General features: G+C 67.2%; 177 protein-coding genes and 2 pseudogenes (2 of these 179 cut by a window edge). 77 read left to right on the top strand and 102 right to left on the bottom strand.

The features are described 5' to 3' along the window. From NL241_RS17500 to NL241_RS17460, 9 genes are all read right to left on the bottom strand, one after another. On the bottom strand, nucleotides 1-918 hold the start of the coding sequence (locus tag NL241_RS17500; RefSeq protein ID WP_494398211.1) for a DUF3376 domain-containing protein. 1,317 nt of this gene lie to the left of the window's left edge; 918 of the gene's 2,235 nt are visible here — the first part of the coding sequence; it begins with the start codon at nucleotides 916-918; its stop codon lies beyond the left edge, outside the window. Between the two features lie 66 nt (nucleotides 919-984). Then, complete coding sequence (locus NL241_RS17495) at nucleotides 985-2,070, bottom strand: tetratricopeptide repeat protein (protein ID WP_494398210.1); 1,086 nt, start codon at nucleotides 2,068-2,070, stop codon at nucleotides 985-987. 19 nt (nucleotides 2,071-2,089) lie between these two features. After that, complete coding sequence (locus NL241_RS17490) at nucleotides 2,090-2,242, bottom strand: hypothetical protein (RefSeq protein WP_494398209.1); 153 nt, start codon at nucleotides 2,240-2,242, stop codon at nucleotides 2,090-2,092. A gap of 205 nt (nucleotides 2,243-2,447) precedes the next feature. Further along, nucleotides 2,448-3,521 carry an SAM-dependent methyltransferase gene (locus NL241_RS17485; RefSeq protein ID WP_494398208.1) on the bottom strand — a complete coding sequence of 358 codons (1,074 nt, stop codon included), beginning with the start codon at nucleotides 3,519-3,521 and terminating at the stop codon, nucleotides 2,448-2,450. Nucleotides 3,522-3,530: 9 nt separating this feature from the next. After that, nucleotides 3,531-3,860, bottom strand: a complete 330-nt coding sequence (locus NL241_RS17480) for a hypothetical protein (protein WP_494398207.1) — start codon at nucleotides 3,858-3,860, stop codon at nucleotides 3,531-3,533. 13 nt (nucleotides 3,861-3,873) lie between these two features. Then, a complete protein-coding gene (locus NL241_RS17475; RefSeq protein WP_487694637.1) occupies nucleotides 3,874-4,182 on the bottom strand; it encodes a protealysin inhibitor emfourin in 309 nt (102 codons plus the stop codon). Nucleotides 4,183-4,226: 44 nt separating this feature from the next. Then, nucleotides 4,227-5,408 (bottom strand): M4 family metallopeptidase, encoded by a 1,182-nt coding sequence (locus NL241_RS17470; protein WP_494398206.1) that lies wholly within the window; start codon nucleotides 5,406-5,408, stop codon nucleotides 4,227-4,229. Nucleotides 5,409-5,468: 60 nt separating this feature from the next. Continuing rightward, nucleotides 5,469-7,046 carry a M20/M25/M40 family metallo-hydrolase gene (locus NL241_RS17465; RefSeq protein WP_494398205.1) on the bottom strand — a complete coding sequence of 526 codons (1,578 nt, stop codon included), beginning with the start codon at nucleotides 7,044-7,046 and terminating at the stop codon, nucleotides 5,469-5,471. A 16-nt stretch (nucleotides 7,047-7,062) separates the two neighbouring features. Beyond that, nucleotides 7,063-8,016, bottom strand: coding sequence for a zinc metalloprotease (locus tag NL241_RS17460; protein WP_487694634.1), 954 nt, complete (start codon nucleotides 8,014-8,016; stop codon nucleotides 7,063-7,065). 399 nt (nucleotides 8,017-8,415) lie between these two features. On the opposite strand from NL241_RS17460, the gene NL241_RS17455 reads away from it, so the two are divergent. The 3 genes from NL241_RS17455 to NL241_RS17445 are packed head-to-tail and all read left to right on the top strand — an operon-like array spanning nucleotide 8,416 to nucleotide 10,693. Then, nucleotides 8,416-9,633: an MFS transporter gene (locus NL241_RS17455; RefSeq protein ID WP_494398204.1), complete on the top strand. Its 1,218-nt coding sequence runs from the start codon at nucleotides 8,416-8,418 to the stop codon at nucleotides 9,631-9,633. Nucleotides 9,634-9,658: 25 nt separating this feature from the next. After that, complete coding sequence (locus tag NL241_RS17450) at nucleotides 9,659-9,937, top strand: YiaA/YiaB family inner membrane protein (RefSeq protein WP_487694631.1); 279 nt, start codon at nucleotides 9,659-9,661, stop codon at nucleotides 9,935-9,937. A 51-nt stretch (nucleotides 9,938-9,988) separates the two neighbouring features. Beyond that, nucleotides 9,989-10,693 carry a TIGR00266 family protein gene (locus NL241_RS17445; protein WP_494398203.1) on the top strand — a complete coding sequence of 235 codons (705 nt, stop codon included), beginning with the start codon at nucleotides 9,989-9,991 and terminating at the stop codon, nucleotides 10,691-10,693. On the opposite strand, the gene NL241_RS17440 is transcribed toward NL241_RS17445, so the two are convergent. Then, on the bottom strand, nucleotides 10,690-11,361 hold the full coding sequence (locus tag NL241_RS17440) for an SDR family oxidoreductase (protein ID WP_487694629.1): 672 nt from the start codon (nucleotides 11,359-11,361) through the stop codon (nucleotides 10,690-10,692). The genes NL241_RS17445 and NL241_RS17440 overlap by 4 nt on opposite strands. Before the next feature lie 103 nt (nucleotides 11,362-11,464). Beyond that, nucleotides 11,465-11,908 carry a VOC family protein gene (locus tag NL241_RS17435; protein WP_487694628.1) on the bottom strand — a complete coding sequence of 148 codons (444 nt, stop codon included), beginning with the start codon at nucleotides 11,906-11,908 and terminating at the stop codon, nucleotides 11,465-11,467. Nucleotides 11,909-12,060: 152 nt separating this feature from the next. Here NL241_RS17435 and NL241_RS17430 point away from each other — a divergent pair, with 152 nt between their 5' ends. From NL241_RS17430 to NL241_RS17400, 7 genes are all read left to right on the top strand, one after another. Continuing rightward, entirely contained in the window at nucleotides 12,061-12,894 is an 834-nt protein-coding gene (locus NL241_RS17430) for an enoyl-CoA hydratase/isomerase family protein (RefSeq protein WP_494398202.1), read from the top strand. Beyond that, on the top strand, nucleotides 12,891-13,709 hold the full coding sequence (locus NL241_RS17425; protein ID WP_494398201.1) for an MBL fold metallo-hydrolase: 819 nt from the start codon (nucleotides 12,891-12,893) through the stop codon (nucleotides 13,707-13,709). The genes NL241_RS17430 and NL241_RS17425 overlap by 4 nt, the downstream gene beginning before the upstream one ends. A gap of 74 nt (nucleotides 13,710-13,783) precedes the next feature. After that, nucleotides 13,784-14,809 carry an NAD(P)H-dependent flavin oxidoreductase gene (locus NL241_RS17420; RefSeq protein ID WP_494398200.1) on the top strand — a complete coding sequence of 342 codons (1,026 nt, stop codon included), beginning with the start codon at nucleotides 13,784-13,786 and terminating at the stop codon, nucleotides 14,807-14,809. Nucleotides 14,810-14,818: 9 nt separating this feature from the next. Then, nucleotides 14,819-15,238: a hypothetical protein gene (locus tag NL241_RS17415; protein ID WP_494398199.1), complete on the top strand. Its 420-nt coding sequence runs from the start codon at nucleotides 14,819-14,821 to the stop codon at nucleotides 15,236-15,238. A gap of 78 nt (nucleotides 15,239-15,316) precedes the next feature. After that, entirely contained in the window at nucleotides 15,317-16,336 is a 1,020-nt protein-coding gene (glsA, locus tag NL241_RS17410; protein ID WP_494398198.1) for a glutaminase A, read from the top strand. Then, a complete protein-coding gene (locus tag NL241_RS17405) occupies nucleotides 16,329-17,960 on the top strand; it encodes an MFS transporter (RefSeq protein ID WP_494398197.1) in 1,632 nt (543 codons plus the stop codon). The genes glsA and NL241_RS17405 overlap by 8 nt, the downstream gene beginning before the upstream one ends. An 18-nt stretch (nucleotides 17,961-17,978) precedes the next feature. Next, nucleotides 17,979-19,598, top strand: coding sequence for an alkaline phosphatase D family protein (locus NL241_RS17400; RefSeq protein ID WP_494398196.1), 1,620 nt, complete (start codon nucleotides 17,979-17,981; stop codon nucleotides 19,596-19,598). A 339-nt stretch (nucleotides 19,599-19,937) separates the two neighbouring features. On the opposite strand, the gene NL241_RS17395 is transcribed toward NL241_RS17400, so the two are convergent. Further along, on the bottom strand, nucleotides 19,938-20,885 hold the full coding sequence (locus tag NL241_RS17395; protein WP_494398195.1) for a methionyl-tRNA formyltransferase: 948 nt from the start codon (nucleotides 20,883-20,885) through the stop codon (nucleotides 19,938-19,940). Between the two features lie 166 nt (nucleotides 20,886-21,051). On the opposite strand from NL241_RS17395, the gene NL241_RS17390 reads away from it, so the two are divergent. The 6 genes from NL241_RS17390 (at nucleotide 21,052) to NL241_RS17365 (ending at nucleotide 49,364) form a co-directional block, all read left to right on the top strand. Next, nucleotides 21,052-21,291 carry an MbtH family protein gene (locus NL241_RS17390; RefSeq protein WP_487694617.1) on the top strand — a complete coding sequence of 80 codons (240 nt, stop codon included), beginning with the start codon at nucleotides 21,052-21,054 and terminating at the stop codon, nucleotides 21,289-21,291. After that, the gene (locus NL241_RS17385; RefSeq protein WP_494398194.1) at nucleotides 21,288-22,979 is read left to right on the top strand and encodes an ABC transporter transmembrane domain-containing protein; all 1,692 of its coding nucleotides are present in this window, start codon (nucleotides 21,288-21,290) and stop codon (nucleotides 22,977-22,979) included. Before NL241_RS17390 ends, NL241_RS17385 begins: the two co-directional genes overlap by 4 nt. Continuing rightward, entirely contained in the window at nucleotides 22,976-24,760 is a 1,785-nt protein-coding gene (locus NL241_RS17380; RefSeq protein ID WP_494398193.1) for an ABC transporter ATP-binding protein, read from the top strand. Before NL241_RS17385 ends, NL241_RS17380 begins: the two co-directional genes overlap by 4 nt. A 50-nt stretch (nucleotides 24,761-24,810) precedes the next feature. Beyond that, nucleotides 24,811-47,502, top strand: coding sequence for a non-ribosomal peptide synthase/polyketide synthase (locus NL241_RS17375; RefSeq protein WP_494398192.1), 22,692 nt, complete (start codon nucleotides 24,811-24,813; stop codon nucleotides 47,500-47,502). 144 nt (nucleotides 47,503-47,646) lie between these two features. Further along, nucleotides 47,647-48,054, top strand: a complete 408-nt coding sequence (gene panD / locus NL241_RS17370) for an aspartate 1-decarboxylase (RefSeq protein ID WP_494398191.1) — start codon at nucleotides 47,647-47,649, stop codon at nucleotides 48,052-48,054. After that, nucleotides 48,054-49,364 carry a lysine N(6)-hydroxylase/L-ornithine N(5)-oxygenase family protein gene (locus NL241_RS17365; protein WP_494398190.1) on the top strand — a complete coding sequence of 437 codons (1,311 nt, stop codon included), beginning with the start codon at nucleotides 48,054-48,056 and terminating at the stop codon, nucleotides 49,362-49,364. Before panD ends, NL241_RS17365 begins: the two co-directional genes overlap by 1 nt. On the opposite strand, the gene NL241_RS17360 is transcribed toward NL241_RS17365, so the two are convergent. Continuing rightward, the gene (locus NL241_RS17360; protein ID WP_487694611.1) at nucleotides 49,361-49,840 is read right to left on the bottom strand and encodes a hypothetical protein; all 480 of its coding nucleotides are present in this window, start codon (nucleotides 49,838-49,840) and stop codon (nucleotides 49,361-49,363) included. The genes NL241_RS17365 and NL241_RS17360 overlap by 4 nt on opposite strands. A gap of 266 nt (nucleotides 49,841-50,106) precedes the next feature. On the opposite strand from NL241_RS17360, the gene NL241_RS17355 reads away from it, so the two are divergent. From NL241_RS17355 to NL241_RS17345, 3 genes are all read left to right on the top strand, one after another. Continuing rightward, complete coding sequence (locus NL241_RS17355; protein WP_494398189.1) at nucleotides 50,107-50,724, top strand: MspA family porin; 618 nt, start codon at nucleotides 50,107-50,109, stop codon at nucleotides 50,722-50,724. A 7-nt stretch (nucleotides 50,725-50,731) separates the two neighbouring features. Further along, nucleotides 50,732-51,274, top strand: a complete 543-nt coding sequence (locus NL241_RS17350; RefSeq protein WP_487694609.1) for a hypothetical protein — start codon at nucleotides 50,732-50,734, stop codon at nucleotides 51,272-51,274. A gap of 64 nt (nucleotides 51,275-51,338) precedes the next feature. Further along, nucleotides 51,339-51,872: an HD family phosphohydrolase gene (locus NL241_RS17345; protein WP_494398329.1), complete on the top strand. Its 534-nt coding sequence runs from the start codon at nucleotides 51,339-51,341 to the stop codon at nucleotides 51,870-51,872. On the opposite strand, the gene NL241_RS17340 is transcribed toward NL241_RS17345, so the two are convergent. Further along, entirely contained in the window at nucleotides 51,866-52,948 is a 1,083-nt protein-coding gene (locus NL241_RS17340) for an aldo/keto reductase (RefSeq protein ID WP_494398188.1), read from the bottom strand. The genes NL241_RS17345 and NL241_RS17340 overlap by 7 nt on opposite strands. 152 nt (nucleotides 52,949-53,100) lie before the next feature. Between NL241_RS17340 and NL241_RS17335 the strand changes: the two genes are divergently transcribed. Continuing rightward, nucleotides 53,101-54,000 (top strand): AraC family transcriptional regulator, encoded by a 900-nt coding sequence (locus NL241_RS17335; protein ID WP_494398187.1) that lies wholly within the window; start codon nucleotides 53,101-53,103, stop codon nucleotides 53,998-54,000. 4 nt (nucleotides 54,001-54,004) lie between these two features. Here NL241_RS17335 and NL241_RS17330 read toward each other — a convergent pair whose 3' ends face one another. Next, nucleotides 54,005-54,523 (bottom strand): hypothetical protein, encoded by a 519-nt coding sequence (locus NL241_RS17330; RefSeq protein ID WP_494398186.1) that lies wholly within the window; start codon nucleotides 54,521-54,523, stop codon nucleotides 54,005-54,007. A gap of 206 nt (nucleotides 54,524-54,729) precedes the next feature. Here NL241_RS17330 and NL241_RS17325 point away from each other — a divergent pair, with 206 nt between their 5' ends. The 5 genes from NL241_RS17325 to NL241_RS17305 all read left to right on the top strand — a co-directional run bounded on the left by NL241_RS17325 (nucleotide 54,730) and on the right by NL241_RS17305 (nucleotide 58,381). Further along, on the top strand, nucleotides 54,730-54,996 hold the full coding sequence (locus tag NL241_RS17325; protein WP_487694603.1) for a LapA family protein: 267 nt from the start codon (nucleotides 54,730-54,732) through the stop codon (nucleotides 54,994-54,996). 84 nt (nucleotides 54,997-55,080) lie between these two features. Continuing rightward, entirely contained in the window at nucleotides 55,081-56,349 is a 1,269-nt protein-coding gene (locus tag NL241_RS17320; protein WP_487694601.1) for a GTP cyclohydrolase II, read from the top strand. After that, nucleotides 56,346-57,536, top strand: coding sequence for a URC4/urg3 family protein (locus NL241_RS17315; RefSeq protein WP_494398185.1), 1,191 nt, complete (start codon nucleotides 56,346-56,348; stop codon nucleotides 57,534-57,536). Before NL241_RS17320 ends, NL241_RS17315 begins: the two co-directional genes overlap by 4 nt. A 4-nt stretch (nucleotides 57,537-57,540) precedes the next feature. Next, the gene (gene upp / locus NL241_RS17310) at nucleotides 57,541-58,170 is read left to right on the top strand and encodes a uracil phosphoribosyltransferase (protein WP_494398184.1); all 630 of its coding nucleotides are present in this window, start codon (nucleotides 57,541-57,543) and stop codon (nucleotides 58,168-58,170) included. A 22-nt stretch (nucleotides 58,171-58,192) separates the two neighbouring features. Further along, a complete protein-coding gene (locus NL241_RS17305) occupies nucleotides 58,193-58,381 on the top strand; it encodes a hypothetical protein (protein WP_487694598.1) in 189 nt (62 codons plus the stop codon). A gap of 25 nt (nucleotides 58,382-58,406) precedes the next feature. Here NL241_RS17305 and NL241_RS17300 read toward each other — a convergent pair whose 3' ends face one another. Beyond that, nucleotides 58,407-58,820 (bottom strand): VOC family protein, encoded by a 414-nt coding sequence (locus NL241_RS17300; RefSeq protein ID WP_494398183.1) that lies wholly within the window; start codon nucleotides 58,818-58,820, stop codon nucleotides 58,407-58,409. Between the two features lie 271 nt (nucleotides 58,821-59,091). Continuing rightward, nucleotides 59,092-59,655 (bottom strand): hypothetical protein, encoded by a 564-nt coding sequence (locus NL241_RS17295; RefSeq protein WP_487697437.1) that lies wholly within the window; start codon nucleotides 59,653-59,655, stop codon nucleotides 59,092-59,094. Nucleotides 59,656-59,739: 84 nt separating this feature from the next. On the opposite strand from NL241_RS17295, the gene NL241_RS17290 reads away from it, so the two are divergent. Together NL241_RS17290 and NL241_RS17285 are read left to right on the top strand one after the other, a co-directional pair. Continuing rightward, nucleotides 59,740-60,474 carry a helix-turn-helix domain-containing protein gene (locus tag NL241_RS17290; RefSeq protein ID WP_494398328.1) on the top strand — a complete coding sequence of 245 codons (735 nt, stop codon included), beginning with the start codon at nucleotides 59,740-59,742 and terminating at the stop codon, nucleotides 60,472-60,474. Next, complete coding sequence (locus NL241_RS17285; protein WP_494398182.1) at nucleotides 60,474-60,881, top strand: acyl-CoA thioesterase; 408 nt, start codon at nucleotides 60,474-60,476, stop codon at nucleotides 60,879-60,881. The genes NL241_RS17290 and NL241_RS17285 overlap by 1 nt, the downstream gene beginning before the upstream one ends. On the opposite strand, the gene NL241_RS17280 is transcribed toward NL241_RS17285, so the two are convergent. After that, nucleotides 60,874-61,161: a putative quinol monooxygenase gene (locus NL241_RS17280; protein ID WP_494398181.1), complete on the bottom strand. Its 288-nt coding sequence runs from the start codon at nucleotides 61,159-61,161 to the stop codon at nucleotides 60,874-60,876. The genes NL241_RS17285 and NL241_RS17280 overlap by 8 nt on opposite strands. A gap of 48 nt (nucleotides 61,162-61,209) precedes the next feature. Further along, a complete protein-coding gene (locus tag NL241_RS17275; protein ID WP_494398180.1) occupies nucleotides 61,210-61,494 on the bottom strand; it encodes a hypothetical protein in 285 nt (94 codons plus the stop codon). A gap of 91 nt (nucleotides 61,495-61,585) precedes the next feature. Here NL241_RS17275 and speB point away from each other — a divergent pair, with 91 nt between their 5' ends. After that, nucleotides 61,586-62,626 carry an agmatinase gene (speB, locus tag NL241_RS17270; protein WP_487697443.1) on the top strand — a complete coding sequence of 347 codons (1,041 nt, stop codon included), beginning with the start codon at nucleotides 61,586-61,588 and terminating at the stop codon, nucleotides 62,624-62,626. An 86-nt stretch (nucleotides 62,627-62,712) separates the two neighbouring features. Here the strand turns inward: speB and NL241_RS17265 are convergent, their stop codons facing one another. The 8 genes from NL241_RS17265 to eltD form a co-directional block, all read right to left on the bottom strand. Continuing rightward, nucleotides 62,713-63,192 carry a ribose-5-phosphate isomerase gene (locus NL241_RS17265; RefSeq protein WP_487695805.1) on the bottom strand — a complete coding sequence of 160 codons (480 nt, stop codon included), beginning with the start codon at nucleotides 63,190-63,192 and terminating at the stop codon, nucleotides 62,713-62,715. Beyond that, nucleotides 63,192-64,925 (bottom strand): D-erythrulose 4-kinase, encoded by a 1,734-nt coding sequence (derK, locus tag NL241_RS17260; protein ID WP_494398179.1) that lies wholly within the window; start codon nucleotides 64,923-64,925, stop codon nucleotides 63,192-63,194. The genes NL241_RS17265 and derK overlap by 1 nt, the downstream gene beginning before the upstream one ends. Next, nucleotides 64,922-66,052, bottom strand: a complete 1,131-nt coding sequence (locus NL241_RS17255) for an ABC transporter ATP-binding protein (RefSeq protein ID WP_487695807.1) — start codon at nucleotides 66,050-66,052, stop codon at nucleotides 64,922-64,924. Before NL241_RS17255 ends, derK begins: the two co-directional genes overlap by 4 nt. After that, on the bottom strand, nucleotides 66,049-67,170 hold the full coding sequence (locus NL241_RS17250) for an ABC transporter ATP-binding protein (RefSeq protein ID WP_487695809.1): 1,122 nt from the start codon (nucleotides 67,168-67,170) through the stop codon (nucleotides 66,049-66,051). Before NL241_RS17250 ends, NL241_RS17255 begins: the two co-directional genes overlap by 4 nt. Further along, entirely contained in the window at nucleotides 67,170-68,045 is an 876-nt protein-coding gene (locus tag NL241_RS17245; protein ID WP_487695810.1) for a carbohydrate ABC transporter permease, read from the bottom strand. The genes NL241_RS17250 and NL241_RS17245 overlap by 1 nt, the downstream gene beginning before the upstream one ends. Before the next feature lie 3 nt (nucleotides 68,046-68,048). After that, the gene (locus tag NL241_RS17240) at nucleotides 68,049-69,005 is read right to left on the bottom strand and encodes a carbohydrate ABC transporter permease (RefSeq protein WP_487695812.1); all 957 of its coding nucleotides are present in this window, start codon (nucleotides 69,003-69,005) and stop codon (nucleotides 68,049-68,051) included. Between the two features lie 14 nt (nucleotides 69,006-69,019). Next, the gene (locus NL241_RS17235; protein WP_494398327.1) at nucleotides 69,020-70,399 is read right to left on the bottom strand and encodes an extracellular solute-binding protein; all 1,380 of its coding nucleotides are present in this window, start codon (nucleotides 70,397-70,399) and stop codon (nucleotides 69,020-69,022) included. A 71-nt stretch (nucleotides 70,400-70,470) separates the two neighbouring features. Beyond that, nucleotides 70,471-71,559 carry an erythritol/L-threitol dehyrogenase gene (gene eltD / locus NL241_RS17230; protein ID WP_487695814.1) on the bottom strand — a complete coding sequence of 363 codons (1,089 nt, stop codon included), beginning with the start codon at nucleotides 71,557-71,559 and terminating at the stop codon, nucleotides 70,471-70,473. 173 nt (nucleotides 71,560-71,732) lie between these two features. Between eltD and NL241_RS17225 the strand changes: the two genes are divergently transcribed. Beyond that, nucleotides 71,733-72,773 carry a sugar-binding transcriptional regulator gene (locus NL241_RS17225; RefSeq protein WP_487695816.1) on the top strand — a complete coding sequence of 347 codons (1,041 nt, stop codon included), beginning with the start codon at nucleotides 71,733-71,735 and terminating at the stop codon, nucleotides 72,771-72,773. Between the two features lie 59 nt (nucleotides 72,774-72,832). On the opposite strand, the gene NL241_RS17220 is transcribed toward NL241_RS17225, so the two are convergent. Together NL241_RS17220 and NL241_RS17215 are read right to left on the bottom strand one after the other, a co-directional pair. After that, entirely contained in the window at nucleotides 72,833-74,176 is a 1,344-nt protein-coding gene (locus NL241_RS17220; RefSeq protein WP_494398178.1) for an HNH endonuclease signature motif containing protein, read from the bottom strand. 386 nt (nucleotides 74,177-74,562) lie between these two features. Further along, complete coding sequence (locus tag NL241_RS17215) at nucleotides 74,563-76,053, bottom strand: FGGY-family carbohydrate kinase (RefSeq protein ID WP_494398177.1); 1,491 nt, start codon at nucleotides 76,051-76,053, stop codon at nucleotides 74,563-74,565. A 43-nt stretch (nucleotides 76,054-76,096) separates the two neighbouring features. On the opposite strand from NL241_RS17215, the gene NL241_RS17210 reads away from it, so the two are divergent. From NL241_RS17210 to NL241_RS17200, 3 genes are all read left to right on the top strand, one after another. Further along, nucleotides 76,097-76,450 (top strand): hypothetical protein, encoded by a 354-nt coding sequence (locus NL241_RS17210; RefSeq protein ID WP_494398176.1) that lies wholly within the window; start codon nucleotides 76,097-76,099, stop codon nucleotides 76,448-76,450. 91 nt (nucleotides 76,451-76,541) lie between these two features. Next, nucleotides 76,542-77,987: an MFS transporter gene (locus NL241_RS17205; RefSeq protein ID WP_494398175.1), complete on the top strand. Its 1,446-nt coding sequence runs from the start codon at nucleotides 76,542-76,544 to the stop codon at nucleotides 77,985-77,987. A 91-nt stretch (nucleotides 77,988-78,078) separates the two neighbouring features. Continuing rightward, nucleotides 78,079-79,041 (top strand): YihY/virulence factor BrkB family protein, encoded by a 963-nt coding sequence (locus NL241_RS17200; RefSeq protein ID WP_487695825.1) that lies wholly within the window; start codon nucleotides 78,079-78,081, stop codon nucleotides 79,039-79,041. Between the two features lie 30 nt (nucleotides 79,042-79,071). Here the strand turns inward: NL241_RS17200 and NL241_RS17195 are convergent, their stop codons facing one another. After that, the gene (locus tag NL241_RS17195; protein WP_494398174.1) at nucleotides 79,072-79,950 is read right to left on the bottom strand and encodes an EamA family transporter; all 879 of its coding nucleotides are present in this window, start codon (nucleotides 79,948-79,950) and stop codon (nucleotides 79,072-79,074) included. A 75-nt stretch (nucleotides 79,951-80,025) separates the two neighbouring features. Between NL241_RS17195 and NL241_RS17190 the strand changes: the two genes are divergently transcribed. Then, nucleotides 80,026-80,943, top strand: a complete 918-nt coding sequence (locus NL241_RS17190; RefSeq protein WP_487695945.1) for a LysR family transcriptional regulator — start codon at nucleotides 80,026-80,028, stop codon at nucleotides 80,941-80,943. A 62-nt stretch (nucleotides 80,944-81,005) separates the two neighbouring features. Here NL241_RS17190 and NL241_RS17185 read toward each other — a convergent pair whose 3' ends face one another. Both NL241_RS17185 and NL241_RS17180 read right to left on the bottom strand, forming a co-directional pair. Then, nucleotides 81,006-82,148 (bottom strand): amidohydrolase family protein, encoded by a 1,143-nt coding sequence (locus NL241_RS17185; RefSeq protein ID WP_494398173.1) that lies wholly within the window; start codon nucleotides 82,146-82,148, stop codon nucleotides 81,006-81,008. 20 nt (nucleotides 82,149-82,168) lie between these two features. Then, complete coding sequence (locus NL241_RS17180; protein ID WP_494398172.1) at nucleotides 82,169-83,623, bottom strand: aldehyde dehydrogenase; 1,455 nt, start codon at nucleotides 83,621-83,623, stop codon at nucleotides 82,169-82,171. Between the two features lie 121 nt (nucleotides 83,624-83,744). Between NL241_RS17180 and NL241_RS17175 the strand changes: the two genes are divergently transcribed. The 9 genes from NL241_RS17175 to NL241_RS17135 are packed head-to-tail and all read left to right on the top strand — an operon-like array spanning nucleotide 83,745 to nucleotide 91,371. After that, the gene (locus tag NL241_RS17175; RefSeq protein WP_487695830.1) at nucleotides 83,745-85,004 is read left to right on the top strand and encodes an aromatic ring-hydroxylating oxygenase subunit alpha; all 1,260 of its coding nucleotides are present in this window, start codon (nucleotides 83,745-83,747) and stop codon (nucleotides 85,002-85,004) included. Nucleotide 85,005: 1 nt separating this feature from the next. Next, nucleotides 85,006-85,335, top strand: coding sequence for a hypothetical protein (locus tag NL241_RS17170; protein WP_487695832.1), 330 nt, complete (start codon nucleotides 85,006-85,008; stop codon nucleotides 85,333-85,335). After that, nucleotides 85,332-86,597, top strand: a complete 1,266-nt coding sequence (locus NL241_RS17165) for a metal-dependent hydrolase family protein (RefSeq protein WP_494398171.1) — start codon at nucleotides 85,332-85,334, stop codon at nucleotides 86,595-86,597. Before NL241_RS17170 ends, NL241_RS17165 begins: the two co-directional genes overlap by 4 nt. 26 nt (nucleotides 86,598-86,623) lie before the next feature. Further along, on the top strand, nucleotides 86,624-87,076 hold the full coding sequence (locus NL241_RS17160) for a MarR family winged helix-turn-helix transcriptional regulator (RefSeq protein WP_487695836.1): 453 nt from the start codon (nucleotides 86,624-86,626) through the stop codon (nucleotides 87,074-87,076). Between the two features lie 56 nt (nucleotides 87,077-87,132). After that, a complete protein-coding gene (locus NL241_RS17155; protein WP_494398170.1) occupies nucleotides 87,133-88,146 on the top strand; it encodes a 2Fe-2S iron-sulfur cluster-binding protein in 1,014 nt (337 codons plus the stop codon). Further along, nucleotides 88,143-88,892 (top strand): SDR family NAD(P)-dependent oxidoreductase, encoded by a 750-nt coding sequence (locus tag NL241_RS17150; protein WP_494398169.1) that lies wholly within the window; start codon nucleotides 88,143-88,145, stop codon nucleotides 88,890-88,892. Before NL241_RS17155 ends, NL241_RS17150 begins: the two co-directional genes overlap by 4 nt. Nucleotides 88,893-88,923: 31 nt before the next feature. Next, entirely contained in the window at nucleotides 88,924-90,180 is a 1,257-nt protein-coding gene (locus tag NL241_RS17145) for an aromatic ring-hydroxylating oxygenase subunit alpha (RefSeq protein WP_494398168.1), read from the top strand. Further along, nucleotides 90,180-90,515: a hypothetical protein gene (locus NL241_RS17140; protein ID WP_494398167.1), complete on the top strand. Its 336-nt coding sequence runs from the start codon at nucleotides 90,180-90,182 to the stop codon at nucleotides 90,513-90,515. The genes NL241_RS17145 and NL241_RS17140 overlap by 1 nt, the downstream gene beginning before the upstream one ends. Nucleotides 90,516-90,525: 10 nt before the next feature. Beyond that, a complete protein-coding gene (locus NL241_RS17135) occupies nucleotides 90,526-91,371 on the top strand; it encodes a TauD/TfdA dioxygenase family protein (protein ID WP_494398166.1) in 846 nt (281 codons plus the stop codon). Between the two features lie 21 nt (nucleotides 91,372-91,392). On the opposite strand, the gene NL241_RS17130 is transcribed toward NL241_RS17135, so the two are convergent. From NL241_RS17130 to NL241_RS17105, 6 genes are all read right to left on the bottom strand, one after another. Further along, nucleotides 91,393-92,262: an acyl-CoA thioesterase II gene (locus tag NL241_RS17130; protein WP_487695846.1), complete on the bottom strand. Its 870-nt coding sequence runs from the start codon at nucleotides 92,260-92,262 to the stop codon at nucleotides 91,393-91,395. Nucleotides 92,263-92,281: 19 nt separating this feature from the next. After that, nucleotides 92,282-93,703, bottom strand: a complete 1,422-nt coding sequence (gene pyk, locus NL241_RS17125; protein WP_487695847.1) for a pyruvate kinase — start codon at nucleotides 93,701-93,703, stop codon at nucleotides 92,282-92,284. Between the two features lie 124 nt (nucleotides 93,704-93,827). Then, entirely contained in the window at nucleotides 93,828-95,336 is a 1,509-nt protein-coding gene (locus tag NL241_RS17120) for a glutamate synthase subunit beta (RefSeq protein WP_494398165.1), read from the bottom strand. Further along, on the bottom strand, nucleotides 95,329-99,915 hold the full coding sequence (gene gltB / locus NL241_RS17115; RefSeq protein ID WP_494398164.1) for a glutamate synthase large subunit: 4,587 nt from the start codon (nucleotides 99,913-99,915) through the stop codon (nucleotides 95,329-95,331). Before gltB ends, NL241_RS17120 begins: the two co-directional genes overlap by 8 nt. Nucleotides 99,916-100,100: 185 nt before the next feature. Continuing rightward, nucleotides 100,101-100,520 (bottom strand): DUF2752 domain-containing protein, encoded by a 420-nt coding sequence (locus NL241_RS17110; protein WP_494398326.1) that lies wholly within the window; start codon nucleotides 100,518-100,520, stop codon nucleotides 100,101-100,103. After that, a complete protein-coding gene (locus NL241_RS17105) occupies nucleotides 100,510-100,941 on the bottom strand; it encodes an NINE protein (RefSeq protein ID WP_487695852.1) in 432 nt (143 codons plus the stop codon). The genes NL241_RS17110 and NL241_RS17105 overlap by 11 nt, the downstream gene beginning before the upstream one ends. A gap of 99 nt (nucleotides 100,942-101,040) precedes the next feature. Here NL241_RS17105 and NL241_RS17100 point away from each other — a divergent pair, with 99 nt between their 5' ends. Continuing rightward, the gene (locus tag NL241_RS17100; protein ID WP_487695854.1) at nucleotides 101,041-101,535 is read left to right on the top strand and encodes a DUF427 domain-containing protein; all 495 of its coding nucleotides are present in this window, start codon (nucleotides 101,041-101,043) and stop codon (nucleotides 101,533-101,535) included. 6 nt (nucleotides 101,536-101,541) lie between these two features. Here the strand turns inward: NL241_RS17100 and lgt are convergent, their stop codons facing one another. The 6 genes from lgt to NL241_RS17070 all read right to left on the bottom strand — a co-directional run bounded on the left by lgt (nucleotide 101,542) and on the right by NL241_RS17070 (nucleotide 108,819). After that, complete coding sequence (gene lgt, locus NL241_RS17095) at nucleotides 101,542-103,548, bottom strand: prolipoprotein diacylglyceryl transferase (RefSeq protein ID WP_494398163.1); 2,007 nt, start codon at nucleotides 103,546-103,548, stop codon at nucleotides 101,542-101,544. Then, nucleotides 103,545-104,351, bottom strand: coding sequence for a tryptophan synthase subunit alpha (gene trpA / locus NL241_RS17090; protein WP_494398162.1), 807 nt, complete (start codon nucleotides 104,349-104,351; stop codon nucleotides 103,545-103,547). Before trpA ends, lgt begins: the two co-directional genes overlap by 4 nt. Then, nucleotides 104,348-105,616: a tryptophan synthase subunit beta gene (trpB, locus tag NL241_RS17085; RefSeq protein WP_487695859.1), complete on the bottom strand. Its 1,269-nt coding sequence runs from the start codon at nucleotides 105,614-105,616 to the stop codon at nucleotides 104,348-104,350. Before trpB ends, trpA begins: the two co-directional genes overlap by 4 nt. Nucleotides 105,617-105,652: 36 nt before the next feature. Continuing rightward, nucleotides 105,653-106,471 (bottom strand): indole-3-glycerol phosphate synthase TrpC, encoded by an 819-nt coding sequence (gene trpC, locus NL241_RS17080; RefSeq protein WP_487695861.1) that lies wholly within the window; start codon nucleotides 106,469-106,471, stop codon nucleotides 105,653-105,655. 121 nt (nucleotides 106,472-106,592) lie between these two features. Next, nucleotides 106,593-107,249: a TIGR02234 family membrane protein gene (locus NL241_RS17075; protein WP_487695947.1), complete on the bottom strand. Its 657-nt coding sequence runs from the start codon at nucleotides 107,247-107,249 to the stop codon at nucleotides 106,593-106,595. A gap of 40 nt (nucleotides 107,250-107,289) precedes the next feature. Further along, a complete protein-coding gene (locus NL241_RS17070) occupies nucleotides 107,290-108,819 on the bottom strand; it encodes an anthranilate synthase component I (RefSeq protein ID WP_487695863.1) in 1,530 nt (509 codons plus the stop codon). Between the two features lie 51 nt (nucleotides 108,820-108,870). Between NL241_RS17070 and NL241_RS17065 the strand changes: the two genes are divergently transcribed. After that, nucleotides 108,871-109,338, top strand: a complete 468-nt coding sequence (locus NL241_RS17065; RefSeq protein WP_487695865.1) for a peroxiredoxin — start codon at nucleotides 108,871-108,873, stop codon at nucleotides 109,336-109,338. Between the two features lie 65 nt (nucleotides 109,339-109,403). Here NL241_RS17065 and hisI read toward each other — a convergent pair whose 3' ends face one another. The 8 genes from hisI to hisD are packed head-to-tail and all read right to left on the bottom strand — an operon-like array spanning nucleotide 109,404 to nucleotide 115,798. Next, complete coding sequence (hisI, locus tag NL241_RS17060; RefSeq protein WP_487695867.1) at nucleotides 109,404-109,751, bottom strand: phosphoribosyl-AMP cyclohydrolase; 348 nt, start codon at nucleotides 109,749-109,751, stop codon at nucleotides 109,404-109,406. Continuing rightward, on the bottom strand, nucleotides 109,748-110,545 hold the full coding sequence (gene hisF / locus NL241_RS17055) for an imidazole glycerol phosphate synthase subunit HisF (protein ID WP_487695868.1): 798 nt from the start codon (nucleotides 110,543-110,545) through the stop codon (nucleotides 109,748-109,750). The genes hisI and hisF overlap by 4 nt, the downstream gene beginning before the upstream one ends. Further along, nucleotides 110,542-111,357 (bottom strand): inositol monophosphatase family protein, encoded by an 816-nt coding sequence (locus NL241_RS17050; RefSeq protein WP_487695870.1) that lies wholly within the window; start codon nucleotides 111,355-111,357, stop codon nucleotides 110,542-110,544. Before NL241_RS17050 ends, hisF begins: the two co-directional genes overlap by 4 nt. Further along, a complete protein-coding gene (gene priA, locus NL241_RS17045) occupies nucleotides 111,354-112,106 on the bottom strand; it encodes a bifunctional 1-(5-phosphoribosyl)-5-((5-phosphoribosylamino)methylideneamino)imidazole-4-carboxamide isomerase/phosphoribosylanthranilate isomerase PriA (RefSeq protein ID WP_487695872.1) in 753 nt (250 codons plus the stop codon). Before priA ends, NL241_RS17050 begins: the two co-directional genes overlap by 4 nt. Beyond that, nucleotides 112,103-112,720 carry an imidazole glycerol phosphate synthase subunit HisH gene (gene hisH / locus NL241_RS17040; protein WP_487695874.1) on the bottom strand — a complete coding sequence of 206 codons (618 nt, stop codon included), beginning with the start codon at nucleotides 112,718-112,720 and terminating at the stop codon, nucleotides 112,103-112,105. The genes priA and hisH overlap by 4 nt, the downstream gene beginning before the upstream one ends. After that, nucleotides 112,717-113,340 carry an imidazoleglycerol-phosphate dehydratase HisB gene (gene hisB, locus NL241_RS17035; RefSeq protein WP_487695876.1) on the bottom strand — a complete coding sequence of 208 codons (624 nt, stop codon included), beginning with the start codon at nucleotides 113,338-113,340 and terminating at the stop codon, nucleotides 112,717-112,719. Before hisB ends, hisH begins: the two co-directional genes overlap by 4 nt. Further along, the gene (locus NL241_RS17030; protein ID WP_487695877.1) at nucleotides 113,337-114,473 is read right to left on the bottom strand and encodes a histidinol-phosphate transaminase; all 1,137 of its coding nucleotides are present in this window, start codon (nucleotides 114,471-114,473) and stop codon (nucleotides 113,337-113,339) included. Before NL241_RS17030 ends, hisB begins: the two co-directional genes overlap by 4 nt. Continuing rightward, nucleotides 114,470-115,798: a histidinol dehydrogenase gene (gene hisD / locus NL241_RS17025; protein ID WP_487695878.1), complete on the bottom strand. Its 1,329-nt coding sequence runs from the start codon at nucleotides 115,796-115,798 to the stop codon at nucleotides 114,470-114,472. Before hisD ends, NL241_RS17030 begins: the two co-directional genes overlap by 4 nt. Nucleotides 115,799-115,877: 79 nt before the next feature. On the opposite strand from hisD, the gene rhtB reads away from it, so the two are divergent. The 3 genes from rhtB (at nucleotide 115,878) to NL241_RS17010 (ending at nucleotide 118,246) form a co-directional block, all read left to right on the top strand. Further along, nucleotides 115,878-116,513, top strand: coding sequence for a homoserine/homoserine lactone efflux protein (gene rhtB, locus NL241_RS17020; RefSeq protein ID WP_494398161.1), 636 nt, complete (start codon nucleotides 115,878-115,880; stop codon nucleotides 116,511-116,513). A gap of 66 nt (nucleotides 116,514-116,579) precedes the next feature. After that, on the top strand, nucleotides 116,580-117,167 hold the full coding sequence (locus tag NL241_RS17015) for a hypothetical protein (protein ID WP_487695880.1): 588 nt from the start codon (nucleotides 116,580-116,582) through the stop codon (nucleotides 117,165-117,167). After that, nucleotides 117,164-118,246: a PrsW family intramembrane metalloprotease gene (locus tag NL241_RS17010; RefSeq protein WP_494398160.1), complete on the top strand. Its 1,083-nt coding sequence runs from the start codon at nucleotides 117,164-117,166 to the stop codon at nucleotides 118,244-118,246. The genes NL241_RS17015 and NL241_RS17010 overlap by 4 nt, the downstream gene beginning before the upstream one ends. Before the next feature lie 59 nt (nucleotides 118,247-118,305). Here the strand turns inward: NL241_RS17010 and nadC are convergent, their stop codons facing one another. Genes nadC through nadA form a run of 3 tightly spaced genes read right to left on the bottom strand, consistent with a single transcriptional unit; the run spans nucleotide 118,306 to nucleotide 121,783 of the window. Next, nucleotides 118,306-119,163 carry a carboxylating nicotinate-nucleotide diphosphorylase gene (gene nadC / locus NL241_RS17005; protein WP_494398159.1) on the bottom strand — a complete coding sequence of 286 codons (858 nt, stop codon included), beginning with the start codon at nucleotides 119,161-119,163 and terminating at the stop codon, nucleotides 118,306-118,308. Further along, nucleotides 119,163-120,749 carry an L-aspartate oxidase gene (locus tag NL241_RS17000; protein ID WP_494398158.1) on the bottom strand — a complete coding sequence of 529 codons (1,587 nt, stop codon included), beginning with the start codon at nucleotides 120,747-120,749 and terminating at the stop codon, nucleotides 119,163-119,165. Before NL241_RS17000 ends, nadC begins: the two co-directional genes overlap by 1 nt. After that, a complete protein-coding gene (nadA, locus tag NL241_RS16995) occupies nucleotides 120,746-121,783 on the bottom strand; it encodes a quinolinate synthase NadA (RefSeq protein ID WP_494398157.1) in 1,038 nt (345 codons plus the stop codon). Before nadA ends, NL241_RS17000 begins: the two co-directional genes overlap by 4 nt. A 45-nt stretch (nucleotides 121,784-121,828) precedes the next feature. Here nadA and NL241_RS16990 point away from each other — a divergent pair, with 45 nt between their 5' ends. Both NL241_RS16990 and NL241_RS16985 read left to right on the top strand, forming a co-directional pair. Beyond that, nucleotides 121,829-122,524, top strand: coding sequence for an NUDIX hydrolase (locus tag NL241_RS16990; protein ID WP_487695886.1), 696 nt, complete (start codon nucleotides 121,829-121,831; stop codon nucleotides 122,522-122,524). Nucleotides 122,525-122,610: 86 nt separating this feature from the next. Then, nucleotides 122,611-123,963: a lipase family protein gene (locus tag NL241_RS16985; protein WP_494398156.1), complete on the top strand. Its 1,353-nt coding sequence runs from the start codon at nucleotides 122,611-122,613 to the stop codon at nucleotides 123,961-123,963. Here the strand turns inward: NL241_RS16985 and NL241_RS16980 are convergent. The 3 genes from NL241_RS16980 to bioB are packed head-to-tail and all read right to left on the bottom strand — an operon-like array spanning nucleotide 123,937 to nucleotide 125,899. Beyond that, nucleotides 123,937-124,605 carry a DUF2567 domain-containing protein gene (locus tag NL241_RS16980; protein WP_494398155.1) on the bottom strand — a complete coding sequence of 223 codons (669 nt, stop codon included), beginning with the start codon at nucleotides 124,603-124,605 and terminating at the stop codon, nucleotides 123,937-123,939. The genes NL241_RS16985 and NL241_RS16980 overlap by 27 nt on opposite strands. Next, nucleotides 124,602-124,853 (bottom strand): biotin synthase auxiliary protein BsaP, encoded by a 252-nt coding sequence (bsaP, locus tag NL241_RS16975; protein ID WP_487695889.1) that lies wholly within the window; start codon nucleotides 124,851-124,853, stop codon nucleotides 124,602-124,604. Before bsaP ends, NL241_RS16980 begins: the two co-directional genes overlap by 4 nt. 11 nt (nucleotides 124,854-124,864) lie before the next feature. Beyond that, nucleotides 124,865-125,899: a biotin synthase BioB gene (gene bioB, locus NL241_RS16970; protein WP_494398154.1), complete on the bottom strand. Its 1,035-nt coding sequence runs from the start codon at nucleotides 125,897-125,899 to the stop codon at nucleotides 124,865-124,867. Between the two features lie 42 nt (nucleotides 125,900-125,941). Here bioB and NL241_RS16965 point away from each other — a divergent pair, with 42 nt between their 5' ends. Beyond that, complete coding sequence (locus NL241_RS16965; protein ID WP_487695891.1) at nucleotides 125,942-126,526, top strand: TetR/AcrR family transcriptional regulator C-terminal domain-containing protein; 585 nt, start codon at nucleotides 125,942-125,944, stop codon at nucleotides 126,524-126,526. Here NL241_RS16965 and NL241_RS16960 read toward each other — a convergent pair. From NL241_RS16960 to NL241_RS16945, 4 genes are read right to left on the bottom strand one after another with little or no spacing between them, the layout of a single operon-like run. Then, nucleotides 126,512-127,114 carry a 2'-5' RNA ligase family protein gene (locus NL241_RS16960; protein WP_487695892.1) on the bottom strand — a complete coding sequence of 201 codons (603 nt, stop codon included), beginning with the start codon at nucleotides 127,112-127,114 and terminating at the stop codon, nucleotides 126,512-126,514. The two genes, NL241_RS16965 and NL241_RS16960, sit on opposite strands and share 15 nt — an antisense overlap. 4 nt (nucleotides 127,115-127,118) lie before the next feature. Next, entirely contained in the window at nucleotides 127,119-127,814 is a 696-nt protein-coding gene (gene bioD / locus NL241_RS16955) for a dethiobiotin synthase (RefSeq protein WP_494398153.1), read from the bottom strand. After that, nucleotides 127,811-128,956 (bottom strand): 8-amino-7-oxononanoate synthase, encoded by a 1,146-nt coding sequence (locus NL241_RS16950; RefSeq protein ID WP_494398152.1) that lies wholly within the window; start codon nucleotides 128,954-128,956, stop codon nucleotides 127,811-127,813. The genes bioD and NL241_RS16950 overlap by 4 nt, the downstream gene beginning before the upstream one ends. Nucleotides 128,957-129,009: 53 nt before the next feature. Next, the gene (locus NL241_RS16945; RefSeq protein ID WP_494398151.1) at nucleotides 129,010-130,314 is read right to left on the bottom strand and encodes an adenosylmethionine--8-amino-7-oxononanoate transaminase; all 1,305 of its coding nucleotides are present in this window, start codon (nucleotides 130,312-130,314) and stop codon (nucleotides 129,010-129,012) included. 82 nt (nucleotides 130,315-130,396) lie between these two features. On the opposite strand from NL241_RS16945, the gene sucT reads away from it, so the two are divergent. The 6 genes from sucT to NL241_RS16915 all read left to right on the top strand — a co-directional run bounded on the left by sucT (nucleotide 130,397) and on the right by NL241_RS16915 (nucleotide 139,556). Beyond that, on the top strand, nucleotides 130,397-132,550 hold the full coding sequence (gene sucT, locus NL241_RS16940; protein ID WP_494398150.1) for an acetyltransferase SucT: 2,154 nt from the start codon (nucleotides 130,397-130,399) through the stop codon (nucleotides 132,548-132,550). A gap of 58 nt (nucleotides 132,551-132,608) precedes the next feature. Next, nucleotides 132,609-134,810, top strand: a complete 2,202-nt coding sequence (gene glgX, locus NL241_RS16935; protein ID WP_487695898.1) for a glycogen debranching protein GlgX — start codon at nucleotides 132,609-132,611, stop codon at nucleotides 134,808-134,810. Nucleotides 134,811-134,814: 4 nt separating this feature from the next. Beyond that, entirely contained in the window at nucleotides 134,815-137,103 is a 2,289-nt protein-coding gene (gene treY, locus NL241_RS16930; RefSeq protein WP_494398149.1) for a malto-oligosyltrehalose synthase, read from the top strand. Next, nucleotides 137,096-138,823, top strand: a complete 1,728-nt coding sequence (gene treZ / locus NL241_RS16925; RefSeq protein WP_494398148.1) for a malto-oligosyltrehalose trehalohydrolase — start codon at nucleotides 137,096-137,098, stop codon at nucleotides 138,821-138,823. The genes treY and treZ overlap by 8 nt, the downstream gene beginning before the upstream one ends. Before the next feature lie 87 nt (nucleotides 138,824-138,910). Next, nucleotides 138,911-139,339 carry a hypothetical protein gene (locus tag NL241_RS16920; protein WP_494398147.1) on the top strand — a complete coding sequence of 143 codons (429 nt, stop codon included), beginning with the start codon at nucleotides 138,911-138,913 and terminating at the stop codon, nucleotides 139,337-139,339. A gap of 28 nt (nucleotides 139,340-139,367) precedes the next feature. Then, entirely contained in the window at nucleotides 139,368-139,556 is a 189-nt protein-coding gene (locus NL241_RS16915) for a hypothetical protein (RefSeq protein ID WP_494398146.1), read from the top strand. Here the strand turns inward: NL241_RS16915 and NL241_RS16910 are convergent. Together NL241_RS16910 and ilvA are read right to left on the bottom strand one after the other, a co-directional pair. Then, on the bottom strand, nucleotides 139,534-140,193 hold the full coding sequence (locus NL241_RS16910) for an O-methyltransferase (protein ID WP_487695903.1): 660 nt from the start codon (nucleotides 140,191-140,193) through the stop codon (nucleotides 139,534-139,536). The genes NL241_RS16915 and NL241_RS16910 overlap by 23 nt on opposite strands. 134 nt (nucleotides 140,194-140,327) lie before the next feature. Continuing rightward, nucleotides 140,328-141,611 carry a threonine ammonia-lyase IlvA gene (gene ilvA / locus NL241_RS16905; RefSeq protein ID WP_494398145.1) on the bottom strand — a complete coding sequence of 428 codons (1,284 nt, stop codon included), beginning with the start codon at nucleotides 141,609-141,611 and terminating at the stop codon, nucleotides 140,328-140,330. Nucleotides 141,612-141,765: 154 nt separating this feature from the next. Between ilvA and NL241_RS16900 the strand changes: the two genes are divergently transcribed. Further along, entirely contained in the window at nucleotides 141,766-141,993 is a 228-nt protein-coding gene (locus NL241_RS16900; RefSeq protein ID WP_487695905.1) for a hypothetical protein, read from the top strand. On the opposite strand, the gene NL241_RS16895 is transcribed toward NL241_RS16900, so the two are convergent. The 3 genes from NL241_RS16895 to NL241_RS16885 all read right to left on the bottom strand — a co-directional run bounded on the left by NL241_RS16895 (nucleotide 141,990) and on the right by NL241_RS16885 (nucleotide 144,577). Then, nucleotides 141,990-142,403, bottom strand: a complete 414-nt coding sequence (locus tag NL241_RS16895) for an SRPBCC family protein (protein WP_494398144.1) — start codon at nucleotides 142,401-142,403, stop codon at nucleotides 141,990-141,992. The genes NL241_RS16900 and NL241_RS16895 overlap by 4 nt on opposite strands. A 60-nt stretch (nucleotides 142,404-142,463) precedes the next feature. Then, nucleotides 142,464-144,071 (bottom strand): glycosyltransferase family 39 protein, encoded by a 1,608-nt coding sequence (locus tag NL241_RS16890; protein WP_494398143.1) that lies wholly within the window; start codon nucleotides 144,069-144,071, stop codon nucleotides 142,464-142,466. Nucleotides 144,072-144,190: 119 nt separating this feature from the next. Next, the gene (locus NL241_RS16885) at nucleotides 144,191-144,577 is read right to left on the bottom strand and encodes a MerR family transcriptional regulator (RefSeq protein ID WP_487695908.1); all 387 of its coding nucleotides are present in this window, start codon (nucleotides 144,575-144,577) and stop codon (nucleotides 144,191-144,193) included. A gap of 53 nt (nucleotides 144,578-144,630) precedes the next feature. Between NL241_RS16885 and NL241_RS16880 the strand changes: the two genes are divergently transcribed. Then, nucleotides 144,631-145,068, top strand: a complete 438-nt coding sequence (locus NL241_RS16880) for a PPOX class F420-dependent oxidoreductase (protein ID WP_494398142.1) — start codon at nucleotides 144,631-144,633, stop codon at nucleotides 145,066-145,068. On the opposite strand, the gene dnaE is transcribed toward NL241_RS16880, so the two are convergent. Further along, on the bottom strand, nucleotides 145,065-148,613 hold the full coding sequence (gene dnaE, locus NL241_RS16875) for a DNA polymerase III subunit alpha (RefSeq protein ID WP_487695910.1): 3,549 nt from the start codon (nucleotides 148,611-148,613) through the stop codon (nucleotides 145,065-145,067). The genes NL241_RS16880 and dnaE overlap by 4 nt on opposite strands. A gap of 83 nt (nucleotides 148,614-148,696) precedes the next feature. Here dnaE and NL241_RS16870 point away from each other — a divergent pair, with 83 nt between their 5' ends. Beyond that, nucleotides 148,697-148,945: a hypothetical protein gene (locus NL241_RS16870; RefSeq protein ID WP_487695911.1), complete on the top strand. Its 249-nt coding sequence runs from the start codon at nucleotides 148,697-148,699 to the stop codon at nucleotides 148,943-148,945. Here NL241_RS16870 and NL241_RS16865 read toward each other — a convergent pair whose 3' ends face one another. The 5 genes from NL241_RS16865 to lspA form a co-directional block, all read right to left on the bottom strand. Further along, entirely contained in the window at nucleotides 148,946-149,554 is a 609-nt protein-coding gene (locus NL241_RS16865; protein WP_494398141.1) for a SecDF P1 head subdomain-containing protein, read from the bottom strand. It abuts the gene before it with no gap. Between the two features lie 236 nt (nucleotides 149,555-149,790). Further along, nucleotides 149,791-150,168: a YciI family protein gene (locus NL241_RS16860; RefSeq protein ID WP_494398140.1), complete on the bottom strand. Its 378-nt coding sequence runs from the start codon at nucleotides 150,166-150,168 to the stop codon at nucleotides 149,791-149,793. Nucleotides 150,169-150,195: 27 nt separating this feature from the next. Next, a complete protein-coding gene (gene rarD, locus NL241_RS16855) occupies nucleotides 150,196-151,119 on the bottom strand; it encodes an EamA family transporter RarD (RefSeq protein WP_487695914.1) in 924 nt (307 codons plus the stop codon). Beyond that, nucleotides 151,116-152,042: an RluA family pseudouridine synthase gene (locus NL241_RS16850; protein WP_487695915.1), complete on the bottom strand. Its 927-nt coding sequence runs from the start codon at nucleotides 152,040-152,042 to the stop codon at nucleotides 151,116-151,118. The genes rarD and NL241_RS16850 overlap by 4 nt, the downstream gene beginning before the upstream one ends. After that, on the bottom strand, nucleotides 152,042-152,578 hold the full coding sequence (gene lspA, locus NL241_RS16845) for a signal peptidase II (RefSeq protein WP_487695948.1): 537 nt from the start codon (nucleotides 152,576-152,578) through the stop codon (nucleotides 152,042-152,044). Before lspA ends, NL241_RS16850 begins: the two co-directional genes overlap by 1 nt. 182 nt (nucleotides 152,579-152,760) lie before the next feature. Between lspA and NL241_RS16840 the strand changes: the two genes are divergently transcribed. Then, nucleotides 152,761-153,702, top strand: coding sequence for an asparaginase (locus NL241_RS16840; RefSeq protein WP_494398139.1), 942 nt, complete (start codon nucleotides 152,761-152,763; stop codon nucleotides 153,700-153,702). On the opposite strand, the gene NL241_RS16835 is transcribed toward NL241_RS16840, so the two are convergent. Together NL241_RS16835 and NL241_RS16830 are read right to left on the bottom strand one after the other, a co-directional pair. Continuing rightward, complete coding sequence (locus NL241_RS16835) at nucleotides 153,667-155,037, bottom strand: DNA polymerase IV (RefSeq protein ID WP_487695949.1); 1,371 nt, start codon at nucleotides 155,035-155,037, stop codon at nucleotides 153,667-153,669. The two genes, NL241_RS16840 and NL241_RS16835, sit on opposite strands and share 36 nt — an antisense overlap. A 199-nt stretch (nucleotides 155,038-155,236) precedes the next feature. Continuing rightward, nucleotides 155,237-156,739: a xylulokinase gene (locus NL241_RS16830; protein ID WP_494398138.1), complete on the bottom strand. Its 1,503-nt coding sequence runs from the start codon at nucleotides 156,737-156,739 to the stop codon at nucleotides 155,237-155,239. Between the two features lie 129 nt (nucleotides 156,740-156,868). Between NL241_RS16830 and NL241_RS16825 the strand changes: the two genes are divergently transcribed. The 6 genes from NL241_RS16825 to NL241_RS16800 all read left to right on the top strand — a co-directional run bounded on the left by NL241_RS16825 (nucleotide 156,869) and on the right by NL241_RS16800 (nucleotide 163,133). Continuing rightward, nucleotides 156,869-157,525, top strand: coding sequence for a class II aldolase/adducin family protein (locus NL241_RS16825; RefSeq protein ID WP_487695918.1), 657 nt, complete (start codon nucleotides 156,869-156,871; stop codon nucleotides 157,523-157,525). Nucleotides 157,526-157,684: 159 nt separating this feature from the next. Beyond that, the gene (locus NL241_RS16820; protein ID WP_494398325.1) at nucleotides 157,685-158,665 is read left to right on the top strand and encodes a substrate-binding domain-containing protein; all 981 of its coding nucleotides are present in this window, start codon (nucleotides 157,685-157,687) and stop codon (nucleotides 158,663-158,665) included. A gap of 101 nt (nucleotides 158,666-158,766) precedes the next feature. Further along, nucleotides 158,767-159,570, top strand: coding sequence for a DeoR/GlpR family DNA-binding transcription regulator (locus NL241_RS16815; protein WP_487695920.1), 804 nt, complete (start codon nucleotides 158,767-158,769; stop codon nucleotides 159,568-159,570). Nucleotides 159,571-159,657: 87 nt separating this feature from the next. Next, nucleotides 159,658-160,704 (top strand): zinc-dependent alcohol dehydrogenase, encoded by a 1,047-nt coding sequence (locus tag NL241_RS16810; RefSeq protein ID WP_487695921.1) that lies wholly within the window; start codon nucleotides 159,658-159,660, stop codon nucleotides 160,702-160,704. A gap of 12 nt (nucleotides 160,705-160,716) precedes the next feature. Beyond that, nucleotides 160,717-160,932 carry an RNA-binding S4 domain-containing protein gene (locus NL241_RS16805; RefSeq protein WP_487695922.1) on the top strand — a complete coding sequence of 72 codons (216 nt, stop codon included), beginning with the start codon at nucleotides 160,717-160,719 and terminating at the stop codon, nucleotides 160,930-160,932. Between the two features lie 932 nt (nucleotides 160,933-161,864). Beyond that, a complete protein-coding gene (locus tag NL241_RS16800; RefSeq protein WP_487695923.1) occupies nucleotides 161,865-163,133 on the top strand; it encodes a hypothetical protein in 1,269 nt (422 codons plus the stop codon). A 50-nt stretch (nucleotides 163,134-163,183) separates the two neighbouring features. Here the strand turns inward: NL241_RS16800 and NL241_RS16795 are convergent, their stop codons facing one another. From NL241_RS16795 to cmrA, 9 genes are all read right to left on the bottom strand, one after another. Continuing rightward, nucleotides 163,184-164,059 carry a class I SAM-dependent methyltransferase gene (locus tag NL241_RS16795; RefSeq protein ID WP_494398137.1) on the bottom strand — a complete coding sequence of 292 codons (876 nt, stop codon included), beginning with the start codon at nucleotides 164,057-164,059 and terminating at the stop codon, nucleotides 163,184-163,186. 18 nt (nucleotides 164,060-164,077) lie between these two features. Next, nucleotides 164,078-166,792 carry a PE-PPE domain-containing protein gene (locus NL241_RS16790; RefSeq protein ID WP_494398136.1) on the bottom strand — a complete coding sequence of 905 codons (2,715 nt, stop codon included), beginning with the start codon at nucleotides 166,790-166,792 and terminating at the stop codon, nucleotides 164,078-164,080. Between the two features lie 807 nt (nucleotides 166,793-167,599). Continuing rightward, nucleotides 167,600-170,521 (bottom strand): MMPL/RND family transporter, encoded by a 2,922-nt coding sequence (locus tag NL241_RS16785; RefSeq protein ID WP_494398135.1) that lies wholly within the window; start codon nucleotides 170,519-170,521, stop codon nucleotides 167,600-167,602. A 35-nt stretch (nucleotides 170,522-170,556) separates the two neighbouring features. Further along, nucleotides 170,557-170,967, bottom strand: coding sequence for an MmpS family transport accessory protein (locus NL241_RS16780; RefSeq protein WP_487695950.1), 411 nt, complete (start codon nucleotides 170,965-170,967; stop codon nucleotides 170,557-170,559). A gap of 113 nt (nucleotides 170,968-171,080) precedes the next feature. Then, a complete protein-coding gene (locus NL241_RS16775) occupies nucleotides 171,081-172,565 on the bottom strand; it encodes a flavin-containing monooxygenase (RefSeq protein ID WP_494398134.1) in 1,485 nt (494 codons plus the stop codon). Between the two features lie 187 nt (nucleotides 172,566-172,752). Beyond that, nucleotides 172,753-173,595, bottom strand: coding sequence for an SDR family NAD(P)-dependent oxidoreductase (locus NL241_RS16770; protein WP_487695928.1), 843 nt, complete (start codon nucleotides 173,593-173,595; stop codon nucleotides 172,753-172,755). A gap of 159 nt (nucleotides 173,596-173,754) precedes the next feature. Continuing rightward, a complete protein-coding gene (locus tag NL241_RS16765) occupies nucleotides 173,755-175,233 on the bottom strand; it encodes a flavin-containing monooxygenase (protein WP_487695929.1) in 1,479 nt (492 codons plus the stop codon). A gap of 104 nt (nucleotides 175,234-175,337) precedes the next feature. After that, nucleotides 175,338-176,168, bottom strand: a complete 831-nt coding sequence (locus NL241_RS16760) for an SDR family NAD(P)-dependent oxidoreductase (protein ID WP_487695930.1) — start codon at nucleotides 176,166-176,168, stop codon at nucleotides 175,338-175,340. Nucleotides 176,169-176,288: 120 nt separating this feature from the next. After that, the gene (gene cmrA / locus NL241_RS16755; protein WP_494398133.1) at nucleotides 176,289-177,095 is read right to left on the bottom strand and encodes a mycolate reductase; all 807 of its coding nucleotides are present in this window, start codon (nucleotides 177,093-177,095) and stop codon (nucleotides 176,289-176,291) included. A gap of 149 nt (nucleotides 177,096-177,244) precedes the next feature. Here cmrA and NL241_RS16750 point away from each other — a divergent pair, with 149 nt between their 5' ends. Continuing rightward, a complete protein-coding gene (locus tag NL241_RS16750; protein WP_494398132.1) occupies nucleotides 177,245-178,081 on the top strand; it encodes a phthiotriol/phenolphthiotriol dimycocerosates methyltransferase in 837 nt (278 codons plus the stop codon). Between the two features lie 38 nt (nucleotides 178,082-178,119). Next, nucleotides 178,120-179,484, top strand: a complete 1,365-nt coding sequence (locus tag NL241_RS16745) for a cytochrome P450 (protein ID WP_494398131.1) — start codon at nucleotides 178,120-178,122, stop codon at nucleotides 179,482-179,484. Between the two features lie 10 nt (nucleotides 179,485-179,494). Here NL241_RS16745 and NL241_RS16740 read toward each other — a convergent pair whose 3' ends face one another. Beyond that, complete coding sequence (locus tag NL241_RS16740; protein ID WP_487695951.1) at nucleotides 179,495-180,280, bottom strand: alpha/beta hydrolase; 786 nt, start codon at nucleotides 180,278-180,280, stop codon at nucleotides 179,495-179,497. A 136-nt stretch (nucleotides 180,281-180,416) separates the two neighbouring features. On the opposite strand from NL241_RS16740, the gene NL241_RS16735 reads away from it, so the two are divergent. Continuing rightward, on the top strand, nucleotides 180,417-181,247 hold the full coding sequence (locus tag NL241_RS16735) for an SDR family oxidoreductase (RefSeq protein ID WP_494398130.1): 831 nt from the start codon (nucleotides 180,417-180,419) through the stop codon (nucleotides 181,245-181,247). Between the two features lie 4 nt (nucleotides 181,248-181,251). Here the strand turns inward: NL241_RS16735 and NL241_RS16730 are convergent, their stop codons facing one another. The 3 genes from NL241_RS16730 to NL241_RS16720 are packed head-to-tail and all read right to left on the bottom strand — an operon-like array spanning nucleotide 181,252 to nucleotide 183,187. Beyond that, the gene (locus NL241_RS16730; protein WP_487695935.1) at nucleotides 181,252-181,995 is read right to left on the bottom strand and encodes a nitroreductase family protein; all 744 of its coding nucleotides are present in this window, start codon (nucleotides 181,993-181,995) and stop codon (nucleotides 181,252-181,254) included. After that, entirely contained in the window at nucleotides 181,988-182,491 is a 504-nt protein-coding gene (locus NL241_RS16725; RefSeq protein WP_487695936.1) for a DUF2505 domain-containing protein, read from the bottom strand. Before NL241_RS16725 ends, NL241_RS16730 begins: the two co-directional genes overlap by 8 nt. Before the next feature lie 12 nt (nucleotides 182,492-182,503). Then, nucleotides 182,504-183,187, bottom strand: a complete 684-nt coding sequence (locus NL241_RS16720; protein WP_494398129.1) for a flavodoxin family protein — start codon at nucleotides 183,185-183,187, stop codon at nucleotides 182,504-182,506. Between the two features lie 83 nt (nucleotides 183,188-183,270). Between NL241_RS16720 and NL241_RS16715 the strand changes: the two genes are divergently transcribed. Continuing rightward, complete coding sequence (locus tag NL241_RS16715; RefSeq protein ID WP_494398128.1) at nucleotides 183,271-184,101, top strand: class I SAM-dependent methyltransferase; 831 nt, start codon at nucleotides 183,271-183,273, stop codon at nucleotides 184,099-184,101. On the opposite strand, the gene NL241_RS16710 is transcribed toward NL241_RS16715, so the two are convergent. From NL241_RS16710 to NL241_RS16660, 11 genes and pseudogenes are all read right to left on the bottom strand, one after another. Beyond that, complete coding sequence (locus NL241_RS16710) at nucleotides 184,094-185,365, bottom strand: phthiocerol/phthiodiolone dimycocerosyl transferase family protein (protein ID WP_494398127.1); 1,272 nt, start codon at nucleotides 185,363-185,365, stop codon at nucleotides 184,094-184,096. The genes NL241_RS16715 and NL241_RS16710 overlap by 8 nt on opposite strands. Before the next feature lie 22 nt (nucleotides 185,366-185,387). Next, entirely contained in the window at nucleotides 185,388-189,824 is a 4,437-nt protein-coding gene (locus NL241_RS16705) for a type I polyketide synthase (RefSeq protein ID WP_494398126.1), read from the bottom strand. Continuing rightward, entirely contained in the window at nucleotides 189,821-195,211 is a 5,391-nt protein-coding gene (locus NL241_RS16700; RefSeq protein ID WP_494398125.1) for a type I polyketide synthase, read from the bottom strand. Before NL241_RS16700 ends, NL241_RS16705 begins: the two co-directional genes overlap by 4 nt. Next, nucleotides 195,211-197,421: a beta-ketoacyl reductase gene (locus NL241_RS16695; RefSeq protein WP_494398324.1), complete on the bottom strand. Its 2,211-nt coding sequence runs from the start codon at nucleotides 197,419-197,421 to the stop codon at nucleotides 195,211-195,213. Before NL241_RS16695 ends, NL241_RS16700 begins: the two co-directional genes overlap by 1 nt. A 57-nt stretch (nucleotides 197,422-197,478) precedes the next feature. Beyond that, nucleotides 197,479-200,587 (bottom strand): annotated as a pseudogene (locus NL241_RS16690) (type I polyketide synthase); the annotation flags it as partial. Nucleotides 200,588-200,592: 5 nt separating this feature from the next. Then, nucleotides 200,593-205,347 (bottom strand): SDR family NAD(P)-dependent oxidoreductase, encoded by a 4,755-nt coding sequence (locus NL241_RS16685; RefSeq protein ID WP_494398124.1) that lies wholly within the window; start codon nucleotides 205,345-205,347, stop codon nucleotides 200,593-200,595. Then, nucleotides 205,344-210,732 (bottom strand): annotated as a pseudogene (locus tag NL241_RS16680) (type I polyketide synthase). The gene NL241_RS16685 and the pseudogene NL241_RS16680 overlap by 4 nt, the downstream one beginning before the upstream one ends. Before the next feature lie 85 nt (nucleotides 210,733-210,817). Beyond that, a complete protein-coding gene (locus NL241_RS16675) occupies nucleotides 210,818-212,578 on the bottom strand; it encodes an AMP-binding protein (protein ID WP_494398123.1) in 1,761 nt (586 codons plus the stop codon). Between the two features lie 447 nt (nucleotides 212,579-213,025). Further along, complete coding sequence (locus NL241_RS16670) at nucleotides 213,026-213,730, bottom strand: thioesterase II family protein (protein ID WP_487693704.1); 705 nt, start codon at nucleotides 213,728-213,730, stop codon at nucleotides 213,026-213,028. A 185-nt stretch (nucleotides 213,731-213,915) separates the two neighbouring features. After that, complete coding sequence (gene ileS, locus NL241_RS16665) at nucleotides 213,916-217,251, bottom strand: isoleucine--tRNA ligase (RefSeq protein WP_494398122.1); 3,336 nt, start codon at nucleotides 217,249-217,251, stop codon at nucleotides 213,916-213,918. A 156-nt stretch (nucleotides 217,252-217,407) separates the two neighbouring features. Further along, nucleotides 217,408-218,046: a hypothetical protein gene (locus tag NL241_RS16660; protein ID WP_494398121.1), complete on the bottom strand. Its 639-nt coding sequence runs from the start codon at nucleotides 218,044-218,046 to the stop codon at nucleotides 217,408-217,410. A gap of 134 nt (nucleotides 218,047-218,180) precedes the next feature. Here NL241_RS16660 and NL241_RS16655 point away from each other — a divergent pair, with 134 nt between their 5' ends. From NL241_RS16655 to NL241_RS16645, 3 genes are all read left to right on the top strand, one after another. Further along, nucleotides 218,181-218,579, top strand: coding sequence for an XRE family transcriptional regulator (locus NL241_RS16655; protein ID WP_487693701.1), 399 nt, complete (start codon nucleotides 218,181-218,183; stop codon nucleotides 218,577-218,579). 44 nt (nucleotides 218,580-218,623) lie between these two features. After that, on the top strand, nucleotides 218,624-219,358 hold the full coding sequence (locus NL241_RS16650) for a hypothetical protein (protein ID WP_487693700.1): 735 nt from the start codon (nucleotides 218,624-218,626) through the stop codon (nucleotides 219,356-219,358). Between the two features lie 259 nt (nucleotides 219,359-219,617). After that, the gene (locus tag NL241_RS16645; RefSeq protein ID WP_487693699.1) at nucleotides 219,618-221,372 is read left to right on the top strand and encodes an AMP-binding protein; all 1,755 of its coding nucleotides are present in this window, start codon (nucleotides 219,618-219,620) and stop codon (nucleotides 221,370-221,372) included. A gap of 6 nt (nucleotides 221,373-221,378) precedes the next feature. On the opposite strand, the gene NL241_RS16640 is transcribed toward NL241_RS16645, so the two are convergent. After that, nucleotides 221,379-222,206, bottom strand: a complete 828-nt coding sequence (locus NL241_RS16640; protein WP_494398120.1) for a glycosyltransferase family 2 protein — start codon at nucleotides 222,204-222,206, stop codon at nucleotides 221,379-221,381. 196 nt (nucleotides 222,207-222,402) lie between these two features. On the opposite strand from NL241_RS16640, the gene NL241_RS16635 reads away from it, so the two are divergent. Genes NL241_RS16635 through NL241_RS16625 form a run of 3 tightly spaced genes read left to right on the top strand, consistent with a single transcriptional unit; the run spans nucleotide 222,403 to nucleotide 224,860 of the window. After that, nucleotides 222,403-223,332 (top strand): efflux ABC transporter ATPase subunit, DrrA-related, encoded by a 930-nt coding sequence (locus NL241_RS16635; protein WP_487693697.1) that lies wholly within the window; start codon nucleotides 222,403-222,405, stop codon nucleotides 223,330-223,332. Then, nucleotides 223,329-224,072, top strand: a complete 744-nt coding sequence (locus NL241_RS16630; protein ID WP_487693696.1) for an ABC transporter permease — start codon at nucleotides 223,329-223,331, stop codon at nucleotides 224,070-224,072. Before NL241_RS16635 ends, NL241_RS16630 begins: the two co-directional genes overlap by 4 nt. Continuing rightward, nucleotides 224,069-224,860, top strand: coding sequence for an ABC transporter permease (locus tag NL241_RS16625; protein WP_487693695.1), 792 nt, complete (start codon nucleotides 224,069-224,071; stop codon nucleotides 224,858-224,860). Before NL241_RS16630 ends, NL241_RS16625 begins: the two co-directional genes overlap by 4 nt. 1 nt (nucleotide 224,861) lies before the next feature. Here the strand turns inward: NL241_RS16625 and NL241_RS16620 are convergent, their stop codons facing one another. Then, a complete protein-coding gene (locus NL241_RS16620; protein WP_494398119.1) occupies nucleotides 224,862-228,371 on the bottom strand; it encodes an MMPL/RND family transporter in 3,510 nt (1,169 codons plus the stop codon). A gap of 236 nt (nucleotides 228,372-228,607) precedes the next feature. On the opposite strand from NL241_RS16620, the gene NL241_RS16615 reads away from it, so the two are divergent. Beyond that, nucleotides 228,608-229,843: a glycosyltransferase gene (locus NL241_RS16615; protein WP_494398118.1), complete on the top strand. Its 1,236-nt coding sequence runs from the start codon at nucleotides 228,608-228,610 to the stop codon at nucleotides 229,841-229,843. Here the strand turns inward: NL241_RS16615 and NL241_RS16610 are convergent. Next, nucleotides 229,836-230,686 carry the 3' portion of a hypothetical protein gene (locus NL241_RS16610; RefSeq protein ID WP_494398117.1) on the bottom strand. It continues 490 nt past the right edge of the window, so the window shows 851 of its 1,341 coding nt (coding positions 491-1,341); its start codon lies off the right edge, out of view; its stop codon occupies nucleotides 229,836-229,838. The two genes, NL241_RS16615 and NL241_RS16610, sit on opposite strands and share 8 nt — an antisense overlap.

The following is a 230,686-nucleotide window of genomic DNA, read 5'->3' as shown; positions in this document are numbered from 1 at the left end:
TCCAAGAGTTTCCACCAGCGCCGGAGGAGTCTCCGACCGCTTCGAGTCCTCACCCTTGCTGGTTCCGGGGGTGACGTAGAGCAGCACGCGCTCGAACGGTTCGTTGATCGGGCGTTCCCGAAGCACCTTCAGTAGCGGCTCGAAGGGGGCGTTGTCGAGAATGCCGCCGTCGGCGAGCCACCTGGCCGCTTGCGCACTGTCCTCCGACCGCTCCAGAAGCGCAGCCGTTTCCCACTCCGGCGTGAAGGCCACCGGGAACGATGCCGACGCGCGAGCTGCCTGTATCAGGGCGGCAGTACAGCCGTCGGTCGCGCTGAAGTCGTCGGTCAACGACGAGCCGCCACTGGCCGGGCCGACAGTGCGTTTGAACGTGTACACGCGTCGGCCATCCCGGCTGAACATGGAACTGCCGGTCTCCAGGGGCGAGGGGCGGGGCTGACTGCCGAGTGCCGTGGACGTCACCAGGAGGGTGCATTCGCGCGGGGTGATGCCGTCGTGCGGCTGGACCTGCCTGAGGACGGAGCTGACCTGGCCCTCGAAGTAGTCGCCGTCGAGCATGGAAGTCGCCCCCTGCACGCTTTTCCGCGTGAGCTTGCCGACGTCCAGGGAGGCGACGTCTGCCCATACGTCACGCATCGGTGGCAGGTCTCCGCCGCGGGCCACGGCGGTGGCCAGCAGGGTCCCGTTGAGTCCACCGGCACTGGTGCCCGCCACGATGTCGATGATCGCGGTCCGTTGGCAGGCCTCCAGGATCCGATCCCACGCCGCCGTGCCGTTGGTTCGTCGCGTGTCGGAGGCGAAGCGCAGGCGATTGAGCTCATGGGTCACTCCGCCCATCCAGACGGCGAGGCTGACGCCTCCGTTCAGGACAACCGCATACCGGGTCTGTCGCTTGAACTGCTTCTCGTCCCCGGGCATGGATCCAGAGTCCCTCTGGCGGTGCCCGGGGGCAGGGGTAGTCCGCTACTCGATTTCGACGGTCGTTCACAGCAATGCGGTCAGGCTGCTCCGGCTGGAAACGGTCTTGGGATGTTCTGCCCCCAGAGAGTCTTCGAACGTCTGCACCGCCTGTGTCAGGAGGTGCCGCGCCGCCTCGTCGTCGCCTTGTTGTAGGGCAAGCATGGCCAGGTTGTGCATGGTCACAGCCGTATCGGGGTGACCTTTCCCGAGCAGGTGTTCCTTGATGTCGAGTGCTTTCAGGTAGAGGGCTTCTGCCCCGGCGAGATCACCTCGCGCTCGACACAGCGCGGCAAGATTGTTGTAGCTTACGGCGAGTTCGTAATGACCTGGCCCATAGATGTTTTCGAAGACTCGAATACAACGGTTATACAGCGCTTCAGCTTCGTCGTATCGATGCTGCTCCTGAACCAGCGCCGCGAGCGCTGCGATGTCCTTCGCCACCTCCACGTGGTCGGCGCCGAGGGCGGTTTGACGGATCCACACCGCACGTCGCGCGTAGGTCTCACCGAGGTCGAAGCGCCGCCGGACGTGTTCGATGCCGGCCAGGTTGTGCCAGACTGTCGCGACGTCGACATGCTGACTTCGCTTCGCCGCAACGATGGGTAGCGCCCGCAAGTACAGGCGTTCGGCGTCATCCAGACGCGCGGCGTACTTGTACACCACCGCAAGATCATTGAGCAGCGTCGCGAGCTCGATGGTTTCAGGCCCGTAGAACCGCTCAGCCAACTCGATCGTCTGAAGGTAGAGGCTTTCGGCGTCACCGAGGTTGCCCAAGATCCGTTGCAGGCGCGCCACACTCGACATCACCGCAATGCGCGTCGGCGTCAGCGCTGCGTTGTTGTTGTGATGCTCCAGGATGGCCGCGGCGCATCCGTAGGCTCTACCGGCGTAGGCGAAATCGCTCATTTCTTCGCGAATCGTGCCGATGGTGTGCCAGATGACCGCCACTTCCGGCGAAGATTCTCCTCGCCGGCGTACGACCATCGTGCGGGCCTTGGTGGCCGCGGCCAGAGCTGGACCCAGCCGCCCGGCGTCACGGTTGGCGATCGCGTAGGCGTTGAGGCGCTCGGCCCCGTTCCTGCCGAACCAGGCCGGCCACACCGCGAACACCGTGACAGCGCGCGACAATCTAGCGTGCCAGCATGACCTCATTGTGATTGCCGGCCAGTCTTGCGTTGGCTATCGCCGTGGCCGGCCCCATCAGGGCGACGGTAGCCGTGGTCGTGACAAGTCCGAACCGGGTCAGGAGCGCCCGGATCTTCTTACCTCCTGTTGTGTTCATGTCTCCTCCATCTCCCCTCTTGATGTGTCGGCTGCAGAATCCGACATGGCCATCGTCCCTCCCATCCCGTGGCCAGAGAACGCGTAGTCCACTACTCGACATGGAGGTTCCGCACGATGTCGAGTCCGCAGGGGCGACGAACGGGGCATCTGATCAATCTGGCTCGTGGGGAAACAGAGTGTCCACCAGAGGCAGAGGTGCGCTGTTACGGGTCGAGCCGGTAGAACCGCAGGAAGTCATGCTCAATCGGCAGAACTGACACCGCAGAAAAGCCCGCTTCCGCTGCATAACGTTCCAGGGTCGCGCGCCTCATCACGGTGCCCGTCTCGGCTGATGGCTTCGAGGCCATTCCCGCTGGGAGACAATCCAAGACGCTGTACCCGTAGAAGAGCCGCTCGGCGGCATCCGAGGGTGCGGAGAACGCGTCTGCCACGCGCTCGTCCGCCACGATCAGCGTTCCACCCGGTGCCAGCAGTCGTCGCACCGTGCAGAGGACATCGACCGGCCGTGACATATCGTGCAGCGCCTCGACGATGACAGCGAGATCGTACTGTCCGGACAGTGTCGGGTCGGACCCGTCGCGCACGGAGAACGTCACCCTTTCGGCCACGCCCGCCTCCAAGGCATTGGTACGGGCCAAATCGATGCTGGGCTCGTCCAGATCGAAGCCGTCCACGGTCGTGGCCGGATAGGCGCGCGCGATGGCGACCGCAGCCCATCCCACGCCGCAGGCAACGTCGGCCACCCGCGCGCCCGCGAGCAGCTTCGCATGAACGTCCGGGACCAGCGGCAGGTATTCGTCGGCGAAGGAGCGGACCAGCCATGGCCGGTTGAAGTCGCCCTGCGCCTCTCTCGCGTCGGCCCCCTCGACCAGAAGACCGTCGCCGGTCCGGTACGCATCCACGAGCTTCGGCAGGATGCCGCCCAGGGCCGCGAGTGAGCGGCAGACGGCGGCCATAGCGTAAGGACTTTCCGGATCTATCAGGGTTTCGGCATGGCCGCCGGGAAGCGAGAAGCGGCGGTCCCACTCGGGTTTGGCGACGTTGTCCACCTCGAGGATCGCGCTCGCGGCCTGCTGTTCGAGCCACTCCCGTGCGTACCGGGCATTGATTCCGGCGCGCTGGGCGAGTTCACCGGCGGTCAGCGGTCCGTGGTCTGCCAACACGCGATACAGGCCCAGGCGGTCCCCCAGATACACGGTGAAGACGTCCATGGTGCCCAGTGCCGACGTGAAAAGGCGTTCAACGAACGCATCCCGTGTCTGGTCCGTGCTGGTCATTGCATCTCCTCACGGGGCGACTGGCCTGACGACGAGTTGCGCAGTGCTCGCGCTCAGAACGAGGTACGACTCCTGCCAACCGGGTAACGCGACGGACAGGACGTCGCCGCCGGCTTGGTGTTCGAGGGACCAGGTTCCGCTGTGGCTGACGCCGCGATCATCCGGGCCGGGAGTGCCGACGACCGCCCGGTGATCGGGTAACAGTGTGAAGACGGTGCGGCCACGTGCGGGAGGAAGCGGGTAGTCGGCGGGCCGGAACATCTGTCGTTGGTCACGGTCCTCTTCGTGAGAGTGCTTCCAGGACCCCACAATCTGCGAATCCTCGATCACGGCGCCCACCACCCTCCTGTGATCACGGCTGTTGATGGGTGCGGACGAACCGGCGCAACTCGGCGAACTCGGTAGACACACTGCCGTCGGTGGCTTCGAGCACCTGCGAGGTGCCACCGTCTTCGACGGTGATCGCGTAGCTCATCGCGTCACGCGCCGAACCCGGATCTTCGCGCGCTGGCGCAGCCCGTTCGTACACCCGGGAAGCCGCGGCAACAAGTCGGCGCAGTTCCTCCTGACCTTCGACTCCGAGATCTGCGGAATCGAGGACGAGCGGCCGCCGATTCATGGTGGCGGCCTGCCCACCACAAGTGCTGACCGACACTTTCATGTTTCCTGCTTTCGGTGGCAGAAGGTGCATCACGCAGTATGCCCCTACTTGCGGGCCTTCACCTTGGCCTTCGCCGATCGCTTGGCGGTCGCTTCCGTACCGGCACCTCTGATGACCGCGTGGGTGAGAGCTTTCACGTCTGCCGAGAGTTTCTCGACTTGCTTCTGCAGCTCGTCGAGAGACCCATCGGTGGACGCCGCCACTGCCTCCGTTTGCACAGTGCGGATGCGGATACCCACCGCCTCCCAGGCCGCGCCAACCGCGGTGTGCTCGGCGCTTCCGGTTCCGTACAGCTGCGCGGCCTTGACCGATGTGGTCTCGGCGAACGCCTGGAAATCGGTGGTCGACGTGGATGCTCGGAGGGACTCGTACCAGATGTGGCCGGGGGCTTCCCAGGCCCGCCCACCGATTCCGGTGGCCACCAAGTAGAACGCCTTGTTCGGAATACCGGAATTGGTGTGCACTCCGCCCCAGTCACCGGGACGTGTGTCTGGCAGCGTGACGAAATCTTTCATGTGGTCGGGCTGCGGGTCCCCGTCGAAGGCGGTGCCCGGGGCCTTCATCGACCGCAGTGCGTCGCCCTGCAACGCCGGGGTGAAGATCTCCGCACCGATCAGCCAATCGGCCTCCTCAGCGGTCTCGTCGTTCGACCACTGTTTGATGAGGCATCCGAAGACGTCCGAAATCGATTCATTCAGGGCCCCCGGCTGTTTGTGATATTCCAGGTCAGCGGTGAATTGCGTGACACCGTGGGTCAGTTCGTGGCCGATGACGTCCAGAGATTCGGTGAAGTCGGTGAAGTTGACGCCGTCGCCGTCACCGAACAGCATGCGCTGCCCGTCCCACAACGCGTTTTCCATGGCGTCGCCGAAGTGGACGTAGGCATCGAGTCGCATGCCGAGCCCGTCGATCGAATCGCGTTCGAGTACGTCCTGAAAGAACGTCCGGGTGGCGCCGAGCCCATCGAAGGCCCGGTTGACCGAATCGTCGGGCGAGACGGCGGAGGTTTCGGTGCGCACCAACGTCGCGGTGTGCAAATTCTCCGAACTGTGCGCATCGAAAACTGATCGACGGCCGGCGGCGGGTGCCGCCAGAAAGCCTCGTGTCGCAGGACTCATCTCCCGCCGCCCCTTGAGTTGGGCGCTGGCGGCAATGGTGTTCAGCGCCGCTTTACGGACTTTGGGGTCGTCACTTTCCATCAGTTTGGCGAGGATGTACGGCGGCATGATGCAGTTCCGTGGACACCTGTTCGTCATCGGTCTACTCCAATCCTGTTGGCAGAAAGCTCATCCGAGAGCCGTCACCACGAAAGCGACGTTCATCCGCAGAATTTCGACGGCAAGGTCGATATCGACGAACTGCATGGTGTCGCCGGCGGTGTGAATGTTGTCGTTTGCGCCGTCGGCGCCTTCGATCGTCAGCACCGCCGGGATGCCCTCGTCGATGAACGGCACGTGATCGCTGTTGAATGGGTTGACGCTGGTCTGCACGGTCAACCCGGTGTAGGTGTGCGCGGCGTCGGCCAGCCCGTCGATCACCCGCTGCGAGAGCGCGGCCCCTTCCAGCAGGACCGTGGGGACGGGAGTGTTCACCGTTGCGATCATGTCCATGTTGACCACGGCACGTATGCGTGAACGTTCTGCCGAGCTCAGGTTGGCGACGTAGGCCAGGCTGCCGAACAAGCCCTCTTCCTCACCGCCGAAGAGAATGAATCGCACATCGAGTTCGGCTTGGTGGTGGGCGACGGCGCGAGCCATCGCCAGCAGTCCGGCGCTGCCCGAGCCGTTGTCGTCGGCGCCGGGCGCCGGTGCTGCAGGACCGCCGGCGAGGTTGATCGAATCCAGGTGCGCGGTCACCAGCACCACGTCGCGCGGTTCGGATGCGATCCCCGTTCGGTCGGCGATCACGTTTCGACTCGGCTTTCCCAGCACGGTGATGGCCTGCGTGTGGGTCTGATACCCAGCCGCATCAAGCTGGTCTTGCGCCCACCGGGCCGCCTCGTCGAATTGTGGGCTTGTCGAGTGTCTGGTGCCGAAGTCGACCAGCTTGCGCAGGTCGGCCTCGTACTGCTCTGCGGACACCATGTCGACGCATTTCTGCACCGTGGGCTCGGATTGGCGCGCGATCCGTGGGAGAGACTCGAAAATAGCGGAGCCCCAGGGTATCTCGCGAACGCTGTAGCACGGGAAGTCGTCGGCGCCGGCGGCCTCGGGGGCATCGGGGTCGATTTCGACGACGAGGTAGCGGCCTTTGTCCGCGAGCACCCGGACCTCGGGATGTGCCTGCTGGAAAGTACGCCCGTGCTGGATCACGAGGCGTAGCTGTGACTGCCGCGCACGCGCATCGGGCTCCACGGCATCCCGCCGCAACACAATGTCACCCATCCGGAACCAACCACCGTCGACGAACTGCTGCACGTGCGGCAAAAGCTCGGTCAGCGACGCGATGTCCCCACCGCTCCCGCCCGGCGGACGGACCTGGACTGCTGTCAAGCCCATCTTGCGCGCGGCCGCCACATGCGATTTGTTCTCGGTCACAAAGAACACGTCGGCAAACGTCAGCCCTGGGTCGATTTTGCCGACGGCGGCCTCGAAGAACTCTCGGGCCGGTTTGTGGGCGCCGACTTCGCCGGACAGCGCGACGTGGGTGACGACCGGCTCGAAGAATTCGCGGATGCCGAGGTTATCGATGATGTCGTAATACTGCTGGGCGGGTTCATCGAAGTCCGATGCCAGCCCTAGTTGGACCGGCGTGCCATCGTCATCCCTCAAGGCCGCAATGTCCTGCAGAGTCGTCAACGCTCCCGGCAACAGGACATCCCCGTCCTCGAGCGTCTGCCCGAGGTCGAACAGGACAAGTTTCATGAGTCTTGCCGGCCCGTCACGCCTGCGCGACCAGGCTTGCCAGCTGGTCGACCAGCGAACGCAGCCGAGCTACCTCACGACGCAATTCACCCAGTTCGCCGTCCGCCGTCGACGACTTCGGGGTCTCCGCCTCGCCGTTGCCCGCAACGGCGCCGACAAGCAGCTGTGAGGGCGTGGCTTGAACGGCAGCCGCTGCACCGGCGAGGAAGGATGCTCGTGGGCCTTCCAACGCCGCCGACATCCGTACCGATTGGCCGGTGGTGAACATGAACATCCCGGCATCGTCGGTGTAGTCCATGTAGTTGACGAACATATCGCCGTCGGGTCCGTTGCTGCACGTGACGCTGGGGAATTGGGGCCGCCCGAAGTTCGGGTGCGCCTGATTGGGTGTGTCGTCGACGAGGTCGCTGCCGCTACAGCCGCTGCCGTCGTCGCCCCAGATGTGGCGCAGGCTCAACCAGTGGCCGATCTCGTGGGTTGCGGTGCGCCCCAGATCAAATGGACTGGATGCGGTACCGATGGTTCCGAAGAAGGAATGGCCGATGACCACCCCGTCGGTTTCGGGTGGTCCGCCGGGGAACTGCGCGTACCCGAGGATCTGGTCGAATCCGCTGCGCAGCTCGCCACAGACCCAGAGGTTGAGGTAGTCCCACGACGGCCACGCATCCACACCGCCGGTGGCGTTCGACTTCACGTCATCGTCGTCGGCACTGAAGAAGGTCTTGGTGGTCGCCGTGCGGGTGACGCCATCGGTGGGGTTGCCCTCGGGGTCGACGCTCGCCAGCGCGAACTCGATTTCGCAGTCGGCGATCAGGTCGGTCCACACGGTTGGGACGCCTACCCGGTCGGGGTTCGTGGCGCGGAAATCTTGATTGAGGACATCGATCTGGCTGTCGATCTGGGCCTTGCTGATGTTCTGCGACGGGGTCGCCGGATTGTGGACGACGTGGACGACGACCGGGATGGTCACGACACCCCGCCTCGCCGCGCGTAACCCTGACCCATACGCTCGTGCCCTGTTCTCGAACTGATCGCTTCTCTGGCGGTAGCTCTCGCTCGTGGACAGCAGTTTGTAGTGGACCGCCATTGTGCCGCAGAGTTGGCGCGACAGCTTCGCCGGTTGCTCGTCCATGACCGTTCCTTTCGAAGACGGGGCGTCGGTGCCCAATCGAGTATCCGCACGCGGAGCGCCCCGGGGGCGGGTAATCGACTACTCGATCCCCGGTACCGCGAAGTTCCGCGCTGCACCGTTATGCGATTGCGCCGGAGCCTCTTTGTCTTCGCGCGGTGGACACACTCGTCAACCTGGTCAGCATTACGCAAATGCTTTGATGTGTAATGTGAGTCGCATGTCGGCGAGGGAGCAGCCTTGAACTATGTCGGAGAGCTCCGGAGCAACTGGCGACCGCTGGCCGCCGCCACCGCCGGATTGAGTGCGGGCCTGAGCCTGAGCGCCTACACCAATGCCGCCATGGCGCCGCAGTTCCTGCAGGCGTTCGGCTGGAACCGCTCCGACTTCGCGCTTGCCGGCGTCATCACCTTGCTGACATTTGTGTTCCTGCCGGTGTACGGCCGCCTTGCCGACCTGTTCGGCGTCCGCCGCATCGCCTTGACCGGCGTGATCGGACTCCCGCTTTGCTGGCTCGCGTTCGCACTCATGACCGGACCGATCTGGCAGTACTTCGTCATCAGCGTGGCGCTCATCTCGCTGGGCGTCACCACCACCCCGGCGATTTACAGCCGCATCGTAGCCACCCGGTTCGTCACAGCCCGTGGCCTGGCGCTGGCGATCGCGATCTCCGGGCCGCCGCTGCTGGGCGCCGTGGGCGCACCGGCGCTGGAGGCGGTCAATCGCGCCCACGGCTGGCGGATCGGGTGTGTGGCGATCGCGGTGTGCCTCGCGGTGATCGGCACCGTCGCACTGGTTCTCATCCCGGCCGAGAACGACTCCGAACGGCAACGCGCACACCGCCGAAACACCAACGACTACCGCACCATTGCCCGCAGCGCGCTCTTCTGGATCCTGCTGGCGGGTGTGCTGCTGTGCAATCTCTACCACACGGTCACCACTACCCAACTCGGCGTCATGCTCGGCGACTCGGTGGGCATCGGCGACCGGGTGTCACTACTGATCTCGGTGTTCGCGATCGCCGTCATCGTCGGCCGATTCGTCTGCGGTGTCGCGCTGGACCGCTTCCCGCCTCATCTCGTCGCGGCAGCCGCCATGGCGCTACCAGGGCTGGGCTGTCTGCTGATCGCCACACCGTGGGACGGTGTCACTGTGCTGATGATCGCGGTCTGCTGTCTGGGCGCGGCGTGGGGCGCCGAAGGAGACGTGATCGCCTATCTGGTGGCGCGGCGGTTCGACCTCGGCGTGTACAGCACGGTGCTGAGCATTCTGTCGGCAGCCATCGGTGTCTCGTCGGCACTCGGGGCGCTCATCCTCAGCCGCACCCTGCGAATCAGTGACAGCTTCAACGGATTCCTGACCTTCGCCGGTGTGGCGGCCTTCCTGGGCGGCGCGCTGTTCCTTCTGGTGGGACGGGTCGCTTCACCGGAACTTGCGAAAATGAGTAGTCCTACGTAGGAAACCCGCTGGCAAGCTTTCCGGTATGGACAACACCAACACCACCGCGGCCTACTTCATCCAGGCGGCCATCGCATTCGGAGTCAGCTTCCTCGGAACCCTCGGCGGCATCTACTTCCTGCCCCTGGACGCCTGGCAGCGCCTGTTCCTCGGCATGTCGGTACTCTTCCTGGTCACCAGCGCCTTCACCCTGGCGAAAGTGATCCGCGATCAACAGGAGGCCGCCACCATCCGGGTCCGACTCGACGAGGCGCGCATCGAAAAGTTGATCGCCGAACACAATCCGTTCACCACAGGCGTCTGAGGCATCGCAGGTTCACTTGCGATCACGTCAGTTTTCAGTACTGTCACCGGCGTGCGGACAACGATCATCGGCACCACGATGCCGATCCTGGAACTGACTCTCGACGCCGGTGAGTCGATCATCACCGAAGGCGGCGACGTCTCCTGGTTCACCCCGGGTCTCGACATCCAGACCTCCACCAGTTTCGGTTCCGGCGGTCGCGGCGGCTTCATCAGTGGCCTCAAGCGTGCGCTCGGCGGCGGGAACCTGTTCCTCACGCAGTACACCGCACAGTCGAACGGCCGGATGGTGGCGCTGTCGACCAACCTGCCCGGTGTCATCCGCGAGATGCGCATCGATGCCGGCGACAACTACATGGTGCAGGCCGGCGCGTTCATGGCCGGCACCCCGAACGTCGAAGTGTCAGTGGCACTTCAGCAGAAGCTGGGCGCCGGCATCTTCGGCGGTGCCGGTGTGGTGTTCCAGAAGCTCAGCGGCAACGGGGTGGCGTGGGTGCAGATGGCCGGCGAGCTCGTGGAATACGAACTCGCACACGGCCAATCGTTCCTGATCCACCCTGGCCACCTCGCGATGTTCCGCGCGGAGATGCAGCTGACGTTCGCCAGCGTTCGCGGTGTCAAGAACAAGGTCTTCGGCGACTCGCTGTTCATGGCCGAGCTGCACGGGCCGGGTCACTTCTGGCTGCAGTCGATGACGGTGGCCAAACTGGCCGCCGCCATCCAGCCCTACCTGCCCGAGCGGTCGAACGACAACTAAACCGACAACTGCGCCTTGACATCACGGGACAGCGCGTCGGCCAGAACCTCCCGGTCGCCGGCGAACAATCCGTCCAGCGCCGCCGTGGCCACGATGGCCGGATCGGTCTTCTGCTCGGCCGGGATGTAGCTCACCATATCGGTGTCCATGTACCCGACGTGCAGTGCGGTCACGCTGATTCCCTTCGGCGCCAGTTCATCTCGGACCGCATCGGTCATGGCCCAGGCTGCGGCCTTCGCCGAGGAGTAGGCACCGCTGGTGGACGGGTGCAGCCACGACAGCACCGACAGTACGTTGAGGATCGCCCCGCCGCCGTTGCGTTCGATCACCGGCGCGAACGCGCGGACCACCTGCAGGGTGCCGAAATAATGCGTTTCCATCTCCAGCCGGATGTCCTCGAGGGGGCTGTCGAGCAGCGTCGCCCGGGTCGAGACGCCGGCGTTGTTCACCAGGACGTTGACGTCGGTGGCGATCTCAGCGGCGCGGCGCACCGAGTCGGCATCGGTGATGTCGAGTTGGATGGGTACCACGCCCGGGATGTCGATGGTCTCCGGCCGGCGGGCGGCGGCGTAGACCTTGGCCCCACGGGCGACGAGTTCGAGGGCGAACCGGCGCCCGAGGCCCCGGTTGGCTCCGGTGACCAACGCGGTGATGTGTTCTGTGTTCATGATGTGCCTCCTGTTGATGGCGTGCCCGTCTGGGGCTGTGGGCTGGAACGCCCCAGGCGGGCCGATCAGTCCCGGCAGATTCCGAGATTGCAGCTAGCAGGTATCAGCGGCCGGGCGCCCGCTCGGTGATCTCCTGCAGCACCCACCCGTTGCCGTCGGGATCGGTGAACGAGGCGAACGAGCTGTAGCTGCGGCGTTCGGGGTCGGGCCCGGGCACCCGGGCGTCCGATCCGGCATGGTTGAAAACGCCGGTGGCGTCGTGGAACACCTCGCTGACCTCTACTCCCCTGTCCACCAACTCGGCTCGGGCTGCCTCGACATCGCTGACCACCAGATAGAGCCCCTGGGTGCTGCCGGGCGTGGCAGAGCTGACGCCGGTGCCGAGAATGATCGAACTCGGCGAACCGGGCGGGGTCAGCTGCACCACCCGATAGTCCTCGCTCACAACAAAATCCGCGTCCAGTCGCCAACCCAGCGACTGGTAGAAGTCCCTTGCCCTGTCGACATCGGATACGGGCACCACGACGACTTCGAGTTTCATGTCCATGACAGCTCCATCAATTGGGCGTTCGAGCCGTGGCGCGGATGTCGCGGTTCGGACGGCTGGTCGACCGGCAGATGCCGGAGTGCACCGAGGAACGGTTGCAGCGCTACCCGAATTCCCGACGCACTGGGCGCCGCCCTCGGTACTCTCACCGCATGGCAGACTCGAGCCAGATCTCGGTGACGGTACGCTCACCGGCCTATTGGCGCGTCACATTCGACAACCCGCCGCTGAACATCTTCGGACCGGAAACACTTCCAGAACTCGATGCCGTTGTGACGGCGCTGGAATCCGATGACGCCGTCAAAGTGGTGGTGTTCGACAGCGCGGTCGAGGGATTCTTCCTCACCCACTACAACTTCGTGTCAGAGCTGGAGGAGTCCACGCGTTATCCGGCGGGAGCGACGGGCTTACAAGCTCTGCCGGACATGCTGGCCCGGCTCAGCCGCGCCCCGGTGGTGTCGATCGCCTCCATCCGGGGCCGCGCGACGGGTGTCGGCAGTGAACTCGCACTCGCCAGCGATATGCGCTTCGCGAGGCGGGAGAAAGCCATCCTGTCGCAGTGGGAGGTCGGCGCGGGGTTGGTGCCCGGTGGTGGCCCGATGGCGCGGCTGCCGCGGCTGATCGGACGTGGACGGGCACTGGAGGTCCTGTTGGGCGCCGATGACATCGACGGCGACCTGGCGCAGCTGTACGGCTACGTGAACCGTTCGTTTCCGGATGCCGAACTCGACGGTTTCGTCGACGCCCTGGCCACCCGCATCTCCACGTTCGACAAGCAGGCGATCGCCGAGACCAAGCGGCTGGTCAACGTCAACAGCCTGCCCACCGACGAGGAGATCGCACCGGAGTGGGACGCATTCCTGGCAGCGCTGGCACGGCCGGCGGCGCAGAGCCGCATCCAGAAGCTGTTCGAGCGCGGTTTCCACCAGCCCGGTGATGTCGAGACCCGGCTCGGCCATCACGTGGGCCGGCTGGGCGACGCGTGAGCCCCATCGACGCGACCCGTCACCCCTTCGCGATCGGGGTCGTCGGGGGTCCCACCGTCGTCATCGATTACGGCCGAACACGTTTCGTCACCGATCCCACCTTCGACGATCCGCGTGACTACGGCACCATGACCAAGCTGACACCGCCGGCGGTGGCTGCCGCCGACCTCGGCGCCGTCGACGCCGTCCTGCTGAGCCACGATGACCACAACGACAATCTGGACATCGCGGGCCGGCAGTGGGCCACCACGGTGCCCCGGCTCTACACCGGGCCCGGAGCCGCCGGACGGCTGGGTTCCCCCGCCGTCGGATTGGCCACCTGGGAGCGCGCGGAACTCGGCCGCGCTGACGGCGCCGGGCACCTCACGGTCACCGCGGTGCCCGCCGTCCACGGCCCGCTGGACGGCACCCGCGACGACTCCGGGCACGTCAACGCAGAAGTCACCGGGTTCGTGATCGAGAGTGCCGGTCTGCCCACGGTGTATGTCAGCGGGGACAACGCCTCCCTGCAACCGATCGGCCAGATCGCGGCGCGGTTCCCCGCCATCGACATCGCGGTGCTGTTCTGCGGGGCTTCACGCCTGGCCACCAAGAACCAGGGCCGCCCGCTCACGCTGACCGGACCGCGGGCCGCGGATGTGGCGGTGATCCTGGGCGCGCCGCGGGTGGTGATCGCCCACATCTCGGGGTGGTCGATATACAGCGAGAACATCAACACCGTACGAACGGCGTTTGACGAGGCCGGGATCGCCGATCGACTGGTGCCAGCCGACGCCGGAGTCTGGGCGCTGAAAGGCGAAACCTCTCAGCACTGAGGAAACCGGTCCCACCCGGATGAATGCTCGTCGGCCCCGGTGCGTTTCACTGGGTACAAAACCTAGGAGGAGCGATGACCTCACCACTGACGAATCTGGGCGTGAACCTCCCGGTGATCGCCGCACCGATGGCCGGTGGCGCCACCACACCCGCCATGGTGATCGCGGCAGCCGGCGCAGGCAGTCTGGGACTGCTGGCCGCCGGCTACAAGACCCCGGAGAATCTCCAGGAGCAGATCGCCGCCGTACGTGCTGCGTCGGTCCCGTTCGGAGTCAACATCTTTGCGCCCAATCCGGTGCCGATTTCACCGGCCGATTACCGGCAGTACGCCGACGCGGTGCAACGCGAAGCCGACCGCTTCGGGCTCACTCTGCCTGCGGACCCCATCGATGAAGACGACCACTTCAACGCCAAGATCGACCTGCTGCTGGCCGAGCCGGTGCCGCTGGTGAGCTTCACCTTCGGCCTACCCGAAACCGAGGTCATCGCGGCCCTGCAGAAGGCGGGTACCACGGTGGTGCAGACCGTGACCTCACCCGAGGAGGCAGCGCTGGCAGCGGCGGCCGGAGTGGACATGCTGGCGGTGCAGGCCAGCGCCGCGGGTGGTCACTCGGGCACCCTCACTCCCGACCGACTCCCCCAGCCGCTGCCCATCGGTGAGCTGATCGAGCGGGTGTCCGCGCGGGTGCGGTTGCCGTTCATCGCTGCCGGCGGGCTGTCTACCGCCGAAGAGATCTCGGCGGTCCTGAAGGCCGGCGCCACGGCGGCCGCTGTCGGTACGGTGCTGCTGCGCGCCGACGAGAGCGGTGCGTCAGCCACTCACCAAGCGGCACTGACGGATCCGGCCCGCACCGAAACCGTCATCACCCGCGCCTTCACCGGTCGTCCCGCCCGCGGATTGCGCAACCGCTTCATCGACGAGTTCGAAGCGTCAGCGCCGTTGGGGTATCCCGCAATTCATCATCTGACCAGTCCGCTCCGCAAGGCGGCGGCCGCGGCAGGCGACGCCGATCTGGTTCACCTGTGGGCCGGCACCGGATTCCGAAACGCCCGCAACGAGCCGACGGCAACGATCCTGACCCGGCTGGCGACACCGTAGCCTGAAAGTATGCGTCCTCACGTGACCCTGGCCGCGATCGCACTCTGGGCAGCCGGGCAACTCGTCGGCATGCCCACCGCCGCGGCCGAGCCGATCATCACCACCATCCCGGAACAGCCGGCCCCGCCGGGACAGACGACGTTCGTCGACAACCCGGCGATCGTCAACGGCCAACCGGCGACCATCCAATCCTGGAGCCGGCTACCTGATTCCGACACGCTGGCCGTGCATTTCAGCAGCGGCACTCCGGCATGCTTCGGTGTCCACGCCGAGGTGCAGGAGACTCCCGACATCGTCGCGGTGAAGCTGCGTTCCGAAACCCTGCCCGAGGCCGTGGACAAGGCGTGCATCGCCCTCGCGGTATTCGGCACGCTGACGGTCACACTCGAGGCTCCCGTGGGCAACCGGGCGGTCGTCAGCATCACCTGATCGTTGAATCGGCGATAATCCATCGCCGATCACCGATGTCCGCGATAATCCCTGCAGACGCGCCGGCAGGGGGAATCGGTGGATATCGACGTCGAGGGAATCACCCAGGAAGTCTTCACCGGTCCGCTGCCGGAGTGGAGTGAAGTAGAGTCCCTGGTCGAGGCGGCGCACCGGCGCTACCGTGCGGATGCCGACGGCACGGTCGCCGATTACATACCGGTTCTCGCGCAAGCCGACCCGAATCTGTTCGGGGTGTGCGTCGCCGAAACCGATGGCGGACTGCACCTGGCGGGCGATACCGACATCGAATTCTCCATCCAGTCGATCTCCAAGGCGTTCGTGTACGCGCTGGTGTGCGAGGAGTTCGGCCATGGTGTGGTCCGCGACCGCATCGGCGTCAACAACACCGGCCTTCCGTTCAACTCCGTCGTCGCCATCGAACTCAACAACGGCCACCCGATGAACCCGATGGTGAACGCCGGCGCCATCGCCGCCACCGCACTCATGCCGGGTGACACCCACGCCGACCAGTGGCACAACATTCAAGCCGGACTCTCTCGATTCGCCGGGCGCACACTGGAACTCGATGACACGGTGTACGAGTCCGAGTCGCAGACCAACCAGCGCAACCGCGCGATCGCCCGCCTGCTGGAGAGCTACGGTCGTATCGACCTCGATCCCCTTGCGGTGGTCGATGTCTACACCAAACAATGCGCGTTACGAGTGAGCGCCACCGATCTGGCCATCATGGGTGCCACCCTGGCCGACGGTGGTGTCAACCCCCGCACCGGTGAGCGCGTGGTCTCCGCCGGCGTCTGCCGGGACACGCTGGCCATCCTCGCGGCCAACGGGCTCTACGAGCGGTCAGGCGAATGGCTGTTCGAGATCGGATTGCCCGGCAAGTCCGGTGTGTCGGGAGGCATCGTCACCGTGGCGCCGGGCAAAGCCGGGATCGGCGTGTTCGCGCCACCGCTCGATTCCGCCGGAAACAGTGTCCGCGGACTGCGCGCGACGGCGTATCTCTCACGTGTCCTCGGACTCAACATCTTCGCGTCCAGCGCGCGTGCACCGACCTCGAGAGGCGCCCACCATGGCTGAACACCGCATTGTCGCCGAGCCGGAGGTCCGCAACTCCTGGGTGCCGATGATCGGGTTGTTCCTGGCCCAGGTGCTGATGTCGTTCAACGTCGCGGCGCTACCGGTGTCGATGGGCGGCATCGTCGCCGATTTCGGGGTCCCCCCGACCACCGTCGCGACCGCGGTGGTGATGTACGGCCTGGCGGTCGCGGCGCTGGTCATGACCGGAGCCAAACTCGGCCAGCGGGTGGGCTGGGTGGTGGTCTTCCGCGTCGTGGTGGTCACATTCGCCGGCTCGGCCTTGATGATGGTGTTCGCGCCCTCGGTCCTCTGGGTGATCGCCGCGCAGGCTCTGGCCGGCGCGTCGGCTGCCATCATCGTGCCGTCATTGGTGGCGCTGATCGCCGAAAATTACCGTGGCGCTCAGCAGGCCACCGCCATCGGCTCGCTCGGATCGGCACGCGCGATCTCCGGGGTGAGTGCCTTCCTGATCGGCGGCGCGCTCGGAACCCTGGTGGGCTGGCGGCCGGTGTTCGCGATCGTCTTCGTCATCGCGGTGGCTGTCTTCGCGCTGAGTTTCCGGCTGCGCGCCGACGCCGGCAACCCGGGCATCGAGATCGATGTCGTCGCGGCCGTGATCATCGGTACCGCCATCGCGGCACTGACCATCGGTTTCAACAACCTCAACGGGTGGGGTCTGCTGCTGGCGGGCCCGGGGGCACCGTTCGACGTACTCGGCGTCTCCCCGGCGCCACTGCTGGTCATCATCGGAATCATCTGCGGCCAAGGGTTTCTCGTGTGGACCCGGCGGCGTACCGCTGCAGGCAAGGTGCCGTTGGTCAGTCTGTCGGTACTGGGCTCGTCCCGGGAACGGGCGGCCGTCTTCGCCATGTTCATCGTCGTCTCGCTCGAAGCCGCCCTGAATTTCACTGTGCCGCTCTACATCCAGATCGTGCAGGGCCGCACACCGTTCGACACGTCACTGGCGATGATGCCGTTCAACTTGACGGTGTTCTTCACCGCGATGCTCGTGGTCCGGCTCTACGGACGTTTCAGCCCGCGCGCGATCGGCATGTTCTCCTTCACGCTCACCACCGTGGCGCTACTGTGGCTCGGATTCGTGGTGACCAACAACTGGGAGACGGTGCCCACGATCGCCGGCCTGATCGTGTTCGGCATCGGCCAGGGCGCACTGGTCACCTTGGTGTTCAACGTGCTCGTCACCGCGGCCCCGAAAGAACTCGCCGGCGACGTGGGCTCCATCCGCGGAACCACTCAGAACCTCGCCTCGGCCGTCGGCACCGCGGTGGCCGGCGCGATGCTGGTCGGCCTGCTGTCGCTCAACGTGAGCCAGGCGGTGATCAACAACGTGGAACTGTCTCCTGCGCTCGTCGAACAGGTCGATCTCGATGAGGTGAACTTCGTCAGCAACGATCAGTTGCGGGAAGTGCTCGCCGACACCGACGCCACCGACGCCGAGGTGGACGCCGCGGTGCAGATCAACACCGATGCGCGGCTGCGGGCGCTCAAGCTGGGGCTGCTGATCCTGGCCGGGGTCAGCGCGGTGGCGATCCTGCCGGCATCCCGGTTGCCGTCTTATACACCACATGAGATTCCGGACCCGCAGGAAGACGGAACCCGGTGATGACCCTAGGCTTGATCGGTGACTCTATTGCTCGGTCCGGTGCTGCGCCACGTCGGGGAAACCACCGCTATGGTCTGGGTGCAGACCGAGAAGTCTGCGGAGGTCGAGATCCTGGGGTGTTCGGCGCGCACATTCGAAGTGCAAGACCGCCACTTCGCCCTGGTAGCGGTCGAGGGACTGGAGCCTGACTCCACCACCGAATACGAAGTCCGCATCGACGGTGCGAAGGTGTGGCCCGAGGCTGGCTCCGACTTCCCGCCGAGCGTGATCCGGACCCGCGGCCCGAAATCGGCGGACCGGTTGCGGATGATCTTCGGCTCATGCCGGTATCCCAAGACCGGTGACAAGAAGATCGACGACAAGCTCGGCGACGACGCCCTCGATTGTTATGCCGAGCGGCTCACGACACTGCCGGTCGACGAGTGGCCCGACGTGTTGCTCCTGCTGGGTGACCAGGTGTACGCCGACGAACTGACACCCGAAACACGGCAGAAGCTCGCAGGAAAGCGCACCAACAAGAAGAGGCCGCCCGACGAGGTGGTCAGCTTCGCCGAATACGAAGGCCTCTACCGGCACACCTGGGGCGATCCCGAGATCCGCTGGGTGATGTCCACTCTGCCCACCGCGATGATCTTCGACGATCACGACATCCGCGACGACTGGAACACCTCCGCGGCATGGCGCACCGAGGTGAACAAGAAGCCGTGGTGGCGCGACCGGATCCGCGCGGGCCTGGCGTCCTACTGGGTCTACCAGCACATCGGCAATCTCAGCCCCACCCAGCTCGCCAAAGACGAGGATTACCAGAAGGTGCTCGCCACCGAGGGTGACTGCTGGCCGCAGCTCGTCGAACTGGCCGACCGCGCCGACAGGGAAGTCGACGGAGAGAAAGGCCTGCGCTTCAGCTTCCGCTGGGATCTGGGCCGCAGCAGGCTGATCATGGTCGACTCGCGTAACTCCCGGATTCTCGAGGACGGGAACCGGAAGATGCTGGGCGACAAAGAGTTCGGTTGGCTCGAAGCGCAGGTCGAGGAGGGGATCGGTGAGCTCGACCACCTGATCCTGGCGACCTCACTGCCCTGGCTGCTCCCCCCGGCCATCGGCGACCTCCAGACGATCAACGAAATCTCCGCCAGCCGCCCCGGGTTGCGCGGCACCGTGGCCGAAAAGGTCCGTCAGGCAGCCGATCTGGAACATTGGCCGGCCTTCCTGCAGTCGTTCCTGCGACTCAGTGACCTCATCATCAGGGCGGCCACCCGCACCGACGGACCGGCGACGGTGACGGTGCTCTCCGGCGACGTGCACCACAGTTACGCCGCACGCGCCGATTTCCCCGGCGCGTCCGCGACGCGCGTGCACCAGCTGGTGTGTTCGCCCGTGCACAACTACGTGCCGATCGTCGTCCAACCGCTGTTCAAGTTCGGTTGGTCGCCGCGGGTGGGTCGGTTGACCCGGCGCTGGGCCCGCCATCACGGGTCGCCCCCGTTGCCCATGTCGTGGCGCAATCTCAGCGGCCCCCTGTTCGGCAACACGATCGCCACGCTGGAAGCCTCGCGACGCAAGGCCGAGGTGGTGTTCGAACAGCCCCGTGACAACTGCGAGTTGGGTGTGGCGGCCACCATCGCGCTGACCGACTGAGCCACCACGGCGGCCGGGCCGCGAACTGCTCTGCCCGGACGGCTGGATCCCTCCTGTGGGTGCCATGTGTCGTGACGCTAGGGCATACACCGGCGCGTGTGGGGGCTACGAATCGGCCGGCTGCCGTAACGCAAGCATTCAGCAAAATTGCCTCATTGGTCAATACGGCAACGCCTTTGGTCCGGGCCCCGACGGTGATCCTGGCCGCCCTCCGGTGGCAGAGCCGCTGTTGGGAGGAGTTCGGGTGCATGTTCGGATCCGTCGCCCGCGACGCGCAACGCACTCGGTGTTTGTGCCGCCGGGTCAGATGTCGCAAAGAGCGCAGGGCCGGGAAGTTGCTTACGCCGGGGCCGATTCGAGGTACCCACCGCCCTGTTTGAAGAACGCCATGGCGTTGTGGTCGACCCCGTCGTCGGTGCGCACCACGTCCAGCACGAGTCCGGGCGACTGACCCCGATAGGCATCCGCTCCGGCCACGATGACCATTCCCCCGTCCTCCTCGATGAACACCCGGCCCGGGGTCCCGCCATAGGCACAGCGCGACACGTGCGCGGAGATCAGGCGCAACCGCTCACCACGAAAGTAGGTGTAAGCGTTCGGATACGGATCTGACAAGGCCCTGACCAGGCGTTCGATGTCTGCGGCGGGCCAGGTCCAGTCGACCAGACTGTCCCGGTCGGACCGCTTGTGGAAGAAGGTGCGCCGGCTCAGATCCTGCGGAGTCGGCTTGGCGGTACCGAACTCCAGCTGGTCCAACGCCTCGTTGAGCACATCGGGCACCAGGTCCAAAGTGGCCAGCACCAAACTGGTTCCGGTGCTGGCCGGGGTGATCTCGACGGAATGCTGCACCAGGATGTCGCCGGTGTCGAGTTCGCCGTCCATCAGGTGCGCGGTCAGCCCGGTGTGGCTGGCGCCGCTGATCAGTGACCAGATGACCGGCGAGAAGCCGGTGAACTCGGGCAACAACGAATCATGCAGATTCAAAGTCCCGTGTGCCGGAATGTCGAAGAGTTCCTGCGGCAACCGGGTACGCCAGTTGTTGGCGACCATGACGTCGGGCGCAACGGCGTGCACCCGCTCGATGAGCTCAGGTGTCGGCCGCTTGGCCAGGAAGACTTCGATGTTCTCGCTGCGTGCGAGGTCCTCGACCGAGTCCGCCCAAATGGACTCATAGGCATGGTCACTCGCGGGATGGGTGACCACCAGAACGACTTCGTGGCGGGATTTCAACAGCGCCTGCAGAGTACGGTGCCCCCAGGTCTGATATCCGAACATCGCTACACGCACAGCAACCTCCCAGCTTTTCCGCCCTGATTTATGGTTAGGCTTACCTTTGATAGCACGCCCCACCGGGGTGCACCATCACACGCCCGGAAGGGCCCTGACAGGCGAAGCGGCCGACCGTGTTTCGGCTGCCATCAGGCTGTGCCAGTCGAAGTTACGGAGGAAAGCGTTGTCTAGCAACCCTTTTGATGACCAAGACGGACGATTCTTCGTCCTCGTCAATGACGAGGAGCAGTATTCGCTGTGGCCGACGTTCGCAGACATCCCCGCCGGTTGGACGGTGGTCTTCGGGGGCGACGACGGTAGCGACCGGGAAAGCGCGCTGCGCTACGTCGACGAGAAGTGGACCGACATGCGTCCCCGCTCGCTACGTGAGAGCATGGCCGCCGACACCACCTCCCCGGCTTGAGCGCGACTGAACCGATCCGCTGGACCGGCGCAAAGGTCCTGCGCCGCACGGTGTCCCGTAATCTGCGCTGGCTTGCTCCTGGCTCAGGGCTGATCGCGGCACATCAGTTGTGCGAGGTGTCGGTGCCCGTGCTGATCGGCGTCATCGTCGACCGCGCGGTTGCCACCGGCAGTGTCGGCGCGATCACCGTCTGGATTGCCGTGCTGGCGGCCCTTTTTGTGCTGCTCACCGTCGTGTACCGGTTCGGAGCCCGATTGCTGATGTTCGCGATCGCACGCGAAGCGCACCTTCTCCGCATCGAACTGAGCCGAAAAATCCTGCATCCGCAGGGAATCCGTACGGATTTCCAGACCGGTGAGCTGCTGTCGATCTCCTCGACAGACGCCGACGAGACGTCGTATGTCCTGGACTACGTGCCCCGCGTGACCGGAGCGGTGGTCGCGACGATCGCCTGCGGTGTAGTGCTGCTGACCGTCGATCTCGAGCTCGGTCTGATGGTGCTGATCGGGGTGCCGATCGTGGTGGCCGGCCTGCAGTTGACCGCGCCGTTGATAGCCCGCAGAGTCGAGGATCAACAAGCGGCGGTCGGACGTGCGACCGCACTGGCAACAGATCTCATCAGTGGGCATCGCCCACTGGCGGGAATCGGCGCTCAGGGCAACGCCGCAGCACGCTACCGCGCAGCCAGCCGACGCTCGCTCGCGGCGGCGTTGCGGGCGGCACGCATTCAGAGTGTGCACGCCGGTGCCGCGGCGGCCGCCGGTGCACTGGCCGCCATGGCGGTGGCGGTCGCGGCCGCGTACTTCGCCATCCAGGGCAGCTTGTCGGTGGGGCAGCTGATCACCGTGATCGGGTTGGCGCAGTTCCTCATCGAACCCTTCTCCCTGCTGGCCATCGTGCCGAGTTGGGTGGCCGAGGCCCGTGCCTCGGCCAACCGGGTTGCCACCGTCTTGTCCTCGAGCACCCGGCACGGACCGCCGTCGGCCACCGCCGCGGCCACACCCGCGCCGCCGGGAACGCTCACCGTCGACGGCGCGCTGCCGATGTCGGTGCGGCCCGGTGAGTTCGTCGCGGTGCTGGCCTACGACCCGCGGGACGCGAACGCACTGATCGAGGTGCTGTCCGGACAGGTCCGGGATACCGGTACCGTCCGGGTCGGCGGGCAGGCCATCGACGCGCTGGCACCCGGTGAACGGCACCCGCATCTGCTGGTCGAACACCACCACAGCGACTTGTTCAGCGGCACACTGGAATCGAACCTGCACACCGGCGCGGTTCCCGATGCGCAGGTGGTCGCCGCCGCCCTCGAGGCGTCCTGCGCCGTCGACGTGGTGCACCTGCACCCCGACGGTCTGGCCCATCCGGTGGTGGAACGCGGCGCCAGCCTGTCCGGCGGCCAACGACAGCGATGGACGCTGGCGCGCGCCTTGGTTGCCGACCCCGACGTGCTGGTGCTCCACGACCCCACCACGGCGGTGGACGCCGTCACCGAACACGCCATCGCGGACGGGTTGCGCCGATTGCGCGGCCACACGGGCCGCACCACCGTGGTCTTCACCAGCAGCCCGGCCCTGCTCGCTGCCGCCGACCGGGTGGTGTTGATCGTCGACGGCCAGGTGCGTGCCGAGGGTGCCCACCACGAACTCGTGGACCGGCATGCCGATTACCGGGAGTTGGTGGTCCGGTGAGCGTGGGCGAATCCGTCACCGCGCCGGTGCTTCCGGTGGCCACTGCCGGTCGCACCGGCCGCTGGTTGGCCTCGGATCTGCGCGACCGCCGCGTCGGTGTCGCCACCGCGGCGCTGATCGGCCTGGGCGCGGCGGCCGCGTCGACCGTGCCGATCTACCTGCTGGGGTCGCTGGTCGACCGGGTGCGTGACGGAGACACGGCGGGCAGCCTCGTCGGCTTGGCGACGGTGATCGGTGTGACGGCCCTTCTCGGCGGGCTGGGTACCGGCCTGTCCACCTATCTCATCACCCGGCTCGGCGAGCAGACCGTGGCCGACCTGCGCGAGGACGTCCTGGACCGGGCCCTGCATCTGCCGGCGACGACGATCGAGGAGAGCGGTCGCGGTGACCTGCTGTCCCGGGTGGGCGCCGACGTGTCCACCGTGGCGAAGTCCGCCTCCGAGGTGTTACCGACGATTCTCAACGCGTTCTTCCTGGGCGTCGTGACACTCGTGGGTATGTCGAGCCTCGACTGGCGGCTGGGATTGGCCGGGGCACTGTGCATTCCGGCCTACGCCGCCGGCCTGTGGTGGTACCTGCCGCGGTCGGCACCGATGTACGCCGACGAACGGGTGGCCATCGCCGCTCGCGCACAGGTGACCGTCGAGTCCATCCAGGGCGCCAGGACCATCGACGCCTATGAGACCCACGAGCGGCACTACGGTGACATCGAACGGGCCTCGGGCCGGGCCCGCGATATCTCCATCGCGGTGTTCACCCTGTTCACCCGGCTCGTCGGGCGGGTCAACCGCGCCGAATTCATCGGTCTGGCAGCCACTCTGGTGGTGGGTTTCCTGTTGGTGAAATCCGGCAGTGTCACCGTCGGTCAGACCACGGCGGCCGCGCTGATGTTCCACCGGTTGTTCAATCCCATCGGCATGCTGATGTACACCTTCGACGAGGCGCAGGAGGCCGCCGCCAGCCTGGCCCGGCTGGTCGGTGTCCTCGACATGCACGCCGACGACCTGCGGATCACTGAGCCGCGCGCCGGCGGTACCGCGATCCCCACCGGTGCCGACGTGCGCGTCGACGGCGTGTCCTTCGCTTACGGCACCGGACCCGAGATCCTGCACGACGTTTCGCTGCACATCCCCGACGGCACCCGGTGTGCTCTGGTGGGTGCCACCGGCGCCGGAAAAACCACGTTGGCGGCGGTCATCGCCGGCCTGCTGACCCCGACCGCCGGGCAGACCCGCATCGGTGGCGTCCCCATCGCCGAGATCGCCCCCGCCGAACTGCGCCGCTGGGTCGCCAGCATCACCCAGGAGGTCCACATCTTCTCGGGGCCGCTGATCGACGACCTGCGACTGATCGCCCCCCAGGCCGACCGCGACGAGATCTGGTCGGCGCTGCATCGGGTCGGCGCCGGCGCATGGGTGCAAGCCCTCGACGACGGACTCGACACTCTGGTCGGCGAGCACGGCGTCACCCTGACCGCCGCACAGGCGCAGCACATCGCGATGGCCCGCCTGGTGCTGGCCGACCCCAGAGTCGTGGTGCTCGACGAGGCCACCGCCGAGGCGGGCAGCGCCCACGCCGGGGAGCTCGAAGCCGCCGCGGCCGCGGCCACCGAAGGCCGTACCACGTTGATCGTCGCGCACCGGCTCACTCAGGCCGCGACCGCCGATCAGATCGCCGTGATGGACGACGGACGGATCGTCGAGAACGGCACCCACACCGAACTGATCACCCTCAACGGCCGCTACGCGCGGCTGTGGCGGGCCTGGAGCACGCCGACCTGAGGCGAGCTCCGCGCCCCCGAACCGAACATCGACCGAGAGGTTGCCCGAACGTGACCGCGAATTCGCTGGACATCGCCGAACTGCTCGAGGAATGGAACAACCACTCGACACCCGAGTGGACCTCGACGGTGCCCGAACTGTTCGCCGCCCAAGCCGCCGCCACCCCGGAAGCGGTGGCGGTGGCGCACGGGACACGCAGTCTGACCTACCGCGAATTGAACCGGCGCGTAACACAACTGGCGCATGCGATCCGGACGGCCGACAGCAGGCAGGAAGCCGTGGTTGCCGTCGGCGTGCCGCGTTCGGCCGAGATGGTGGTGTGCGTGCTGGCCGCCATGGTGGCCGGCGCGGCGTTCGTGCCGCTGGATCCCGGCTGGCCCCAGCATCGCCGGGAACAGGTGCTGGCGGACTCAGGCGCAGTCGCAGCCCTGGTGGTCCCCGGCGACGACACCCACTGGGGGGTGCCGACGCTACCGGTGGACCTCGACGACTGGCGCCACGACGAGCACCCCGCCGAGGCGCCCGCGGTGATGGTGCAGCCAGCACAACTCGCCTACGTCATCTTCACGTCGGGCTCCACCGGCAAGCCCAAGGGTGCGATGATCCGGCACGACGCCATCGCCGAACGTCTTGTCTGGCAACGTGATCAGATCCTGATGTTCGGCCGCGACGACGCGTCGCTGTTCAAGGCCCCGCTGTCGTTCGACATCTCGGTCAACGAGATCCTGCTGCCGCTGACCAGCGGCGGTCGCGTCGTCGTCGCCGACCCCGACGGTGAGAAGGACCCCGAGTACCTCCTCGAGCTGATCCGCTCCCAGCGGGTCACGTTCGTGTACCTGGTGTCATCGATGCTGGACACTCTGCTGGAACTCGACCGCCTGACCGTCAGCGGCGGCGCGCCCAGCGCGCTCGCGTCGCTGCGGCACGTCTGGTGCGGCGGTGAGGTGCTGACCCCCGGACTGTTCGGCCGGTTCCGCCGGCAGCTAACCACCACGCTGTATCACGGGTACGGACCGGCTGAGGCGACCATCGGTGTCTCACACGTGATCTACCGCGACAGCGCCGAGCGGATCGCGACGTCCATCGGCAGACCGAATCCGCACACCCAGCTCTACGTACTGGACGACGCACTGCGTCCCGTGCCACCCGGGGTGGGCGGTGAACTGTATGCCGCCGGGTTCCTGCTGGGTCGTGGCTACGTCAACGCACCCTCGTTGACCGCCTCCCGCTTCGTGGCCAACCCGTTCGATTCCCGCGGTTCACGTATGTATCGCACCGGTGACCTGGCCCGCTGGACCGAGGACGGCTCACTGGAGTTCCTGGGCCGCGCCGACAACCAGGTCAAGATCCGCGGCCGCCGGATCGAGCTGGAGGAAATCGAATCGCAGCTCGCCGACCACCCGTCGGTGCGCCAGGCCGTGGTGAACGTACACCGACACGGCGGCGCCGATCACCTGGTCGGCTACGTGGTGGCCGCCGACGGGGTGACCAACGATGCTGCGCTGCAACGGAACATCACCGACTGGGCCCGTTCCCGGCTGCCCGAGTACATGGTGCCCACCTGGCTGGTGGGCCTCGACCGGGTGCCGCTGACCGCCAACGGCAAAACCGACCGGCGGGCACTTCCCGCCCCCGAGGTGGCGCCGCGTTCGGCGGCGACCCCGCCGCGCACGCCGCGGGAGGCAGTACTGTGCCAGGCGTTCGCCGAGGCGCTGGACTCCGAAGCCGTCGGTGTCGACGACGACTTCTTCGCACTGGGCGGCGACAGCATCGTTGCCATCCGGGTGGTCAGCAAGCTGCGGGCGCACGGTTACACACTGCGGCCGCGGGACATGTTCACCCACCGCACCGCAGCAGCGCTGGCGCCGCTGCTCCACGACACCAGCGTCGCCTCCTCCGACACCCCCGCCCTCGAACCCACCGGGCCCGTCACCGCAACCCCGATCCTGCGATGGCTCGACGAGATCGCGGCCTCGGCATCCGGTTCCGTGCTCGACGGTTTCTATCAGGGCATGGCGCTTCTGACCCCGGCGGAAATGGACGAGGAGGCACTGCGGACCGCGCTAGCCGCCGCACTGGCGCGCCACCCGCTGCTGTGGGCGTCAGCGCACGGGGGCGCATCGGCACTGACCATCGCCTCCGCCCCGCCGGAGGTTGCGCTCACCGTCGTCGACGTGGCCACCGATCAGGACCTGGTGACCGCGCAGAGCGCGCTGCGCGACCGGCTGGTCGCGGCCCTGGATCCGGCAGCAGGCGTCATGATCGGCTTCGGCTGGCTACGGCGCGGTTCGGCGCCGGGCCGGTTGGTGGTGATGGCACATCACATCGTCATGGACGCGGTGTCACTGCGCATCCTCGCCGACGACATCGCCCAGGCACATGACCGGGTGAGCGCGGGCCAGAGCGCAGCACTGCGGCCCGAGGAGACGTCGTGGCGGGCCTGGACACAGGGGCTCACCCAGGCGACGGCAGCGGGAGTGTTCGACGACGATCACGCCTACTGGCAGCAGACCTGCGCGGTGACCGAAACGCCTTGGGGCGACCGACCGCTCGATCCGGAGATCGACACCGTCGCCACCGAATCGAGGCTCACGGTCGAGGTGCCCCCGGCGGTCAGTGAGACCATCCTGACCGACATCCCGGACCGGATCCACGGGCACGTCAATGACGCCCTGGTGGCGGCGCTGTATCTCGCGCTGCGGCAGTGGCGCGCCGACCGCGATCTCGAAGGTGCAGAGGTGCTGATCGAGATGGAGGGCCACGGCCGCGAGCCCCAGTACGCGGGAGACCCCGACCTGTCGTCGACCGTCGGCTGGTTCACCACGCTCTATCCGGTTGCCCTCCACGACACCGATTTCGATTGGCGGGCTGCGCTTTCCGGAGACCACCAGCTCGGCGCTGCGGTGCGTTCGGTGAAAGACCAGCTGCGCCGGGTGCCTTCACACGGCCTGAGCTACGGTGCACTGCGCTATCTGCGGGGCCAGGACCTGACGGCCACCCCGCAGGTGCTGTTCAACTATCTCGGCCGTTTCGACACCACCGAGCGGCCGTGGGCGTTCGCCGGCGACGCCGTCCTCGAAGACCGCGACCCGAGCATGCCGTTGCCCCGCCTGCTCGAGGTGAACGCCGAAGCCGTCACCTCCACCGAGGGCGTCGTCCTGCGCGCAACGTTCAGCTGGCCCTGCGGTGTGCTCCCCGAGGCCGAGATCACCCGCCTGGCGAAGTTGTGGACCGAGGTGCTGACCGCGATCGCCCACAGCGATACCGTCGCCGGCCACAGCGTCACCGACTTCTCCCGGGTCTGCCTCACCACCGGCGACGTCACCGACTTGCAGCGGCGCTACCGAGGCCTACAGGACGTCACACCGCTCACCTCGACCCAGCAGGGCATCTACTTCCACTCCGGCTTCACCCGCAGCCACGATCCCTACGTGGTGCAGCAGATCGTCGACATCACCGGCCCGCTCGACCTCGCACGCTTCCAGCGCGCCACCGAGACCGTCGTGCACCGGCACCGCGCGCTGTCGGCGGCGTTCACCACACTGGGCGACGGCACCCCGGTGGCCGTGTACGCCGCGCCGGAACCCCCGGACTTCGACGTGGTGGATGCCCGCGGCCACACCGACCCGGATACCGTTGTGGCACAGCGTGCCTCGTATGAGCGTGACCGCCGGTTCGACCTGGCCCGTCCCCCGCTGACGCGGTACACCCTGGTCCGGCGCAGCGACGACGTCCACACCATGATCCAGACGGTGCATCACATCGTCGCGGACGGATGGTCGGTGCCGCTGGTGCTGGATGACCTGTTGACCGCCTACTCCGGCGCCGATTTCGCCGGCCCGGCCCCGCAGTTCATCCGCTTCACCGACTGGCAGAACGGCCGCAGCGAGGTCGACCGCGCCGCCGACCGGGCCGCCTGGACCCTGGCCTTGACCGGCTTCGACGGCCCCACCCGCCTGGCCGCCGCCGACGGGACTCGCGACAGCCGCTCCCCCGCACGAGGTTTCGGCCGCCGACGGGCCTCCGCCGGCGCCCGCCACACCGTGGCCGGAGCGGCGGCACGGGCTTCGGTGAGTGTCGGCACCTGGCTGCACACCGCATGGGGGCTCACCCTGGGGCGCCTGACGGGCAGCCACGACGTGGTGTTCGGCACCGTGGTCTCCGGCCGCGGCGCAGACCTACCCGGCATCGAATCGATGGTGGGCCTGCTGGTCAACACCGTCCCCGTCCGCGTCCGGTGGTCCGCCGGCAACACCGCCGCAGAGGTCGCCGCGCGGCTGGCAGCCCTCGAGTCCGGCGTCGTGGAACACCACCACCTGCCGCTGGTGGAGGCACATCACATCGCCGGTGTCGACGAATTGTTCGATTCGCTGGTGGTCATCGAGAACCTCGGCGCCACTACACACGTCGTCGCCGACCTCGCCCTCGGTGAGATCGACGTCATCGAAGCACCGCACTATCCGCTCACCATCATGATCGCCGTCCACGACACCGTCACCGTCACGGTGACCAACAACCGCGCGCAGATCAGCGACGACTTCGCGGATGCGGTGACGGCAGCATTCGTCCACCTGCTGACCACGGTGACCGAGGACCCGTCGGCCCGGTGCGCCGACCTGACGCTCACCAGTGCCGGCCGGGCAGCTCTGCCGCCGGTCGCCGCCGACGCCACGGTGACCGAACTGCTGGCCCGGGCCGCCGCCGCGCACTCCGAGGAGCCCGCCCTGGTGTGCGGGGACACCTCGATGACGTTCGCCGAATTGCGATCCCGCGCCGCCGCACTGGCCGCCCGGCTCATCGACGCCGGGGTGCAGCGCGGCGACATCGTCGCGCTGGCCCTGCCACGCACCGGCGACGCCGTGGCCGCCCTGTGGGCGACCATCATCACCGGCGCCGCCTACCTGCCCGTGGACCTTTCCTACCCGCGCGCCCGCATCGACTACATGCTTGCGCACGCGCGGCCCCGGGCCGTCGTCGTCGATGGGCAAGCTCTCGACCAAGGCCCCGTCGAACTGCCCGACCTGCTCCTCGGGCGGGCCGCGGTGGTCGACGTCCGTGACGTCGGCCGGGCCACGGACGCGATGCCCGAGGTCGAGCTCAGCCCCTCCGATGCGGTATCGGTGCTCTACACCTCCGGCTCCACCGGGGAGCCCAAAGCGGTGGTGGGAACCCATGGCGCCCTGGCCAACCGGTTGTCCTGGGCGGCGGCGCAGTGGCCGGCGGCCATCCGCCTGGCCAAGAGTTCGTTGGCCTTCATCGACGGCACCACAGAACTGCTGGGCGGTCTCATCGCCGGCGCGTGCACCGTACTTGCCGGGGATACCGAATCCCGCGACGGCGGCTCGCTGGCTCAGCTGGTCCGCGAGCGTCACGTGACCCAACTGCTGGCGGTGCCGTCACTGGCTGCGGTGTTGGCGCAGGAACGACCCGACGATGTGCGCAGCCTGGCCCGCTGGATCGTCAGCGGGGAGGCACTCGAGCCCGACCAACTGGCCCTGCTGCACCAGAGCTGCCCCCACGCCACGGTGGTGAATTCCTATGGCTCATCCGAGGTCACCGGGGACGTGCTCAGCGGTGAGCAGACCGGTGGTATCACTCTGGGCACCGAGGTTCCCGGCGCAGGTGTGCACATCCTCGACCACACCCTGCGGGATCTTCCGGACGGGGTGATCGGCGAGATCTACGTGTCCGGGCACCAACTGGCGCGCGGTTATCTGGGCGCGCCCGGCCAGACCGCCGCCCGGTTCGTCGCGGCCCCCGGCGGCGGCCGGATGTACCGCACGGGCGATCTGGGTGCCCGGCTGCCCGACGGGCGGGTGGTCTTCGCCGGCCGCGCCGACAGCCAGGTGAAGGTGAACGGCCACCGCGTCGAGCCCGGTGAGATCGAGCGGGCGCTGACCCGCCGCGGTGACATCCGGGAAGCGGCGGTGGTGGGCACCGACACGGCGGTGGCCGCGTTCGTCGTCCCCGACGCCGCCGAGCTCGACAGCGCACAGGTACGCAACGCACTGGCCGATGAGCTCCCCCGGCATCTGGTGCCCGCGGTGATCCACGTGGTCGAGTCGATTCCGCTGTTGCCCAACGGGAAACGCGATATCGCCGGGCTGCGAGCCCGGGCCGGTCAGGCGACGGTCACCACCGGCGAGGTGGTGGCGCCCGCCGACGACCTGCAACGGGTGATCGTCGAAGTGATGGCCGGTGTGCTGGACCGCGAGACCATCAGCGTCGACGCCGACTTCTTCGCCGCCGGCGGTGACAGCATCTCGGCTATCCGGGTGACCAGCAGGCTGGCCAGGGCGGGCGTGCGGGTCACCACCGAAGACGTGTTCCGGCGCCGCACCCCGGCCGGGCTGGCCGCCCTCATCGCCGCCACGCCGGCCGCCGGGGTGGCGGCCACAGACTCGGTGCCGCGGTTCGGAACAGCCCCGTTGTCGGCGGACACCCTGACGCGTCTGGCCGCCGACTCGGCAGTGGAAGACATCTGGGCCATGTCGCCCCTCCAACAGGGTGTCTACTACCAGAGCACACTGGCGGGTACCGCCGGCACCTATATCGCACAGAACACCTTCCACTTCGACCGGCGCATCGACATCGAGGCGATGCAGCGGGCCTTTGTGGCGCTGCTGCGACGCCACCCACAGCTGCGCGCCGGATTCCACACCGTCGACGACGGCGACTCCACCGCGTTGGTGCAGGTGATCCGCAGCCTCGACGACACCGACCCCGCCGTGCAGATCCGGGTGATCGACGGCGACCACGGCACCGGTGCCGAAGACCGGGTGCGGCCTTTCGATCTGGAGCACCCGCCGCTGATGCGGGTGACGGTGATCCGGCTGCCCGACGGGCGGGACCGGATGCTGTTCACCTACCACTTCCTGCTGTTCGATGGCTGGTCACGGGAGCTGGTGCTGCGAGAACTGTTCGCGCTGTACAGCTCCGGGGGAACCGACGGTGCCGTGGCCCCCCACGGAGATCTGGTGGTCGAGTACCTGGCCTGGCTGGGCGACGACCGGGGAGCCAAGGCCGTCGAAGCCACCGAGGCGTGGCGGGACCTGCTATCCGGGCTGAGCGGCCCCTCGCTGGCCAGCGGAGTGGAACCGGGGCACCCCGACGCGGCTGCCGAGTCCGAGCCGGGCCGCGTCATCGTGCAGGTACCACGCGCGGTGACCGAGCGGCTGTACCGCTGCGCCAACGACCTCGGGGTGACCCTCAACGCCGTTGTCACCACCGCCGTCTCGCTCATCACCGGGTACCACGCCGGAACCACCGACGTCGTCATCGGCGCCACCGTCGCGGGCCGCCCCGGCGAACTGGCCGGGATCGACGAAACCATCGGGTTGTTCCTGAACACCGTGCCGGTGCGGCTGGCGCTCTCGCCCGCCGTCACCGCCGCGGAAGCCATGCGCGCCGTCAACGAACAACGCCTGACCATGATGCGCCACGACCATCTGGGCCTCGGCCAGATCCAGCGCGCCGCAGGCGAATCCGGGCGCGGCCTGTTCGACTCCCTGCTGGTGTTGCAGAACTTCCTCGACGACGACACGTTCACCGACCTGGAGGCCGAGCACGGCATCGTCGACGTCGACTACCACGACACCACACACTTCTCGCTGACGTGGGTGCTCACCCCCGGCGCCGAACTCACCGTCAAACTCGAATACCGGGTGATCGGTGCCGAACGCGCCCACGAGATGGTCGATCAGCTCCTGACCGTCCTGCAGACCATCGCCGAGGCACCGGCCACCGCGGCCGGGGCCGTCGATCTGCTCGGTGCTGCGCGCCGCGCCGAACTGGACACCCGGTGGGGCGCCACGACCCGGCCGGTCGAGCCGGTGACCATCGCCGAACTCCTCGCCAGGCAGGCGCAGCGCGAACCCGACGACATCGCCCTGGTGTTCGGCTCCCAGGAGCTGACCTACCGTGAGTTCGACCACCGGGTCACCCGATTCGCCAGGCATCTGCTGGCCAACGGCGCGGCACCGGAAACCTTTGTCGCCCTGGCACTGCCGCGCTCCATGGACATGGTGGTGGCACTGTTCGCGGTCCTGCGCAGTGGCGCGGCGTACCTGCCGCTGGAACTCGACCTGCCGCTGGACCGGCTACGCACCATCCTGGACGACGCGCGCCCCGTCCTGCTGGTCACCACCTCGGAGCAGACCGCACTGATCGACAGCGCGGGCCAATGCGGCGCCGCCGTGATCACCACCGACACCGCGGAGACCCGGACAACCGTCGCGGCGCTGCCGGACACCCCGCTCACCGCCGGCGAACTCGGCACCTTTGCCACCAGCCGGCACCGGTCGCAACACCCCGCCTACCTGATCTACACCTCCGGGTCCACCGGCAGCCCCAAGGGAGTGCTCACCCCCTATGCGGGGCTGACGAACATGTACTTCAACCACCGGGAGGCGATCTTCGCCCCGGCCATCGCGAAGGCCGGTGGCCGCCGGTTGCGCATCGCGCACACGGTGTCGTTCTCCTTCGACATGTCCTGGGAGGAACTGTTCTGGCTCGTCGAAGGCCACCGCGTGCACATCTGCGACGAGGAACTGCGCCGCGACGCGCCCGCACTGGTCGAGTACTGCCACCGGCACCGGATCGACGTCATCAACGTGACGCCCAGCTACGCGCATCATCTGCTGGAGGCCGGCCTCCTGGATGAGACCGCCGACAGGCATCCGCCGGTTCTGGTGCTCCTGGGTGGTGAAGCCGTCAGCGAGCTGGTCTGGAGAACTCTGCGGGACCACCCGTCGTCGGCGGGCTACAACCTCTACGGCCCCACGGAGTACACCATCAACACCCTGGGCGGCGGCACCGCGGACAGTGCCACACCCACGGTGGGACAGCCGATCTGGAACACCCGGGGCTACATCCTCGACGCCGCCCTGCGACCTGTCCCCGACGGCGCCACCGGCGAGCTCTACATCGCCGGAACGGGTCTGGCCCGCGGTTATCACCACCGGCCGGGGCAGACCGCCACCGCGATGGTGGCCGACCCGTACGTGCCCGGCGGCCGGATGTACCGCACCGGCGACCTGGTGTGCTTGCGTGACGACGGGCAGCTGGACTTCCTGGGCCGCGCCGACGACCAGGTGAAGATCCGCGGTTACCGGATCGAACTCGGGGAGATCGAGTCGGTGCTGAGCACCGCACCGGGGGTGGCCCGGTGTGCGGTCGTGGTGCGAAGCACGGGCGCCACCCCACCGGTGAAAACGCTGGCCGCCTACGTCATTGCCTCCACCGAGCCCGCAGATCACCGCGAGTTCATCCTGGGACTGCGAGACCACCTGGCAGCGGCACTGCCGGGATACATGGTTCCGGCCCGGTTCGGTGTGGTCGACGCGTTGCCGCTGACCATCAACGGCAAGCTCGACGTCGCTGCGCTGCCCGAGCCTGTGGCGGCCAACCGCGGTGAAACCCGGGCCGCGCGTAACCCTCGGGAAGAGATCCTGCTCGAGGTGGTTGCCGGAGTCCTCGGTCTGAACCGTGCCGATATCGGCGTCGACGACGACTTCTTCGCACTCGGTGGTGACAGCATCTCGTCGATCTCGGTGTGCGGGCGCGCCCGCAAGGCGGGCCTGCACCTGACACCTCGCGAGGTGTTCCGCCGCCGGAGCATCGCGGCGCTGGCGTCGGTCGCCGGTGTGGCGGTAGAGGCCGGCACCCGGCAAGACACCGGCGTCGGGGCCATCACCACCACCCCGATGCTCGCCGAAACCGAGCAGGCCGGAACACCGCTGTCGAACTTCTACCAGGCGATGGTGCTCACGACGCCACGCGGAATCACCACCGATCAGCTGCAACTCGTGCTCCGGTCCGTCGTCGCCACGCACGGCATGCTGCGCGCCCGGCTGGATCGCAGCGCCGGCCGCTGGACGCTGACCGTGCCTGAACCCGGCCAAACGTCCCCGCTGCTGACCCGTCACCACGGTGTGCCGGCAGCCGGCGACATCGACGCCGCGACCGCTGCCGCAGCCGCCGAACTGGTCCCGGAGCACGGCGTGATGGTGCGCGCGGTCTGGTACGACAGCCCGGGTTCGACCGGGCAGCTTCTGCTGGTGGTCCACCACCTGGTGGTCGACGGTGTGTCATGGCGGATTCTCGGTGAAGACCTGGCCCGCGCCTGGGCGGCCGTCGCCGCCGGCCGGCCCGTCCAGCTCGATGATGTCCCGACGTCGTTTCGCACCTGGTCACACGCGCTCGCCCAGCTCGATTTCAGCGAGGAAGCGGCGTACTGGAACTCGATCCTGTCCACTGAAGACCCCGACCTGGGCCGGCGCCCGCTCGATCCTGCGGTCGACCTCGCCGAAACCGTACGCACTCACCGCTTTTCGCTACCCGCCGATGTCAGCTCGGCGCTGCTGTCGGCGGTACCCGCCGCGCTGCACGGCGGTGTCAACGACGTGCTGCTGACCGCCTTCTCGCTGGCCCTGGCACAGTGGCGGGCCGATCGCGGGTACCCGCAGGCCCGGGCGGCGCTGCTCAACCTCGAAGGCCACGGCCGCGAAGCCGACCTGCTCCCCGGCGACCTGGATCTGTCCCGCACCATCGGCTGGTTCACCTCGATCTACCCGGTTCGCCTCGATCCGGGACAGCTGAGCTGGCCGCAGGTACTCGCAGGCGGCGAGCCGCTGGCTGCGGCGGCGAAGGCGGTCAAGGAACAGCTGCGGGCCACGCCGCGTCGCGGGCTTGGTTTCGGGGCGCTGCGTCACCTCGATGGGTCGGTGCACGGCGCTGCACCGCAGATCCTCTTCAACTACCTGGGCCGGTTCGCCGGCGGCGGCGGTGCCGACTGGGAGCCGGTGGCGCACACCGGGGCGCTGCGTGAAGGGGTTGACCCGGCGAATCCCGCTGTGGCACTCGAGATCAACGCGCTGGCCGAGGACCGTCCCGAGGGCACCGTGCTGAGCGCCACCCTGGCCTGGCCCGGCGGGCTGCTCGAGGCCACCGACATCACCGCGCTGGCCCAGCTGTGGGCCGAAGCGCTGACCGCGTTGACCCGCTGCACGGCACTGCGCGGGCACACCCCATCGGATTTCCCGCTGATCGAGCTCACCCAGGCCGATCTGGACGACTGGGAACAGACCGACACCGTCGAGGAGATACTGCCGCTGCTGCCGCTGCAGGAGGGCATGTACTTCCACAATGTTCTGGGCGCCGGGGTCGAGGGCTACCAGGACACCTACCGGGTTCAGCAGATCGCCGAGCTCACCGGGACCGTCGACGCCCTCCGGCTGCGCGACAGTGTTCAAGCGGTGCTGCACCGGCACCAGGGGTTGCGCGCCGGGTTCCTCGAGCGCCGTGACGGCCGGCTGGCGCAGGTGATCTGGGCGCAGGTCCCCGTCGACGTCGACGTGATCGACATCAGCGCCCGTCCTCAGGATCTGAACGTGATTGCCCAGAGGGAACTCTCGCGTCCCTTCGAGCTGTCCCGGCCGCCGCTGCTGCGGTACACCCTGGTGACCCTGTCCCCCGGCCGGCACCGGCTGATCCAGACCATGCACCACATCGTCGCCGACGGCTGGTCCTACCCGGTGATTTTCGGCGACATCGTGGCGCACTACAACGCGGCGGTGACGGGCAGCAGCGGACCGGCACCGCTGACGGTCACCCTGCGCGACCACATCGAGTCGGTGACCTCCGCCGACCCCGACATCGCGCACCAGGTGTGGTCGAGCGCACTGGCCGGCGTCGAGCCCACCAAGCTCTTCCCCGCCGGGTCCGCGGCGGTGGGCGAACACCGCAGTTGCGTGAAGCGGTTGTCCCCCGAGCTGACGGGTGCCCTCACCGACACCGCACGCGAGCACGGGCTGACGGTGAGCAATGTCCTGCACGGGGCGTGGGGACTGTTGCTGGGGCGCATGACCGGGCGCCGCAAGGTGGTGTTCGGGTCGACGGTCTCCGGGCGCGGCGGTGACCTCGCCGGTACCGAGACGCTGGTGGGGCTGCTGATCAACACCATTCCGGTGCCGATGTCGTGGGACACGCACACGCCCCTCGTGACGGCGTTCACCGACCTGCAGGATCAGCAGGCCACCCTGCTCGATGCCCAGCACGTGGGCCTGGCCGAATTGGCGCGGCTCACCGGTGTGCGTGACCTCTTCGACACGATGGTGGTGGTGGAGAACTTCCCCACCCGGCCCGGCGAGGCCCACGCCCACCCGGATCTGCTGAGCTATCACGGCTTCACCGGTACCGACTCTCCGCACTACCCGGTGTCTTTCGTGGCTTATCTCGATGACCGGCTGACCGTGGAGATCAAGTACAACGCCGCCGTGGTCACCGACGGCGAGGCGGAGTTGTTCACCCAGCGCATCGAGCAGGTGCTCCACGCGTTCGTCGAGCAGCCGGGACAGCCGGTGGGCGGTCTCGACATCCGCACCCCCGGAGAGCGGGCGCAGCAGGGGGCCGCGACATCGCGGCCGGGCCCCGAGCGCACCCTCGCCGAGGCCTTCACCGCGTCGGTGCGTCAGTGGCCCGATGCGGTGGCGGTGCGCTGCGGTGCCGACCAGCTGACCTACGTCGAACTCGAGGACCGGGCCACGGCCGTGGCCGCCGAACTGATCCGCCGCGGGGTCGGCCCGGAGACACGTGTCGCGGTGGCGATCCCACGCTCGGTCGACCTCATCGTCGGATTGCTCGCGGTGATCAAAGCCGGTGGTACCTATGTGCCCATCGACGTGGACTCACCGGCGGCCCGGCTGCAGCACATCCTCGCCGACTCGGCACCGGTGTGTGTGCTGGTGGACAAGCCGGGTTGGCGCGCCGGCCAGACACCGGAAGTGGTGCTGTCCGAGGTTCTTCCGGCCACCGGCCCGCTGCCCGAGACCGCGTTGACCGCCGACCACGGTGCCTACGTCATCTACACCTCCGGCTCCACCGGTGTGCCCAAGGGGGTGACGGTGACACACCGCGATGTGGCCGCCCTGTTCCGCGGGGTCACCGAGAGCCCGGACCCGTTGTTCTCCTTCGGGGCCGGTGATGTGTGGACGATGTTCCACTCGGCCGCGTTCGATTTCTCCGTGTGGGAACTGTGGGGTCCGCTGTTGCACGGTGGACGGCTGGTGGTGGTGGAACAGTCCGTCGCCCGCGACCCGGAACGCTTCCTGGACCTCCTGGCCCGCGAACACGTGACCGTGCTGAGCCAGACCCCGTCGGCGTTCTACCCACTGATCGAAGCCGACCGCAGCCGGCAACCGGATCTGGCGCTGCGCTACGTCGTGTTCGGCGGCGAAGCACTCGACACCACCCGACTGGCGCGCTGGTACGAGCGGCACACCGCGCAGGCGCCGGTGCTGGTGAACATGTACGGCATCACCGAGACCTGTGTGCACGTGTCCCACCGGCCGATCGCAGTCCAGGACACCGCCCGCACCGACAGCGTGATCGGCGCACCTATCCCCGGTCTGCGGATCCACCTGCTCGATGACACCCTGCACCCGGTGCCCGTCGGCGTGGTCGGCGAAATCTACGTCGCCGGAGGGCAGCTCGCCCGCGGGTATCTGCACAAACCCGCTCTGACGGCGACCCGGTTCGTGGCCAACCCGTTCGACGCCGCCGGCGAGCGGCTCTACCGCAGCGGTGACACGGCGATGTGGACCCACACCGGTGACCTCGTCTACGTCGGGCGTTCCGACGACCAGGTCAAAGTGCGCGGGTACCGCATCGAACTCGGTGAGGTGGAATCCGCGCTGGCCGCGGCGCCCGGTGTCACCAATGCGGCCGCCGCGGTCCGTCAGGACCCCACCGGCCGGGCCCGGTTGATCGGCTACCTGGTGGGAACCGTCGACATCGCCGCTGTGCGTGCCCATCTCGCGCAGCGCCTACCCGATTACATGGCACCCGCGGCATTCGTCGTGATGGACCAGTTGCCGTTGACACTCAATGGCAAGCTGGACCGCTCCGCGCTGCCCGAACCGGTGGAGACGCCGCAGGCCACCCCGGCGACGGACCAGGGTGCGGCAGCACAACTGGCCGCACTGTGCAGCGAGATCCTGCGCACCGATGTCGGGGTCGACGACGATTTCTTCGGCGCCGGCGGTGACAGCATCGTCGCCATCCAGCTCGTCAACCGGGCTCGACGCCTCGGCATACAGATCACACCGCAGGACGTCTTCACCCACCGGACACCGGCCGCGCTGGCTCTCCTGTCCGCGGCGGGTGCGACCGTGCCGGGGGAACCCTCCAACGACACCGGGCAGGACAACGGCGAGGTGATGCTCACCCCGATCGTGCACCGGCTGTCCGAACTCGGGGGGACCGTCACGCGGCTCAACCAGTCCGAACTGTTGCGCACCCCGGCGGGTGCCAGCCTGGAGCACCTCGAGGCGGCGCTGACCGCCGTGGTGCACCGCCACGACGGGTTACGGCTACAACTGCACCGCCCCGCGCCGATGTTGTGGTCACTGGAAATCACTGCCGCACAACCATTGTCGATGGTGCGGGTAGACGCCTTGGCGGCCGACGACAACCGACTGCGAGAACTCATCGGCGTGCATTCGGAGCAGGCCGTCGCACGGCTGGACCCCGACACCGGGGCCATGGTCCAGGCGGTCTGGTTCGACCGCGGTGCCCACCAACAGGGCCGGCTCCTGCTGGTGGTGCACCACCTCGCCGTGGACGCCGTCTCCTGGCAGATCCTGGCTGACGATCTGCACGAGGCCTACACCCAGGTCGCGGCCGGCCGCCCACCGGTATTGGCCGCGGTGCCGACCTCCCTGCGTGCCCATGCCAGGGCGGTCCACGAGAACGCCCAGCAGGCAACGCGTCTGGCGGAGTTCGAACACTGGACCTCGACGCTGGCACCGGGCGCAGAACTGATTCCGGAGGCGATGCCGGTCGGACTGACCGTCGGCGCCACCCGTGACCACGAGGTACGGCTGACCGTCGCCGAAACCCGGCCGCTGCTGACAGCGGTTCCGGCGATGGCGAACGCCGACGTGACCGAGGTGCTGGTGACCGCGGTGCAGCTGGCGGTGCGGCGCTGGCGGCTCGGTCGAGGCGCACCGGCCGAGGCGCTGGTGCTGGACCTCGAGCGGCACGGCCGCGACGGCTGGCCGGATCTGGAATTGTCCCGCACCGTTGGATGGTTCACCGCGATCGCGCCGGTGCGACTGTCTGCCAATCACACCGATGACCACCTCAGCGCGCTGAAATCCGTCAAGGAGACGCTGCGCGCCGTACCCGACGGGGGTCTCGGCTTCGGCCAGCTTCGGTACTGCAATCCCCGCACCGCCGCGGCCCTGGGCCGGATGCCCGCGCCCCAACTGCTGTTCAACTACCTGGGTCGGTCGCAGGTCGACTCCGGCCGGGACTGGGCCGCCGCTCCCGAGGCCACGGCGCTGCGGGTGGCACCCGACCCCGACCTGGGCACCCCCTACCTGCTGGAGATCAACGCCTACACCGCGGACACCGCAGCCGGGCCTCGGCTGCACGCCACGTTCACCTACGCCGACGGGGAGCTCTCCGGTGACGACATCGCGGCGTTGGCCGACACCTGGACCGAGGTGCTCCGAGAACTCGGCCGACACGCCGCTGACACCACCACATCGGCGGCCGCGCTGACGCCCTCGGACCTGCCGCTGGTGAACCTGACCCAGGATCAGATCGACACGGTGTGCGCGTCGACCGAACACGCCGTGTCGACCATCTGGCCGCTGTCACCGCTGCAGGAAGGGGTGTACTTCCAAGCGAGGTACTCCGACGCGGCGGTGTACATCGTGCAGAACGTCTTCGATTTCGCCGACCCGCTCGACGTGGCCGCGCTGCGCAGTGCCTACCGCACCGTGATGGCACGAAACCCGGTATTGCGCGCCGGCTTCCACGCCGACGACCTGGCCGCACCGGTGGCCGTCATCGCCGCCGACCCGGTCTGCGAACCCGAGGTCGTCGACCTGACCGGTCTCGACGATGACGAGTTGACCCGCCGGGTCGAGGAACTGACCGCCGAGGACCGGCTGCGCACTTTCGACCTCGACCGGCCTCCGCTGGCCCGTTTCACGGTGCTGCGCACTGCCGGCCATGACCGGCTGATCTTCAGCTACCACTTCCTGTTGCTCGACGGCTGGTCCCGAGAGCAGCTGCTGCGTGAATTGTTCACCGAGTACACCGCGGCTCGCACCGGCCGAAGCGCCGAATCAGTGCCTGCTGGTGCGGGTTTCGATGATTATCTGCGGTGGCTGGCGATCCGGGACCGGGAGGCGTCGGCACGTGTGTGGGCCCGGCACCTCGGCGATCTGGACGCCCCGACGCTGCTGGTCCCCGAGGCGGTGGGCACCGCGCCGACGCTGGCGCGGCGGCTGGAGTTCACCTTGACCGCCGAGCAGACCACGCAGCTGGGCCACCAGGCACGCACTGCCGGTGTGACGCTCAACGCGGTGATCAGCACCGCGCTGGCGCTGGTGCTGGGGTACGAGACCGGCCGCGACGACGTGGTGTTCGGTTCCACGGTTGCCGGGCGGCCCACCGAGATCGACGGGATCGACGCCGTGATCGGGCTGTTCCTCAACACCGTGCCCACCCGGGTTCGTCTGGCGGCGAACCGGTCACTGCGCGACACCATGCGCGGTGTGCAGGAGCAGCGGCTCGAGTTGATGGACCACGAGTATCTCGGGTTGGGCGACATTCAGCGGGCGCTGGCCGCCGACAACCGTGACAACGGCGCGCTTTCCGGGGGCGGGCCACTGTTCGACAGCCTGTACGTGCTGCAGAACTTCCTCGATGACGACACCTTCACCGATATGGAAGCCGAGCACGGCATCCTCGGCCACGATTCCATCGACGCGTCGCACTACCCGTTGACCTGGGTGGCGTCGCCCGGCCGACGGCTGTGGGTCAAGTTGGAGTACCGGCCCGATGTGGTGCAGCAAGCCCACGCCGCGCGGCTGCTGGACCGGCTGAAGCAGGTGCTGCTGTACATCGGCGGCACACACGAGTGCAGCGACCCGCTGGCGGCGGTGCCCCTTGCGCTCGTCGACGAGGAAGCCCAACTGGTGGTGCGCGGCGAATCGACCCGACACCACCTGCCCGACGCGACGGTCATGGACCTGCTCGCCGAGCGCGCCGCGGAATCGGCGGCCCAGACGGCACTGGTCTGCGGTGGCGACAGCGTGGACTACGCCGAGCTGGACCGCCGCACCAATCGGCTGGCCTGGCTGTTGCGCGAATGCGGTCGCACCGCGGAAACCACCGTGGCGCTGGCCGTTCCACGCTCTATCACCGCTGTGGTGGCGCTGTTCGCCACGCTGCGGGCCGGCGCGGCGTACCTACCCCTGGAGCTGGACTACCCCGACGAGCGGCTGGCGGTGATGCTGGCCGACGCCGGGCCGTCGTACCTGCTGACCACCGCGGCGGTGGCCGAGCGCATCGCAGGCCTGGTCCCCGAGGGGTGCACACTGCTGGTGCTCGACAGTCCCGAGGTGACCGTGCGGCTGCGGGCCGCGCGGTCGGACTGGGACGGGTTCTCGGCGCGGCTCGACGATCCGGCATACGTGATCTACACGTCGGGATCGACCGGCCGGCCGAAGGGTGTGGTGACCGCCCACCGCGGGCTCACCAACATGCACCTCAACCACCGCGAGGCCATCTTCGGCCCGGCGATCGCGAAAGCCGGCGGACGCCGGCTGCGCATCGCACACACCGTGTCGTTCTCGTTCGACATGTCCTGGGAAGAACTGTTGTGGCTCATCGAGGGCCATGAGGTGCACATCTGTGACGAGAACCTGCGCCGCGACGGCACCGCGCTGGTCGCGTACTGCCACCGGCACCAGATCGACGTCATCAACGTCACCCCCACCTACGCCGCCCTGCTGTTCGAGCAGGGACTGCTCGCATCCGGACACCACGCCCCGGTGCTGGTCCTGCTCGGCGGTGAAGCGGTGTCGAACACGGTGTGGGAACGGCTGCGCGACAGCCGGACCAGCTACGGCTACAACCTGTACGGCCCGACCGAGTACACCATCAACACCCTCGGCGGCGGCACCGACGACAGCAGCTCCCCCACTGTGGGACAACCGATCTGGAACACCGAGGCCCACATTCTCGACGGCTGGCTGCGGCCGGTGCCCGACGGTGTGCCCGGCGAGCTGTACATCGCCGGAGCCGGTCTAGCCCGCGGCTACCTGGGTCAGGCCGGCCTCACCGCCGGCCGTTTCGTGGCCAACCCGTTCAGCGCCGAGCACCGGATGTACCGCACCGGTGACCTGGTGCTGCGGCAGCCCGATGGCAACCTGGACTTCCTGGGCCGCACCGACGACCAGGTGAAGATCCGCGGCTACCGCGTCGAACCGGGTGATGTGGAAACAGTGCTCGCCGAGCACCCGGACGTGGCCCAGGCCGCGGTGATCGCGCGACCCGACCCCAGCACGCCGGGCTCGCACCGACTGGTCGGCTACGTCGTGGCCGCCACAGACGCCGCAGAAGCCGCCGACCTGCTCACCGACATCCGGGGCCATCTGACGGCGAACCTGCCCGCATACATGGTGCCCTCGGCCCTCGCGGTGCTCGACGCGCTGCCGTTGACCGACAACGGCAAACTCGACGTGCGAGCACTACCCGAGGTCGACGCGGCGCGGCGGCAACACAGCCGGGCACCACGCACGCCCGAGGAGGAGACGCTGTGTGAGCTGTTCACGGAGATTCTCGGCGTCCCCGCGGTCGGGGCCGAGGATGACTTCTTCGACCTGGGCGGGCACTCCCTGGCGACGATCCGGCTGATCAACCGTATCCGCGCGGTGCTGGGCGTCGAGCTGTCCCTGCGCGACGTCTTCGACGCCCGGACGGTGGCCGAACTCGCGACCCTGATGCAGTCGCACGCCGGGACCGGGCAGCCACCCCGCCCGGAATTGGTGGCCATGCCACGGCCCGGGCTGATCCCGGCCGCACCGGCGCAGGCGCGGCTGCTGGTCCTGGACCGTCTCGGCCAAACCGGTGTGGCGTACAACTATCCGCTGGCGTTCCGCGTGACGGGCGGTCTGGATGTTGCGGCGCTGACGACCGCGCTGACGGATGTGGCGGACCGGCACGAGGTTCTGCGCACGGTGTTCACCGAATGTGACGGTGCGCTGTTCCAGCACATCCTGCCGCCCGGCACCCGGCCCGATGTGCAGTTCGCCGAGTGCGCGGCGCACCACCTCGACGAACGGATCGCCGCGACCGCGGCCCACCGGTTCGATCTCAGCGCCGAGATCCCGCTTCGGGCACACATATTCGAGACGGCGCCGCAGGATCACACGGTGCTGCTGGTGCTGCACCACATCGCCACCGACGAGTGGTCCGACGGCCCCTTCCTGGCCGACCTCGACCGCGCATACCGTGCGCGCAGTGCGGGGGCCGACCCGGCGTTGGCCCCGCTGGACGTCCAGTACGCCGACTACACGCTGTGGCAGCAGGAGCTGCTCGGGGTGGTCGGTGACGCGCATCTGCAATTCTGGCGCGACACCCTGGCCGGTGCGCCTGACGAGGTGACGCTGCCCGCCGACCGGCCCCGGCCGGCCCGTCCCAGCGGTGCGGGCGGCGCGGTGCACATCGAGGTGCCCGCCGAGGTCGCCGACGCGGTGCGCAGGTTAGCGGCGCAGCGGCAGATCAGCGCGCTGATGGTGCTGCACGCCGCCGTCGCGGTGCTGCTGCACAGGCTGGGCGCCGGGGACGACATCGTGGTGGGCACACCGGTTGCCGGACGTGACGAAAGCGCGTTGAACGAGGTCGTCGGCTTCTTCGTCAACACGGTGGTGCTGCGAATCGACCTGTCCGGCAACCCATCTGTCGAGGAACTACTGGGCCGGGTCCGCGCCACGGATCTGGCGGCTTTCGCTCATCAGGATCTGCCGTTCGAGCATGTGGTCGAGGCGCTCAACCCACCTCGGGTCGCCGGACGCAACCCTCTGTTCAACGTCTTCGTCGGCTCGCACCGCCGCGACGGCATGCCAACCCAGATGTTCGGCCTGCCCACACAGTGGCTGGAACCACCCGTCGAGGCGGCGATGTTCGATCTGGGCTTCACGCTGATCGAGGGGCCTGCGGGCAGCACCGCCTCGGTGATGGCTGAGTTCAGCAGCGACCTGTTCGACGAATCCACGGTGGCGACACTGGCGCGACGGTTGGTGTCCACGCTGAGGCAGCTCGCCGCCGCGCCCGGCCAACACATCGCAGCCGTCGACCTCCTGCTCGACGACGAACCCGCCACGCCGGCAGACAAACCCACTGACCATGACGTCGAGCACACCGACTTGGCCTCGGGTGTCACGGGACAGGCCGGCCGGACGCCGGACGCCACCGCGGTGCTCTTCGAGGATCAACACCTCACCTATGCGGAATTGGATCGCTGGTCGGATCAGTTGGCGGCTCGGCTGGCCGCCCTGGGTGCGGCAGCCGGCGATGTGGTCGGGGTGTCCTTGCCGCGGTCGGTGGAACTCGTGGTCGCCTTGGTGGCGGTCGCCAAGACCGGGGCAGCGTTCCTGCCGCTGGATCCGGAGTATCCGCCGGAGCGGCTGTCCTACATGGTCGAGGACACCCGGCCCGTCATGGTGCTCGATGACATGGCTGCGGTGCGTGCGGTACGGGACGGCACCGCACCGCCGTTGGACCGGCCCGTCGACCCGGCGGGTTGGGCCTATGTGCTCTACACCTCCGGTTCCACCGGTCGTCCCAAAGGGGTGGCGGTACCGCACACCGGTATCACCAACCGGATCGCGTGGTTGCAGCACGCCTATCCGTTGACCGGCGAGGACCGGATGTTGGTCAAGACCCCGATCAGCTTCGACACCTCGGTGTGGGAGGTGTTCTGGCCGCTCGGGGTGGGCGCGACGCTGGTGGTGGCCCGGCCCGGCGGCCATCGCGATCCCCGTTATCTGGCGGATGTGATTGCGGCACACCGGGTCACCGCGGTGGATTTTGTGCCGTCGATGCTGGAGCTGTTCCTCGAGGAGGCAGCGACGGAGCAGTGCGCGTCGCTGACCCGGGTGACCGTTGGCGGCGAAGCGCTGTCCACCGAGTTGGCCACCCGCTTCGCCGCCGCCTTCGGTTCCGCGGTGCCGCTGCACAACCTGTACGGCCCCACCGAGGCGTCGGTGGACGTGCTCGGCTGGACGGCCGACGGTGGCCCGGTCGCACTCGGCGAGCCCGGCTGGAATGTCGCTGTCCATGTGCTCGATCAGTACCTGCGGCCGGTGCCGGTCGGTGCGCCCGGGGAGCTCTATCTCGGCGGTATCCAGCTGGCGCACGGGTATCTCAACCGCGCCGGTCTGACCGCGGAGCGATTTGTCGCCAGCCCATTCGATGCCGGGGCGCGGCTGTACCGGACCGGCGATGTGGTGCGGTGGCGGACCGACGGGCAGCTGGAATACCGGGGTCGGTCCGATGATCAGATCAAGCTGCGCGGCGTGCGTATCGAACCCGCGGAGATCGAGGCGGTGCTGGCCGCACATCCCGCGGTGGCCTCGGCCCGGGTGGTGGCCCGCGCGGGCCGGTTGGTGGCGTACTACGTTGCGGCCGAGCGGTCGCAGCCTGACCCGGCTGCGGAGTTGCGCCGGCACGCCGGGGCGGCTCTGCCGAGCCACATGGTGCCGTCGGGGTATGTCCTGGTCTCGGAGTTTCCCCTGACCCCCAGCGGCAAGCTGGACCGCAACGCCCTTCCCGCACCCGAATCCGGCGGTGCCACCGGAACACCTCCCACGACGGAGCGGCAACGGCAGTTGTGTGCGCTGTTCTCCTCGGTGCTCGGGGTGGAGGTCACCGGCATCGATGCCGACTTCTTTGCACTCGGCGGGCACTCGTTGCTGCTGGTGCGCCTGGCGGCCGCGCTGCGGCGGGAATTCGGTATCGACGTGGCGGTGGCGGATCTGATGGTGGCCTCGACGGTGCGCGATGTCGACCGCCGGATGGCCGCCGGTGGAGAGCACAGCGGCGCCAGCCTGACACCGGTACTGCCGTTGCGCGACAGCGGCACCGAGGCGCCGCTGTTCTGTGTCCACCCGGCCAGTGGACTCAGCTGGCAGTTCGCCGGGCTCAAACGCTTTCTGCCGGCGAATGTTCCGCTGTACGGGCTGCAATCGCCGGTGTTCAGCGGAGCGGCGCTGCCGGACACCATCGGCGAGCTGGCGGCCGACTACGCCGACCGGGTGGGCGAGACGGCGCCGACGGGTCCGGTCCGGCTGCTCGGTTGGTCCTTCGGTGGGGCGCTGGCCGTACTGATCGCCCAGGAACTCACCAGGCGCGGCCGCGACGTCAGCTGGGTCGGCATGCTGGACGCCCGGACCGACGTCGCCGACGATCCCGGAGCCGCGTTCGATCCCGACGCGGTGCTGGCCGGCCTGCTGCGGGAGATGGGTTTCGCCGTCGACGTCGGGGACCGGATCTCGGTGGCCGAGGCGGTGGCGCTGGTGCGCGCCGACGATGACGCGATCGGCGTACTCGACGACCGGCAGATCGCTCAGGTGATCGAGAATTACGTTTCGGCGGAACGCTTCACGGCGTCGGCTCGATACGGACGCTACGGCGGCGACGTCTTCTTCGTCGACGCCACCGTGCTCGAGATGGACTTGCACGGCGTCGCGTCACAGTGCTGGCAGGACCACCTCACGGGCCGGGTGCGGGTGGTTCCGCTGGACTGCCGGCATTCCGAGTTGATGGATCAGACCACCCTCGAATCACTCGGACCGCTGATCGCCGAGGAACTGGCGGGCGGACACCAGAACCAAGGAGGATCGCTCGATCGGCTCACAGCAAGTTCGCAGGAAACTGACTGAGCCACAACGCATTCGACAACCGCAGGCGAGAACGGAACGTCTTGCGGGAAAGCGGAAATAGGTTAGCCTTCGCTTAAACAGGCTCAGCCGGTGCACTTTTCAACATCGAGGCGCTACCTTCGGGCGGCGCGAGAGGGGCGCGATATGCAACGAACACTATTGGCGGGCAAAATTCACCGGGCGACGGTCACCCAGGCCGATCTGCACTACGTCGGTTCCATCACCATCGACCGGGACCTGATGAGCTCAGCCGACATCGTCGAGGGTGAGCAGGTCCACGTCGTCGACGTCACCACCGGAGCGCGTCTGGTCACCTACGCCATCACAGGGCCGGCCGGCAGCGGCGTCATCGGGATCAACGGTGCCGCAGCCCACCTGATCTCCCCGGGAAACCTGGTGATCATCATGTCGTTCCTCCAGGTCGATGAAGTCGAGCGGACCACACACACGGCGCGGGTAGTGCATGTCGACTCCGACAACCGCATCGTGGCGGTGGGAGCAGATCCTTCCCAGCCCGTTCCCGGCGCACTCGACCAGATGGCAGGTGCGTGATGGTGCGGGAATCAAACGGCCACCGTCCGATCCTCGACTTCGTGGGTGTCGGATTCGGCCCCTCCAACCTGGCGCTGGCGATCGCGGTCATGGAGCACAACAGCGACCCGGCGGTCACCCGGCGGATCCACGCGCAGTTCGTCGAAGCCAAGGACGAATTCGGCTGGCACACCGGGATGCTGATCCCGGGTGCCACCATGCAGATCTCGTTCCTCAAGGACCTGGTGACACAACGGAACCCGAAGAGCGACTTCACCTTCCTGAACTACCTGACCGAGCGCGGCCGCCTCACCGAGTTCATCAACTACAAGACCTTCTTCCCGACGCGGCTGGAATTCCACGACTACCTGGCGTGGTCGGCAGCCAAGGTCGACGCAGAAGTCCATTACGGCTCCCGCGTCACCGCCGTCGATGAGGTCGACGGCGTATTCGAGGTCGAGGTCAGCGGAACTCACCCACGGCGACTCCGAGCACACCACGTGGTGATCGCCGGTGGCCTGAATCCGCAACTGCCGCCCGGCGTCACTGCCTCGGCACGCCAGGTTCACAATCACGGTTTCCTCCACGATCTCGAGAGGCTGCCGAGCCGCAAGCACAACCGGTACGTGGTGGTGGGTGCCGGGCAGAGCGCCGCCGAGGTGGCGGCATACCTACACGATCTGTCCCCGGAGAACGAAGTGCACGGGGTGTTCGCCAAATACGGTTACAGCCCCGCCGACGACAGTCCGTTCGCCAACCGGGTTTTCGACCCGGATGCGGTGGACGACTTCTACACCGCCGACCCCGGAGTCCGCCGCCAGCTGATCGACTACCACCGCAGCACCAATTACTCGGCTGTCGATCTGCCTTTGATCGAGGAGTTGTACGCCCGCGAATACGCCGAGCGCGTGGCCGGCCAGCGCCGCCTGTTCCTGCGTGGCGCCTCCAGTGTGAACAAGACCGAGGAGGGCGAAGACGGTGTGCGGGTGCACATCCTGCACCACCCCACAGGTTCGGTCGACGTGCTCGACTGTGACGCCGTGGTGTATGCCACCGGATTCTCACCGGCATCACTGCGCGGAATCCTCGGCGATCTGTACCAAAACCTCGTGCTGGTCGACGGCCAGCCCGCGGTATCGCGCGACTACCGTTTGGCCACCGAGCCACCGACCCTGGGCAACCTCTACATCCAAGGCAACACCGAACACACCCACGGACTCACGTCGTCGTTGCTGTCCAACATCGCGGTGCGCAGCGGGGAGATCCTTCAGTCGATCCTGCAGTCCGTACCCGCGGGTGAACTGGCCGCGGTGACCGGCGCCGTGCGTTAGAGCTCCCGGGGACTTGACGCCCCGCGTTCCCGGCGGGGCGCACGATCCAGCCACCGGGCGATGCGGGGCTCCGCAACCGCGAGCAGAAACGCGACGAAGGGCCACAGCACCGCGATCACCAGGGTGGTGTTGTAGGCGCCGTCGATGTGAAACCCCTCCTCGTCGAAGGTGGGGTAATACGGCTCGATGATGCCGAATTGGATTGCCGGGGCGATCGCGATGCAGAACGCCAACCCGGTGGTGGCGCCGAACGCCGCACGCAGGAAGTAGGAACGCGGCGTGTGCACCGCCGGCGCCGCCCGGTGGTGAGCCATCAGGATGACGAGCAGCATCGACCCGATGACGCACGCCAGAGCGTCCCAGTCACCGCCGCCGAAGATGAACGCGACAGCGCCGGCCACCGTTGCCAGCGCCAGCGCGCCCGGGTCGACACGCTGTTCGTAATCTCCGGGTGACGCTTCCCGCTCGGTCCCCATGGCGCCACAGTAAGGCGCACCGCGGGCCCTGCGGCGGTGACTCGCCGGAAAACCGAGGTTGCTCAGCAACCGGACGAACCGCCTATTTCCGTCGGTTTCCGGTTAAATTCAATCTCGGCGTCAATTTCCCTCCGTGCTCTACACTGCGGTGGCCGTGCGCCGGGATCGCCGACAACGCTGTCGACTCGAGGACCGTCGAGCAATTCAGGAGTTGGGGGTACGCGTTGACCAGCGTTGCCGGAAGCATCAGGGCGGTAGGGACCGCCATGTCGATCGCAGCGGTGCTCGGCGGGGTCTGCGGGATCACTGCGGCCTCGGCCGCGCCGGTCGACATGGCACCGAAGGTCTACTCCAAGGTTTCCCGCGACGGGTGGACGCTCAACATCCAGCTGGACCGGGAAGTGGTCAACTCGGTGCCCAACCTGGCCAACGCCGCCGACTCACGTGAGGGCTTCGTCACCTTGTCGGGCACCGCCACGGCCAGCGGCGGCGCCGGCCAGATCACCGACAGCCTGTTCATCGTCGGCTACCAGCTGGGCTGCCAGCGCGATGTGTCGACGGGCCTGCAGTACGGCGGCACAGCCGGTGTCGCGCCCCAGGGCTCGGTCGGGCTCCCGTTCAGCGATGGCGCCAACATCGGGATCAGCGGCGGCGGAGCAGGATTCGTGCAGACCGTGGTGCAGCCGGGTGTCATCGTCGACCTCCCGTTGTCCAACATGGCCCTCAGCGAAGGTGGCCAGGCGATGATCGACATCGACAACATCCATGTCAAAGCAGACGCGTGCGGAGGCGATGTGACCATCCGGTCGTATGGTTATCTGCGTGTTTCGACCTCAGCGGCACACACCCAGTTCGCCGTCTACGGCGACCCCATCAAGATCTGAGTCGGACATGGCCACGCACTGGATGATCCCCGCGGCAGCATTCGCCGGACTGTTGGCTGCGATCGGCGCGCCCACCGCTGCGGCGGAGCCGCCGGACCTGCCGCCGGCTCCCCCGTACATTCCCGGCGACGTGTCGCCGCAACCGGGGAGTTTCTCCTACCCCTACAACATCATCGTGGTGGGCCCACCGGCCACCACTGACGCCCGAGGTGTGCGCATCACCACCAACGCCGCTGCGGGACAACAGCTCAGCGGTCTGCCGGGAAGCCAGCTCGGCAACACCGGACAGGCGCCGGGCAGCCTGACGAACTCCAGTGCCCTCAACGGCATCTCGGTCGGCAACTCTCATCCCGTGCCGCCCAACCCGGGAATCAACATCACCGCCGGGCCACAGACCAGTGTGCAGCTCGAGAACGCCGACGGGCAGTCGCCGCAATCGGTGCTGGGTATCGAGTCGGCGCTGCCCACCACGGACCCCACCATGCCGCAGATGGCTCTGGAGGACCCGCACGGTGCCCGTCCCGCGCTGCAAGCCCCCGCCGGTAACTGACCGCGGCGCCATCTGTTAGCGGGATGTTCACATGAGCGTGTATCCCCGGCCTCCCGGCACTGACATGGTCTACGGCGTGGACAGCGTCGGGGATGTCGAGGCGCTGCTGCTGTCGTTGCGCGGCGTCTGGGACGAGGAAGCCGTCGACGAACTGGACCATGCCCTGCAGTCGGCCGCCCGCGCGTTGGACGATGACGCCGACGATCAGCTGGTTCTCGCCGCCGCCCTGCACGACGTGGCGCACAGCCCACTGTTCGGTGAGGTCACCGACGCCCGCCACGACCGCGTGGCCCAGGAGTGGCTGACGCCGCGCTTCGGGCACCGTGTCGGCTGGCTCGCCGGTGCGCACGTGGCGGCCAAACGCTATCTGGCCGCCACCGACACCCGCTACGCCGCCGGCCTGTCCGGGGTGTCCCTCGCATCCCTGCGTGCGCAAGGCGGCGCAGTCGTCGACCCCGAGTTCGTCGACCATCCGTGGTGGGGCGACGCAGTTCGGTTGCGCCGCTACGACGACGCCGCCAAGATCCCCGGCGCCGCGCGGATCGAGATCGCCGATGTGCTCGCCGTGGCGGAACGCGTTGCCGCGCAGCGTCAGTAACGTTCCCGGCTCTGCGCCAGCGGTGGATACACCGTCGACGTCTCCCCATCGACCGTGGCGCCGGCGAACTGCAACATCGCCCGTACGTGGCCGTTTTGCGGTGCCGGGTCGCTCAGCTGAGGTTCGGAGACCTCGTCCAGCCGCCGCAGGTGTTCCGGTTCGAGGCTCAGGTCAAGCCCTGCGACGTTGTCCTCGAGGTGACCCAGCCGGCGGGCCCCGAGGATCGGGACGACACTTCCCGGCCTGGCCCGCAGCCAGGCCAGGGACACCGCGGCGGGGCTGGCGCCGATCTCGGCGGCCACCGCGGTCACGACATCGATCACCCGGAACTGGGCCTCGTCGGGCACACCGACGTGGTGGGCGCGCGCGGAATCCAAGACATCGCCCGTGCGCCGGTACTTTCCGGAGAGAAAGCCGTTCTTCAGCGGACTCCACGGCACCAGCGTCATACCTTGATCGCGCGCCAGCGGCGCGATCTCCCCTTCGATGGTCCGGGCCAGCAGCGAGTACTCCACCTGGAGGGCGATCAGCGGTGTCCACCCCTGGAGTACCGCCAACGTCTGCGCCTGTGCCGCCACCCACGCTGGATTGTTGGAGAAACCGATGTAGCGGATCTTGCCGGCGCGCACCAGATCGTCGAGTGCGCGCATGGTTTCTTCGATCGGGGTGTTGCGGTCCCAGTTGTGCAGCCAGTACACGTCCAAGTAGTCGGTGCGCATCCGGCGCAAGGTCTCGTCCAGTTGAGCGATGATCGACGACCGGCCGGCGCCGCCGGCATTGGGGTCACCGGGAAACAGATTGGTGAAGAACTTCGATGCCAGCACGACACGTTCCCGGCGGCCCGGGCGGTTGGCGAGGTAGTCACCGAGGATCGCTTCGGAGTGGCCGTTGGTGTAGAAGTTGGCGGTGTCGATGAAATTGCCGCCCAGGTCGAGGTAGGCCGACAGGATGCGTTCGGATTCCTCCACCGTACTGCCGGCACCGCCGACATCGGTTCCGAATGTCATGGCACCCAAGGCGAACGGACTCACCCGCAATCCTGACCGGCCGAGGGTGACGTAGTGATCGAGTGGCATGAGATGTGCTCCTTGGAGGCAAGTGAATGATGTACCCATCCAATGCCGCCGGCGCGTGCGGCGGTAGCTCGATCCGAGCCCGCTCTTGCACGATACTGCTCGATGTGCGCGGAACAGATCTGCCCCGACAAGAACGATGATGGAGTGAAGGCATGGGCTCCTCGGATGATGTGCTGAGGTCGATCCGCCACCGGATTGCCGCACACGCGCGCCCTGACCTCCACACCCCCATCGACGGCCTGCTGCTGTCGGCGGTGACGAAACCCGATCAGGTGCCGGAGTATTCACTCACCGAGCCACTCCTGGTGGTGATGGCCCAGGCAGGAAAGCGGCTGCTGCTCGGCGAGCGGGTGTACGAGTACCGCGCCGGCGACTGCTTGGTGGTGACCGCGGAGCTACCCGTCACCGGCCACTACCTCGACATCTCCCCCGGCGTCCCGTCCTTGTCGATGGGTATGGTGCTGCGGCCGGCCGCCGTGGCCGCCCTGTCGTTGCGCCTGCCGACCACCCGCCGTCACGCGGAGGCCGATCCCGCCGCCATCGCAACCGGACGCGCGGATCCCGACCTGCTCGACGCCGTCGACCGGATGCTGCGGCTACTCGACCGACCCGGCGACGCCCCGGTGCTGTTCCCGCTGATCGAGCAGGAGATCCTGTGGCGGGCATTGACCGGACCGCTGGGCGGGGTGGTTCGTCAGATCGGGTTGCCGGACAGCGACGTGACACACATCAACCGCGTCATCGCCTGGCTTCGTGACCACTACGCGGAACCGATGACCATCGACCACCTCGCCGATCTGGCGGGCATGAGCAGTTCGACGCTGCACCGGCGGTTCCGCGCGGTCACCGCGCTGAGCCCGTTGCAGTTCCAGAAGCGGATTCGGCTGCAGCACGCGCAGAGCCTTCTGCTGGCGCACCCCGGAGACGTCGCGGCCGTAGGTCATGCGGTGGGATACGACAGCGCTTCGCAGTTCACCCGCGAATACCGACGGATGTTCGGCGCGCCGCCCGGGCAGCACACCGCCGCCCTGCGGGTGCGCTCCGGTGGCTGAGTCCTCAGGTCAGAGAGTCCATCGGCATGCCGTGCTGGCCGATGACGGCACGGTCGGCGATCGCGGTCGCTGTGGCCGTGCCCGAGGTGACGGTCGCCGCAATGGCGACCTGATCGTTGACGGCAAAAGGTGTTGCGGCGGTGAATGATTGACCGCCGGCGCTGGTGACCGCCGTGGTGTTCGGGGTGACCACATACGTCTGGGTGAATCCGTTGTCACTGCGGGCGGTGATGGAATCGGCCGATACAGCCACCACCGTGCCCTGCTGGCTGGTGGTCTGGGGCTGCGCGATCTGAGGCTGCGCGGCCTGAGGCTGGGCCACTGCGTACGCGCTGGCGGTGGGCTGCTCACGGACGGTCTCCGGCTCAGAATGCGCGACCACCACGGCAGCGGAGAACCCAGCAAATGCGACGGCAATCGACGCCGGAAACCAGATGGCTCCAGCGGACCGCTTCACCACGCCGGCACGGGCCGCCTCTGGCGACCGGTCGGTTTCCGGTGCCGTTCGGTGCTTACCCGACATCTCGAAATCGCCTCCTAACGTGCCGCGGCGATGTCCTCTGACCTCGGCACTGCGATTGGCTGACGTGTGAATCTCTACCCCAGTACCCAAGTGGATAAACCGAGTCAGCTATTCCCGAGCTGCCGTTTTGGCCCCGGCGGTACTCGGGTACCACCTAATTGCGGAACGAAGTCGGGGCACGAGGACCACGTGGAGGGGAGACACACGTGACTGACCGAACCCCGGAACCGGCAAATGACGTCGTACGGGTGGGCAAACCAGGAATCGCCTTGATCATGATCGGTGTGCTCGCCTTTGTGGTCTGTGTGGTGGCGTTCGCCCTCGCCTGGGTGTCCGTGGGTACGTGGGCGGGCATCATCGCCCTGCTGTCCTCGGCCGCCGGTCTTGCCTGGCTCACCGACGAAGGCCGCCGCCAGCGCGGCAACCGTCCACTGGTGCCGGTGCGGAGGGCTCGTCCCGCCGGTACCGACTAGCTGCGACGACGGGCAGCGAATCCGGCGAGGAGTTATCCTGGCCCATTCCGGCTGCTACGCCGGGCCGCGCTGACAAGGATGGTCATGTCTGCTGGAACCGGCGCACCGCCACCCCGCATCGCCAGCCACATTCGGCTGACCTCACACAGCGGCGGGCCCGACGCACCCCTGCTCCGGTGGGGCGCACCGACCCCTGCAGAGCGGGGCCCGGTCATCGGCACCACCGGCTCGCGCGCCCACCGCAATGTCATCGGCACCCATTCCGGGTCCTACAGCGTCTACCGGGCCCTGGCCGTCGCCTCGGGGGCGCTGTCGCGCGAACACCGCGCCGACCTGACCAACACCGCACCCACCGACGTGGTGGGCCCGTACCGGCAGTGGAGTGATCCCGCCACGATCGTCAGCCTGGATCCCTGGGGTGCCGCGGTGGCGGACGTGTTTGCCGCCGACATCGCACGCGGAATGGACATCCGGCCCACCATCGCGGTCACCAAGGCACACGTTCAGCTTCCGGAGATCGCCGAGGCGATCAGCAGGGGCCGGCTGCACCCAGATGGGCGCCTACTGCTGCCCAGCGGGGCGGCCGTGGTCACGAAGGCCGCCATCGAACCGGTCTGGTGGCTGCCGGGAGTCGCCGCCCGTTTCGGCTGCACCGAGGCCGACCTGCGCCGGGTGCTGTTCGAAGAGACCGGGGGGATGTATCCGGAACTGGTGACTCGCGGAGACCTGGAAGTGTTCCTGCCGCCGATCGGTGGGCAGACGGTGTACATCTTCGGCGATCCGCGCGACCTGGCCGACCCGGCCGTCGAGCTGACTGCCCGCGTGCACGATGAGTGCAACGGCTCGGATGTGTTCGGCTCCGACATCTGCACCTGCCGGCCCTATTTGACCCACGCCATCGAGGAATGCATCGCCGGCACCCAACGCGGCGGCGTCGGACTGGTGGCGTACTCACGCAAGGAGGGCCGGGCACTGGGTGAGGTGACCAAGTTCCTGGTGTACAACGCCCGTAAACGTCAGGTCGGCGGGGACACCGCCGATCAATACTTCGCCCGCACCGAATGTGTTGCGGGAGTGCAGGATATGCGGTTCCAGGAACTCATGCCCGACGTGCTGCACTGGCTCGGCATCACCAAGATCCACCGCCTGGTGTCGATGAGCAACATGAAGTACGACGCCATCACCGGATCCGGTATCGAGGTCGGTGAGCGGGTCAACATCCCCGACGAGCTGGTCCCCGCCGATGCCCGCGTGGAGATCGACGCGAAGATGGCCGCGGGATACTTCACCCCCGGCCGCGCACCGGACGCCGAAGACCTGAAGAACACCGTCGGCCGGAGCCTGCACGGGTGAGCGCGCCGGCGGCGGTGGCCGAACTTCGCACCACCGCGGCGATCCGCACCCGCGCGCAACTCCTGCTCGAGCGCGCGCGAGCGGGCGAATCGCCCTGGCTCCTCGTTCACGACGACGCGCTGCCCACCGCGGCTGCCGTGGTCGCCGATCTGACGGTGCAACGCTTCCCTGACCTCCATATCCCTTTTCACAGTCGCTGGCGGCATTTCGAAGCCGGAGGCCTGGACCGGACCGCTGCGCTCCGGGAAGCCACGGGGTCAGGTGCCGACCTGGCCCGCACGACGATCGACCTGGCGGTGGTCAGCGTGCTGCTCGACGCCGGCTCGGGTCCCGACTGGCAGTACCGGGAAGCCGACACCGGGCAGACCCTGACACGTTCCGAAGGCCTCGGCGTCGCCAGCTGGCATGCCTTCGCGGCGGGACTGTTCTCCAGCGACCCGGCTCAGCCGCTGCAGGCCGACGCCGACGGGTTGCTGGGGCTCGACACCGAGAAGCTGAGCAACGCGTTCCAGGTCTGCGCCACCAACCCCCTCATCGGATTCGACGGGCGGGTCGCGCTGCTTCGCCGCCTTGGTACGGCGCTGCAACAGGCGCCCCAGGTTTTCGGCCCCGCCGGGCGACCAGGCGGCCTCTACGACGCTCTGGTGTCCGACGCCGGTGTCGTCGCCGCCCACGACATCCTGTCGCTGCTGTTGGACTCCCTGTCGGGAATCTGGTTGGCGGACAACATGATCGACGGTCAGCCCGTCGGGGACTGCTGGCCGCACCCGGCCGTGGGCTGGATGCCGTTCCACAAGTTGTCCCAGTGGCTGACGTATTCGCTGCTGGAACCGTTCGGTTGGGCGGGCATACAAGTGCAGGGCCTCGACGCGCTCACCGGCCTTCCGGAGTACCGCAACGGCGGATTGTTCCTGGACACCGGGGTGCTCGCCCTGCGCGACACCGACTGGGCCACCCACAGGTGGTCTGTCTCCGATGAATTGGTCGTCGAGTGGCGGGCACTAACTGTGGCGCTGATCGATGAACTGGCGCCACTGGTAAGGGACCGGCTCGACGTCGATGCCACCCAGATGCCGTTGGCCTGCATCCTCGAGGGTGGCACCTGGGCGGCCGGGCGCGCGCTGGCACGCCGCCACCGAGATGGCCTGCCCCCTCTGACCATCACCAGCGACGGGACGGTTTTCTGACAACATGAGCAACGTCGAGCTGATCGACCATCCTCTGGTGCAGCACAAGCTGACCCTGCTGCGGCAGAAAGAGGTGTCCACCAACAACTTTCGACGCCTGGTCAACGAGCTGTCGGCGTTGCTGACCTACGAGGTGCTGCGTGACATCCCGCTGCATGACGTCGAGATAGAGACGCCGCTGGAGACGATGACGGGCAAGGTGATCGACGGCAAGAAGCTGGTTTTCGTCTCGATCCTGCGCGCGGGAACCGGCATCCTGGACGGCATGTTGTCGGTGGTTCCCGGAGCCAGGGTGGGCCACATCGGTCTTTACCGGGACCCCAAGACGCTGATTGCCGTGGAGTACTACTTCAAGATGCCCCACGACATGCAGGAACGCGATGTCGTGGTGGTCGACCCGCTGTTGGCCACCGGGCACTCGGCCGTGGCCGCGGTGGACCGGCTCAAGGAATGCCACCCCAAGTCCATCAAGTTCGTCTGCCTGCTCACCTGCCCCGAGGGGCTTGCCACGCTGCACGATGCGCACCCTGACGTCCCGGTGTACACCGCCTCCGTCGACCGCGGACTCGACCAGCACGGTTACATCGTGCCCGGCCTCGGCGACGCGGGTGACCGGATGTTCGGTACCAAATAGCCGCTGGCCGTACAGTCGAATGATGCGAAGCGCCTTCCTGGTCCTGTTCGGCGTCATCATCGCGTTGTTCGGGCTGCTGTTCACGTTGCAGGGCTTCGGCGTGGTGCAGGGCAGCCCGATGAGCAACACCACCACCTGGTCGGTGCTCGGCCCGGTGGTGATCCTGATCGGCGCGGGGTTGATCTATCTGGGCCGGCGGCTGCGGCGCTAGGTCGCCTGCAGCGCACGGCTTTCCGTCACAGCGTGCCGAAGAACTCGATCCAGTTGCCGTCGGGATCGGCGACGAACAGCCACCCCATTCCCGGCACCGGCTCGAACTCGGTCAGCGGCTCCACCAGGTCATACCGCGAGGCCGCGACGCGCTCGGCCAGCTCGGTCAGATTCTTGACCGCGAACGAGAAATACTTGATTCCCGCTTCGGCGCGGCCACCGCCTTGTGCGGTCGGCTTCCCCGGGGGCGGGTCGTAGGTGACCAGCTTGACGACATTGCCGCCCAACGCGTACCGGCGCTGCGTCCCACCCGGAAATTCGAGCTCGGACTGGAATTCCAGCCCGAGGAAGTTTTCGTAGAACTCGATCATCGCCTCGAGGTTGGTGGTCACCACGGCCACCTCGAGATTCGGGCTGAGCAGATCCAGTTTGGCGGTCACGGGGTCATCGTGCCACGGCGGTCATGCACTCAGACCCCGAACTCGCCCAGTCTGGCTCCCCCGTGGCCAGCCTCGGACTCAGACCCCAACACCCGTCTGAGCTCCATCGACTGGCTCCTCCATCGACTGGCTCCTCCGTCGCCAGCCTCGGACTCAGACCCCAACACCCGTCTGAGCTCCATCAACTGGCTCCTCCGTCGCCAGCCTCGGACTCAGACCCCAACACCCGTCTGAGCTCCATCAACTGGCTCCTCCGTCGCCAGCCTCGGACTCAGACCCCGGTCCACGTCTCGTCGATCATCTCCGCCACATTGATCACCTTGGCCTGAACCGACTCGGGTGCGTCGATCTGCTCGCTGACATGCGCGGCGATAAACCGCCGGATCTCGGCGTCCACCCCGCCGATGATCCGGACGATTTCCCCGCGGATCGACTTCGACGCCACATGCACGCTGATATCGGTGGACCGCGGTTTGGCCACGTCGAGGATCAACAGCAGCGGTTCAGCGGCGCGGGCGGTGGCCCGCAGGGAGATCTCGCCGTCCACGGTGAACCGCTGCTTGTCCAGCCGCAGATCCACCAGCAGGTCGATCTCCAGCGGGATCCGGATCGAGAAGGTGATGGTCTCGCCGAGATGGCGCCTGGCCTTGGGCTCCTGGATCCTGACTCGGGCGGTGACCCGGGCCAGTCCCGCCGGCCCTTGCGCCATGGGACCCATCTCGAGCTGGTCACCGGCGATGTCCGCGAACGCCGCAGCCACCCGGTCTTCGGTGACCGCAACCTCGAAGAAGTTGCGGCCCCACCGCTCATAGGTCACATAGTCGTGCGAATCCATAGTGCTCCTACGTTCTCACAGCGAGTCCGCCACACTGTCCAGGTGAGCATTCGCGAGTCCACCGCTCCGCCGTTCGGCGCGCTGATGCGGCAGTGGCGCCAACGCCGCCGGCTCAGCCAACTGGACCTGGCCATCGGTGCCGATGTGTCTTCGCGTCACCTCAGTTTCATCGAGACCGGCAGGTCAGCACCCAGCCGGGCGATGGTGCTGCGCCTGGCCGCCGCTCTTGAGGTACCCCCTCGGGAGCAGAACCAACTGCTGGTGGCGGCGGGATTGGCACCTGAGTACACCGAGCGGTCCCTGGACGATCCCGAGATGGCCGCGATCCGCGAGGGTGTCGAGCGCGTCCTTAGCGCCTACGAGCCTTTCCCGTGCCTGGCCGTGGACCGCACCTGGAACATCCTGCGAGCGAACGCGAGCACCGCCGTGCTGTTGCGCGGGGTCGCGGCGCACCTGCTGGAGCAGCCAAACGCGTTACGCATCGCACTGCATCCCGACGGTCTGGCACCGCGCATACGCAATCTCGGGCAGTGGCGTCACCACCTGCTCGAGCGACTGCGCCGAGAGGTGGCGGTCAGCGGCGACGCGGCGTTGTCGGCCCTGCTGAACGAACTCCAGGATTACCCGGGTGACTCCGAGGACCACGACGAATCCGGCGCTGTGGTGGTGCCGCTGGAGCTTGCCACCGAGGACGGTGTGGTGCTGTCACTGCTGAGTACCGTCACGACCTTCGGCACCGCCCTGGATCTGACCGCGACCGAACTGAGCATCGAGGCGTTCCTGCCTGCCGACGCCGCGACCGCCGAGGCTCTGCGCTGATGCCGGGGCCGCACTACTCGATGCCGTTGCGGGTGCGCTACGTCGAGTGCGACATGCAGGGCCGGGTCTTCAACGCCCACTACCTCACCTGGGTGGACATGGCGCACACCGAGGCGCTGGGCGCGATCGTCGGTGACTACCGTGAACTGGTGGCCTCGGGCGTCGACGTGGTGGTCGCCGCGGCGCAGCTGCAGTTCCGCCGGCCGGCGGAATTCGATGACCGCCTGCAGATCCACGTGAGGTTCAAAACGCCCGGAAACACCTCTCTGCAAACCGAATTCACCATCGAACGCGACGGCGACGTCCTCGCCGAATGCGTGATGACCCACGTGTGCGTCGAGACCACGGGCTACCAGAAACGGCCATGGCCGGACTGGATCCGGGCGCGGCTGGCGCTCGTCAACTGAGCGGACGCGTCTCCCCGACGACATATTCGGCCATTGCCGCAGAACGGATCTGCGCGCCCTGCTCGTCGCTGGGCCCGCTCCCCCGGAACGCTTCCACAGCCTCCAGGGTCTCCCATCGCTCGAAGACGTTGATCCGCCCGGGATCGGTGAGGTCGGCGCTGATCGCGAAATCCAGGCAGCCCTGGGCGGTTCGGGCCTGCCGCACCACCGGGATGCACCCCCGGAGGTATTCCTCACGTTGGTCGGCGGCGACGATCAGGTGCCCGGCGACAATCAGCATGGCGGCTCCTTTCTGTCTGCCCATACCGACCCGGCGGCGCCGCAGAAGTCATCGGTAGTCGAGCAAGGACCGCCAGTCGTCTTCGGGGATCTCCCGCCCGGCCCGCATCATCATCGCCAGGCCGGACGCCATCGCGATGCCCAGCAGTCCGAGCCAGAGTCCGGCCACGGCGATGAGCACCCACAGCACCGTCCGGACCTCCGGCCACGGGCTCACCAACGCCAGCACCGGGGCGAACAGGAAGCCGGTGCCGATGTACCACGACGAACCCGCGCGATCGGATTTCAGGACGAACCGGAGCCAGCGCGGGAGCGGGGACTGCTCGGTGTTCATGGTTTTGACGATGCCGCTGCGGGCGCAGCCGGGCAATTACCTCTCACGTAGTACCGGATGAGCAGCACGATTGCGCAGTAGGGTCGTGACCATGAGTCACGACCACGGACCCCGACGGGATCTGCCTCCCGGTATGGCCGAACAACTGGATCTGCCCTATGCGGGTCTGGCCTCGTTCGGGCACCGGCCGTTTCTGACGGAAACCGACCAGCTCGAGTCCTGGCAGCCCGATGTCGCGATCGTGGGTGCACCGTTCGACGTCGCCACCACCAACCGGCCCGGTGCCCGGTTCGGCCCACGGGCCATCCGGGCCACCGCCTACGAGCCTGGTACGTATCACATGGATCTGGGGCTGGAGATCTTCGACTGGCTCGAGGTCGTCGACTTCGGTGACGCCTACTGTCCGCACGGCCAGACCGAGGTGTCGCATGCCAACATCCGTGAGCGGGTACACGCGGTGGCGTCGCGGGGCATCGTGCCGGTGGTGCTCGGCGGCGACCATTCCATCACCTGGCCCTCGGCCACCGCGGTCGCCGATGTGCACGGCTACGGCAACGTGGGCATCGTGCATTTTGATGCGCACGCCGACACCGCCGACATCATCGAGGGCAATCTGGCCAGTCACGGCACCCCGATGCGGCGGCTCATCGAGTCCGGCGCCGTTCCCGGCACCCACTTCGTGCAGGTGGGACTGCGGGGCTACTGGCCGCCGCAGGACACGTTCGAGTGGATGCTCGAGCAGGGCATGACCTGGCACACCATGCAGGAGATCTGGGAACGCGGTTTCAAGGAGGTCATGAAGACCGCGGTCAGCGAAGCCCTGGCGAAAGCCGAAAAGCTCTATCTGTCAGTCGATATCGACGTCCTGGATCCGGCGCACGCACCGGGGACGGGCACACCGGAACCCGGCGGCATCACCAGCGCGGACCTGCTGCGGATGGTGCGTCAACTGTGCTACGAGCACGACGTCGCCGGTGTCGATGTGGTGGAGGTGGCACCCGCCTACGACCACGCCGAACTGACCGTCAACGCCGCGCACCGAGTGGTGTTCGAGGCCCTGGCCGGAATGGCGGCACGACGCCGCGACGCCGCGGGCGGTAAACCCGGGCACCCGTCACCGCTGGCGCGATGAACTGACCGCTTGACCGTCCAGCCCGAGCGAGCGTGTTTGCACGCCCACGCTGCGCGTGTCGCGTACAAACACGCTCGGTCGCGCTATTACTTTGTGGCGGTAGCGGTGTCGGATTCGTAGCCGCAGATCGCGTCGACCTTATCGGCGGACTTGCTGTTCGGGTCGAACTCGTAGTCGAGCCACTCGCGGACCAGCCGGCGGCCCAGCTCCAGGCCGATCACGCGCTGGCCCACGCAGAGCACCTGCGCGTTGTTCGACAGCACCGAGCGCTCCACCGAGAAGCTGTCGTGGGCGGTCACGGCGCGGATTCCGGGCACCTTGTTGGCGCTGATCGCCACCCCAAGACCGGTGCCGCACACCAGAAGTGCACGATCAGCCTTGCCCTCGGCGACCAGGCGGGCCGCCGCGACCGCGATGTGCGGGTAGGCGGTGTCCTCATCGGTGCCGACACCGACGTCCGTCACCTCGGCCACCCGCTCGTCGCTACGAAGGTCACCCTTGAAAGCTTCCTTGTACTCGTAACCGGCGTCGTCGGATCCGACGACGATCCGCAGATTGGACGGCATCACTTGTCTCCTCTTGCTTTCAGGGTGTCGGCGACGGTGTTTGCGCACATCGCCAGTGAGGTGGCGCCAGCGTCGGGGGTGCCGATACTGCGTTCGGCCAGGGGGCGGGCGCGCCCGACCTTGGGCCGCAGGTCGGCGGTGGCTTTGGCGGCATCGGTGGCCACCTGCGCGGCGGCGCGCCACGCGTCCTGCCACTGTTCGCCAGCACCGACTCGTCGCTCCAGTTCCTCTACGAACGGAAGCAGTGCATCGAGCATCGTCTTGTCGCCCGGCTGTGCACCACCGAGTTTGATCAACGCGTCGTAGCCGTCGCGCATTCCGGCTGCCACCGTTGCCGATTCGGGTCGACCGGTATCGCCCAGCCGGGCCCCGAGCGCCGAGAGCATGGCGCCCCACAGCACACCCGAGGTGCCACCGGCCTTGGCGGCCCACTCCTTGCCCGCGGCGGCCAGCACCGAGCCGGTGCCGCCGCCGTCGGCCGCCGCGCGCTGCGCCGCGGTGCGGGCCGCCGACGAACCCTTGACCATGCCGCGGCCGTGATCGCCGTCGCCGGCCACCGCGTCGATACGGCCCAGCTCGTCCTCGGCGGCGGCGAGCATATCGGCGATGTCGTTGATGGCGCGGGCGACGAGCTGACCTCCGCGACGGCCGTCCTCGTCGGAGAGCTCGGAGAGCACCGGCGCCTCGGCGGCGGCGTCGGCGGCGGCATCGGTGCGCCGCTCCCCCACCTGCGCCGTCGCGGCACCTTTGCGGTAGGCCGGGCTGTCGGCGGGCGCGGTCCAGTACTTCTCGAGTTCGTCGTCGAGCCACATCACCGTCAGCGAGCATCCGGCCATGTCCAGGCTGGTGACGAGCTCGCCGACTTCGGGCTCGACGATCTCGAAACCCTTGTCGCGCAACAGTTGTGAGGCGGTACCCCACACGACGAACAGCTCTTCGTACTTGGTACGGCCCAGGCCGTTGAGGATCACCGCGATGCGCTTGGACGAGTTCTCCGGGTAGTCGCCGATGACGCCGTCCACCAGCGTCTTGGCCAGCTCTGCCGCGGTGGGCATGGGCTCGTCGGCCACGCCGGGCTCACCGTGGATGCCCAGACCCAGGCCCATGTGCCCTTCGGGCACGGTGAACAGCGGGTGATCGGCGCCGGGCATGGTGCAGCCGTCGAACGCGACGCCGAGGGTGCGGGTGGCGTCGTTGGCGGCCTTGGCGACCCGCACCACACCGGCCAGGTCCAGACCGTCCTCGGCGGCGGCGCTGGCACACTTGAACACGGTGAAATCGCCTGCGATACCGCGTCTTTTGGCTTCCTCGCCCTTGGGTGCGCTGGCCACGTCGTCGGTGACGGCGAAGTATTCGGCCTCGATGCCCTCATTGCGCAGCTGCGTGACGGCCAGCCCGAAGTTCATCACGTCGCCGGCGTAGTTGCCGGTGGTCAACAGCACACCGGCATCGCTGTGCGCGGCGCGGGCCACCGAGGCGGCCTCCTCGGCCGACGGTGAGGTGAAGATGTTGCCCACCACGGCGCCGTCGGCGAAACCGGGTCCCACGGTGCCGCAGAATGCCGGGTAGTGCCCGGAGCCGCCGCCGATGACCACCGCGACCTTGCCGGGCGCAGTCTTGTTGGCGCGCACCACACCGCCGGGCACCCCGGCGACGTATCGAGAGTTGGCGTCGAGGAAGCCGACGAGCATGTCCTCGGTGAACCGGGCGGGATCGTTGAAGAGTTTGGTCATCGCAGCCGGTCTCCACTGTCTGCGTCGAACAGGTACACCCGCTCGGCCGGTGCAGTGACGCTCACGCGCTGTTCAGGCTCATAGCTTTCCTGCGCGGGAGTCTGAACGACGATTCCCTCTTCCATACCCGCAACCGTACTGGTCGCCAGTCCGAACTCGAGAAGGTGCTCGAAGTACGCCACCGTGGCTGTGATGCCGGCCCCACCGGGCTCCTCGGCGGTGTTCAGCGCACAATCCTGTGGCCGGATGCCCACCGTCACGCGGGTGCCGTCGGCGACATTCTTCACGCCGGTGTCCAGGTATCCCCCGGCCTCACCGATGCGCACCCGCACCCGCCCGCCGTCGACGTGCGCGGTGCCCCGCAGCACGTTGATCTGGGGCTCGCCGACGAACGTGGCGACGAACAGGTTGGCCGGGTCGTCGAACACCTCATCGGGGGTTCCGAACTGCTGGACGATGCCGGCGTCCATCACCGCGAGGCGGTCGGCCAGCGACAACGCCTCCACCTGATCGTGGGTCACGACGATGGTGGTGTAACCGAATTCGCGTTGCAGCACCTTGAGTTCGCGGCGAACCCGTTGCCGCGCAGAGGCATCCAAGTGACTGAGTGGCTCATCCAACAGCAGCACCGGTGGGTTGCGCACCAGTGCCCGCGCCAGGGCGACGCGCTGCTTCTGTCCACTCGAGAGCCCCGCGGGACGGAGTTCGAGAAGCTCGTTCATCTCCAGCCGGTCGCAGATCGAGGCCACCATCTGGTCGGCGCCTTTGACCTTGCGGGCTTTGAGGCCGTAGAGCAGATTGTCGCGGATGGACATCGGCGGGTAGAGCGCATAACTCTCGAACCCCACACCGATCCCGCGTTTGGCGGCCGGCAGTTGTGAGATCTCGCGGTCGCCGATCTTGATCGAGCCGCTGGTCACCGTCTCAAGACCCGCGATCATCCGCAGCGTGGTGGTCTTGCCGCAGCCCGACGGGCCCAACAGGGCGACGAGTTCACCCGGCTCGATGTCGAGGTTGATGCCCTTGACCGCGGTCACCTTGTCGCGGCCCCGGGTGGCGTAGGTCTTCACGAGGTCACTGAGGGTGAGGCTCTGCGCCGTGCTGGTTCTCTCCGCGGTGGCGGTCACTGTGCGGCCTCCAGGCTCGATCGGTGGGTGTGGGTCAACCGGGCGGTGTCACCGTCGCCGGTACCGAAGACGTGCACGTCGCTGTCGGCGATCTTCATCGTCACGTTGTCGCCCTCCCCGACGCCGTGGCGTCCCGAGGTGAGCACGATCAGCTGCGCGCCGTCGACGTCGACGGTGAGCTCGATGTTGCGGCCCAGCCGCTCGGCCAGGATCACCCGGCCGTGCAATGAGCCTTCACCACTGGTGACGTGAATATCGGAGGGCCGCAACCCGACTCGCACCCGGTCTCCGCGATTGACGTCGGCATCGGCCGGGATGGCGACAGCTAGATCCTTACCCGAGCCGGTTCCCAGCCTTATCCGGCCGTCGTCGACCACCCCGTCGAGGATGTTGATCTCCGGCTGGCCCAGGGCCTTGGCGACGAACGTGTCTGCCGGGCTGCGCCAGATCTCGTCGGGCGTGCCGATCTGGACCAGTTGCCCCGCACGCATGACCCCGATCCGGTCGCCCAGCGCGAGCGCTTCCTGGTAGTCGTGGGTGACGTAGATCGTCGTCGTATTACTCATGGCACCAAGCTGTTTGAGTTCAGCACGCATCTGGGCGCGCAGTTTGGCGTCCAGGTGGCTCAACGGTTCGTCGAGCAGGTACACATCAGCGGGGCGCACCAGCACCCGGCCCAATGCCACCCGCTGCCGTTGCCCGTTGGACAGCTCCCTCGGGAAGCGCTTCAGCAGATGGTTGATGCCCAGGGTCTTGGTCACCTGATCGATACGCTCGGTCTGCTGTGCGTCGGTGTACTTTCCGGTCCGGCCCGATTTCAGCGGCGACGCCAGGTTCTGGCTGACCGTCTTCTGCGGGTAGAGGGCGTAACTCTCGAACGCCATGGCCACATTGCGGTGGTACGGCTCCACCATGGTCACGTCCACTCCGGCGATGGACACCGACCCCGAGTCGACGTCCACCAGCCCGGCAATGGACTTCAGCGTGGTGGTCTTACCGGCGCCGCTGGGCCCGAGGATGACGAAGAACTCGCCGTCGGCGATGTCGACGCTGATCCCGTCGACAGCTCGGGTTTTCCCGTATGACTTGTGCAGGTCCTTGACAGATATGGTTGCCATCAGGCTTTCACCGCCCCGAACGACAGGCCCCGCACCAGGTATCGCTGGATGGTCAGGGCGAGGATGAGTGGTGGCAATGCGGCGATGAGCGCTGCCGCGGCCGTGAGGTTGTAGTACGCCTGTCCGCCGCCGCCGAGGAACTTGGTGATGGCGACGGTGACCGTGCCGGCGTTGCTGTCGGCCAGAATCAGGGGGAACACGTAGTTGTTCCACGCGAAGATGAACGCCAGCAACGCCGCGGCAGCGATGCCCGGTCGCACGATCGGCAGCGCCACCATGATGAAAGCCCTTGTGCGCGTGTAGCCGTCCAGGAGCGCCGCCTGCTCGAGGTCTTCGGGCAGGTCCTGGAAGTACGACCGCAGGATCCACACCACCAGCGGCATGGTGACCAGCTGCAGCACCCAGATCATGCCGACCTTGGTGTCGAACAGCCCGATCTGGTTGTAGATGACGAACAACGGCACGATGACCATCAGTTCCGGGGCGAACCGGAACGACAGCATCTGGAACATCAGGTCGTTGGATCCCTTGTACTGCCAGCGGCCGGCGGCGTAGGCGGCCGGAATGCCGATGACGAGCGAGACGATCACTGCGCCACCGCAGTTCAGCAGGCTGGTCAGCAGCGCGGCTTTGAAGTCCACGCTGGTCATCTCGGTGCCCCGGTCAGACAGGACGGTGGCGAAGTTCGACCACGTGGGGCTGAAGGAGAAATAGGTGGTGGTCTGCTGTTCGGCGTTCTTCAGGGCCAGCATCAGCATCCAGAAGATCGGGAACAGCGAGAAGATGAACCAGAACACCAGCCCGACGTCTGCGGCCACCGCCCCGATGGACCAGCGCTTCTGCCCGGGCAGCAACTCGCTTCTCGACAGTGCCATGACTTACGACTCCGCTCCGGCAGCACGACGCTGCGCCTTGCCGAGCACGCTCACCAGGTAGCGCGCCGTGATGAACACGATGATCCACAGCAGCAGCATGTAGGTGCTGCCCCGGGAGTAATCGAGGTTGATGATCGAGTCCTCGAAGGCACCGATCTGCAGCGTGCGGGTGGCCACACCCGGACCGCCCGCCGTCAGCACGTAGATGTGGTCGAAAACCTTCAGGTTGTCCATGAACCGGAAGATGACGGCCACCAGGATGTAGGGCCACAGCATCGGCAGCATCAGCTTGCGGAACATGTAGAACCAGTTGGCACCGTCGACCTCGGAGGCCTCGAACGGCTCCCGAGGCAGCGAGCGGATACCGGCCAGGACCAGGATCGCCACGAACGGGGTGAAGATCCAGATGTCGACCAGGATCACCGAGAACAGCGCGTTGCCGGCCGATAGCCAGTCGAAGGTGTTGCCCAGTGCCAGAACGTGATTGAGGATGCCGAACTGAGGGTTGAACATCAGCTTCCAGATGACACCCGCGATCACCGGGGCGATCATGAGCGGCAGGATCAACACCTTCTCGAAGATCTTGCCGATGATCGACGAGCGGTTGAGCAGCAGCGCCAGGCCTACGCCCAGCACCGTCTCGATGAAGGTGGCGAGCACCGCGAACGTGGCGGTGACCTGGACGCTCTTCCAGAACACCTGATCGCCCAGCACGGAGGCGAAGTTGTCGAACCAGATGAAGTGCGGATCAGGGTTGACCGCGGCGTAATTGAGGAAGGCGTAGTAGGCGCCGACCACGAACGGATACAGAATGCCGATCACGATGAGTACGGCCGGCACCGAGAGCAGATACGGCCGCAGCTTGCGCCGCCAGGTCGGTACCTCGGGCAGTTTGTGACCGCGGGCGGCGGCAGACTGCTCCGGCGAACTGGCCGGTGCCTTGGGAGTCTGAGTTGTCATGGATGCCACGGCTCCTAGAGGTTGACCTTGGAGGTGTTGGTCTTGGCCAGGCTGGCCAGGCGGGACCTGGCGTCATCGCCGCCGTAGATGTCCTGCAGTGCTACCGCCCAGTTCTGGGTGGTGTCGAAGAACTTCTTCTGCGGCGTGAACTGGATCTTGGATTCCCCGATGACGGTCTCGAATGCTTCGAGGTAGCCGTACTGGTCGGCCGCGACGCGCTTGAAGGTGGTGTCGAACACCGACTGGCGCACCGGGTCGGCGTAGGTGCCGCCCTCGACGGCCTTGTTCATCGCGTCCTTACCGGTGGCCCACTGGATGAACAGCCAGGCGGGCAGCTTGTTGCGGGAGTTGGCGCTCATGGCCCAACTCCAGGTCCACAGGTTGGTCTTGTAGTTGCCGTCGGGCCCGGCCGGTCCGGCGTACCAGGCGATGTTGCCGGCTTCCTTGCTGGCGCCCGGTTTGTTCTTCGGATAGGTGGCGCTGTCGGCGTCGAAGACCATCATGGCCTTGCCGTCACCGAGATCGCCGGTGGCATTGGGATAGTCGTAGGTGGTCCACGATGTCGGCCCGGCCCGGTGCTGCAGGTCGATCCACTTCTCGGTGAACTCGACCGCCGCGTCGCTGCCCATCTCGGCCACCAGTTCCCGGCCGTTCCAGGTGTAGTCCACGGCACCCTGGCGCACGTACTGCGTCATGAAACCGGGGTGAATGGTGGCCCAGGACTTCGACCCTCGGGTCGACAACCCGTACTGGTTGGCCGACCGGTCGGTCAGGTCCACGGCGAGCTGGATGAAGTCATCCAAGTTGTCGGGCAGCTTGGTGATGCCCTTCTCGTCGAAGATGCGCTTGTTGTAGGCGACGACGTTGTTCTCGAAGCCCCACGGGATCGCCCACTGGCCGCCGGTGCCCAGCGGGTTACCCAGGGTGAAGTCCCAGCGGGTCGAGGTGCGCAGACCTTCGAAGATGTCCTCGAAGTCGTACTCGGCGCTGGTGGCCGACGAGTTCTCCAGCCACGGCTTGAGGTCTTCGACCCACCCGGGCGGGCCGTACTGCCAGATGAAGTACGCGCCGAGCATGAACGCGTCGTGTTTACCGGAGCCACCGGCCAACTCGGTGTTCAGTTTGGTGAAGTAGTCGGCCTCGGGTACCAGGTCGACGTTGACATTGATGCCGGTGAGCTCGGTGAACTCGGCCAGCAGCGGCTGATACGACAGCTGGTACGGGTGCGGGGTCTGCAGGATGTTGATGGTCTGCCCCGACGCCTTCTTCCAGTCGAAGCCGCCAGTGACATCGGCGGCGCCGTTGGGTGCGGGCGGGTTGCCGCCGACACCGCACGCCGACAGCAGCGGCACGCTGGCTGCGGCGGCGCCGGCAAGGCCCATGGCCGCCAACATGTTTCGCCGCGACATCTGCGGGCCCTGAAAGCCCGGTCGGGACTGTTTACGCATGCTCGATTGCCCTTCGCTCAGGCCGGGATCAGGGAGACTTTGACGGATTCCTTGCCGCTGCCCACCAGATCGAGGCCCTTTTGGAATTCGCTCAACGGCAGCTGATGCGTGCAGATCTCGTCCATCGGCAGTACGCCGGACTCGAGCATCTTGATGGCGGCCGGCCAGCAGTACGCACCGAGGTGGGCGCCCAACACGTCGAGTTCCTTGTCGTCGCTGATGATGCTCCAGTCGACGGTGACGTCACTGCCGAACACGCTGTATTCGACGTAGCGGCCGCACTTACGCAGCAGGTTGAGTCCTTGTGCCACCGCAGCGGGATGGCCGGTGCCCTCGAGGTACACGTCGGCGCCGTAACCCTCGGTGAGGTCTTTGACGATCTTCTCGGCGTCCTCTTCGGCGATGTTGATGGCCAGATCGGCGCCGCATTTCTTGGCCAGCTTCAACTTCTCGGGCGCCATGTCGAGGGCGATCACCCGCGCCACGTTCTTGGCCTTCGCGCCGGCGATCATGCCGAGTCCGATGGGCCCACAGCCGGCCACCACGACGGTGTCTTCGAAGGTCAGTTGGGCCCGCTCGACCGCGTGCAGCGCACACGACAGCGGCTCGACGAATGCCGCATGGGCGGGCGGAATCTCACCGGAGATCTTGTGTACCAGGGCTTCTACGGGATAGGTCATGTAGCTGGCCATCGCCCCGGGCGTGCGGCGCTTGAAACCGTAGAGATCGTGCGGTTGGCACATGTGGTACTGACCGCGCTTGCAGAACCGGCACTCCCAGCACGGCACGATCTGCTCGGACGTCACCCGGTCGCCCACGGCGATGTTCCAGCGCTTGGCGGCTTCGTCGTCGAGTTCGACGACGCGCCCGACGAATTCGTGTCCCGGAATGACCATGGTCTCGGCCCAGGCGGGGCGGTTCTCGTCGCCCCAGAACTTGGCGGCGCCGTGGTAGCACTTCAGGTCGCTGGCACAGATGCCGACGGCTTCGACGCGGATCAGCGCCTCACCCGGTCGACGCTGGGGTACCGCGACCTCCTCGAGGCGATAGTCGTTGGGCCCGTGACAGACGACTGCCTGCATCTTTTCGGGGATTCGATCGGTCATCAGCTAGCTCCTGAGCGCATCGAGGTATCGGCCTGCGAGAGGTGTTCTTGTCTGCTCACACCGCCTCGTGCGGTGTGGGTGGAGTCACAGTATGCGACCCGCTGCATATTTGTCCAGAACGGATGTTCACCGAACGCAGATCGCGAACAGGTGTTCAATGTCATACTCTTCTGGTGCCCCGACCTGCACACTCATCCAACCCAGCCGGTATCGCGCCAAACGCCGACCTCTCGGTGTCTGACGGCGAATCCGGCCACTTCCCGGCGGCGTTGCTCTACTCGGCAGCGAAGCTCTACTACACCGAGGACGCCACCCAAGCCGACGTGGCCGCGCAGCTCGGCTGTAGCCGCGCCACGGTGAGTCGCCTTCTGGCCGAGGCCAAACGGCGCGGGATCGTGCGCATCGAGGTGGTGCCGCCCGCCGAGATCTCCTCGGGCGACCTCGCCGACCGGCTATCCAGGGCGCTCGCGCTGACGACGGTGTTCCTCAGCCTGCCCGTGCCCAACCCTGGGCCAGGGCGAACCGTTCTGGATGTGATGGGCAGCGTGCTCGCCCCGGCGGTCGGTCGTGCGCTCACCGCCGCGGGCCTGTTGCCCGGCGACATCCTGTTGGTCTCCTCGGGGCGGACCGTGTACGAGGTGGCGCAGTTCGACCTCGTGCCGCTACCCGGTGTGCTGGTGGCACCCACCGTCGGCGGCAACGACCAGCCCGACGAGTGGTACCAGACCAACGAGATCACCCGGCTGGTGGCCAACCGTGTCGGCGGACGCGCCAACTACCTCTTCGCGCCGGCGCTGCCCGGCCCGGATCTCTACCCGTCGCTGCTGAAGGACCCGAGTATTCAGCGGGTACTGCACCTGTGGCCCCATGCCCGCTGCGCGCTGATGGGAATCGGCGCGCCGCCGCTGCTGCGCTCGGACATCCCGCAATTCGTTCCCACCCGGTCGAACTCGCTGCGCGACGCCGTCGGTGACGTGTGCTCCCGGTTCTACGACCGCGAAGGCCGGGAAGTGCCGTTCGAAGGCGGGGACCGACTGATCGCCGTCGAACTCGAAGCCTTACGCCACATCCCGGTGACCATCGGTGTGGCCGTGGGCGCGGACAAGGTCGAATCGATCATCGCCGGCGCCCGCGGCGGGTATTTCAATCAACTGGTCACCGATCCGGCCACCGCCGAAGCTGTGCTGGAGCGCGTCGGCCACGACGAGGCCTGAGGACGGCTTAGAGCCGGCCGCTCGTGGTTACTGCGGCCGGCTTTAGCGTCACCCTCGGGTTACGGATCGTCGGGGGCGAGGATCCGGTCCGGGTGGTGATACACATTCACGCGGGATTGCCCGCAGTCCAGCTCCGGAGGCGGAATCCACTCCGTAACCCCATCTTCGGGGCGATTCCTGGTGGTCCACCCGGTGGTTTCGACCATCCGGTTATCCTGCCCGCACGCCAGGGTGAGGTCTTCGATGTTCGTGTCGCCGCCGTCTTTCCAGTCCTGGTTGGCGTGATGGGCTTGGCAGCGGTAGCCGCTCGCGGTGCAGCCGGGCATGGTGCAACCCCCGTGTTGCGCGAGCAGCATGATCCGCTGCCCCCGTGAGGCGGTGCGCCGCGCGCGGCCAAGGTGCAGGGGAATGCCATTGCCGTCGAACAGGGCCAGGTAGTGGAAGGCGTGGGAGGCCATCCGGATGACATCGGGCATTGGGATCAAGGTGCCGCCGGCGGTCAGGCCGTGCCCAACACCCTTTTCGATATCGGTGAGGTTGGCTTTGACGATGACGGTGACGGGCAAGCCGTTGTGCTGGCCGAGTTCCCCGGAGGCCAGGATGGCGCGGCCGATCGCCACCAGGGCATCGTGATTGCGTTGACCCTGAGTGCGAGTGTCGGTGCGGGCTTTGTCGGCATCGGGTTCGCCGTCGACCTGGGGTGTGTCGTCGGCGGGGTTGCACATGCCCGGTGCAGCCAGTTTGGCCTGTACCGCTTCCAGGGTGGCGGCGCATTCCGGGGTGAGCCCGCCGCGTACCGGGACGTTGCCGTCGACGTCTTGCTTGCCGATGGTGAAGTATCGGCTGGCTTGACGGTCGACGTCGGTGTACTCGCCGTCCTGGCTGAGCAGGTACCTCAACCGGTCGGCGACCTGATTGAACCCGTCGACGTTCAGGTTCGAGGCGTGGCGGGCCAGGTCGGCTTCGGCGGCTTCGCGGCCGGAGAAGTCCACACACGCGGGCAGTTTCTTGAAGAACTTCTTCACCGCGGCCACATGCTCGGGCCCGATGGTTCCTTTGACTTGGGCGGCCGCGATGTTCGGCAGCGCTGGCTCCAACGGTTCCCCAGTCAGTGCGGTCCGCGGACCGAGCAATTGAGCGTTGTTGAGGCGGCGGGCGGCGTCGGCTTCACTGATCCGCAACCGCGCCGCGAGGGCCTTCTTGAAGCTGGTGGAGCCCAACTGCTTCGGCGTGCACTCCGAGGTCAGGCGCTGATACACCGTGTGATCGAGCACTGGCTGCATCCAGGCGACGGTTTCGCGGCGCTGCTGCAGCTCCAACAACTCCATTGGCGTGAACGCATCTATCGACAAGCCGTTCATCTGCGCGGTCAGTTCTTCGATCTGGGCTTGGGCAGCCAGCATCGCCTCCTTGTCGGGCGATCGCTGAAATACCCATACCATTGAAGCTAGAGCCAGGGTCCGACAAGAATCCGCGTTTTGTGACACCTGATACTCAAGTGGCGCAGGGGATTTCACAATACCGGACTGCGAGTTGGGGCGGGATCCAGACAACGGATTTCGCCAGGATCGTTGACTGGTTTCTGCCTCAACCGCGTGGCCGCCGAGATTGCAACCAGAGTTGTGGACTGGGGCTGAAAGCAACCCTTTTCGACCGCCCAAAGTGACTCAACCGGCGTCGATGATCACGGTGCCGAGGGCCCCACCGCCGCCGAGACCGACGAAATGCCGGATCTCTCTCGCACTTCCGGGCCCAAACCGACGTTTGGGCGCGAGAGAGAGGCTGGGTGTCAGACTCTCGAGGGCTGGCCGTTGGCAGCCAACCGGTGCACCTGCTTCTTGGTCGCGGGGTACAACTCACGCCAGGTTTCGTAGAGGTCGTCATAGAGTGCGACATTGCCCGGGTCCGGCGTGATCTCGTGCGCGATACGCGCCCAATCGGTATCCGGCGCAACCACTCCCGCGCCGATGGCCGCAAGCAGTGCGTCGCCGTAACTGGCACCGATGGCCTGTTCGGGTATCAGCTGCGCGCGTCCGGTGACGTCGGTGAGCGTCTGCGCCCAGATCGGACTGCGCAGTCCCCCGCCGACAGCGACGACGCGGGTGGCGGTGTGCGCGTCGTCGAACTTCTCCAGGATCTGCCTGATCCCGAACGATATGCCTTCATAGGCAGCACGGAACAGGTGCCCGCGTCCGTGCCGCAGCGTCAGACCGGCGAATACCCCGCGGGCGCGGGCGTCGAAAACGGGTGTCCGCTCCCCTGCCAAATACGGCAACACCAGCAGCCCTTCGCTGCCGGGCGGCACAGCCTGCGCCTCGGCCATCAGCGTGTCGAACGGCGCCCCGCCGGTGGTGGTCTGCAACCAGTTCACCAGACTGCCCGCGGTCGCGGTGCCGGCCGCCAGGGCGTGGGTACCGGGTTCGATGCCCGCAGTCGTCCACAGCGCCGGATCGGCGTGATAGTCGTCGATGATCTGGACCAGGAACATCGTCGAGCCGTACATCAGCATCTGATCGCCCGGGTTGCGCACCCCGACGGAAAAAGCCTCGGCGAAGGCGTCCACGGTGCCGGCCACCACCGGCGTCCCGACCGGCACCCCGGTGGCTGCAGCCGCGTGCGCGTGCACCGTGCCGACCACCTCGCTGGGCCACACCAGCCGCGGTAACGGAAGTCGCCCGCAGATGCGTTGTGCCCATTCGGCATTCCACTCGAACGTCCGCGTCGAATACAACGGATCACACTGACTAGCGGTGTGATGGTCCATCACGTATTCGCCGGTGAGTTTCGCCGCGATGTAGGAGTTGGAGCCGTACCACCCGGTGGCCTTCTCGAACACCTCCGGCTCGTTCCGCCGGACCCACTCGATCTTGGGCCCCACCGCCTGGCTCGACAACAGTGTCCCGGCGCGCTCCAGAATCGCGTCGGCGCCGAATTCGTCTGTGAGTAAATCGATTTCGGCCTCGGCCCGCGAGTCGACACCATAGAGGATGGCACGCCGCAACGGCCGTAGCTCGGCGTCGCACAGCACCAGGCACGGCCCCACCCCGCTGACGCACATCGCCGCGACATGCGCACCCGCAGGCACCCGGGCCAGCAGCGCCTGGCTGATGGTGCAGACCTCGCCCCACCACATCGCCTCGGCGTCCACTTCGGCCCACCCGGGCCGCGGCAACTCCATCGCATGCGCAATGGTCTCGGATGCGAGCACCGTACCGGCCGCGTCGACGAGAACACCCTTGGAGCTTCCGGTGCCCATGTCGATACCGAGCAGCAAGTCCACGGGCATACCCTACGGGCTGGCAAGACTGCGGTAGGCATGACAAGTGGAACTCAGGTCCCGTCGACGCAACCAACCCGCACCACCGTGGGCGGTTTTCGACGATCTCTGTGACCCTCACCGCCAGCCTGCGCGTCCGTGGCTGCTGCTTCGCGACGATGAGATCGAACCGACCGTCCTGGACGCACGACGACCGGACTACGTGGTCTGGTCGACGCTGTGGAGCCGGCGCCCCGATGCGTCCGTGCGTTTCGAGCTCACCGCAGCCGATGGCGGAACCGACCTGCGTTGGATTCTCCTCGTCGAGGAGCCGGAGCCTGACGTCGAGTTCGCGGACCACATGCGGCACCGTCTGGGCGAGCTGATCAACGCCAACCTCAGGTACACCTACGGCCAGTGACAGGCCGGCTCGCCCACCGAGCCGAGATGATTCGTTAGTCGATATATTTTTCAGGTCGAATTGTCCAGACCAACGAAACCTCAGAGGAGACATGTTGCTCAAGGCCGGACCCTCCCCCCGGCTCCTGATCGCCTCCTTGAGCATTGTGGCTCTGACCGTCGCGGTTCTGCAGACCGCGGTGGTTCCGGTGCTCGGGCTGATCGCCGATCAACTGCAAGCCTCGACTGTGGCCGTCAGCTGGACGGTCACGGCCAACCTGCTGGCCGCCGCCGCGGCCACCCCGCTGCTGAGCCGGCTGGCCGATCTGTACAACAAGAAATACGTACTGCTGTGCGTGCTGGCGGTGGTGCTGTCGGGATCGGTGCTGGCCGCGACCACCAGCTCACTAGCGGTGCTGATCGCCGCCCGGGCGCTGCAAGGGGTGTCCTACTCGCTCTATCCCATCTGCGTGGCGGTGCTGCGTGAGGAACTGGTGGAGGAGCAGGTGGTCCGGGCGCTGGCCGTGCTGTCGGCCATCCTGGGCTTCGGCGGCGGTATGGGTCTGGTGGCCACCGGACTACTGGTGGCCGGCGACGCGAACTACCACCGGGTGTTCTGGCTGACCACCGGGTTCTCACTGCTGGTGATGCTCGTCGTGGTGTTGGTGGTCCCGTCGCGCCGGCGACACGGGCAGGGTTCGATCGACTGGCTGGGCGCCCTCGGCCTGGCGCTCGGGCTGAGCGCGGTGCTGCTGGCCATCACCCAGGGCAACAGCTGGGGCTGGGCCTCACCGGCGACGATCGCGACCTCGGCCGGCGGTGTCGTGGTGCTGGTCTTGTGGTGGTGGTGGGAGCGTGGCCGCGCCTACCCGCTGGTGTCGATACCGCTGCTGACGCGGCGGGCGATGCTGCTGACCAACCTCGCCACCGTGTTCGTGGGCATGGGCTTGTACTTCGGCTTCCTCGGGCTGACCGCGTTCGTGCAGGCACCCCGCGAGGCCGCCGGCTACGGGTTTTCCGCCAGCGTGCTGTACTCCAGCATCGTCTACCTGCTGCCCGGTGCGTTCGCGGGTCTGGTGACGGCGATGATCAGCGGACGGTTCATCGACCGATTCGGTGCCCGGCCGGTTCTGGTCTGCGGCGCCGCCACGGGCATCGTCGGGTTCACCGCCCTGGCGGTCGCACATGATCAGCCGTGGCAGGTGATCGTGGCAGGCATCTTCACCAACGCCTACATCAGCCTGGCCTACGGGGCGCTGCCCGCCTTGGTGGTCAGTGAAGCCGACCCCGCCGAGACCGGCATCGCGACCGGGCTCAACGCCATTGCCCGCACCGTCGGCAGTTCGGTGGCCGCCGCCATCGTCGCGGTTCTGCTCGGCCATACCGTGACGAGCACCGGCCAGCCACCTGAGAGCGCCTACATCACGATCTTCGTCGCGGGCGCGGTGACCGCGGCGCTGGCCACCGTGTTGATCGCGCTGTCGCGAAGCCGCCGCCCGGCCGAGCGCCCCGAGTACGGCACCGTCGAGTCGCGCGCGATGAACCACGAGTGGGGCTGACCTCTCACTCACAGCGGCGGTTCGGGCCCATAGGCAGCGGGTATGCAGCAGCACACTGCGCCCAGGGTGGGCGCGCACCACGGAGGTCGTCATGCTGGGTTGGCTGGACAGGCTGCAACAACGCAGCCCAGCTGCCGGTTTCGTGATCGCTGTGGTGTACAAGTACGTCGACGACCAGGCCGGATATCTGGCCGCCCTGCTGACCTACTACGCATTCATCTCACTGTTCCCGCTGCTGTTGCTGCTGACCACGGTCCTCGGTGTGGTGCTGGCCGGCCGCCCGGAGTGGCGCGAGGACATCTACGACTCGGCGTTGGCCCAGTTTCCGTTGATCGGTGATCAGCTCACTGAACCGAGCCGGCTCAGTGGCGGGACCGCGGGTGTGGTGATCGGCATCGTCGTGGCCCTGTACGGCGGCCTGAACGTGGGGCAGGCCCTGCAGAACGCGATGGAGACCATCTGGGCCGTGCCGAAGAACCTGCGCCCCGACCCGCTGCGGTCGCGGCTGCGCAGCCTGCTGTTACTCCTGGTCCTCGGCAGTGCGCTGGTGGCCACCACCGGCCTGGTGGCGCTGGGCCAGTTCCTGGGCGCGCTGGGCGCAGCGGGTGTGGTGGTCGCGGGTCTGGCGGTGAACACCACCGTGTGTGTGGTGGCGTTCCGGGTCACGACGACGCGGCCGCTGACCGTGAAGGAAGTGCTACCGGGCGCGCTCAGCGCCGCGGTGATCTGGCAGCTGTTGCAGTGGTTCGGTGCGACCTACGTACAGCACGTCGTGGCCTCGGCCAGCGTCACCAACAGCGTGTTCGCCGTGGTGCTCGGGCTCATCGCGTTTCTCTACCTGGTTTCGACCGTGCTGCTGGTCTGCGCCGAGGTCAATGTGGTGCGGGTGGACAAGCTGCATCCGCGCGCTCTGCTCACCCCGTTCACCGATGACGTCGACCTCACCGAAGCCGACCGCAAGATGTACGAGGGGCAGGCGAAGGCGCAGCAGGCCAAGGGATTCCAACGCGTCGAAGTGAGCTTCGACGAGCGGGAGCCGATGCGCGAGCAATGACAGCGGATATCAGGCGGCCGGTGCTGGCGGTCAGCGTGTCACATCGACAGCGACGTCGGCGGGCCGCGCGCCCGCGCGTGCGGCGCCGATTCCCGCGGTGACCACAAAAGCGATTCCGATGACCGCCGCCGGTCCCGGCACCTGGTGCAGGATGACGAAGCCGATGACGAGCGCGAACGCCGGTTCCAGACTCATCAGCGTTCCGAAGGCCGATGTGGTGAGGCGGCGAAGCGCGAGGAACTCGAGCGTGAACGGGATGACGGGCAGCAGCACCGCCAATCCGAGCCCGATGAGCACCAGATCGGGGGTGATTCGGTCGAAGGCCACCGGTCCCGCGATCAGCGACGCGACCAGACCCGCGGTGGGCATGGAGACCGCCAGCCCGTTGGCGCCGGCGACGTCATCGCCGACGCGCTGCGTCAGCAGGATGTAGCTCGCCCAGCACAGGGCGGCACTGAGCGCGAACACGACACCGAGAAGATCGACACTGCCTGACCACGGCTGCGTCAGCAGGAGGACCCCCACCGTCGCCAGGGCGGGCCACAGCATCCGGCGGCCGCCGCCGGCGGTGGCCACCGCCACCCCGAGCGGGCCGAGGAATTCCAGCGCGCTGGCGGTCCCCAGCGGGATACGCGAGATGGCGGCCATGAACAGCAGCGTCATCAGGGCCGTCACGATGCCGAGCACCACGCAGTAGAAAAACGAGCGGCGGGTGAATGCGCTGCGGCGTGGGCGCACGATCAGCACCATCAGGACACCCGCCCAGGCCAGGCGCAGCCACGCCGCGCCTTCTGTGCCCACCCGGTCGATCAACATGACCGACACCGCGAGGCCGAGTTGCACAAAAAGCATCGCGGCCAGCGCCATGAGGGTGCCGTCGCGTGCCTGCCCGTGGTTCACGCCGCCCATTCAAGAACAACCGAACCGTTCACGTCCACGTGATATTTGTGGACATACCGTTCAATGATCGTGAACAATCTCGGAATGGACCCACGGCGACTCGCGCTCCTGTTGGCATTGGCGCAGCAGGGCTCCATGCGGGCCGTTGCCGACAGCCACAACCTGACCACCTCGTCGGTCTCACAACAACTCTCAGCACTGGCCAAAGAGGTCGGAACCGAACTCACCGAACCCGACGGCCGCCGGGTCCGGCTCACCCCGGCCGGGCGGCGGCTGGCCGAGCACGCCGTCACCATTCTGGCCGCCGTCGAATCAGCGCGCCTGGACCTCGATCCCGACGCCGAACCCGCGGGGACCGTGCGCGTCGGCGGCTTCGCCACCGGAATTCGCGTTTCGCTGATGCCCGTCCTCAGCGCCCTGAGCGCAACCCACCCCGACGTCGAGGTGGTGATCAACGAGTACGAGCCTCTGGAGGCCTTCCGGCTGCTGATGGACGACGAACTGGACCTGGCCGTCACCTACGACTACAACCTGGCACCCGCGACACCGAACGCGATCCTCGAGTCGATGCCGCTCTGGTCGGCGCCATGGGGTCTGGCCCTGCCCGCCGGCGAGCCGAATCCGTCCGCCGACCTCAACGCCTATGCGGACCGGCCGTGGATCGTCAACTCCCGCAACACAGCTGACGAGATCGCCGTCCGAACCCTGGCCGCACTGGCCGGGTTCACCCCGCGGATCGCCCACCAGATCGACACCCTGGATCTTGTGGAGGACCTGATCGCCGCCGGTTACGGGATCGCACTGTTGCCAGTGGATCGACCCGCCCGCCACGGCATCCAGGTACTGCCGCTGCCCGAGCCCGCGCTGATCATGACCGCGTACGCGGTGACCCGGCGTGGGCGCGCGGTCTGGCCGCCGTTGAAGCTGATCCTGAATCGGCTCGAGCCCTCTTCCACGACCCCGGCGCTGGCCAGATGGCCCCGCTCAACCTCACTGCCGTGATGAGGACACCGTGGCATGGCGTTCCCGTTCATCCCCGCCCACCGTGGCCGCCGCAACCCGAGTTAAAAGACGCGCACCTGTCCCTCCAGCACCGGCACGGTGTCGGGCAGCTTGTAGGTGGCCAGCGCGTTGCGGAACATCACGTTCTCCCGGGCGTGTTCCGGCAGGTGCTTGACCAGCCACCGCGGGTCGTCGAACGTCCAGTGCGGGTAATCGGAGGAGAACATCAGGATCTTGTCGCACTCCATCCACTGCAGTGCCCGGCTGAGCTCGGTCTTGTCCTCCGGATAGTCCAGCGGCTGCGTGGTGAACTTGATGTGGTCTTTGACGTACTCGCTGGGCTTGCGTTTGATGTCCAGCCGGGACCTGCGCTTCTCGTAGATGGCGTCCATGCGCCACATCAACGGCAGGATCCAGGTGAAAGCGTGCTCCACGAACACGATTCGCAGCGTGGGGAACCTGTCGAACACGCCGTCGAAGACCAGGCTCATCACCTGATTCGCGGCCAGCAGCGAGTACGTGACCATGAAATCGTGGTTGTAGCTGGGCATTCCCACCGGCGGCATCGGGAGCTCGTCGTGATGGCTGCGCGACAGATGGCAGCTGACGGTGATGTCGTGTTTGGTGGCCGCGGCCCACACCGGATCGTATTTCGGGTCACCCCAGGACGGGCGGGGTTCGGCCTTGATCAGGATCTGCGCCATGTACGGGTGACCGGCCCAGCGCTCGATCTCGCCGGCGGCGGCCTCGGGGGCCTCGATGGCGACACAGATCGAGCCCCGCCAACGCTGGTGCCAGTTGTTGTGGGAGTCGAGCCAGTGATTGGCCTGCCAGTCGTTGAGCGCGCAGTTCATGGCGTGGTTGGGTTCCGGCATCCGCGCCGGGTAGGCCGCCGGTTCCAGGATGGCGAGGTCGGCACCGGCCTCCATGATCAGTTGCCGAAAGGCCAGATCGGGGTCGCTGCCCGGGAATTCGCCGTCGGCGGGGAAGGTGTCCGTGCGCATGGCGTAGGCATGCGCGTAATCCGGTGCATCGTAATAGATCTGGTCGCCGATGTCGTGAGTGCCGAAGTATCTGCTGCGCCACGGTTCCGGGATGTACTGCCCCAGCTCCCCGCGCCGGGGCACGGGGTGCACGTCGGAGTCGACACACCTGACCGCGATACGCTCCTGCGCAGGAGTTCGGTTACCGATGGTGGCTGTCATCGTCATTCCTTTCGTCGAGATCAGTTGTGGGACTTCACGGCGACGGATTTCGGTTCGAGGTAACCTTGCAGGCCCTCTCGGCCCAGTTCCCGGCCGTAGCCGCTGTGTTTGAATCCGCCGAACGGCGCGAAGGGATCCATGGTGTACCCCTGGTTCACCCCGAAGGTTCCGGTGCGTACCCGGGCCGCGACGGACAGCCCGCGCTCGACGTCCGCGGTGAACACCGAGCCCGCGAGCCCGTAGTCGGAGTCGTCGGCGATGCGGACCGCCTCATCCTCGTCGCGGTACGGGATGACCGTCAGTACCGGGCCGAAGATCTCCTCCCTCGCGATGCGCATTGAGTTGTCGGCGCCCGCGAACAGCGTGGGCTGCACGTAGAAGCCGGCGTCGATACCGTCTGGCAGGCCGGTGCCGCCCACCACCAGCCGGGCGCCCTCCTGCCGACCCTGCTCGATGTAGCCGCGCACCCGTTGCTGCTGGCGTTCGGACACCAGCGGCCCCATCTGCGTGGCCGGGTCCTCGGGGTCGCCGATGACGATGGCGGACATCTCACCGGCCAGCGCGTCGACGAAGGCCGCTTCGCGACGCGCCGGTACCACGATGCGCGTCAACGCGTTACAGATCTGGCCGCTGTTGGACAGGCTGGCGGAGCGGACCGCCGCCGCGACCACCGCAGGGTCGGCGTCGTCGAGCACGACGGCCGCCGACTTGCCGCCGAGTTCCAGGCTGGCCCTGGTCAGGCGTGTCGCACAGGCCGTGGCCACGGCCCGCCCGGCTGCGGTGGAGCCGGTGAAAGACACCTTGTCGATCCCAGGATGGCCCACCAGGGCGGCGCCGCAGGCGGCGTCACCGGGCACCACGGTGAGCACTCCGGGCGGCAGGCCCGCCTCGCCGAGCAACTCGGCGAGCAGCAGCGCATCCAGCGGGGTCTCCGGGGCGGGTTTGAGCACCACCGTGCAACCGGCCAGCAGGGCCGGGACCAGTTTGGTGACGATGAGGAACTGCGGCATGTTCCACGGCACGATCGCGGCGACGACACCCACCGGTTCGAGCCGGACCGTCAGCTCGGCGCCGAAGAAACCGCGGCGGGTCTCCTGCCAGGGGAAGGACTCGGCGATGTCACAGAATGCCGGCATCATCAGGGTGGGCAGCCCCACCTGGGCCCGGCGGGCGAAGGTGATGGGCGCACCGATCTGCGCGCAGATCAACTCGGCCATCGCATCCTGGCGCTCGCGGTAGATCTCCGCCAGCCGGCGGATCACCGTGATCCGTTCGGCGGGTGTCATCCGCGGCCAGGGACCCGAATCGAACTGCAGCCGTGCGGCTCTGACAGCTGTGTCCACGTCGGCGGGCCGCGCCACCGTGAGGCGACCGATGACCCGGCCGCTGTGCGGCGACACCATCTCTACGCTGCCGTCACCGTCGGGCGACCACTGCTCACCGAGACCGATACGCACACCGAGATGTTGATCCACTGCGGATCCTTCCGCCTAGGCCGCCCCCACAGTATCAACTACTTGTCATTAGGTCGAGCAACGGTTACGGTCGGCTCATCAGCCCCCTCGGTGCCGTCGGCGCACCGCGATAGGAGTTCCGATGCCCCGCTTCCCCAAGCCGCCGGAAGGCAGCTGGACACAGCACTACCCCGAACTCGGCACCGGCCCGGTGTCCTACGAGGATTCGGTGAGCCCGGAGATCTACGAGCTGGAGCGCGCCGCGATCTTCAAGCGGGCCTGGCTCAATGTCGGCCGCGCAGAACAACTCCCGCGCAAAGGCAGCTACTTCACCAAGGAACTGAAAGCCGCCAACACGTCGATCATCGTCACCCGCACCACCGCCGGCGAGATCAAGGCCTACCACAACATCTGCCGGCACCGGGGCAACAAACTGGTGTGGAACGACATGCCGCACGAAGAAACCAAAGGCGTGTGCCGGCAATTCACCTGTAAGTACCACGCCTGGCGCTACGACCTGGACGGCAATCTGACCTTCGTGCAGCAGGAGGAGGAGTTCTTCGACCTGGACAAGAGCCGCTACGGGCTGGTGCAGGTGCACTGCGAGACATGGGAAGGATTCATCTTCGTCAACTTCGCCCCACAGCCAGAGCAGACACTGCGCGAGTTCCTCGGCCCGATGGTGTTGGCACTGGAGGGTTATCCGTTCGCCACCTTGACCTCTCGCTGGCACTACCGCTCCGAGGTGAACGCCAACTGGAAGCTCTACATGGACGCGTTCCAGGAGTTCTACCACGCCCCGGTACTGCACGCGAACCAATCGCCGACCGCCTACTCGAAGGCCGCCGCAGAGGCCGGGTTCGAGGCACCGCACTACCAGTTGGACGGCCCACACCGGTTGGTCAGCACCTCCGGCGTGCGCGCCTGGGAGATGGCCGAGGAGATGCGCAAACCCATCGAGGACATCTGCCAGAGCGGGTTGTTCGGCCCCTGGGACAGCCCCGACCTGGGACCGATGCCGGTGGGCCTGAACCCCGCCAAATGCAACCCCTGGGGCCTGGATTCGTTCCAGCTGTTCCCCAACTTCGTCATCCTGTTCTGGGGTCAGGGCTGGTATCTGACGTACCACTACTGGCCCACCTCACCCACCACACACACCTTCGAGGGCAGCCTGTACTTCCCGAAGGCCCGCACCGCACGCGAACGCGTGGCGCAGGAACTGGCCGCGGCGTCGTTCAAGGAGTACGGCCTGCAGGACGCCAACACACTCGAGGCCACCCAGACCATGATCGGCACCCGCGTGGTGGAGGACTTCGTGCTCAACGACCAGGAGATCCTGCTGCGGCACCTGCACAGGGAAACCGCCTCGTGGATCGCGGACTACCAGCGGCAAGGAGTCTGAGATGACCGCCGTGCTGCCGGCCGCCTTCGCCGATCTGGAACCGTGGGCCGACTGGTGCCTGGCCAGTGAGGCACTGCGCTACGAGCGCCGCCTGCGCAGTTCCATGACCGATATGCAGGCCTTCTACGATGCGATCACCGCCCGCGCCGAGGATGCGATCGCCTACTGCGACAAGTTCCCCCTCGACGACATGCCCGACGATGCGGTCAATCTCATGCACCTGCTGTACTCGATGATCACCGTGTCGTTCCCGGTCGAGTGCTGGAAGCAGCCCCGCGTCCCGGATTCCGGTGCGACCAGTCTGGACTGTGTGTCCGAGCCGGGCCCGTGACGCTGGTCCTGCGGGCCGCGCGCTGGGCCGACGTGGTGACCGGCGCCGTGCACACACCCGCGGTGGTGGTGATCGACGGCCGGCGCATCGCTGCGGTCAATCCCACTGAGCCGCAACCCGACTCGGCAGAGATACTCGACCTGGGCGACGTCACGCTGCTGCCCGGGCTGATGGACATGGAGCTCAACCTGCTCATCGGTGGGCCCGGCGGACCGGAAGGCCTGCCCACTCCCCTGCACGGCGTCCAGGATGACCCCGCCTATCGCACCCTGCGCGGTGCGGTCAATGCGCGCACCACGCTGGAGGCGGGCTTCACGACGGTCCGCAACCTGGGCCTGATGGTGAAGACGGGTGGCTATCTGCTCGATGTCGCCCTGCAGCGTGCCATCGACCAGGGCTGGCATACCGGTCCGCGCATCTACCCGGCGGGCCACGCCGTCACCCCCTACGGCGGCCACCTCGATCCGACGGTGTTCCAGCGGCTGGCGCCCGGGGTGATGCCCCTGTCGGTGGCCGAAGGGATCGCCAACGGTGTTCCCGACGTGATCGCCTGCGTGCGTTATCAGATCAGGCACGGGGCCAAGCTGATCAAGGTGTCGGCGTCCGGGGGCGTGATGTCTCACAGCACTTCACCTGGTGCGCAACAGTATTCCGACGCCGAGTTCGCCGCCATCGCCGACGAGGCACACCGGGCCGGGGTGCGGGTGGCCGCCCACGCCGTGGGTGACACCGCCATCCAGGCCTGTATCCGCGCCGGCATCGACTGCATCGAGCACGGCTTTCTGGCCAGTGACGACACCCTGCAGATGATGGTCGACCACGGCACCTTCCTGGTGTCGACCACCTACCTCACGGACGCGATGGCCGTGGACCGGATCGCTCCCGAACTGCGCCGCAAAGCCGAGGAGGTGTTTCCCCGCGCCAGGGCGATGCTGCCCAAGGCCATCGCCGCCGGGGTCCGGATCGCCTGCGGAACCGACGCGCCCGCGATACCGCACGGCCAGAACGCCAAAGAACTCGCCGCGCTGGTCGATCGCGGTATGACGCCCATGCAGGCCCTGCGCGCGGCCACCGTGGTGGCCGCCGAGCTGATCGACGCCGACGACGAGCTGGGCAGGATCGCCCCGGGCTATCTGGCCGACCTCATCGCTGTACTCGGAGACCCGTCGCACGACATCACCGTCACCTCCGACGTCCGGTTCGTGATGAAGGACGGCGAGGTGGTCAGGCAGAGCGCTCAGGTCGGCGCTGACATGCGCTAACGTCGAGCCCGACGACGGAGGCGGGCATGGAACTGACCGACAACATCCTGTGGCTGCTCAAGCAGGCGTTCTACTTCTCACTGACCACGGTGAACGAAGCGGTCGCCGAGTACGGCGTGAGCACCGCCCAGATCGGGGTGCTGCGTCAGCTGGCCAATGAACCGGGTCTGTCCGGCGCCGAACTCGCCCGGCGGTTGCTGGTCAGCCCCCAGGGCGTCCAGACCGCCCTCACTGCGCTGGAGCGACGTGGACTGATCGAGCGTAAACAGGATCCGCAGCACGCACGCATCCTGCAGGCCTTCCTGACCGACGACGGCCGCGACCTGGCCGCCGCGGTGGTCAACGATGCGATCGCCGCGCACGAGCAGGTGTTCGGCGTGCTGACCGCCGAGGAGCAGCAGACACTGCGCGATCTGCTGGGCCGCGTGGTCGAAAAGGGAACCGGACACGAGCTTTTCGACGACCACATCGAAACCTGAGGCGATGTATCTCTAGTACTTGATACCAATGACAAGTAGTTGATACTCTCGCTGGGATGCCAGCTTCCGGAAGTGCCCCGTACGCGGTCGATGATGGTTTCGTGCCGTTGCGGGTCAAGCAGGTGGTGCGCGAAACCGCCGACACGGTGTCTCTGGTCTTCGACCAGAGCGGTGAATTCGCCTATGAGGCGGGCCAATATCTCACCCTGTCGGTTCGGATCGCCGGGCAGGAGCACCGCCGGTGCTACTCCATGTCGTCCTCCCCCAGACTGGGCGAGGACCTGCGCATCACCGTCAAACGCGACCGCGACGGTGTGGTGTCCAACTGGATCAACGACACCACCACCGCCGGTGACCTGATTCCAGCCGCACCCCCGCAGGGCCGGTTCGTCCTGCAGGACTCCGGGCGAGACATCGTGGCCTTCGCGGGCGGCAGCGGCATCACGCCGGTGTTCTCGCTGCTGCGATGTGCGCTGGCCACCACGTCGCGCACGTGCCGGTTGCTCTACGCCAATCGCAGCCGGGACTCGATCATCTTCGCTGACGCCCTGACCGAACTGTGCGAAAAGCACGGCGGCCGTTTCGATCTGACGCACCACCTCGACGACGAACGAGGCGTCCTGACCGTCGACACCGTGGTCTCGTTCGCCGGCGAGACCGACGCCGACATCTACGTCTGCGGACCCGGCCCCTTCATGGACATCGTGGAGACCTCCCTGCGGTCGGAGGGCGTCCCCGCCGACCGGGTGAAGCTGGAACGCTTCACCGTGACCCCTTCCGGCACCGTCGACTCGGTCACCGAAAAGGTGACCATCGAACTGGACCGCACGTCGGTCACCATCGACTACCGAGCCGGAAACACGCTGCTGCAGACGGCGCGGTTGGCCGGACTGCGCGCACCCGCCTCGTGCGAAACAGGTTCCTGCGGAACGTGTATGGCGCAGGTGACCGAGGGCAGCGCACGGATGTTGAACAACGACGCACTCGACGACGACGAAGTGGCCGACGGCTGGGTGGTCACCTGCCAGGCCATGCCCACCAGCCGCACCGTGAAGGTGGTCTACGAATGACGGGGAACACCGTCGCAGTGGTGACCGGCGGCGGCTCCGGGATGGGCGAGGCCACCTGCCACGAACTCGCCCGTCGCGGAATGCAGGTGGCCGTACTGGACCTCGACGAGCAGGCAGCGCAACGGGTGACCAGCGACGTGCGGGCCGCCGGTGGGACTGCTCTGGGCGTCGGGGCCGACGTCACCGACCGCGGTAGCGTGGAGCACGCCTTCGCCAAGATCCGCAGCGAACTCGGCCCGGTGACGGTGTTGGTCACCAGCGCAGGCCAATTCGGCTTCGCACCGTTCCTCGAGATCAGCGACGACGCCTGGGCCCGCATGATCGACGTCAACCTGACCGGCACCTTCCACTGCTGCCAGACGGCCCTACCCGACATGGTGGCCGCGCAGTGGGGCCGCATCGTGATGATCTCGTCGTCGAGCGCCCAGCGCGGGTCACCGTTCGCCGCACACTACGCCGCGTCCAAGGGCGCGGTGATCACGCTGACGAAGTCTCTGGCCCGCGAATTCGCCGGGCACGGCATCACCGTGAACAACATCCCCCCGTCGGGCATCGAGACACCCATGCAGCACCAGGGGCAGGCCGCCGGATTCCTGAAGTCCAACGAGGAGATCGCGGCCAACATCCCCCTCGGCCGGTTGGGCAGCGGGGCGGACATCGCCGCGGCCGTCGGCTTTCTCTGCTCTCCCGAAGCAGGCTTCATCACCGGTCAGGTGCTGGGCGTCAATGGAGGTGCGGTGATGTGACAGCGTCTGCGATTTCACCATGGAGGTACCCATGACCCGTTCCCTGAGAACCCCCGAGGGCTCGTGGACCGAGCACTATCCCGAACTGGGCACCGGCCCGGTCTCGTTCGCCGACTCCACCTCACCGGAGTTCTACGCCCTGGAGCGTGAGGCGGTCTTCAAACGCGCGTGGCTGAACGTCGCCCGGGTGGAGGAGATCCCGGCACCCGGTGACTACGTCACCAAGGAGATCGAGGTCACCGAGTCGTCGGTGATCCTCATTCGTGGTGCGGACGGCGCGGTCCGGGCGTTCTACAACATCTGCCGACACCGCGGCGACAAGCTCCTGTGGGACGACTTCCCCGACCGCGAGACCTCCGGCAACTGCGCAGAACTGGTGTGCCGGCGTTGCCGCTGGCGGTGGGCACTCGACGGTTCGCTGATCCACGTGCCTGCGGAGGGCAGTTTCTTCGACCTCGACCACGCCGCATACGGTCTGGCCACGGTGCAGTGCGACATCTGGAACGGCTTCGTGTTCCTCAACTTCGACCCGCGGCCACGGCAGACGCTGCGGGATTTCCTGGGGCCCATGATCACCGGACTCGACGGCTACCCTTTCGGCAAGCTGACCGAGCGCTACGACTGGATGGCGCACAACAACAGCAACTGGAAGATCTTCGCCGACGCCTTCCAGGAGTACTACCACGTACCGTCATTGCACACTCAGCAGGTGCCGCCCGAAGTCCGCAAGCCCGGAGCGGGTTTCACCTGCGGCCACTTCCAGCTCGACGGACCTCACCGCCTGGTCTCGACGGCGGGGACCCGACGGTGGCTGCTGGCACCGGAATACATGTACCCGATCGAACGCGCCACCAGAAGCGGTCTGGTGGGGCCGTGGAGGACACCGGACATCGGTGAACTCCCCCGCGGGCTCAACCCCGGCGGCATCGAACCCTGGGGCATCAGCAACTTCCAGATCTTCCCCAATACCGAGATCCTGATCTACGGCGGCTGGTATCTGCTGTACCGCTACTGGCCCACCTCACACAACACCCACCGTTTCGAGGCCTACACCTACTTCCACCCCGCCCGCACCGTGCGCGAACGCATCGAACACGAGGTTGCGGCGGTGGTGCTGAAGGAGTTTGCACTGCAGGACGCCGGCATGCTCGGCGGCACCCAGGCCGCGCTGGAGTACGGGATAGTCGACGACTATCCGCTCAACGACCAGGAGATCCTGGTCCGCCATCTGCACAAGGTGGCGGTGGACTGGGTGGACGCCTACCGGCGCGAGCAGGCGGAACTCTGATGCCGAACACCCTGCTGCCCAGTGCATTCGCAGAACTGGAGGGGCACGCCGCAACCTGGTGCCTGGCCACCGAGACCGAGCGGTGGAACACCCGGCTGGCCAGCAACATGGCCGAGATGGAGCGCTTCTACGACGACTTCTTCCCCCGCCTGGAGGAAGCCATCGACTACTGCGACAAGTACGACCTGGACACCATGCCCGACGACGCGATCAACCTGCTGCGGCTGATCTATTCGCTGATCATGGTCGCGATGGCGGTGGAGATCATGCACCAGCCGGCTCCGGTCGACGCTGCCGACGCCGTGATGATCCGCACCGGCGAACCCACTCCCTGAAAGGCCCATCATGAGTGTGCTCACCCTCACCAAACTCACCCACTCCGTCGGCGCCGAAGTGGCCGACATCGACCCCGCGCGGCTGACCGACGACGACTCGGTCGCCGACGCGATCCTCGCGGCGCTGGAGGACAACGGCGTCCTGGTGTTCCGCGGGCTGCATCTGAAACCCGAAGCGCAGGTGGCCTTCTGCCGCCGCCTCGGTCAGATCGACCACTCGTCGGACGGTCACCATCCGGTGGCCGGCATCTACCCCATCACGCTCGACAAGTCCAAGAACGCCTCGGCGGCCTACTTGAAAGCAACCTTCGACTGGCACATCGACGGCTGCACGCCGTTGGGTGACGAGTGCCCGCAGAAGGCCACGGTGCTCTCGGCGCTGCAGGTGGCCCAACACGGCGGCGAGACGGAGTTCGCGAACTCCTACGCCGCCTACGACACGCTGCCCGCCGAGGACAAGGAGCGCTACTCGGCCCTGCGGGTGGTGCACTCTCTGGAGGCCTCGCAGCGCAGGGTGCACCCAAATCCCTCACCGGAACAGTTGGCGCGGTGGCGTTCCCGGCGCACCCACGAACATCCCCTGGTGTGGACGCACCGCAGTGGCCGCAAGTCGCTGGTGCTGGGCGCCTCGGCGGACTACGTGGTGGGCATGGATGTCGACGAAGGCCGGGCACTGCTGAGCGCGCTGCTGGACCATGCCACCTCCGACGACAAGGTGTACAGCCATCGCTGGTCGGTGGGCGATACCGTCATGTGGGACAACCAGGGCGTGCTGCACCGCGCCGCGCCCTATGACCCGAACTCGCCGCGCGAGATGCTGCGCACCACGGTGCTGGGCGACGAACCCATCACCTAGCCACCGTCGCCGGATCCGGGTTCAGTTCTTCCCGGGGAAATGCTTGACGATGCCTTCCTGCACCACGGTGGCGACGATGTTGCCGTCGGTATCGAAGAAGTGCCCGGTGCCCAGGCCGCGCGAATCCGACGCCACCGGCGAGGTGGTCGAGTACAGCACCCAGTCGTCGAACATCACCGGGCGGTGGAACCACACCGAGTGGTTGATGGTGACGGCGAAGATCCGGTCGAAACCCCACGACAGCCCGTGAGTGGTGATGATGGAGTCGAGAACCGTTGTGTCCGAGGAATATACGAGTGCGGCGTGGTGCAGCACCGGGTCTTCGGGCATCGGCCTCTCGGTCTTCATCCACACCCGGTTGTGGGGCAGCCGCCCGCCCTTGTCACGCATCACCCAGGCCGGGTCGTTGGTGTAGCGCCACTCGATGGGCTTGAGCGCCGCCACGAACAGCGGCACCGTTTCCTCGTAGCCCTTGAGTAGCTCGGTGATCTTCGGGAGGTCGTGCGGCGGCGCCACGTCGGGCATCTCCGCGCTGTGCTCCAGACTGCGACCCCCGGCCAGGAACGAGACGAACGCAGTCGTCAGCAGCTGGCCGTCCTGCGTGACGTCGACGCGCCGGTTGGCGAACCGCCGTTCGTCACGCAGCCGCACGACGGTGAATTCCAGATCTTTCTCCGGGTCTCCTCCGGAGATGAAATGCGCCGACAGCGCGTTCGGGGGCAGCTGATGAGGCACCGTGCGGCTGGCCGCCACGAATGCCTGCGCCATCATCTGGCCCCCGAACGTGCGGATCGGGTTCTTGCTGGGGTGCCGCCCGGTGAACGCGTCGTCGCCGGCGGCGCGGAGATCCAGCACGGCCAGGAGCTCGTCGAAGTCGGAGCCGGCTGGCACGTGAACCTCCTGTTGATCGCTACGCGTGGTCGTCCTCGCCGATCCGGTGCACATGGATCAGGTTGGTCGAGCCTACTGTGCCCGGAGGAGCACCGGCGACGATGACCACCAGGTCACCCCGCTTGTACCGGCCGAGCGCCAGCAGCGACTGGTCCACCTGACGGATCATGCCGTCCGTGGTCTGGATGTGCGGCACGATGAACGTCTCGGTACCCCAGGTCAGCGCCAACTGGCTGCGGATCTCCGGCAGCGCCGTGAACGCCAGCAACGGCAGCGGCGTGTGCAGCCGGGCCAGGCGGCGCACGGTGTCGCCGGACTGGGTGAACGCCACCAGTGCCTTGGCGTCGAGCCGCTCGCCGATATCGCGGGCGGCGTAGGAGATCACACCGCGCTTGGTACGCGGAACGTGCGTCAGCGGCGGGGCGGCGGTCGAGTTCTCTTCGACCGCCGAGACGATGCGGGCCATGGTCCGCACCGCTTCCAGCGGGTACTTGCCCACTGACGTCTCACCGGACAACATCACCGCGTCAGCGCCGTCGAGCACCGCGTTGGCGACGTCGGACGCCTCGGCACGGGTGGGCCGGGAGTGCTCGATCATCGATTCGAGCATCTGGGTGGCCACGATCACCGGCTTGGCGTTCTCGCGGGCCATCTGGATGGCGCGCTTCTGCACCAGCGGGACCTCTTCGAGCGGCAGCTCCACCCCAAGGTCACCACGGGCGACCATGATGGCGTCGAAGGCGAGCACGATGGCCTCGAGGTTGTCGATGGCCTCCGGCTTCTCCAGCTTGGCGATGACGGGCACCCGGCGGCCCACCCGGTCCATCACCTCGTGCACCAGCTCGATATCGGCGGGTGAGCGCACGAAGGACAGCGCGATGAAGTCGACACCCAGCTTGAGGGCGAATTCCAGGTCCGCGATGTCCTTCTCTGACAGCGCGGGAACCGACACGTTCATACCGGGCAGCGACAGGCCCTTGTTGTTGCTGACGCGACCACCCTCGGTCACCTTGCAGATGACGTCGTCGCCTTCGACGCTCTCGACCGTCAGGCCAACGTTGCCGTCGTCGACCAGCAACCGGTCCCCCGGTGAGGCGTCGTGGGCAAGCTGTTTGTAGGTCGTGGACACCCGGTCGTGCACGCCGAGGACGTCCTCGACGGTGATCCGGACCGTCTCCCCGGTGGCCCACAGGGTGGCGCCGGTGTTGAACCGGCCGAGGCGGATCTTCGGGCCCTGGAGGTCGGCGAGGATGCCCACCGCCCGGCCGGACAGATCGGAGGCGTTGCGCACCCGCTTGTAGTTGGCCTCGTGGTCGCTGTGCTCGCCATGGCTGAAGTTCAGCCGGGCGACATCCATGCCCGCTTCGACGAGAGCTCTGACTTGTTCGTCTGTTCCAACAGCTGGTCCGAGAGTACAAACGATCTTGCCGCGTCTAGTCACGACGACTCAGCATAGTCGCAGTCCGGAACCATCTCGACCGATACAGATGTGTTGGCGCATTCGTCACTTTGCTGACATCCTCCCGAAGTCAGATAACGCGGAATTCGCCGGCTCGTGGCAGTAGCTACACAACCGCCAACGGCAGCGCGGACGGCCGGACCGGCGCCGGCAGATCCGACTCCCCCATCAGGAACACGTCGACCGCATGCGCGGCCGCGCGGCCCTCCGCGATCGCCCAGACCACCAGGGACGCGCCCCGGTGCGCGTCACCGCAGACGAACACACCGGGTGCGGTGGTCTGCCAGTCCGACCCGCACGGCAGCGCGCCACGCCGGTTGAGCTCCAGACCGAGGCCGTCGAGCAGCGGCATGCGCTCGACACCGTCGAAGCCGATCGCCAGCAACGCCAGATCACAGGGCAGCGTCAACGGCTCACCGACGGGTGAGATGATGCGCCGACCGTCGGCGTCGCGGGTCACCCGGACCTCGGCGATCTCGATGGCCCGGAGGTTGCCGTCGTCATCGCCGACGAAACGCTGCACCGCCACTTCGTAGCGGCGCAGACCGCCTTCGGCGTGGGCCGGCGAGGTCTTGGTGCGCAGCATCAGCGGCCACGTCGGCCACGGTGTCAGCTGCTCGTCCCGCAACTCCGGAGGTTCGGGGTTGTAGTCGAGCTGGGTGACCGACGCCGCGCCCTGGCGGTGGGCCGTGCCGAGGCAGTCGGCCCCGGTGTCGCCGCCGCCGATGATGACGACGTGTTTACCGGCCGCTGAGATCGGCGAGGGCCCGTCGCCTTCGCATTCCCGGTTGGCCGGCACCAGGTGCTCCATCGCCAGGTGCACACCCGCGAGATGACGACCTTCGACGTCGTTGTCCCGGCCGCGCAGTGCGCCGACGGCCAGCACCACCGCGTCGAACCGGGACCGCAGTTCCTCCACGGACAGATCGACGCCGACCTCACAGTCGGTGACGAAGCGGGTGCCCTCGGCGCGCATCTGCGCCAGCCGTTGGTTCAGCGTCGCCTTCTCCAGCTTGTATTCCGGGATCCCGTACCGCAGCAGCCCACCCAGACGGTCGTCACGCTCGTAGACCGTGACGTTGTGACCGGCGCGGGTGAGTTGTTGTGCCGCAGCCAGTCCCGCCGGGCCCGACCCCACGACGGCGACGCTGCGGCCGGTGGCGATCGCCGCGGGTTGCGGTTCGACGGTGCCGTCCATCCAGGCCTGGTCGGCGATGGACTGCTCGATGCGCTTGATGGTCACGCTGCCGCCGGTGTCCTGCTCGGATATCGACAGCACACACGCCGATTCACAGGGCGCCGGGCACAGCCGGCCGGTGAACTCCGGGAAGTTGTTGGTGGCGTGCAGCCGTTCCGAGGCGGCTTCCCAGCGGCCCCGCCGCACCAGGTCGTTCCATTCGGGGATCAGATTGCCCAGCGGGCAACCGGCGGTCCCCGAATGGCAGAACGGGATGCCGCAGTCCATGCACCGGCGGGCCTGCTGACTCACCTCGGCAGCGCGCTGGTGGGGATCCTGGGCCTCGTAGACCTCACGCCAGTCGCCCACGCGTTCGTCGACCGGTCGTTTGGTGGCCTCGACCTTGGGCACCTGAAGAAATCCCTGTGGGTCAGCCACGTGTCGCCTCCATGATCGCGGTATCGACGTCACGCCCCTCGGCCTTGGCCATCCGGGTGGCTTGCATCACCCGCTGGTAGTCGGTGGGCATGATCTTGGTGAATTGAGCACTGCGCCTTGGCCAGTCGGCCAGTATCGAGGTGGCCACGGTGCTTCCGGTGTACTGGGCGTGCTTGGCGATGACACCGCGCAGCCAGAGCAGATCTTCGGGGTCCATCGCCTGCAACTCCACCATCGCGGTGTTGACCTTGGCCGGATCCAGCCCCAGGACATAGGCGATGCCACCCGACATCCCGGCCGCCATGTTGCGGCCGCATGCGCCGAGCACCACCACACGACCGCCGGTCATGTACTCGCACGCGTGATCACCCACACCTTCGGTGACGGCCAGCGCCCCGGAGTTGCGGGCGGCGAACCGCTCACCGACGCGCCCGCGCAGGTACACCTCACCGGAGGTGGCCCCGTACAGCAGGGTATTACCGGCGATCACGTTGTCCTCGGGCAGGAACAACACGTCCTCGGGCGGGCGGACGACGATCTTGCCGCCCGAGAGTCCCTTGCCCACATAGTCGTTGGCGTCCCCGACCAGATCGATGGTGACGCCTGGCGGCAGGAACGCCCCCAGCGACTGACCGGCCGAACCCGCCAGCTTGACCGTGATGGTGTCCTCCGGTAGCCCGGCCGCACCGTAGCGGCGGGTGACCTCCGAACCCAGCAGGGTGCCGACCGTGCGGTTGACATTGCGCACGGGCAGCTCGAGGGTCACCGGATGCGCGTCCTCGAGTGCGCCCTCGGCGAGTGCCACCAACGTCTGGTCGAGTGCATGCTCCAGGCCGTGGTCCTGATCGCGGAGGCGTCGGCGCTGCGGCAACGTGGCACCGTGGGCGTCGGTGGGCACCGCGAAGATGGGGCTGAGGTCCAGCCCCTTGCTCTTCCAGTGCGCCACGCCGGCGTCGGTGTCGAGCACCTCGGCATGGCCCACGGCTTCGTCGATGCTGCGGAAACCCAACTCCGCGAGGTACTTCCGGATGTCCTCGGCGATGAAGCGGAAGTAGTTCTCGACGAACTCCGGCTTGCCGTTGAACCGGGCCCGCAGTTCGGGGTTCTGCGTGGCGACACCCACCGGGCAGGTGTCGAGGTGGCAGACCCGCATCATGATGCAGCCCGACACGATCAGCGGTGCCGTGGCGAAACCGAACTCCTCGGCGCCCAGCAGCATCGCCACGATGACGTCACGGGCGGTGCGCATACCGCCGTCGCACTGCACGGTGATGCGGTCACGCAGGCCGTTGAGCACCAAGGTCTGCTGGGTGTCGGCCAGGCCGATCTCCCACGGCGCGCCGGCGTGCTTGAGTGAGGTCAGAGGCGCCGCACCGGTACCGCCGTCGTACCCGGAGATCAGCACCACGTCCGCGTGCGCCTTCGACACCCCGGTGGCGACGGTGCCGACGCCCACCGAACTGACCAGCTTCACGTGGATCCTGGCCTTGTCATTGGCGTTCTTGAGATCGTGGATCAGCTGCGCCAGATCCTCGATGGAGTAGATGTCATGGTGCGGCGGCGGGGAGATCAGTCCGACTCCCGGCGTCGAGTGCCGGGTCTTGGCGATGTTCGGGTACACCTTGTAGCCCGGAAGCTGGCCGCCCTCACCCGGTTTGGCGCCCTGGGCCATCTTGATCTGGATGTCGCTGGCGTTGACCAGATAGTCACTGGTGACGCCGAAACGCCCGGAGGCCACCTGCTTGACGGCACTGCGCCGGCGCGGATCGTAGAGCCGGTCCACATCTTCACCGCCCTCGCCGCTGTTCGAGCGCCCGCCCAGGTTGTTCATGGCGATGGCCATGGTCTCGTGGGCTTCGGCCGAGATGGACCCGTAACTCATCGCCCCGGTGTTGAACCGCTTGCAGATCTCGTCGGCCGATTCGACCTCGTGCAGCGGAACCGGTGGGCGTAGACCCTTCTTGAAGGTGAACAATCCACGCAGCGCGCCGCCTTCACGAGCCAGCCGATCGACCTCCTCGGAGTACTTCTCGAACACCTCATAGCGCCCGGTGCGGGTCGAATGCTGAAGCAGGAAGACCGTTTCCGGGGTGAACAGATGCAGCTCACCGTCGCGGCGGAACTGGTACTCGCCACCCACCGACAAGCGCCGGTGCGCCCGTTCGGTCGGGTTCTCCGGGTACGCCCGCCGGTGGCGGAACCTGACCTCCTCGGCGAGAACGTCCAGGCCGACCCCCCCGAGCTGGCTCACGGTGCCGGTGAGGTACTCGTCGACGACACCGCGGTCCAGGCCGATGGCCTCGAAAGCCTGTGCGCCGGTGTAGGAGCCGACAGTCGAGATGCCCATCTTGCTCATCACCTTCATGACGCCCTTGCCGAGCGCCTTGAGGTAGTTGCGTACCGCGGCCGCTGTCTCGATGCCGGTGAGCTCACCCTCGCGGATCAGGTCCTCGATCGACTCGAAGGCCAGATACGGGTTCACCGCCGCGGCGCCGAAACCGATCAGCAGCGCGATGTGGTGCACCTCGCGGGCGTCACCGCTTTCGACCACCAGCGCCACCTTGGTGCGCTCCTTGGTGCGCACCAGGTGGTGGTGCACCGCCGAGACCGCCAGCAGCGACGGGATGGGCGCCCGGGTGTGGTCGGAGTCGCGGTCGGAGATGACAAGGGTGCGTGCGCCTTTGGTGATGGCTTCGCAGGCGCGCAGCCGCAGGTCCTCGATCGCGTCGGCCAGCCCTTCCCCACCACGCTCGACCTCGTAGAGGGCCCGCAACACCGTGGTCTTCAGCCCGGGATGCTCGTTGTCGTCGTTGATGTGGACGATCTTGTTGAGCTCGTCGTTGTCGAGCACCGGCCACGACAGCAGAATCTGCCGGCACGACGCCGCCGACGGCTCCAGCAGATTCTGCTCGGGTCCCATCACCCGGGCCATCGAGGTGACGATCTCCTCGCGGATCGCATCCAGGGGTGGATTGGTCACCTGCGCGAAGAGTTCCACGAAATAGTCGTAGAACAGCCGCGAGCGTTGTGAGAGGACGGCGGCCGGGGTGTCGGTACCCATGGAGCCCAGGGGCTCACCGCCGGATGCCGCCATGGGAGTGAGCATGAGCCGCAGGTCTTCTTCGGTGTAACCGAAGGCGATCTGCCGGCGCACCACCGACTCGTGATTGGGTTGGACGCGGTTGCGGTCGGGCAGCGTCTTCAGATCGAGCAGCCCGGCATGCAGCCACTCCGAATACGGTTGCGCCGCGGCCAGTTCGTCCTTGATCTCCTGATCGGAGATGATCCGGCCCTGCGCGGTGTCGACCAGGAACATCTTGCCCGGCTCGAGCCGGCCCTTGGCCACCACCTCGGCCGACGGCACGTCCAGGACACCGCTTTCGCTGGCCAGGATGATGCGGTCGTCGATGGTGCGCCACCACCGGCCCGGACGAAGGCCGTTGCGGTCCAGCACGGCACCGACAACGGTGCCGTCGGTGAAGGTGACGCAGGCCGGGCCGTCCCATGGCTCCATGATCGAGGCGTGGAACTGGCAGAACGCGCGGCGCTGCGGGCTCAGGTCGGCGTTGTTCTCCCACGCCTCGGGGATCATCATCATCACCGCGTGCGGCAGGCTGCGCCCACCCAGGTGAAGCAGTTCCAACGTCTGGTCGAACGACGCCGAGTCCGAGGACTCCGGGGTGCAGATCGGTGACAACCGCGCGAGGTCGCCGCCGATCAGCGAGCTGGCCAGCATGGCTTCGCGGGCGTGCATACGGTTGCGGTTGCCGCGGACGGTGTTGATCTCACCGTTGTGGGCCACGAAGCGGAACGGGTGGGCCAGCGGCCACGACGGAAATGTGTTGGTGGAGAAGCGGCTGTGCACGATCGCGATGGCACTGCGACAGCGTTCGTCGCGCAGATCCGGAAAGTACTTCGGCAGCTGCATCGTGGTGAGCATGCCTTTGTAGGTGATGGTGCGGCTGGACAGTGAGACGAAGTAGACGCCGCTGCCGGTCGACTTGATCTCCGAGGTCATGTGGCCGGCCCGCTTGCGCAGCGGGTAGACGCGCCGGTCCAGATCGAGGCCGCCGAGCCGTTGGCCCTCGGCGTCGGCGGGAGCGGCGACGAACAGCTGTGCCATGTGCGGCATACAGCCCAAAGCGGTATCCCCCACCTCGGCGCCGGCGGGATCGACGGGCACAGTGCGCCAGCCGAGAACCTCGATGCCTTCCTCGGCCGCGATCTCCTCGACACGGGCCCGGGCCGCTGTGCGCGCCACCGGATCCTGCGGCAGGAAGCAGATGCCGGCGGCGAATGTGTTGCTTCCGTCGGCGGCCGGGGCGGGCAGTTCGAAATCGACCACCTCGCGCAGCAGGTCCACCGGCAACTGCAGCAGAATTCCGGCGCCGTCACCGCTGTTGGGTTCCGCGCCGGCCGCCCCCCGGTGTTCGAGGTGTTCCAGCGCGATCAACCCGTCGGCGACGATTGAGTGCGACCGTCGGCCCTTGATGTCGGCGACCATCGCGACACCACAGGAGTCGCGCTCCTGCTCGGGGTCGTAGAGTCCCTGTGCTTGCGGCACTGCCGAGAAAAGCATCCATGCACCTCCGCAGTCGGAACTGCGGGAAGGTGAGCGCCTCCGTCCACGAGGGACATTCAGATCTCAGTACTGGCCGCAGTCTGATGTGTGAAACCCGGGACTGCACCGGCCCGACACTGGTGGCGCACCCACTCGCAGGGGTTGCTCCACCGACTGTCGAGTGTAACAGCGCTGTTGCCGAGCTACCCGCCGAGAAGCGTCGGGACCAGCGGAAAGCCAGGGACATTGCGCACCACGGTCCAGACCACGGCCGCCGCGACCAGAACGGCGACCGCCGGAACGGGCCAGACCCGCAGGCGACGGCGCCGTCGCACCACCACCCACAACGCGACGAGGGGCACGGCCACCAACAGGAACACGTTATCGACCACCGCGGCACCGAGATCGCCGTGCAGGAGATCGTGGGTCATCCGCAGGCCACCACAGCCCGGGCAGTACCACCCCGTCAGCGCATGGAACGGGCACGGCGGGAACAGCGCCCCGGGCTGGTGCGGGTCGCGGAGACCGATGTACGCCAGACCTCCGGCCAGCACCGCCCCCGTGCCGAGCGTCGTGGCGAGACGGGCGCGGCGAGAAGCTGCTGCCGGCGCGTCAGGTTCCATCACGCAGTGGACGGCCCTGCGGGTCGCGCACCTTGTCGGTGAGGATCAGGATGGCGTCGATGATGCCCCAGATGACGGCGCCGATACCGCAGGTGACCAGACCCACGATCAGCTGCGCCACGCCCAGGCCGATATAGCCCATGTACATGCGGCCGACGCCGACCAGGCCGAACAGGCCGAGCAACTGCAGCAGCCCGGCGACGATCTTGGACTTCTCGGAGAACGGTTCACCGGTGACCGGGTGACGGCCATAGGGGGCGGCGGGGTCGTAGTAAGAACCCGGGTAGCCGCCCGGGGGCGGGTACTGGCCAGCGGGTTGCCCGTAGTCCGCCGGCGGTGGCGGGTAACTGGACTGCGGCGGCGGGGTGGAGCCCTCCCACGCGTTGGAGCCGGGATTGGAACCGAACTGGGGGTCCGTCATACCGCCAAGGATGCCAGATCATGCGCACCCGAATGCCGGTCCGCGCGCACCTTTCGGGCTTTCCTCCACCACTTTTCTGGCTTTCCCTAACCTGGAGGCATGCGACCTGTTCCCGACGTACCCGGCCCCGGGCAGGAGTCGGTGTGGGACTACCCGCGGCCACCGCGAGTCGAGGCCGTCGAATCCACCATCACCATCGAACTGGGTGGCCAGACCGTCGCGTCGACCAAGCACGCGTGGCGGGTGCTCGAAACCAGCCATCCGCCGACGTTCTACCTGCCGGCCAGCGCGTTCAACGACGGGGTGCTGCGCGGCGCCGCGGGCTCGTCCTGGTGCGAATGGAAAGGGCAGGCCAGCTACTTCGACGTGGTGACGCCCGCGCGGACCGCGTTACGGGCGGCGTGGACGTACCTGCGGCCCACCCCGGGATTCGAGGCGATCGCCGGGGCCGTAGCGGTGATGGCCGCCGCGGTGGACCGGTGCACGGTCGACGGTGAGGCGGTGACACCGCAGCCCGGCGGCTTCTACGGAGGCTGGATCACGCGCTCGGTGGTGGGGCCCTTCAAGGGAGTCCCCGGGTCGATGGGCTGGTAGCCCCCGTCAGCCGCGGCGGCGCCGGATCAGCCGACCCAGCCGGGATACCGGTCCCTGCCCGGGGGCCGGGGGCGTGGTGACAACGGTGTAGTCGCTGGCCGACGCTTCGCTTTCAGCGGGCTGCTCCTCGCCGACTTGGTCATCGACCTCGGCCTGTTCATCGACATCGGCCTCGGCGTCCGGCTGATGCTCAGAGACCGGCTCCGCGACCTCACCCTCAGCGTCGTCATCATCTGATGACGACCCAGCGGGCACAGCCTCGGCAGCCTCTTCCTCCACGGCGGCCTGCTCATCAACATCGGCCTTGGCGTCCGACGGGTCGAGCTTCTCCTGCTGCTCAGAGACCGGCTCCACGACCGCAGCGTCACCCTCCGACAGATCCGCCAAGCCCTCCTCGATGATCAGCTCAGCGTCGTCATCATTTGATGACGACCCAGCGCCCTCACCCTCGGCAGCCTCTTCCTCGGCAGCGGCCTGCTCATCAACATCGGCCTTGCCGTCCGGCTGGTCGAGCTCCTCCTGCTGCTCGGAGACCGGCGCGCCGGACACCTCGGCCGTGATGTCGTCGAGCTCGTCTGCGCTGACGGGATCGTGATCCTCGTCGATCAGCTCGGCGTCTGCGGTGGGTTCCGCTTCGGACTCCACCTCGGCCTCGTCGATCAGCGCCTCGCCTTCGGCGGCCTCTTCCTCGGCAGCGGCCTGCTGATCGACCGCAACCTTCGCATCCGGCTCGTCGAGCTCCTCCTGCTGCTCCGACACCGGTCCCTCGGCCTCGTCATCGGCCTCGCCCCAGAGACTGTCCAGGTCCTCTTCGTCGACGGGATCATGGTCCTCGTCGATCAGTTGCGCATCCTCGGCCAGGGCCGCGGACGCGATCACCAGGTCGCCGTCCGCGGTGGCCTCGGCTTCGACGATGGCCTGGTCCTCCGGGTCGGACTCCACATCGTCCGCATCGGTCGCGACGGCATCCGGGTCATCGTCTCGGTGACCTTCGGCGCTCGTGGCCTCCGGCTGGGCCTCTTCCTTGACCGCGACAGTGGCCGCAGCGACGACACCTGTGGTGGCGGCGGCCTTGACGAGTTCCTTCTCGACACCGACCGCCGGCTCGCGGTCCTCGCCGTCGCGCGGCGGCGCAGCATCAGTACCGGTGCCGCGCAGCGTCTCCGGCGCTTCCCGTCCCTTGGGCGCCAGGATGAAGTAGACGATCGCGCCGATGAACACGAAGGTCGCGGTGAACGAGTTGATGCGGATACCCGCGATGAGAGTCGCGAAGTCGTCGCGCAGCAGTTCGACGCCGAAACGACCTATGCAATAGCCGGCCACGTAGAGCGCGAACAGCCGTCCGTGCCCGAGCTTGAACCGGCGATCCACATAGAGCAGCGCCGCGAAAACCAACAGGTTCCACAACAACTCGTAGAGGAACGTCGGATGAACCACATAGGCGACGTCACCGGTGGACACTCCGTTGAGCGAGTGCACGTCGATGATCCCGGACGGGTCGCGGCGGTAGAAGATCTCCAGACCCCACGGCACATCGGTCGGGCGCCCGTAGAGCTCCTGGTTGAAGTAGTTACCCAGGCGTCCGATGGCCTGCGCCAGCACGATGCCCGGGGCGATCGCGTCACCGAAGGCGGGCAGCGGAATGCCATGGCGCCTACAGCCGATCCATGCGCCGACCGCACCGAGTGCCACCGCACCCCAGATTCCCAGGCCGCCATCCCAGATCCGCAGGGCAGCAGCAGGACCGGCCCCGTCGGCGCCGAAATAGGTCTGCCAGTCGGTGAGCACGTGATAGAGCCGGCCGCCGATCAGGCCGAACGGCACCGCCCAAAGGGCGATGTCGTAGATGACTCCGCGCTCACCGCCGCGGGCCTCCCACCGGCGATCGCCGATGACGAGCGCAGCGATGATGCCGATGATGATGAACAGGGCATAAGCACGAAGTGGGAACGGGCCCAGATGCCACACCCCCTGCGACGGGCTGGGGAAGGCGGCCAGAAGCGTCGTGCTCACCCAGGAACCTCGGTCACTTTCTGCCGGACACCGGCTGCGAGTTCTTTGGCCAGCGCGGTCATCGACGCCACTCCGCCGGGGCCCTCACCGAGCGCCGCCACCAACGCCGAACCGACGATGACACCGTCCGCATACGAACCGATCTCGGCGGCCTGCTCCCGCGAGCGCACACCGAGTCCGACGCCGACAGGGATGTCCGACACCGCCTTGACCCGGGCCACCAGTTCCGGCGCGGCGTTGGACACCGCGTCACGCGCGCCGGTGACCCCCATGGTGGAGGCGGCATAAACGAATCCGCGGGAGGCCTCGACGGTGGCGGCCAGGCGTTCCGGCGTCGACGACGGCGCCACCAGGAAGATGCGGTCCAACTGATGAGCATCCGAGGCGGCGAACCAGTCGTCTGCCTCGTCGGGGATCAGATCAGGGGTGATCATGCCGGCGCCGCCGGCCGCGGCCAGGTCGCGGGCCCACGCGTCGACGCCGTAGCGCAGCACGGGGTTCCAGTACGACATCACCACCGCGCTGCCACCCCGGTTGCTGATGGCTTCGACGGCGCGCAGCGCATCACGCACCCGCACGCCGCGCTGCAGCGCGACATTGGTGGCGGCGGCGATGGTCGGGCCGTCCATGCCGGGATCGGAGTACGCGATCCCCACCTCGATGAGGTCGCAGCCGGCGTCCACCAGCGCGGTCATCGCGTCGATCGACGTCTGGACGTCCGGATAACCGGTGGGCAGATATCCGATCAGTGCGGCCCGGTTTTCCTTGCGGCAGGCTTCGAACAGCGGACCCAACTTGCTCATGACTGCACAGCCTCGTCGTCGAGCAACCCGAACCACTTCGCCGCGGTCGCGACGTCCTTGTCCCCGCGCCCGGACAGGTTGACGATGATCACCGCACCCGGTCCCATCTCGACACCCAGCTTGAGCGCTCCCGCAACCGCATGCGCGGATTCGATCGCGGGGATGATGCCCTCGGTGCGGCACAACAGCCCGAACGCATCCATGGCTTCGGTGTCGGTGATCGGCCGGTACTCGGCGCGCCCGAGGTCCTTGAGCAGCGCGTGCTCGGGTCCCACCCCGGGATAGTCCAAACCTGCGGAAATGGAATGGGATTCGATGGTCTGACCGTCTTCGTCCTGCAGGAGGTAGGAGAACGAGCCCTGGAACGCGCCGGGTGAACCGCCGGTGAATGTGGCTGCGTGCCTTCCGGTTTCGACGCCATCGCCGGCGGCTTCATAGCCCACCAGGCGCACACCGGGGTCGTCGATGAACGCATGGAAGACACCGATGGCGTTGGATCCCCCACCGATGCACGCGGTGACAGCATCGGGCAGTCGGCCCGCCTGCGCCTGGATCTGCACGCGCGCCTCGAGCCCGATGATCCGTTGGAAGTCGCGCACCATCGTCGGGAACGGATGCGGCCCCGCGGCGGTGCCGAAGCAGTAATAGGTGTTGTCGGCGTGGGCCACCCAGTCCCGGAAGGTCTCGTTGATGGCGTCTTTGAGGGTTCGTGAACCTGACTCCACCGACACCACTTCGGCGCCGAGCAACCGCATGCGGGCGACGTTGAGCGCCTGCCGCGCCGTGTCGACGGCTCCCATGTAGATGACGCATTCCAGATCCAACAGCGCACACGCCGTGGCGGTGGCCACCCCGTGCTGGCCGGCGCCGGTCTCGGCGATCACCCGGGTCTTGCCCATCTGCTTGGCCAGCAACGCCTGACCCAGCACATTGTTGATCTTGTGAGAACCCGTGTGGTTCAGGTCTTCTCGCTTGAGGAACAGGCGAGCGCCACCGGCATGCTCGGACAGTCGCTTCGCTTCGTACAGCGGCGAAGGACGTCCGCTGTAGTGCGTCTGCAGCCGATCCAGGGTGTCGAGGAATTCCTGGTCGCTGCGCGCCTTTTCGTAGGCGGCGGTGACCTCTTCGATCACCGCCATCAGCGCCTCGGGAACCAGTCGCCCGCCGTACCGTCCGAAATGCCCGCGGGCATCGGGATCGTGGATGGTGGGCTCGGCGATGGCCGCGCTCGAGCGCGGCAAGTCAGAATTGGACACGTCAGCCATCAGAGTCGGTGGGTGCGCGAGCGGGCCATCAGCACGCTAGCGCGCGGGTTTCGGGCAGGACGGGTGTGTTCCGGCGGTCACCAGATCGGCCACCGCGGAACGCGGGTCCCCACTGGTGACCAGGCCTTCGCCGACAAGCACTGCATCGGCTCCGGCACCGGCGTAGGCCAGCAGGTCGGCGGTACCGCGCACGCCGGATTCGGCAACCCGGATCACGTCGCTGGGCAGTCCGGGAGCGATACGGGCGAAGCAGTCCCGGTCCACTTCCAGGGTCTTGAGGTCGCGGGCGTTGACGCCGATGACCTTGGCCCCGGCCTGCAGTGCGCGGTCGGCTTCTTCCTCGGTGTGCACCTCCACCAGGGCGGTCATCCCCAGCGATTCGGTGCGCTCGAGCATCGATTCCAGCGCCGGCTGTTCCAGTGCGGCCACGATGAGCAGCAACATGTCGGCGCCGTGCGCGCGGGCTTCATGAATCTGATACGGCCCGACCACGAAGTCCTTGCGCAGCACCGGAATGGTGACGGCGGCGCGCACCGCGTCCAGGTCCGCCAGCGATCCGTGGAACCGGCGTTCCTCGGTGAGCACGCTGATGACGCGGGCACCGCCGCTCTGGTAGGCGCGGGCCAGGTCGGCCGGGTCGGCGATGTTGGCCAGTGGACCGCGTGACGGGCTGGCGCGCTTGACCTCCGCGATCACGCCGATACCGGGTTCACGCAGTGCTGCCATCACATTGCGGGGCGGGGGCGCGGCGTTGGCGGCGGCCTTGACCTCAGCCAGGCTGATGATCGCCTCGCGGGCGGCAACGTCAGCGCGGACTCCCTCGATGATTGAGTCGAGGACGGTCGCCGAACTCATCCCTGCCGGTCCCTTCTGATCTCCCGCCGGGTGGTGAGGTGGCTGTCCACCTGGACCGGGTGATACCCGACCACGACCCGAAGTTGTCCCTGAAGGGTAGCCGCTGAACGGCTTCGGATGTTCACCGGCCCTCCTTGTCGGGACCGGGATCCGGCGGCACGGCGGAGCTGCCTGCGCCAGCTGTCGGATCACGACCTTCGTCCAGGGCATCCCAGATCATGCGCTCGGACATGGTGGCGTCCCCGTCGGAGTGGTCCGGCAGCTGGTCCTCGGCGGTTTCGCGGGCGGCGGCGCGGCGGGCGGCCGGAGCGACGTACTTGGTGGTGGTGCCCTTACCTGCCCCGGCCGAGCGCATGAGGAGCACGGCGGCCAGCAGTGTGCACACAGCCGCGATCAGCGTCAGCACAGCGCCCCAGTGATGACGCTGGCTGCCGACCAGCGACGCCACCGTCACCTCCGCGAGGTCGGCGCCGCGTACGGAGACGTCGCGCACCACCCACTGAGTGATGCCCAGATACGCGGTGACCCCGCTGACCAGGGCGACCAGGATGGCGAGCGCGCGCAGCGGCCATCCGCGTACCGCCAGCACCGCCACCGCGGCAGCCAGCAGCAGCAACGCCAGCGGCAGCAACGCCGTCGACCAGGCGGCGCCGTTCAACGAGATGGTCTTGGGCTGGCCCAGCCCGTCGAAGCTGGTGACCTCCACCCAGGGCAGCCGCGAGGCCACCCACAGCCCCAACGCGGCCAGCACCAACAGCAGCTGGGCGATGCGGATCATCCGCCGCCCGCGCTGCTCGCGTGCCTCGTCGGTGGTCACGCTACGGAGTCCTCAGCGTTTCGGCGGCCGCCACGGCGTTGAGCACGGCTTTGGCCTTGTTGGCCGATTCGGTGTACTCGTAGGGGCCGTTGGAGTCGGCCACGACGCCGCCGCCGGCCTGGACATAGGCCGTGCCGTCACGCATCAGCGCTGTCCTGATGGCGATGGCGAAATCAGCGTTACCGGCGAAGTCCAGATACCCGAGCACCCCGCCGTAGAGGCCGCGCCGCGTCTTCTCGACCTCTTCGATGAGTTCCATGGCCCGTACTTTCGGCGCTCCCGACAGCGTGCCGGCCGGGAAACACGCGGTGACGGCGTCGAGTGCGGTGCGTCCCTCGGCCAGCAGGCCGGTGACGGTGGAGACCAGGTGCATGACGTGGCTGTAGCGCTCGATGTGGCTGTAGTCCTCGACGCGCACGGTCCCCGGTACGCAGACGCGGCCCAGGTCGTTGCGGCCGAGGTCGACCAGCATCAGGTGCTCGGCGCGTTCCTTCTCGTCGGAGAGCAGCTCCTTCTCCAGCAGCACGTCCTCCTCTTCGGTGGCTCCGCGCCAGCGGGTGCCCGCGATGGGATGTGTCTGCGCCCACCCGTCCTTGACCGTCACGAGGGCTTCCGGGCTCGAGCCGACGATCGAAAACGCCGTCTCGCCTTGCTCGTTCGGAACGTGCAGCAGATACATGTACGGACTCGGGTTGGACACCCGCAGCATCCGGTACACGTCGATCGGGTCGACGGCGGTGTCCATCTCGAACCGCTGCGACGGCACCACCTGGAACGCTTCGCCGGCTTCGATGTCACCGACGAGTTTGTCGACGATCTCGGTGTACTCCTGCACGGTGCGCTGAGCGCGGTGCACCGGCTCGGGCCGGCTGAACGTCGCCACCGTCGACGGCAACGGCTGGCTCAGCGCTTCGGTCATCACATCGAGCCGGGCAACGGCGTCGTCGTAGGCCCAGTCCACCCGTTCGTTGGTGCCGTTCCAGTTCACCGCGTTGGCGATCAGTGTGATGGTGCCTTCGTGGTGGTCGACCGCGGCGATATCGGTGGCCAGCAGCATGAGCATGTCGGGCAGCTGCAGGTCGTCGACGGCCAGCTCGGGCAGCCGCTCCAGCCGCCGCACCAGGTCGTAGGCGAAGAACCCCACCATGCCGCCCGAGAGCGGCGGCAACCCGGGCAACGTCGCGGTCGCCAGCAGCTCGAGGGTTTCCTTCAGCGCGGTCAGCGGGTCACCGCCGCGGGGTGCGTCCTGGGGCACCGCGCCCAGCCAGACCGCCTCCCCGTCGCGCACCGTGAGCGCCGACGGCGCCCCCGCACCGATGAACGACCACCGCGACCACGACCGGCCGTTCTCCGCGGACTCCAGCAGGAAGGTGCCGGGACGATTGGCGGACAGTTTCCGGTACGCCGACAGCGGGGTCTCGGTGTCGGCCAGCACCTTACGGGTGACCGGCACGACGCGGTGCTCGGCGGCCAGGACTGCGAAGTCCTCCCGCGTGGTGGTCACGGCGGTGACGTTGACGTTCGTGGGCACGGGGTCATCCTCCCAGACCCGCGGACCCGTCCGCGGCGTAGCGTGACCTCCATGAAACGCGGGGACTTCATCGACGACTTCGTTCTGCCTGATCAGACCGGCGCCGACCGCCGGTTCAGCGACTTCCTGGCCCAGGGGCCGGTGGTGCTGTTCTTCTACCCGGCGGCCATGACACCGGGCTGCACCAAAGAGGCCTGCCACTTCCGCGATCTCGCGGGCGAGTTCGCCGCCGTAGGAGCCCAACGGGTCGGCATCAGCACCGACGAGGTGGACAAGCAGGCGAAGTTCGCTGAACAGCAGCGCTTCGACTATCCGCTGCTCTCGGATGCCGACGGCGCCGTGGCCACCGCATTCGGGGTGAAGCGAGGCCTACTCGGCAAGTTCATGCCGGTGAAGCGGACCACCTTCGTGATCGACACCGACCGCCGGGTGCTCGAGGTGATCGCCAGTGAGATCAGCATGGACACCCACGCCGACAAGGCGTTGGAGGTGCTGCGGGAACGGGCGAATCGGGTCTAGGCCGAGTGTCACACCAGGGCGGATTTCCGCCCGATTTTCCGCCCCTGAGTGACACTCGATGCGGGTTACTCCGAGGGCAGCAGCACGTCGGCGTCGAAACAACTGTGATCACCGGTGTGGCAGGCTCCCCCGACCTGATCGACCACCAGCAGCACGCAGTCGCCGTCGCAGTCGAGCCGCACCGAGTCCACCCGCTGCGTGTGACCGGACGTGGCGCCCTTGATCCACTGCTGCCCACGGGACCTGGAGAAGTAGGTGGCCTCGCGGGTGGCCAGCGTCCGCGCCAGGGCGTCATCGTCCATCCACGCGACCATCAGGACGTCGCCGGAACCGCGTTCCTGCACCACCGCGGTGAACAGCCCGTCGGCGTTGCGCTTCAAGCGGGCAGCGATCGCAGGATCCAGTGTGCTCATCTGACGCATATCCCGTCAGCGGCCATCGCCGCCTTCACCTGTCCGATGGTGAGTTCCTTGAAGTGGAAAACACTGGCCGCCAACACCGCATCAGCGCCGGCGTGCACCGCGGGGGCGAAGTGGTCGACCGCGCCCGCGCCGCCGCTGGCGATCACCGGCACCGTCACCGCGGCCCGCACCGCCCGCAGCATCGCGAGATCGAACCCGGCCTTGGTGCCGTCGGCGTCCATCGAATTCAGCAGGATCTCGCCGACACCCAGTTCGGCTCCGCGTTTGGCCCATTCGACCGCGTCGATGCCGGTGCCGCGCCGGCCGCCGTGCGTGGTGACCTCCCACCCCGACGGTGTGGTCGCCGAGCCGTCCGAGCCCGAAGGCGCAGTTCGCGCGTCCACCGACAGCACGATGCACTGGGAGCCGAACTGGCGGGACAGCTCGCCGAGCAGCTCGGGGCGGGCGATCGCCGCCGTGTTCACCGACACCTTGTCGGCACCGGCGCGCAGCAGCACGTCGACGTCGTCGACCGAGCGCACGCCGCCGCCCACGGTCAGCGGGATGAAGACCTGTTCGGCGGTACGCCGCACGACCTCGAGCATGGTGGCCCGGCCCGACGACGACGCGGTGACGTCCAGGAAGGTCAACTCGTCGGCGCCTTCGGCGTCATACACCGCGGCCAGCTCCACCGGATCACCTGCGTCACGCAGGTTTTCGAAGTTGACCCCTTTGACGACGCGGCCGGCATCGACATCCAGGCACGGGATGACCCGGGTCGCCAGCGTGCTCTGCGGGACGTTCATCGATAGTCCTCCGGGTCGCCGACCGACTTCACGATCTCGAGGATGTGCTCGTGCACACCCGGCGCGGCGGCCAGCGCCGAACTCGACGAGACCGTCCACGGCCGCCCCGCCAGATCGGTGACGATGCCGCCTGCGGCCCGCACCAGTGCCACCCCGGCGGCGTAGTCCCACACATGGTCACCGAACGTCACCGCGCCACCCAGAATTCCGTCGGCGACATACGCGAGGTCGACACCGGTGGCGCCGTGCATCCGCAACCGGTGGCATTCGCGGCTCATGTTCTCCAGGACGCCGAGCCGGTAGCGCCCCGGATAGCGTCCACGCCAGTCGACGTTGAACGTGCCGATCCCGACGATCGAATCCTTCAGCGTCGGGGAATCCAACGGCGCACGGGGCACCCCGTTGGCGTACAGCGGTCCACCCACCACCGCGGTGTAACGCTGATCGGTGAACGGCAGCCAGGTCAGCCCGGCGACGGGTTCACCGTCGCGCATCAGGCCCAGCAGGACCGCGGCCATGGGCGACCCGGCGGCGTAGTTGAAGGTGCCGTCGATCGGGTCGAGCACCCACACCAGGGGCGAATCGATGGGAGCGCCCCCGAATTCCTCGCCGTGCACCCCGATCCCGGTACGGGTGGTCAGCGCCTCGACCACCTGACGTTCGATGGCGAGATCGACCTCGGTGGCGAAGTCGTTGCCCTTCTTGCGGACGGCCGAGTCGGCACGATGGCCCGCCAGGAACGGCTCCACGACGTCATCGAGGATGCTCGAGGCCGTCGCGATCAGGTCGTCGTAATCCACCGAGCCGGTCATCGGCTGACCGCGGACAGCGCCTCCGGCAGCGTGAAGCGGCCCGCGTAGAGCGCTTTTCCGACGATCGCGCCCTCCACACCTTCACCGGTGAGGGTGGCGATGGCGCGCAGGTCGTCCAGGCTGGACACTCCGCCCGACGCGATCACGGGTGCGTCGGTCTTGGCGGCCACCGCCGACAGCAGCTCGAGGTTGGGTCCGTTGAGCGTGCCGTCCTTGGTGACATCGGTGACCACGAACCGCGAACACCCCTCGGCGTCAAGGCGTTCCAACACCGGCCACAGGTCGCCGCCGTCGGTCTCCCAGCCGCGTCCGCGCAGCCGGTAGTCGCCCCCGGCCGCAGCGGAGTCGATCTTGACGTCGAGGCCCACGGCCACCTTGTCGCCGTGCTCGGCGATCACCTTGGCGCACCATTGCGGGTTCTCCAGTGCGGCGGTGCCGAGGTTGACCCGCCGGCAGCCGGTGGCCAGCGCCGCCTTCAACGAGTCGTCGTCGCGGATACCGCCGGAGAGTTCGACGTCGACATCGAGTTTGCCGACCACCTCTGCGAGCAGTTCGCGGTTGGAGCCGCGGCCGAAAGCGGCGTCGAGGTCCACCAGGTGGATCCACTCGGCACCGTCGCGCTGCCAGCCCAGAGCGGCATCGAGCGCCGAGCCGTACTCGGTCTCGCTGCCGGCCTGGCCCTGGACCAGGCGGACCGCCTTGCCTTCCACCACGTCGACGGCAGGCAGCAGAATCAACTTACAAGTCACAGTCCCTCAACCCAATTGGTGAGCAGTGCCGCACCGGCGTCACCGCTTTTCTCCGGATGAAATTGTGTCGCCGACAACGGACCGTCCTCGACGGCAGCCAGGAACGGCACGTGATGCCGAGCCCAGGTGAGCTTGGCGCCAGGATCACCCGTCCATTCCTGGGCGGCATAGGAATGGACGAAGTAGAACCGGGTCTGCGGGTCGATTCCCCGGAACAGCACGCTGTCCTCGGGCGCGTCGACGACATTCCAGCCCATGTGCGGGACCACAGGTGCGTCCAAGTGCGTCACCGCACCCGGCCATTGCCCGCAACCCACGGACTCCACCCCGAACTCGACGCCACGGGCGAACAGGATCTGCATTCCCACACACACCCCGAGCACGGGGCGGCCCCGCTGCAACCGGTCGGCGATGATCTTCTCACCGCCGATGGCACGCAAACCGCTCATGCACGCTTCGAAGGCACCGACACCGGGCACCAGCAGGCCGTCGGCCTCGGCGGCCGCGGCCGGGTCAGCGGTGACCTCGACGTCAGCGCCGGTACGTTCGGCCGCACGCTGAGCCGAACGCAGATTGCCCGACCCGTAGTCGAGGACCACGACTTTTTTGGTCACAGGGTCCCTTTGGTGGAGGGCACGCCGGTGACCCGGGGGTCGTATTCGACAGCTTCCCGAAGCGCACGGGCGACGGCCTTGTACTCCGCCTCGGTGATGTGGTGGGGATCGCGGCCATAAATGGTGCGCACATGCAGGGCGATGCGCGCGTTGAACGCCAGCGACTCGAACACGTGACGGTTGATCACCGTGTGGTACGGCACGGTCGAACCGGCGATGGTGAACTCCACCATGGACTCCGGTTCCCCGGTGTGCACGCAGTACGGCCGCCCGGAGACGTCCACGGCCGCATGCGCCAGCGTCTCGTCCATCGGGATGAAGGCGTCACCGAAGCGGCGGATGCCCTTCTTCTCCCCCAGCGCCTGACCGAGCGCCTGCCCCAACACGATCGCGGTGTCCTCCACGACGTGGTGCGCCTCGATGTGCACGTCACCAGTGGCCCGCACGGTGAGATCGAAGCTGGCGTGACTGCCGAGCGAGGTCAGCATGTGGTCGAAGAACGGCACCCCGGTGTCGATCTGCACCTGGCCGGTGCCGTCGAGGTCGAGTTCGACCACGATGTCGGATTCGCGGGTGGTGCGCTGCACACGAGCGCGCCGGGCGGTCAAGGTCTGGGTCATGATGCTCCTAGCGGCTGGGTCAGTTCTCCTGCGACAAGGGTGGCGCTGGCCGCCAGCAGCGCATCGTTCTCTGCGGCGAGTCCGGTGGTGGCGCGCAGGTAGCCCGGGATGCCGACGTCGCGGATCAGGATTCCCGCGTCCAGATAGCGCTTCCAGGTGGCGGGCGCGTCGGCGAACTGACCGAACAGCACGAAGTTGGCGTCACTGGGAATGACCCGGAAACCCATGCTGGTCAACGCTTCTGTGACGCGCTGCCGTTCGGCGATCAGCGTCGCGACGCTGCCCAGGGTGTCGTCGGCATGGCGCAGCGCAGCGCGTGCGGCGGCCTGGGTGACCACCGACAGGTGATACGGCAGCCGAACCAGCAGCATCGCGTCGATGACCGCGGGGGCGGCGATCAGGTAACCCAGCCGGCCGCCGGCGAAGGCGAACGCCTTGCTCATGGTGCGGCTGACCACCAGCTTGGTGGGGAACTCGTCGATCAGCGCCACCGCGCTGGGCTGCGAGGAGAACTCGCCGTACGCCTCGTCGACGATCAGCACCCCGGTTTTCATGACGGCGAGGATGCGGCGCAGATCCTCCAGCGGCACGCTCTGCCCGGACGGGTTGTTCGGACTGGCCACGAAAACCACGTCAGGCGAACGGCTTTCGACGGCAGCCACCGCCACGTCGATATCGAGGCTGAAATCCTCGGAGCGGGCGGCCTGCAGCCACTCGGTCTGGGTGCCGTCGGAGATGATCGGGTGCATCGAGTACGACGGCACGAAACCGATGGCCTTGCGGCCCGGGCCGCCGAAAGCCTGCAGAAGCTGCTGCAGGATCTCGTTGGATCCGTTTGCGGCCCAGAGGTTCTCGACACCCAGCGAGACGCCGGTCTGCTGGGTCAGATACGCCGCCAGGTCGGCGCGCAGCGCTACCGCGTCCCGATCGGGATAGCGGTGCAACTCGGCGGCCGCCTCGCGCACCGACCGGGCCACGTCATCGATCAACGCCTGCGTCGGGGGGTGCGGATTCTCGTTCGTGTTCAGCCGCACCGGCACCACCAATTGCGGGGCCCCGTACGGAGATTTTCCGCGCAGGTCGTCGCGCAGCGGCAGATCGTCGAGACTGATCTGCGCTCCGGGTCCACTCATCGTTCGAACCTCCGGCGTACGGCCTCTCCGTGGGCGGGCAGATTCTCGGCTTCGGCGAGCGTGATGACGTGCCCGGACACGTCCTTCAGCGCGGCCTCGGTGTAGTCGACCACGTGGATACCGCGCAGGAAGGTCTGCACCGACAACCCGCTCGAGTGCCGGGCACAGCCGGCGGTGGGCAGCACGTGATTGGAGCCGGCGCAGTAGTCGCCCAGGCTGACCGGCGACCAGGCACCCACGAAAATCGCTCCGGCGGAACGGATCTGATTGGCGACCGCGTGCGAATCGGCGGTCTGGATCTCCAGGTGCTCGGCGGCGTAGGCGTTGACCACCCGCACACCGGTATCGATGTCGTCGACCAGCACGATCGCGGACTGCCGACCCAGGAGCGCGGCCAGCACCCGGTCCCGGTGCACGGTGGTCTGAAGTTGGGTGGCCAGTTGGGCATCGACAGCCACGCCCAGGTCGCTGCTGTCGGTGACGAGCACGCTGGCGGCCATCTCGTCGTGTTCGGCCTGGCTGATCAGGTCGGCGGCGACGTGCACCGGGTCGGCGGTGTGGTCGGCCAGGATCGCGATCTCGGTGGGGCCGGCCTCGGCGTCGATACCGACCTGTGAACGGCAGATCCGCTTGGCGGCCGTGACGTAGATGTTGCCCGGACCGGTGATCATGTCGACCGGGGCCAGTTCGGCCCCGTCGGTGTCGGTACCGCCGTAGGCCAGCAGCGCGACCGCCTGAGCGCCCCCGACCGCCCAGACTTCGTCGACACCGAGCAGTGCGGCTGCCGCCAGGATGGTCGGGTGCGGCAGGCCTCCGAACTGCGCCTGCGGCGGGCTGGCGATCACCAGCGAGTCGACGCCGGCGGTCTGGGCCGGCACGACGTTCATGATCACGCTGGACGGGTAGACGGCATTGCCGCCGGGCACGTAGAGGCCGACCCGCTCGACGGGCACCCACCGCTCCGTGACGGTGGCCCCCGGGGCGAGCTCGGTGGTGGTGTCGGTGCGCCGCTGATCGGCATGCACCGCCCGGGTGCGGTCGATGGCGACCTGCAAGGCGACGCGCACGTCCGGTTCGAGTTCGCTGAGCGCCTGCTGCAGTGCGTCCGCCGGGACACGGACGGCGTCGGGACGGACCCCGTCGAACTGTTCGCCGTATCGCAGCGCGGCGTCGGCGCCGTGCTCGGCCACCTCGTCGACGATGGGGCGCACCTTGGGCACCACTGCGTCGACGTCGACACCGCCGCGGGGTAACGCCGCGCGCAATTGCGCCGCGGACAGGGCGCGGTTACGCAAATCGATCCGGGACATCTCGAAACTGGCCATCACTAGTGATTGTCCCTGATCGATGCTCCTGTTTAAAAATTGATTGAGCTGCGGAGTTGGCAGCTGCCAGACTGCGGCCATGGAATGGGAAGTCTGGTTCGCGTTTCTCGGCGCGGCGATCGCCATCAGCGTGTCGCCGGGCGCCGGGGCGATTCTGTCGATGGCGACCGGATTGACCCATGGCCTGCGCCGCAGCTACTGGTCGATCATCGGGCTGGAGATCGGGCTCATGGTGCAGTTGGCGCTGGTCGCCATCGGTCTGGGCGCCGCGCTGGCCAACTCCGTGCTCGCCTTCACCATCATCAAGTGGCTCGGTGTGGCGTATCTCATCTATCTGGCGGTCCGGCAATGGCGGGCGGCCGGCGTCGACCTGCGCGCGCAGATGAACCCGGCGGGTTCGTCGGGAGCGTTGTCGTTGATGACCCGCGGCGCGCTGGTGAACCTCACCAATCCGAAGGGACTGGTGTTCCTGCTGGCAGTGCTCCCTCAGTTCGTGGTGCCGTCGGCGCCGCTGCTGCAGCAATACCTCGTCATCGGCGCCACCATGGTGGTGGTCGACCTGGTGGTGATGGGCGGGTACGCGGGGCTGGCCGCCCGGGTCCTCGGGTTCCTGTCGACGCCACGCCAGCAACGGGCCGTCAACCGGGTGTTCTCGGGACTGTTCGCCGCAGCTGCGGTGGTGTTGTCCTTCGTCCGGCGCGCCGCGACCGCATGACTCTGCTCGTTTAAGGTTAGCTGCGGCTATGCACCGCAGACCTCGAGCATCGGAGTGAACGTACGGATGTCGCTGATCACCAACACCGATGTACCGCACGGTAAACGGAAGATGACACAGAAGCCGGCGGCATTCGCGCTTGCTGCCGGCCTTCTGGCCGTTCCGCTGATTCCCATGCTGCTCGAAGCGGCGTTGCCGGACCGCGAGTGGGCCGAGGCTGCTTCCGGCGACAAGACCGTCGAGATCGTCAGCGCCGAAGGCCACGGGGTGGTCGTGACCGCTCCGGACGGGTGGCAGACGCAGGACAACGGCGACTCGGCGGTGCTGCGCACCGACGGCGCGGTGGTGATCGTCGAGGTCTACGACCGAGCCGACCGCGAACGCGAGGCGGTGACACAGCGACTGATGCGGTCCAACCGCGTGCAGGGCATGCCGTCGGCGCTCGACGGTGGGCAGATCACATCCGCCGACGGCGACCTCAGCGGCGACACCTGTGTTGTGGTGACCGAGACACTGACCGGGACCTGCGCCTATCTGACCGACGACGACGTCGTGATCTCGGTGATCGCGCTCGGCGACGGCGACCATCCCGCACCGCCCATCGCCGACCTCGTCGGCCCGCTGACCCGGACCGAGACAGGAGGCACCCCATGACCGCGACCGTCGAACGCCACACCACCACCGCCCGCGCGCGGGTGCCGGTGATCTACCGGCCCGAATCGGCGGTCTTCTGGTTGTTCATCGTGGCGCTGGTGGTCGGCACGGTGATCCAGCTGGCCGAGAACGGTGCGGCCATCAAGGAGACCCTCGACGCGCAGGTGGCCCTGGCCCCGCTGTGGCTGGGTTTCATCGTCTTCCTGATCTGGCTGATGAACAAGTTCGACCCGTTCCGCAGTGTGCGCGCCTACCCCCAGGTGCTGGTGGCCGGCGCCGCGATGGGCGCAACGGTGGCGGTCACCATGGCCATGTCGGGCAACACCGCACTGTTCGGGGTCTGGGCCCGGGTGCTTGACCCCGATGTCGCCGCACAATGGTCGGCGGCGCTGTCGGCACCGATCATCGAGGAAGCGGCAAAGGCGTTGTGCGCGTTGGTGATCCTGGTGCTGGCCGCGCCGGTGTTCACCAGGATCTCCCACGCGCTGCTGCTCGGCATGTACGTCGGGTTCGGTTTCGACATCTTCGAAGACCTGGTCTATGCGACCCGGCAGGCGATCTCGAGCTTGGACTCCGACCTGTCCGGCGCCGGCGGCAACCTCGTGCTGCGGGTGTTCACCGCCGTGCCCGCGCACTGGGCGTACACCGCGTTGGCGACGGTGGGGGTGCTGCTGCTGATGCCGACGTTCGCCGGCCGGGACAGCTGGTCCCTGCCCCGGCGGGTGGTGGTCGCGGTGGCGCTGATGTTCTGCGCTTCGCTGATGCACTTCATCTGGGATTCGCCAGGCCCCGAGGAGGGGCTCGTGGCCGTCGGGGTGATGCTGGGCAAGGTCGCGCTGAACCTGGTGATCTTCCTGGTACCGGTGCTGTTGCTGCTGCGCGCCGAACGGGCCTGGGTCCGCGCGCAGATCGAGCAGCGACCCGATCTGCCGTTCGACCGGGCGCTGCTGGACTCGCTGTTGACCCGGCGGTCGCGGCGGGCATTCCAGAAACAGGCCCGCAGAAGTGGCGGACGCGCGGGGAAGAAGGCGGCACGTCGGGAGCAGAATGCCGCCCTCGACGTCATCCAGGCGGGCTGATCCGGGTCCGAACAATCGAACCAGCCCGTCGGTGTCGCGGTGCTGCTCGAGCCCGCTGCCTAGAAGTCGAGTCCGATGTCGAGCACCCGCACCGAGTGTGTGAGCGCGCCCACCGCCAGGTAGTCGACGCCGGTGCTCGCATAGGCCGCCGCCCGGTCCAGCGACAGGCCGCCGGAGGACTCCAACTGGACATGCGGAGCACGGGAATCCCGGCGCTGCACCGCGATCTGGGTCTCCCACACCGCGAAGTTGTCGAGCAGGATCAGCTGCACATCCTCCTCCAGCACGGCGTCGAGCTCGTCGAGGGAGTCGACCTCGACTTCGCACGGCAGGTCGGGTGCGGCGGTGCGGACCGCGCGCAGCGCGGCGACCACCGATCCGGCTGCGGCGACGTGGTTGTCCTTGATCAGCGCGGCGTCCCCCAGACCCATCCGGTGGTTGACACCGCCACCGACGCGCACGGCGTACTTCTGCAGCGCGCGCATACCCGGCAGCGTCTTGCGGGTGTCCCGGATCCGGGCGTTCGTACCGTCCACGGTGGCAACCCATTCCGCCGTCGCGGTGGCGATGCCCGAGAGGTGGGACACCAGGTTGAGCATGGTGCGCTCGGCGGTGAGCAGCCCGCGGGTCTCGGACTCGACCGTCAGCAGCGGGTCACCCGGAACCAGGGTGTCCCCGTCGTCGGCCCGACCCAGGACCTGGTAGCCGTCGACGCCGAGTACCTCATCGAGAACCAGCAGCGCGATGTCGATTCCCGCCGCCACTCCGTGTGCCCGGGTGACCATCGCCGCGGTGGTGCTGGCATCTTCGGAAACCGTTGCCAGCGTGGTGATGTCGGGACCGTAGCGTAGGTCTTCGTCGAGTGCCCGGGCGATGGCGGCCCGCGCCTCGTGCAGTTCGTGAGCGGTGAGAGCCATCAGCATGCCACCGCCGTCTCGACCGCCGGACCGCCCTGCACCAGACGCACCACGGTGCTGTGTGCCAGGTGGTCGTCTGTCCCGGGATGTTCGGCCCGATGGTGGCAGCCCCGGCTTTCGGTACGCGCCATGGCGGCCGCGGCAACCGCGGCGGCGGTGGCGGTCAGGGCGGCATCCTCGAACTGTGCGCGCGTACGCGGCTGAACCAGGGGCGCAGTGGAAACCAGCTCACTGAGCGCGCGCAGCCCGGCGGCCGAGCGGACCACCGAGGCCGAACGCGACATCGTCTGCTGCAGCCGGGCCCGGTCCACCACGGGTACACCGGGCCCGTCTTCTGTCCTGGCGGTCCGGATACCCACCGTGGCGGCGTGGTCCGCGGCGGCGCGGCCGGCCCGGCCGCCGACCACCAGACCTTCGAGCAGGCTGTTGGAAGCCAGCCGGTTGGCGCCGTGCATCCCGGTGCGGGCCACCTCACCGGCGGCGAACAGCCCGGGCAGCTCGGTGCGGCCGTGCACGTCGGTCACGACCCCGCCGCACGAGTAGTGCGCCCCGGGCACCACCGGTATCGGTTGCCGGGTGGGATCGATACCCGCGGCGTGGCAGGCGGCCGTCACCGTGGGGAACCGCCGCGCGAACCCGTCGAGGCGGCGGGCGTCGAGGTAGACGCAGGCGTCCCCGGTCTCGCGTAGCCGTGCGTCGATCGCGGCGGCGACGACATCACGTGGCGCCAGGTCCCCCATCGGGTGCAGAGCGGCGGTCACCGAGTCACCGCGCGCATCGACCAGGATCGCGCCCTCACCGCGGATCGCCTCGGTGATGAGGGGCCGACGGGCGCCGGACTGCCGGGCGTCGGAAAACAACATGGTCGGGTGGAACTGGATGAACTCCAGGTCGCTGACCGGCACCCCGGCCTGCAGCGCCAATGCGATGCCGTCGCCGGTGGAGCCGTCCGGGTTGGTGGTGGCGCTGTAGAGATGGCCGAGGCCGCCGGTGGCCAGGATCACCGAACCGGTGTGCACGATTCCGGGACCGTGGGGGCTGACCACGGCGACGCCGGTGATGGCGTCCTCGTCGCGCAGCAGTTGCACGGCAACGTGATCGCGGCGGATGTCGAGCGAAGCGGCGGCGTGGTCCAGTGCGCGCTGGACTTCGCCCCCGGTGGCGTCACCGCCGGCGTGGACGATGCGCCGCCGCGAGTGGCCACCCTCGCGGCCCAACGCCCACCCGCCCTCGGGCCGCTGATCGAAAACGGCTCCATCGCAAACCAATTCGGTGACGGCTCGGTAGCCGTCGGCCACGATGGACCGGACCGCATCCGCATCACACAGACCCGCTCCGGCGGCCAGCGTGTCAGCCACATGCGCGTCCACCGAGTCGTCGGTACGGGGAATGACGACGGCGATACCGCCCTGTGCGTAATGCGTCGCGGTTTCGGAGATCTTGCTCAACACCACAACCCGACGGCCTGCGCGGTGGGCCGCCAGCGCCGCCGCCAGACCGGCGACTCCGGTGCCGATGACCACGACATCGGCCCGCTGCTGCCACAGCCCGCCGCCCCCACAGGCGGCGGCACGGACACGGTTCATTCGCCGCCGCCGGGCTGACCGATCTCGATCATCCGCTGCACGCTGCGTTGCGCCAGCGCGGCGGTCTCGAGGTCGACGTGCACCTCGTCGGCCTCCTCGACCAGGCAGCGCAGCAACGCGGCCGGGGTGATCATCTTCATGTACTTGCAGGAGGCGCGGTCGTTGACGGCTCGGAAGTCGATTTCCGGTGCAGCACGGCGCAATTGGTGCAACATACCGATCTCGGTGGCCACCAGCACCTGGCGGGCCTTGGACTGCCGGGCGGCGTCGAGCATGCCGCCGGTGGACAGGATCTTCACCCGGTCCTCCGGGAAGGAGCCCTCACCGGCCAGGTACAACGCCGAAGTGGCGCAACCGCATTCGGGGTGCACGAACAGCTCCGCGTCGGGGTGGCTGCGCGCCTGCTCGGCGAGCTCGTCGCCGTTGATGCCGGCATGGACGTGGCATTCACCGGCCCAGATCTGCAGGTTCTTGCGGCCGGTCTCGCGTTTGACGTGGGCACCCAGGAACTGGTCGGGGCAGAACAGCACTTCGCGGTCTTCGGGAATCGAGGCGACGACCTCGACCGCGTTGGACGACGTGCAGCAGATGTCGGTCAGTGCCTTCACCGCGGCGGTGGTGTTGACGTAGGAGACGACCACCGCATCGGGGAACTCGTTCTTCCACTCCCGCAGTTCCTCGGCGGTGATGGAGTCGGCCAGTGAGCAACCGGCCCGCTGGTCCGGGATCAGGACCGTCTTCTCCGGTGACAGGATCTTGGCCGTCTCCGCCATGAAGTGCACACCTGCGAAGACGATGGTGTCCTCGGGTGCCTCGGCGGCGATGCGCGAGAGCGCCAGGGAATCGCCCACGTGGTCGGCGACGTCCTGGATGGCCGGCAACTGGTAGTTGTGCGCAAGCAGCGTGGCGCCCCGCAGTTTGAGGAGGCGGCGGATCTCGTCCGCCCATTGCTGGTCGCCGACAACACCGGAATAGCCGTCGGGCCCGTTGGAGATCTGGGCTGCCAATCCGTCCATGCGGTCGAGCACAGTCATGACCGCTCCTTTCGCCATCGAGGTTTTCGACTTATGATCGAAAACATGCCACATCGTAGCACTGCCCACGAAGTGCTCGCCGTCGTCTTCCAGGTTCGCCGGTTGACGACCAAAGAACCGCAGCTCAGCGTGCTCCTGTGGCAACGCGCGCTCGATCCGCAACGCGGCGCGTGGTCCCTGCCCGGCGGGCGGCTGCGACACGACGAAGACATGACGAGTTCAGTCCGGCGCCAACTCGCCGAGAAGGTGGACCTACGTGAGATAGCCCACCTCGAGCAATTGGCGGTGTTCTCCGACCCGCACCGGGTTCCGGGCGACACCCGCACCATCGCCACCACATTCCTGGGCCTGGTCCCCTCCCCCGCCACCCCCGAACTACCGGCCGACACGCGCTGGCACCCGGTGGACAACCTGCCGCCGATGGCCTTCGACCACGGCCCCATGGTGAGCCACGCCCGCACACGGCTGGCCGCCAAGCTGTCATATACCAACATCGGATTCGCCCTGGCGCCAAAGGAATTCGCGCTGTCCACGTTGCGCGACATCTACAGCACCGCCCTGGACTACCAGGTCGACGCAACAAATCTGCAGCGTGTGCTGGCTCGCCGCGGCGTGATCACCCGCACCGGCACCACCGCGCAGTCCGGGCGCAGCGGCGGCCGCCCGGCCGCGATGTACAAATTCACCGACGCCCAACTGCGCGTCACTGACGAGTTCGCCGCATTCCGTCCGCCAAACTGAGCCTGACCGGCACCCAGTGCCACCCCGCTTGGTTCCTAAGGGTTCATTAAGAGACAATGGGCGCTCGGTCATGAAGAGGAGCTGGCATGGAGATTGGCAGTGCAGCCAAGGCGACCGGCGCCGAGTGGATAGGCAGGACACCTCATCAGGTGTTGCAGCGCGGCGCCAAGCCGCTGCTTCCGCATGACGATCCCTTCTACGCACCGCCGGAGGGCTTCGAGCACGCCGAGCCGGGAACGGTGCTGCGGTCCCGCGATGTCGAGCTCGCCTTTCTCGGCCTGATCCGGCAGCGATTCACCGCGACTCAGCTGCTCTACCGCACGACCGACCTGCACGGTGACCCCGAAGCGACCGTCACCACCGTGCTGGTGCCCGCCGAACGGTCCGCCACCACTCCGTGCCCGGTGGTGTCCTACCAGTGCGCCATCGACGCGGTGGCCGACCGGTGCTTCCCCTCGTACGCGCTGCGCCGCGGCGCCAAGGCGGTGGGCGCGCTGGCACAGCTGGAGTTCCTGCTGATCGCGGCCGCACTGGCCGAGGGGTGGGCGGTGTCGGTGCCGGATCACGAGGGGCTGCGCGGCCTGTGGGGCGCGCCCGTCGAGCCGGGCTATCACGTCCTCGACGGACTGCGGGCCGCCACCAGCATGGAGCGCCTGGGCCTGGCCCAGGACGCACCGCTGGGGCTGTGGGGATACTCCGGTGGCGGTTTGGCGACGGCCTGGGCTGCCGAGATGGCCGACGCTTACGCTCCCGAACTCAACATCGTCGGCGCGGTCCTCGGCTCACCGGTCGGCGACCTGGGCCACGCGTTCCGCCGGCTGAATGGCAGCTTCTACTCCGGCCTGCCCGCCATGGTGGTGGCGGCGTTGACCCACATCTATCCCGTTTTGGACCGGGTGATCCAGGAGCACGCCACCGCTGAGGGCAAGGCGATGCTGCTCGACCTCGAGAAGCAGACCACCATGAGCGCGGTCCTGCGGCTGATCGGCAGCGACCTGGGCACGATGGTCGACCGTCCTCTCGAGGAGATCTTGGCGACCCCGGAAATCCAGCGGGTGTTCGCCGACATCAAGCTCGGCACCGCCGCACCCAAACTGCCGGTGCTGATCGTCCAGGCCGTCCACGATCGCATCGTCTCGGTGGACGACATCGACGAACTGGCCGAGGTCTACACCGCCGGCGGCTGCGAGGTCACCTACCACCGCGACATGTTCAGCGAGCACATGCTGCTGCACCCGATGTCGGCGCCGATGACGCTGCGCTGGCTGCGTGACCGCTTCGCCGGCCGGCCGCTGCAGGAGCACCTGGCGCGCACCAGGTGGCCGACCCTGCTGAACCCTTCGACCTACCGCGGCATGCTGCGCCTGGGAGTGATCAGCGCCAAGGTGATCACCGGGCGCCAGCTGGAGCGGCTACCGCTCTCCCGCTTCGACCGCTGAGCTGTCGGCGCTCACCGGCACCGACTGTGGGGCCGGCAGGAACACCGGCTCAACGGGCGGGTAGCCGCCGAGATCGTCCCGTGCGGTGGACACCGCGAACATGGCGTACACCAGTGCCGCGGTGGCAGCGGGAATCAGCAGCGTGGCCGCCATCTGCAGCGGGCCGGCACCGAAGAACACCGACGGTGCCTCCGTGTAGTAATACACCCGCTGATCGGGGCTGACGGGTGCGGTGTCGAGGTACACCGGTGGGTACCGCAGCCGCGCCAGCACCGCGCCGACGGTCGTGGCGGCCGTCGCGCAGAGGGCGGCTCCGATCGACAGTGCGGCCACCATCAGCGGGCCACGATGCGCACGCCACTGCCACACCAGAACAGGGGTCACCACGGCGACCACCCACAACAGGCCCAGCATCAGGAACGCGGCGACGAAGAAGTGGTCGGCTTCGTCGCCGAGATAGGTCTGCACCCGCTCACCGGCACGGGTCAACGCGATCACCCCGTGCACGGACGGGGCCAGCCAGGCCCACAGTCCACCGAGCACCAGGCCGGCGGCGGTCAAGCCGGCGATGACGAGTGTTGCCGCGCGACGTCGCGAGACCCGCGGGGCCGTGGTGTCCATGGCGACCGGGACCGCGGTCATCGCCGGGTGTCCAGATCCTCGGAGTCCACCTGGCCGTGCCGCGAGCATTTGGCCCACCAGCCGTCGGGGCGCACCTGGACGATCATCCGGCGGCCACACGCGGCGCAGAACCGGGGCGGTTCCAGACCCAACTGCGCCGCGGTGGGCACCGAGGCGCCGGCTTCGGCATCGGCCGCCACGCCGGTGTAGACGTTGTAGGCGCCTGCGGCTACCGGCTCGGGCGCAGTGCTCGCGAAATCGTGAACCATCACCTGCTTTTCTACAGGCTCGCGTTGAGCGCCTTGATCGGCATCTGCAGATCGTCGAGGAGTTCCAGGTCAGCCTCGGCCGGCCGGCCCAGTGTGGTGAGGTAATTGCCCACGATCACCGCGTTGATGCCACCCAGGATGCCCTTCTTGGCGCCCAGGTCGCCGAGGGTGATCTCCCGGCCACCCGCGAAGCGCAGCATGGTGCGCGGCAGCGCCAGCCGGAACGCGGCGACGGCCTTGAGCGCCTCGGCGGCCGGAAGCACCTCGAGGTCGCCGAACGGCGTCCCCGGGCGCGGGTTGAGGAAGTTCAGCGGTACCTCGTGTGGATCGAGCTCGGCGAGGTTCGCGGCGAATTCCGCGCGTTGCTCCAGGGTCTCGCCCATCCCGAGGATGCCGCCGCAGCAGACCTCCATACCGGCGTCGCGCACCATCTCCAAGGTGCCCCAGCGCTCCTCCCAGGTGTGGGTGGTGACCACATTCGGGAAAAACGACTTCGAGGTCTCCAGGTTGTGGTTGTAGCGGTGCACGCCCATGCCCTTGAGGCGGTCCACCTGCTCCTGGTCCAGCATGCCCAGCGAGCAGGCGATCTGGATGTCGACCTCGTTGCGGATGGCTTCGATCCCCGCGGCCACCTGGGCCAGCAGCCGCTCGTCGGGGCCGCGCACGGCGGCGACGATGCAGAACTCGGTGGCCCCCGATTTCGCGGTCTGTTTGGCGGCTTCCACCAGGCTCGGGATGTCGAGCCATGCGCTGCGTACCGGGGAGGCGAAAAGGCCCGACTGAGAGCAGAAGTGGCAGTCCTCGGGACAACCGCCGGTCTTGAGGCTGATGATGCCCTCGACCTCGACCTCGGGGCCGCACCACTTCATCCGGACCTCGTGGGCCAGGGCCAGCAGGGCTTCGAGTTGGTCGTCGGGCAGTTGCAGGACCTGCAGCACCTGATCCTGGGTGAGACCTTCACCGCGGTCCAGAACCTGCTCGCGGGCCAGTCCGAGTACATCGACTGCAGCTTGCGTCACGGCTGACGCTCCTCTCGTTTGCAGCATCCCTGCGTGCCACTTGAACGGTGTTCAGGTTAGGCTAGTGGCGTGCAACTGCACAAACGAGACGTGATTCGCACAGCGACCGAGATCCTGGACAACTTCGGGATCGCCGACCTGACCATGCGCCGGCTGGCGCGTGAACTCGACGTCACCGCCGGCGCCCTGTACTGGCATTTCGCCAACAAACAGGAACTGCTGGGCGCGGTGGCCGACGAGCTGCTGCGACCCGCCTGCCGGCCGGTCGACGGCCTGGGCTGGCGTGAACGCATCGCCACGGTGTGCAGCCGACTGCGTGACGCACTGCTGTCGCACACCGACGGCGCCGAGCTGGCCTCGTCGAGCTTCGCCTCGGGGCAATCGGCGGCCATGCCGCTGATCCTGGGGTTGCTGGCCGATGCCGCCCGCGACGCCGGGGTGCCGGATGCGCAGACCGAGCTGGCGGCGCGCACCATCGTCTACTACACCCTCGGGTTCACCGTCGATGAGCAGTCGCGGTTGCAGTTGGACTCCGCGGGGGCGCTGCCGGCCGGGCAGTCCGGGCTGGGGGTGGACCGGCCGGACACATTCGGTTTCGGGTTGTCCCTGCTGATCGACGGGATCTCGGTGCGCGGTGGTCTACGGCAGCCGTGAGTTCTCGATCAATCGGTAGTCGACGCGGGCGTCGCCATCCCAGCGCCGGAGTCCGACGAAGAACGCGCGCCGCTCCCGCGTGACACCGCGGGCACAGGCCAGCGCCACCGCGACCTGCTCGGCGGTCAGTTTGCGGCCGAGCGTCGCGTGCGGTGTCCACTGCTGTGAGTCGGTGTGCGGTGCACGCCACGACGACATGTGCGGCGCGCAGATGCGGTTCACCGCGTCGTGCAGCTCGAGCAGTGCGGTGGACGGCACGATGAGGTGCGCCAGGGTGAAGCGGCCCACGCCCAGATCGACCGCTTGGTCCGAGTCGCCAGCATTTTCCGGCCCGTTCGCGGGCGGATGACCGAAGACCAGGGGGGCGCCGACCGTACAGGGCAGGGGCAGGTGCTCCCCCAGCTGCGCCAGCTCGTCGTCCACCGCGGGGTCGATACGGCCCGCCACCGCCATCGTCACGTGCGGCCGGTTGCTGGTGGACGTCACCCGCAGCTGACTGGGCACCCCGGCCTCGGCCAGTTCCGCCCACACCGCCCTCAGCGCAGCGTCGGTGTCGTCGTCGAAGTACAGCTCGATCGAATGTGCCACCGGCTCATTCGATCAAACCGGTCAGCCACTCAGGATCGAACGCCGAAGCACACAGCGTCGAGAAGTCCTGCGCCGACAGTGAACCCGCCCCGGCCGGCAGCGCCGCGCGCACCGGTGCCAGTTCGGCCAGCGCGCCCCGGTTCGACACCTCGGCAGCACCCGGCCGGGCCGGCCACGAGCCGATGACCAATCCGGCGCAGCGCAACCCCCGATGAGCCAGCGATTCCAGGGTCAGGGCCGTGTGGTTGAGGGTGCCCAACGTCGCGGACACCACCACCACGACCGGTGCGTCCAGCCGCTCCGCCAGATCGCGGACCGTGACACCGCCGGCGCCGATCTGCACCAGCAGGCCGCCGGCGCCTTCGACCAGGGTGAGCTGCCCCGGCGCGTCGACGGCACGGATGGCCGCCAGCAGCTCCTCCTCGGTGGGCAGCGGTTCACCGGCCTGCTCCGCGGCTGCGACAGGCGCCAGCGGCTCGGGGTAGCGCGCCAGGCCGTGCAGCCCGGCGATACCCGACAAGCGGCCCACTTCGGCCAGGTCGTCGTCACCGGCTTCGGCTCCGGCCGGGGCGGTTCCGGTCTGCACCGGTTTGCAGACCGCCACGGGCAGGGCGAGGAGGCGCGCATGACACGCCAGCGCGGCGGTGGCCACCGTCTTGCCCACACCGGTTCCGGTCCCGGAAACCACGACGACGCTCATCGGCCGGCCAACACCTCCGTCAACACCCGCCGGGCCAGGCCCAGTTCGTCGGCGGTCAGCGACGCGCGCGCGGTCAGGCGCAGCCGCGATGTCCCCGCGGGCACCGTCGGCGGCCGGAAACAGCCCACCCGGACCCCGCGTTCCAGGCAGGCGGCGGCCGCCGCCACGGCCACCTCCGGCTCGCCGAGGATGACCGACACGACCGCCGACTGTGGTTCGTCGGCGACCCCGCACACCCGCGCCAGTTCGCGCGCGTGGGCCAGGACAGCTCGAGCGCGTTCGGGTTCGGCGGCCAGCAGCTGCAGAGCAGCCAGCGCTGCGCCGACCGCCGCCGGCGCCAAACCGGTGTCGAAGATGAAGGTTCGGGCCGCGTCGATCAGGTGGTCACGGACCGCCACGGATCCGAGCACCGCACCACCCTGGCTGCCCAGCGCCTTGGACAACGTCGTCGTCATCACGATGTCGGGGGCGCCCGCCAGCCCGGTTTCCTGGAGTAGGCCGCGCCCACCGTCGCCACGCACCCCGAGTCCGTGCGCCTCGTCGACCAGCAGCACCGCGCCGTGTTTTCGGCACACCTCGTGCAGCCGGCGCAGCGGCGCCAGCGCCCCGTCTGCGCTGAACACCGAATCGGTGATGACCAGTGCGCGTTCTTCGGTACGGCCCGCCAGGGCCTGCTCGACGGCGTCGACGTCGCGGTGCGGAGTGACCACGACCCGCGCCCGCGAGAGCCGGCAGGCGTCGACCAGGGAGGCGTGGGAATAGGCATCGGAGACCAGCAGCGAGCCGGGGCCCGACAGTGCCACGACGGCGCCGATGTTGGCCGTGTATCCCGACGAGAACACCAAAGCAGCCGGCGCGCCGACGAATTCGGCGAGCGAGCGTTCGAACTGCTGGTGCAGGTCGGTGTCGCCGGTGACGAGCCGGGATCCGGTCGAACCCGCTCCCCAGGTGCGCAGGGCGGCCACCCCGGCCTCGATCACCGCCGGGTGCTGCGACAGCCCGAGGTAATCATTGGAGGCCAGATCCAGTTCCGGCGCCACCGCGGGCCGGGGGCGTAGTGCCCGCCGCAGTCCGGCGGCGCGGCGCTGCTGTTCGGTGGCGTCGAGCCACTCCAGTGGTGATACCTGCGCACGAATCGACACCGATGACCTCGCCATGTCGGGGCGAACGGAACGCCGCCTTAATTGAACACCGTTCAGGCTAGCGCACGCGCCACGGCCACCATCGCCGAGGCGATGCGGTCGATCTCGGCGGGCGTGCACACGAACGGCGGCATCGCGTACACCAGGTTGCGGAACGGGCGCAGCCACACGCCGTGATCCAGCGCCACTGCGGTGGCGACGGCCAGGTCCACCGGCCGGCTCAGCTCCACCACACCGATCGCGCCGCGGACCCGGACATCGGCCACCCCGGCCACGCTGCGCGCGGGCGCCAGCCCGGCCTCCAGGCCCGCGGCGATCTCGGCCACCCGGGTGCGCCAGTCCTGGCCGAGCAGCAGCTCCACACTGGCCACCGCGACGGCGCAGGCCAGCGGATTGGCCATGAACGTCGGGCCGTGCATCAGCGCGCCCGCATCCGAGGCACTGATGACATGGGCGATCTCCCCGGTGCACAAGGTGGCGGCCAGGGTGATGTATCCCCCGGTCAGCGCCTTGCCGACGCACATGATGTCCGGGCTGACCCCGGCATGGTCGGCGGCGAACAGTTCACCGGTGCGCCCGAAACCCGTCGCGATCTCGTCGAAGATCAGCAGCACGTCGTGGCGGTCGCAGATCGCCCGGAGATCGGACAGGTAGCGCGGGTCATGGAACCGCATACCGCCGGCCCCCTGGACCACCGGCTCCACGATGACCGCCGCCACCTGGTGGGCATGTTGGGCCAGCTGCGCGTCGAAGGCCGCGCTGTAGGCCGGGTCGTAGGCGGCGGGCACCGGCGGGGCGAAAACCTGCTCGGTCAGGATGTCGGTCCACAGCGAGTGCATGCCGCCCTCGGGGTCACAGACGCTCATCGGGGTGAACGTGTCGCCGTGGTAGCCGCCGCGCCACGTCATCAGACGGGTCCTGCCGGTGTGGCCGCGGCTGCGCTGGTACTGCACCGCCATCTTGACCGCCACCTCCACCGACACCGACCCGGAGTCGCTGAAGAACACCGTCTCCAGACCGGCGGGGGTGATCTGCACCAGCAGCTGCGCCAACCGGGCCGCCGGTTCGTGGGTGAGACCGCCGAACATCACGTGGCTCATGGTCGACACCTGGCGGGTGACGGCCTCGTCGAGGACCGGGTGCCCGTGCCCGTGTACCGCGGTCCACCACGACGCCATACCGTCGAGCACGTCCACCGACCGTCCGTCCCGGACCACCTTCAGGTAGGCCCCTGCGGCGCTGAGCACCACCGTCGCCGGCAGTGCGCCCGGGGCTCCGATGGTGCTGTACGGATGCCAGACATGCGCGGCGTCGATGGCGCTGATCTCGGCGGGAGTCAATCGGGACTGCGTCGGCACGGGCACCGAGAGTATCGGAGACGACGCGGCGCTTTGCTCACCAGGAGTTACCCAGACCTGTTGGGTACATTGTCTGTCGACCATGATGTTCTTGACCCCGACCAGGCCGGAGCCAGCAACCACTCCGGAACCTGTGACCCCGACCGCGATGGGGACCAGGAAATCGGGTTTCTACCGACATGATCTCGATGGACTGCGCGGTGTGGCCATCGCGCTGGTTGCTGTCTTCCACGTGTGGTTCGGCCGGGTTTCCGGCGGTGTCGACGTGTTCCTCGTGCTGTCCGGCTTCTTCTTCGGTGGCCGGTTGCTGCGCAGCTCGCTGACCCCGGGCCTGAAGCTGTCGCCGGCGCGCGAAGTGACCCGGCTGGTGCGACGGCTGCTGCCGGCGCTGGTGGTGGTGCTCGCGGCGTCCGCTGTCCTGACCATCCTGGTGCAGCCGGAGACCCGCTGGGAGACCTTCGCCGACCAGAGCCTGGCCAGCCTGGGCTATTACCAGAACTGGGAGCTGGCAAACACCGCGTCGGACTATCTGCGCGCCGGTGAGGCCGTCAGTCCGCTGCAACACATCTGGTCGATGTCGGTCCAGGGCCAGTTCTACATCGCGTTCCTGATCATCGTCTTCGGGCTGACCGCACTGCTGCGCCGGCCCCTGGGCAAGCACCTGCGGGTGTTCTTCATCGTGCTGCTGGGCGCGCTGACCATCGCCTCGTTCGTGTACGCGATCATCGCCCACAACGCCGACCAGACCACCGCCTACTACAACAGTTTCGCGCGCGCGTGGGAGCTGCTGCTGGGCGCCGTGGCGGGCGCGCTGGTGGGTCACATCCGCTGGCCGATGTGGCTACGTGTGGTCGCGGCCACCGTGGCGCTGGCGGCCATCCTGTCGTGCGGGTGGCTGATCGACGGAGTGCAGGAGTTCCCCGGGCCGTGGGCGCTGGTCCCGGTGGGCGCAGGAGTCCTGATGATCCTGGCGGCGGCCAACCGGCAGCAGGGTGAGAAGCTCCCGCTGCCGAACCGGATCTTGGCCTGGCGGCCCTTCGTGACGCTGGGTTCGATGGCCTATTCGCTGTACCTGTGGCATTGGCCGCTGCTGATCTTCTGGCTGGTGCTCACCGGACGGGAACACGCCAACTTCGCCGAAGGCGCGGTGATCCTGCTGATCTCCGGAGTGCTGGCCTACCTGACCATGCGGTTCGTCGAGGAGCCGTTGCGCTACCGGGCACCGTCACCGCACGTGGTGAAGGTGTCCTGGCGCAAGCGGCTGCGGCGGCCGACGATGGCGCTGGGCTCGACGGTGATCCTGCTGGGCGTCGCGCTGACCGCCACGTCGTTCACCTGGCGCGAGCACGTCACCGTCCAGCGCGACAACGGCGAGGAACTGGCCGGCCTGAGTTCGCAGGACTACCCGGGCGCCGACGCGCTGCTGCATCAGCGTCGGGTGCCGGATCTTCCGATGCGTCCGACGGTGCTCGAAGCCAAGGACGATCTGCCCCAGTCCACCATCGACGGCTGTATCAGCGACTTCAGCAATGTGAGCATCCTCAACTGCACCTACGGTGACGAGTCGGCGACCCGCACCATCGCGTTGGCCGGTGGCTCGCACGCCGAACACTGGATCACCGCCCTGGACGTGCTGGGCAAGCAGCACGGCTTCAAAGTGGTGACCTACCTCAAGATGGGCTGCCCGCTGACCACCGAAGAACGGCCGCTGGTGATGGGCAGCAACCGGGAGTACCCCAACTGCCACACCTGGAACGAGCGGGTGATGAGCAAGCTGGTCGCCGACCACCCCGACTTCGTGTTCACCACGTCGACCCGGCCGTGGAACATCAAAGCCGGCGATGTCATGCCGGCCACCTATATCGGGATCTGGCAAACGTTGTCCGACAACAAGATTCCAGTGCTGGCGATGCGGGACACGCCGTGGATTCTCGACGAGGACCGCAAGCCGTTCCTGCCGGCGGACTGCCTGGCCAGCGGTGGCGACGCCACGTCGTGTGGGATGAAACGCTCCGAGGCGCTCTCGGCCCACAATCCCACACTCGATTTCGTCGAGCAGTTCCCGCTGCTCAAACCGCTGGACATGAGCGATGCCGTGTGCGGCCAGGAGATCTGCCGCGCTGTCGAGGGAAATGTGCTGCTGTATCACGATTCTCACCACCTGACCGCGACGTACATGCGCACCCTGGTCGACGAACTGGGCAGGCAGATGGGCCCGGCCACCGGCTGGTGGTGAACGTCGCAGTCGTCGCGGGTGGTGCGCATTCGGACCCTCGCGCCGATAAGGTCGAACGATGCCGTCGAGCGAGCCACCCGGTCCATCTGAAGGCCTGCCCGCACCCAGCGCCCCGCTGACACCGGCGCCCACTGTCACCACCGTGTGGCCGGGCACGCCGTATCCGCTCGGGGCAACCTACGACGGGGCCGGCACCAACTTCTCCGTGTTCTCCGAAGTGGCCTCGAAGGTCGAGCTGTGCCTGATCGCCAAGAACGGCACCGAGACGCGTATCGAACTCGACGAGGTGGACGGCTACGTCTGGCATGCGTATCTGCCCACCATCACTCCGGGACAGCGGTACGGGTTCCGGGTGTACGGGCCCTGGGACCCCAGCCGCGGGCACCGGTGTGACCCCAGCAAGCTGCTGCTGGACCCGTATGGAAAATCGTTCCACGGCGACTTCGACTTCAGCCAGGCGCTGTTCTCCTACGACCTGGAAGCCGACGACCTGGCCTCCGGCGGGATCCCGCCCATGGTGGACTCGCTGGGTCACACGATGACCAGCGTGGTGATCAACCCGTTCTTCAATTGGCAGTCCGACCGGGCGCCGCGCACGCCCTACCACGAGACGATCATCTACGAGGCGCACGTCAAGGGCATGACGCAGACGCACCCCGGCGTGCCCGAGGAACTCCGCGGGACCTACGCCGGGCTGGCCCACCCGGTGATCATCGACCATCTCAAATCGCTGAACGTGACAGCCATCGAGTTGATGCCGGTGCACCAGTTCATGCACGACCACCGCCTGCTGGATCTGGGACTGCGCAACTACTGGGGCTACAACTCCGTGGGCTTCTTCGCCCCGCACTACCAGTACGCGGCCACCCGACACGCCGGCGGCGCCGTCGCCGAGTTCAAGACCATGGTCAGGGCGTTCCACGAAGCCGGTATCGAGGTGATCCTCGATGTGGTCTACAACCACACCGCCGAGGGCAACCACCTCGGACCGACGGTCAACTTCCGCGGTATCGACAACGCCGCCTACTACCGGCTGCTGGACGGCGACGCCCGCCTCTACAAGGACTTCACCGGCACCGGCAACAGCCTCAACGCCCGTCATCCTCACACTCTGCAGCTGATCATGGATTCGCTGCGTTATTGGGTACTGGAGATGCATGTGGATGGTTTCCGGTTCGACCTGGCCTCGACGCTGGCCCGCGAGTTTTACGACGTGGACCGGCTCTCGGCGTTCTTCGACCTCGTGCAGCAAGACCCGGTGATCAGCCAGGTGAAGCTGATCGCCGAACCGTGGGACGTCGGTGAAGGCGGATACCAGGTGGGCAATTTCCCTGGTTTGTGGACCGAGTGGAACGGGAAATATCGCGACACTGTGCGCGATTACTGGCGGGGCGAGCCCGCAACTCTGGGCGAATTCGCCTCCCGACTCACCGGGTCCTCCGACCTCTACGAGGCCACCGGACGGCGTCCGAGCGCGTCGATCAACTTCGTCACCGCTCACGACGGCTTCACCCTGGCCGACCTGGTGTCCTACAACGAGAAGCACAACCTGGCCAACGGTGAGGACAACCGCGACGGCGAGAGCCACAACCGGTCGTGGAACTGCGGGGTCGAAGGACCCACCGACGACCCCGAGATCCTGGAGCTGCGCGCCAAACAGATGCGCAACATCTGGGCCACCCTGATGGTCAGTCAGGGCACCCCGATGATCAGCCACGGCGACGAGATCGGCCGCACCCAGCACGGCAACAACAATGCCTACTGCCAGGACTCGCCGCTGTCTTGGATGGATTGGTCGCTGTGCCAGTCGAATACAGACCTGCTGGCATTCACCCGCAAGGTGACGGCGTTCCGCAAGGCGCACCCGGTGTTCAAGCGTCGCAGGTTCTTCGAGGGCAAGCCCATCCGTACCGGCGAGCAGGCCCGTGACATCGCCTGGCTGACCACCGCCGGACAGGAGATGACGCCCGAAGACTGGGGATCCGGTTTCGGGCAGTGCGTGGCGGTGTTCCTCAACGGCGACGCGATTCCGGCGCCGAATGCCCGCGGCGAACGTGTGGTCGACGACTCGTTCCTGTTGTGCTTCAACTCCCACCCCGAACCCGTGGAATTCACCACACCCGACACCAGCTACGCCCACGAGTGGACCGCCGCCGTGGACACCGCTGATTCCCGAGGAGATAGTGACCTGGTGGTCAAAGCCGGAGAGACCGTGTCTCTACAGCCCCGTTCCGTACTGATCCTGCGTAAGACGGTCTGAACCCATGACCTCTCCTGTGCTGTCGACATATCGACTCCAGTTGCGCGGCGACGAGTTTCGCTTCGAAGATGCCGAGAAGCTGGTCGACTACCTGGCCGATCTCGGGGTCAGCCATCTGTACCTGTCGCCCGTCCTGACACCCGTACCGGGCTCGACCCATGGGTACGACGTCACCGACCCCACCACGGTGTCCGCCGAACTCGGTGGAGCGCAAGGCCTTTCATCGCTGGCCTCCGCAGCCCGCGGACGCGGCCTCGGGATCATCGTCGACATCGTGCCCAACCACGTCGGGGTGGACAAACCCGAACTCAACCCTTGGTGGTGGGACGTCCTGCGGCACGGCGAACAGTCGCAGTACTCCACGTATTTCGACATCGACTGGACCCTGGATCCGGACCGCAGAATCGTATTGCCGGTGCTCGGATCCGACTCCGATGTCGATGACCTGCAGGTGGACGGGGACGTGTTGCGCCTCGGCGATCTCGCTTTCCCGATCGCGCCCGGTACCGGTGACGGAACCGGTCCCGAGGTGCACGACCGGCAACACTACCGGCTGATCGGCTGGCGCAACGGGGTGTGCGGGTACCGCCGCTTCTTCTCCATCACCTCGCTGGCCGGGATCCGCCAGGAGGACCGCGACGTCTTCGACGCCAGTCACGCCGAAGTGCGCCGATGGTTCACCGAGGGGCTGGTCGACGGGGTGCGGGTGGACCACCCCGACGGCCTGTCCGACCCGGCCGGTTACCTGCAGTGGTTACGCGAATTGATCGGTCCGAACGCCTATCTGGTGGTCGAGAAGATACTCGCCGCCGACGAGGCGCTGGAACCGACACTGCCCGTCAACGGCACCACCGGCTACGACGCCCTGCGTGAGGTGGGCGGCCTGTTCATCGACCCCACCGGCGAAGAGGCACTGACCGCGTTGGCCGCATCGGCCGGGTTCGATCACGCCGAGGTGGCAGCCATGGAAGCCGACCTCAAGATCGGCGCGGCCACCGAAACCCTGTCCAGTGAGCTGGCCCGGCTGACCCGGGTGATCGTCGCCGCGGTGGGCCACGACCACCCGCTGCTGCCCGACGCAGTGGCAGCGCTGCTGACCAATCTCGGTGTCTACCGCAGCGACTACCGCGGATTGTCGGCACTTCTGCCCACCGCGATCGCCGAAACAGCCGCCGCCGCACCGCAACTGGCGCGCCCTCTGGAGCTGGTGTCGGCGGCGGTGGCCGCCGGAGGCGAGGCATCGGTGCGCATCCAGCAGTTGTGTGGCGCGGTCACAGCCAAGGCCGTCGAGGACTGCTTGTTCTACCGCGATGCCCGGCTGGTCTCCCTCAACGAAGTCGGCGGTGCGCCGGAACGGTTCGGGGTCAGCGCAGCGGAGTTCCACCAGAGTTCAGCGCTGCGGGCGCAGTTGTGGCCCACCGCGATGACGACGTTGACGACCCACGACACCAAACGCGGCGAAGACGTCCGCGCCCGGATCGGGGTGCTGTCTCAGGTGCCGTCCCTGTGGGCCCAACTCGTCACCGGATGGGAGTCCCAGGCGCCCTCCCCCGATGCCGCCACCGGATTGTTCCTGTGGCAGAACATCTTCGGCGTGTGGCCCGAAAGCGGCGAAGTCACCGAAGAGCTGCGCGGCCGGCTGCACGGGTACGCCGAGAAGGCCATCCGGGAGGCTGCGGTGCACACCACGTGGAACGACCCCGACGAGGCATTCGAGGGTGCGGTCCACGCGTGGGTGGACCAGGTGCTCGACGGCCCGGTCGCCACCGAGATCACCGCCCTGGTGAAACGGCTCTCCGCCCATGCCCACAGTGACGCGCTGGCGCAGAAACTGTTGGCGCTCACCGTGCCCGGTGTACCCGACGTCTATCAGGGCACCGAGTTGTTCGAAGACAGCCTGGTGGACCCCGACAACCGCAGGCCGGTGGATTACCCCGCGCGCCGCGACGCACTGGCCGCCGGTGACCATCCCAAGATCCGGGTGGTCACCGCGGCGCTGCAGGCGCGCCGCCGGCGCCCGGACAGCTTCCTGGCCGGCGGCTACACCCCGGTGATCGCCGAGGGTTCCGCCGCCGAGCAGTTGGTGGCGTTCCGGCGCGCAGACGATGTTCTGGTGGCGGTCAGCCGCTGGACCGTGCGCCTGGAGGAAACCGGTTGGGGTAACACCACTTTGACGTTGCCACCCGGCACCTGGACCGACTTGATCTCCGGCACGGTGCTCAGCGGCACCGTGAGTGCCGAGCAACTGTTCACCGACCTCTCGGTCGTCCTGCTGGAGAAAACCGATGCCTGAACATGAATTCGCGGTCTGGGCGCCGAAACCCGAGTTGGTGCGGCTGGACATCGCGGGAACCGCGCATGCGATGACCCGGTATGACGACGGATGGTGGCGCACCACACTGGAAGTCGCCCCGGATGTCCGGTACGGCTTCCTGCTCGATGACGACCCGACCGTCCTGCCCGACCCGCGCTCCCCGCGTCAACCGGACGGCGTGCACGAACGCTCCCAGCTGTGGGACCCGGCCTCGGTGGAATGGAGCGACCAGAAGTGGTCGGGCCGCTCCATCGAGGGTGCGGTGATCTACGAACTGCACATCGGCACCTTCACCGCCGACGGCACTTTCGACGCCGCCATCGCGAAGCTGGATCACCTGCTGGACCTCGGTGTCGACTTCGTTGAGCTGATGCCGGTGAACGCGTTCAGCGGCACCTACGGCTGGGGTTATGACGGCGTGCTGTGGTGGGCCGTGCACGAACCTTACGGCGGGCCGGACGGGTTGGCGCGGTTCATCGACGCCTGCCACACCCGTGGCCTGGGCGTGCTGATCGATGCCGTGTTCAACCATCTGGGGCCGTCGGGCAACTATCTACCCCGTTACGGGCCGTATCTGTCCGCGGCGAGCAATCCGTGGGGCGAAGGCATCAACATCGCCGACGAGAATTCCGACGAGGTGCGCAACCTGATCATCGGGTGCGCGCTGCGCTGGATGCGCGATTTCCACGCCGACGGCCTGCGCCTGGATGCCGTGCACGCGCTGGTGGACACCACCGCCATTCACATTCTCGAAGAACTGTCCGCCGAAACCGACGCGCTGTCAGCACAATTGGGCCGCGCGCTGTCTCTGATCGCCGAAACCGACCGCAATGATCCGCGGTTCATCACACCGCGCGACCACGGCGGCCTCGGTATGACCGCGCAGTGGGATGACGACATCCACCATGCTCTGCACACCGCGGTGTCCGGGGAACGGCAGGGCTACTACCACGACTTCGGGTCGATCGAGACGCTGGCGCACACGCTGAAGAACGGCTTCTTCCACGCGGGCACCTATTCGTCGTTCCGGGGTCGTCGGCACGGGAGACCGCTGGATACCAGCACGATTCCGGGTTACCGGCTGCTGGCCTACACCTGTACGCACGATCAGGTGGGCAACCGCGCCATCGGGGACCGTCCGTCGGCCTATCTGGATGCCGGTCAGCTGGCCGTCAGCGCAGCGCTGGCCTTGCTGACACCGTTCACGGCGATGCTGTTCATGGGTGAGGAATGGGCGGCGTCCACGCCGTTCCAGTTCTTCTCGTCGCATCCCGAGCCCGAGTTGGCCGAGGCCACCCGCAAGGGCCGCAAGGCCGAGTTCGCCTCGCACGGCTGGGACGCCGACGACATCCCCGACCCGCAGGACCCGGAGACATTCCTGCGGTCCAAGCTGGACTGGGCCGAACTGGACAGCGGCGGGCACGCCGAGCTGTTGCAGCTGTACCGCGATCTGATCGCATTGCGTAAACGGGAGCCGGATCTCGCGGACTTCTGGCTGGACCACATGGGCGTCGACTACGACGAAGCCGAGCGCTGGATCATCCTGCGGCGCGGCAGCCTGTCCATCGCCCTGAATCTCGGTGAGCAAGCGGTCACCGTGCCCGCCGGCGGTGAGGTGGTACTGGCCTGGGGTGAGCCGAAGCCGGGCGGTGAGAGCACCGAACTGCCGGCGCATTCCTTCGCCGTGCTGAAAGGCTGAAACGCCGTCCTGTTCCCTGCTGCGGTGATCCACCGCGCCTGTGCATGGCGGAATACCGGGTCGGCGGTGGGCAGGCATGCTCGCGGCATGTACAGCTATCACGCTCCTTCCGTCGGGGCCGCCCCCGGCACACTTCACTCCTCCGAGGATCTTCGTCGGCGGTGGCTGGCGCTGATGAACCCGCTGGGCTTCGGTAGGCAGGCGCTGTGGATGACGTTTGTGACGGCGGACCGGCGCATGGAGAAGGCGCTCACTCAATTCCCCGCCCAGTCCTACGACGACTGGTTGTTGGTCTTCAGTGTGATCGTCGACCTCAGTGAGACCGTCGACCAGATGATTCCGGGAAGCGAAGCGGCCTTCCTGTTCTCGCGACCGGGCTCGGGGACCGCGGTGTCCGATGAGGATCTGCACTGGGCGGACATGGTGCTCGGAGCCGCGGAGATGCACGGCCTGCCGATCGCGCCGTTCTTTCGGGTCAACGACACCTCGGTGGTCAGGGTGGTTCCGGGCAACTGAGGCTGTGGATAACGGAATTCGCCGACAGGTGCCCGCCCTAGCCCGCCGAGACCGCGAGCGCGCGGCCGGGGTGATCGCGGAGTTACCCGCGGCACTCGAGGATTGGCTCGGAGCGGGCACCACCGTGGCATTCCTGTTGACGCGCCCGGGGCGGGATGGGATCTCCGAGGACGATCGTCAGTGGGCTGCGCTGGTCAGAGTGCGGCCCAGCAGCTGAGCTCCATGGTGTCGTTGGCCTTGCCGGGGAAGTTCAGGCTGACAAAACCGTTCGCCGGGTTCCGCACGTAGTCGAGATAGGGTGCAGCACCGGCACTTTCGGTGTTGTCGGCAACCACCAGCGCGCCCGGTGACAGCTTCGGCTGCAGCAGGGTCAGTACGTCGAGGTACATCTCCTTCCACCCGTCGAGCAGCACCACACCGACCGGGCCGTCCACCGTGGGCAGGGTGCTCATCGCGTCACCCTGGAGGACCGAGATCAGATCGGAGACGCCGGCTTCGGCGAATGTCGCTGTGGCAGCGGCGATCTTGGACTCGCTGAGTTCGGTGGTGAACACCCGGCCGTGCCCGTTGTCGCGCACGGCGGCGGCCAGGTGCAGGGTCGAGATGCCGAAGGACATGCCGAACTCGACCACCGCCTGTGGCCGCGCGGAGCGGATGAGTGAGTACAGCAGCTTGCCCGCCATGGGGGCGATCGGCATGTAGACCTGCGCCATGGCGTCGGCGCGTTCCTGTGGGGTCCCCTCCAGCGTCCGCGGACGCTGGCCCGGTGGACGGCTGCGGCGTTGTTCGTCGGCTTTCCGGTAGAGCGCGGCGATGGTGTCGGCGACCGGACCGGTATGCAGCGTCGAACTCATGGGCCCAACGGTAGCCAGCCACCCTGTGTGGCCGCTATGTCCTGGCGAGCGCGCGTTGTGTGCACGATTTGCGCGGCGTGTTGCGGGCAGACACGCTCGCTCGGCCGGGAGGTCAGGTGAGGTAGCGGGAGAGGTCAGGTGAGGTAGCGGTAGGCCGGTGAGCCGGGTTCGAGCGCCTCGACGTGGCACTCCGAGGCCTTCATCCGGTCCAGCAGACCTTCGAGGCCGGCGGCAGAACCCAGTTCGACACCCACCAACGCCTCACCGGTCTCCCGGTTGTTGCGCTTGACGTACTCGAACAAGGTGATGTCGTCATTGGGGCCGAGCACCTCGTCGAGGAAGCGCCGCAGCGCACCCGGCTCCTGCGGGAAGTCGACCAGGAAATAGTGCTTGAGCCCGAGATGCACCAGCGACCGTTCGAGCACCTCGCCATAGCGGGAGACGTCGTTGTTGCCGCCGGAGATCAGGCACACCACCACCGAACCCGGGGTGATATCGGCTTCGAGCAGCCCAGCGACGGACAGTGCGCCCGCCGGTTCGGCGATGATGCCCTCGTTCTGGTAGAGGTCCAGCATCGCGGTGCAGACCGCACCTTCGTCGACCGTGCTCAACGACACCATGTCGCCGGCCGCCGACAGCGCCGCGAACGGATATGCACCGGCCCGGTTCACGGCCGCGCCGTCGACGAACTGGTCCACGTGATCCAGCGTGACCGGCTCACCGGCGGCCAGCGCGGCGACCATCGACGCGGCACCCGCGGGCTCGACGCCCAGCACCGCGGTACGCGAAGTCCGCTCGGCGAGATAGGTGGTGATACCGCTGATACAGCCGCCGCCACCGACGGGCACGATCACCAGATCGGGTTCGCTGTCGAGCTGGTCGAGGATCTCGACGGCGATGGTGCCCTGCCCGGCCATGGTCCGGGGATCGTCGTAGGGCGGCACCAGGGTGGCACCGGTACGCGCAACATCGGCTCGGGCCGCCTCGGCGGCCAGATCGTAGGTGGCTCCGCCCACGATCAGCTCGATGAAGTCACCGCCGTGATAGCGGATACGGTCGCGCTTCTGCTTCGGTGTCTTGGCCGGCACATAGACCCGGCCGTGGATACCCATGGACCGGCAGGCCAGCGCGAACCCCTGGGCGTGGTTGCCGGCCGAGGAGCACACCACCCCGGCGGCGATCTCCTCGGCACTGAGCTGCATGAGCAGGTTGTAGGCACCGCGCAGTTTGTAGGACCGGACCGACTGCAGGTCCTCACGCTTGAGGTACACCAAGGCGCCGGTCAACTGCGACAACCGGTCGCTGAACTGCAGGGGGCTCGGTGTCACCACACCGCTGATCCGCTGTGCCGCCGCGTCGATGTCGGCCGCGGACAGCGGCGATACCGTGCGGGGACTCTGGCTCACATCAGCAGACACCGGTCAATGGTGCCACGCTCGGCCGATGCCCAGAAAATCGCGCGGACCGGCCATCCATCGCCGGGCGCTCCGGCCAGCCGGACCGGCCTGACCGGTTCAACCTGATCACACGTTTCGGTTGACCGAAACTTTGAATCAGAGCTATCGTGAACACATGACCACCGCCGAGCATTTCCGGTCCGCGATCACGCGACCCACCTCGGAGATCTCTGTTGCCGGTGTGCCATGGCCGGCCTACAAGGTGGTGGCCCTGCTGGTCGGGCTCGTGGTGTTCGGTGTGGTCGCGGTGGCCACCGCCAGCGCCTCCCCCGCCGTCCTCGGCGGCGCGGCAGCGGCCTCCGTGGTGTGGCTCGGGTTGGGCCTGCTGCACCGCGTGCGCTAGCCCAGGATTCTGCGCAGCTGCTCCAGGTCGGCCCTGACGGCCGCGACATCAGCAGCCAACTCCTGCTCATCGGCGCCCGGTTGTGCGCGCACGGTGAACACCACCTCGCACCATCGGTCGTCGTCCGCGGCGGGTGTCACCCGCATCGGGTTGTAGAACGTCTCCCCGCCGGGCAGCCGCACCACATGGTCGAGCACCCCCAGGTCGTTGGGCGCTGCGAACTCGACACTGATCTCACCCATGGGCGACGACACCGCCCACCGTCCGTCGACCGGCCTGACCTGACCACTGGCCAGTCCTGCCGCCCAGTGCGGCAAGTTACGGGGATCGGCCGCATAGGCGTACACCTCGGCCGGGCCGGCGTTGATCCACACGCTGACATGCCGGGAGTCAGGCCGTTGGGCGGTCATCACCTCATCGTCGCGCAGAAGGTGCGGCGGTGGGGGATAACACCCGTGCGCCTTGCCGGTTCAGCGCCGCGCCTCCCGGACCGATTTCACCACCTGGCTGAGATTCAACTGCCAGCGTTCGACGGCCCGGAAGCCCAGCGCGGCCGGCACCTGGTAGGCCACCTCGGCTTCGAGGTGCGGCCCGGGCGGCACCGCCGCATCGCCGGAATACGAGGGCAGCGTCTCATCGCGCTCGGTGACGGTCCACAGAACATCGCAGGTGACGAGCTCATTGGTCCAGGCCGACACCGGCACCCGGGATTCGAAAAGGCCACGCTGGTCGGGACCGATGCGGGACACGCCGGGATCACGTAGACCGGAGAAGGCATCCGGATGTGCCGCCGTGAGTCCGTTGATCACGGACTCCGGCGCCGCCAGATCGATGTTGAGGCAGTCGCCCGCACCGGCTTCGGCGTCGATCAGTCTCGCGACCTCGCTCTGGTCATGACCGAACTTGGCATAGGGGCCACGCTGCGCCAGGTAGTTCGGCACTGCCGCCACCACGAGCACGGCCAGGACCACAGCGATCCGACGCGGTTCCCGGCCGACGACCACCACCGCCAGCCCGATGAGCAGCGCCAGCGCTGGCGCGGTGTAGGACAGGTAGTGCGGCTGGTACATCGGCCGGGTGACAGCGGAGTAGAGCACCAGGACGGCCGTGGGCACGACGACCCACACCGCGGCCGTCCAGATCAACAGCCGCGGGTGAGGGCCGACGTCGACGTCGCTGCGGCGCCGTCGCAGGACCAGTGCGGCCACGACGACCACCAGGACGACGATCACAACCGGCAGCACCAGCGCCCAGGCGAACAGCGCCTCCGAGATCTGGTCCGGCGTGATCTCCTCACCGGCAGTGTGGGCGCCGCCGGAGTAGACCGCGGGAAAATACTGATCGCCGAGAATCTGGCCCAGCGTGGCCGGGCCGACCGGCGCGATCCATGCCACCTGCTTCTGCTGCCCCTGGATCAGCAGGAGGAACGGAGCGATCGCAATCGTGGCCGCCACCACCGCGCCGGCGAATCGCGCCACCGTGGTCCGCGACCGGCCCGATCCGAGTACCAGCGCACCGTGCGCGGCGACGATGAACAGCACGAAGACATTGCCCAGCGCGGCGATCACCAACCCGACCGCATAGGCACCCCAGAGCCAGAGCCTGCGCGAACGTACGGCCGCCACGCACAGCACCGTGAGCCACACCGCGTCGAACATCGACAGCGCATACGAGCGGGCCTCGATCCCGGCCCAGGTGGTGCGCGGCAGGACGGTGAACACCACGCCGGCGGCGATGGCCACCGACCGGGTGGACAGGGCTCTCCCGAGCACCACGACACCGGCGGCAGCGCCTCCGATCAGCAGTGCGCTGGGTAGCCGCGCCCAGAACTCGGTCGCGGGAAACACCGTGAACCACAGGTGCATGAACAGGTAGTAGGCCCCGTGCACGCCGTCGACGTTGGCGAGCATCCGCAGCATCTGATCGAGGGTGTACGTCGAGCCTGCAATGGTGGCGGCTTCGTCCAGCCACAACGACGGTCCGCCGGCACCCAGGACACTGACCACGAAGGCGAAGATCCCCACGAGCGCCGCGTCGGCCCGCCCGCCGGCGAGAACGGGGGCAGCCCTGTCGGACACTCGACCAGCAAATAGCGTCGAATTGAGCACTGAGAAGCCCCCACCACACACTGCGCAGGGCTCCCCGCCCTGCCGATTCGCAGAACCGTAGCAGTATGCCGCATCAAGAGCGAGATGAATCAATCGATGTGCGCGGGGGGATGCACACCGCACGAGCAAGCGCTGATCGACGGGCACTCACATGCCATCGCCCACTCGATGATGTCGCGGGCCCGGGCCAATTCAGCCATGCTGGCCTCGATTTCGACGAGTTTCGCTTTGGCGAGCGCCCGGCTCGCCGCCCGTCCGGGCGCCTCGTCGGCGAACAGCACCACGATGTCGTCGAGTGCGAACCCGGCGCGCTTGCACAACCGGATCACCTCCAGGCGGGCCAGCATCGTCTCGTCGTACCGGCGCTGGCCCCCAACCCGGCGCGGTGCGGGCAGCAGGCCGATCTGCTCGTAGTAGCGCAACGTGGTGGCGGCGACGTCGGCACGCCGCGCGAGTTCTCCGATGGTCAGGGCCACGTGCACTCCTTGAGCTTGACTTCGAGTCAACTCTAAGTCGTTGACTTGGCGGTATGCCGAACCTCGACGAGTTGACCCGCTCCCGGTACGCACTGCTGCGCAGCTACCGCACCGACGGCAGCGCCGTGGACACCCCGATCTGGTTCACCTTCGACGGTGACGCCCTGGTGTTCCGGACCAAGATCGGCCCCAAGACCCGGCGGCTGAGCCGCGATCCGCGGGTCGAGATCCGGGCGTGCGACTACCGGGGACAGGTGACGGGCAACGAAGCCGTGTTCAGCGGACGGGCCAGCATCCTCGCCGCCCCCACCGCTGCGAGGGCCAACGACCTGCTGCGGCGTCGCTACGGGTGGCAGTACACCATCGTGCCGCTGATCAAGATCCCCGGCGTGCGCAACGTCCACAGCAAGCTGGCGCTGCGCGAGAAGGTGCGCCGGGCCTGCGACCGCGGCGTCTGGCCCGACAGCGCGATCGTCCGGATCGAGTTCTAACCGCCCAGGCAGCCCGGTCCGAGCAACGCCTTGAGGTCTCCCATCAGGGCCGAGGACATGGTGACCCTCAGCGACTGATCGAGCTCCAGCGTGGTGATGCGCTCACCGCTGATCAGTCGCAGGTGCACTTTCGAGGTGCCGGGATGCCGGGACAGCACCTGCTTGAGCGCACTCACCTTGTCTGTGGTGCACTGCCGGGTCGGCAGGCTCACCGCCAGCGGGCGATCCGCCTGTGCGCTCGAGAAGTCCGGCACCACAAGCTCATTGGCGATCAACGAGATACGGTCATCGCGAATGGCGACCTTGGCGCCCACCAGCACCACGGCGTCGTCGGCGATATCGGCCCCGAACGCCGAGTAGGTCTGGGGGAAGAACAGCACCTCGATACCACCGGTGAGGTCCTCGATCTGCGCCGACGCCCACGGCAGGCCGTTCTTGTTGACCCGCCGGTTCACCGAGGCCAGGATGCCGCCGACCCTGACCTGGGTGTCGTTGGCGATGGCACCTTCCAGGATCGCCGGGATCTGGGTGTCGACCTGATTGGCCAACAGATGAGCCACCCCGTTGAGCGGATGCCCGGAAACGTAGAGGCCGAGCATCTCGCGTTCCAGAGCGAGCTTGTGCTTGTCCTCCCACTCTTCGTCGGGCACCCGGATGGTGAAGACGGCGTCGGTCTCCCCCTCCTCGCCTCCCCCGCCGAAGAGATCGAACTGGCCCATGGCTTCGGCCTTCTTGGTGCCGAGCACCGAGTCGACGGCGTCGGTGTGCACCAGGAACAGGCCCTTGCGCGGATGCTTGAGCGAGTCGAAGGCACCGGCTTTGATCAGCGACTCCGTCACCTTCTTGTTGCAGGCGGCGATGTCGATCTTGTTGAGGTAGTCGGAGAAGTCGGTGAAGTTGCCCCGCTCTTTGCGGGTGTTGACAAGGGAAGCAACAACATTGGCGCCCACGTTGCGCACCGCGCCCAGACCGAACCGGATGTCGTCACCCACGGAGGCGAAGTTCTGCACGGACTCGTTGACATCGGGCGGCAGCACGGTGATGCCGAGGCGGCGGCAATCGGCCAGGTAGATGGCCGCCTTGTCCTTGTCGTCACCGACGGAGGTGAGCAGTCCGGCCATGTATTCACCGGGGTAGTTGGCCTTGAGATACGCGGTCCAATAGGACACCAGGCCGTACCCGGCGGCGTGCGATTTGTTGAACGCGTACCCGGCGAACGGAAGGATGGTGTCCCACAACGCTTTCACCGCGGCTTCGGAGAAGCCGTTGGCCGTCATGCCCTCCTTGAAGCCCTTGTACTCGGCCTCGAGCACCTCCAGCTTCTTCTTACCCATGGCTTTACGGAGCGCGTCGGCCTTACCCATGGAGTAGGAGGCGACCTTCTGCGCGATGAACATGATCTGCTCTTGGTAGACGATCAGGCCGTAGGTCTCGGCCAGGATCTCCTTGAGCGGCTCTTCGAGCTCCGGGTGAATGGGCTTGATGGCCTGGCGGCCGTTCTTGCGGTCGGCGTAGTCGTTGTGCGCGTTCATGCCCATGGGACCCGGCCGGTACAGCGCCAGCACGGCCACGATGTCGTTGAACTCGGTGGGCTGCATACGCCGCAGCAGATCCCGCATGGCGCTGCCGTCGAGCTGGAACACTCCCAACGTGTCCCCGCGCCCCAGCAGTTCATAGGCCTTGGGATCGTCGAGGTCGAGTGACTCCAGATCCAGATCGACGCCGCGGTTGGCTTTGATGTTCTCGATGGCGTCACCGATGATCGTCAGGTTCCGCAGGCCGAGGAAGTCCATCTTCAGCAGGCCGATGGCCTCACAGGACGGGTAATCCCAGCCCGTGATGACCGCCCCGTCCTGCGGGCGCTTCCACAGCGGGATCGCATCGATCAGCGGTTCGGAGCTCATGATCACCGCACACGCGTGCACACCCGCGTTGCGAACCAGGCCCTCGAGGCCACGAGCGGTTTCGTAGATGGTGCGCACATCGGGATCGGTGTCGATGAGCGCGCGCACCTCGGCGGCCTCTTTGTACCGCTCGTGGGTGGGATCGGTGATGCCAGAGACCGGGATGTCCTTGGCCATGATGGGCGGCGGCAGGGCCTTGGTGATGCGGTCGGCGATCGCGAACCCGGGCTGCCCGTAGTGCACACGGGCCGAATCCTTCAGCGCCGCTTTGGTTTTGATGGTACCGAAGGTGATGACCTGGGCCACCCTGTCGCTGCCCCACTTGTTGGCGGCGTACCGCAGCATCTCGCCGCGGCGGCGGTCGTCGAAGTCGATGTCGATATCGGGGGCCGACGGGCGTTCGGGGTTGAGGAACCGTTCGAACAGCAGACCGTGCGGGATGGGGTCGATGTTGGTGATACCCATCGCGTAGGCCACCAGCGACCCCGCCGCCGATCCACGGCCCGGGCCCACCCGGATGCCCACCGAGCGCGCGTAATTGATCAGGTCGGCGACGATCAGGAAGTACGCCGGGAAACCCTTGTCGCAGATGACCTTGATCTCGTAGTTCGCCCGGTCGATGTACTCCTGCGGAACCTCGGCGCCGGGGAACCGGCGCTGCGAGAGCCCGGTCATGACCTCGTGTGTCAGCCAGGACCCCTGGTCGTGGCCCTCGGGCACCGGGAAGATCGGCATCCGGTCCTTGGGCGTCCACACGTCGGTGTAGGGCTGTACGCGCTCGGCGATCAGCAGCGTCGAGTCGCACGCACCGGGCACCTGGTCGTCCCACAGCGCCCGCATCTCCGCCGCGGACTTCAGGTAGTAGCCGTCACCGTCGAACTTGAAGCGGTTGGGGTCCGAGAGCGTCTTACCGGTCTGGATGCACAGCAGCGCCTCGTGGTTCTGGGAGGCATCGCGGGTGACGTAGTGGCAGTCGTTGGTGGCCAGCGGCCGGATGCCGAGCTTCTTGCCGACCTCCAGCAGGCCTTCGCGGACCCGGCGCTCGATGTCGAGGCCGTGGTCCATCAGCTCGAGGAAGAAGTTCTCCTTGCCGAAGATGTCCTGCCACTTGGCGGCAGCGGCCACGGCTTCGTCGAGGTGACCGAGCCGCAACCGGGTCTGCACCTCACCGGACGGGCAGCCGGTGGTGGCGATGATGCCTTCGGCGTGTTCGGCGATGATCTCGGCATCCATGCGGGACCACTTGCCGAGCTGGCCTTCGAACGACGCCAGCGACGACAGCTTGAACAGGTTGCGCAGCCCGGTGGCGTTCTCGGCCACCATGGTCATATGCGTGTAGGAGCCACTGCCGGAGACATCGTCGGACTTCTGGCTGGGATCACCCCAGAGCACGCGTTTGGTCTCGAACCGCGAGGCCGGCGCGATGTAGGCCTCGATGCCGATGATCGGCTTGATGCCGGCGGAGGTGGCGGCGTTGTAGAACTCGCTGGCGCCGAACATGTTTCCGTGGTCGGTCATGCCGATGGCGGGCATCTCGAGGCGCTGGGCCTCGGCCAGCATGGGTTTGACCTTGGCGGCACCGTCGAGCATCGAGTATTCGGTGTGGTTGTGCAGGTGCACAAAAGAGTCGCTGGTACCCATAGGCCGCTCAGTCTAAAGCGGTCCACCGACACGTCCGGGCGTGTCGGCGACAGCCCCGCGGCGTGTCGTGTCGCGGCCTGACGATGACCCTGTTCATCGACTATCCGGGGTTGGCGTTACTTCCGGTTTGTGTGCTGGTCGCCGTCTGGTCATGGTCGCGTTCTCACGTCACAGGGGTGGCGGCTGCCCTCTGGTTGGCGTACTTCGGGTGGGAGCTCTTCGTGAGCGAAGACCGGCCCGACGCCAACATCAGGATCGATCTGTTGGTGATCTACCCGGTGCTGCTGGTGGTGACGGTGTGGGGTGTCTGGCGCGGTCGACGAGCCCGCTGATCAGGCCTCGTCCTGGAGCAGGCGGGCCATCTCGTCGGACTGCTGTTCGGTCAGATTCCCCGACAACTGCAGGGTGTCACCCGAGATGGCCTCGGTGATCTGCGGCGCCGACACCACCACCGAAGCCCGCACGAACGCCACCTGCTTGCCGACCTGGGTCCCGGTGTAGTCGGCGAACGCCGTTGCCGACTCGGCATTCATCGACACCTGGACGATGTAGCCGTTGGTGATCGGTGACAGCAGGGAGTCGACGCGGACCAGCTGCAACTGCACCCCTTCGGGGCCCAGTGTGTACAGCGCGCTGCGGGCGAAGTCGCAGGTGCGCAGCTCCGCGGTGGGCACCACGGGCTGCGGCGGCGGACACTGCTCGGGAAGCACCCCCTCCACGGCGACCACGGGGCGAACCGCCAGCGGTTTGATGGTGTAGACCGGCGGTTCGGTCGAGGTGGGCGTGGCTGCCTGCTCGTCGGCACGGCCATCGGAGCTCGCGAGTTGCATCAGCAACGATCCGGCGATGGGCACGACGACGGCCACCCCGCCCACCGCCGCGATGACGGCGATCGAGATCCTGCGTCGCCGCGCAGCCGCCACCCGCGCCCGCTCGTCCATCCTGCAGTCCCCGCCTTTCGTGGCCGTGGTCGGCGGCCCCACGATGTGTATCACGTCGCCCGGGACTCGCACAGCGCCAGCCTGGCCGCAAGATGGTCGCGCACGGTTTGGCGGGAAATGTGACAGGGCGGAGTGGCCGCCTCGTACTGGAAGCGGCCGGGATGTCACCGGTGGCCGCGGCGAGCAGGGCCAGCAGCCGGCCGTAGGAGCGGCCGGCCACCTCGGCGACCCGCTGCTCAGGGTTGATACCAGCCCCGTTCCCGCGCATAGGTCACCGCGACCGGGCGGATCTCGACCGAGCCCCATTGGGCGGCCGGGCACCGGGCCGCCCAGGCCAGGGCGGCGTCCAGGTCGGGCACGTCGATCACGAAGATGCCACCGAGGCGTTCCTTGGTGTCGGCGAACGGGCCGTCCTGGACCTCGGGTGTGCCGTTGCGCGCGGTGTAGGTGGTGGCCACCGCGGTGCTCTGCAACACCTGGGTGCCGATCAACACCCCCGCGTCGTCGAGGTCAGCGGCATACCGCGCGAACGCTTCCCGGGCCGGGGCCATGTCCTGGTCGGTGAGGCCGGCGTCGGGGCCTTCCTGGTAGTGCATGAGCAGGCTGTACTGCATGGTGACATCCTCCCGGATCGATGGTGGTCACCGAGATGACGATCGATGCGCCCCGGAATCGACATCAGCGCCGGGATTCTTCGATCGTCTGGTCCGCAGGATCGCATCGGCACTGAACACGGCCAGCGCCACCCAGATCAGGGCGAAACCGAGCCAGCGCACGGGCGGCATCGGTTCGTTGCCGACGACGATCCCCCACGTCATCTGCATGGCGGGGGTCAGGTACATCAGCAGACCGAGGGTCACCAGCGGCAGTCGTTGCGCCGCGGCGGCGAACAGCAGCAGCGGGATGGCGGTGAGCGGACCCGACAGCATCATCAGCGCGGTGTGTCCGGCCCCGAACCCGAGGAAGTGGCCCTGGCCGGCGGCTTCGAGGACGGCGATGTAGGCCACCGCGGCCGGCGCCGCGACGGCCGCCTCCACACCCACACTGACCCGCGGATCGGCGGGCACCACCTTCTTGACGGCGCCGTACAGCCCGAAGGAGAACGCCAGCCCGAGTGCGATCCACGGCGGTGCGCCGAACTGCACCCCCAGGATCACCACGGCGACGACGGCGATCAGCAGTGCCGCGACCTGCGCGCGATTGAGCTTCTCTCGGAAGATCAGTACACCGAGGGCGACGCTGACCAGCGGATTGATGAAATAGCCCAGGGCCGCGTCCACCACGTGCCCGTTGTTCACGGCGTAGATGTAGATGAGCCAGTTCATCGAGATCAGCGCCGACGCCAGGATCAGCAGCAGCCAGGTCCGGCGGTCGATGCGACGCAGATCGGGTAGCCGGCGGACGGCCACCACGACGACGGCCATGAACGCCAGCGTCCACAGGATGCGTTGGGCCAGCACCTCGAACGCGCCCGCCGGTTCCAGCAGCGGGAAGAACGCCGGAAACAGGCCCCAGGAGCCGTAGGCGCCCAGTCCGTACAGCAGCCCGGATCGGGGACTGCTCACTCGTGACTCTGCAGCACGTCGAGCGCGTGCTGCAGATCGTCGGGATAGGGACTGGTGATCTCGACCCGCCGCCCGTCGGCGGGGTGAGCGAAGGCCAGTGACCTGGCGTGCAGCCACTGTCGTTGCAGCCCAAGCCGTTTCGCGATAGTGGGGTCGGCACCGTAGGTCAGGTCGCCGCAGCAGGGGTGGTGCAGCGCCGCGAAGTGCACCCGGATCTGGTGGGTGCGGCCGGTCTCCAGGTGTACATCGAGCAGGCTGGCGGACTGGAACGCCTCGATGGTGTCGTAGTGCGTGACGCTGTGCCTGCCGCCTTCGACGACGGCGAATTTCCAGTCGTGTCCGCGGTGGCGCCCGATCGGGGCGTCGATGGTGCCGCTGGACGGATCGGGATGGCCCTGCACCAGGGCGTGGTAGCGCTTGTCCACGGTGCGCTGTTTGAAGGCCCGCTTGAGGACGGTATAGGCGCGTTCGGACAGCGCCACCACCATGACACCGGAGGTGCCGACGTCGAGTCGGTGCACGATGCCCTGGCGTTCGTGGATGCCGGAGGTGCTGATCCGGAATCCGGCGGCCGCCAGCCCGCCGAGCACGGTGGGGCCGTGCCAGCCGACCGTGGCGTGCGCGGCCACTCCGGGTGGTTTGTCGACGGCGACGATGTCGTCATCGGAGTACAGGATGGACATGCCCTCGATCTCCTCGGGCACGTTCTCCACCGGCGGCGGTGCCTCGGGCAGACGCACTTCCAGCCAGGCACCGGCGGTCAGCTTGTCGGATTTGCCCGCCTGGGTGCCGTCGAGGACCACACCGCCGTCCTCGGCGATCTCGGCGGCGACCGTCCGCGACAGTCCCAGAAGGCGCGCCAGTCCGGCATCGACGCGCATACCGGCAAGCCCCTCCGGGACGGGCATGGACCGTTCGGCCATTACTGCGGCTCGGGTTCGAGTTCGGGCTTGCGCCGGCCGACGGTGTCGAAGTCGAAACCGAACAGTGAGAGCACCACCAGCAGGATCGCCCCACCGACGACGGCCGGGTCGGCGACGTTGAACACCGGCCACCATCCGATCGACAGGAAGTCCACGACATGGCCGCGCAGTGGGCCGGGTGAGCGGAAGAACCGGTCGACCAGGTTGCCCAGCGCGCCGCCCAGGATCATGCCCAGGCCGAGGGCCCACCACGGGGACACCAGACGTCGGCCCATCCAGATGATTCCGATCACCACACCGGTGGCCACCAGGGTCAGCACCCAGGTGTAGCCGGTCGCCATCGAGAACGCGGCACCGGAATTGCGCACCAGCGTCCAGGTCACGGTGTCGCCGATGATCGACACCGGCTGGCCGGGGGTCAACAGATGCACGGCAGCGACCTTGGTGATGATGTCGAGCACCCATACCACCGACGCGACCGACAACAGCAGCTTCAGACGTTTCCGGGGCTTGGGCTCCACCGTCTCCTGCTCCACGACATCGGCGTCGGGCTGGGTCTCTCCGGCGTCCGTGGACTCTGCGGGCTCTCTCGGCCCGGGGTCGGTGGCCTTGTCTCCGGTTGAACGGTCCCCCGGCTCCGACGAGCCGGGTGTTTCGTCAGTCACCCGACCATCATCCCCTAACCGCTTCGAGCCCCGCGATCAGGCATGATCAGCCCATGCCACGCCTCGTCGTGATCGCCACCGGAGGCACGATCGCCACCAGCACCGATAACGACGGGGTGAAACGGCCCGCCCGCAGCGCCGGCGACCTGCTGGCAGCTGTCGAACCCCGTCCGGACGTGGAGACGGTGGAGTTGATGGCGGTCGACAGTTCGATGCTGGGGCCGGCCGAGTGGGACGCGATGCGCGACGCCATCGACGCGGCGGTGGCCGGTGGCGCCGACGGGGTGGTGCTCACCCATGGCACCGACACCATGGAGGAGACGGCGCTGTGGTTGGAACTCACCTATGACGGGGCGGTGCCGGTAGTGCTCACCGGCGCTCAGCGCAGCTCCGACGCCCCGGACGCCGACGGGCCGGGCAACCTTCGCGACGCGCTGACGGTGGCAGCCGACCCGGCGGTCGCCGGCTGGGGTGTGACGGTGTGCTTCGCGGGCCGGGTGCTGCAGCCGCTGGGTCTGCAGAAGGTGGCCACCGCGGATCTCACCGGTTTCGCCGGCCGGGTGGTGGCCACGGTGTCCGCGGGGCGCGTGGAGGTGGTCGCGGCCAAGGAACGCAGCACGGTCGGTCTGGTGCGCGCGGGGGCCGCCCCGCGGGTGGACGTGGTGCCGGTGTACGCCGGCTCCGATGGGGTGGCGATGGATGCGTTCGTCGCGGCCGGGGCCCGGGGGCTGGTGCTCGAGGCGTTGGGGTCGGGCAATGCCGGCGCGGCGGTGATCGACGCCGTGGGCAGGCACTGCGCGGCCGGAGTGGTGGTGGCGGTGTCGACACGGGTGCCGGGTGGGCAGGTCAGCCCGGGATATGGGCCGGGACGCGCGCTGGTGGACGCCGGCGCGCTGGTGGTGCCGCGGCTGCGGCCGCCCCAGGCCCGGGTGCTCCTGATGGCCGCGCTGGCGGCCGGCTCAGCGCCCGCCGAGATCGTCGACCGGTTCGGCTGAGGCCGGCTCGGCGTCGTCTTCGATGTCGTCGATGTAGTCCGGCCAGTCCAGGCTGTCGACCGGGTTGGCGCTCACGATGTCGGGGCTGGCGACCGGGAAGGTCTTGGCGACACCGCGGCCGCTGGCCCGGGTCTCGAACCGCACGGTCATGACTCCGTGGCCGGCACCCTGGATCCAGCCGTGGCCGAGTTCGGGGTGGGCCACGTCGTCCCCGATCCGCCACCCGCCGGCCTCCGGCGCCGGGGCGCGGACCGGCGCGGCCGTCTCCCCCAGCTGGGCTTCGTGCACTTCCTGCTGATCCAGATCGGGGAACAGCGACTCCTGCCGGACATCGGACAGTCCGGAGAACCCGACGCCGAGCAGCCGGATGGGGCCGATCTCGATGGGGTCCAACAACAATCGGCGCGCCGTAGCGGCCAGGGTCGCTGCCTCGGTGGTGGCGTACGGCAGGGTGGCGGACCGGGTGAGGGTGCTCATGTCGGTCTTCTTCAGTTTCACCGTCACGGTCCTGGCGCCGCGGCCGTCGCGCAGCAGCCGCCGGTGCGCGTGCTCGGCGATGGGGCCGGTGGCCTCGCGAAGCTGATCCAGGGTGGTCAGGTCGGCGGCGAAGGTGGACTCGGCGCTGATCTGTTTGGCTTCGGCACGCTCGGCGACGGGCCGGTCGTCGATCCCGCGGGCGAGGCGGTGCAGCGCCGGGCCGACGGTGGCGCCGAGGATGCTGGCCACCTCGCTTTCGGCCAGTGCGGCGAACTGGCCGATGGTCTCGATGCCCAGGCGGTGCAGTTTGTCCTCGGCGACGGGCCCGATCCCCCACAGCCGGCGCACCGCCAGGCTGTCGAGCAGCGGGCGTTCCTCGTCCCGGCGCACCACCCGGATCCCGTCCGGTTTGGCCAGGCCGGAGGCGATCTTGGCGATCTGCTTGCCCGAGCCGGCGCCCACCGACGCCACCAACCCGGTCTCGGTGCGGACCCGCTGGCGCAGTTGTTCGCAGAAGGCGTCGACGTCGGCGGCAGCGGCTCCCGCGAGTTCGGCAGGCTCCCCGAACGCCTCGTCGAAGGACAGCTGCTCGAGCACGGGCACCACGGTGCGGATGGTCTGGAACACCCGCCGACTGGCCACGCCGTAGACGACACCGCGCGGGGGCAGCACCACCGCGGAGGCGCCGACCAGGCGTCGAGCCTGGTGCATGGGCATGGCCGACCGTGCGCCGAAGACGCGGGCTTCGTAGCTGGCCCCGGCCACCACGCCCCGGCCGCCGAGGCCGCCGACCAGCACGGGACGGCCGCGCAGGGTGGGTCGGGTGAGCTGCTCCACCGAGGCGAAGAACGCGTCCATGTCCAGGTGCAACACCCACCTGTCAGACGCGTTCACGACGCCCGATCGTAGAGCCACTGACCGACGCAACAGGCCAGGCACAGCCGAGGCGAATCATGGCCCGCCAGCCAAAAGAGCCACTGACCGACGCAACAGGCCATGCCCAGCCGAGGCGAATCATGGCCGGCCAGCCAAAAGAGCCACTGACCGGCGCAACAGGTCAGCGTTGGCACAGCTCCCGCACGGTCGGGTAGATCCGCAGGTAGCGCTTGTAGAGCTCGTCGTACTGCTGGGCCACCTCGGGTTGCGGGGAGATGGACTTCACGGTGCGCGTCATCGCGGCGGCAGCGGTCCGCAGGTCGGCGTGGATACCCACCGCGCAGCTGGCCATCATGGCCGCACCCAGTGCGGTGGTCTCCGACTCGGCGCAGATGTCGACCTGCATGCCGGTCACATCGGCGATGATCTGCGACCACAGTGGGCTCCGGGAGCCGCCGCCAGTGGCCAGGAACCGGCGCACCGGTACGCCGGTGTCCGCTTCGACGCCTTCGACCTGCAGGCGCACCTCGAAGGCGGAACCTTCGAGGACGGAGCGGTAGAAGTGGGCGCCGGTGTGGATCCCCGACCAGCCCAGCACGGTTCCGCGCGCGTTGCCCTCCCAGTAGGGCGTCTGCGAGCCGTTCCAGTAGGGCACGGTGAACAAGCCGTCGCTGCCCGGCGGTACCGATTGTGCACCTGCTTCGAGATCCTGTTCGCGAGCCGCGCAGGACCGGTCCGCGCCCTGGGCCAGCAGTGCGGGCACGAAGGTGTCGACGAACCACGTGATCAGATACGCACCCGACAGCGTGAACGCCTCCAGGAGGAATCCCTGCCCGGCGGCGTCGAGCACGGTGCGGTATTTGCGTGACCAGCGGTACTCCGGTGAGACATAACCGGCGACGAGTGCGGTGCCGACGTTGAGATACATGGTCTCGGAATCCGAGACGCCGGTGCCCAGAGCGGCACATTGGCCGTCGCCGGCAGCGGCGATGACGGGGGTGCCCGGTGTCAGGCCGAGCTGTTCGGCGACGGCACCCTCGACAGCGCCGATGACGCTGCCCGGGGTGGCGATCTCCGGCAGTTGACCGGCGTCCACGCCGGCGATCTCACAGAGTGTGGATGACCACTGCCGCGAGGCCAGGTCCATCAGGCCCAGCGAGTCGCCGCTGGAGGCGCTGGTGACCCAGCGTCCGGTCAGTCGCCAGTGCAGGTAGGCAGCGACATCGGCGACCCGGGTGGCCCGCCGCAGCGTTTCGGGCTCGTGTTCTTTGAGCCAGGCCAGTTTGAAGATGGCCGGGGTGATGTCGGGCACCCGCCCGGAGATCCGGTGGGTCTCGTCGGAGCCGTACTCCTCGACCTGCGGCACCGACCGGTTGTCCGCCCACACGATCGCCGGGCGCAACGGTTCGCCCGCTGCGTCGACGCAGACGAATGTCTCGCGTTGGTGGGTGACCGTCACGGCCGCGACCCGGGATCGGTCCACGCTGCTCATGGCCTCGGCGATGACCGCGCTGACGGACCGCCACCAGTCGTGGGCGTCCTGCTCGTGCCGGCCCTCGGGCGTCTTGGCCATGGGAAACGTCGTGCGTCCGACGCTCAGCGAACGCCCGTCCGGGCTGAACACCACCGCTTTGGCGCCGCTGGTCGAACAGTCGACAGCCAGCACCAGATCGCGATCGGCCATCGGCGAGATCCTCCTCGAAACTGTTGACAGAGTGATCCATGCAACAGTGTTAGTTATAACATGCACTGTGTTAGATAAGTGCTCGGGATCGCTGCCGCGGCCCCGTTGCCCTCGACGAAAGGCCAGCCCGTGACCTCCGCTGCATCCAACCTAGACTCGGCCCGCGCCGAGGTGGTCAAGTACGCCAACCGACTCACCTCCGACGGCCTCGTCGTGGGCACCTCGGGGAACATCTCTCTGCGGGTGGACGACGTGATCGCGGTGACGCCCTCCGGCGTCGACTACGCCACGATGCGCCCCGAGGACGTTCCGGTGGTGCGGCTCGACGGCACCGTGGTCGCCGGCGACCTCAAGCCGACCAGCGAGCTGCCCATGCACCTGCGTTGCTACCAGGACTTCGACGCAACAGCGGTGGTGCACACGCATTCGGCTGCCGCAACGGCCCTTTCGTTGTTGAAGGACACCGTGCCGCTGGTGCACTACCAGCTCGCGATGTTCGGCGGCCAGGTGCGGGTGGCGCCCTACCGCACCTACGGCACGCCGGAGCTGGCCGACGCGATGGCCGAAGGGCTGCACGAGCGCAGCGCCACCATCTTGGCCAACCACGGCACCATCGCCTTCTCCCATTCCCTCGGGCACGCCTTCGACAAGGTCAGCCAGCTGGAATGGCTGTGCGACGTGTGGCTGCGCGCCGCCGCCGTCGGTACACCACGGGAAATCAGCCCCGAGGAGCTCGAGCACGTGGTCGCGAAATTCAGTACGTACGGCCAACCGAAAACCGCGTGACCGACACCACAGAAAACCCTTGACCTGATATAAATCACGGCTAGCATGTGATTTCTCACATACAAATGTGAAGTAGCTCAGCCGTGAAGGGAAGAAATGAGATCTGTGAAGACGCGGTCGGCGAAGCTCGCGGCGGTCGCCGGGACCGCCGTCGTGACCATGGCGGCGCTGACCGCGTGTGGCGCCGGGGACACCAGCGCCGGCGACGATCGCAAGACCATCGGCGTGACCGTCTACGACATGAGTTCGTTCATCACCGCCGGAAAGTCCGGGATGGAGACTTACGCGGCGGCCAACGACATCGACTTGCTGTGGAAGTCGGCCGGCGGCGACGTCAGCACCCAGGCCGACCAGGTGGACCAGTACATCAACCAGGGCGTCGACGCGATCATCATCGTTCCCGTGCAAGCGGATTCGCTACAGCCGCAGATCGAGTCGGCCAACACCAAGGGCGTCCCGGTGCTGGCCGTCAACGCCGCGCTCTCGGATGACTCGAAGCTGGCCGCCACGGTGCTGCCGGATGACGTCGCGGCCGGCAAGCAGCAGATGCAGCAGATGGTCGACCACCTGGGCGGCCAGGGCAACATCGTGATCCTGCAGACCAAGCTCGGTTCGTCCTACGAGATCGACCGCACCGCGGGCAATCAGGAGATCCTGAAAGCCAACCCGGGTATCAACGTGCTGGCGATGGACACCGGCGACAACACCCGGGATATCGCGGTGAACAAGATGCGCAACTGGATCACCGCGTTCGGTCCCCAGATCGACGGCATCGTGGCCCAGAACGACGATATGGGCCTGGGTGCGCTGCAGGCCATCAAGGAATCCGGGCTGACGATCCCGATCGTCGGCATCGACGGTATCGAGGACGGCCTCAACGCCGTCAAGACCGGTGATTTCATCGGAACGTCGTTGCAGCACGGCACGATCGAACTCGCCGACGGTCTCGCGGTGGCCAAGCGGGTCGCCGACGGCGAGGACATGTCGCGCGAGTTCGTCTACACCATGCCCCCGGTGGACTCGAGCAACATCGACGAGGTGCTCCAGAACGTCGTCACGGACCGGCAGGCGCTGCTGGACCGGTTGCCCCAGGTGATCGACAAGAACATCGAAACCGGAGACATGGCCAACGAGGAGTAGGGCGACACATTGATACTGGTTAGGCTCGGCGTGTCGTCGCCCGACAAGCCGAGCCGATCCACCCCGCGGAGCAGGGCCGGGTGGGAGGGAAGGAACAGCCGATGAGCAGCCCGAGTCAGAACGGCAAGGCGGCGGCGCGGCAGGAAGAGCGGCACCGCCTGGTCACCGAGGCCGTGATGGCGGCAGGGTCGGTGGCCATCGAGGATCTGGCGCGCATGTTCGACGTCAGCGTGATGACCATCCACCGCGACCTCGACCGGCTCGAAGCCCAGAACGTCCTGCGTAAGGCGCGTGGGGTGGCCACCGCATTGCCCTCCAGCACAGTCGAATCCAACGACGCCTACCGGCGCGGGCAGCAGCGCGACGAGAAGCGGGACCTGGCGGCGACAGCGCTGGAGTTCATCCACCCCGGCGACACGGTCATGCTCGACGACTCCACCACGGTGCTGCCGCTGCTGGACCTGCTGGGCACCAAGGCGCCACTGACCGTGGCGAGCAACAACCTCAGCGTGGTCAACGGCCTCGTCGACACCGAGGACGTCGAGATCGTCCTGATCGGCGGGGAGTACCGGGCCTGGTGCAACTCCTTCATGGGCCAGATGACCCTCGATGCGATCGCGGCCCTGCACGCCGATGTGCTGATCATGTCCACCTCAGCGGTCACCGGGACGGCGTGCTATCACCAGCGTCAGGACACCATCTCGGTGAAACGCGCGTTGATCGCGGCGGCCGAGACCCGCGTCCTGCTGGTCGATCACACCAAATTCGAGCGGCGCGCCCTGTTCCGGCTGTGCGCGCTGTCCGAGTTCGATCATGTGGTGGTGGATTCCGCGACGCCGGAGGCCACCCTCGACGCGCTGTGCCAGCACCACGGCAGTGTCACCGTCGCCCCGCGCTCGAACTGACGGGCGGATGCCGGCGGGTCGCCCGGGCGTGGCACAATAAGTTAAATCAAACACGAATCGTGTGATTTTCGACATGGGAGAACAGTGATGCGAGCAGCCGTCTTCTACGGACCCGGCGACCTGCGGATCGAGGACGTGCCGACCCGCAACCCCGAGGCCGGCGAGATCGTCGTCGAGGTGCATGCCGCGGCCACCTGCGGCACCGATCTCAAGGCCTACCGTCGTGGCCACCACAAGCTCTTCAAGTCCTTTCCGGCGCCGTTCGGTCACGAATTCGCCGGTGTGGTGACCCGCGTGGGGGCCGGAGTCACCGACTTCGAGCCGGGCATGCGGGTGGTCGCGGCCAACACCGCCCCCTGCGGCGGCTGCTGGGCGTGCAAGGCGGGCCGGCTGAGTCTGTGCGAGAACCTCGAATTCCTCAACGGTGCTTTCGCCCAAGAGGTCGTGATCCCGGCCGCCATCGTCCGGCGCAACACCTATCAGATCGCCGACACCACCTCGTTCGCGTCGGTGGCGCCGCTGGAACCGCTGGCGACCGTCGTGCACGGGATGTACGTCAGCGGAATCGAACTCGGCGATGTGGTGGCCGTCAACGGGGCGGGACCGATCGGCCAGATGTTCATCCGGCTGGCCACGCTGCGCGGCGCCCACGTGATCGCCGTCGACCAGTCCCCGTTCCGGCTCGAGGCCGCCAAGAAGATGGGCGCCAAGGAGATCATCGACATCTCCGAGCATCCGGGCGTCGACGAGGTGGCCGCGGCGGTGCGCGCACTCACCCCGTACGGCAAGGGCGCCGACGTCGCGATCGAGGCCGTCGGCCTGCCCCAGGTGTGGGAACAGACCGCCAAATGCCTGCGCCCCGGCGGCAAGGCCGTCATGTTCGGCGGTCCCCCGGTGGGCGCGCACTTCTCGCTGAACGCCAACGACATGCACTACTTCGAGTACACCGTCACCGGCGTCTTCCACCACGAACCGCTCTACGTTGAGCGCGCGTTGCGTCTGATCGAGACCGGCCAGCTCAACGGCGAGGACCTCATCACCGAGGTGCGCCCGCTCGACAAGCTGATCGACAGCCTCGAGGACATGGCCAACGGGGTGGGCAGCAAGTACCTGATCGACCCTCGGCTGGGTTAGTACCCTGACCCGGTGAGCATCACCGAGGTTCCCATCACCGGCGTCATCCGGCTCGGACAGTTCCTGCAAGTGGCGGGGCTCATCGATTCCGGTTCCGACGCCAAAGCGGTGATCGCCGACGGGCTCGTCAGTGTCAACGGCGAGGTCGAGCTCCGGCGGGGCAGGCAGCTGCATCCCGGCGACGCTGTGACGTTGTCCGGGAACACCGCCCAGGTCATCCAGGGATGACCTGGGCGGCCCAGCTGTAGGCCGCACCCGGACCTCACTCCCCCATCTCGAGACCAACTGTTGTACTGCAACGGTTTTGACGGATGCAGCGGCCGCACGTGCCGCGGGCACCCGGTGCCCGAACTCCGCCGCGCGCGCCGGTTCGCGAGGTGTGGACGTGCTATTGAGAATGCCATTGATCAATGGAATTCTTGTGATATCTTTGCATCCGGTAGTTGTTTAGATGCAAATGCAACGGCCTGACCTACCCAAATCCGCTCACTCTCGCGGTTTCAGTATGGGCCAAGAAATTAGCTGCAGTTGCATTCTTTCTCGATTCTTGCTGATAGAACCTTTCGCGCAGCAATCGTCGAAGTCCCCGGAACATGGTCCAGTTAATTCGCCAAGCAACCATGCAAACTTCGCCAGAAATTCGAACATCATTCGATTTCTCCTGGAATGCGTTTCTGATCGATTGCACGCTGGGCCCACAATTGTTCGTTGCCATGGACTCTTCGCCGGGCCGCGCGTCAGCGTGCGAAACCGGTTGCTGGTAAACCGGGGTTCACGCCTTCTGCCTGGCATATCCCGGTTCTGAGGACGTGATAGATGCGTAACCGAATTGGGTAAGGCGGTCGAATTGTCACCGTTTTGCCGGAATAGCGGACGACAGAATACGGCACCATTTATTGTGTGATTCGTGCACTCACCAACGGTCGGAAATGACACACGAGACAGCGGAGCTTGGTTACTGGGCAATTGCCGGGTCTCGTGGATACACCGTCGGACCGTTACTGGTACCCTCGGCCCGCAGTCGCGTACACGAATGGCAAGCAGTGCCGCACCATCGTTGCGGGGCAAAACCATGAACACGTGCTTGCACATGTTTACCGCTGGGTCCCGAAGAACCGTGACGCCTGTACCAGCTGGGCTCGACGCGAAAGGCATCGGAAATGCTTGATCAGTTCAATACCAAGGTGAACGTCGGGACGTTCGCCGTCGCCGCCTTCGGGTCGGCGGTTGCCTGCGGGGCGGCAGTGGTCGGGATCGTCGCCTTGCCGTCGGCCCTGCGCGAGGCACCGGTGCTGACCGCCGACGTGCGTCTTGCATCCACTGAGTCGGAGATTGCCGCTTCAGAACCGTTGTGGTACCTCGAAAACGGCTCTCACGCGCAGGCTTTCATCGGCACCGGCACGGCGGCAGCGGCGGCCCCGGCGGAGGAATCACGGCCCATGTTCGGCCCGGGTGGCTGGCTGGTCGGCGACGGGCGCGATGCCCTGGAACTCAACCCCGACTGTATATCCCTGTGCAACGGGGAAGACGGTGGACTCTTCGGCGGAAACGGTGGCGACGGCGCCTTCGGCGGCGCCGGCGGCAACGCGGGTTGGAACGGCAACGGCGGCAACGGTGGTGCCGGCACCGACGCGGTTTACGCAGCGGACGGAACCTTGATCAAGGCCGCCGGCGCCGGTGGCAACGGCGGCAACGGTGGTCTTGGCAACGGCTCCGGGGGCCATGGGGGCAACGGCGGCAACGCGGTCAACCCCAAGGGGGACGCCACAGCGGCGCCCGGCGGCGCCGGGGGTAGTAGCGGACTCTTCAGCGGCAATCCCGGAAACGGGGGTAATGGTGGAAACGCCACGGCCACCGTGGGCAATGCCACTGGCGGCGATGGCGGTCTGCCGGGCTCACGCGTCTCCGACCTCAATCCCACGGGCATCGGCGGCAAGGCCGGCGACGGGGGGGATGCCTTCACGGTTATCGGTGACGCCAAGGGTGGGGACGGCCCGCAGTCAGGCCACGGAAAGTGGAATGGCGCGCAGCCCGGTGGAAACGGCGGTGACGCCACCACCACCACCGGAGACGCCACCGGCGGCAACGGGGGCCAAGGCGGTGGTGGCTTCTCGAGCGTCGGCGCCGACGGAGGCGCCGGTGGCGCGGCGAAGACCGAAAACGGCACCGCCCGCGGCGGTAATGGAGGGGCAGGCGGGAAGACCGTCAGCATCGGCCCGTCCGGCGCGGGTGGCCCGGGCGGCAGCGCTACCGGAACGATTGCCAAGGGTGGTGACGGCGGCAACGGTGGCCAGTTTGGTCTCGGTGGACCCGGCGGCGCAGGCGGCGCCGGTGGTTCGGCTGTCGGGCCGACTGCCACGCCCGGCAAGGGCGGCGCCGGCGCCAATGGCATCGGCTCGAAGGGACCCGACGGTGCGGAAGGCGCGTAACTCGTGGCCGATCTTCGAATCAGCTGAAACTTCGTGTCCCTCTTGACCTCTCACGTGGGCCCGGACGTATGGCCGTCAAAGCGGTAACGCAATACGACGGTGGCCATCAGCCGGGACAACGTTGCGCTCCGGGCAGCCAACCGGGCTGCGACCCGCCCGATCAGCAGAAGATCGGCCACCTCGGGTGTCCGGGTGAGGAAGATCTCGTCGAGTAATGACAAACCGTCGACCCACTGTTCCAGCAGCCTGGGATCGTTCAAGCCGGGATTGGCCAGACCGCCGGCAATGGCGCGCATCGCGCGGGAGCGCTTGAAGGTCTTCATGGCGCGGGTGGTGTAGGCGTTGAGTGCCACCTGGCCGTTCGGGAAATGGCCGACCAGCCGGTTCAGCAGCGCCACCACGTCATCTTGGGCCAGGAACAGCACAACACCGTCGGCGACGATCATCGCCGGCCGGTCTCGGGGAATGTCGCGCAACCACCCGGGGTCGGTCAGGTCAGCACCGACATTGTGGGTGTTGTTGCTGTGGGGCAACAGTTTTCGCCGAAGATCGGCGACGACGGGATAGTCGATGTCGTACCACTCGACGGTGGCCGGCGGGTCGACCCGGCAACGCCTGGTGTCCAGACCCGCCCCGAGATCCAGCACGACGGCATCCGGGTGCTGAGCCACGAACCGGCGCACCATCTCGTCGATGATCTTGGTCCGCACCGCCACGTCGAAGACTCTGGAACGGCGGTCGAGGAACTTGGTGTTCAGCTGCGGGAACTTGTCGAGGTTGTAACCGATTGTCGTGATGAGCTCGTCGGAGTTGTTGTCGCCCAGGAACGGCCGCGGCAGACGACTGTCCAGTGCCCGGCTACCCAATGTGAGGAACAGGCTTTCCTGCGCCGGACTCAGCTCCGGAACCGCGATGCGCGTGGTCACGCGGCTCCGTCGCCGCGGCTACGCGGCTTTCTTCTCGCTGCTGCCGGTGTCATCGCTACCGCCGGTGTCATCGTCGCTGCTGGCATGTCGAGCGTCGCTGGCATCGTCACTGCCTTCAGCGTCGTCAGTGCGGGCATGCCGTGCGCCCCCGGTACTTTCGGGACCCTCGGCGTCATCGTTGCGGGCGTGCCGACCGCCGCTGGTCTTGTCGCGGCCCGTGCCGTCGGTGTAGCGGGCGCGCTTGTCACTGACGGTTGTTTCGGTGTCCTCGGTGTCGCCCGCTTCCTCCTCGCCGGCGGCGTTCTCCTCGGTGTCCTCACCGGCTTCGTCCTCGTCGGCCGTGTCCTCCACGACGGCAGCGTCATCGGCCACGTCGTCGCCCGTTGCGTCCTCGGCGGTGGCGTCATCCTCGGCGGTGGCGTCATCCTCGGCATCCACGACGGCATCGTCGTCGCCGGCGGTGCGATCGCCGGAATCCTCGTCGCCGGAACGATCTCCGAACAGGCTGGCCAGCCGTAGGGTTGTGTCCTCCGAGTCCTCTCCCGCGGCGTCCTCGTCCGACTCGTCCATGGTGACGGGTGGGCCGCCGACCCCGTACGCGCCCTGACCGGTGGTGTCGGGTCGTGTTGTTCCCAGCAGGCGACCCAGACCCATCTGCTCGAATCCGTTGTCCAATCCGGTGGCCACGGCAACGGACAGGTTGGTGGCGAATTCCCCGGGGTTGGGGAAGTACAACAGATTGGTTGCTGTGGGCTCGCCCGGGCTGATGTTCCGGTTGTACCCGGACTCGACCAGGACCCGTGCCACGGGATCGAGGATGTCGGCCAACGCCGGACCGACGACGGGTAGCCATTGCACCGGATACAGCAGCGGGACGGTCTCCGACGGGATGAGGTAGTACTCGGTGTCGCCGTAGCGATCCTGCAGCACCGCTTTGCTCTCCGGGTCATCCGGGTAGAACAGGTGGTTGACGATGCCGAACGCCCAGTTGGTCATCGAGATCGGATTCAGCATGTTCGTGGGTGTGTCCGCGAAGAAGTCGTACTGGTAGGCGATGTCGCGCGTGGTGATCTGGCCGGGTTCGGCACCGGCTGTCTCGGTCGGGGTGCCGCGGGTGTCGGTCCAGAAGGGATCAATGCGCACCGAGGATCCACCGTTGGGGCGCAACGGATTTCCGATGAATACGAAGGACGGGTTGACGCCTTCGATCCCCCCGTATTCGTTGAAGTCCTTCTTCCACTCGCCGCCGACGAACGCTCCCCTGGAGTAGCCGAAGATCGTCGGCGACGGGTCGTCGCCGATCGCGTTGGTCAAGGTCCATTTGCCGACCAGGTCGCTCGGCTCCCACCAGGGCACGTTGTTGACGTTGGACGTATCCAGATCGGTCAGGCTGCCGACATAGGTGGCGGCCTTGTCCTCGATCCACTGATCGCTTTCCATCAGGAACGGGAACGGAGCGAGCTGAATGCCTTTCAGGGCATAGACACCGCTGACGGCGCCCACCGGCGTCGGCACACCGGTGGTGGTGTCTCCGTCCGGGTAGAGAGGATCCGGATCGTATCCGAGCATCTTCCACATGTTGTAGAACGCCGGTGCCAGATCGCTCGGGTTGAAACCGATGTTGACGAACTGCGGGTCAAGCGGCTTGTTGGAGAAGTCCCACCACGACTCGGCGAGGCGGAACAGGTTGATGTTGCCGGCGATGTAGTCGCCCATCGGGGTGTTGGCCGTGCCGTTTTCGTACGCTTCCAGCCATGCGTCGATCTTCTCGTTCCCCGGCCACAGATCTCCGATGAACTTCACGATGGCCGGATAGTCCTGCTCCGGCGGCACATACGGGCAGTAGCCCCAGCACAGCGGGCTTCCGGGGGTGTAGGGGTCGAATCCGACCACCAGGCCCGCGACCAGTGTCTGGATGGTCCTGCCGAGTTGCTCGAGGCTGGGAAGTTTGATCGGGTTGTCCGCCGGGTCCGCCATCAAGTGGTTCAGGTAGTTCACGAAAGGTGAAACCAGATCCATGTCGATGGGTGTGTTGGCCCACGGCAGGAAATTCTCGCCATTGGGACCGTCGATGGTGCCGGGGATGTTGAACCCGGGAATGTTGTTGATCTTGCCGCTGGGTCCTTCGACGGGGCCGTAGCTTCCGTTGATCAGCTCGGACAGACCGATTTTGAAGAAGCCACCGATCATCGGGAAGTCCACCATGCCGGTGAACATCATGACGTTCCAGATCAATCGGTCGATACCCGTGATTCCGGTGATCGGCGCCGTCGGCGTGGTGGGGACGCACCCCTCGGCGTCGCAGTTGGGGTCAACCGGAAACTCGGCAGCCCAGAAGCGCCAGAACTTCTGCGCCAGACCGTTGCCTGCCAACACCCCGAGCGGGTTGTCGGCGTCGAGCGGAGCGTCCGGATCAAGCCCGGAGAGGGCAGGAATCGGAATCGCCATCGCAGCCGCCGCCATGAACCGCACCGCGTCCGCGGGGTCTGTCCCCCAGATGTTGGACGGGCCGGTGACCAACCAGTTCCCGCCCCACAGCTGGGCTTGGGCGAACAGGTCGAAGGCTTGCAGCTCGGAATTTGGAATGTTGATGATGTCGATGAGCAGATTGAGCGGAATGTTGGCGATCGACGCGGCAGCCAGGTCGACGTCCGTGTCGATCACGCGGACCTCTGCACGCGGTGGTGCCGGTGCTGCGACCTGGGTGACGGTCAACACGGTGGCCGTTGCCATTGCCACACCGGCCGTGAGCTGAGACAGCGCCGAGGCGCTGCGCTGCGACCGGTGAGATGCCGCTGTCGCGTTTCCCGCACCGCCAACCGCCTGGGACGGCCATCCGGCGCCGGCCTTGCGGTCGGCTTTCCGTCGACGGTGACGTCTTGCTTGGCGCGCAGCACCCATGGCGCTTCCCTCCCACAATCAAGTGAATGTTGCTGAGCGTACCTCCGCTAACGCCGTTTGGAACCGCATTCTGACTTTTACGCGGCCGACAGCGACACTCCGGCAGCCCGCAAATGTGCGCCTGTGGCGCCCTGACCGGCTTCTCCACCGGCTCGGGCCGTGTTGACGGGAGCACGATGTTGCCGACCAAAACGTTTCCCGTGCAACCAAATGCGGCGATATCTCGCGGAGGAAATCCACGATGAACACTTCGTTCAGCAAGCGGCGATCGGACGTGGCAATGCAACTCGCATTGGATCGACCACACCGTAGAACGTTCGAATCATGCTCTTGCATCAAGATATTGCCTCGAGCACGTCCTGCCCGGGGGTCTCCCACGGCAGGACGGGAACCGAGTCCAACCTGCCACGCGGTAACCGATACGTGGTTCACGCCAATACTGTTGTGACCTCCGGTAATTGCGTGGCTGAAGTGACGTCTCCGTTCCCACCGATCTGCAGCCGGTGCGATGGCATACGCCACCAGTCCACCGCGCAGCGGCACTGCGCCGCACACCCGGGCCCGACCTGTCGTCACGCCACGCTGCGCGTCGACGTCGCTAATACGGCGGCCGTAGCCGTCGCTGCAATTTCCGGGGGTTCAGCGAGGGGCGACGAACTGTCTCACCTCATCGTCGACCGAGAGATCGTGAACCGAGCCGTTCTGAGCGGGGTTCGGACCGGACCCGGCGCGGTGGGCGGTGCGCGCCGGACGACTGCGGACGTTCATGGGCCACCAGAACCACCGTCCGAGCAACGCAGCCGCAGACGGCATCATGAACGACCGAACGATCAAGGTGTCGAACAGCAGGCCCAGAGCGATCGTGGTGCCCACCTGTCCCACCACCAGCAGATCGCTGACCAACATCGACGCCATGGTGAAGGCGAACACCAGCCCCGCAAGTGTCACGATCTTGCCGGTGCCCCCGATCGCGCGAATCATCCCCGTCTTGATTCCGGCGCCGATCTCCTCCTTGAAGCGGGACACCAGCAGCAGGTTGTAGTCGGCCCCCACTGCCAGAAGGATGATGACCGACATCAGCATCACCATCCAGTGCAGGTTGATGCCGATGATGTGTTGCCAGACAAGTACCGACAGACCGAACGACGCCCCCAATGAGGCCACCACCGTGCCCACGATCACGAGCGCCGCAACGAGACTTCGTGTGATCATCAACATGATGATCAACACGATGCACAACGAGGCGATCCCGGCGATCAACAGATCGTAATTCCAGGCTTCCTGAAGGTCTTTCAAGACCGACGCCGTACCAGCGACATAGATCTGCGAATTCGCGAGTGACGTTCCCTTGACGGATTCTTCTGCGGCTGTCCGTATCGTGTCGATACGCGCGATCCCGTCCTTGGAGGCCGGATTTCCCCGGTGGGTGATTATGAACCGGGCCGCGTGGCCGTCCGGCGACATGAACAACCTGACCACGCGCTGGAACTCCGGATTGTCGAACACCTCACGAGGAAGGTAGAACGACTCGTTGATCTTCGCCGCGTCGAAATCCTGTCCCATGGCAGCTGCATTGGTGCCCAACTGTTCGGTCTGCCCCAGGATTCCGGACATGGTGCTGTACGTGGTCAACATCATGGTCTGCATGCTCTTCAGTGTTTCGATCTGCGGCGGGAGCAGCGCAACCAGTTGCGGCGCAACGGTGTTCACATTGTTCAGGTCCGGCGTCAGCTCGTCGAGTTTCTCGTTGAGCCGGTCGGTGCCCGCCGAGGCCGCCAACCCGGCTTCGCGCCCGGTTCTGGCGGCCTCACATGTGGCGAAGAGAATGCAGGAGTCGGAGAACAGAATCTTGTCGTAACGGTTGTACGAGTCGTTGAGTCGGCCGAGGTCGTCACGGATCGCTTTGGAAATGCCCACCATTTCATGTGAGACGCCCACCATGTGGTTGGTGCTGGCGGTCAACTGTTTCATCAAGGAATAGCCGCGTTCCATCGAGGCGATGGTGCCGTCGAGTTCATCGGCTTGCGCTCGCATCTCTTCCATGCGGTCTTTGATGAACTGGACGTTCTGCTGCTGACCGGCGGTCCCGATGCTGACCAAGGACGGAAGCGATGCGTGCCGCAGCGGCGTGCCTTCCGGGCGAGTGACGCCCTGCACCAGGGCGATACCCTCGACGTCGAAGATGTCCTGGGCCACCTTGTTCAGCACCAGGAGGTCCGCGGAGTTACGCATGTCGTGGTCGGAATCGATCATCAGGAGTTCGGGCATCATCTGCGCCGGCGAGAAGTGGCGGTCGGCGGCCGCCCAGCCGATATTGGCAGGCGTGTCCTGCGGCATGTACGGGCGGTCTTCGTAGCTCACCTGGTACCCGGGCAGGGCCAACAGTCCGACCATGGCGAGAGCGCAGGACGCCACGAAGATCGGCAAGGGCCAGCGCACGATCGCCGTGCCGACTCGTCGCCACCCGCGCGTCGATGTCGTCCGCTTCGGCTCGAGGAGGCCGAACCGGCTCGCCACCGTGAGTACGGCGGGAATCAAGGTCAGTGCCGCCGCAACCGCGACGAGCATTCCCACCGCGCACGGCACACCCATGGTCTGGAAGATGGGTAGCCGGGTGAAGCTGAGGCAGAAGGTGGCCCCGGCGATGGTCAAACCGGATGCCAAGATGACATGCGAAACACCACGATTGGCGGTGTAGTACGCCGTCTCGCGATCTTCGCCGGCTTGTCGGGCCTCGTGATAGCGCCCGATCAGGAATATCGCATAGTCGGTTCCCGCAGCGATGGCGAGAGCCACCAGGATGCTGATCGCGAACGAGGACAGCCCGATGAGGCCGAAGTGCGCCAGGGACGCGACCACACCGCGGACGGCTGCCAGGCCGATCCCCATCATGACCATGACGAGGACAACGGTGGTGATCGAGCGGTACACCAGCAGCAACATGATTGAGATCACCACCACGGTCGCCACCGTGATCTTCACGGCGGTGTGATCGCCGGTGTACGCCAGGTCCGCGGAAAGCGGTGTCGGACCGGTCACATACGCCGTGATCCCCTCCGGGGCAGGTGTTTGCGCCACGATGTCGCGGACCGCGTCCACCGATTGGTTCGCCAGCGTCTCGCCCTGGTTCCCGGACAGGTTGAGTTGAACATAAGCCGCTTTACCGTCCGCACTCTGTACGGCCTGCGCGGTCATCGGATCCCCCCAGAAATCCTGGACGCGCTGCACGTGGGTGTCGTCGGCGTGGAACTGCCGGATGAGATCGTCGTAGTACCGGTGGGCGGCCTCCCCGAGCGGTTGCTCACCTTCCACCACGACCATCGCGACGCTATCGGTGTTGGATTCCTCGAATACTTTCCCGATGTGGTCTCTGGCCTGCATGGACGGCGCGTCTTGGACGCTCAGGGAGACGGCGCGTTCCCGGGCGACCTGTTCCAGCGAGGGCACCCCCAGGGTGACCAGCGCAGTGATGGCCACCCACACCAGGATCACCAGGACCGCAAGGCGACGGACCACTCGGGCCAGGAACGGACGCTCGTGAGGTCCGGGTTGTACGGTCACGGCCTCGCCCACCCCCTGGCTCGACCCGCGCCAACTCATGCGCCGGTCACCAGGCAGTAGGTGAATGCATTCAATTGATTGGAGATCTTCTCGGCCCTCACTTCACCGTCGACCAGGATGCGGCAGCCGATACTGTTGCTGTTGCCCTGGGCCACAACGCTTCCGACGGAACCCGGTACCGACGAGACCGTGAACGACCATGGCAACGGTGCTCCCCCGACTTGTTGTGGGGTGGCGTCAGCATCGAAATAACTGATATCTGCCACCGCTCCCGCTGGGCCGAAGACTTCATAAACCAACTGTTTCGGGCTGACGGCATCCTCAGCACCGGGCTGGGCGTACGAGGGGTGGGCCTGGGAACCGAAGGCGCCGTGCAACCTTGCCACGGCGTACCCTCCGACGCCGGCCACGATCACGACCACCAGCGGCAGCCACACCCGAGCCAGAAGCCTCAGCAACGGTGAGCCGTGAGGCCGTCGCCCGTCGCCGCCGCGGAACGTGGTTTCCGGGCGTGGCTGCGGATGAGGCGAACGTCTGAGCACAACTGTGTCTTTCGGCATCAGGAGATTGCATAGTCCGACAGCGGGAAGCGATCCTGCGCTCTGACCGCGTTACGGACCGACGTGGGCCGAAACAGCGCGGGTTCGCCGGTGGGGCTGAACCAGTACGACCTCGACGTCGCGCAATTGCCCAGCCGGAAAACCGAACTCTCGAGCCGCTCGGACACCTCCTGCAAGAACCGGGCATTGGCGCTCTCGGTGACTTCGAAGGTGGCTGCGCCGCGGCTCTGCAGGCAGCCGAAAAGCCGACTCATGTGGCGCATCTGGTACTCGACGGTGTTGAACCACGACAAACCCACCCAGGCATAGGGGCTCGCCATGGTCAGGAAGTTGGGGAAATACGGCACCGAAATACCCTCGTACGCCTGGAAACCCGCCTCGCGCCACCATTTTCCGAGATTGCGGCCGTCCCGCCCGATCACCTCGATGGCCGGCAGGTTGCTTTCCCACACGTCATAACCGGTGGCCAGAACCAGGGTGTCGACGGTCCGCTTCGTCCCGTCACAGGCGACGATGCCGTCGGGCTCGATGCGTTCGATGCCGCTGGTCTCCAGGTGCACGTTGGGCTGGCTGAACGACCGGTAGTAAGAGTTCGAGATCGAGGGCCTCTTGCACCCGAAATCGTATTGTGGCTTCAGCTTGTGGGACAGCTCCCGGTCGCGAACAGCGAGGTGACGCTGGATTCGCGAGCCCAGGGTGATGGCTCTGTTGGCCACCTTGAAGTACTTGTAGTTCCACATGGTGATGACATTGGCGATGTCCATGAAGGAGTCGGTGCAGAAGCGCAACACGCGTTGCGTCAGTGGCACCGTGGCGAAGAGCCGCCGGATGAGACGCGGGAACCTGATGTCGGATTTCGGCATCACCCAGATGGGCGTGCGCTGGTAGACGGTCAGCTCAGAGACCTTCTTGGCGAGTTCCGGGATGACCTGGATGCCCGTCGACCCGGTGCCGATGACCGCGGCTCTGCGGCCGTCGAAGCAGTAACTGTCGTCCCATTTGGCGGTATGGATCATGCGGCCGGCGAAACTGTCGATCCCGGGAATGTCGGGTGTCCTCGGTTGGCACAGAAAGCCCGTTGCGACGATGAGGAATTGGGTGGTGATCGGCGTTCCGCCGACCAACGAGATCCGCCAACTCTGGGCGTCTTCGTCCCACTGCGCGCCCTCGACGCACGTGTTGAACCGCATGTGCCTGCGGACGTCGTATTTGTCCGCGACGTGCTCGGCGTAGCTCTTCATCTCTGCGCCCTCGGGAAAGAGGCGCGTCCAGCGTGGGTTGGGCTCGAACCAGTAGGAGTACGTGGTCGCCGGCTGATCGACGGCCAGTCCCGGGTAGCGGTTGACGTGCCATGTCCCGCCGAGATCGTCTTCGCGGTCGACGATCAAGATGTTGTCGTAGCCGAGGCGCTTGACCTGGATCGCCGCGCCGATTCCGCCAAAGCCCGCCCCGATGATGACGACGTCGAACTGCTCCTCACCCATAAGCACTAGACGGTACCGGCGGGCCGGAGAAAGTCACCATGTTCGGGGAAAAATGAACTTAGCGAAAGGTGTTGCCAGCAAATGGAACTAGATCTTTCGAACTAGTCGACCCCCACTTGTGATCCATACCCAGGTGGGCGTGGGCTCCGGCGCGCCGACTCACGCCGGAGTCGGGGCGGAGATCGATTCACACCGTGGTGGTGTCACCCCGCGGCATCAGGCGGCCGGTCACCGGCGCGAAGAGCCGCTGATAACCGGCCGGGGTCAGCCGTACCAGCAGGTCGAACGTCTTGGCGCCGGGCCCGACGAGCACACGGGACCTGTTCTTGCGCACCCCGGTGAGAATGCCCCGCGCCGCCGCCTCGGGAGCACCTTTGGCGAGCTTGTCGTCGAATAGCGTGGCCAGGTCGGTCATGTTCAGGCCCTGGGCACCCGTCGCGTTGCGCGCGATCGCCGTCTTGACGCCACTGGGGTACACGGTGGTGACTTTGACCGGGTTCCCAGCAAGCATCATCTCTTGACGAAGCGCCTCGGTGAAGCCGCGTACCGCGAATTTGGCCGAATTGTAAGCAGATTGGCCGGGGGCGGCGAAGATGCCCCAGATACTGGAGACGTTGACCACGTGGCCGTCACCGGAGGCGATCAAGTGCGGCAGGAACGCTTTGGTGCCGGTGACCACACCCCAGTAGTTGACCTCCATCACCCGTTCGAACTCGCTGAACTGACTCTGGCTCACCTCACCGAAGAACCCGATACCGGCATTGTTGTAGATCTGGTTGACCACCCCGAAGTGGTCGTTCACCTCGTCGGCGTAGGCCAGGAAGCGCGCACGGTCGGTGACGTCGAGCCGGTCCGCCTTGACGGAGGCACCGAGGGCCTTGACCCGTTGTTCGGTGTCCCCCAGCCCGGCGGTGTTGACATCGCTGATCGCGAGTTTTGCGCCCGCCCGCGCCAATTCGACGGCCAGCGCCTGCCCGATCCCCGATCCGGCGCCGGTGACCACGGCGACCTTGCCAGCGAAACCGTCCATGTTCACCCGTCCCTTGCTTGAGAACCGAGTCGAGACCCCACCTGGCGTGTGAGCCTAGCGTTCCTTCTCCATCCCGTCAGGTGCTGCGGCCAACGGGGCACGAATCATCTTGCTTCCTCAATTATTTCGAGGGGCCGCCAGCTCGAGGAAATGCGCTGGTCAGCTGAAGGAGTAGTCGCTGAGCGGGAAGCGGGTCTGCTCGGTGACCGTGGTACGCGTACCGGTGGCGCGCAGGTATGTCTCGCCGTCGGGGCTGAAGTAGTACGACCGCGACGTGCCGCAGTTCCCGCGATGGAACACCGTGTTGTGTTGCAGGGCACTCAGCCGGCTACAGAAACGCTCGTTGGCGTCTTCGGTGACCTCGAAGGTGGCCGCATTCCGCCGGCGCAGCTCGCCCAGAAGCCGATCCATGTGGCGCATCTGGTATTCCATCATGTCGAAGAAGTTCAGGCTGACCGCGTACGGGCTCGCCAGATTGAGCAGATTCGGGAAGTACGGGATCGACACCCCCTGGTAGGCCTGGAAACCGTAGTTGCGCCACCACTTTCCCAGGTTGCGGCCGTCACGCCCGATGATCTCGATCGCGGGGAAGTTGGACTCCCACAGATCGAATCCGGTGGCCAGCACCAGCGTGTCGATCTGGGTCGTGGTTCCGTCGCGGGCGACGATGCCACCGGGTTCCACCCGGTCGATGCCCGAGGCCTGCAGATGAACATGGGGTTTGGTGAAGGTCCGGTAATAGGAGTTGGAGAACGTGGGCCGCTTACAACCCATGTCGTAATCCGGTGCGAGCTGGCGCCGAAGCTCTGCGTCGCGGATGGACACAAAGCGCAGCATCGACGACGCGTGGGCGGCGGACTTGTTCAGCCACCAGAACCGGTGGTAGCGCAAGACCGACGCCACGAACGAGATCTCGTACATCCCGTCGGTGATCACGCGGAGCGCGCGCTGCGTCAGCGGCACCCGATTGAACAAGCGCCGCAACGCTTTCGGCATGGGAAAGTCGGTCCTGGGAACCACGTGGATGGGCGTACGTTGGTACACCGTCAGGTCAGCCGCCTGTTTGGCCAACTCGGGTATCAGCTGCACCGCAGTGGCCCCGGTGCCGATGACGGCGACCCGACGACCCGTGAAGTCGTAGTCGTCGTCCCACGCTGTGGTGTGCACGATCCGGCCGGCGAACTGGTCGATGCCGGGAATGTCCGGAGTGCGCGGCTGTGACAGCACACCGGTTGCGGCGATCACGAACCGGGCCACCAGCGTGTCGCCACCGGCCAGTGCCACCTCCCAGCGCTGGGAATCCTCGTCCCACCGCACGCTGTCGACGGTGGTGTTGAAGCGCATGTGCCTTCGGACGTCGTATTTGTCGGCCACTCGTTCCGCGTAGCGCTTGATCTCCTCCCCCGGAGCGTACAGGCGAGACCAATCCGGATTGGGCTCGAACCAATAGGAATAGGTGGACGACGGGATGTCACAGGCCAGCCCGGGGTAGCGATTGACATGCCACGTTCCGCCCAGGTCGCTTTCGCGATCCACGATCAGAAGATCGTGATATCCCAGCTTTTTCAGCTGGATGGCGGCGCCGATTCCACCGAAACCGGCTCCCACGATGACGACCTCGTACGCCAAGGCACTCATGGTGACGGAGGGTACCTGTCCAGCGGCCCTGTCGGGAAGGGGTTGTTGACTCCAGAAATTTGCTGAATTTGCTGGTCGGTGAGCGTGGCCGCCTCGGTACGGGTTCAGCTGAGAGGCTTCATGAACCGCCGCAGGACGGGCGGCACCAACTGCTGATAGTGCGGGCCCACGATGCGCACCGCCAGATCGAGGACCTTCATATCGGGCCCGATCAGCACCCGGGGCCGGTTCCTGCGGACCCCACCGAGGATCACCCGGGCGGCTTTCTCCGGGGAGGTGGACCACAATCGCACATCGAAGTTCTCCGTGAGATCGACGTCTCCGAGCCCTTCGGCCACGGTCATGTTGCGAAGGAAAGCGCTTGTGACACCACCGGGAAACACCGTGGTAACCCGCACAGGATGCCCTGCGAGCGCCATCTCCTGGTACAGCGCCTCGCTGAAACCGCGTACCGCGAATTTCGCCGAGTTGTAGGCGGCCTGCCCGGGTACGGCAAACAGACCGAACGCACTCGAGACATTCACCACGTGCCCGTCGCCGGAGGCGATCAGGTGCGGCAGGAACGCCTTGGTTCCGTGTACGACGCCCCAGTAATTGACGTTCATCACCCGTTCGATCTCCGCGAACCGGCTTATCTCGACATCTCCGTAGAAGGAGATCCCCGCGTTGTTGTAGATCTGGTTGACTTTGCCGAAACTGTCGTTGACCGTCTCGGCGTAGGCGACGAAGGCCTCGCGGTCGGAGACGTCGAGCCGGTCCGCCCTGACCGGTGCGCCGAGGGCGGCCACCTGCTTCTCGGTGACCGTCAGACCATCGACATCGATGTCGCTGATCGCGAGAGTGGCACCCCTGCGCGCCAATTCGAGCGCCAACGCCTGACCGATACCCGAACCAGCGCCCGTTACGGCAGCGACCTTGCCGGCAAACCCATTCATGCCTGCACTCCCCTCAGTCCGCTTTCTCGAGCGTAACCGCGATCCGCCGTCGACGACGCGGACACCGATTGCGGTATCCGCGGTCAGCGCCGGTTGCGACGGTAGGTGTGTTCGCCGGTGTTATCCCCCGCCGAGTTTTCGGTAGACATTGCCGACGATCGGCGCCAGCACAGCGCGGGGCAGGTAGGTGCTCGTCAGCGACATCACCTTGGCGGGCAGACCGGGCACCACACGCATCTTGTTGCGCTGCAGACCATTCAGCGACGCCTTCGCGGCGTACTCGGTGGAGACCCACATGTAACCGGGTATCACCTTGTCGACCACCGCTTCTTCGACGAAATCCGGCAATCCGGAACTGACCGGGCCCGGTGCCAGCAGCGTCACATGCACCCCGGAGTTCCGCAGTTCCACCCGCAACGCCTCACTGAATGTATTCAAGAAGGCCTTGCTGGACGAGTACGCGGCGTTGTTCGGTATCGGCGAATTGCCCGCAGCCGAACCGGAAATCAGGATGCCGCCCGCGCCGCGCCCGAGCATCCCCGGCAGTACCGCCAGCACCAGATCGTGCACCGCCACGACGTTGAGTTGCACCAGGGCGCGTTCGCCGGCAGGGTCCAGTTCTGCGACGGGGCCCAGCGTGGCCACACCGGCGTTGGCGCACAGGATCGAGATCGGGCGCGCGGCCAGCTCATCGGCCAGTTTCGCCCGGTGCGTCGGATCGGTGAGGTCCGCCGGCCACACTTCGACGGTGACGCCGTACTTGCCCACCAACCGCGCAGCCAAGTCCTTGAGCAGATTCTCGCGGCGCGCAGTGACGATCAGATTGTGGCCGCGCGCGGCCAATTCGGTAGCCAGGGCTTCGCCGATGCCATGGGAGGCTCCGGTGACCACGGCACGGCCGTCGGCGCTGGGTGAAGGTAGCGACACGCGCACGACGCTACACTCCCAGCAAATGAGTTGCCAGACCTTTCGCGAATTCTTCGAGCACATAAGCGTTGTACGAGACTTTCCGGTTAAGAAGCTGAGAACTCGCCGAACCCCTCCACTACAGGGCCGCCGCCTGCAATACTGCCCCCGTGGCCACTGCTAATCGACTGGTATCCAGCCCGTTCGTCAACCGCCTGGTGACGAACCCCGTTGTCTTCCATCTACTTTTCACCTCGTTCGTCACGAAACGGTTTGCCTCCCAGACACACCTGCTCGGCGACGACGACTGGTTGTTCCTGAATTACGGTTACGAGCAAGACCCTCCGATGGCCGTACCGCTGGATTCCTCCGACGAGCCCCACCGGTACTTCATCCAGCTCTACCACCGCACCGCAGCCCAGGTGGACCTGAGCGGCAAGAAAGTGCTGGAGGTCAGCTGCGGCCACGGCGGCGGGTCGTCGTATCTCACCCGCACGTTCAAGCCCGCGTCCTATACGGGACTGGATCTGAACCCGGCCGGCATCGAGTTCTGCAAGAAGCGTCACCACCTGCCGGGCCTGGAGTTCGTCCACGGTGACGCACAAAGTCTTTCGTTCCCAGATGAATCCTTCGACGCGGTGGTCAACGTCGAGGCGTCGCACCTCTATCCGGACGTCCCGAGCTTCTTTGCCGGAGTGACCCGCTTGCTGCGTCCGGGCGGACATTTTCTCTACGCCGATTTCCGCCGGCGCAGCGCGGTCGCCGAGTGGGAGGCGCAGATGGCCGCCACTCCGCTGCGGATGGTCTCGCAGGCCGTCATCGATGCGGATGTGCTTCGCGGGAACGAGAAGAACCGCCCGAGGAAGCAGGCCCTGATCGACCACCACGGCGCGGCGGCCACACGCGGCTTCACCCGGTTCTCCAGCGATCTGACCGACTGGGCGTTCAACGGTGCGTTGCGCAACGGCGAGTTCACATACCGGGTGTACTGCTTCGTCAAAGACTGAGACGCCTGACTGGAGTCGACCGCCGGAAGAGGATTCGCATGAACTTGGCTGACTGGCTCCGATTCCGCGCGAGCCTGATGAAGATAGGCCTCGACGGTGCGACCGGCGTGGTCCGGGACAGGGCGGTGTCGTACAGCTCTCTGTTGACCGGCCGGGAAACAGCACCACTGACCGATTTCGACCCGTTTGCGCCACAGACGAGGCGGGACCCGTACCCGCACTACCGCGCCCTGCTGACCGGGCCGGATGTGCCCAACGTGTGGTACAACCGCAGGCGCGGTATCTGGATCGTGGCCGGATACCACGACGTACGAACGGCATTACGCGACCACGCCTCGTTCTCCTCGGCGGAAAGCCAGGCCCGGTACCGGGTGCATCTGCAATCGATGAACGCGGCCGACCCCCCGTACCACACGCGGCTGCGCAAGTTCGTCTCCCGGGCGTTCACCCCGCGGGCGATGGCCGCGTGGCAGACGGTGATCAACGAGGTCGCCGACGAACTCGTCGACGCCATGATCGCCCGTGGCACAACAGAGCTCGTGCACGACCTCGCCAAACCGTTGCCGAACCGGCTGATCGCCACGATGCTGGGAATTCCGAAACAGGACCACACCCAGTTCCTCGCCTGGGCCGACGCCATGGCCGAAGGGGCGTTTGCGCAACTGGACCGGCACGGGCTGGCCCTGAGCGCCCGTTCGGCCCGGGCGACAGCGGCCATGCGACGCAATCTCGATCACCTCATCATGCAACGCCGGCGTGACCCCGGTGATGACCTGATCTCGATGATGACCGCCTCGGACGGCAACGACGTGCTGACCGACGACGAGATCTTCTGGAGCGCTGCGATGCTCATCGGTGCGGGCAGCGAGACGACCACCAATCTCCTGTCAGGACTGTTCCTGACGCTCGCGCAGCGCCCGGAGCTGTACACCCGGCTGCGTGAGCAGCCCGAACTGATCCCCTCCGCGATCGAGGAACAGCTTCGGTTCGTCGCACCCGTTCAAGGGTTCTATCGCACCGCCACCCGCGATTACACGATGGGAGCACAGACGATCCCGGCCGGTGCGCGGGTTCTGCTGCTGTTCGCCGCGGCCAACCGCGACCCGCGCCACTATCCCGACCCGGATACCTTCGATCTGCTCCGGAACCCGACCGACCACCTCGCCTTCGGCATCGGGATCCACTTCTGCCTCGGCACCCCGTTGAGCCGCCTGGAAGTGAGCCGCGTTCTGAGCCAACTCCTTCCGCGGGTCGAGTCGATCCGCCTCGCCGGCGACTACAGGTATCTCGATGACCCCACGATGCGCGGGCTGGCGCATCTGCCGCTGGAACTGGTGCCCGCCGGAGCGAGAACCGGCGGCGCCGGCAGCACCACCACGGCCGGCTCGCTCGACAGAACCTGATCCGCGATCCTCACAATCCGCGGTTGCCGAGCCAGCCGTCGATCCGCGCAGCCACCGCGTCCCAGCCGGGCTCGAGCATCATGTTGTGTCCCATGTCCGGGAAGAACTCGGCTTCGGTGCGATACGCCCGCGCGGTGGCGAGCACTTCCTTCCGGGTGTGGGCGCCGTCGTCCTCGGCGCCCAGGACCAACAGCGGTGTGGTCACTCGGTCGGGCCTGGGCAAGCTCAGCACGAGGCAGTCGAGGCCCACACGTGCGCTGTCCTCCTGGAGCCTGGCCGCATACTGCGCCACGTCCGATTCCGGAGTGTGCGCGGAGAAGAACCGCTCACGCGCCAGAGGTGGAGTGCTGATGTACGGCAGGGCTTTGCCGGTGGCCGTCATTTTGACGAAATGCCAAGGGTGATGCCGTATCCACCGCATCGTCGATCCGAGGTTGCCCTGCGGCGGCATGGAGGACATCAACACACCGGCGGGCGCGTGGTTGGACTCCAGGTATTTCTGCACGATGAGTCCGCCCATGGAGTGACCGATGATCACCGGTGCCGTGGGAAGACTGTTGGCCACCGCCCCGACATCGTCGGCGAAGTCGGCGACCGAGCACCTCCGCAGCGGTTTGTCGGCCGGACTGCCTCCGTGGCCCCGCAGACTGAGCGCCAGCGCCCGGTACCCTCTGCCGGCGAAGAAGCTCAGAAAGTGCTGGTCCCAGCACCAGGCCGCGTGCCAGGCGCCGTGGACGAAGAGCAATGGGACAGGGTGAGATCGGCTGACAGCGCCCCGGTCGATCACCTCGAGCATTGGCACGTTTTCCCTTGTGCTCCGACGGAATCGCAAAATTAACACGGAACGGGCGTCCGAAGGTTCGGTTTCGGGTTTCACGCGGCCTCGGTCTGTGCAATGGTTGACCGAAACCGTTGCGAGGAGCCCTGATCCGATGAAATCCCAACCCGTCGCGCTGGTCACGGGTGCGACGAGCGGTATCGGCGAGGCCACCGCGTACCGGTTGCAGGCCAAGGACTACCTGGTGTTCGCGGTCGGGCGCAATCCCGCTGCGCTCGAGGACCTCCGCGCCCGGGGATGTCAGGCCCGCGCGCTCGACATCACCGACGAGGCTGCGGTCAACCAGCTCGCCGACGAGATCAACGGTGAGTTCGGCGGTTGCGACGTCCTGGTCAACAGCGCCGGGTTCCCGCTGCGAAGCCCGCTCGAGCAGGTCTCGCTCGACGATCTCCGTAGTCTCTTCGAGACCCATGTGGTTGGGCCACTGCACCTTTCGCAGGCCGTCCTACCCACGATGCGGGCCCGCGGATCCGGCATCATCGTCAACATCGGCAGTACCGGTGGGCGGTTCACCTCACCGGGTGCGGGTGCTTATCACATCAGCAAGTACGGTCTGGAAGCGCTGTCGCTCGCGCTGAGCGCCGAGCTGAAGCAGTTCGGTGTCCGCGTCGTGTTGATCGACCCGACCGGGGTGCGCACCCGGTTCGTCGAAGCCCAGCTCAAGGAAACCCGTTGGTACCCAGACGATGATCCCTACGGCGAGTTCAAGCGTCGTTACGACGACGCGGCGCTGGCGTTGACCAAGGCGCCCGGTGTCATGGTCGATGCCGACACCGTCGCCCGCGTCGTCATGCGGGTGATCCAGGCCAAGAATCCGAAACCCCGCTACGTCGTCGGTTTGTCCGGCCACGCCACGGTACTGGCGCAGACGCTGCTCACCGACCGGATGTGGGAGCGCATCACGTTGTCGCGCCTGGCCCCCTGAAAGCCTATCGGAGCGGACGCTCGAACCTCGCGAGCCAGGCGCGGTTTCCGTAGGCATCGCGATGGACCACCTGCTCGACCGGTTTCCGGGTGGTGGGCCCGTAGCGGCCGCGCGGCCAGCCCAGCGGCACGATGCAGCACGGTGTCACCGACGGCGGCAGGCCCAGAACCCGGCGGGCCGAGACCTGACTCCACAACGGCAGGGTGATCAGCGACGCGCCCAGCCCCATGGCGCGCGCCGCCAAGAGCAGGTTCTGCACGCTCGGATAGATCGATCCCCAGTACGCCGACTCCGCCACGTGCGGCATCCGCACGACCGGCAGGCGCCCGTCGCGGGCGCCCAGGCGCAGGCATGCCACCACCAGCACCGGGATCTCGGTGAAGTGATCGACCTGCCATTGGATCGAGCGCGCGATCTTGGCCATGGACTCGTCCTGGGCGAGAGCGCGGCGCAGCACCACACCGCGCTGGATTCGCCAGGCCTGCCGGTAACGCCTGGCGAGCTTTTCCTTGACCCGGACATCCTTGACCACAACGAACTCCCAGATCTGCCCATCGTTGCCGGTGGGTGCGCGCAGCGCGAGTTCGATGCATTTCAGCACCAGGGCGTCGTCGACCGGATCGGGCAGGACCCGGCGCACCGCCCGCTGCGTCATCATGGCCTCCGCCAACGACATGTCGAGCCCGGCCAGCGCTTCCGCCGGCCCCCGCACGGAGGCAGAGGACGTGTGCGGCTGCGCGTCAGGCATGCGCACCGATCCAGGAGGTCGTGAAGCGCTGGATCTGATCGAGCCCGTCGGCGAACTGCCGCGCGACGTATTTCTCGATTCGACTGCCCACCAACGGCACTGCGAATTCCACGGTCGCCGACAGTGAAAGGGTGGAGCCTTCTGGCGACGGTGACAGCATCGCTGCACCATAACCCGATCCCGGTGCACCGGTGGCCGCAACGCTGATGGTTCCACTGATCTGACCGTCGCCGGACGGGGACCACCGCTCGGTGCTCACGACGTTGAGGTCACCGCGGTACACGTGCGCAAGGATGCCTGGCAGCATGCCTCGCCGCAGGTCTTCGGTGATGGTCACGGTGACGGTGCCGTCGGGATCGACGACCAGCGAGCGCAGCGCCTTGGCGCCGCCGAAGGCCGCGATGCGGGCCTGCCAGTAATCCTCATCGCCGAAAGCCGAGTGGATCTGTTCCACGCTGGCCGGTGAGTCGAACGAGAGGTCGAAGGAGCTGGGCATCGGCGGCCGGCCCTAGGTGCCGAACAGGCGATCAGCGAGGGCACCGGCGAACTTGCGTGTCTCCCCCAGCTGCTCCGGCTGGACGTTGGTGCTCGGAATCCGGACGCCCAGATACTTCTGCCGGTACTCCCCGCTGCCCAGGTAGCTCGTGAGCGACAACATGGATCGAACCGGGTCACCGGGGTAGGTGAAGTGGATCTCGTCGACATACCGACCCCCCTGCTGCTCGGCGAGTTCGCGCACCGACATGAGGTTCTCGCGCCAGTACTGACGGCAGACGACGAACACGGCGAAAGGCTTGTCCTGCAGCAGCTTTTTCGCCTCGTCGGATTTCAGGAAGGACCGCATCGGCAGGCTCACGGTCTCCCACCATGTCGGGGATCCGATGCAGATCAGGTCGTAGTCGTTGTCCCGCACCGCATCCGGAGTGCGGATCTCGCCGGTTTCGCCGCGCTTCTGTGCCGGTAACACGCTGAGCATGTCGGGCCAGACCCGTCGCATCGGAAAGCGGGAGAACCGATCGGCATAACGCTGATCGGTGAACTCGATCGGGGCGGGGCAGACCTCACACCCCCGCTCGCGGAACACCTCGCCCGCTGTCTCGAGAACCTTCTGCGACTGTCCCGTGTAGCTGTAGTAGAGCAGCAGGACCCTCGGTGACCGCTTCCCCTCCGTGCCGCTGGTCGTTTCCGTCATCCGATCCACCCCTTCCGTCGAATTCTGTGCTGTGGTGCGCTGTATCGGCGACCTTGCCGCCGTTCGCGGGTTAGGCTCCGTACGTGACTGGCAGAGTTTCCGTCGACCTCACCGGGCCCGCACAGACCATGCTCACGACCCTGTACTGCAAGGCACGCGATGCCGGGTCGAAACAGCCTGTTCTGGGCGACAGGTTCGCCAGGGAGACCGTGGACCGCATCGATTTCGACTGGGACGGGCTGAAAGTCGCGGACCGGTGGACACCACTGGTGACGGTGCGCACCGCTCAATACGACATCTGGGCGGCGCAGTTCCTGGCCGCGCACCCGCGGGCCACCGTGATCCACCTGGGATGCGGCCTGGACAGCCGGGTGTTCCGGCTGGATCCCCACCCGGATGTGCAGTGGTACGACGTCGACTACCCGGACGTGATCGCGCTGCGTAAACGGCTCTACCCGACCCGCCCCAGTTACCATCTGGTCGCGACGTCGGCCACCGACCCGTCCTGGCTCGACGAGATCCCGGTCGACGGCCCGGTGCTGCTGTTGGCCGAAGGCATCAGCATGTACCTGACCGAAACCGATGGAATTGCCTTGCTGCAACACGTTGTCGACCGATTCGGGGCGGGCGAGATCCAGATCGACTTCTACAACTGGCTCACGGTCCGGTCGCAGAGAACCCACAAGCTGCAGCGGCAATCGGGTTCGACACTGCACTGGGCCGTCAACGGTCCCGCCGACATCCTGGACCAGGTGGCCGAACTGCGCCTGCTGGCCGCCGAGACCTTTTTCGATACCCCGACGTTCCGCCGGACCTCGGCGGGCTTCCGCATGGCGGGCCGGCTGGTCCGGGTTGTGCCGCCGCTGCGTCGGGCGCTGCAGTACCACCGCTACGCCTTCGGCCCCGTCACCTGACACCACTGGGCGCGTGCTGCTGGGCCAGTTCGCACAGCAGAGTGTGGATGGCGGCCACCGATCGTTCGGGCTGCGGGCCGTACGAGTGATATTCGACATTCAACTGCCCGGCATAGATCTGGGTGAAGTAAATCTCGATACCGTCGTTGACGTCGAAGTACAACTCACCGTGCGTGCTGATCACTTCCAGATCGGGCGGCGTGCGCAACGGCGGCACCAGACCGTTGTCGGACAGCAGCACCACGTCCGGCAACCCGGGCGCATTGCCGACATACTGCGGGCTGAAGTGGAGCCGCGACTGCTGTATCACCCCGTCGGCGAGGTCGGATTTGAAGGTCTGGGCGATATCGCGCGCGAGCTCGACCACATCTGTCCTGCGGTCGATCTCGGCCAGATAGGTCGCCAGTCCCACCGGGTTGGTGCAGCCCGTCGCGGACACCGGCGGGGACAGGAAATACCGTAGGTCGACCGTGTAGATCAGGGGAACGGGGATGGTCGCCGCCCCACGCAGTTGCCACTCCGCTTTCACGATGACAGCAGAGAGCATCGCGGTCAGGCCGATTCCCTGCGCACGGCAGAGTGCGACGATGCTGTCGGTGTGCTGCTCGCTCAGCTGGCACGAGACGATCGGAACACGCACGGGTGACGGTGATTTGACACCTGTGGTGGCGCGCCGGGACGGCGGCAGGTCATAGGCGAACACCGCAGGCATGAATCGTTCGATGCCCGAGCGCTTCTGCTTGTGGATACCCCGCTCGGCAAGTATCGCCTCGACGGACTCCGGGGCGGACTCGACGGTGAGCCGACGGATGCTTCCGCTGACCACCAGATCGGTGTAATACGACAGCAACTCCTCGATCAGGGTGTACATGTGGTGGCCGTCAGCGAGGCTGTGGTGGACATAGAGGGTGGGGCGCGCCTGGCCGCCGCGGACGGTCACCCGCAGATGGACCAGCGCCGTGTACTGGTCGAAGTGCAGCGGCGGTTCCTCGGCCGCCGGGTCGTGCAGTTCCACCACCTCGAGGCCCTCGGGCAGGAGGTCGTCCGCGACCAACTGATGACGCCCGTCGTCGCCGCGCTCGAGCCGGGCGGTCAGCACCGGACGCGCTTCGAGCAGCGCGTCGTAGGCCGCCGACAGGGCCTCGAGATCCACCGGGCCCTTCACCTCGGCGCCCAGCCCCACGAAGTTGTGGGTCTCGGCGAGCATCTCCTCACTGTTGGCCAGTTTGCGAATGACCGCCGAGGGAAAGCCGTTGCTGCCCATCTGCCTCTCCTTTTGCCTTGGCTTACGACAGCTCGACGAGGGCCAGATCCTCACGGGCGGAATTCAGTTCGTCTTCGGCGTTCGCCTCCTGGATCAGGGTGGTCACCGCGGCCGCGAATTCGTCGGCCAGCGAGGTCGCCGTCGCCGAGTCGACCCGGCGGGTGTCATACCACCAGTCCACGTGCAGCCTGCCACCCGAGCGGTACACCCGAAGCTCCACGGCATGACCGAGGCCGGGGACGGCCTCGCGCACCTGCGACTCCATATCGCTGTCGAACAGGACCGGAGCATCGTCGGAGGCCAGCAGCGACAGATCCGGAATCGTGCCCACATTCGAGTAGAAGACCTCAGCGGGGCGCGCCGCACCGAGGATCCGTGCCGTCGGTGCATAGAGGTGGCGCAGCAGACCGTAGCCGATTCCGTAGTGCGGCACCGCGTTCAGCGCCTCGTGCACACCGTCGAGCTGCTGCCGGGCTGTGGTGTCGTCGGGTTTCGCGCACCTGAGAGCGACTGGGTAGACCGTGCTGAGCCAGCCGACCGTTCGGCGAAGATCGACATCGGGGCGCAGTACCGCTCGTCCCGCCCCCGAAAGGTCCACCGCAACAGTGCCTTCGCCGACGGTGGCCGCGATCGCCCGGCTGAGCGCGGCCAGCAGGATATCGTCGATCGTCAACCCGAGTCGACGCCGGGTGTCATCGATCTCGCTGGTGTCGCCGACGCTCAACGAGGTCGACAGGCGGGTGAGATCGCCGGCCGCGGGCGGTTCGGAGGCCTCGCTGCCGGCCACGCTCACATCGGGCGCGGTTGCGGTCTCCAACCAGAAGTCGCGGCTGTCCACCACCGCGGGATGGGTGGCCAGCGCAGCGCACCGCGCAGACCATTCACCCCATTGCGTGGCAACGGGTTGCAGTTCGATGTCGTTGCCGGCCAGGCGTTGTCCGAACGCGGTGAAGATGTCGGTGAGCAGAACGTCTCGCGAGGTGTCGTCGCCTGCGATGCCGTGCACGCTGAGGGCCAGGTAACTCGGGCCATCCGCCTCACCGGTGACGTAGGTGGCCGCCAGCGGAGGGTTCGCCATCTCCTGCTCGGCGATCTGTCCGCGGCAGATGTCGAGTACCGCCTGGCGTTCCTCCGGACTTCCGGGCAGGAGGCCACCGGGTAGCGCCCTGGTGGCCGGTTCGACGGCCTCCCGCGGCGCATCGATGTGCTGCTCCCAGGTTCCCGCCTGCCGGGTGATCCGGAGTCGCAGCGCATCATGGTGATTGGTGACAGCTGTCAGCACCGCCGTCACGTCCTCTGCACGCACGTCCGGGCGCAACCGCAGGATCACCGGCATGCGCCATTGCCCCCGCTCCTGCACCCCGCGTTCGAGGAACGCGTCGACGTTCGGCGGAAGCGGCGGGTCAGCCGCGTCGTTCCAGGATCGGCGCGCCAGCCCGCCCGCCGCGTACCGGGCGGTCAGGGTCTTGGACAACGAGGAGACGGTCGGGTTCTCGTAGATGTCCTGCGGGGTGAGATCCAGACCTTCGTGAGTGGCCGCCATCGCCACACTGATGGCGACCAGGGAGTCCCCGCCGATCTCGAAGAAATTCGCGGTGCGGTCGACAGAGGCCACGCCGAGGCACTGGGAGAAGACGCGGCCCAGCGTGGTTTCGATCGGCGAGCTGCCGTTGACGGCGCCGTTGGTGGTGGGGGCGGCTGCGCCGGAGGCCGGGAGCTCCGCGCCGTTGACCGGGGCGTGAGTCCTCGCCCGTTCGGTGGCCGGCACGGGATCGACCCAATGACGCTGCCGCGCAAAAGGATAGCCCGGAAGTGTGGTGAGCTGCGGTTGATACTCACCGCGCAGCGGTGTCCAGTCGACATCGATGCCCGCGGTCCAGAGCTGCCCCATCGCCAGCAGGAACGCGTCCCGGTCGTCCCGGTTCTGGGCGTGGTGGCGCATGAGCCTGATGGCACGGTGCCCGTCCGCCCATTTCGGGTGACGCATCGCCGACGCCGTCAGGGTTCCGCCGGGACCCACCTCCACGAACACCCGGCCCGGGTGCGTCAGCAGCGCACCGAGTTCGTCGGAGAACCGGACGGTTTGGCGGATCTGACGTGCCCACGTCGCGGGGTTGGTCGCCTCCCCCGGCGCCAACCACGTTCCGGTGAGATTGGACAGCAGTGGTACCTGCGGTTCGCGCAGTGTCAGGCGGGACATGAAGCCGGTGAATTCGGGAAGCACCGGTTCCATCAACCGCGAGTGGAAGGCGTGGGAGGTGCGCACCCGCCGGGCGGTGATTCCCGCGTCGGCGAGCCGCGCCTGAAACGCACGGATGCTCTCCTCGGCGCCGGCAACGACGCAACCGCCCGGGTCGTTCACGGTGGCGAGGTCAACATCCTCTGCGAGGTATTCGGCGACGGCGTCGGCACTGAGCGCCACCGCCACCATGACCCCGCGCGGTGCGGAGTGCATCAGCCGGGCCCGCATCGACACCGCCTTGGTTGCCGTCGCGAGGTCGAAAACCCCTGCGATGGCGGCGGCCGCATACTCACCGATGCTGTGCCCTGCCATGGCCGCCGGTCGCACGCCGTAACTAAAGAACAGCTGAGCCAGAGCGTATTCGACGGTGAACAGCGCGGGCTGGGTGCGGTCGGTGCGTTCCAGGTTCCGTGCGGTGCCGTCGAAGATCTCGGCGCGCAGATCGATACCCAGTTCAGCGTTGAAACCCGCGGCACACTCATCGAAGTGCGCGGCGAACACCGGCTCGGATTCGTAGAGACCACGGGCCATTCCGACGTGCTGAGCACCCTGGCCCGGGAACAGCAGCACCACCCGGTCCGCGTCGTCGCCGTCTGACACCGATGCGCCGAGCACCACGTTGTCGTGCTCGGCTGCGGCCAGCACCGTCGCGGCACCGTCCAGGTCGGTGGCAACCGCCGCCAGCCGGACGCTTTCGGTCCGCCGGCGTTGCAGCGTGTAAGCCACATCAGGCAGCGCGGGTGCATCCGGGCTCGACAGCGCGGCGGCCATCGACGCACGTGACTGTTGCAGGCTTTCGGGGGAACGCGCTGACAGCAGCAGCACCTGTGGCCCCGACGGCGCTGCCGCCACCGGCGCCGGTGGAGCCTCTTCCAAGACAACGTGAGCGTTGGTGCCGCCCACGCCGAACGAACTCACCCCGGCGCGCCGGATGCCGTCCCAGACCCACGGTCCGTACTCGTTGCGGACGACGAACGGTCCTTGCTCCAGGTGCAATTCGGGATTGGGGCTGGTGTAGTGCAGGGTGGCCGGGATCGCCCGGTGTTTGAGGCAGAGGATGACCTTGATCAGACTCGCGATTCCCGCGGCCGACTCGAGGTGCCCGATGTTGGACTTGACCGAACCCAGATAACACGGTCCGGGTCGTTCGTTCTCGGCGAGGTCGAACGCCTGGCGCAGGCCTTCGATCTCGATCGGGTCACCCAGCGGTGTGGCGGTTCCGTGCGTTTCGACGTAGCTCACGCTCGAGGCGTCGATATCGGCGATGGCGTGCGCCTCGGCGATGACGTCCGCTTGACTGGCGGCGCTGGGCGCAGCGTAGGTCATTTTCGCCGAGCCGTCGTTGTTCAGCGCCGAACCACGGATCACCGCGTGGATCCGGTCGCCGTCCTCGATCGCCGCCTCCAGCGACTTCAGCACAACCACGCCGGCGCCACTGGCGAAGATGGTGCCATCGGCACGGACGTCGAACGGGCGGCAGTGCCCGGTCGCCGACACCATCGAGCCCGCGGCGTGGAAGTAGCCGACACGGTGCGGAATGCGCAGGGATGCACCACCGGCCAGAGCCATCTCGGACTCACCGTTGAGGATGCTCTGGCAGGCCAGATGAACGGCGACCAACGCCGACGAACACGCTGTCTGCACCGACATCGCAGGACCGCGCAGGTTGAACTGGTGAGCCACCCGGGTCGCCAGGTAGTCCTTGTCGTTCTGCAACGACAGATTGACCATATCGAAGGTGACCCCCTCGCCGATGATGGCGTTCGGGTCATGATGCGATATGAGGTTGTGCAGCAGGTAGCCGCTGGTGGTGCTCGTGGCGTACACACCGACCGAACCGTCGAGAGTCCCGGGTTCGTAACCGGAGTCTTCCAGGGCATGCCAGGCACACTGCAGGAACAGACGGTGCTGCGGATCCATCATCCGCGCGGCCTGCGGGGTGAAACCGAATGCCTCGGCGTCGAATTCGTCGATACCGTCGACCAGCGCGGCCCGTCGCACATATGCCGGATTCGCCAGCGATTTCGCGCTGACCCCGGAGGCCACGAGTTCGGCCTCCGACAAGGTGGTGATCGATTCCTCACCGCGGCGGAGGTTGTCCCAGAATGCCGACACCGTGTCGGCTCCGGGGAACCGCCCCGCCATGCCGATCACCGCGATCGCGTTGTCCGGCAATGCTTCTGCCCGTGATGCGGTTGCTCCGCTGCTGTTGGTCACGCTCGGTCCCCCACCTTCCGCCGCGTCGCGGCTCGCTGCCGCGCGGCGGCACGCTTCTGAGCTCGGGCGCGGAGGCCCTCCGCGCTGTCTGGCCTGGCCTGGGTGTTCAAGCCGAGCTGACGGATGAGATCAGCCGTCAGGTCCGTCAGCGAGGCACCCTGTAACAGCAGCGCGACCGGCGGCTCGACCCCGAAGTCGGCCCGCACCGTGTTGCGGATCCGCACCGCCATCAAAGAATCCATCCCCAGCTCGGTCAACGGCTGGCCGGTGTCCATCGGGCTGCCCTTGGGATACCCCATCACGGCCATCACCCGTGCACCCAGCCGCGTCGACACCACACGCTCGGCGTCGCCGGCATCGAGTTCCCGCAACGCGTCCGGGCCCGCCCAGTCGTCGTCGGTGTCGTCCTCCAGTTCCTCGGCGAGGAGGGCGAAATAGCCCAGATCGCGCAGTTCCGGGAACGCGGCCGCCACTCGATCCAGTCGCAGCCGGGCCACCCCGATCTGGGTGACGCCGGCGGCCAGTACCGCATCGAGCGCCTCGATCCCCTCGGCGGGAGAGATCGGGTCGAGGGCACTGAACGTCAGTGCGCGGGCGACACCGATCTCGGACCACTGGCCCCAGTTAATCGTGGTCGCGGGCAGGCCGCGGGCCCGTCGCCACGCCACCAGGCCGTCGAGCCAGGCGCTGGCACAGGCGTAGGCCACCTGGCCGGGCGCCCCGAGCAATGAGGACGTCGAGGAAAAGCCGACCCACCAGTCGAGCTCACGATCGGCGGTGGCGGCGTGCAACCGCAGCGCACCGGTGGCCTTGGGCGCCCATACGCGCTCCAGGTTCTCCCGGCCGAGGCCGACGACGATCTGATCGTCGATCACGGCCGCACTGTGCACCACCCCGCGCAACGCCAGCCCCGACTCCTCAGCCGCCGCAACCAGCTTCTCGGCCACCCCGGGCACCGCGATGTCCCCGGTGACGACCGTGAGCTGCGAACGCTCTCCCAGTTCGTCGAGGACTGCCTGCTGCTCGTCCGACGGCGCGGATCGCCCACTCAGGACCACCCGCCCCGCGCCGTGTTCGACGAGCCGGCGCGCGACCACGAGGCCGATACCGCCCAGGCCACCCGTGATGATGTAGGCGCCGTCAGTGCGGACAACGGGAGTGGCTGCCACGAGATCGGCCCGCTCGAGGCGTTCAGCGAACCGGCGTCCCTGCCGCCAGGCCACCACGTCGTCACCCCCGGCGATTCCGAGCTCGGTGGCCAACGACGTGTCGTCCGCCGAATCCAGATCGACCACGGTGGTGCGCAGGTCGGGGTGTTCATAGGCCAGTACCCGGACCAGCCCCTTGAGCGCCACGATCGTGGGATCGCCCAGCTCACCGGCGCCGGGGGTCAGGCCGTTCCGGGATGCCAGCCACAGTCGCGGCGACTTGCCGTGCCAGCCGCCGACGATCGCCCGCACGGTCGCGGCGACGTTCCAGGCGAGGTCGCGCCCGCGGATGACGGCCGCCTCGGAGTCGGCACCGTCGAACGGGTGCTGATCGGTGAAGACGATCACGCCGACCGGAGGGAGTTGCGGCTCCCCCGCTGCCTGCGCGAAGGCCTCTTTCACCGCGGACTCGTCGGACAGGTCGGCGCTGATCACCCGTCGCGCCGGTGAGCGCAGTCGGCCGGCGAAGGCCTCCGCCCTTGTCGCGGACTCGGCGCCCTCGGCGAGCAGCAGCCAGCTGCCTTCGGCGGGCTCGGACTCCGCGGCGGGGGTGACCGGCACCCAGGTGGTGTCGAACACCTTCTGCGCCAACGGCAGTGGCACGGTGCGGCGCTGCACCCGCTGCAGATAGATCCCGGTCAGTTCGGCCGTCGGGTTGCCCGCGTCGTCCATCAGCAGCACACGGCCGAGCTTGCCGGCGCCGTCACCGTCGAGTTCGGTCACGACGGCACGGCACCGCGCCCGTCTACCGATGTCACCGAACACACGGACACTTTCGATCGCGACCGGCAGATACGTGGCCTCACTCGATTCCGCCAACGACTCGGCGGGCAGCGCCGCGGCCAGGCCCTGCAGCGCCACATCGAGCATCACCGGATGGAGCCGGTAGCTGCGGTGCGGTGTCGCCTCGTCGGGCAGGACGATCTCGACCTCCGATGTTCCCGACGGCTTGCGCACCACCCGGGTCAGCCCCGCGAACGCGTGCCCGTGGTGCAGACCGGTGCGACGCAGCGCGGCGTAGAGATCGGCCGGCGAGACGGCAGTGCCTTCGCCGTCGGGAGGTGTTGATTCGGTGGGCTTCTCGGGCGCACCGATCTCGATTCGGGCCACGGCATGCCGATGCCAGTTGCGGTCGGCGGTGCGGGAGTGGATCTCCACCCGGATCTCGCCGTCATCGGATGTCGTGAGCTGAGTCGTGACTTCCGTGCTGTCGTCGAGGCGCAGCATCTGTTCGACCTCGACGCGGCGCACCGTGAGGGCGGTCGCGGGCAGGTCGAGCGCTTCACAGCCGGCCGCCAGCGCCATCTCGGTGAAACCGGTGGCGGGCAGACAGGCCTGGCCGTGCACCTTGTGGTCGGCCAGCCACGGGATGAGCTGCGTACCGACATCACCACGCCAGACGTGGTCACGACCGGACGGCATCTCCACGTGAGTTCCCAGCAGCGGATGTGCAGTCGCCGACTGCCGATTCGCGGCGGTGGGGGTCGCCCAGTACTTGGCGTGCAGCCACGGCGTCGGCGGCAGGTCCGCCAGTCGTGTTGCGCTGCAGCTGTTTTCGTCAAGCTGCCGCACCCCGGCCAGGTTGGTGTGGAACGTCAGGGCTTCCGGATGATCCCTGTTCAATGTTGCGCCCACCCATACCTGGCCACTCGAGCTGACCGCGGCCAGATTCCCGTCGATGGCATGCCGTAGCAGCGGATGTGGACTGACCTCGATGAACGTGGCGTGAGTGTCGGCGGCGGCGGTCACCGCCTGGGTGAACCGAACGGGGCTGCGGAGATTGTTGACCCAGTAGTCGGCGTCGAAGGCCGGTGCCGATCCGTTGAGCGTCGCAACGGTGCTGAACAGCGGGATCTTCGGCGGCGACGGCATCAACCCGGACAGCGCGGCGCGCAACTCCGGCAGGATGGGGTCGACGGTGGGATGGTGCGAGGCGACGTCCACCTCGACCCGCCGCGCCAACCGGCCCCGCGCGTCCACCAACGCCACCACCGCGTCGACCTGATCCGGTGGGCCCGCGATGACGGTCTGCTCGGGTGCGGCGTACACCGCGACCCCGACATCGGGGTAGTCGGCGATCAACGTCGCGGTGGCGTCGGCGTCCAACTCCAGCAGCGCCATGGCGCCCTGACCGGCCAGCCGGGACATCAACCGCGACCGCGTGGCGATCACCGTGAGCCCGTCCGCAGGAGTCAGCGCACCGGCCACCACCGCCGCAGCCACCTCCCCCATCGAATGTCCGATCACCGCATCCGGTTCCACGCCGTAGGACCGCCACAGCGCCGTCAACGCCAACTGCATGCCCACCAGCACCGGCTGGATGCGTTCGATACCGTGCACCGGCTGTCCGGAGGTCAGCACCTGCCGCAGCGAGAACCCGACCTTGTCGACGAACACCGGTTCCAGCTCGTCCACCGCCGTCGCGAAAGCCGGCTCGGATGCCAGAAGTTCCCTGCCCATACCCGCCCACTGCGAACCCTGGCCGGAATACAGGAAGACCGTCCCCGGCCCCGTCACGCTCTGATGAGTGGCCACGACTCCGGGCGCGGGCCGACCGGCCGCCAGTGCCCGCAACCCGGCCACCGCTTGCAGGTGGTCGGCGGCGCAGACGGTGGCGATCCGGAACTGCCGGGGGCGGTGGTGGTTCAGGGTGTGGGCGACCTCGCCCAGCGGCAGCGACGCACCGGCGTCCTCCAGCCAGTCGGCCAGAGCCGCCGCCGACGCCGCGACCCGCTCGTCGGTCTTACCCGAGACCACCAGTGTGGTGATCGACGGGCGCGCCGGGTTTTCCGGGGCCGCCGGAGCTGGATCCGGGCCCTGCTCGATGACCACGTGCGCGTTGGTTCCACCGAGACCGAACGACGACACAGCGGCCCGCCGGGGCCCTTCGGTTGCGGGCCAGGCGGTCAGGTCCGTGGGAACGAACAACCGGGTCTGCGACGGGTCGATGGCCGGATTCCACTGCGAGAAGTTCAGATTGGGCGGTATGTGGGCGCGCTGCACTGCCAACGCGGCTTTGATGAACCCGGCGATTCCGGCGGCGGCCTCCAGGTGACCGATGTTGGTTTTCACCGCACCCAGCGCACATCGGGCCTCCCCTCGCCCGTAAGTGTCGGCCAGTGCTTCGAACTCGATCGGATCGCCCAGTGCGGTACCGGTTCCGTGCGCCTCGATGTAGTTGACGGACGCGGGTGTCACATCGGCACTGCGCAGCGTCCTGGTGATCACGTCGCGCTGGGCGATCGAGTTCGGAGCCGTCAGGCCGTTGGAGCGGCCATCCTGGTTGACCGCCGATCCCCGGACCACCGCCAACACCCGGTCCCCGTCGCGCACCGCGTCGGTGAGCCGCTTGAGCACCACCACTCCCGCGCCCTCACCCCGCACGAACCCGTCCGCGCCCGCGTCGAAGCTGTGGCACCGACCGCGGGGCGAGAGCATTCCCCACTTCGACATCGCGATCTGCGTTTCCGGGCGCAGGATGAGGCTGACCCCACCCGCCAGCGCCAGGTCACTCTCACGCAGGCGCAGGCTCTGGCACGCCAGGTGAACGGTGACCAGCGACGAGGAACACGCCGAATCCACCGCCACCGCCGGGCCGCGCAATCCCAGCAGGTAGGCGATGCGTCCAACCCCGACGGAATGCGCGTTGCCGGTGGCCGAATAGGCATCGATGCTGTCCGGATTGGCCGCCGAGATACCTTGGTACTCGGTGTAATACACACCCATCATGACCGCGGCCCGAAGCCCGGACAGTTCTTCGGTCGCGATCCCGGCGTGCTCCAGGGCCTCCCACGCCACTTCCAGCATCACGCGCTGCTGAGGATCCATCGCTTCGGCCTCGCGCGGCGAGATCCCGAAGTACTCGGCATCAAAACCGTCCACGTCGGGCAGGAAGCCGCCCCACTTCGATGCCATCCGGCCCGGCGCCAAGGTGTCGGCGTCGTAGAACTCGTCGGCGTTCCAGCGATCGGGCGGAATCTCGCTCACCGCGTCCACACCGTCGGCCAGCAACCGCCAGTACGACTCCGGGCCCACCACACCACCGGGGAACCGGCAGCCGATTCCCACCACCGCGATGGGCTCGGCCGTCGCGATGCGGGAGGCCTTGACGAACTGTTCGTTGAGCGCGGTGCGTTGGTCGGCGGTCATGGCCGACACCCTGTTGAAGATCGTTTTCATCAGAAGCTACCGCTCTCGCTATGTGCCGAAGCCGATTCCACGCTGTCGAACAGCTCGTCCAACACGCTGTCTGCCGAGTCGAGCATCAGATCCTCGTCAGGGGGGCTCACCTGCTCTGTCCGTTGTGGGGCAAGCTCTTCCGCCAGGTAGGCCGCCAGCAGCGAAACCGTCGGATGGTTCCACAACATCGACGCCGACAGGTCGATCCCCGCCGCCTTCTGCGTCTCTTTCAGCACTGCCATCGCCATCATCGAGTCGAGTCCCAGCTCCGGGAACGGCCGGTCCACGTCGACCGCGGATGCCGGCATGCGGAGCTCGCGCGCCAGGATGGTCCGGATCCGCGTGGTCAGCTCGCCGGCCATGGCATCGGGGGCAATCTCCGACCAGTCCTGCAGCGTTGCCACCGACCGGTCCGGATCGTCGGCCGCCGAGCGCTCGGCCACGGTGGCGTCGAATTCGGCGACCACCCTTTCGAAGTAGCCGAGATCGCGGAACTCCGGATTGGCGGCGATGGCGCGGTCCAGGCGCATCCGGCCCACCCCGACGCGGGTGAGGTGGCCCCCCACCAGTGAGTCCAGCGCCTCGGTGCCTTCAACGGGTGTGATCGGGTCGAGCACGCTGTAGGTGAGCGCGCGGCTCATCCCCACATCCGACCACTGGCCCCAGCCGATCGCGGTGGCAGGCGACCCCTGCGCACGCCGCCACGTCGCCAGTGCGTCGAGCCAGGCATTGGCGGTGGTGTAAGCCAACTGACCGGGCAAGCCCAGCAGCGACGCCATGGACGAGAACCCGACCCACCAGTCGAGCGCCCGGCCTGCCGTCGCCGCGTGCAACCGCAAGGCACCGGCCACCTTGGGCGCCCACACCCGCTCCAGGTCCTCCTTCGTGACCGCGGCGACGATCCCGTCGCCGGTGACGCCCGCCGCATGCACCACGCCCCGCAGCGGCAGGCCGGTCTCCTCCGCGGCGGCGATCAACCGCTCCGCCACACCGGCCGTCGCGATATCCCCTGCCACGAAGACGATCTGGGCCCGGTCGGCGAGCTCGGCCAGGACGGTGCGTTGAGCCTCCGTGGGCTCGGACCGGCCGTTGAGGACGAGCCGCCCCGCACCGCGGGCAACGAGCCAGCGCGCGACGACCATCCCCAGGCCGCCGAGGCCGCCGGTGACCAGGTAGGAGCCGTCCGCCCGAACACGTGCACCCGCTTCGGGCGGCTCCCCTGGCGCGCGCGTGAGCCGTTCGACGTAGCGGCGCCCTGCGCGCCGGGCGATCACATCGTCGCCGGCCGGGAACGTCAATTCATCGGCGAGGGCCGCAACCGGGTCCTCCGCGCCGTCGAGGTCGACGAGGGTGGCGCTCAGATCCGGTTCGCCCGCCAGGAAACGAGCCGCCTCCCCGGGGAAGCGCCAGTTGCGGATCAGGCCCTTCAACGCGCCGGCGGCGGGATCGCCGGCCTCCCCACTGCCCGCCGCGAGACCGTTCCGGGTGATCAGCCACAGCCGTGGCGGCGTGTCACGGAAGTGCTCGAAGGCCGCCCGCGCCGCCGCCGAGACGGACCAGACCAGGTCCTGCGCGCGGCCGAGCGCCCCGTCAGGGTCGGTGCTGTCGAACGACCGCTCGCCGACGAGGACGATCATGCCGGTGGCCGGAAGTTCCGGATCAGCCCCGGCTTTCGCGATGGCCGCCAGTACCGCCGACTCATCCGCCAGTTTCTCGGTGAGCACCCGCCTGGTCGGTGAGCTGAACCGTGCCACGAAGTCCCGCGTGTAATCCGTCGTGTCGTCTACCAGTACCAGCCAGCTCCCGGTTGCGTCGGCCGACAGATCCCCGCCGGTTTCGACCGCCGGAGGACATTCCTCCCAGGCGGTGTCGAAGAGCTTCTGGCCCAACGGCAGCGACACCGACGCCGGGTCCACCCGGCGCAACTCGACGCCGCGTAGTTCCGCGGTCACGGTTCCGGCGTCGTCGGTGAGTTGGATCCGGCCCCGGCGAACGCCGTCACCGTCCTGGCGTTCTGAGAGCTCGGCGCGGCAGTGCGCCCGCAGACCGACCTCGCCGTACACCCGGGTCTCTGCCACCGCCAACGGCAGCCAGGGCGAGGTCACCGCCCCGGGGTCCGACGCCGAGGCGGCGTCGACGAGACACTGCAACGCCGCGTCCAGCATCGCGGGATGAATGCGATAACGCGCATGGTCGATGATGCCGGACAAGGCAATGGCCTTCTGCGAGAATGCAGCGGAGTCAGCGGATTCCGTCGCCGGTTGCTCGACGGGGCTCCCGACATCGACGTGTGCCACCGCATGCCGGCGCCAGTCGCCGCCTGCCGAACGGGCGTGGATCTCCACCCGGCTGCGACCGTCGTCCCCGCAGGAGAGCTGCGTGGTGATCTGCAGGCGGCCCTCCAGAACAAGCGGCTGTTCCACTTCCAGCCCGGTCACCCGTACGGCTTCGGCTGCCCGGCCGAGAGCCTCGCAGCCGGCAGCCAGGGCCAGCTCGGTGACGCTCTCCGCCGACAGTACGGTCTGCCCGTAGAGCTTGTGGGCCGACAGCCACGGCATCATGTCCGGTCCGATCTCGGTCTGCCACATGTGGTCACGGCCGGACAGCATCTCGATGTGCGCCCCGAGCAACGGGTGCTCGGCCGCCATCCGGTGATCGGCCGGCCGTTCCTGGATCCAGTAACGCGAGTGCTGCCATGGCGCCGACGGCATGTCCACGAACCGCCCGCCCTCCGCCGGGATGATTCCCAGCGCGGCGAGTTGAGCTCGGAAGAACAGGGTTTCGTCCTCCACCCGCTTCAGCGCCGACGTGACCACGAACTCCTCCGTGGACAACGAGGCCAGCGTGTCGTCGATCGCGTACGTGAGCAGCGGGTGGGGGCTGATCTCGACGAACGTGGTGTGCTCGGTGGCGGCGCTGGTCACCGCCTGGCTGAACTGCACGGGTGTGCGTAGGTTGTCGACCCAGTAGTCGGCGTCGAACGCCGGGCGGTGGCCGGGCCCGCCGACGGTGGAGATGAACGGGATGGTCGGGGTTGCCGGAGTGAGATCGGCCAGAGCGCTGCGCAATTCGGGAAGGATCGGATCAACGGTCGGATGGTGAGACGCGACGTCGACCTCGATGCGCCGCGCCAGGCGACCCTGCTGGTCCACCGCGGCGATCACGGCGTCCACCTGCTCGGGCGGCCCGGCGACCACGGTCTGATGCGGCGAGGCGTGCACCGCCAGCGTCACATCCGGGTATTCGGCGATCAACTGCGCCACGGCGTCGGCCTCCAGTTCCAGTAACGCCATCGCGCCTTGGCCGGCGAGTCGGGACATGAGCCGGGAGCGGGTGGCGATGACCTTGAGTCCATCGGCGACCGACAGGGCTCCGCACACCACCGCCGCGGTCACCTCACCCATCGAATGCCCCATCACCGCATCGGGTTCCACCCCGTAAGACCGCCACAACGCCGTCAACGCCAACTGGACACCGACCAGCACCGGCTGGATGCGTTCGATACCGACCACGTGTTCGCCGTTGCGGAGGATTTCGTGCAGGGAGAAGCCGACCTGCTCGACGAACACCGGCTCCAACTGCGCCACCGCAGCCGCAAACCCCGGCTCCTCCACCAACAACCGCGCCCCCATCCCCGCCCACTGCGAACCCTGACCCGAATACACAAACACCGTGCCCGACCCCGACCCCACCACCGGCGACGCCGCCACCACACCCGGCCCCGAAAACCCCCACCCAACGCCTGCAACCCCGCCACCGCAGCACCCCGATCACGAGCACACACCGCAGCAACCCACTTATGCCGAGTCCGATGAAAATTCAACGTATGCGCCACATCCCCCAACGACACCGCCGAACCCTGCCCCCCAACCACCGCGCCAACATCGCCGCCGTCGAAGCCACCCGCTCCGGAGTCTTACCCGACACCACCAACGAACACACCACCGGATCCCCCACCGCACCCGGCTCACAAACCTGCACCGGAGCCTGCTCCACCACCACATGAGCATTGGTGCCACTGACCCCAAACGACGACACCCCAGCCCGCCGCACCCGCCCCACCGCAGGCCACACCATCTCCCGCGCCGCCACCTGCAACCGCGACGCCCCCACCCCCGCATGCGGCGTCAACCGCTTGAAATGCAAATGCGCCGGCACCACCCCAGCCCGCACACTCAACACCGCCTTGATAAACCCCGCAATCCCCGCCGCCGACTCCAAATGCCCCACATTGGTCTTCACCGACCCCACCACCAACGGCGCCGCACCCCCACGCTCACCAAAAACCGCACTCAACGCATCCAACTCAATCGGATCACCCAACGCCGTACCCGTACCATGAGCCTCCACCACATCAATATCCCCAGGCCCCAACCGCGACGCCGCCAACGCCGCCCGCACCACCGCCTGCTGCGCCGGCCCACTGGGCACCGTCTGCCCACTACTGGGCCCATCCTGATTGACCGCCGACCCCCGCACCACCGCCAACACCGAATCCCCATCGCGCACAGCATCACTGAGACGCTTCAGCACCACCACCCCACAACCCTCACTGCGCACATACCCATCAGCAGCAGCATCAAAGGTCTTACACAACCCATCCGGCGCCAACATCCCCCACCGCGAACACGCGATGCTGCCCTCCGGCGTCAACAACAAATTGACCCCTGCCGCCAGGGCCTGATCGCTTTCCCGGCGCCGCAAACTCTGACATGCCAAATGCACCGCCACCAACGACGACGAACACGCCGTGTCGATCACCACCGCCGGCCCATGCACCCCCAAGAAATACGACAACCGACCCGCCGCGAAATTCGACGCATTACCAAAGGTGATGTAGGGGTCCACATCTCCGCGTTCGGCCCGATGATCAGCCGCCAACACCGCGTAGTCGTACGTGGTGAGGCCGACGAACACCGATGTCTGCGAGCCGCGGATGGCGTGCGCGGTGATCCCCGCATCCTCCAACGCCTCCCACGCCACCTCCAACAACAACCGCTGCTGAGGATCCATCCCCGCCGCCTCCCGCGGCGACATCCCGAAAAACTCCGCATCGAACTCATCCGGCTGCCACGACGTCAAAAACCCGCCCTCACGCGTACAGATCGTCCCCGGCACCGTGTGATCCGACGAGTAGAAGGCGTCGGCGTCCCACCGCTGCTCCGGCACCCGCACAATCCCACTGCCGCCATCACGCAACAACTGCCAGAACTGCTCCGGCGAATCGGCCCCACCCGGAAAACGACAACCCATCCCCACCACGGCGATCGGCTCGACATCACCGCGCTCGGCAATCTCCAACCGCGCACTCAAGTCATCGATCTTCTTCAACGCCTCAGTGACAATCGCCCGACGATCCAACGATGCAGCGGCCATGCCCATCAACCCAGTTTCTCTGAAAGCTGCTGTAGCAGCTCATCATCGGTCAGTTCGTCGTACTCGTCGGCATCCTCAGCATCGGCCACCTCGACCAGCTCGGGCAGAATGGTGGCCAGATACCCCGAGAGGGCATCCACGCTCGGATAGTCGAAGATGGCCGAAGTCGGCAGCGCCACGCCGAGGCTCTCGCTGAGCCCCCGCTGCAGTGTCACACTCATCAGTGAATCCATGCCCGACTGGAAGAAACCCGCCGAACGGTCGATCTTTCTCCGGGAGATCAGACCCATCGCTGTCGCAACCTGGTCGCTCACGTGGTCATTCAGCAGATCACGCCGTTGCGCCGGGTCGGCCTCACCCAACGCCAGCCGGAACGCCGTCGTGGTTGTGGCTCCGGTGTCGCCGTCGGACTCGGCGGGCAGCAGGTCGTCCACGATGTGCAGTGCGGACCGGGTGCGGTACGCGGCGGCCAGCAGCTCCCAGTCCGCGGCGACCACGACCGAACGCACCGGCGCTCTGGTACCACCCACCCAGCGCAGCGCGGCGATGGCGACCTCGTCGGGCATGGGCTCGAGCCCCGAATCCAGGCTCACCTGGCGTTCCTGCTCGGACTGGCTGTCGGTCAACGACTTCCACAGTCCCCAGTTGACGGCTGTGGCCGGCAGCCCGGCCGCGCGGCGCGCGTAGGCGAAGGCGTCGAGGAACGCCGACGTGGCCGTGTAGTGCGCCAGCCATCGCGAGCCGGTCAGACCCGAGATGGACGAGAACAGCACGAACTGGCGCACCGGCTGGCGCAGGGACAGCGTGTGCAGTACCGATACGGCGTCCAGCTTGGGGCCGAACATGGCTGTGACATCGCCGTCGGTCATGTCGGCCAGGGTGACCGGACCGCCGCCGAAGGCCGCCAGGTAAATCCCGTGCAGTGGAGGCAGGTCCGCACCGAACCGGGCAAACAACTGGGCCATCGCCGTCGAGTCCGTGGCATCAGCGGCCACCGTCACCAGGGAGATGCCGGTGCGGGACAGGCTGTCCGCCAGGTCATCCAGCCGTGAGCCGGGGGTGCGCGACACCGCGACGACAGTGCGGGCGCCCAGCTCGGTCAGCTGTCTGATCAGGTGTGGGCCGATGTTGCCGGTGGCGCCGATCACCAGATGGCACCCGTCCTGACCGAACTCGACCGGCGCCGACGCGGTAGGGACACTCTTGTGCAGCCGCGGCACCCTGCGCAGGCCCGCACGGTAGACGACCTGATCCTCGTCGTCGCCACCCCGGGCCTCGGCCTCCACATACCGCGCAATCAGAGCCGCGGGAACGGTCTCGTCGACGTCGATCACCCGGCCCCAGAGTTCCGGATGTTCCAGTGCCAGAGTGCGTCCCAACCCCCACAGGACCGCATGGACGGCGTTACCACGATCGCCGTCGCTGACCGGTTGTGCACTGCGGGTCAGCAGGTACAGCCGCGGGGGCAGCGATATCGCCGCCATGGCCGCGACCAGTCTGCGGGCGGTGTTGAACACCTCGTAGGCCGCCCCGGCAGCCAGACCGTCCGTCACGGGCGGTGGCGCGTACAGCACATGGGTCACGCCGGCCAGCGCACCGGCCAGTTCGGCCCTGCGCCCGTCGTCGGACAACACCGCCGGCGACAACACCGTCGACCGGGATTGCTCACCCAGTACGTGACCCAGTTCGGTGGCCACGTCGGCCTCTCCGATGACCAGCCACACGCTCTCGTGGTCAACCGGCGCATCGGGCAGGTCTCGCACCGGCCATGCCAGTTGGCAGTACCAGTCCTGGGGCACCAGGTCGGTTTTGGCCGACCATGCGCCGCGGGGCTGCAGCGTTTCGCCGCGGCGGCGTACCGGGGCGAAATCGAACCAGTGCCGCGAGTGCATCCATGGTGTCGCGGGCAGCACGGGATGGGGTTCCGGCGGATGTGGTGTCTCGGGTGGCCGGGTGGTGTGGGTGGCGTTGAGGTTGGTGTGGAACCGCACCGTGTCGTCACCGTCGCGCCACAGCGTCCCGATGCAGTGATGGTGGCCCAGCGGCTCCACGGTTTCGCTGATGGCGTGCGTCAGGATCGGATGGGCACTGATCTCGATGAAGGTGCAGTTGTCGGCCGCGGCAGCGGTGACGGCCTGCATCAGCCGGGCCGGCTGCCGAACGTTGTGGGCCCAGTACTCGGCATCGAGAAGATGCGCGGCGTCCACTGCCGTGGAGATGAACGGGATGGCCGGCGGACGCGGATCCAGTCCGGCGAGCTCGGCTCGTAATTCGGCCAGGATGGGGTCCATCAACGCGGTGTGTGAAGCGACCTCCATGTTGACCCGTCGCGCGAACCTGTTCTGTGCACTCACGGCGGCGATCACCACGTCGACAGGCGCCACCGGGCCTGCGATCACGGTCTGCCGCGGCGAGACGTGGCCGGCCACGCTCACGTCGGGGAAGTCGGCGAGCAGCGCCTCGGTCTCGTCGGCAGGCAGATGCAGCAGCGCCACCGCGCCCTGCCCGGCCATCCGCGACATCAGCCGCGACCGCACCCCGATCACCTTCAGCCCGTCGGCTACCGAGAGGGCACCGGAGACCACCGCCGCGGTGACCTCACCCATGGAATGGCCGATGACGGTGTCCGGGTGTACCCCGTAGGACCGCCACAACTCGGTCAGACCCAGCTGCAGGCCCATCAGCACCGGCTGCACCTGTGCGTCACCGCTGACCGGCCGGCTGCCGGCGAGGATGTCCCAGAGGGAGAAACCGACCTGTTCGACGAACACCGGCTCCAGCGTGGCGATGGCACCGGCGAACACCGGCTCGTCGACCAGCAGCGCCCGCCCCATGCCGGCCCAGTGCGAACCCTGCCCGGAGTAGACGAAGACGGTTCCGGACCCGCACCCACCCTCGTGCGGACCGACCACGCCGTCGACACTGCGGTGTTCGGCCAGTGCCCGCAGCCCCGCGACCGCGTCCTCACGCCGGCGCGCGCACACCGTGGCGAACTGTGTGTGCACCGCGCGGTGGTGGTTGACGGTGTGCGCGACCTCAGGCAACGACGCCGCCAGGCCGTCGCCGTCCATCCAGTCCGCCAGCGAGCCGGCCGTCGCGGCAATGCGCTCGGATCCGGCACCGGAGATCACCAGCGTGCTGACAGGTGGGTCCTGTTGCTGCACACTGGATTTGGGATCCGGGGCCTGTTCGATCACCAGATGGGCGTTGGTGCCGCCGAATCCGAACGAGGACACCCCGGCGCGTCGAGGCCGTCCGGTCTGCGGCCACTGTTGCTCTTCGGCAACCACCTGGAGCCGCAGTTGCTCGAACGGTATGTGCGGGTTGGGCTTGTTGAAGTGCAGGTTCCCGGGAATGGTGCCCCGGTTCACCGCCAGTACCGTCTTGATGAAACCCACCACTCCGGCCGCCGCTTCGAGGTGGCCGAGATTGGTCTTGACCGCGCCGAGCAGCAGGGGACCTGCCTCTGCGGAGCGGCCGCGGCCCAGGACCGAACCCAGTGCCCGCGCCTCGATCGGGTCACCCAACATGGTTCCGGTACCGTGGGTTTCGACGTAGTCGACCTCCTGCGGTGATATGCCGGCGTGGGCGTACGCCGCCCGCAGTACCGCCATCTGCGCGGCCGGGTTGGGGGCGAGCATTCCGTTGGACCGGCCGTCTTGATTCACCGCCGATCCCCGGATCACGGCCAGCGGCCGGTTGCCGTCGCGCAGCGCGTCGCTGAGCCGCTTGAGCACCACCACACCGCAGCCTTCCCCGCGGACGAAACCGTCGGCGTCGGCGTCGAAGGAGTGGCAGGCACCGGTCACCGACAAGGCCCCGGAGTGGTCGAAGCCGCGGAACACCGAAGGTGACAACAAGACGTTCACTCCGCCGGCGATGGCCACGTCACAGTCCTGGGTCCGCAGGCTCTGGCAGGCCAGGTGCATGGCGACCAGCGACGACGAACAGGCGGTGTCCACGGTGATCGACGGGCCGCGCAGGTCGAGGAAGTACGACAGCCGGTTGGCGATGATGCTCAGTGCGCCACCGGAATTGCTCCACGCGTCGACCGAGGGCAGGTCGGTCGACGCCAGGTAGCCGTATTCACTGATGCTGGCCCCGACGAACACCCCGGTGTGCGAGCACCGCAGCGCGCTGGGTGGGATTCCGGCGTTCTCCAGCGCTTCGATGGCGACTTCCAGCATGAGCCGCTGCTGTGGGTCCATCTTGACGGCCTCGCGCAGCGAGATCTCGAAGAACTCCGGGTCGAAGACGTCGATGTCGGTGAGGAACGACCCCCACCGTGTGGTACCGGCGAGCGCGGCCGCCGTTTCCTCCGAGCCGTCGTCGAACGCCGCCCACCGATGCGGCGGAACTTCGCTGACAGTGGTGCGGCCGTCGGCGAGCAGCTGCCACAGGTCGTCGACGGCGTTGATCCCGCCGGGCAACCGGCAGCCCAGTCCGATCACTGCGATCGGTTCGTTCAATGTGCCCGAGCTGGCGTCGAGTTCGGGAAGATCGTCGTCGTCGGACTCGGCACTGGTGAGAAAGCGTGCCAGCATGTCGATGGTGGGGTGCTGCCAGAACTCCACCGGCGACACCTGTCGCTCGAGTAATTCGGAGAGTTCCCCGGAGAGCACCACGGCGTCGCGGGAGCCGACGCCCAAGTCGTTCATGGAGGCGTGGATGTCCACCTCGTCGGGGCTGCAGCCGATGGTGGTGACCAAGTAGTCGACCAACCAGTTGCGCATTCCTGTTTCGTCCATCGGCTCGGTCATGCTGATCGGTCCATACTGCGGTCATCCGACGGGCGCATCGAATTCCCCCGTTCGTCCAACTCTTCATCCCCCTCGTCTGGGAAGGCAGCCGATTCCACGCTGCCGAACAAGTCGTCGAGCACGCTCCCCGGCGAGTCGGCCGACGATTCGTCGATATCCTCGGAAATGTGGTGCGGCACCAGCTTTTCCGCCAGGAACACGGTCAGCGCCGACACCGTCGGGTGGTTCCAGAGCATCGTGGCCGACAACTCGATACCCAACAGCCGTTCCGCGTCCCGGCGGATGGACATCGCCATCACCGAGTTCAGACCCATCTCCGCGAACGGGCGCCCGACGTCGATGTCGCTCTCGGGCAGGCCGATCTCGCGGGAGAGAATGCTCTTCAACTCGGTTTCGAGTTCGGCCAACAGGTCCCCGGCGGCCATCTGCGTCCAGTCACGCGTCGGCCTGCGGTCGTCGTCCACTCCGGCCTGCCCGTGTGACAGCGGGACCATCACTGCTTGTGCGATGTCGAAGGTGTCCACGTACTCCCATGCCGGGAACGCCTCCGCCGGCGTGACCGGCCGTGACCCCATTCGTTCCAATTCGTCGAGGACGACCTGCGCCTCGGTCGCGAACCCGAGCCCGCGCCACGCCACCCAGTTCAGGCTCATGGTGTGGCAGCCCTGGAGGTGCCGGCCCCGGGCCAGACCGTCCAGGTAGGCATTCGCGGAGGCGTAGGCACCCTGTCCGGGAACGCCGAACACCGCGCCGGCGGCCGATGTCAGGAAGAAGAAGTCCACGCTGCGCGGCGGGAACACCTCATGCAGCACCCGGGCCCCGGAGACCTTGGGCCACAGCGTGCGCCGCAGCCGGCCCGTGTCCAGCTCGGTCAGCAGCTGCCCCTCGGTGACACCTGCCGCGTGGATGACGCCCCGCACGGCCGGCTCGCCCGCTTCGTCGCGACGAGCCAGCAGTGCGCGGACCTCCTCCGCGGACCCGACGTCGCAGGCCACGGCCTCGACCGCAACCCCTCGGTTCTCCAGCGCGCGAACAGCAGCGATCTTCTGCCGAAGCGCCGCGTCATTGGTCTCCGCATCCCACGCCCGCCGGGGTGGCAGCGCATGGCGCCCCGCGAGCACCAGACGTCGTGCACCGCGGTCGGCCAGCCAGCCGGCCATCAACAGGCCGAGTGCGCCCAACCCTCCGGTGATGAGATAAGCCGCGTCGGGCCGGCACCGCAGCGGCTCACGCACGGGTTCACCCACGATCGGGGACACCGCGGGCGCGCGGAATGTCCCGTCGCGCAACACCAGGATGGATTTCGCCGGTGCCGCCAGCACCGTCGCCAGAGCGGCCGCAGACCTCCCGAGACCGTTCGCGTCATCCGTGCCGGTTTCCGGCGGCAGGTCCACCAGGCCGCCCCAGATATCGGGCTGCTCGGCTCGGATGACACCGGCCAGTCCCCAGAGGCTGCTCTGCCGCATCGCGGCATCGGAGGCGCATTCGAGGACACCCCGGGTGAGAATCCACAGTGTGCAGCGAGATTGCCGTTCCGCCAGCCGATCTGCGAGACCGGCCACCTCCGCGGTGAGCCGCACCGCGCAGTCGGTGTCGGTTTCTCCCGCGGCCGCCGACCCAGGGTCGGCGAGGTAGAGCACGCATTGTGCGGTGTCGATGTCGGCCGGCACGTATCCGGCCGCCACCAACCCGTCACGCAAGGACCGCGCAGCGCCGCCGTCACCCACCACCGCGACGGTGCCCACGGTGCCCGCCGCCTGCTGGGGATCTGCGCCGTCGGCCAACGGCTGCCACTCGATCGCGTGCGCCAGCGTGGCGGGGTCCGTGGCGGCGGACACCGGTTCCACTGCGGCGAAACGCAATCCATCGATCGCGATACCGACGCTGCCGTCGGCAGCGCGCACCGCGACGTCGACGACGAGCTCGCCGGGTTCCCCGTCGCGTCGGCGGACCTCCACCACATCCTGTCGATCGGCGAACTGTGCCGGTATGTCGACACTGTCGACGCCGGCCGGCATCAACAGCTCGCGGTGCGAGCTGTCGGCCAGGCGGGCCAGGTGGACCGCCGCGTCCAACAGTGCGACCACCGACGGATCCGACATCTCGACACGGGCACTCACGCCGCCGGGAATAGCTTGGGCTGCTGTGATCGACCACGGGAAGGGCTGACCTTCGATACCCCATTCACGCTTGAGCTCGGCCGCGGCCGCGGCGTCCAGCACCGGCAACACCTCGGCCGCGACGGATGGGCGGTCCGGGTCTACCACCACGGCGGGATTCGCCGGGCGGTGGTCGATGCGACCGGTTGCGTGCCGGACCCAGCGCTGTACGGCGCCGTCACTGACCAGGGTCGACGAAATGGTGACGGCCTCTCCGTCGGAGACCACCTGGATCAGCCGGGACTCGTCGAGAACGACCGGCTGTTCGAGACGGACGTCACGGAGCACCGCTTCGCCACTCGCGCGGGCGGCCACGGACAGTGTTTGCAGCAGGACCGATGCCGGCACCAGTTCCACGCCGTGCACCCGATGCTCACCCGGATAGGGCTTGGCTCCCGGCACCAGACGCGCCTGCCAGAGATGACCCGGTGGGGTCGTGGCCAGTGGAACGTGCTCTCCCAGCAGGGTTCCGCGTTTGGGCGCGGAACCCGTTCTGGCCGGAGCCTCGATGGTGATCCAGTGCCGGCCGTGATGCCACGGGGTGGGCGGTAGTGCCACCAGTGGTCTCGTGTGGTCGTGCGGGCCCGTATGACCCAGAGCGGCCAGCTGGGTGTGGAAACACAGCGTGTCGTCCTCGTCGCGTTTGAGGCTGGCGACCACCGACACCGCTGTGTCGCCGTCTGCAGCTTCCAGTGTCTCGGTGATCGCGTGGGTCAAGGTGGGGTGCGGGCTGATCTCGACAAACCGGCCGTGGTGTTCTGCGGCATCGAGTACGGCTTGGCTGATCCGCACCGGCCGGCGCAGGTTGTCGACCCAGTAGTCGGCGTCGAAGGCCGGGCGGTGGGCGGGCCCGCCGACGGTGGAGATGAACGGGATGGTCGGGGTTGCCGGGGTGAGATCGGCCAGGGCGCTGCGTAATTCGGGAAGGATCGGATCCATCAGCGCGGTGTGGGAGGCCACCTCCATGTTGACCCGCCGCGCGAATCGATCGCCGGCAGCGACGGCAGCGATCACGGCGTCCACCTGCTCGGGCGGCCCGGCGACCACGGTCTGACGCGGCGAGGCATACACGGTCACCTCGACCCCGGGATAGTCGGCGATCAGCGCCTGTGCGGCCTCTGAATCCAGTTCCACGAGGGCGACCGCGCCTTGGCCGGCGAGTCGGGACATGAGCCGGGAGCGGGTGGCGATGACCTTGAGTCCATCGGCGACCGACACGGCTCCGCACACCACCGCCGCGGTCACCTCACCCATCGAATGCCCCATCACCGCATCGGGTTCCACCCCGTAAGACCGCCACAACGCCGTCAACGCCAACTGCACGCCCATGATCACCGGTTGCACCTGAGCGTCGCCGCGAACCGGTTCGCCGCGTTCGAGGATCTGTTGCAGGGAGAAGCCGACCTGCTCGACGAACACCGGCTCCAACTGCGCCACCGCAGCCGCAAACCCCGGCTCCTCCACCAACAACCGCGCCCCCATCCCCGCCCACTGCGAACCCTGACCCGAATACACAAACACCGTGCCCGACCCCGACCCCACCACCGGCGACGCCGCCACCACACCCGGCCCCGAAAACCCCCACCCAACGCCTGCAACCCCGCCACCGCAGCACCCCGATCACGAGCACACACCGCAGCAACCCACTTATGCCGAGTCCGATGAAAATTCAACGTATGCGCCACATCCCCCAACGACACCGCCGAACCCTGCCCCCCAACCACCGCGCCAACATCGCCGCCGTCGAAGCCACCCGCTCCGGAGTCTTACCCGACACCACCAACGAACACACCACCGGATCCCCCACCGCACCCGGCTCACAAACCTGCACCGGAGCCTGCTCCACCACCACATGAGCATTGGTGCCACTGACCCCAAACGACGACACCCCAGCCCGCCGCACCCGCCCCACCGCAGGCCACACCATCTCCCGCGCCGCCACCTGCAACCGCGACGCCCCCACCCCCGCATGCGGCGTCAACCGCTTGAAATGCAAATGCGCCGGCACCACCCCAGCCCGCACACTCAACACCGCCTTGATAAACCCCGCAATCCCCGCCGCCGACTCCAAATGCCCCACATTGGTCTTCACCGACCCCACCACCAACGGCGCCGCACCCCCACGCTCACCAAAAACCGCACTCAACGCATCCAACTCAATCGGATCACCCAACGCCGTACCCGTACCATGAGCCTCCACCACATCAATATCCCCAGGCCCCAACCGCGACGCCGCCAACGCCGCCCGCACCACCGCCTGCTGCGCCGGCCCACTGGGCACCGTCTGCCCACTACTGGGCCCATCCTGATTGACCGCCGACCCCCGCACCACCGCCAACACCGAATCCCCATCGCGCACAGCATCACTGAGACGCTTCAGCACCACCACCCCACAACCCTCACTGCGCACATACCCATCAGCAGCAGCATCAAAGGTCTTACACAACCCATCCGGCGCCAACATCCCCCACCGCGAACACGCGATGCTGCCCTCCGGCGTCAACAACAAATTGACCCCTGCCGCCAGGGCCTGATCGCTTTCCCGGCGCCGCAAACTCTGACATGCCAAATGCACCGCCACCAACGACGACGAACACGCCGTGTCGATCACCACCGCCGGCCCATGCACCCCCAAGAAATACGACAACCGACCCGCCGCAAAATTCGACGCATTACCGAAGGCGAAATATGGATCGACGTCCTCGGGCGCCATCTGGCGCGAAAAGGCAAGGTAGGAATAGTCACTCGTGGTCAGACCCACGAACACCGACGTCTGCGAGCCGCGGATGGCGTGCGCGGTGATCCCCGCATCCTCCAACGCCTCCCACGCCACCTCCAACAACAACCGCTGCTGAGGATCCATCCCCGCCGCCTCCCGCGGCGACATCCCGAAAAACTCCGCATCGAACTCATCCGGCTGCCACGACGTCAAAAACCCGCCCTCACCCGAACAGATCGTCCCCGGCACCGTGTGATCCGACGAGCAGTACGCGTCGGCGTCCCACCGCTGCTCCGGCACCCGCACAATCCCACTGCCACCATCACGCAACAACTGCCAGAACTGCTCCGGCGAATCAGCCCCACCCGGAAAACGACAACCCATCCCCACCACGGCAATCGGCTCGACATCACCGCGCTCGGCAATCTCCAACCGCGCACTCAAGTCATCGATCTTCTTCAACGCCTCAGTGACAATCGCCCGACGATCCAAGGGCGCAACTGACATCCCGCTCAACCCAACACCTTTCAGAAAACTTTCTGAACCAACTCACCTTGCCGGTGAATCCCCCGCCGCCGGTGCCGAGGTTTGGTCAACTCCGAACGGCGCCGTCCAGACGGGCGAAACCGTCACGTCCGTAGAGTTCGATACACGAGGACCGACGGATCTTGCCGCTGGTCGTGATGGGGATCGACCCGGGCGCCACCATCACGAGGTCAGACACCCGCAGCCCATGGGACCGCGAAATCGCCGACGTCACTTCCCGCTTGACGGTTTGAATGCGGTCCAGCGCCTCTGCCGAGCCACCCCGGTCCTTGATCTCCACGATGGCGATCAGCTGCTCGCTGCGGTCGTCGGCGACGGTGATGGCCGCGACGCGCCCGCCGCTGATCTCCTGGATCGTCGCCTCGATGTCGTCGGGGTAGTGGTTACGTCCGTCGACGATCAACAGGTCCTTGATCCGGCCGATGACAAAGAGCTCACCCTCGGAGAGCACACCCAGGTCGCCCGTGCGCAGCCATGGTCCCTGCGGTGTGCCCGGCGACGGGTCGACGAGCTGGCCACCGAACGTCCGCGCCGAGGCCTGCGGTTTGCGCCAGTAACCCGCCGACACGTTCTCGCCGGACACCCAGATCTCCCCGACCTTGTCGGGAGGGTTCTCGATACAGGTATCCGGGTCGACGATCCGCACCGTGCACGCACGCGGTTTCCCGTGGCCGATCAGTTCGACACCGGCTCCGTCGTCGCAACGCACCGCATACGACTGCGAGAGCTTCTCGTAATCGAATCGGACTGCCGACGGCTTGTGCCCCGGCAAGGCCGACGCCACGTACACCGTCGCCTCGGCGAGGCCGTAGGCCGCACGCAGTGCCGTCTCGGGGAGGTTGAACTTCGCGAATCGCTCGGTGAACCGCCGCAGTGTCGCGGCCTGCACCCGCTCGGCCCCGCTCATGAAGCTGGACACATGCGCCAGGTCCAGCCCGGCCATGTCCTCGTCGGAGGTTCGGCGCACCGCCAGCTCGTACGCGAAATTCGGTGCAGCAGTGACAGGTTGGCCGCTCTTCGCCACGAGCTGCATCCACCGGGCCGGCTTCTGCAGGAACGCCATGGGGCTGGTCAGCACGCACGACATGTCGTACTCGATGGGGGCGAAGACTCCCAGGATCAGCCCCATGTCGTGGTAGAAGGGCAGCCATGACACGAACGTGGTGCCAGGCGGTCTGACGCCGCCGGTGTCTTCGAAGTAGTCGGCCTCGATCTGGCGGAGGTTGGCGATGAGGCTCTCGTGAGTCACCATCACACCGGCAGGGGTACGCGTCGAGCCTGAAGTGTATTGCAGGAACGCCGTTTTGGGGCGCTCCTGCTGCCCGGGGGCGGGCGCCGCCGGAGAGTCGAGATCCAGCGCGTCGACCTCCACCACTGCCGGCCCGCCCGAGACGGCCGACAGCGACGGCATCACGGCATCGACGGCCGACGAGGTGGTGAGCACGACGGTGGGTGTGCAGTCCTTCAGCACCGCGGTGGCCCGCTCGTCGTGCACACCCAACATCGGCACCGGAAGCGGCACGGCGACGAAGCCGGCTTCCAGCGCCCCGAGTACGCCGATGACGTACTCGAGGCTCTGCGGCGCCAGGATGGCGGCCCGGTCACCGACGGCGCCGTGCCTGCGCAACTCCTGGGCAACGACCCGAACCCGGTTGTAGACCTGCGACCAGGTAAGAGATTCAGCAAATCCGGCCGGGTCCACGTCGTAGTCGACGAACGTGTAAGCGATGTCGTCGGGCTGTTGTTGTGCACGCCGCTTCAACACCGCGGTGACGGGCTCGTTTATGGATTTATCACGTACAGACATCACTAACCCCTACTTCCCCCGGGCTCGAGTGAACTGGCTGTAATCACCCGACATGTGTTCGGCTGACCCAACGCGGACACTAACACCGAAAAGTCGCACTGTGCTTCGTTCTCAGCGAATCTTTATTCGTATGCATGCGTTTGGAGTTTGCGCTGCAGACCGGGACCAGTTTCTATGCTGTGAACGCTGATCTGAGCGAATTACGGCTCTCAAATGCAGCTTGATCCACACCCAAGTGTTTGCTGTTAACACAATGGGTGGGACTAGATCGATCACTGGATCTAGGTAAAAGGGACTAGATAGCAAACATTTGGAATGCGTTGCGCGTGCGACTATTCCACACCACGAGACCTGCCCGCCGCACATTCATCGTTACACACCGAGACATGTGCCGCTCACCGCATGGCACGCCCGAGCCGAAGCCCGCGTCAAGCGAGTCGGATCAGGTCATCGTCCACAGCACGCCGAGAGTTTCCCCTCGATGTCCGTGACCAGATCCAGCAAATTCTCTGTCAGATAAAAATGGTGTCCGGCAAACTTTCGGACCACACATTCGGCCGTCGTGCGCTGCGCCCACGGCTCTACCTTCTCGAGCGTCGCGACCTCGTCGTCGTCGGCGTAGAACACAAAAATCGGGCAGGACAGCACGGCCTCTGGAGGGCATTCGTACTTGCTGATCGCCTTCAACCCGCGCAATGTCGGCAGGATCCTGGCGGCAAATTCCTCGTTCTCCAGGAACTCCGGATTGACACCCATCATCTGACTCACCGCGTCGAGCAGGCCGCGGTCGGAGTCGGGAATGTAGTCATAGCCCACGCGGCCCGGCGCGGCGACCGCTGACACGAAGAGCGCGCCGATGCCGTGCCCGTCGGCCTCCAGCCGCCGGGCCACCTCGAAGGCCACGAGGCCGCCCATGCTGTGGCCGAAAAACGCGATGTTCGGTGAGTCTTCACCAATCGGCGGAAGCTTGCGACACACTTCGTCGGCGAGTTCAGAGATGCTCGTGAAGGACGCCAGATCGTGGGTTCCCCCTTTACCGGGGTACTGCACCGCTACCCGTTTGACATCCATGGTGAAAGTCCTTGCAAACGGGACATAGAAGCTCGGAGCCCCACCGGCGTGCGGAAAGATGTACAGGGTTGGCGCAGTCACCCGGGTTACGGTATCCGTGGCACCGCCTTCGCGCGCGCGAAATCCGCTACGAATTCGGCACCGGCTGTAAACCGGTGTCCGGTGATCTCGGCGTCCCGCCGGGCACCGAGGACAGCCGGTGTACGACAGATCGGCGTGAGGCGTTGCACGACAGGCGCTTTCGTCGCCTCACACCGATCTTGCGGCTACCTGGTGACTTTCACCATCCGCACCGGATAGCCGGCGCCGATGGTGCCGGTCGCGCCGCTGGAATCCACGCCGACAGGTGCGGATTGGGGATCGTCGGTGATGTCGAACTGGACCGCCAGCACCTCATCGGCGATGAGGTCGGCGAAGTCGGCCCGCCACCCCGCGGGCAACTCGGGCACCGTCAGCTCGAGCCGGATCCGGTCCCCGACGTCGAGACCCTGCTGGCGACGGAACTCCTGGAGCTCGCGGATGATGTCACGTGCCCACCCTTCGGCCTCCAGCTCGGGTGTCACCGCGCCGTCGAGCACCACCAGACCGGCCCCCTCCGGCAGCGCCGCAGTGAACTCCGGATCGGCGGCCACCAGTTTGGAGGTGTACTCCTCGGGCAACAAGGTGGCCGGGCCGGCGGTCAACGTCCCGTCCGGGTTCACCACCCCCTCGCCCGCTTTGACCGCCTTGATGGCGGCCTGTACGTCCTTGCCGATCCGCGGACCGGCAGCGCGGGCGTTGACCGCCAACTCGAAGCGGCCGTAGGCGGCGATATCGTCGGTGAGCTCTACGGACTTGACGTTGAGCTCGTCGGCGATCAGATTGGTGAACGGTGCCAGCTGAGCCGGATTATCCACCGCGACAGTCAGTTTGGGCAACGGCAGCCGAACCCGTAGCTTCTTGGCCTTGCGCAGCGAAGACCCGACCGAACACACCTCGCGCACCTGGTCCATGGCTGCCACCAGCGCCGGGTCATGCGGCAGGATGTCGGCTTCCGGCCAGTCGGTCAGGTGCACCGACCGCCCTCCCGTCAGCCCGCGCCAGATCACCTCGGTGGCCAGCGGCAGCAACGGCGCCGCCAGCCGCGTGGTCACCTCGAGGACGGTGTGCAGGGTGTCGATGGCGTCGGCATCCTCCTCCCAGAACCGGCTGCGCGAACGCCGCACGTACCAGTTGGTGAGCGCCTCGGTGAACTGTCGCAGCTGTTCGCAGGCCCCCGAGATGTCACAGGTGTCCAGCGCAGGGGTGAGGCTCGTCCGCAGCTCGGCCAGCTTGGCCAGGATGTAGCGATCCAGCACATGCTGCGAATCCGTGCGCCAGGTACCGACTTTCGGCGCATACAACGTCAGGAAGCTGTAGGCGTTCCACAGTGGTAACAACACCTGACGGACGCCTTCGCGAATCCCCTGCTCGGTGACAACCAGGTTGCCGCCGCGCAGGATCGGTGAAGCCATCAGGAACCACCGCATGGCATCGGAGCCGTCGCGGTCGAACACCTCGGACACATCCGGGTAGTTGCGCAGCGACTTGCTCATCTTCTGGCCGTCGTTGCCCAGCACGATGCCGTGGCTGACGCAGGTCTTGAACGCCGGCTTGTCGAACAACGCGGTGGCCAACACATGCAGGGTGTAGAACCAGCCGCGGGTCTGGCCGATGTATTCGACGATGAAATCGCCGGGAAAGTGCGCATCGACGCCCGACTCGCCCTCGGGCCCACTCACCCCGTCGAACCACTTCTGGTTCTCGAACGGGTAATGCACCTGCGCATAGGGCATCGAACCGGAGTCGAACCACACGTCGAGCACGTCCTCGATGCGCCGCATGGTCGACTTCCCGGTCGGGTCATCGGGATTGGGCCGGGTCAGTTCGTCGATGAACGGCCGGTGCAGATTGTCCGGCCGCACGCCGAAGTCACGCTCGAGCTCGTCGAGGCTGCCGTAGACGTCGATACGCGGGTAGTTCGGGTCGTCGGACTTCCACACCGGAATCGGGGTGCCCCAGTAGCGGTTTCGCGAGATCGACCAGTCGCGGGCACCCTGGAGCCACTTGCCGAACTGACCGTCCTTGACGTGCTCGGGGTACCAGGTGATCTGCTGGTTCAGTTCGACCATCCGGTCGCGGAACTCGGTGACCTTGACGAACCACGACGACACCGCCCGGTAGATCAGCGGATTGCGGCACCGCCAGCAGTGCGGGTACGAGTGCTCGTAGGTTTCGTGGCGCAGCAGGACCGCGCCGTTGGCCGCGGCCGAACCGGTGCCGTTCTTCAGGTCGCGGATGATGTTGGGGTTGGCGTCGAACACGTGCTGACCCTGGTAATCCGGCACGGTCACATCGAAGCGGCCGCGGGTATCGACGGGCGTCACCGGGATGATGCCGACGGTGTCGGTGGTCGCCTTGTCGTCCTCGCCGTAGGCCGGCGCCATGTGCACGATGCCGGTGCCGTCTTCGGTCGTGACGAACTCACCACGCAGCACCTGAAAGGCGTTGTGTGCCTGCTCGGTCTCCGTGAAGTACGGGAAGGGCGGGAGGTAGCGGGTGCCGAGCAGCTGCTCACCGGTGACGGTGGCCACGACAGTGGGCTCCTCCCCCAGCTCGCGCGCGTAGGCGCCCACTCGGGCGGCCGCCAGCACATACCGCCGGCCATCGCTTCCCTCGACCTGGACGTACTCGACGTCGGGATTGACCGCGACGGCCTGATTGGACGGCAGGGTCCACGGGGTGGTGGTCCACACCAACAGGTGTGAGCCGGCCAGTGGCCCGTCGGTGAGCGCGAAACCCACGGTGATCGCCGGGTCCTGCCGGCTCTGGTAGACGTCGTCGTCCATGCGCAGCTCGTGGCTCGACAACGGTGTCTCGTCATTCCAGCAGTACGGCAGCACGCGGACGCCCTCGTAGGCCAGGCCCTTGTCCCACAGCTGTTTGAACGCCCAGATCACCGACTCCATGAAGCTGGGATCGAGCGTCTTGTAGTCGTTGTCGAAGTCCACCCAGCGCGCCTGCCGCGTCACATAACTGCGCCACTCGTTGGTGTACTTGAGCACCGACGCACGGCATGCGTCGTTGAACTTCTCGATGCCCATCTCTTCGATCTGGGCCTTGTCGGTGATGTCGAGCTGGCGCTGCACCTCGAGTTCGGCGGGCAGCCCGTGGGTGTCCCAACCGAACCGGCGCTCCACCTTGAAACCGCGCATGGTGCGGTAGCGGGGAACGATGTCCTTCACATAGCCGGTGAGCAGATGCCCGTAGTGCGGCAGCCCGTTGGCGAAAGGAGGCCCGTCGTAAAAGACGTATTCCGGAGCGTCGTCGCGGCGCGCGACACTGGCCCGGAAGGTGTCGTCGGCCTCCCAGTAGGCCAGTACGTCGGCTTCGAGCGCCGGAAAATCGGGCGTCCCGCCCGCCGGCTTGGCATAGGCCTTGTGTTCAGCGTGATCTGTCACTACGTCCGTCGTCTCCTGCGTCCCACTGTCGTGCCTGTCTCGGCACGGGGACGACGACGCGCATCGAGCGCGAGCGCCGCGGTACCACCCCGCTTGCACACGTATGAGAACGTGGCCGCTCATTCAGGGGCGGTGACGGGCCCCACGCGTTCGGTTCTACTGAGCCGCCCGGGGGCGGCCGTTCTTCCGAAGACTCCCCGGTGATGTCCGGATCGACGCCGCTGATGATTCGGTATTGCTTCGAAGCCGAATTCTACCGGCGGAGGCAAATCGGCTGGATCAGCCGGCGTGCACCCAGCTGGTACCCGACCCGAGATCGGACCCGTGCAGCGGCGCCGCGGCCTCGGAAGTCAGTTCGATCAACGCCAGCGAGAATTGCTCGGCAAGTTCTTCGACGGTGTAGCTGTTGAAGCGCCGGGTGTCATACCACCAGTCGAGCTGGACGACATCGCCGCGGCGCGACGCGCACAACTGAAGGGCTCGGGTGGCGCTGAGTTCGACCGGGGCGGTACCGGTGGGTGAGAAAGCCACCGCCGCGTCGGCGAGTGCGGCGCCGGCCTGGACGCCGCTGAGCCCCAGCAGACTCTCGACTTCGAGCAGGACTTCATTGGCGTTCGTGTCACGCGGGGAGGTGCACCGCAATGCGATGGTGGCACCCGCAAACTTGCCGTCGGTGATGTCGACGGGGACGAAGCCCGCACCCAGGGTGCGCTCGACCGCCCGGCTCAGCGTGGCCAGCAGCAACGCGTCGGCCGCCACCCCCAAACCGGCCACCGCACCGTCGAACTCGGCACTGAGGACGTCCGACAGAGGAGCCGACAGCGGGACGATCTGGTCGTGGCCGGGAGCGCCGGGAACGTCGTGATCGGCCACGCGGACCACGGGACCGGGCAACCAGGTGACTGAAGGAGCGACCATGCGGGTAACCGTACACGGATGTCCCAAAAATGGGAGACCTATCCCGAAAGTGTGACGGCCGTGTCAATAAAACGGTTGTTGTCTAAATAGTGGTTGCTGGTGCCCAATATCGGGATCCGGTCTATGGTGTATTGGTGCCACGTACGGACGAGAACGGCAGACAGCTCAAAGCGCTGCTCGACTATCTCCTGGACGGCGATGTCGAAGCCAAACACATCTACGATGCGCTCGGGGTGTCCAGCAGCACCTATTACCGCCGCCTCAAAGAGGCCGACTATCCCAACGCCGAAGAATTACGGCTCGTCGCAGACAGATTCGACCTCAACTACCCGGATCTCCAGGTGCGGTTCGGCCTGATGACCCGCCAAGAGGTATGGCGCTACATCGAGTCGTCGCCCTTGATGGTGGCCACGACGCCGGACAAGGCCGCGGAGATGACGAGAGTCGCCGTGGCACCCCCGAGCACCAGCATCAGACACCGACTGCCCAGGCTGTCGGAATTGTCGCCGCGCCAAGACGTACCGCCGCTCTAGCGCTACAATTTGCTGACCGCAATTCAGCTCAAAGGCGTTACCTAATGGCACTTGCTGCACTCATCGTGATCACGATCGGTTGCATCGCGTGGAGCTTGTGGATCCGACGCGTCACCTGGTCGTGCCGCTGGGAGGTCGCCGCGACCCTCAACGTCGCGCTCCAGGGTGCCGCGATCCTGCTGATGTCACCATTGGCGTCCGAGACCGTGGGCCACTGGCTGCACGCGCTGACCGGGGTCTGGAATCTCGAGGACTACATCGGCCACGACGCCTACATCGTCGCCGCCTCGGCAATCGTCTACAACGCACTTGGCCGGCTCCAGGACGACCACGCCATGCAGGCCACTTTCAAGCAGTACGTCGAACGCCCCGCAACGCTGTGCATCCCGGCGCTGCTGGTGGCCTTCTCCCTGGGTAACGGCGCCGAGATCTACCGGGCCGACTTCTTCCAGGTCCCCACCGACTTCTGGCTCAGCACCTACTGGCTGATCCTGTGCGGCATGCTGATCTACCTGCTCGGCTACGGTGCGCGCGCCCTGATGATCCTGCGCCGCGATCCGCGGTCGCGGATGATCGCCAACGTCTATCTGATCGCGTCCGCCAGCGGCATCGTCGCCTGTGCCGTACGCATCACCACCGCGTACGTACCCGGGTTCGCTGAGTGGGAGAACGGCAAAGCCGTGTGGTTCTTCGCCTGTGTCTGTGGCGCGGTCTTCGCCGTGGCCGCCGCTCACTCGTGGCGGATCAAAACGAAGTGGTTCACCCGGGTTTCCCGCTGAGCCAACGCCTGATCACTGCCGCTTCCTTCACTGAGCAAACCCCCGCAACCTCGGGTGGACGTTCCTCGGGACGCCCCTCGTGGGCCGCGACTGCCGGGCGGTGCCGCAGCGAATCACCCGTGCGCCGCTGTATCCGTGGGACGGCGGTTTCCACCGGAGGACGGCCGAAGGTGTCGCTCACCCCTATCGCGCGTCTGCGTCGCAACTGCCCCTATGCTCGAAGGATCGTTTGCCGAAGGTATTTGCGAAGGGCCTGTTTATGATCGCGTCATCCATTCCCGAAGTGCTAAGGGAACGTGCGAGCCTGCAGCCGAACGACATCGCGTTCACCTTCGTCGATTACGACCACGATTGGGACGGCGTCGAAAAGAGCCTGACCTGGGCCCAGCTGTACCGGCGGACCGTCAGCCTGGCCAGTGAGCTGCGCGAGCACTCCGGAACCGGCGACCGCGCGGTGATCATCGCGCCGCAGGGCCTCGACTATCTGGTGGCCTTCCTGGCCACCCTCGAAGCCGGCGTCATCGGTGTGCCGTTGTCCACTCCGGTCCCCGGCCAGCACGACGAGCGGGTCAGTGCCGTGCTGGCCGACGCCGCCCCGACTGCGATCTTGACCACGTCGCCGGTCTCAGAGGTGGTCAGCGGATACGCCCACTCCCAGGGCTTGGCCGTGACCCCCGCAGTTATCGACGTGGATTTGCTGGACCTCGACGCCCGGCGCAAGCCGACCCCGCGCGGCCTCAAGCGGCCGGAGGTGGCATACCTCCAATACACCTCGGGTTCGACACGGACCCCGGCCGGTGTCATGGTGACGCACGCCAATCTCGCGGCCAATTTCGAACAGCAGGTCGCCGCGTACTTCTACGACCACGGCGGCGTCGCGCCGGAAGGCACCACCGTGGCGTCGTGGCTGCCCTTCTATCACGACATGGGACTGCTGCTCGGCGTGATCGCCCCCATCTTCGGTGGATGGCAGACCACGTTCACCACGCCGTTGGCCTTCCTCGCGCGGCCGGCCCGGTGGATGCAGCTGCTGGCCAAACTGCCGAACGCACTGACCGCCGGACCGAATTTCGCGTTCGAGCTGGCGGCGGGACGCACCTCGGACGCCGACATGGACGGCGTCGACCTCGGCAACGTCACCGCCGTCATCAGCGGAAGTGAGCGGGTGCACGACGCGACATTGAAACGATTCGCGCAGCGCTTCGCGCGTTTCAACCTCAAACCGGAGGTATTGCGCCCCTCGTACGGGCTGGCCGAAGCCGTGCTCTACGTGGCCACCGATCGGCCCGGCCGGCCCCCGAAAGTCGTCCACTTCGAAGGCGAGAAGCTCTCGGCGGGCCACGCCAAGGCGTGCAGCGGCGAAACCGGTACCCCGCTGGTCGGGTACGGCACCCCCGACTCCCCCAGCGTCCGGATCGTCGATCCCGAGTCGAGAAGGGAACGGGCGGCGGCCACCGTCGGCGAGATCTGGGTCCGGGGCGACAACGTGTGCCCCGGATACTGGGAGAAACCCGAACAATCCGCGCACACGTTCGGTGGGATGATCGCCGACCCCTCGCCGGGCACCGACGAAGGCCCGTGGCTGCGCACGGGCGATCTCGGCTTCCTCGCCGACGACGACCTGTTCATCGTCGGGCGGATCAAGGACCTGTTGATCGTCCGGGGCGTCAATCACTACCCCGACGACATCGAGGCCACCGTGCAGGAAATCAGCGGCGGCCGCGTGGCAGCCATCTCGGTGGACAAGGACCGCGCCGAACAACTCGTCGTGGTCGTCGAGGTGAAAAACAAGGGCGACGACGCCGAAGCGCGCGAGAAGCTGACCGCGCTGCGGAGCCGGATCGCCGCGGCGATCTCCCAGACCCATGCGCTCAGCGCCGCCGACATCGTGCTGGTGGGACGCGGCGCGATCCCGATCACCACCAGCGGCAAGATCAGGCGGGCCAGCTGTGTCGAGCTGTATCAGTCCGGCCGGTTCGACCGGCTGGACGCAGCTCTGGGCTCGCCGGCCTGACGGCGCTCAGCGGCCGGTCAGGTACCGGGTGAAGCCGTGCTTGCGGATGAGGTAGAGCACGGCCTTGCGTTCCTGTGCACTCCGGCTCTTGCCCCGGACGTCGATGTAGTGATGGATCAGTTCGATCGCCGGATCGAACTGGCGCTTGACGCCCAACCGGTCCAGGCGGATCGCCAGATCCTGCGCTTCGTGATAGCGGACCCCGGGGTCGTACCCACCGACCGACCGGAACACCCCGGCGTTGATCAGCATGTTGCCTTCGTGCAGCCAATAGGTCTCGCGTGGCACCGGCGGTTCGAAGATGTCCGGCCAGTACCTGCGGCCCGGTGTACCCACCCGGCGAATCGCCTTGACCAGCCACGGCCGGTCGCGGAACCGGTCCAATACCGGCGGCACCGCGACGAGACTGGCCTTGAGCGCGAACACCGGACCGAAATTGAAGGGGTCCTGGCTGCCGTCCGCCCGCCGCACCAGTCCGCCCACCGCACCCACCCCCTGCGCCGCGTACCGGGTGAACAACTGCCGCGCCACGCCGGCGATACCCTCGGTGACCAGATCCATGTCGGCGTCGACGAAATGGATGAGCGCCGAGTCCTCGGTCTGCCCGATGATCTGGTTGCGGTTGGCCCCGGCACCCTGGTTCACCGGACTCCGGAGCATTTCGACCGCCGTGCCGAACTGCTCCACGACGTCGACGCTGTTGTCGGTGGAGGCGTCGTCGAGCACCACCACCCGGTCATACCCCTGCTTCAGAACCTGCGGCAGCAGCCTCTGCAGCGACTCGCCCATGTTGTAGTTGGGAATGGCCGCGACCACTGACGTCGGTGCGGGCATGCTGCTCACTGGTCCCCCGGTCTGATCGGTCCTTCGATTGGTGCCGGCCACTACCGTATCTGCTGTGCTGCACGCCCCACGCGCAGCGAACCCCCTGGCCGGTGCGACCCTAGTCACGGCGCCGCCAGCTACCGAATCGGCCCCCGGGGACCCGGTGAGCGGTTGAAAGCGCGATTACCCGCTGTATCGTTGATCCGTGATCGAGCTAAACGGCGTCACCAAGACGTTTGGGACCGTCCAAGCGTTGCGGGACGTCAGCTTCTCAGTGCCGACCGGTTCGGTTTGTGCACTTCTGGGCCACAACGGCGCCGGCAAGACCACGACGGTGAACATCCTGTCGACTTTGCTACGACCCTCCTCCGGGCAGGCCCTGGTGAGTGGTTTCGACGTCGCCCGGCAACCTGACAAAGTGCGCGAGAGCATTGGCGTCACCGGCCAGGACGCTTCGCTGGACATCATGTTGACCGGCCGGGAGAACCTGGTGCTGTTTTCGCGCCTTCGCGGATTCAAACGCAAAGACGCCCGCCGTCGCGCCGACGAACTCATCGAGCAGTTCGACCTCGTACGCGCCGCGGATCGGCCGATCCACACCTACTCCGGCGGAATGCGCCGACGGATCGACATCGCGGCCTCGCTGGTGGTCGCGCCCAGGGTGCTGTTTCTCGACGAACCGACCACGGGGCTGGACCCGCGCAGCCGTCGCGATGTGTGGACGCTGGTGTCCGAGCTGTCCGCCCAGGATGTCACGGTGCTGCTGACCACCCAGTACCTCGAGGAGGCCGACGTCCTGAGCGATTCGATTGTCATCCTCAACGGTGGCGAGGTGGTCGCCCGCGGCACCTCCGACGAGCTGAAAGGCCTGATGGGTTTCGCGTACTGCCAGGTCACGCCGGTGAGCCCCGACGACCTGGCCCCGATCGCCGAGGTGCTCTCCGACTTCGACGGCCTGGAGGTCGACCGGGATCTGAACACCGTGTCGGTACCCGCGGCTCAGGGGGTCACCACGTTGGGTGAGGTGTTCCGGCGGATCGAGCGACTCGAGGTGGAGCTGCTCGACATCTCGCTGCGCAAGCCGTCCCTCGACGAGGTCTTCCTGCACCTCACGGAGCGTCCCGTCACCGCATGAATGCACTGGTCACCCTGACCGAGCGGGTGTTGCGCAGTACTGTGCGCGATTTCGATCTGCTGATCGCCGTGCTCGCCCCGGTCTTCACCTTCGTCGGGTTCACGTTCGTGTTGCAGGACCTCATCGACACCGGCTCCATGAGTTATGCGCAGTACGTGCTACCCGCCATTGTCGTGCAGTCGGTGCTCTTCGGTGCGCTGACCACCGCCGACCGGGCCGCCCGCGATGCGGGGTCGGGTTTCGGCCGCCGACTGCACACCCTGTCCATCCCGACGCTGGTCCCGCTGCTGGCTCGGATGCTCTACTGCCTGATCCGGTCGGTCATCGTGATCGTCGCGGCGATCGCCGTCGCCTACCTGTTCGGGTTCCGGCTGACCGGTGGGGTGCTCTACTCGGTGGCCTTCGTGGTGGTGGCTCTGGTCCTGGCCTTGGCGCTGAATCTGGGCGCCGACGCCATCGGCACCCATGTGAAACGCATCGACGCCTCCAGCCAGCTGCTGCTGATTCCGCTGCTGGCTCTGGTGCTGCTGTCCACGGGTATGGCGCCGGCCGAGGCGTTCCCCGGGTGGGTGCAGCCCTTCGTGCGCGCCCAGCCGGTGTCGGTGGTGACCGAGACCTTGCGCGGTTTCACCGACGGCAGCGTCATGAGCGGCAACCTGGTGGCCACGCTGGCCTGGTGCGTCGGCCTGCTGCTGGTGTTCGGCACCCTCGCCACGCGACTGCAGAGGCGGACCGAATGACCGTGCTCCAGCCGGCCAAGACGACTTGGGCGGGAGAAAGCCTGATCTTCGCCGGACGGCTGATCCGGGGATGGCGGCGGCATCCGGCCGTGCCGATCCAGGGTGTGCTGTTCCCGACGGCGCTGCTGGTCTTCTATCACCTGCTCGCGGGTAAATCGATGGCCACCATCACGGGCACCGACAACCTCGAGAGCCTGGTGCCGATGTGCGCGCTGGCCGGCGGGATGTTCGGTGCGATCGGAGCGGGTCTGGCCCTGCCGATCGAGCGCAGCAACGGGCTGCTGAGCCGGTTCTGGACCCTGCCGGTGCACCGGGCGAGTGCCATCACCGGGCGGCTTCTCGCCGAGGCTGCCCGCACCCTGCTCGGCGTCGTCATCATCACCGCCGTGGGCGTGGCGCTCGGACTTCGCTTCCAGGGCAACCTGTTCACGCTCATCCCCTACCTGCTGCTACCGGTGCTGGTGGTGGTCACCTTCTCGATGCTGGTGATGACACTGGCCCTCAAATCCGGTGGCAATGCCGTCTTCATGTGGCTCGGCACCAGTTCGGTGGGTCTGGCGTTCTGCAGTCCGGGCATCGCCCCCGTGGCGTCGTTCCCCGGCTGGCTGCAACCGGTGATCCAGTATCAGCCGCTGTCACCGGCGATCGAGACCATGCGGGCGCTCACCGAGGGTGATCCCGCGCTGGGCTCTCTGCTCATCGCGCTGGCCTGGATCGCCGTGATCGCGGGGATCTTCGGGCCGCTGGTGATCCGGCAATACCGGATCGCGGCCGAATCCGTTCAGTGACTCACCGGCCGCGACGCAACCAACGCCGCTTCTTCTTCGGCTCGGGTTCGGGTTCCGGCTCGGCAGCGGAAACTTCGGGCTGAGCCTCGGGGTCTTCGGTGGTCTCGGTGGTTTCGGTGGTTTCGGTGGTTTCGGTGGTCTCGTCCGCGACTGATCCGGGTGCATCGGCGTCGGAGGCGTCGACCTCAGGCTCATCCTCGGTCGACTCGGCCTCAGTCTCGACAACGGCGGTCTCGGCAACGGCGGTCTCGTCCGCGTCGGTGTCCTCGTCGGTGTCCTCGTCGTCGGAGGCTTCGGTCTCGCCTTCAGAGGCGACGGGCTCGGGCTGATCCTCGTTGTCGGTCTCGTCGACGGCGTCACCGTCAGCCTGGACGTCGAGTTCCTCGGTGTCCGGATCGTCGAGCTCGCCGTCATCGCCGAGCCGGTCGGTGTCGGGATCATCCGGATCCACGGTGTCGGTCTCCGCCTCCTCGGCGGTCGCGGGACCCTCCGCCGGTTTGTGCAGAACATGCGCCGACTTGGAGGGCCACCAGTTCGCGTTGCCGGCCAGCACGGCCATGGCCGGCACCGTGACGGTCCGCACGATGAACGTGTCGAGCAACAAACCCACGCCGATGACAAAGCCCATCTGGACAACGGTGCTCAAGCTGCTGACCGTCAGACTCAGCATCGAGACCGCGAAGATGATGCCCGCCGAGGTGATCACTCCGCCGGTGGCGCCGACGGTGCGGACCACCGCCGCCCGCATGGTGTGGCCGTGGCGGACCTCGTCTCTGATGCGGTGTATCAGCAACAGGTTGTAATCGGCCCCGACCGCCACCAACACCAGGAAGGCCGTGCCCGGAACACTCCAGTGAATGTTCTGCCCCAGGATGAACTGGAAGAAGACGACGCCGATGCCGACGGCGGACACGAACGAGATGACAACGGAGGCAACAAGATACAGCGGGGCGATGATGGCACGCAGGATGACGGCCAGGATCAGGAACACCACCACCAGCGTGACGACGATGATGAACCGGATATCGCCGTTGTAGTAGGTCCGCAGATTGTCGTTCACCACGGTGAACCCGACCATCGAGATGGTGGCGTCCTGCAGGGTCGTGTTGGGCCGCGCGTCCTGGGCGGTCTTCACGATCAGCTGCAGCTGGTCCATGGCCTCGACGCTGAACGGATCGAGCGCGGTCTGCACCAGATACCGGGCGGTGTGCCCGTCAGCGGAGATGAACAGCGCGGCGGCCTTCTTGAACTCCTGCTGAGTCAGCATCTCCGGCGGAATGTAGAAGCCGGACATCGACGGACTGGAGGCGTCGCGTTTCATCGCCATCAGGAACGCCGAGGCCTGATCCAGGCCGGAACCGATGTTGCGGGTCTGATCCACCAGCAGCTGGACACCTTCAGCGAGCTGACGGCTGGAATCGGCCAGGGTGTTGGCGCCCTCCAGCGCGGTGGTGATCCGCTTCTGCAGGCCGCCGGCCTCCCCCAGACCCAGTTCACGTGCTGAACTGGTCACAGCCGCGATGTTGCGGCTGAGACTGCCGATGGTCTCGTCGAGGGTCTGGTTGCCGTTCGTGGAAACCAGGACATCGCCGAGCTCGGCGATCTTGTCCAGCGCCGGGTCACCGCGCAGATCGGCCAGCTTCTGCAGATCGGCGCGGGAGGCGACGCATTCCGGATCCATGGAGCAGGTGGGGCTGGTGTTCAGGGCGTTGAGCATCGGAGCAGCCCACCCGCCGACATCGCCGAGGCGCACGCGGTCGAACCCCAGCGCCTGCCCCAGCGAACGCATGTTGGACACCAGCGAGGCCGTCTTGTCGATTTCGTCGAGCGTCTTCTCACCGCCGAATCGGGTGGCCATCTCGTCCAGCGCCGACGCCAGGCCGCGCACGCTGCCCACTGCGTTGACCACACTGCCGCGGATCTCGTCGAGGGCGTCGGCCAATTGGCCCGCGCCGCCGGACAGCGCGTCGAGGTTCTGGTCGTTGTCGTCGATCAGGGTGGCGGCGTCACCGAGCCTGTTTCCGACCTCACCGGCCTGCCAGGTGGCCTTGCCCTGTTCGATCATCTCGCCGGTGGGGCGGGTGATACCGCGGACCGCGTCGATACCGGGCAGATCGGCGATGCGCTGCGCCATCTGTTCCATGTCGGCGAGCGCTTCGGGGGTGCGCAGATCACCGGAGGACTGGATCAACAGGAACTGCTGGGCCGTGCTGCTCACCGGGAAGTGCCGGTTCATCGCCTCGTAGGCCAGGTTGCTGTCGATGTCGTCGGGCAGGTTCTTGCGGTCGTCGTAGTTGTAGTTGATCAGCGACATACAGGCCGCCAGCGCCAGCAGGATCGTCAGGCTGCCCGCCAGGGCCAGCCTCGGCCTGCGCACGATCTCGGTTCCCGATCGGCGCCAGATCCGGCCGGTGAGGTCTTTGCGAGGCTTGAGCCAGTTCCGTCGTCCGGCCAGCGTCATCAGCGCGGGCAGCATGGTCACCGAGCCCAGGAAGCCCACCAGGATCGTCACCGCCAACGGCGGCCCCACCGTAGAGAACACCCCGAGGTCGGTGAACGCCATACCCATGAAGGCTGCCGCGACGGTGAAGGCCGATCCGGCGATCACCTGGCCGATGGACGTCAACGCCTTCTGCATGGCCTCGTCGGAGGGCACACCGGTGCGCAGGATCTCCTGGTATCGACTGAGCAGGAAGATGGCGTAGTCGGTGCCTGCGCCCAGCATCATCGCCGTCATCAACAACAGCGTCTGCGGTCCGACCCCCAGGCCCACCAGGCCCAGCCCCGCCACCACCTGCTGGGCGACCAGCAGTGCCGCACCGATGGTCAGAAGCGGCAGCATCATCGCCACGAAACTGCGGTAGACCAACACCAGAATGGTGAACACCAGGATGCCGGTGGTGGTCTCGATGACCAGCTGGTCCCGCACGCCGATCTGGTTGACGTCGTCGAAGGTGGCGGCCGCGCCGACGATGTTGGGTTCCAGCGTCGTCCCGTCAGTGACCTCGTCGACGATCCGGAGGGCGTCGTTGTACGCCTCCTGGCCTTCGGCGGTGGCCATCTGACCGGTGAGGTTCACCGGCAGGTTGTAGGCCTTGCCGTCCTCGCTGGTCATCACGGCTTTGAGCTCGGGGATGGCGATGAAGTCCTGCGTGTTCATCACGCTGTCATCCGCCCGCAGCGTGTCCACCAGTTTTCGGTAGGTGGCCTCGTCGTCCGGGGTCAGCCCGTTCTCGTTGATGAGGATGACGACGACGCTGTTGGCGGCGGGCGGCTCGTTGAACGCCGTGCCCATCACCTCGGTGGCGTGCAGCACGGGCGCCTCGGCGGGCAGGAACTCCGGCGGATTCTCGGCAGCCACCTTGGCCAGCGACGGCAGGGACAGCATCAAGACGGCGGCCAGAACCACCCAGGAGGCGATCACCCACAGCGGGTGGCGGACCACCACGCGACTGAGGAGCGGAAACCCTGCCCCTGCGAACGCACCGCGGGTGAAGGCGCGTTTGGACATCCCAACCAGGTTACACGGTTGCGGGGTCCACAAAGGACCTCGCAGAACGCCGTGCAGGCAGTTCGCAGAGCTACCTCAGGCGCTGGCCAGGTTGCTAAAACATACCCCGCGGTGCGTGCCTGTGCGGCGCGGGCCCGCACCTGAGAGCCGAGGCGTGGCCCGTGTTTGAATCGGGCGGTGTCCGCAACCTATTCAGACGGGTCGTTCCGCAGTGCGCAGCCGGCAGGGGGCCGCCGGTGATCTTCGCGGTGGCGGTGCACGGAACCCGTGGCGACATCGAACCCTGCGCGGCGGTGGCACTCGAACTACAGCGGCGCGGGCACCAGGTGCGCCTGGCCGTTCCCCCGAATCTGACCGCGTTCGTCGAAGAGGCGGGACTTCCGCCCGCCGTCGCCTACGGCGTGGACTCGCAGAAACAGCTCGAGGCCGAGGTGTTCCGGAAGTTCTGGTCGCTGCGCAACCCGCTGACCGTGCTGCGGGAGAGCCGCGAATACGCCACCGAGGGGTGGGCGGAGATGAGCGCCGGGTCGGCGGCCATGGCCCAGGGCGCCGACCTGCTGCTGACCGGCACCACCTATCAGGAGGTGGCCGCCAACGTCGCTGAGTACCACCGGATCCCCTTGGCCGCCCTGCACTACTTCCCGCACCGCCCCAACCGCACCGTCGTCCCGGTGCCGTTGCCGTCGAAGGTGGTCGAGTCCGGGTTCGCCGCCGGCGAGTGGGTGCACTGGCGGGTGATGAAAAAAGCCGAGGACGCTCAGCGCCGGGAACTGGGCCTGCCTGCGGCGTCGTCTCGCGCCATCCGCCGGATCATCGACGGCGGCGCCCTCGAGATCCAGGCGTACGACAAGTTGCTGTTCCCCGGCCTCGCCGACGAGTGGGCCGGGGTGCGCCCGTTTGTCGGCGCCCTGACCCTGCAGCGTGAGACGGCCACCGACGATGAGCTGTTGGCGTGGGTGGCCGCAGGCAAGCCGCCCATCTACTTCGGCTTCGGGAGCATGCCGGTCGAGTCCCCCGCCGATGCCGTGGCCATGATCACCGAGGTGTGCGCCGAACTCGGTGAGCGGGCGCTGATCTCCTCGGGCGCGTGGACCCTGCCGGATGCGTCGCGGGCAGATCACGTCAGGATCGTCGGGGCGGTCAATCACAGCGCGGTGTTCCCGCTGTGCCGCATGGTGGTCCACCACGGCGGGGCGGGGACCACCGCCGCTGGGATGCGCGCCGGGGTCCCGACTCTGGTGCTGTGGGTCGGAGCCGATCAGCCGTTCTTCGCCAACCAGATCAAGAAGCTGGAAATCGGTACGGCGCAACGGTTTTCGAAGACCACCCGGGACAACCTCCTGGCCGCCCTGCGGCACACCCTGGCGCCGGGGATCGCGGCGCGCGCCGCGGAGTTGGCCACCCGGCTGACTCCCGTCGCCGAGAGTGTGCGGCTCACGGCGGATCTGCTCGAGGAGCGGGCGGCTATTTGAACGTGCCGGTCAGGCCGAACTCCGCCAGCGTCTGTGCCACCAGCTCGCGCAGCGCGGCGCTGGTGTTGGTGCCGCCGTTGCGATAGCCGACGACCCCGATGCTCACTTGGGAGTTGATCCGGCCCGACACGACGACGAGTTGACCGCCAACCCGCTCGATCTCGCCGCGGGTCACCTTCTGGTCGACCGCTCGCATGAGGAAGTACTCGGCGTCGGTGCCGTCGACCCGGCCCACGGCTGGATCCAGCTGACCGAGGTTGGAACACGACACGGGCAGGTCACCGAACATGACGTCGGCCGTGCGTTTGACCGCACGTTTGGGCACCAGCGGGGTCAGCGGGAGCAGCGCGAACGTCTCGTCCGGGACGTCTTTCATGGTCTGCAGGCCCTGTTTCATGGCCGCCCGCACTGCGGAGAGGTCCTGGGCCACCGGCGCGGGATCGACGACGACGTTCGCTATCGACACCGCGTTGGCACGGGTATCGCCCTCGGTACGGTCGCTCATCGCCACCAACAGACTCACGGTTCCGTCGGGGCGGTGTCGCCCCATCTGCTCGGCCAGCCGCCCGGCGAAACCCGCCAACAGCGAATAGCTGTTTCCGCCGAGCGCGGCGGCGCGCGCATCCCATTCGTCGATTCCGACGAATGCCGCGACCGTCGGCACCACGACGTTCTCGTTCGGGTCACCGGCGGAGATCACCGCCGCGCGCGAGGCCCCGGCGTTGGTGAAGTCGTTGCGGCGTTTGTAGAACAGTTTCGCGGCCGCAACCAGCGTCCGCCCCAGCTCCGGCACGTCGCGGGCACTCTGGCGCAGATCGGCGGCCAGTGCGCGGCGGCGGCTGC

Source organism: Mycolicibacterium sp. SMGY-1XX (assembly GCF_059132455.1).
This window is presented reverse-complemented; position numbering and strand designations above follow the sequence as displayed.

What these genes read in the sequence shown, in the direction of transcription:
- NL241_RS16860 (WP_494398140.1), bottom strand. Translation starts at nt 150,168, where the DNA reads ATGCAGTACAGCCTGCTCATGCACTACCAGGAAGGCCCCGACGCCGGC.
- NL241_RS17420 (WP_494398200.1), top strand. Translation starts at nt 13,784, where the DNA reads ATGACCTCACCACTGACGAATCTGGGCGTGAACCTCCCGGTGATCGCC.
- NL241_RS16840 (WP_494398139.1), top strand. Translation starts at nt 152,761, where the DNA reads ATGCCACGCCTCGTCGTGATCGCCACCGGAGGCACGATCGCCACCAGC.
- NL241_RS17330 (WP_494398186.1), bottom strand. Translation starts at nt 54,523, where the DNA reads ATGTCGGGTAAGCACCGAACGGCACCGGAAACCGACCGGTCGCCAGAG.
- NL241_RS16900 (WP_487695905.1), top strand. Translation starts at nt 141,766, where the DNA reads ATGACCACCGCCGAGCATTTCCGGTCCGCGATCACGCGACCCACCTCG.
- NL241_RS16835 (WP_487695949.1), bottom strand. Translation starts at nt 155,037, where the DNA reads ATGGACGCGTTCTTCGCCTCGGTGGAGCAGCTCACCCGACCCACCCTG.
- NL241_RS17170 (WP_487695832.1), top strand. Translation starts at nt 85,006, where the DNA reads ATGACCGCCGTGCTGCCGGCCGCCTTCGCCGATCTGGAACCGTGGGCC.
- NL241_RS16990 (WP_487695886.1), top strand. Translation starts at nt 121,829, where the DNA reads ATGCCACATCGTAGCACTGCCCACGAAGTGCTCGCCGTCGTCTTCCAG.
- NL241_RS16820 (WP_494398325.1), top strand. Translation starts at nt 157,685, where the DNA reads ATGGCGGCGCTGACCGCGTGTGGCGCCGGGGACACCAGCGCCGGCGAC.
- NL241_RS16745 (WP_494398131.1), top strand. Translation starts at nt 178,120, where the DNA reads ATGAACTTGGCTGACTGGCTCCGATTCCGCGCGAGCCTGATGAAGATA.
- NL241_RS17295 (WP_487697437.1), bottom strand. Translation starts at nt 59,655, where the DNA reads ATGGATTCGCACGACTATGTGACCTATGAGCGGTGGGGCCGCAACTTC.
- NL241_RS17440 (WP_487694629.1), bottom strand. Translation starts at nt 11,361, where the DNA reads ATGAACACAGAACACATCACCGCGTTGGTCACCGGAGCCAACCGGGGC.
- NL241_RS17245 (WP_487695810.1), bottom strand. Translation starts at nt 68,045, where the DNA reads ATGGCACTGTCGAGAAGCGAGTTGCTGCCCGGGCAGAAGCGCTGGTCC.
- NL241_RS17220 (WP_494398178.1), bottom strand. Translation starts at nt 74,176, where the DNA reads ATGCTGGCTGCCCAAGCCCAGATCGAAGAACTGACCGCGCAGATGAAC.
- NL241_RS17280 (WP_494398181.1), bottom strand. Translation starts at nt 61,161, where the DNA reads ATGCTGATTGTCGCCGGGCACCTGATCGTCGCCGCCGACCAACGTGAG.
- NL241_RS17360 (WP_487694611.1), bottom strand. Translation starts at nt 49,840, where the DNA reads ATGGGGACCGAGCGGGAAGCGTCACCCGGAGATTACGAACAGCGTGTC.
- NL241_RS16775 (WP_494398134.1), bottom strand. Translation starts at nt 172,565, where the DNA reads ATGGGTGAGGAGCAGTTCGACGTCGTCATCATCGGGGCGGGCTTTGGC.
- NL241_RS17010 (WP_494398160.1), top strand. Translation starts at nt 117,164, where the DNA reads ATGACCGCGACCGTCGAACGCCACACCACCACCGCCCGCGCGCGGGTG.
- NL241_RS16830 (WP_494398138.1), bottom strand. Translation starts at nt 156,739, where the DNA reads ATGGCCGATCGCGATCTGGTGCTGGCTGTCGACTGTTCGACCAGCGGC.
- NL241_RS16720 (WP_494398129.1), bottom strand. Translation starts at nt 183,187, where the DNA reads ATGACGGAAACGACCAGCGGCACGGAGGGGAAGCGGTCACCGAGGGTC.
- NL241_RS17470 (WP_494398206.1), bottom strand. Translation starts at nt 5,408, where the DNA reads ATGCCGCCGTACATCCTCGCCAAACTGATGGAAAGTGACGACCCCAAA.
- NL241_RS17135 (WP_494398166.1), top strand. Translation starts at nt 90,526, where the DNA reads ATGAGTGTGCTCACCCTCACCAAACTCACCCACTCCGTCGGCGCCGAA.
- NL241_RS17430 (WP_494398202.1), top strand. Translation starts at nt 12,061, where the DNA reads ATGGCAGACTCGAGCCAGATCTCGGTGACGGTACGCTCACCGGCCTAT.
- NL241_RS16850 (WP_487695915.1), bottom strand. Translation starts at nt 152,042, where the DNA reads ATGGCCGAACGGTCCATGCCCGTCCCGGAGGGGCTTGCCGGTATGCGC.
- bioD (WP_494398153.1), bottom strand. Translation starts at nt 127,814, where the DNA reads ATGAGCGTCGTCGTGGTTTCCGGGACCGGAACCGGTGTGGGCAAGACG.
- NL241_RS17285 (WP_494398182.1), top strand. Translation starts at nt 60,474, where the DNA reads ATGCCGGGGCCGCACTACTCGATGCCGTTGCGGGTGCGCTACGTCGAG.
- gltB (WP_494398164.1), bottom strand. Translation starts at nt 99,915, where the DNA reads ATGCTTTTCTCGGCAGTGCCGCAAGCACAGGGACTCTACGACCCCGAG.
- NL241_RS17475 (WP_487694637.1), bottom strand. Translation starts at nt 4,182, where the DNA reads ATGAAAGTGTCGGTCAGCACTTGTGGTGGGCAGGCCGCCACCATGAAT.
- trpB (WP_487695859.1), bottom strand. Translation starts at nt 105,616, where the DNA reads ATGGCTGACGTGTCCAATTCTGACTTGCCGCGCTCGAGCGCGGCCATC.
- NL241_RS16625 (WP_487693695.1), top strand. Translation starts at nt 224,069, where the DNA reads ATGACCGTGCTCCAGCCGGCCAAGACGACTTGGGCGGGAGAAAGCCTG.
- NL241_RS17195 (WP_494398174.1), bottom strand. Translation starts at nt 79,950, where the DNA reads ATGGGCGGCGTGAACCACGGGCAGGCACGCGACGGCACCCTCATGGCG.
- NL241_RS17490 (WP_494398209.1), bottom strand. Translation starts at nt 2,242, where the DNA reads ATGAACACAACAGGAGGTAAGAAGATCCGGGCGCTCCTGACCCGGTTC.
- NL241_RS17160 (WP_487695836.1), top strand. Translation starts at nt 86,624, where the DNA reads ATGGAACTGACCGACAACATCCTGTGGCTGCTCAAGCAGGCGTTCTAC.
- speB (WP_487697443.1), top strand. Translation starts at nt 61,586, where the DNA reads ATGAGTCACGACCACGGACCCCGACGGGATCTGCCTCCCGGTATGGCC.
- NL241_RS16640 (WP_494398120.1), bottom strand. Translation starts at nt 222,206, where the DNA reads ATGCCCGCACCGACGTCAGTGGTCGCGGCCATTCCCAACTACAACATG.
- hisI (WP_487695867.1), bottom strand. Translation starts at nt 109,751, where the DNA reads ATGAGCACACTGGATCCTGCGATCGCTGCCCGCTTGAAGCGCAACGCC.
- NL241_RS17015 (WP_487695880.1), top strand. Translation starts at nt 116,580, where the DNA reads ATGTCGCTGATCACCAACACCGATGTACCGCACGGTAAACGGAAGATG.
- NL241_RS17110 (WP_494398326.1), bottom strand. Translation starts at nt 100,520, where the DNA reads ATGGAACCTGACGCGCCGGCAGCAGCTTCTCGCCGCGCCCGTCTCGCC.
- NL241_RS17265 (WP_487695805.1), bottom strand. Translation starts at nt 63,192, where the DNA reads ATGCCGTCCAATCTGCGGATCGTCGTCGGATCCGACGACGCCGGTTAC.
- dnaE (WP_487695910.1), bottom strand. Translation starts at nt 148,613, where the DNA reads ATGGGTACCAGCGACTCTTTTGTGCACCTGCACAACCACACCGAATAC.
- NL241_RS17320 (WP_487694601.1), top strand. Translation starts at nt 55,081, where the DNA reads ATGTCTGCTGGAACCGGCGCACCGCCACCCCGCATCGCCAGCCACATT.
- NL241_RS16685 (WP_494398124.1), bottom strand. Translation starts at nt 205,347, where the DNA reads ATGACCGAGCCGATGGACGAAACAGGAATGCGCAACTGGTTGGTCGAC.
- trpA (WP_494398162.1), bottom strand. Translation starts at nt 104,351, where the DNA reads ATGAGCAAGTTGGGTCCGCTGTTCGAAGCCTGCCGCAAGGAAAACCGG.
- NL241_RS16760 (WP_487695930.1), bottom strand. Translation starts at nt 176,168, where the DNA reads ATGAATGGGTTTGCCGGCAAGGTCGCTGCCGTAACGGGCGCTGGTTCG.
- upp (WP_494398184.1), top strand. Translation starts at nt 57,541, where the DNA reads ATGAGCAACGTCGAGCTGATCGACCATCCTCTGGTGCAGCACAAGCTG.
- NL241_RS17105 (WP_487695852.1), bottom strand. Translation starts at nt 100,941, where the DNA reads ATGACGGACCCCCAGTTCGGTTCCAATCCCGGCTCCAACGCGTGGGAG.
- treZ (WP_494398148.1), top strand. Translation starts at nt 137,096, where the DNA reads ATGCCTGAACATGAATTCGCGGTCTGGGCGCCGAAACCCGAGTTGGTG.
- NL241_RS16710 (WP_494398127.1), bottom strand. Translation starts at nt 185,365, where the DNA reads ATGGGCAGCAACGGCTTTCCCTCGGCGGTCATTCGCAAACTGGCCAAC.
- NL241_RS16735 (WP_494398130.1), top strand. Translation starts at nt 180,417, where the DNA reads ATGAAATCCCAACCCGTCGCGCTGGTCACGGGTGCGACGAGCGGTATC.
- bioB (WP_494398154.1), bottom strand. Translation starts at nt 125,899, where the DNA reads ATGCTGCAAACGAGAGGAGCGTCAGCCGTGACGCAAGCTGCAGTCGAT.
- NL241_RS17465 (WP_494398205.1), bottom strand. Translation starts at nt 7,046, where the DNA reads ATGAAACTTGTCCTGTTCGACCTCGGGCAGACGCTCGAGGACGGGGAT.
- NL241_RS17100 (WP_487695854.1), top strand. Translation starts at nt 101,041, where the DNA reads ATGCGACCTGTTCCCGACGTACCCGGCCCCGGGCAGGAGTCGGTGTGG.
- NL241_RS16765 (WP_487695929.1), bottom strand. Translation starts at nt 175,233, where the DNA reads ATGAGTGCCTTGGCGTACGAGGTCGTCATCGTGGGAGCCGGTTTCGGT.
- NL241_RS17185 (WP_494398173.1), bottom strand. Translation starts at nt 82,148, where the DNA reads ATGACAGCCACCATCGGTAACCGAACTCCTGCGCAGGAGCGTATCGCG.
- ileS (WP_494398122.1), bottom strand. Translation starts at nt 217,251, where the DNA reads ATGAGCGGCCACGTTCTCATACGTGTGCAAGCGGGGTGGTACCGCGGC.
- bsaP (WP_487695889.1), bottom strand. Translation starts at nt 124,853, where the DNA reads ATGGTTCACGATTTCGCGAGCACTGCGCCCGAGCCGGTAGCCGCAGGC.
- eltD (WP_487695814.1), bottom strand. Translation starts at nt 71,559, where the DNA reads ATGACCGATCGAATCCCCGAAAAGATGCAGGCAGTCGTCTGTCACGGG.
- NL241_RS17065 (WP_487695865.1), top strand. Translation starts at nt 108,871, where the DNA reads ATGAAACGCGGGGACTTCATCGACGACTTCGTTCTGCCTGATCAGACC.
- NL241_RS17050 (WP_487695870.1), bottom strand. Translation starts at nt 111,357, where the DNA reads ATGACCGGCTCGGTGGATTACGACGACCTGATCGCGACGGCCTCGAGC.
- NL241_RS17415 (WP_494398199.1), top strand. Translation starts at nt 14,819, where the DNA reads ATGCGTCCTCACGTGACCCTGGCCGCGATCGCACTCTGGGCAGCCGGG.
- NL241_RS17175 (WP_487695830.1), top strand. Translation starts at nt 83,745, where the DNA reads ATGCCCCGCTTCCCCAAGCCGCCGGAAGGCAGCTGGACACAGCACTAC.
- glgX (WP_487695898.1), top strand. Translation starts at nt 132,609, where the DNA reads ATGCCGTCGAGCGAGCCACCCGGTCCATCTGAAGGCCTGCCCGCACCC.
- NL241_RS17235 (WP_494398327.1), bottom strand. Translation starts at nt 70,399, where the DNA reads ATGTTGGCGGCCATGGGCCTTGCCGGCGCCGCCGCAGCCAGCGTGCCG.
- NL241_RS16790 (WP_494398136.1), bottom strand. Translation starts at nt 166,792, where the DNA reads ATGGCAACGGCCACCGTGTTGACCGTCACCCAGGTCGCAGCACCGGCA.
- NL241_RS16800 (WP_487695923.1), top strand. Translation starts at nt 161,865, where the DNA reads ATGCTTGATCAGTTCAATACCAAGGTGAACGTCGGGACGTTCGCCGTC.
- NL241_RS17340 (WP_494398188.1), bottom strand. Translation starts at nt 52,948, where the DNA reads ATGCCACTCGATCACTACGTCACCCTCGGCCGGTCAGGATTGCGGGTG.
- NL241_RS17140 (WP_494398167.1), top strand. Translation starts at nt 90,180, where the DNA reads ATGCCGAACACCCTGCTGCCCAGTGCATTCGCAGAACTGGAGGGGCAC.
- NL241_RS16650 (WP_487693700.1), top strand. Translation starts at nt 218,624, where the DNA reads ATGGCACTTGCTGCACTCATCGTGATCACGATCGGTTGCATCGCGTGG.
- hisD (WP_487695878.1), bottom strand. Translation starts at nt 115,798, where the DNA reads ATGGCCAGTTTCGAGATGTCCCGGATCGATTTGCGTAACCGCGCCCTG.
- NL241_RS16895 (WP_494398144.1), bottom strand. Translation starts at nt 142,403, where the DNA reads ATGACCGCCCAACGGCCTGACTCCCGGCATGTCAGCGTGTGGATCAAC.
- NL241_RS16880 (WP_494398142.1), top strand. Translation starts at nt 144,631, where the DNA reads ATGCCGAACCTCGACGAGTTGACCCGCTCCCGGTACGCACTGCTGCGC.
- NL241_RS17240 (WP_487695812.1), bottom strand. Translation starts at nt 69,005, where the DNA reads ATGACAACTCAGACTCCCAAGGCACCGGCCAGTTCGCCGGAGCAGTCT.
- NL241_RS17345 (WP_494398329.1), top strand. Translation starts at nt 51,339, where the DNA reads ATGGTCTACGGCGTGGACAGCGTCGGGGATGTCGAGGCGCTGCTGCTG.
- NL241_RS16620 (WP_494398119.1), bottom strand. Translation starts at nt 228,371, where the DNA reads ATGTCCAAACGCGCCTTCACCCGCGGTGCGTTCGCAGGGGCAGGGTTT.
- NL241_RS16730 (WP_487695935.1), bottom strand. Translation starts at nt 181,995, where the DNA reads ATGCCTGACGCGCAGCCGCACACGTCCTCTGCCTCCGTGCGGGGGCCG.
- NL241_RS17155 (WP_494398170.1), top strand. Translation starts at nt 87,133, where the DNA reads ATGCCAGCTTCCGGAAGTGCCCCGTACGCGGTCGATGATGGTTTCGTG.
- NL241_RS16910 (WP_487695903.1), bottom strand. Translation starts at nt 140,193, where the DNA reads ATGAGTTCGACGCTGCATACCGGTCCGGTCGCCGACACCATCGCCGCG.
- NL241_RS17290 (WP_494398328.1), top strand. Translation starts at nt 59,740, where the DNA reads ATGCGGCAGTGGCGCCAACGCCGCCGGCTCAGCCAACTGGACCTGGCC.
- NL241_RS17350 (WP_487694609.1), top strand. Translation starts at nt 50,732, where the DNA reads ATGGCCACGCACTGGATGATCCCCGCGGCAGCATTCGCCGGACTGTTG.
- NL241_RS16740 (WP_487695951.1), bottom strand. Translation starts at nt 180,280, where the DNA reads ATGCTCGAGGTGATCGACCGGGGCGCTGTCAGCCGATCTCACCCTGTC.
- NL241_RS16700 (WP_494398125.1), bottom strand. Translation starts at nt 195,211, where the DNA reads ATGAAAACGATCTTCAACAGGGTGTCGGCCATGACCGCCGACCAACGC.
- NL241_RS17450 (WP_487694631.1), top strand. Translation starts at nt 9,659, where the DNA reads ATGGACAACACCAACACCACCGCGGCCTACTTCATCCAGGCGGCCATC.
- NL241_RS17405 (WP_494398197.1), top strand. Translation starts at nt 16,329, where the DNA reads ATGGCTGAACACCGCATTGTCGCCGAGCCGGAGGTCCGCAACTCCTGG.
- hisB (WP_487695876.1), bottom strand. Translation starts at nt 113,340, where the DNA reads ATGACCCAGACCTTGACCGCCCGGCGCGCTCGTGTGCAGCGCACCACC.
- derK (WP_494398179.1), bottom strand. Translation starts at nt 64,925, where the DNA reads ATGACCAAACTCTTCAACGATCCCGCCCGGTTCACCGAGGACATGCTC.
- NL241_RS17355 (WP_494398189.1), top strand. Translation starts at nt 50,107, where the DNA reads ATGTCGATCGCAGCGGTGCTCGGCGGGGTCTGCGGGATCACTGCGGCC.
- NL241_RS17275 (WP_494398180.1), bottom strand. Translation starts at nt 61,494, where the DNA reads ATGAACACCGAGCAGTCCCCGCTCCCGCGCTGGCTCCGGTTCGTCCTG.
- trpC (WP_487695861.1), bottom strand. Translation starts at nt 106,471, where the DNA reads ATGAGTTCGGCGACCGTCCTCGACTCAATCATCGAGGGAGTCCGCGCT.
- NL241_RS17365 (WP_494398190.1), top strand. Translation starts at nt 48,054, where the DNA reads ATGGTGCGGGAATCAAACGGCCACCGTCCGATCCTCGACTTCGTGGGT.
- NL241_RS16810 (WP_487695921.1), top strand. Translation starts at nt 159,658, where the DNA reads ATGCGAGCAGCCGTCTTCTACGGACCCGGCGACCTGCGGATCGAGGAC.
- NL241_RS17145 (WP_494398168.1), top strand. Translation starts at nt 88,924, where the DNA reads ATGACCCGTTCCCTGAGAACCCCCGAGGGCTCGTGGACCGAGCACTAT.
- NL241_RS17030 (WP_487695877.1), bottom strand. Translation starts at nt 114,473, where the DNA reads ATGAGTGGACCCGGAGCGCAGATCAGTCTCGACGATCTGCCGCTGCGC.
- NL241_RS16985 (WP_494398156.1), top strand. Translation starts at nt 122,611, where the DNA reads ATGGAGATTGGCAGTGCAGCCAAGGCGACCGGCGCCGAGTGGATAGGC.
- NL241_RS17250 (WP_487695809.1), bottom strand. Translation starts at nt 67,170, where the DNA reads ATGGCAACCATATCTGTCAAGGACCTGCACAAGTCATACGGGAAAACC.
- NL241_RS16645 (WP_487693699.1), top strand. Translation starts at nt 219,618, where the DNA reads ATGATCGCGTCATCCATTCCCGAAGTGCTAAGGGAACGTGCGAGCCTG.
- NL241_RS17205 (WP_494398175.1), top strand. Translation starts at nt 76,542, where the DNA reads ATGTTGCTCAAGGCCGGACCCTCCCCCCGGCTCCTGATCGCCTCCTTG.
- NL241_RS16660 (WP_494398121.1), bottom strand. Translation starts at nt 218,046, where the DNA reads ATGGTCGCTCCTTCAGTCACCTGGTTGCCCGGTCCCGTGGTCCGCGTG.
- NL241_RS17075 (WP_487695947.1), bottom strand. Translation starts at nt 107,249, where the DNA reads ATGATCCGCATCGCCCAGCTGCTGTTGGTGCTGGCCGCGTTGGGGCTG.
- NL241_RS17335 (WP_494398187.1), top strand. Translation starts at nt 53,101, where the DNA reads ATGGGCTCCTCGGATGATGTGCTGAGGTCGATCCGCCACCGGATTGCC.
- NL241_RS17200 (WP_487695825.1), top strand. Translation starts at nt 78,079, where the DNA reads ATGCTGGGTTGGCTGGACAGGCTGCAACAACGCAGCCCAGCTGCCGGT.
- NL241_RS16980 (WP_494398155.1), bottom strand. Translation starts at nt 124,605, where the DNA reads ATGACCGCGGTCCCGGTCGCCATGGACACCACGGCCCCGCGGGTCTCG.
- NL241_RS16725 (WP_487695936.1), bottom strand. Translation starts at nt 182,491, where the DNA reads ATGCCCAGCTCCTTCGACCTCTCGTTCGACTCACCGGCCAGCGTGGAA.
- NL241_RS16675 (WP_494398123.1), bottom strand. Translation starts at nt 212,578, where the DNA reads ATGTCTGTACGTGATAAATCCATAAACGAGCCCGTCACCGCGGTGTTG.
- NL241_RS16770 (WP_487695928.1), bottom strand. Translation starts at nt 173,595, where the DNA reads ATGGACGGTTTCGCTGGCAAGGTCGCCGTGGTCACCGGCGCCGGATCG.
- NL241_RS17485 (WP_494398208.1), bottom strand. Translation starts at nt 3,521, where the DNA reads ATGACCAGCACGGACCAGACACGGGATGCGTTCGTTGAACGCCTTTTC.
- NL241_RS16920 (WP_494398147.1), top strand. Translation starts at nt 138,911, where the DNA reads ATGTACAGCTATCACGCTCCTTCCGTCGGGGCCGCCCCCGGCACACTT.
- NL241_RS16870 (WP_487695911.1), top strand. Translation starts at nt 148,697, where the DNA reads ATGACCCTGTTCATCGACTATCCGGGGTTGGCGTTACTTCCGGTTTGT.
- panD (WP_494398191.1), top strand. Translation starts at nt 47,647, where the DNA reads ATGCAACGAACACTATTGGCGGGCAAAATTCACCGGGCGACGGTCACC.
- NL241_RS16815 (WP_487695920.1), top strand. Translation starts at nt 158,767, where the DNA reads ATGAGCAGCCCGAGTCAGAACGGCAAGGCGGCGGCGCGGCAGGAAGAG.
- NL241_RS17305 (WP_487694598.1), top strand. Translation starts at nt 58,193, where the DNA reads ATGCGAAGCGCCTTCCTGGTCCTGTTCGGCGTCATCATCGCGTTGTTC.
- NL241_RS17000 (WP_494398158.1), bottom strand. Translation starts at nt 120,749, where the DNA reads ATGAACCGTGTCCGTGCCGCCGCCTGTGGGGGCGGCGGGCTGTGGCAG.
- nadC (WP_494398159.1), bottom strand. Translation starts at nt 119,163, where the DNA reads ATGGCTCTCACCGCTCACGAACTGCACGAGGCGCGGGCCGCCATCGCC.
- nadA (WP_494398157.1), bottom strand. Translation starts at nt 121,783, where the DNA reads ATGACTGTGCTCGACCGCATGGACGGATTGGCAGCCCAGATCTCCAAC.
- hisF (WP_487695868.1), bottom strand. Translation starts at nt 110,545, where the DNA reads ATGAACGTCCCGCAGAGCACGCTGGCGACCCGGGTCATCCCGTGCCTG.
- NL241_RS17150 (WP_494398169.1), top strand. Translation starts at nt 88,143, where the DNA reads ATGACGGGGAACACCGTCGCAGTGGTGACCGGCGGCGGCTCCGGGATG.
- NL241_RS16630 (WP_487693696.1), top strand. Translation starts at nt 223,329, where the DNA reads ATGAATGCACTGGTCACCCTGACCGAGCGGGTGTTGCGCAGTACTGTG.
- sucT (WP_494398150.1), top strand. Translation starts at nt 130,397, where the DNA reads ATGATGTTCTTGACCCCGACCAGGCCGGAGCCAGCAACCACTCCGGAA.
- NL241_RS17435 (WP_487694628.1), bottom strand. Translation starts at nt 11,908, where the DNA reads ATGGACATGAAACTCGAAGTCGTCGTGGTGCCCGTATCCGATGTCGAC.
- NL241_RS16865 (WP_494398141.1), bottom strand. Translation starts at nt 149,554, where the DNA reads ATGGACGAGCGGGCGCGGGTGGCGGCTGCGCGGCGACGCAGGATCTCG.
- rhtB (WP_494398161.1), top strand. Translation starts at nt 115,878, where the DNA reads ATGGAATGGGAAGTCTGGTTCGCGTTTCTCGGCGCGGCGATCGCCATC.
- treY (WP_494398149.1), top strand. Translation starts at nt 134,815, where the DNA reads ATGACCTCTCCTGTGCTGTCGACATATCGACTCCAGTTGCGCGGCGAC.
- NL241_RS17190 (WP_487695945.1), top strand. Translation starts at nt 80,026, where the DNA reads ATGGACCCACGGCGACTCGCGCTCCTGTTGGCATTGGCGCAGCAGGGC.